General features: G+C 45.3%; 157 protein-coding genes and 1 tRNA gene (1 of these 158 cut by a window edge). 71 read left to right on the forward strand and 87 right to left on the reverse strand.

Going from position 1 to position 230,686, the window contains the following annotated elements:
• On the reverse strand, positions 1-7,237 hold the 5' portion of the coding sequence (locus tag V144x_RS20880; RefSeq protein ID WP_144987785.1) for a golvesin C-terminal-like domain-containing protein. Its footprint begins 6,899 nt before the window's first position; only the first 7,237 of its 14,136 coding nucleotides appear in the window; its start codon is at positions 7,235-7,237; the stop codon falls past the left edge of the window.
• A 587-nt stretch (positions 7,238-7,824) separates the two neighbouring features.
• On the opposite strand from V144x_RS20880, the gene V144x_RS20885 reads away from it, so the two are divergent.
• Positions 7,825-8,277: a hypothetical protein gene (locus V144x_RS20885; RefSeq protein WP_144987787.1), complete on the forward strand. Its 453-nt coding sequence runs from the start codon at positions 7,825-7,827 to the stop codon at positions 8,275-8,277.
• A 101-nt stretch (positions 8,278-8,378) separates the two neighbouring features.
• On the opposite strand, the gene V144x_RS20890 is transcribed toward V144x_RS20885, so the two are convergent.
• On the reverse strand, positions 8,379-9,368 hold the full coding sequence (locus V144x_RS20890; protein ID WP_144987789.1) for a tetratricopeptide repeat protein: 990 nt from the start codon (positions 9,366-9,368) through the stop codon (positions 8,379-8,381).
• 436 nt (positions 9,369-9,804) lie between these two features.
• Here V144x_RS20890 and V144x_RS20895 point away from each other — a divergent pair, with 436 nt between their 5' ends.
• Entirely contained in the window at positions 9,805-10,908 is a 1,104-nt protein-coding gene (locus V144x_RS20895; RefSeq protein WP_144987791.1) for a PA0069 family radical SAM protein, read from the forward strand.
• Position 10,909: 1 nt separating this feature from the next.
• Here the strand turns inward: V144x_RS20895 and V144x_RS20900 are convergent, their stop codons facing one another.
• On the reverse strand, positions 10,910-11,680 hold the full coding sequence (locus V144x_RS20900) for a M90 family metallopeptidase (protein WP_197998557.1): 771 nt from the start codon (positions 11,678-11,680) through the stop codon (positions 10,910-10,912).
• Between the two features lie 371 nt (positions 11,681-12,051).
• Here V144x_RS20900 and V144x_RS20905 point away from each other — a divergent pair, with 371 nt between their 5' ends.
• A complete protein-coding gene (locus V144x_RS20905; protein ID WP_144991049.1) occupies positions 12,052-13,518 on the forward strand; it encodes an arylsulfatase in 1,467 nt (488 codons plus the stop codon).
• Positions 13,519-13,890: 372 nt separating this feature from the next.
• Here V144x_RS20905 and V144x_RS20910 read toward each other — a convergent pair whose 3' ends face one another.
• From V144x_RS20910 to V144x_RS20920, 3 genes are all read right to left on the reverse strand, one after another.
• Entirely contained in the window at positions 13,891-15,063 is a 1,173-nt protein-coding gene (locus V144x_RS20910; RefSeq protein WP_144987795.1) for a TadE/TadG family type IV pilus assembly protein, read from the reverse strand.
• Between the two features lie 692 nt (positions 15,064-15,755).
• Entirely contained in the window at positions 15,756-16,316 is a 561-nt protein-coding gene (locus V144x_RS20915; RefSeq protein ID WP_144987797.1) for a TadE/TadG family type IV pilus assembly protein, read from the reverse strand.
• 61 nt (positions 16,317-16,377) lie between these two features.
• Positions 16,378-16,914 (reverse strand): TadE/TadG family type IV pilus assembly protein, encoded by a 537-nt coding sequence (locus V144x_RS20920; RefSeq protein WP_144987798.1) that lies wholly within the window; start codon positions 16,912-16,914, stop codon positions 16,378-16,380.
• 284 nt (positions 16,915-17,198) lie between these two features.
• Between V144x_RS20920 and V144x_RS20925 the strand changes: the two genes are divergently transcribed.
• Positions 17,199-17,756 (forward strand): TadE/TadG family type IV pilus assembly protein, encoded by a 558-nt coding sequence (locus V144x_RS20925; protein ID WP_144987800.1) that lies wholly within the window; start codon positions 17,199-17,201, stop codon positions 17,754-17,756.
• 75 nt (positions 17,757-17,831) lie between these two features.
• Positions 17,832-18,005 (forward strand): hypothetical protein, encoded by a 174-nt coding sequence (locus tag V144x_RS28500; protein ID WP_197993063.1) that lies wholly within the window; start codon positions 17,832-17,834, stop codon positions 18,003-18,005.
• 48 nt (positions 18,006-18,053) lie between these two features.
• Here the strand turns inward: V144x_RS28500 and V144x_RS20930 are convergent, their stop codons facing one another.
• Together V144x_RS20930 and V144x_RS20935 are read right to left on the reverse strand one after the other, a co-directional pair.
• Complete coding sequence (locus tag V144x_RS20930; protein WP_144987802.1) at positions 18,054-21,365, reverse strand: hypothetical protein; 3,312 nt, start codon at positions 21,363-21,365, stop codon at positions 18,054-18,056.
• A 29-nt stretch (positions 21,366-21,394) separates the two neighbouring features.
• Positions 21,395-22,651: an ArnT family glycosyltransferase gene (locus V144x_RS20935; RefSeq protein WP_197998558.1), complete on the reverse strand. Its 1,257-nt coding sequence runs from the start codon at positions 22,649-22,651 to the stop codon at positions 21,395-21,397.
• Positions 22,652-22,969: 318 nt separating this feature from the next.
• Here V144x_RS20935 and V144x_RS20940 point away from each other — a divergent pair, with 318 nt between their 5' ends.
• The 4 genes from V144x_RS20940 (at position 22,970) to V144x_RS20955 (ending at position 30,438) form a co-directional block, all read left to right on the forward strand.
• The gene (locus V144x_RS20940; RefSeq protein WP_144987806.1) at positions 22,970-24,787 is read left to right on the forward strand and encodes a flagellar basal body P-ring protein FlgI; all 1,818 of its coding nucleotides are present in this window, start codon (positions 22,970-22,972) and stop codon (positions 24,785-24,787) included.
• Positions 24,788-24,927: 140 nt separating this feature from the next.
• Positions 24,928-25,764 (forward strand): sterol desaturase family protein, encoded by an 837-nt coding sequence (locus V144x_RS20945; RefSeq protein ID WP_144987808.1) that lies wholly within the window; start codon positions 24,928-24,930, stop codon positions 25,762-25,764.
• Between the two features lie 903 nt (positions 25,765-26,667).
• Positions 26,668-28,668 carry a CehA/McbA family metallohydrolase gene (locus tag V144x_RS20950; protein WP_144987810.1) on the forward strand — a complete coding sequence of 667 codons (2,001 nt, stop codon included), beginning with the start codon at positions 26,668-26,670 and terminating at the stop codon, positions 28,666-28,668.
• A gap of 216 nt (positions 28,669-28,884) precedes the next feature.
• A complete protein-coding gene (locus tag V144x_RS20955) occupies positions 28,885-30,438 on the forward strand; it encodes a sulfatase family protein (protein WP_144987812.1) in 1,554 nt (517 codons plus the stop codon).
• 20 nt (positions 30,439-30,458) lie between these two features.
• Here V144x_RS20955 and tal read toward each other — a convergent pair whose 3' ends face one another.
• Positions 30,459-31,544 (reverse strand): transaldolase, encoded by a 1,086-nt coding sequence (tal, locus tag V144x_RS20960; protein WP_144987814.1) that lies wholly within the window; start codon positions 31,542-31,544, stop codon positions 30,459-30,461.
• 603 nt (positions 31,545-32,147) lie between these two features.
• On the opposite strand from tal, the gene V144x_RS20965 reads away from it, so the two are divergent.
• On the forward strand, positions 32,148-35,564 hold the full coding sequence (locus V144x_RS20965; protein WP_144987816.1) for a serine hydrolase: 3,417 nt from the start codon (positions 32,148-32,150) through the stop codon (positions 35,562-35,564).
• Between the two features lie 149 nt (positions 35,565-35,713).
• Complete coding sequence (locus V144x_RS20970) at positions 35,714-35,923, forward strand: DUF3565 domain-containing protein (protein ID WP_144987818.1); 210 nt, start codon at positions 35,714-35,716, stop codon at positions 35,921-35,923.
• Positions 35,924-35,952: 29 nt separating this feature from the next.
• On the opposite strand, the gene V144x_RS20975 is transcribed toward V144x_RS20970, so the two are convergent.
• The 3 genes from V144x_RS20975 to V144x_RS20985 all read right to left on the reverse strand — a co-directional run bounded on the left by V144x_RS20975 (position 35,953) and on the right by V144x_RS20985 (position 41,024).
• On the reverse strand, positions 35,953-38,940 hold the full coding sequence (locus tag V144x_RS20975) for a M56 family metallopeptidase (protein ID WP_144987820.1): 2,988 nt from the start codon (positions 38,938-38,940) through the stop codon (positions 35,953-35,955).
• A gap of 10 nt (positions 38,941-38,950) precedes the next feature.
• Positions 38,951-39,352 (reverse strand): BlaI/MecI/CopY family transcriptional regulator, encoded by a 402-nt coding sequence (locus V144x_RS20980; protein WP_144987822.1) that lies wholly within the window; start codon positions 39,350-39,352, stop codon positions 38,951-38,953.
• Between the two features lie 295 nt (positions 39,353-39,647).
• On the reverse strand, positions 39,648-41,024 hold the full coding sequence (locus V144x_RS20985; RefSeq protein ID WP_144987824.1) for an alkaline phosphatase family protein: 1,377 nt from the start codon (positions 41,022-41,024) through the stop codon (positions 39,648-39,650).
• Positions 41,025-41,290: 266 nt separating this feature from the next.
• Between V144x_RS20985 and V144x_RS20990 the strand changes: the two genes are divergently transcribed.
• Positions 41,291-41,998 carry an SGNH/GDSL hydrolase family protein gene (locus V144x_RS20990; protein WP_144987826.1) on the forward strand — a complete coding sequence of 236 codons (708 nt, stop codon included), beginning with the start codon at positions 41,291-41,293 and terminating at the stop codon, positions 41,996-41,998.
• Positions 41,999-42,212: 214 nt separating this feature from the next.
• Positions 42,213-45,461 carry an inverse autotransporter beta domain-containing protein gene (locus V144x_RS20995; RefSeq protein WP_144987828.1) on the forward strand — a complete coding sequence of 1,083 codons (3,249 nt, stop codon included), beginning with the start codon at positions 42,213-42,215 and terminating at the stop codon, positions 45,459-45,461.
• 24 nt (positions 45,462-45,485) lie between these two features.
• Here V144x_RS20995 and V144x_RS28815 read toward each other — a convergent pair whose 3' ends face one another.
• The 5 genes from V144x_RS28815 to V144x_RS21020 form a co-directional block, all read right to left on the reverse strand.
• Complete coding sequence (locus V144x_RS28815; RefSeq protein ID WP_232102592.1) at positions 45,486-45,914, reverse strand: hypothetical protein; 429 nt, start codon at positions 45,912-45,914, stop codon at positions 45,486-45,488.
• On the reverse strand, positions 45,904-47,364 hold the full coding sequence (locus V144x_RS21005) for a 3-keto-disaccharide hydrolase (protein WP_144987830.1): 1,461 nt from the start codon (positions 47,362-47,364) through the stop codon (positions 45,904-45,906). The genes V144x_RS28815 and V144x_RS21005 overlap by 11 nt, the downstream gene beginning before the upstream one ends.
• 191 nt (positions 47,365-47,555) lie before the next feature.
• A complete protein-coding gene (locus tag V144x_RS21010; RefSeq protein ID WP_144987832.1) occupies positions 47,556-48,929 on the reverse strand; it encodes a DUF1501 domain-containing protein in 1,374 nt (457 codons plus the stop codon).
• A 233-nt stretch (positions 48,930-49,162) separates the two neighbouring features.
• Entirely contained in the window at positions 49,163-49,612 is a 450-nt protein-coding gene (locus tag V144x_RS21015) for a hypothetical protein (RefSeq protein ID WP_144987834.1), read from the reverse strand.
• A gap of 175 nt (positions 49,613-49,787) precedes the next feature.
• Positions 49,788-50,810, reverse strand: a complete 1,023-nt coding sequence (locus tag V144x_RS21020) for a DUF1559 domain-containing protein (RefSeq protein WP_144987836.1) — start codon at positions 50,808-50,810, stop codon at positions 49,788-49,790.
• Between the two features lie 270 nt (positions 50,811-51,080).
• On the opposite strand from V144x_RS21020, the gene V144x_RS21025 reads away from it, so the two are divergent.
• Positions 51,081-52,403 (forward strand): Gfo/Idh/MocA family protein, encoded by a 1,323-nt coding sequence (locus tag V144x_RS21025; RefSeq protein WP_144987838.1) that lies wholly within the window; start codon positions 51,081-51,083, stop codon positions 52,401-52,403.
• 49 nt (positions 52,404-52,452) lie between these two features.
• The gene (locus tag V144x_RS21030; protein ID WP_144987840.1) at positions 52,453-52,812 is read left to right on the forward strand and encodes a DUF6122 family protein; all 360 of its coding nucleotides are present in this window, start codon (positions 52,453-52,455) and stop codon (positions 52,810-52,812) included.
• 49 nt (positions 52,813-52,861) lie between these two features.
• Here V144x_RS21030 and V144x_RS21035 read toward each other — a convergent pair whose 3' ends face one another.
• On the reverse strand, positions 52,862-53,869 hold the full coding sequence (locus tag V144x_RS21035; protein WP_144987842.1) for a Gfo/Idh/MocA family protein: 1,008 nt from the start codon (positions 53,867-53,869) through the stop codon (positions 52,862-52,864).
• Between the two features lie 441 nt (positions 53,870-54,310).
• On the opposite strand from V144x_RS21035, the gene V144x_RS21040 reads away from it, so the two are divergent.
• Positions 54,311-54,904: a peroxiredoxin family protein gene (locus tag V144x_RS21040; protein WP_144987844.1), complete on the forward strand. Its 594-nt coding sequence runs from the start codon at positions 54,311-54,313 to the stop codon at positions 54,902-54,904.
• A 17-nt stretch (positions 54,905-54,921) separates the two neighbouring features.
• Here V144x_RS21040 and V144x_RS21045 read toward each other — a convergent pair whose 3' ends face one another.
• A complete protein-coding gene (locus V144x_RS21045; protein ID WP_144987846.1) occupies positions 54,922-56,358 on the reverse strand; it encodes a DUF1501 domain-containing protein in 1,437 nt (478 codons plus the stop codon).
• A 366-nt stretch (positions 56,359-56,724) separates the two neighbouring features.
• Between V144x_RS21045 and V144x_RS21050 the strand changes: the two genes are divergently transcribed.
• Positions 56,725-58,005 carry a sialidase family protein gene (locus V144x_RS21050; RefSeq protein WP_232102593.1) on the forward strand — a complete coding sequence of 427 codons (1,281 nt, stop codon included), beginning with the start codon at positions 56,725-56,727 and terminating at the stop codon, positions 58,003-58,005.
• Positions 58,006-58,194: 189 nt separating this feature from the next.
• Here the strand turns inward: V144x_RS21050 and V144x_RS21055 are convergent, their stop codons facing one another.
• The 4 genes from V144x_RS21055 to V144x_RS21070 form a co-directional block, all read right to left on the reverse strand.
• Positions 58,195-58,950 carry a response regulator gene (locus tag V144x_RS21055; protein ID WP_197998560.1) on the reverse strand — a complete coding sequence of 252 codons (756 nt, stop codon included), beginning with the start codon at positions 58,948-58,950 and terminating at the stop codon, positions 58,195-58,197.
• Between the two features lie 189 nt (positions 58,951-59,139).
• A complete protein-coding gene (locus tag V144x_RS21060) occupies positions 59,140-63,240 on the reverse strand; it encodes a chemotaxis protein CheB (protein ID WP_144987850.1) in 4,101 nt (1,366 codons plus the stop codon).
• Positions 63,241-63,611: 371 nt separating this feature from the next.
• Positions 63,612-64,937 carry a Gfo/Idh/MocA family protein gene (locus V144x_RS21065; RefSeq protein ID WP_144987852.1) on the reverse strand — a complete coding sequence of 442 codons (1,326 nt, stop codon included), beginning with the start codon at positions 64,935-64,937 and terminating at the stop codon, positions 63,612-63,614.
• 243 nt (positions 64,938-65,180) lie between these two features.
• The gene (locus V144x_RS21070; protein ID WP_232102594.1) at positions 65,181-67,691 is read right to left on the reverse strand and encodes a plasma-membrane proton-efflux P-type ATPase; all 2,511 of its coding nucleotides are present in this window, start codon (positions 67,689-67,691) and stop codon (positions 65,181-65,183) included.
• Positions 67,692-68,061: 370 nt separating this feature from the next.
• On the opposite strand from V144x_RS21070, the gene V144x_RS21075 reads away from it, so the two are divergent.
• A complete protein-coding gene (locus V144x_RS21075) occupies positions 68,062-68,937 on the forward strand; it encodes a HEAT repeat domain-containing protein (protein ID WP_144987856.1) in 876 nt (291 codons plus the stop codon).
• A 41-nt stretch (positions 68,938-68,978) separates the two neighbouring features.
• Here V144x_RS21075 and V144x_RS21080 read toward each other — a convergent pair whose 3' ends face one another.
• On the reverse strand, positions 68,979-69,416 hold the full coding sequence (locus V144x_RS21080; protein ID WP_144987858.1) for a hypothetical protein: 438 nt from the start codon (positions 69,414-69,416) through the stop codon (positions 68,979-68,981).
• A 73-nt stretch (positions 69,417-69,489) separates the two neighbouring features.
• Positions 69,490-70,449, reverse strand: coding sequence for a DUF1559 domain-containing protein (locus tag V144x_RS21085; protein ID WP_144987860.1), 960 nt, complete (start codon positions 70,447-70,449; stop codon positions 69,490-69,492).
• Between the two features lie 940 nt (positions 70,450-71,389).
• Between V144x_RS21085 and V144x_RS21090 the strand changes: the two genes are divergently transcribed.
• Positions 71,390-71,854, forward strand: a complete 465-nt coding sequence (locus tag V144x_RS21090; RefSeq protein WP_144987862.1) for a hypothetical protein — start codon at positions 71,390-71,392, stop codon at positions 71,852-71,854.
• A 388-nt stretch (positions 71,855-72,242) separates the two neighbouring features.
• Here the strand turns inward: V144x_RS21090 and V144x_RS21095 are convergent, their stop codons facing one another.
• A complete protein-coding gene (locus V144x_RS21095; protein WP_197998561.1) occupies positions 72,243-73,931 on the reverse strand; it encodes a mechanosensitive ion channel family protein in 1,689 nt (562 codons plus the stop codon).
• A gap of 1,001 nt (positions 73,932-74,932) precedes the next feature.
• Here V144x_RS21095 and V144x_RS21105 point away from each other — a divergent pair.
• Complete coding sequence (locus V144x_RS21105; protein WP_144987868.1) at positions 74,933-76,264, forward strand: DEAD/DEAH box helicase; 1,332 nt, start codon at positions 74,933-74,935, stop codon at positions 76,262-76,264.
• 297 nt (positions 76,265-76,561) lie between these two features.
• Here the strand turns inward: V144x_RS21105 and V144x_RS21110 are convergent, their stop codons facing one another.
• The gene (locus V144x_RS21110; RefSeq protein ID WP_144987870.1) at positions 76,562-77,584 is read right to left on the reverse strand and encodes a ferrochelatase; all 1,023 of its coding nucleotides are present in this window, start codon (positions 77,582-77,584) and stop codon (positions 76,562-76,564) included.
• Between the two features lie 404 nt (positions 77,585-77,988).
• Between V144x_RS21110 and msrA the strand changes: the two genes are divergently transcribed.
• Together msrA and V144x_RS21120 are read left to right on the forward strand one after the other, a co-directional pair.
• The gene (msrA, locus tag V144x_RS21115) at positions 77,989-78,702 is read left to right on the forward strand and encodes a peptide-methionine (S)-S-oxide reductase MsrA (RefSeq protein WP_197998562.1); all 714 of its coding nucleotides are present in this window, start codon (positions 77,989-77,991) and stop codon (positions 78,700-78,702) included.
• 390 nt (positions 78,703-79,092) lie between these two features.
• Entirely contained in the window at positions 79,093-79,374 is a 282-nt protein-coding gene (locus tag V144x_RS21120; RefSeq protein ID WP_144987872.1) for a hypothetical protein, read from the forward strand.
• A gap of 254 nt (positions 79,375-79,628) precedes the next feature.
• Here the strand turns inward: V144x_RS21120 and V144x_RS21125 are convergent, their stop codons facing one another.
• From V144x_RS21125 to V144x_RS21160, 8 genes are all read right to left on the reverse strand, one after another.
• A complete protein-coding gene (locus V144x_RS21125) occupies positions 79,629-81,089 on the reverse strand; it encodes a DUF1501 domain-containing protein (RefSeq protein ID WP_232102595.1) in 1,461 nt (486 codons plus the stop codon).
• Positions 81,090-81,167: 78 nt separating this feature from the next.
• Positions 81,168-84,311, reverse strand: a complete 3,144-nt coding sequence (locus V144x_RS21130; protein WP_144987874.1) for a PSD1 and planctomycete cytochrome C domain-containing protein — start codon at positions 84,309-84,311, stop codon at positions 81,168-81,170.
• A gap of 316 nt (positions 84,312-84,627) precedes the next feature.
• Positions 84,628-85,362 (reverse strand): hypothetical protein, encoded by a 735-nt coding sequence (locus V144x_RS21135; RefSeq protein WP_144987876.1) that lies wholly within the window; start codon positions 85,360-85,362, stop codon positions 84,628-84,630.
• An 81-nt stretch (positions 85,363-85,443) separates the two neighbouring features.
• Complete coding sequence (locus V144x_RS21140; RefSeq protein WP_232102596.1) at positions 85,444-86,613, reverse strand: GNAT family N-acetyltransferase; 1,170 nt, start codon at positions 86,611-86,613, stop codon at positions 85,444-85,446.
• A gap of 273 nt (positions 86,614-86,886) precedes the next feature.
• Positions 86,887-86,960: transfer RNA gene (locus V144x_RS21145), tRNA-Ile, on the reverse strand.
• 248 nt (positions 86,961-87,208) lie between these two features.
• Complete coding sequence (locus V144x_RS21150; RefSeq protein WP_144987880.1) at positions 87,209-89,281, reverse strand: CehA/McbA family metallohydrolase; 2,073 nt, start codon at positions 89,279-89,281, stop codon at positions 87,209-87,211.
• Between the two features lie 67 nt (positions 89,282-89,348).
• Positions 89,349-92,870 (reverse strand): PVC-type heme-binding CxxCH protein, encoded by a 3,522-nt coding sequence (locus tag V144x_RS21155; protein ID WP_144987882.1) that lies wholly within the window; start codon positions 92,868-92,870, stop codon positions 89,349-89,351.
• A 112-nt stretch (positions 92,871-92,982) separates the two neighbouring features.
• Positions 92,983-93,810 carry a 3-keto-disaccharide hydrolase gene (locus V144x_RS21160; RefSeq protein WP_232102597.1) on the reverse strand — a complete coding sequence of 276 codons (828 nt, stop codon included), beginning with the start codon at positions 93,808-93,810 and terminating at the stop codon, positions 92,983-92,985.
• Positions 93,811-94,155: 345 nt separating this feature from the next.
• Here V144x_RS21160 and V144x_RS21165 point away from each other — a divergent pair, with 345 nt between their 5' ends.
• Positions 94,156-96,912: a PSD1 and planctomycete cytochrome C domain-containing protein gene (locus V144x_RS21165; RefSeq protein WP_197998563.1), complete on the forward strand. Its 2,757-nt coding sequence runs from the start codon at positions 94,156-94,158 to the stop codon at positions 96,910-96,912.
• 7 nt (positions 96,913-96,919) lie between these two features.
• Positions 96,920-98,341 (forward strand): DUF1501 domain-containing protein, encoded by a 1,422-nt coding sequence (locus V144x_RS21170; protein WP_144987886.1) that lies wholly within the window; start codon positions 96,920-96,922, stop codon positions 98,339-98,341.
• 14 nt (positions 98,342-98,355) lie between these two features.
• Here V144x_RS21170 and V144x_RS21175 read toward each other — a convergent pair whose 3' ends face one another.
• Together V144x_RS21175 and V144x_RS21180 are read right to left on the reverse strand one after the other, a co-directional pair.
• Entirely contained in the window at positions 98,356-98,772 is a 417-nt protein-coding gene (locus V144x_RS21175; RefSeq protein WP_144987888.1) for an arsenate reductase ArsC, read from the reverse strand.
• A gap of 104 nt (positions 98,773-98,876) precedes the next feature.
• On the reverse strand, positions 98,877-99,317 hold the full coding sequence (locus V144x_RS21180) for a GNAT family N-acetyltransferase (RefSeq protein WP_144987890.1): 441 nt from the start codon (positions 99,315-99,317) through the stop codon (positions 98,877-98,879).
• 233 nt (positions 99,318-99,550) lie between these two features.
• On the opposite strand from V144x_RS21180, the gene V144x_RS21185 reads away from it, so the two are divergent.
• From V144x_RS21185 to V144x_RS21205, 5 genes are all read left to right on the forward strand, one after another.
• The gene (locus V144x_RS21185) at positions 99,551-101,170 is read left to right on the forward strand and encodes an amidase (protein WP_144987892.1); all 1,620 of its coding nucleotides are present in this window, start codon (positions 99,551-99,553) and stop codon (positions 101,168-101,170) included.
• Positions 101,171-101,525: 355 nt separating this feature from the next.
• The gene (locus V144x_RS21190) at positions 101,526-102,056 is read left to right on the forward strand and encodes a sigma-70 family RNA polymerase sigma factor (RefSeq protein WP_144987894.1); all 531 of its coding nucleotides are present in this window, start codon (positions 101,526-101,528) and stop codon (positions 102,054-102,056) included.
• Complete coding sequence (locus V144x_RS21195; RefSeq protein ID WP_144987896.1) at positions 102,056-103,684, forward strand: LamG-like jellyroll fold domain-containing protein; 1,629 nt, start codon at positions 102,056-102,058, stop codon at positions 103,682-103,684. The genes V144x_RS21190 and V144x_RS21195 overlap by 1 nt, the downstream gene beginning before the upstream one ends.
• Positions 103,685-103,741: 57 nt before the next feature.
• A complete protein-coding gene (locus V144x_RS21200) occupies positions 103,742-104,770 on the forward strand; it encodes a DUF1559 domain-containing protein (protein ID WP_144987898.1) in 1,029 nt (342 codons plus the stop codon).
• Between the two features lie 104 nt (positions 104,771-104,874).
• A complete protein-coding gene (locus V144x_RS21205) occupies positions 104,875-105,336 on the forward strand; it encodes a DUF4198 domain-containing protein (protein WP_144987900.1) in 462 nt (153 codons plus the stop codon).
• Between the two features lie 126 nt (positions 105,337-105,462).
• Here the strand turns inward: V144x_RS21205 and V144x_RS21210 are convergent, their stop codons facing one another.
• The 4 genes from V144x_RS21210 to V144x_RS21225 form a co-directional block, all read right to left on the reverse strand.
• Positions 105,463-107,082 carry a Na/Pi cotransporter family protein gene (locus V144x_RS21210; protein ID WP_144987902.1) on the reverse strand — a complete coding sequence of 540 codons (1,620 nt, stop codon included), beginning with the start codon at positions 107,080-107,082 and terminating at the stop codon, positions 105,463-105,465.
• 123 nt (positions 107,083-107,205) lie between these two features.
• Positions 107,206-108,009, reverse strand: coding sequence for an SDR family NAD(P)-dependent oxidoreductase (locus V144x_RS21215; protein WP_144987904.1), 804 nt, complete (start codon positions 108,007-108,009; stop codon positions 107,206-107,208).
• A gap of 21 nt (positions 108,010-108,030) precedes the next feature.
• Positions 108,031-109,044 (reverse strand): Gfo/Idh/MocA family protein, encoded by a 1,014-nt coding sequence (locus V144x_RS21220; protein ID WP_144987906.1) that lies wholly within the window; start codon positions 109,042-109,044, stop codon positions 108,031-108,033.
• A 131-nt stretch (positions 109,045-109,175) separates the two neighbouring features.
• Positions 109,176-110,648, reverse strand: coding sequence for a glycoside hydrolase family protein (locus tag V144x_RS21225; RefSeq protein ID WP_144987908.1), 1,473 nt, complete (start codon positions 110,646-110,648; stop codon positions 109,176-109,178).
• 193 nt (positions 110,649-110,841) lie between these two features.
• On the opposite strand from V144x_RS21225, the gene V144x_RS21230 reads away from it, so the two are divergent.
• From V144x_RS21230 to V144x_RS21245, 4 genes are all read left to right on the forward strand, one after another.
• Positions 110,842-112,008 (forward strand): GntR family transcriptional regulator, encoded by a 1,167-nt coding sequence (locus V144x_RS21230; RefSeq protein ID WP_144987910.1) that lies wholly within the window; start codon positions 110,842-110,844, stop codon positions 112,006-112,008.
• A 57-nt stretch (positions 112,009-112,065) separates the two neighbouring features.
• Positions 112,066-113,745, forward strand: coding sequence for a M14 family zinc carboxypeptidase (locus V144x_RS21235; protein WP_144987912.1), 1,680 nt, complete (start codon positions 112,066-112,068; stop codon positions 113,743-113,745).
• Between the two features lie 55 nt (positions 113,746-113,800).
• Positions 113,801-114,805 carry a sialidase family protein gene (locus V144x_RS21240; RefSeq protein WP_144987914.1) on the forward strand — a complete coding sequence of 335 codons (1,005 nt, stop codon included), beginning with the start codon at positions 113,801-113,803 and terminating at the stop codon, positions 114,803-114,805.
• 180 nt (positions 114,806-114,985) lie between these two features.
• Complete coding sequence (locus V144x_RS21245; protein ID WP_144987916.1) at positions 114,986-117,451, forward strand: glycoside hydrolase family 10 protein; 2,466 nt, start codon at positions 114,986-114,988, stop codon at positions 117,449-117,451.
• A 35-nt stretch (positions 117,452-117,486) separates the two neighbouring features.
• Here V144x_RS21245 and V144x_RS21250 read toward each other — a convergent pair whose 3' ends face one another.
• On the reverse strand, positions 117,487-118,878 hold the full coding sequence (locus V144x_RS21250) for an RtcB family protein (protein ID WP_144987918.1): 1,392 nt from the start codon (positions 118,876-118,878) through the stop codon (positions 117,487-117,489).
• A 665-nt stretch (positions 118,879-119,543) separates the two neighbouring features.
• On the opposite strand from V144x_RS21250, the gene V144x_RS21255 reads away from it, so the two are divergent.
• Positions 119,544-122,753 (forward strand): DUF1553 domain-containing protein, encoded by a 3,210-nt coding sequence (locus V144x_RS21255; protein WP_144987920.1) that lies wholly within the window; start codon positions 119,544-119,546, stop codon positions 122,751-122,753.
• An 88-nt stretch (positions 122,754-122,841) separates the two neighbouring features.
• Positions 122,842-124,317, forward strand: a complete 1,476-nt coding sequence (locus V144x_RS21260) for a DUF1501 domain-containing protein (RefSeq protein ID WP_144987922.1) — start codon at positions 122,842-122,844, stop codon at positions 124,315-124,317.
• 87 nt (positions 124,318-124,404) lie between these two features.
• Here the strand turns inward: V144x_RS21260 and V144x_RS21265 are convergent, their stop codons facing one another.
• Entirely contained in the window at positions 124,405-125,202 is a 798-nt protein-coding gene (locus V144x_RS21265; protein ID WP_197998564.1) for a sialate O-acetylesterase, read from the reverse strand.
• Between the two features lie 119 nt (positions 125,203-125,321).
• Between V144x_RS21265 and V144x_RS21270 the strand changes: the two genes are divergently transcribed.
• Together V144x_RS21270 and V144x_RS21275 are read left to right on the forward strand one after the other, a co-directional pair.
• Complete coding sequence (locus V144x_RS21270; protein WP_144987924.1) at positions 125,322-126,239, forward strand: alpha/beta hydrolase; 918 nt, start codon at positions 125,322-125,324, stop codon at positions 126,237-126,239.
• 59 nt (positions 126,240-126,298) lie between these two features.
• Entirely contained in the window at positions 126,299-129,274 is a 2,976-nt protein-coding gene (locus tag V144x_RS21275; protein WP_144987926.1) for a PVC-type heme-binding CxxCH protein, read from the forward strand.
• A 17-nt stretch (positions 129,275-129,291) separates the two neighbouring features.
• Here the strand turns inward: V144x_RS21275 and V144x_RS21280 are convergent, their stop codons facing one another.
• A complete protein-coding gene (locus V144x_RS21280) occupies positions 129,292-130,062 on the reverse strand; it encodes an SDR family NAD(P)-dependent oxidoreductase (RefSeq protein ID WP_197998565.1) in 771 nt (256 codons plus the stop codon).
• A gap of 448 nt (positions 130,063-130,510) precedes the next feature.
• On the opposite strand from V144x_RS21280, the gene V144x_RS21285 reads away from it, so the two are divergent.
• The 3 genes from V144x_RS21285 (at position 130,511) to ndk (ending at position 132,898) form a co-directional block, all read left to right on the forward strand.
• The gene (locus V144x_RS21285; protein WP_144987929.1) at positions 130,511-130,906 is read left to right on the forward strand and encodes an ArsR/SmtB family transcription factor; all 396 of its coding nucleotides are present in this window, start codon (positions 130,511-130,513) and stop codon (positions 130,904-130,906) included.
• 139 nt (positions 130,907-131,045) lie between these two features.
• Complete coding sequence (gene carA, locus V144x_RS21290; RefSeq protein WP_144987931.1) at positions 131,046-132,227, forward strand: glutamine-hydrolyzing carbamoyl-phosphate synthase small subunit; 1,182 nt, start codon at positions 131,046-131,048, stop codon at positions 132,225-132,227.
• Between the two features lie 203 nt (positions 132,228-132,430).
• Entirely contained in the window at positions 132,431-132,898 is a 468-nt protein-coding gene (gene ndk / locus V144x_RS21295) for a nucleoside-diphosphate kinase (RefSeq protein ID WP_144987934.1), read from the forward strand.
• 87 nt (positions 132,899-132,985) lie between these two features.
• Here ndk and sucD read toward each other — a convergent pair whose 3' ends face one another.
• Both sucD and sucC read right to left on the reverse strand, forming a co-directional pair.
• Complete coding sequence (gene sucD, locus V144x_RS21300; RefSeq protein WP_144987936.1) at positions 132,986-133,864, reverse strand: succinate--CoA ligase subunit alpha; 879 nt, start codon at positions 133,862-133,864, stop codon at positions 132,986-132,988.
• Between the two features lie 118 nt (positions 133,865-133,982).
• Complete coding sequence (sucC, locus tag V144x_RS21305; RefSeq protein WP_144987937.1) at positions 133,983-135,170, reverse strand: ADP-forming succinate--CoA ligase subunit beta; 1,188 nt, start codon at positions 135,168-135,170, stop codon at positions 133,983-133,985.
• 252 nt (positions 135,171-135,422) lie between these two features.
• Here sucC and V144x_RS21310 point away from each other — a divergent pair, with 252 nt between their 5' ends.
• The gene (locus V144x_RS21310) at positions 135,423-135,854 is read left to right on the forward strand and encodes an RbsD/FucU family protein (RefSeq protein ID WP_144987939.1); all 432 of its coding nucleotides are present in this window, start codon (positions 135,423-135,425) and stop codon (positions 135,852-135,854) included.
• Positions 135,855-136,447: 593 nt separating this feature from the next.
• On the opposite strand, the gene V144x_RS21315 is transcribed toward V144x_RS21310, so the two are convergent.
• The gene (locus tag V144x_RS21315; protein ID WP_144987941.1) at positions 136,448-137,734 is read right to left on the reverse strand and encodes an adenylosuccinate synthase; all 1,287 of its coding nucleotides are present in this window, start codon (positions 137,732-137,734) and stop codon (positions 136,448-136,450) included.
• A gap of 245 nt (positions 137,735-137,979) precedes the next feature.
• Between V144x_RS21315 and V144x_RS21320 the strand changes: the two genes are divergently transcribed.
• Positions 137,980-138,372 carry a response regulator transcription factor gene (locus V144x_RS21320; protein WP_144987943.1) on the forward strand — a complete coding sequence of 131 codons (393 nt, stop codon included), beginning with the start codon at positions 137,980-137,982 and terminating at the stop codon, positions 138,370-138,372.
• A 30-nt stretch (positions 138,373-138,402) separates the two neighbouring features.
• Here V144x_RS21320 and V144x_RS21325 read toward each other — a convergent pair whose 3' ends face one another.
• The 9 genes from V144x_RS21325 to V144x_RS21365 form a co-directional block, all read right to left on the reverse strand.
• Positions 138,403-139,842: a FecR domain-containing protein gene (locus tag V144x_RS21325; protein WP_144987945.1), complete on the reverse strand. Its 1,440-nt coding sequence runs from the start codon at positions 139,840-139,842 to the stop codon at positions 138,403-138,405.
• Positions 139,839-140,438 (reverse strand): sigma-70 family RNA polymerase sigma factor, encoded by a 600-nt coding sequence (locus V144x_RS21330; protein ID WP_197998566.1) that lies wholly within the window; start codon positions 140,436-140,438, stop codon positions 139,839-139,841. Before V144x_RS21330 ends, V144x_RS21325 begins: the two co-directional genes overlap by 4 nt.
• 73 nt (positions 140,439-140,511) lie before the next feature.
• Positions 140,512-140,913 (reverse strand): transthyretin-like family protein, encoded by a 402-nt coding sequence (locus V144x_RS21335; RefSeq protein WP_144987949.1) that lies wholly within the window; start codon positions 140,911-140,913, stop codon positions 140,512-140,514.
• Between the two features lie 173 nt (positions 140,914-141,086).
• Positions 141,087-142,103, reverse strand: coding sequence for a DUF1559 domain-containing protein (locus V144x_RS21340; protein WP_144987951.1), 1,017 nt, complete (start codon positions 142,101-142,103; stop codon positions 141,087-141,089).
• Positions 142,104-142,511: 408 nt separating this feature from the next.
• Positions 142,512-143,759: a HEAT repeat domain-containing protein gene (locus V144x_RS21345; RefSeq protein WP_144987953.1), complete on the reverse strand. Its 1,248-nt coding sequence runs from the start codon at positions 143,757-143,759 to the stop codon at positions 142,512-142,514.
• Between the two features lie 94 nt (positions 143,760-143,853).
• Positions 143,854-144,117: a MoaD/ThiS family protein gene (locus V144x_RS21350; RefSeq protein ID WP_144987955.1), complete on the reverse strand. Its 264-nt coding sequence runs from the start codon at positions 144,115-144,117 to the stop codon at positions 143,854-143,856.
• Between the two features lie 18 nt (positions 144,118-144,135).
• Positions 144,136-146,436: a xanthine dehydrogenase family protein molybdopterin-binding subunit gene (locus tag V144x_RS21355; protein WP_144987957.1), complete on the reverse strand. Its 2,301-nt coding sequence runs from the start codon at positions 146,434-146,436 to the stop codon at positions 144,136-144,138.
• Positions 146,436-146,942, reverse strand: coding sequence for a (2Fe-2S)-binding protein (locus tag V144x_RS21360; protein ID WP_144987959.1), 507 nt, complete (start codon positions 146,940-146,942; stop codon positions 146,436-146,438). Before V144x_RS21360 ends, V144x_RS21355 begins: the two co-directional genes overlap by 1 nt.
• Positions 146,943-147,029: 87 nt before the next feature.
• Positions 147,030-147,899, reverse strand: a complete 870-nt coding sequence (locus tag V144x_RS21365; RefSeq protein WP_144987961.1) for an FAD binding domain-containing protein — start codon at positions 147,897-147,899, stop codon at positions 147,030-147,032.
• A 502-nt stretch (positions 147,900-148,401) separates the two neighbouring features.
• Between V144x_RS21365 and pruA the strand changes: the two genes are divergently transcribed.
• From pruA to V144x_RS21380, 3 genes are all read left to right on the forward strand, one after another.
• Positions 148,402-151,422 (forward strand): L-glutamate gamma-semialdehyde dehydrogenase, encoded by a 3,021-nt coding sequence (gene pruA, locus V144x_RS21370; protein ID WP_144987963.1) that lies wholly within the window; start codon positions 148,402-148,404, stop codon positions 151,420-151,422.
• Positions 151,423-151,774: 352 nt separating this feature from the next.
• Entirely contained in the window at positions 151,775-154,657 is a 2,883-nt protein-coding gene (locus tag V144x_RS21375; protein ID WP_144987965.1) for an outer membrane protein assembly factor BamB family protein, read from the forward strand.
• Between the two features lie 150 nt (positions 154,658-154,807).
• The gene (locus V144x_RS21380) at positions 154,808-155,926 is read left to right on the forward strand and encodes a hypothetical protein (RefSeq protein WP_144987967.1); all 1,119 of its coding nucleotides are present in this window, start codon (positions 154,808-154,810) and stop codon (positions 155,924-155,926) included.
• Between the two features lie 107 nt (positions 155,927-156,033).
• Here V144x_RS21380 and dnaB read toward each other — a convergent pair whose 3' ends face one another.
• The 6 genes from dnaB to V144x_RS21410 all read right to left on the reverse strand — a co-directional run bounded on the left by dnaB (position 156,034) and on the right by V144x_RS21410 (position 160,625).
• Positions 156,034-157,458 (reverse strand): replicative DNA helicase, encoded by a 1,425-nt coding sequence (gene dnaB / locus V144x_RS21385; RefSeq protein WP_144987969.1) that lies wholly within the window; start codon positions 157,456-157,458, stop codon positions 156,034-156,036.
• Positions 157,459-157,642: 184 nt separating this feature from the next.
• Complete coding sequence (gene rplI / locus V144x_RS21390) at positions 157,643-158,149, reverse strand: 50S ribosomal protein L9 (RefSeq protein WP_144987971.1); 507 nt, start codon at positions 158,147-158,149, stop codon at positions 157,643-157,645.
• A gap of 100 nt (positions 158,150-158,249) precedes the next feature.
• Complete coding sequence (gene ssb / locus V144x_RS21395; protein ID WP_144987973.1) at positions 158,250-158,741, reverse strand: single-stranded DNA-binding protein; 492 nt, start codon at positions 158,739-158,741, stop codon at positions 158,250-158,252.
• Positions 158,742-158,834: 93 nt separating this feature from the next.
• Complete coding sequence (gene rpsF / locus V144x_RS21400) at positions 158,835-159,287, reverse strand: 30S ribosomal protein S6 (RefSeq protein ID WP_232102598.1); 453 nt, start codon at positions 159,285-159,287, stop codon at positions 158,835-158,837.
• A 103-nt stretch (positions 159,288-159,390) separates the two neighbouring features.
• Positions 159,391-159,960 (reverse strand): aminoacyl-tRNA hydrolase, encoded by a 570-nt coding sequence (gene pth, locus V144x_RS21405; RefSeq protein ID WP_144987975.1) that lies wholly within the window; start codon positions 159,958-159,960, stop codon positions 159,391-159,393.
• A 53-nt stretch (positions 159,961-160,013) separates the two neighbouring features.
• Positions 160,014-160,625 carry a 50S ribosomal protein L25 gene (locus tag V144x_RS21410; protein ID WP_144987978.1) on the reverse strand — a complete coding sequence of 204 codons (612 nt, stop codon included), beginning with the start codon at positions 160,623-160,625 and terminating at the stop codon, positions 160,014-160,016.
• 657 nt (positions 160,626-161,282) lie between these two features.
• On the opposite strand from V144x_RS21410, the gene V144x_RS21415 reads away from it, so the two are divergent.
• From V144x_RS21415 to V144x_RS21425, 3 genes are all read left to right on the forward strand, one after another.
• The gene (locus V144x_RS21415) at positions 161,283-165,980 is read left to right on the forward strand and encodes an outer membrane protein assembly factor BamB family protein (protein ID WP_144987980.1); all 4,698 of its coding nucleotides are present in this window, start codon (positions 161,283-161,285) and stop codon (positions 165,978-165,980) included.
• Between the two features lie 87 nt (positions 165,981-166,067).
• Positions 166,068-166,520 carry a hypothetical protein gene (locus tag V144x_RS28835; RefSeq protein ID WP_144987982.1) on the forward strand — a complete coding sequence of 151 codons (453 nt, stop codon included), beginning with the start codon at positions 166,068-166,070 and terminating at the stop codon, positions 166,518-166,520.
• A 195-nt stretch (positions 166,521-166,715) separates the two neighbouring features.
• Positions 166,716-167,165: a hypothetical protein gene (locus V144x_RS21425; protein ID WP_144987985.1), complete on the forward strand. Its 450-nt coding sequence runs from the start codon at positions 166,716-166,718 to the stop codon at positions 167,163-167,165.
• A gap of 135 nt (positions 167,166-167,300) precedes the next feature.
• On the opposite strand, the gene argJ is transcribed toward V144x_RS21425, so the two are convergent.
• A complete protein-coding gene (argJ, locus tag V144x_RS21430) occupies positions 167,301-168,500 on the reverse strand; it encodes a bifunctional glutamate N-acetyltransferase/amino-acid acetyltransferase ArgJ (RefSeq protein ID WP_144987987.1) in 1,200 nt (399 codons plus the stop codon).
• A 28-nt stretch (positions 168,501-168,528) separates the two neighbouring features.
• Complete coding sequence (argC, locus tag V144x_RS21435) at positions 168,529-169,542, reverse strand: N-acetyl-gamma-glutamyl-phosphate reductase (RefSeq protein WP_144987990.1); 1,014 nt, start codon at positions 169,540-169,542, stop codon at positions 168,529-168,531.
• A gap of 507 nt (positions 169,543-170,049) precedes the next feature.
• On the opposite strand from argC, the gene V144x_RS21440 reads away from it, so the two are divergent.
• From V144x_RS21440 to greA, 4 genes are all read left to right on the forward strand, one after another.
• On the forward strand, positions 170,050-171,273 hold the full coding sequence (locus tag V144x_RS21440; RefSeq protein ID WP_144987992.1) for a hypothetical protein: 1,224 nt from the start codon (positions 170,050-170,052) through the stop codon (positions 171,271-171,273).
• Between the two features lie 86 nt (positions 171,274-171,359).
• Positions 171,360-172,412: a sugar phosphate isomerase/epimerase family protein gene (locus V144x_RS21445; protein ID WP_144987994.1), complete on the forward strand. Its 1,053-nt coding sequence runs from the start codon at positions 171,360-171,362 to the stop codon at positions 172,410-172,412.
• Between the two features lie 56 nt (positions 172,413-172,468).
• Positions 172,469-173,626: a Gfo/Idh/MocA family protein gene (locus tag V144x_RS21450; protein WP_144987997.1), complete on the forward strand. Its 1,158-nt coding sequence runs from the start codon at positions 172,469-172,471 to the stop codon at positions 173,624-173,626.
• Between the two features lie 133 nt (positions 173,627-173,759).
• Positions 173,760-174,236 (forward strand): transcription elongation factor GreA, encoded by a 477-nt coding sequence (greA, locus tag V144x_RS21455; RefSeq protein WP_144987999.1) that lies wholly within the window; start codon positions 173,760-173,762, stop codon positions 174,234-174,236.
• A gap of 130 nt (positions 174,237-174,366) precedes the next feature.
• On the opposite strand, the gene V144x_RS21460 is transcribed toward greA, so the two are convergent.
• The 6 genes from V144x_RS21460 to V144x_RS21485 all read right to left on the reverse strand — a co-directional run bounded on the left by V144x_RS21460 (position 174,367) and on the right by V144x_RS21485 (position 181,678).
• Positions 174,367-174,714 carry a hypothetical protein gene (locus tag V144x_RS21460; protein ID WP_144988001.1) on the reverse strand — a complete coding sequence of 116 codons (348 nt, stop codon included), beginning with the start codon at positions 174,712-174,714 and terminating at the stop codon, positions 174,367-174,369.
• Positions 174,715-175,079: 365 nt separating this feature from the next.
• Positions 175,080-176,438: an alpha/beta fold hydrolase gene (locus V144x_RS21465; RefSeq protein ID WP_144988003.1), complete on the reverse strand. Its 1,359-nt coding sequence runs from the start codon at positions 176,436-176,438 to the stop codon at positions 175,080-175,082.
• 313 nt (positions 176,439-176,751) lie between these two features.
• On the reverse strand, positions 176,752-177,198 hold the full coding sequence (locus V144x_RS21470) for a hypothetical protein (RefSeq protein WP_144988005.1): 447 nt from the start codon (positions 177,196-177,198) through the stop codon (positions 176,752-176,754).
• Between the two features lie 97 nt (positions 177,199-177,295).
• Complete coding sequence (locus tag V144x_RS21475) at positions 177,296-178,243, reverse strand: DUF1559 domain-containing protein (protein ID WP_144988007.1); 948 nt, start codon at positions 178,241-178,243, stop codon at positions 177,296-177,298.
• A 555-nt stretch (positions 178,244-178,798) separates the two neighbouring features.
• The gene (locus tag V144x_RS21480; RefSeq protein WP_144988009.1) at positions 178,799-179,128 is read right to left on the reverse strand and encodes a hypothetical protein; all 330 of its coding nucleotides are present in this window, start codon (positions 179,126-179,128) and stop codon (positions 178,799-178,801) included.
• A gap of 522 nt (positions 179,129-179,650) precedes the next feature.
• On the reverse strand, positions 179,651-181,678 hold the full coding sequence (locus tag V144x_RS21485; protein ID WP_144988011.1) for a sigma 54-interacting transcriptional regulator: 2,028 nt from the start codon (positions 181,676-181,678) through the stop codon (positions 179,651-179,653).
• 214 nt (positions 181,679-181,892) lie between these two features.
• Here V144x_RS21485 and V144x_RS21490 point away from each other — a divergent pair, with 214 nt between their 5' ends.
• Positions 181,893-183,158, forward strand: coding sequence for a PQQ-like beta-propeller repeat protein (locus tag V144x_RS21490; RefSeq protein WP_144988013.1), 1,266 nt, complete (start codon positions 181,893-181,895; stop codon positions 183,156-183,158).
• A 231-nt stretch (positions 183,159-183,389) separates the two neighbouring features.
• A complete protein-coding gene (locus V144x_RS21495) occupies positions 183,390-183,839 on the forward strand; it encodes a hypothetical protein (RefSeq protein ID WP_144988015.1) in 450 nt (149 codons plus the stop codon).
• Between the two features lie 59 nt (positions 183,840-183,898).
• Here V144x_RS21495 and V144x_RS21500 read toward each other — a convergent pair whose 3' ends face one another.
• A complete protein-coding gene (locus V144x_RS21500; RefSeq protein ID WP_144988017.1) occupies positions 183,899-184,321 on the reverse strand; it encodes a hypothetical protein in 423 nt (140 codons plus the stop codon).
• A 461-nt stretch (positions 184,322-184,782) separates the two neighbouring features.
• Here V144x_RS21500 and V144x_RS21505 point away from each other — a divergent pair, with 461 nt between their 5' ends.
• The 4 genes from V144x_RS21505 (at position 184,783) to V144x_RS21520 (ending at position 190,064) form a co-directional block, all read left to right on the forward strand.
• A complete protein-coding gene (locus tag V144x_RS21505) occupies positions 184,783-185,976 on the forward strand; it encodes a tetratricopeptide repeat protein (RefSeq protein WP_144988019.1) in 1,194 nt (397 codons plus the stop codon).
• 555 nt (positions 185,977-186,531) lie between these two features.
• On the forward strand, positions 186,532-186,972 hold the full coding sequence (locus tag V144x_RS21510) for a hypothetical protein (RefSeq protein WP_144988021.1): 441 nt from the start codon (positions 186,532-186,534) through the stop codon (positions 186,970-186,972).
• A 126-nt stretch (positions 186,973-187,098) separates the two neighbouring features.
• Positions 187,099-188,127: a DUF1559 domain-containing protein gene (locus V144x_RS21515; protein WP_144988023.1), complete on the forward strand. Its 1,029-nt coding sequence runs from the start codon at positions 187,099-187,101 to the stop codon at positions 188,125-188,127.
• A gap of 209 nt (positions 188,128-188,336) precedes the next feature.
• Positions 188,337-190,064 (forward strand): CRTAC1 family protein, encoded by a 1,728-nt coding sequence (locus V144x_RS21520; RefSeq protein ID WP_144988025.1) that lies wholly within the window; start codon positions 188,337-188,339, stop codon positions 190,062-190,064.
• Here the strand turns inward: V144x_RS21520 and V144x_RS21525 are convergent.
• Complete coding sequence (locus tag V144x_RS21525; RefSeq protein ID WP_144988027.1) at positions 190,038-191,903, reverse strand: multiheme c-type cytochrome; 1,866 nt, start codon at positions 191,901-191,903, stop codon at positions 190,038-190,040. The two genes, V144x_RS21520 and V144x_RS21525, sit on opposite strands and share 27 nt — an antisense overlap.
• A 384-nt stretch (positions 191,904-192,287) precedes the next feature.
• Here V144x_RS21525 and cls point away from each other — a divergent pair, with 384 nt between their 5' ends.
• A complete protein-coding gene (cls, locus tag V144x_RS21530) occupies positions 192,288-193,757 on the forward strand; it encodes a cardiolipin synthase (protein ID WP_144988029.1) in 1,470 nt (489 codons plus the stop codon).
• Between the two features lie 105 nt (positions 193,758-193,862).
• Here cls and rplT read toward each other — a convergent pair whose 3' ends face one another.
• The 7 genes from rplT to V144x_RS21565 all read right to left on the reverse strand — a co-directional run bounded on the left by rplT (position 193,863) and on the right by V144x_RS21565 (position 201,035).
• Entirely contained in the window at positions 193,863-194,219 is a 357-nt protein-coding gene (gene rplT, locus V144x_RS21535) for a 50S ribosomal protein L20 (protein ID WP_144988031.1), read from the reverse strand.
• A gap of 78 nt (positions 194,220-194,297) precedes the next feature.
• Positions 194,298-194,498: a 50S ribosomal protein L35 gene (gene rpmI, locus V144x_RS21540; RefSeq protein ID WP_144988033.1), complete on the reverse strand. Its 201-nt coding sequence runs from the start codon at positions 194,496-194,498 to the stop codon at positions 194,298-194,300.
• Positions 194,499-194,921: 423 nt separating this feature from the next.
• Positions 194,922-195,995 (reverse strand): flagellar motor switch protein FliM, encoded by a 1,074-nt coding sequence (gene fliM, locus V144x_RS21545; RefSeq protein WP_144988036.1) that lies wholly within the window; start codon positions 195,993-195,995, stop codon positions 194,922-194,924.
• A gap of 81 nt (positions 195,996-196,076) precedes the next feature.
• Entirely contained in the window at positions 196,077-197,342 is a 1,266-nt protein-coding gene (locus V144x_RS21550) for a glutamate-5-semialdehyde dehydrogenase (RefSeq protein ID WP_144988037.1), read from the reverse strand.
• Between the two features lie 263 nt (positions 197,343-197,605).
• Positions 197,606-198,139, reverse strand: a complete 534-nt coding sequence (locus tag V144x_RS21555; RefSeq protein ID WP_197998568.1) for a Crp/Fnr family transcriptional regulator — start codon at positions 198,137-198,139, stop codon at positions 197,606-197,608.
• A 79-nt stretch (positions 198,140-198,218) separates the two neighbouring features.
• Positions 198,219-199,448, reverse strand: coding sequence for a Glu/Leu/Phe/Val family dehydrogenase (locus V144x_RS21560; RefSeq protein WP_144988041.1), 1,230 nt, complete (start codon positions 199,446-199,448; stop codon positions 198,219-198,221).
• A gap of 366 nt (positions 199,449-199,814) precedes the next feature.
• Positions 199,815-201,035, reverse strand: coding sequence for a hypothetical protein (locus V144x_RS21565; protein WP_144988043.1), 1,221 nt, complete (start codon positions 201,033-201,035; stop codon positions 199,815-199,817).
• 267 nt (positions 201,036-201,302) lie between these two features.
• Between V144x_RS21565 and V144x_RS21570 the strand changes: the two genes are divergently transcribed.
• The 5 genes from V144x_RS21570 to V144x_RS21590 all read left to right on the forward strand — a co-directional run bounded on the left by V144x_RS21570 (position 201,303) and on the right by V144x_RS21590 (position 208,039).
• Positions 201,303-202,508 (forward strand): M20/M25/M40 family metallo-hydrolase, encoded by a 1,206-nt coding sequence (locus V144x_RS21570; RefSeq protein WP_144988045.1) that lies wholly within the window; start codon positions 201,303-201,305, stop codon positions 202,506-202,508.
• A gap of 39 nt (positions 202,509-202,547) precedes the next feature.
• A complete protein-coding gene (locus V144x_RS21575) occupies positions 202,548-203,444 on the forward strand; it encodes a polyprenyl synthetase family protein (RefSeq protein ID WP_144988047.1) in 897 nt (298 codons plus the stop codon).
• Positions 203,444-205,357, forward strand: a complete 1,914-nt coding sequence (gene dxs, locus V144x_RS21580; protein WP_144988049.1) for a 1-deoxy-D-xylulose-5-phosphate synthase — start codon at positions 203,444-203,446, stop codon at positions 205,355-205,357. The genes V144x_RS21575 and dxs overlap by 1 nt, the downstream gene beginning before the upstream one ends.
• Positions 205,358-205,413: 56 nt before the next feature.
• Positions 205,414-206,823, forward strand: a complete 1,410-nt coding sequence (locus V144x_RS21585; protein WP_144988051.1) for a hypothetical protein — start codon at positions 205,414-205,416, stop codon at positions 206,821-206,823.
• Between the two features lie 280 nt (positions 206,824-207,103).
• Complete coding sequence (locus V144x_RS21590) at positions 207,104-208,039, forward strand: GGDEF domain-containing protein (protein ID WP_144988053.1); 936 nt, start codon at positions 207,104-207,106, stop codon at positions 208,037-208,039.
• 56 nt (positions 208,040-208,095) lie between these two features.
• Here the strand turns inward: V144x_RS21590 and V144x_RS21595 are convergent, their stop codons facing one another.
• From V144x_RS21595 to V144x_RS21605, 3 genes are read right to left on the reverse strand one after another with little or no spacing between them, the layout of a single operon-like run.
• Entirely contained in the window at positions 208,096-210,426 is a 2,331-nt protein-coding gene (locus V144x_RS21595) for a parallel beta-helix domain-containing protein (protein WP_144988055.1), read from the reverse strand.
• A gap of 41 nt (positions 210,427-210,467) precedes the next feature.
• Positions 210,468-212,168 (reverse strand): aldehyde dehydrogenase family protein, encoded by a 1,701-nt coding sequence (locus tag V144x_RS21600; RefSeq protein ID WP_144988057.1) that lies wholly within the window; start codon positions 212,166-212,168, stop codon positions 210,468-210,470.
• 51 nt (positions 212,169-212,219) lie between these two features.
• Positions 212,220-213,230 (reverse strand): DUF1559 domain-containing protein, encoded by a 1,011-nt coding sequence (locus tag V144x_RS21605; protein ID WP_144988059.1) that lies wholly within the window; start codon positions 213,228-213,230, stop codon positions 212,220-212,222.
• Positions 213,231-213,802: 572 nt separating this feature from the next.
• Here V144x_RS21605 and V144x_RS21610 point away from each other — a divergent pair.
• The 7 genes from V144x_RS21610 (at position 213,803) to V144x_RS21640 (ending at position 223,187) form a co-directional block, all read left to right on the forward strand.
• Positions 213,803-214,417: a TetR/AcrR family transcriptional regulator gene (locus V144x_RS21610; RefSeq protein WP_144988061.1), complete on the forward strand. Its 615-nt coding sequence runs from the start codon at positions 213,803-213,805 to the stop codon at positions 214,415-214,417.
• A 428-nt stretch (positions 214,418-214,845) separates the two neighbouring features.
• Complete coding sequence (locus V144x_RS21615; RefSeq protein WP_232102599.1) at positions 214,846-216,894, forward strand: carboxy terminal-processing peptidase; 2,049 nt, start codon at positions 214,846-214,848, stop codon at positions 216,892-216,894.
• Positions 216,895-217,123: 229 nt separating this feature from the next.
• Positions 217,124-218,188, forward strand: coding sequence for a beta/alpha barrel domain-containing protein (locus V144x_RS21620; protein WP_144988063.1), 1,065 nt, complete (start codon positions 217,124-217,126; stop codon positions 218,186-218,188).
• A 428-nt stretch (positions 218,189-218,616) separates the two neighbouring features.
• Positions 218,617-219,477 carry a hypothetical protein gene (locus V144x_RS21625; protein WP_144988065.1) on the forward strand — a complete coding sequence of 287 codons (861 nt, stop codon included), beginning with the start codon at positions 218,617-218,619 and terminating at the stop codon, positions 219,475-219,477.
• Positions 219,478-219,580: 103 nt separating this feature from the next.
• Entirely contained in the window at positions 219,581-220,612 is a 1,032-nt protein-coding gene (locus V144x_RS21630) for an ABC transporter ATP-binding protein (protein ID WP_144988067.1), read from the forward strand.
• A gap of 78 nt (positions 220,613-220,690) precedes the next feature.
• The gene (locus V144x_RS21635) at positions 220,691-221,515 is read left to right on the forward strand and encodes an ABC transporter permease (protein ID WP_144988069.1); all 825 of its coding nucleotides are present in this window, start codon (positions 220,691-220,693) and stop codon (positions 221,513-221,515) included.
• 424 nt (positions 221,516-221,939) lie between these two features.
• The gene (locus V144x_RS21640) at positions 221,940-223,187 is read left to right on the forward strand and encodes an MFS transporter (RefSeq protein WP_144988071.1); all 1,248 of its coding nucleotides are present in this window, start codon (positions 221,940-221,942) and stop codon (positions 223,185-223,187) included.
• 176 nt (positions 223,188-223,363) lie between these two features.
• On the opposite strand, the gene V144x_RS21645 is transcribed toward V144x_RS21640, so the two are convergent.
• The 5 genes from V144x_RS21645 to V144x_RS21665 form a co-directional block, all read right to left on the reverse strand.
• Positions 223,364-224,545, reverse strand: coding sequence for a hypothetical protein (locus tag V144x_RS21645; protein WP_144988073.1), 1,182 nt, complete (start codon positions 224,543-224,545; stop codon positions 223,364-223,366).
• Between the two features lie 769 nt (positions 224,546-225,314).
• A complete protein-coding gene (locus V144x_RS21650) occupies positions 225,315-225,533 on the reverse strand; it encodes a hypothetical protein (protein ID WP_144988075.1) in 219 nt (72 codons plus the stop codon).
• A gap of 254 nt (positions 225,534-225,787) precedes the next feature.
• The gene (locus tag V144x_RS21655; protein WP_144988077.1) at positions 225,788-226,804 is read right to left on the reverse strand and encodes an Ig-like domain-containing protein; all 1,017 of its coding nucleotides are present in this window, start codon (positions 226,802-226,804) and stop codon (positions 225,788-225,790) included.
• Positions 226,805-227,772: 968 nt separating this feature from the next.
• The gene (locus tag V144x_RS21660) at positions 227,773-229,572 is read right to left on the reverse strand and encodes an ArnT family glycosyltransferase (protein ID WP_197998569.1); all 1,800 of its coding nucleotides are present in this window, start codon (positions 229,570-229,572) and stop codon (positions 227,773-227,775) included.
• A 102-nt stretch (positions 229,573-229,674) separates the two neighbouring features.
• The gene (locus V144x_RS21665) at positions 229,675-230,142 is read right to left on the reverse strand and encodes a hypothetical protein (RefSeq protein WP_144988081.1); all 468 of its coding nucleotides are present in this window, start codon (positions 230,140-230,142) and stop codon (positions 229,675-229,677) included.
• Positions 230,143-230,686: the final 544 nt, after the last annotated feature.

Raw genomic sequence — 230,686 nt, forward strand, 5'->3', positions numbered from 1 at the left:
CACCATTGATCGTCGTCTGTGTGGCGCTTACGTTGCCCAGCAGGTCGACTGTCGCACCCGTACCGTCAGTAATCGGATCAATGTTAATCTCAATCGTGCCGAATAAAGCCAGAACGAATCCCCCCAGCGAGAGCAGGAAGTCATCGCCTGAGTTGAGGATCACATTCGACCCAGTGGATGTCACGGTGATACCACCATTGATGGTGAGATCATCCCCGGGTCCGGCTGCATCAGTCGCAGTCAGCGTCACATCGCCAGCTCCCGTTACATTGCTGGCCACGGTCAGTGGACTGGCAGCGGACACGTTCACCATTCCCAGACCAGCACTGACGCCTACCAGACCATCGACGGTACCAATTTCCAAAGCACCCGTATTGCTGATTTGGATATTGCCGTTAGGCGTTGTGGCGGCCAGTGTGCTGACTGCCGTATCGATATTGGCCGGGCCCCCCGCACCAATATCAGCGAATGCCTCTAATGCAGCTTCGTTACCGGTAATCAACGCAGTTTCGCTGGCCGTATTATCGATGATTGCCCCGCTGAGGGACTCCACGAGAACGGTACCACCGCCACTTCGCAGATCGGCAATCCGGGCATCGCCGGTGGAAATCACATCCAGAACACCGCCCCAGGCATTGACGACTCCGCCTTCTGCCTGCGTGAAGGAACCACCACCAAAACCATCATTGTCAGCGATCAGCGTCACTGCGGCTGCGGAGAAGGTATCAATGACCGAAGTCGCTCCCAAAATCAAATCACGATCCGCCAGCAGATCAATGGTTCCGCCGTTGGATTGAATGGTCGCATTGACAGTGATATCAAATCCGGATGTGAAACTGATTGGTGAAGCGGCACCAGTGGACTCGATGTTTTCGTCGACTGTTGCAATTCCCCCCACAAACAGAGTAATCGCGTCCGCACCCAAAATCCCAAAGAGTCCATCAACAGTTCCAATCGAAATCCCATCGGATTCTGCAATATTTATGACGCCTGCGGTCGAATCAGCGGCCAAAGTATTCACGTCCACTTCGATCTCGTCGCCTGTACCAATCCCTGTTGATGCTCGCAGGGCCACACGGTCTGCAAAAATCAGAACCTGTTCCGCACCGGTGTTATCGAGAATGGCACCATTGTTACTGGTGAGCCGCACCTCATCACCCACAATGATCGATAGATCAATATCACCATCGGCTATCAGATTGGTATCATCAGTGCCTGAGTTCACAACGACACCATCCAACATGGTGATCCCACCTGCTGAAGATTCAAGATGAATCAGGCTATCTGTCGTAGTAATATTCTCATCGATTTGTAAATCGGCATCCGTCGTCAGGGCAAGTACTGATACTGACTGGAGCCCTACCAGACCACTGATCCCTCCGATGGTTAAAGTCGTTCCACTGACGCCGTTGAGATTAATGGCACCTCCCGCATCAGCTTCGAGATTCGCAACATCAATATCCACCGCATCCACTGCTCCCCCTACGTCAACGGTGGCAGTTAAGATCGCTGTGGCTGTAGTCAAGGCATCAGCAGCACTGGATCCACCATCAGTAATTGAACCACCGGAGGCATTGAGGTCTGCGTTACCAGTTGTGATCACATCTTGATCGAGTACCACGTTGCCGATGTCTACAGTCAGGTCGCCTGAACCGAGGTCTGTCGCGTTGGTCTGGAAGGTCGCCGTGTCATCGGTGCCTCCGTTCACGGTCAGGTCAGCATCGAAGGTACTGTCCAGCCCTTCGATATTGACGGCATCCACACCACTACCACCGAATGCTTCGGTATTGATCGTTACGGAATCTGTGGCATTCAAAAAGGCAACAACTTCACCGAAGTTATCGGAGTCAATTTGTGAGACACCATCGCCGATAACCCCATCATCGGAGAGCGTGATTGTCTCTGCGCCACCGAGGAAACTGAAAGTACGATTGGTAGCGACAATCGTATCGAGAACCGGTTCCAGACCGGTATAGGTAATCGTCGCTACGCCTTCACCATTATAGAATACGCTGCCGTCATTTTCCGTTGTAAAGCGATGTTCAACGTTGGTCGCTGTTCCGCCCAGGATTTCCAGGCTGTCACCAACGGCTGTGTTACCTTGACCGTTGAAGAAAATTCCGCCCGTAGGATCAAACAGACCACCCCCTGGGTTGATAATTCGTAAGATGTCATCCCCGTCATCACCATTGAAGGTGAAATCAGTAGCTGCGTTGAAATTGATGATCGCGCCACCGTTAATCTGATAGGTACCAGAATCGGCGCTGGTCGCTGTTATTACGAGTACATCATCACCGGACGTACCATTAACGGCCACGCTGCCACCAAAGGTCAGGCCTTCAATCTCGTCATAGACGACATCCTGGAATCCACCCGTTGCTTCAATAGTTCCACCGTCTGGACCATCAGTAGTCAATGTGGAAGTTTCCCCTGGAGGAGTGAGGTAAGTCAATGTATCGCCTGGAGCAATCGTAGGATCACCACCAAAGATATCAATGGCTGTCAGAACGTTTGGAGAGACAGTAATGTCATCGGCATCCGTACCAGCAAACAATGTCAGGTTTTCCAACGTTTCAAAGCCCAAGGTAACCCCAGTGGCACCGATTACAGCACCACTTCCGGGAAATAAACTTTGAACGAGAATCGTATCGCCGGTCACATCACCCGAGTCGTCCACGATCAACTCGTCTGTACCGCCCCCCCCAACGAATGAGAAGAGTGACTGAATTCCGTCTACGGTCCCACCATCATTGGTGGCCCCGCCATTGCCATCGATGATCACCTGATCGTCATCGGTGTTTCCAGTCACAGTAATCTGTGTTCCTGCAATCAGATCCCCGTTCAGGTTAGCAATGCCCCCGACAGCATCGAAATCCAAGAAATCAATATTGATATTCAATGCAGATGCGGCATCCAATGTGACACCGGTTGCCAGATTAAGATTATCACCGGTCTCCAGTAAAATGTCGCCACTCGTACTGGTGATGTCAGCGTTGACGTTAATATCTTGTCCCGCACTAGCAGAATCAAGAGTTCTCAAAACATTGGTTCCAGCAGAAACAGCATCATTCACTGTGAGCGATCCGGTTGTGGTAAGGAAAACGGTACTTGCGTTCGCAGTGATTCCGCTTAAGCCATCGACGGTGCCAATTTCCAGATCACCTGGATTGTCGATGATAAATCCTCCACCGGCTGAACTGGCCGCCAGGGTATTGACATCAGTCTCGAGACCGGTAATCCCTCCTGGACCACCAACACGCAGGGCCACGCGATCAGCAGTGATCAGGGCATTTCCAGTCAGGTCATTAATACCACCACCAGTGGCAGTCACGCGTACTTCACTGGTTGTGGTCACATTCACCGATTCCACATTGAAGAACGCCGTTAAATCGATATCACTGGCACCAGCGTCGATCGAACCAGCGGCGCCAAATGTAATGTCTTGAGCCGTAGATTCAATGTCTACAGTGCCCGTTGTGGTAAAGGCACCATTAACGTTGACCTGATCGGCAGTCAAATCTAACAATCCGGAGCCAATGTCAACTGCGGCGGTGTTGATCGTATCATCGGTACCTGCGAGAACAATCAAGTCTTGATCGAAAGTTGAGTCAATGCCATTGATGTTGATGATGTCTGCCCCACTGCCACCCAGTGCTTCGGTTCTAATCGTCAACGAGTTAGTGGGATGTATAAACACGACTGATTCAGACAAGTCAGAATCAATAAAAGAAAAACCATCGCCCAAATTACCATCATCAGACAGCGTGATCGTTTCTGTTGCCCCGATGAATGTAAAGGTACGGTTCGCAACGACGAGATTATCTGTTACTGGCTCCAAACCCGTGTAAGTAATAATTGGAGAGATCTGACCATTGATAAAAATCAAACCATCGTTGGGAGTCTGAAAAATATGATCCAGTGATGTCAGGGTGTCCGTTGAGATGAGAGTCATTTCGTCGTTACCGCCGACTCCCCCGTTGAAGACAATTTCCAAACCAGTATTTTCATCGATGCCGGACAGGTCGAATGTCAGGGTATCGTCCTGGTTGTCTTCGCCATTAATGACAAGCGGTCCACCGAGTGCTGCTAACGGCGTATTCGAAATCACGTCTCCGGTGGCATCATCTGTGATGACCACATTTCCACCTACCAGTGCGATGGTGTAAGCATCGGGATTTCCATCGACGGGTAGATCTACCTGAGGTGTTGAGTTTTCAACAACAATCGCGACATCGTTACCATCTCCACCCGCATAAGTCAGAAACGCGCTCTGTCCGATGACGCCGAGGAAGTCGGTAAATTCATGACCTTCGGACAAACCATTGAATGTGCCTGTGACAGGGTCGGTACTATCATTGTCGATGATCACAAACTGATTCCCTTCCGCGGGATCAAAACCATCGATCAGATTCAAAGTAGCACCACCTAAGTCGACCGTTCCGTTGACGACCAGCTGATCGAAGTCGGTTCCTGCGAGGATACCGTTGATTTCGATATCGAGCGTATCGTCGGCATCCAATGTCAGATTGCCATTCATGGTGACCTGACCGGGGCTATTACCGGGCGCGAGAGTGACATTGTTTCCGGTAGCGTCTACATCTCCCGCGTAGGTACCGGCTAAAATGTTGACAGTTCCACCAGAGGATACGCTATCAATTGCTTCTTGAATACGACCGGTCGGTCCGGTCTGACTACCTAACGCGGTAACATTGAGTACAGAGAAGTCTCCCTGAAAACCAGCTGTGACTCCATCGGTGTCTGTTCCCACATCCAAAAATGAAGTGAAGTCGACGGGGCCCGTCATCAGGGCAGCTATGGTTGCTTCAGCAGAACTGCCCCACCAGTTATTGGAGGCATTGACAGTTTCTCCAGCACCGCTGACAACTCCCAGCGTATTACCGGCTAGTGTGTTGCCATTCACGTTGAGTTGGGCTCCTGCAGTCAATGCACCAAAGGCCGCCCCCACATTGTCGTAGACACTAACGGCGTTATCAAAACCAGTGATCGAGTTGTTTGAAACATTGATCACTGCAGATGCGGAAACGGCTCCCACTGTACCATCGTTGGTTCGAACAAAAACACCAGATGATTGTGGTGTTCCACCAGCATTGCCGACATTGCCACCATCGATTGTGTTGCGTTCAATATTGATTTGGTCAGATGCGCCACGCAGCTGGATCCCATGCACGGCTGTTGCACCGGCACCAAACGTACCGGAAAAAGTGATGTCATTTTCGTTGATATTGATGGGCGCGTGAGTGAAGTTCGAATCAAGATACGTTTGAATCTTACCAACGGTAGCATCCATGACTCCAACGTCACTGTTAATTGTGTTTCCGCTAATATCGACGGTACCCGCCAGCCCACTACCAGTGACGAAGATAATAATCGATGTGTCCATCGAGTCCGTCATTGTATTGTTGGTGATCTGCAGATTCTCAACGACTGTGCCCGCGCCAGTGTAAGCCTTAAAAAGAGTGAAGTCACGATGGTTGTCTTCAAAGATATTATCATCGACGGTAGAATCACGAATTTCTTCCGCGAACACAGCGGTATGTGTAAAGTTCCTGAAGGTAGAACCTGTGATTTGCACGTCGCGCACATTACCAGTGCTGCCGTCGTTCGCCTGATAAAAACCTAATGAACCCCCATCAAAGACAGAATCTGTGATATAGACTCCATCGCCTACAGCAGAAGAGGCAAACCGGATGCCTGAACCATTATTCTGGAAAAGACTGTTAGACACAGTCATGTTTGTCATCAAGGTGTCATTGTGTATTTCAATCCCACGCGAACTGTTACCAATGAATTCCACATCGTCGACCAGCAGGTTATCGATTGTGCCTGCTGGTAAATGAGCACGAATTCCCTGCGAGCCATTTTGCAAGGTCATGTTCTGGAATGTCACATCATCTGCACTTACAATAAATAGATTGCCGGCATTATCAATAATCGTGCTGCCAGTGCCGGCTCCATTCAAAGTGACGGACTTATTGACATTCGTATTTTCATTGTAAGTTCCGGCAAGGATGTTGACGGTTCCCCCGGACGTGACACTATCAATCGCTTCCTGAATACGCCCAGCAAGACCTGTTTGACTACCCAGTGTCGTGACATTGAGTGTGGAGAAGTCACCTTGGAAACCGGCTGTCCCGCCATCCGTGTCTGTTCCGACATTCAAAAATGAAGTGAAGTCAACCATCGAAGCGTCGCCAGCAACACCGCCGCTCTTCATGGAATTAGCGATTGTTGTTTCGTCCGTGCCGCCCCACCAGTTGCCGGAAGCGTCAATAGCATCTCCACCGTGGTGACCGATGAGTTCGGAGAGCGTTGAGGAGTCGAAAAAGTTGTTATGAACGGCTACATCGGATACGCCATTGGAAGTGTTATTGAAGACGCCGACACCTCCCGATGCGTTGCTGAAGGCGTTGCCTTCGATACTGACATCAGCAACGAAGTCATTGGCGATGCCTACGACCACGTCATGGATGTTGTTGCCGAAAATGTCTACATTCGTGTTGCCCTGGTTAAAAATACCGCTGACCCAATTATAAATTTCGTTGTTCTGGATCGTGATGTTGTCGTTATTTCCATTAAATGTAGAGAGCACACCACGACTACTGACTCCCGTTCCCGGGCCTTCCAGAATACTGTTCTCGATCGTATGCCCCGAAGTGCCGGCGGTCATGAAGACAGCAGTTATATCACCAATGCCGGCCGGACCGGTCCCATCGACGATCTTCAGTCCGTCAATCACAACATCGTTCGCAAAGAGACGAAACCCGCCGGTCAGTTCACTTTCCAGGCCGCGGACACCAGGGTCAACCCCCGCAGCAATCCCGGCATTGGCTCCCTGAAGAATCACGGAGGTATCCACGATCACATCTTCGACATAAGTTCCGGCGGCAATATTGATGGTATCGCCTGCGACTGCTGCGGTCACCGCTGCCTGAATCGTATCAAAGGCCGTCGTTCCAAAAATGGCATTCTGATCTCCAGGTGCGATGGGATCGGTATCAGTGCCGACGATGTTGTCACCGTTTGACAGACCAGAGAAATCGTCATCCACAAAGAAGGTCGTCAACAACGTCCGATCTTCCAGAACTTCTGTTGTGGAGATTTGATTGTTGACAACCGACTGCCAACGTTGTCGTATGTTGCGTCGATCTCGCGATCGGAAGACACGACGTTTTTGAATTCGAGACGTGAGAGTACCGAGCCAGTTAGTAAGCAGCATCCTGTCAACTCCTCAGTTAGTAGGTCAAATAGTTGTAGAAGGACAACCAAATGTAAGAACTGTAATAATCTTTATTCGCTACTGACTGAATTGAATGACTCTGTGTATTATGGAAGAATTTCCGCCCACTCGTCATTCCATTCAGCACCATGTTTTATGATTTTAAGATGTCAAAATGCTCAGAGTCAGAATCTGCGCAAAGAATCCACCTTGAATTATCTAACCATCAATATCGAAATATCCCAAATATTTCCACAAAAAAAGCACCTCTTCTCCCAATTTTAACAAATTTACCAAGATGTTTGCATTTCACTCAAACCACTCACACCTACACAAAATATTCATCGCGAACAGTATTTTCATCACGTCTTCTCCCTAAAGATCACCTTTTAACAAATGACAGCGAGCCCCTTCGCGCCTTTTATCCCTCAAAAATTGTGCGAATATCTGAAAACTTCTATTCAATGCAGACTATTTTTCTTTACATTTGGTCTGTTCTCAACACACAATATTGTGAGACGGGGGCAGTCTTCTTAGTAGAACTGCGCGAATTGGTATCGGAAATGGCTTAAAACTAGAGGATTGAGATGCGTTTGAAGCATTTGGGGATGGGTTTACTGTTGGTTCTGGCCTGTATTACCAGCGGGTGCCAAAAATCGGAACGAGCTAATCTGATTGGCCGTTGGACGAGTCGAGGCGGCCCGAACATGATCTTTCAGGAAGACGGCATTGTTTACACAATCAATAAGGGCGATCGACGTCAAAAAGGTCTTTACTACCTAAACACCGAAACCAAGCCTCAAACTATCATTATGGATATGAGAAGAAGCGATTTAAAGTCTGTCTTGTATTTCGACTTTGCTGCATTCTCTTCCAAACATATCGAACTCACACCGACCCATCTCAAAAGGGTAGGTGAAAAGAAAAAAGAAAGTGAACGCAAACGAAAACTCCTTTTCCAGAAAGTGGATCCCAATGATCCCCTGCGTGGCGAAAACAGTATAGCGAATACTGCCAGTACCAGACCAAACACACGCTAGTCAGTGAAGAGAATCGACCAGAACACATAAAAAGAAGGAGCAGAAGTCGCCAGACCTCTGCTCCTTTTGTCTTAAATGGTCACTTCAGTTATCAGTTGTGATTATTCTTCAGCCCGCACATTGGTCATCGACTCAGTGCTCTGAACCGTTTCAAAGAATTCGTTACTCTCTGACGGGATGAAATCATCATTACTGACATGCAGAGGAGGCTCAAATCCTTGAATTGAAATCTCTTGAACACCCGAGATTTGAGCAACCGGTACTTCATCCACTTCGATCATTTCAGGATTGATGACGTCGGCTTCGGAAATAATCCGGAACTGTGGATCTTCGGAAACAACAGGCTCTTCTTCTACAGGAGCAGGCTCGATCACAGGACTCTGAGCAATTTCCACTTCTGATTGTTGCTCATTGAACTGCATCTGTTTTTTCTGCAGTTCCGCAACCTGTACGATGGCTTCCTTGACAGAATCCAGATCGGGGTTGAGCTCTAAAGCCCGATTATAATGCTGGGCTGCATCATCCAACATTCCTCGTTGCAGACAAATATAGCCAATATTGGCATGTGCTTCTTCTGCACTCAGGACAGAACGAGCGATTTGATATGCTTCGTCCATTCGTCCCTGATGCCCTAAAACCAGGCTCAAGTTATTGAATGAACGTTTGGAACTGGGATCACGCTTGATCGATTCTTCCAAAGCAATTTCGGCTGCTGGCAGATCGTTCTGGAGATAGAGAGCATAACCCAGGTCTGTTAGAAACTTGGGATTTTCTGGTTGAACCTTAACAGCTTCCATTAAATATTTGGCTGCCTGATCCTGCTTCCCCATTTTAGAGTAGACAATCCCCATACGATTTAAAACGGTCGCATTTTTGGGATTTCTTTGTAGGACGACACGATAGGTTCGTTCTGCTGTCGCGAACTGACCACTCTCCTCTGCTCTGCGAGCCATAACCATTTGTGGCGACTCTTGAGCAGGCTGCATCAGATTCGAGCCTACCATATTATGCGTATGTGAACACCCTGTTGAATACAGAGTGGCCACTCCGGCAATCATGATTAAATACCATTTATTAGTTGAGTTTCGCATTCCTTTACCTCACAAAATAAAATTGTGATGTTTCACTATCCATTGTGAGAAACACTCAGACCATCCTGGGCCAAAACTAAATGTATCAAAAAGTTTAAATTCGACCTGAAAGTTACTCGGAAGTAATTTAATAAATGCCGTGTGGAGTTTTGCTTGAGAGAAAACTAGCACAAAACAACGGGACTTACTCTCAAATATCGTCTTTCCCCCCTCTCGAAGATGAAAGAAGTCAGAGAATCGATAGAGTCTTCTTGAATTCCCAGCTGGAGTAAAACCTATAGTTTCACAAATGCCTTCTGAACGGCAAATTTTGCCGATTGAGACTGCCATTCCCACTTAAAATCGCTATGACGACTAGAAAAAAGATCTTCACACACCGCTTGACAAAAATGATCATTCGTATAGACTTCCTGCAGTTTTCTGAGATTCTATCAAAATGAGTGTGAGGTGTTTCATCAATTCGTCGCAGCCACCACAGGCCAAAGGCCGGGGGTCACAGATCAACCCTCCGAACCGGTTTCTGCCCGTACTTTACGAGCAAGACTTCGAGCAGCTCGAACATGATACGGAATACCTGGAGGGTCTGCGTCATCTGCCCACGAAATATTATCCTGATCACAGCCTGTCTCTTGTCATGGAAAATCAGAGTCCGGATATCGGTTTCCGCTATAGCGTGAATCCTTATCGCGGCTGCGCCCACGGTTGCGCGTATTGCTATGCACGACCGACTCATGAATATCATGGCTTAAGTGCGGGAACAGATTTCGAAACAAAAATCTTTGTGAAAGAACGCGCGCCCGAGTTATTTCGCGACTGGCTGGCACGCGATCAATGGTCACCCGAAGTCATCGTCTTCTCTGGTGTGACAGACTGTTATCAGCCCGCGGAAAAACAGTTTGAACTCACACGAAGCTGTCTGAAAATTGCAGCCGAGGCACGACAACCGATCTCGATTATCACCAAGAACGCGCTCATTCTACGCGATCTGGATCTCCTCAGCCGTATGGCGGAAGACCGTATTATCGCGGTGAATGTCAGTATCACGACACTCCAACAGGAATTGACGCGCACACTGGAACCGCGAACGAGTGCTCCTGCAGCACGGCTCCGTACGGTTCGAGAGCTGTCCCAGGCTGGTGTGCCCGTGAATGTGATGGTAGCGCCAGTCATCCCCGGACTCAACGACTCAGAAATTCCACAGATCCTGGAAGCGGCGGCGGACGCAGGCGCGCAAACCGCGCACTACGTTTTATTACGATTACCGTATACCGTCAAACCGGTTTTTCTGGAATGGCTCGAGCGGACGCGCCCCGATGAAAAAGCACGTATCGAATCACGGATACGAGCCTGTCGTGACGGTAATCTTTATACAGCTCAGTTCGGCAAACGGATGAAAGGAACTGGAACTCTTGCAGAGCAGATCGGAAAACTATTCCGGGTCTTCGCGAAAAAACATGGGTTAGATCAGTCTTTACCTGCACTGGAAACGAAATACTTTCGTCCCCCCCTGCCTACATCAGGGCAATTGCGACTCTTCTAATTTAAACCGCCTGAGCGGGATCCTGTTGATAGAACAGTTTCATCGTCTCGTACAGATCGACAGAGTATTCTCGCATCTGGCGAGGCTGTTCAAAAAAATGTTCCGTACAGACGGCGAAGAACTCGGCTGGATTGGTTGCACCATAAGGATCGATGAATGTTTTTCTGCCATGCTGTAACTGCGAAACCAATGATTCATATTCCGCAGTCATGACTCGTGTCCATTGCTCGTACTGTTCCGAATCATGTAAGGGAGGGGTTCCGCTAAACTGCCGATCAAGGGCATCGTAGTAGTGCGCGAATTCGTGTATGACGACATTGCGACCATCATCGGGAACTTGCCCCCCTTCATAAATGCTTTCCCAGGACAATACGATCGGCCCCGAACCCCAGGATTCTCCCAAACGAAATGAGGTACCTTCTGTCATGACACCAATGGAATCGATCAGAGTCTCTTTTGCGACATATGCATCGGGATAAACAAGAATCGTTTTCAGACGATCAAAACAATCGTTGGCAAACCCTAGCGTGATCAGACAGGCCTGACCGGCAATGGTCAGCTTGACCTCTTCTGTAATTTCAAAGCCGTTACAACCTTCCCAGTATTTTTCTTTGACGAAAATCTGAACGCGTTGAAACAGGAGCGTTTTCTGCTGTGCCGTTAAGTGATCGAGTTGCGCTACGTTTTGCTCAAGAATGGTTTTCCAATGATCGGGAATGGGTGAAGCGAGGATTTTCCTGCGTCGGCGGTTTCGCAACCAGGTAAAAATCATGAATAACATTCCTCGACAGTAATTTGGAAGATAATTGCGTGACCTAAATCTTAATATTCACAAGAATTATAGTACTATTTCTAGTGAAGAACAGAGCCCCTGAAAGCCACAGGAATTGACGAACCCAGGTGAGCAATGTAGATCGACATGGAAAACGCGTTACAGTTCTTATCGAATGAAACTAGATTCAGCTTCAAGTGAAGAATGATGGTAATCTTAAAAAAACTTTAAAAACTCAATTTGACAGTACCAGAATGATAAGTTCCCTGTCCGTTCATTGAACGAAGACACAAAACTTGGCAAAATTGAGAGATCGTTAGATGTCTCAACATAATTACTCACCCATTCACTTTCTATTCCTGAAAGTCATCATGATTCAAATTATTCGACTTACGCTTTTGACAATCGCCGTCTGTTTCCTGTTTCCTGTTCAAACACAACTCAAAGCAGCCCCACCAGAAAAGCCAAATATCATCTTTATCATGGCCGATGACCTCGGGTATGGTGACCTGGGATGTTATGGTCAAAAAATCATTAAAACCCCTCGCCTCGATCAGATGGCGGCAGAAGGCATGAAATTCACTCAAATGTATGCAGGCTGCACCGTGTGTGCTCCCTCACGTTGTGTATTGATGACTGGCCTGCACATGGGACATGCCCGAGTGCGTGGCAACACATCGGTTCAGGAAAACCAGTCTCTCAAAAAGGATGACATAACCGTTGCTCAAGTTCTGAAAAAAGCGGGTTATCAAACAGGGCTCACAGGCAAATGGGGCATTGGTGAAGCAGGAACCGCCGGTGTTCCGAATCTGAAAGGATTCGATTTTTTCTATGGCTATTTGAACCAGCACAACGCACACAATTATTACCCTTCGTTCCTTTGGAGAAATAACAAAAAAGAACGACTGCGCAACGTGATTGACCCCAAATCGGTAAACCCTGCCGGCATCGGAGGTGTCGCAACCAAGAAGGTCGATTACTCGCATGACTTGATCATGAATGAAGCGCTCGACTTCATAGACCAGAATGCAAAGAACCCATTTTTTCTGTATGTCGCGTTAACAATTCCCCACGCCAATAACGAAGCCGGCAGAATGGTCGGTGATGGACAGGAAGTTCCCGACTATGGAATCTATCAAAACAAAGACTGGTCGAACCCCAATAAAGGACAGGCCGCGATGATTACCCTCATGGATGCCGGCGTAGGCCAGATTCTGGATCGACTTAAAAAGTTAGGCATTGACGACAACACAGTCGTCATGTTTACCTCAGATAATGGACATCATCAGGAAGGCAGAAACGACGCAAAGTTTTTTGATGCCAACGGCCCACTTCGTGGTATGAAACGCGACCTCTACGAAGGAGGCATTCGTGTACCGTTCATCGTGCGGTGGCCGGGAACTACGCCTGCGGGAACCGTCTCTGATCACATTGGCTATTTTGGAGATTTGATGGCAACCGCCTGCGAATTAGCACATATCCCCTGCCCGCCCGATCTTGATAGTGTCAGTTTTGCGCCCACCATTGAAGGACACCCCAAGAAACAAAAGCAGCATGGCTTCCTCTTCTGGGAGTTCTACGAACGAGGTGGCAAACAGGCAGTGCGATTTGGAAATTGGAAAGCCGTCCGCATGCCGATGTTTACCGGAAAAACAGAACTTTATGACCTGTCAAAAGACCTGGGTGAAGGGAATAATGTCGCCAGCCAGCATCCTGATCTCGTGGACAAAATCGAAGAGATGATGGACCAATCACATACTCCAGATCCTCTCTGGAAACCGAGGGGAAAGTTGAATAAGAATCAACCTGCTCCCGGCGATGGTAAACCGCGTTTTTAAACGTTTCCCCAAAATACTTTGTTTCAACCGAAAAAGCAGACTGGATTCAGTCTGCTTTTTTCATTGTTCTGAAAAGATCACTCTACGATTCACTTCCCAACATCTCGTTTTTTCTTCCATTTTTTTTGAGTCAAAGAGAAGGGAATTACGTATTACTAGACAGAAACGAGATTGTCTGCTGTTTGATTCCAATGTCAGTCAAGGAGACGGAATGATGTGTTTTACGATAGACCAGGTAGAAGAAACGGAAAATGATCTGAGACAAAGATAGCCTTTTGGCCCGCTAATTCTCAAAAAGGAAATACACACTTTTTGCCCTTTCTGAGAATCATGTGCGGAACATAACGGGTCTTACAAAACGAGATTCATTTTTCAGGGGAAGATAATATTATCAACACTGACTAGAGCAGCGCGACCTGTACCGCAGTCGTAATAGGCAATTGAGGATGCACTTGCGTTGAAGAAATTAACCCCAAATACTTGAGTACAAAACCCTTGCACGGGCACAGTTGCTTGAGCGATGACGGCGGGAAATCCGCCCGCTCCACCAGTAAGAGTTGCCTGTGAAACTCCGTTTGCTGGTTGATTGACAAACGTGGCTGTAGCCGTTGATGTCACATTGGTAATGGTATTGCGAAAAGTAACCTCTGCTGTAACCCCAAATTCTCCCCATGCATTACCAACATTATTTGGCATTGGAGGAGGAGTATACCCAGGTGGGCCTAATTGGTTGGTAGAAACTCCAAAGTGAAGAAAATCTGTTGCTGTAAATGAATTACTATCAAAATTAATTCGAACTGTTCGAAATTCGCCAGGAGATATCAGATCTTCAAATGTAAAACAAACATCGCCATTCGGATTAGGGCAATCCCAGTTTGGAGGTCCGGGATTAGTAGGGTCCACATCTACTCCACTAAAAGTACCAATAACCGTTGACACCTGAGGATCTGTACCAGAAGCAAAAAATGCTTGTGCATTTGGAGGACCACCATTCCTAAGTGGAAGAGTAAATGCGACCGAGTCAATTGCAAGATTCGTTCCCGAATCAAAGCCCAATCGGATCGTATTAGGATCTGCACTATTGCCATTATTCAATTGAGTAATCGTGATTGTCACGCCACCGGCAGCACAGCTGGCGTCTGCGTTCCCGTTAAATATAATTGGATCTGTTATGGAATCAATTGCGCCAAATACAAGATTCCCCGTATTGGAAGCATTACCATTGGGGTTGCCAGGAACAGGAGGCGTAAAATTCGTATTCGGAGTAAAAGCAACTCCCAGTATTGGATTCGCTTGCGTGTAGGCCACACCAACATTTCTGGGAATCTGAGTCGACCCCGTACCGCTGTCTCCCCATTCTTTGACGGCAGCGAGTGCAGCGGAATCCAAAGCATTATTGATTTCTATCTGTGCCTGCCACAACGTAGCAATTTCTAATACAACACAGAAGAACGTCAGGAACAAGGACCCCCAGAGAATGAGCCAAAGAATGGCAATCCCACGACGGTTTTGGTGTGAATTCGTGTTAGTAAGAATTCGTTTCATTGTTACTGCCTTAATTTAAAAAATGAATAACGTAAGTATTTCAGTAGACAATGTTCGTCCTCTCACAACTCGTTTCAATTGATCATGTATTGTTCAAGAAGCTAAATTTGAGGGGATCATATCTGACTGGATAAGAATTCAGAGGGATTCCAAGCCAGACAGTGGCACAAAAAATCTACGAACCGACAATAAGAAAACGGTTACCACGGAAATCAATTAAAGTTGGACGACTGCCAACTTAATGATCCGGATTTTTAGATATCGCCAGAATTTGCTCCAACACAATGAAACTTACCTAAGATGTTTCTTGTTTTGCAGATTGTAGCCTGCATATCAAAATAGAAACTGTTTCAATATTTGTGCCTGACGAATATCTTTGGCCCAATTACCAATTGCTTGGAAATTTCATTGTAGAGAAAATACAGTGAAATGGAAACAAAAAAAGATTAGTGGTACCTACCCAGATGATACTGTGCATCTTTGAATAGTACATTACGTTTAGAAATGATATTCACAAGTTCTAATCGACAATTGATACGAGACACGAATTCAATTTCGGACGATGAGCGTGTTCACTGAATTCAATCTCGAAACACAAAAAGAAAGCGAGAGACATGCGAACGTAGAAATTCTGGTGGGTGCAACTCGTCCGTTACCAGTCTCAAAATAAGCGGTTGATATGCAGATACATTTTATGGACCGACGCTGACAAGAGCAGGCTGCCCGTTAACTGTATTCACGTAAGCAATTGATGATGCAGATACATTCAGAAATGAAAACCCAAACAATGTACTGCAAAACCCTTGTACTGGGACTGTTATCTGTGCTCTCACAGCGGGAAATGTTGCTGGTGCCAATGCTGCTGGATCAAGTGAATTAGGACGAGTTAAGGCAGTTAATCCGCCAAATACAAGATCCCCATTAAAGGAATCATTTCCATTAGGGTTTACAGGCTGAAAATTCGGATTAAGTCCGACCGGAGTACCAAGTATTGGATTGGCAGCGGCGTAAGCAACTCCAACATTTCTCGGAATCTCAGTGGAGCCAAGCCCGCTTGTATCCCACTCTCTGACTGCCGCCAACGTTGCTGAGTCAAGCGCGTTATTAAGTTCAACCTGTGCCTGCCACAGCGTGGCTATTTCTAATAGAACACAGAAAAAAGTCAGAAATAAAGATCCCCAAATCACCAGCCAAAGGATGGCAATTCCGCGACGATTGTGATGAAGTTCAGTTTTTGATTGAATTCGTTTCATGGGTCACGTATCAGTCTATGCAAGTAAAATCGAAAGCTCTGCGGTAGTTTGTTGAGTCAGTCTAAAGTTCATATAAATAAGTCGTAGAATGCTCAACAGAATAGTCTTGAATTGAAAAGCCAAGACTGGATAAAAAATCGGGGACATTTCCATCCAAAAGCACACAAACTGTGGTACGAACTGATTCCGTATTGAGCGCTCCCACGACAACAGGCAACCCAGTGACAGGTGGGTCGCAGTCACAATTAGGTAAAGCAACTACAGGATCATTAATTGTGGCAGGCCCTCCAACATTATGTTCTAAAACAACCCGACAACTTCCTGTTGGTAGTCCTCCTGTTATAAGTACATTGTCGACACGTGTCTTCAACGGTCCTGTGTTCAAGGCATTGAGAGAAGCAGATGGTGTTTCAGATGCAATCTTCGCGGCATAGCGACTTGCGTAAGCCGTTTGTTCGATGGCAACATAGATCAGTGAAATCTGAACTACGGCCAACATAATGATCACAAAGGCAGGCATTGTCAGAATCAATTCCAGCACTACCACACCCGAACGTGGCGATGTTCGTTTCTTTATTTGTCGTCTGTTTTTCAACACAGCCTGGCACCACTTTATGTATCTGGTTCAAATATGGGGCGATTTATCTTAATCTATTCGCTACAATACTAGTTTGGCAAGCAATTTGCGTTCCCTACTCAAGAGACGCCTCAGATCTCCAGTGATTCATTCAAGAAAAGAGGCAAGCTGTGTAATTCGTCTCAATTCAAGGTCTCATGAGCCAATATTCAAATCCTGTTGATTTGAAATATGATAACTGACCTTATCAAGTGTCAATCAAGTGTCTCCAATTGTTAACACTTGTGAATTTAGAAGTACGTAAGATGGAAATCACCAGGGAGCCATCATTGTTTCATAATCAGTTCAATCAAGAACATCATAGAGCCAAGAAACGAAGAGGTTCCGTATTACTGGAATTTATCTTAGCGTTTCCTATTATCCTGATTCTCTCTCTGGCGATTATTGAATTTGGATTCTTTTCCCTACTGCAACAAACGATCACTGCATCGGCAATTGAAGGCTCTCGAGAAGCAGCTAAGGTAGGAGCTTCTACAACGTCTGTAGGCAATCTAATCCAACAGTATATGGCGATTAACTCGTTAAATCTGGATGTCGGAGCACAGCCAGCTGCACCGGGACAGGGAGATGTGCTTGTTGTCATTGAAGATGGAAGTGGAATCCTGACACAAACGATTGGAAACTCAGATATCCCCTGTTCTCCCGTTGGTCCTGCTCCTGCCCTGACTGAGATAAAAGTAACCGTTTGCCTTAACCTGACTGATACGAATGGCACGACCCCGATTCCTGATCTTTTATCAACATTTGGCTTTACGCTTTCGGGAAAACAACTTGAAATCAGCGCTATGACCGGATTAGAGTAATAGCAACTCAATTTTCTAATCCGCCGCTCCTTTACTGGTTACAACTTCAGCCAGAATAGCAAGTTTTCCTCTCTCATGAATGAAATTGCCACCGGAATTTTTTTCTGGATGCTTAAGATCCTGGGGGCCTATCTTGGTGTGATGATTGTCTTGACCATCATTCTCTCCAGATGGAAAAAGAAAGCGAAGCAAGAAACCGAAGAGATTTCTCAAAGCGCGAAAAAACGATCCAGCGATAAATTGAAATAAGCCAATTCAATCAGATCGCAATCTGATTGTCCCAAACCAGAGTCATCGTTACTGAGCAAACCGTAGCGGAAATCGTCTGGTCGGTTGCGTGCCAGATTGACCAGGTCGAGACCAACGTCCTGTCGGACTATTCGCAGGTCTGTTGGGCATCACGTTATTCAGAAACTTCTTTAAAGAGCCATCTAACAAGGGAATCGACTTGATATTCACAATGGGGCTTGAAGTTGTCCCTCGCAATTCCACACGAATCCATCCACTGGTGGCATGACCAATAAGCTGTGTAATTGCGGACAATGGAAGTTGCCGGCGTGTTAATTTAGAAAACAGATCAACTTTTAAGCGCCCGTCAAAGTGAGCTTCACCCGCTTGTCCATACAGACTGATGGCATTGCCCTTTAACTCAATATACTTCAGATAAAATGTCTGGTTGGAAACGGTAAAATCACAGAACGCGGAATCAAAGGCGGTCTTGTCGGGTTGGGCCAGTCGAACCACTTTGAAAATTTGAGCGATCGGAGGCAGTTCATAAATCGCAGCCGGACTGATCTGCAATTGCCCCTGTCCTTTGATATCAGATTTGCTTGATCCACGTCCCCAGAGTTGAATCCACCCGTTCATCACGCCTCGTAATTGAGACTCCCCAGGCATATAACGTGCGGCATACTCTTCCAGTAGTCCTCGGTTCAGCTCAAGCTGTATGTTATAGGTTGGCACTTCAGTTAACGCGATGTCTCCCATGCAGGTCAAGACGCCACGAATTGCCTTAGCTGTGATAGGCTGCTTTGCTTTAATTTGCGGCAGACTGACAGACCGGAATTGATCTCTACGGATTTGTTTGGAACCGACGGTCAACTGGTCATCATGGATTTCGAATGGCCCTTTAATCTCAGTGAGATGATAATCGAGAATCACTGCGGAATCCAAATCGACTTCACCTGTTAAATTCAAATGGGTTCCATCCCAGGTTCCCTCTGAATGGACTTTACCATAAACCTTCATGATATCGACGCCAGCCGTAATCGTGTTTTCTGCCAGAAACGTGTCAAAGTCCCAGGCAGTCGTTACGGCTGTCCCCGGTTGCTGTGAACCTCGAAATTCGACCTTCCCTGTTACTGAAACCGGCCTCTGTATATTCAATGTATTCAGAGCAGTCGCTACCGCTTCAGGATGCGCCGCTTGAAAAGCCCGGTCGGTTGTCAGGTCATCAACACTCATCTTTTCTAACAGAATCCGCCAGTCCCCTTGTGGAGTGACTTCAGCAAACGCTTCCTCGACGCGAATTTGAGTTTCGTCATGTTTTCCGGAAACCGAGGTCAATCGTACTTCACTGTTCTGTGTTTTAGGGTTGACGGAATAGTTCCAATTTGCGTTTAAGATCTCCATTGGGTAAGGAAAGGATTTCACCATCAGGCTGCCGGATCGCCATCTTCCTTTGGGAATTGTAATTTTCACCGGTTTTCCACGTTCCCAAATTACGGCTGTTTCGAGATCAATTTTTCCGGTAGGCGAGAGTTCCCCCCAAAGCTCCTGTAATGATGCTGGAAGTGCTAATCGCAAGTTAGAGTCGCAGGTTGCATTTTCAGCGATGATACTTAATGCTAACTTTCCATCCTTATCAAATCGGGCATATGAACCTCGTCCAGAAAGACGCGCACTACCATGTGTTCCTTTCAATTCATCAAACGAAGTTTTTCCGGTTTTACTGGAATAAAAGACTCTGCCTGAAAGATCACTAATTCGATAAGGAAAATCTCGATACTGCAAAGCGCCATGGTCCATCTTGGCGAGGAAGTCAAGATGGATTGGCTGATTCAATAACGGCTCACGTGTCAAGCGAGTAACGGCATCCGCTTTTCCCTGAAGATCAAGTTGATTGAGAACTGTTCTAATTCCCTCTGGACAGGCGGCTCTTACGGCGGCGTCGATAGGGATCTGTTCGACTTCTATGGTGATATCGATTTTAGAAGCAGGTCCAGGATGTTGAATATAACCATTGGCAATAACAGGCCTGTTTCCCGCCAACCCACTAAATTTCAATTCGAGAGTGTCAGCCTCCCTCTGCGTCAGTTTTCCTTTGATATGGTCAACACGATAAGGAAAATGAATCGGCATGATCTCACCATCATTGGCAGAAACAACCAGATTTTGCATTCGCCATTTTCCCACACCTGGATGACTCATATTGACTTTCAGGTCAATATTCCCACTCGGACGAAGCGTGTCAAAAGTTCTCGCAAGCCCTCCCGTCAACCGACTTCTGAGTCGCGCATCAACGAGAAGTTTGCGGGCATGAATTGAAAAGTCGCTTTGCACTGCCGGTGGGTTTTGATCCAGAGATTGACTGGAGAATCGATAGTACCCATCCAAATTAAAACTGGTTTCGCCATTATGCGCCTGAAGATTCTCAATCAGTAACCTTTGATTGTTGACATACACTTTGCCGGCGATATTTCGAAGTGGAAATGGAAGTAATGCATGTTTGAGCTTCCCTTCACGCAAATGCGCCAATAACTGAAATTGCAGGGTTTCATCTTGCTTCTCTTTTGAGAGATTGAATCGAATATCCATCTGCGCGCTCACTCCCGGATCATACATGCCTGTGGACTGATCGGGTGTAAGTTTCATTGAAGGAAAGGCCGACCTCAACTTAGCCGCTAATTCCGGAGAGATTCCCGTTGCCATTCGGACCAGATTCGGTCCGATTTCCAATTGGCTCCATGTCCCTTCCATTGAGCCAATCTTTGAAGCTATATCCCAATAGCCGGCAACTTCCAGTTTCCCCGCTTGAGGAATTGAAGTATGTCCTTCGATTTCAAAGCGAGTCGTTCCCGATGGAATCAGTCGCAAGTCCAGGTTTTGAAATGTCACTACGGTGGGAACACTTTCGGCTCCCTGTTCAAATTTTAAGGAAAGACTTCCACGTTCAATGACCAGCTCTGGAAGAGGATTATCGCTCTTAATAAACTCTGGTAGTCCTTCCCAATTCCAGGTACCATCTGGCATGCGAACTAAAACCAACTGTGGTCTGTTGAGAACGACTTTCTGAATTTCGATTACTTGATGTCGTGCCAGTTTTTCCTGATCTAGTGTGATTATGATTTCCGGTAAATCAATGATCGTATCTTGATGACTGGGGACACGTACGCGACATCCCTCAATCCGAACTCGCCTCCGAAAATCAAATTGGGCACGATCTATATCGATCATCAGATCGGGAATTTGTTCCAGCACTTTCTTCAGAATGCCGGTTCGCACAATTTCATCACTGCGCATCCACATATAGTATCCATAACTCCCGCCGGAAATGACCAGCGAAATCAGGATCAGCAGACACCATTGAAATGTTTTGCGAACAACCATATCAACAACAAATCATAAAACCCGGTCAGTTAACCGGACTGACTTCTTTCTGTTTGACTGAAGAAAAATTGATAAATACCAACCGCTGACAAGATATATAAACTGTACTCTGCAGGTAGACGGTAGCGCAACGAACTGACAAAAATCAGATGTATCAAAGAAAAGTAAACAATCGGCCCTAATGTGATCAGCAACAATAAATACTGATCGCGTGAAACCCATGCCCCATAAATGGCAAAGCAGACAACCGGTATAAAAATGATCGAAACGGCAGCCATCATCCACCACGACTGAAATTGCGATGCATTCGGCCAAGGCTTCCAGTAGCGTAACAGTTTGGCTCCCATCAATTGGAAGACATGACCGGGGTGCTGCCTGGCGTAGTCGATCGCCCGTTGTGTATAGTGCTGATTCATCTCGTATTCACTCATCGTATTCAACACATTCTCTTGATCAAAAAAAGTCATATCGCTATCACCGGTTGCCTGTGCATTCAACCCATCATACAAACTCGGACCTAACCACAGTGTCGTTGGCACAAAGTAACCTGTGACTCGATAATTGCGATATGTCCAGGGAGCCAGCATGACTGCAAATCCCAGTATCATAAATAGACATCGCTTGATGGCCTCTGTTCGATTCCTTTTTGCGTTCCAGATCAAAGCAACGACAACCAGGGGAAGAACCAACAACCAGCTAGGTCTAACATAACAGGCTATCGCCAGTGAAATGCCTGCCAGCAGTGACAGCATAATCCCACGAACTCTCTGCTCTTCTCCAAATTCGATTTTTGATAACTTGGCAAAGATCCATAATGAAATCAGCATTGCTAATGCAAACAGGGTCTCGCTTAAAAACAACACACTAAACCCAGCCATCACTGGTGAGACAGCAACCAATGCCGCCGCAATCACACCAATGACTTCATTGACTAATTCTTTTCCCAGTAAATAAACAACAAAACATGCTATGACGCCAGTCAGTAAGAGAACCAGTCGAACACGAAAATGCTCTTCTCCCACGACCGACATGACTCCCGCCAGGAATACAGGAAATCCAGGCATCCTTAGTACACGTCTTGGTGGTGTATAAATTGTATAGTCGTCGCCATGAAGGATCGTTTGAGCGAGTTTCCAATACCCGTCTGCATCACCTTCAATCACATAGGTACGTTCAAGTTGCCGATCAAGCTGGCGCTGTACATAAACCGCAATTCCACATCGAATTAATGCGGAGATCAATAAAATGAATAATAATAAGTATTTAAGCCGTTTCTTTTGCGGCATTATTTCCCCAGCCACTTTTGAAATGTGGGAATAGTACGACGTCTCGTCTATCAGGGTCAATTCCAATATAACTGCGCACAAATTCAAGGTGCGAATCATCTCAAATTGACAACCGCTTATTCAAAGATTCTGGAACATCGAACTGAACAAATTACGTAATGCATGGAACAAGCATAAAGGGTTTCCCCTCATCCAAATGTCCCATATTGACAGAAAAAAGGGATTCTCATAAGGTGCTCACATCTCCTCTCTCAGATCATTATCCCTTCACAAATTAATTCATTTCACGAAGCCCTATTTTAACGGCTAAGGGAAACTATGCGCTACTTTAAATTCTCAATCCTGACAGGAATCGGTCTGTTTGCGCTGGCCATGTTTTTTCTGTCTCAATCGATTCAAGGTTTTCTCGAAGGGAAATCGGACACTACTGAAACTACGCTGGATGTCGCCCTTTCTGAACCGTCGGACTTTCCCGACCTTAGTCTGGATTTCCCTGCGGGTACGAATCAAAGCCAAATTGATACAACTGACTCTGAAGAAATAGACCTTCCTTCACAGTCATCGCTAACACGTCCCGCGACTGCAGCTCACTCGAACAATGATCAAACGCTTGACCAATCACGACCAGAGAATTCCCCTCCTCAAATCAATCTTGTTACAGCCTCAAATCAATTAGATACTGCTCCACCTGCTTTAAATATTCTATTGCTCTCACAAACAACCAGGGAACAACGAACGTCCTTGATTGAAGAATTACTCCGTGTTGACGCGGAACTGGTTCGACAAATCGCTTTCAAACCTGCCGTTCAACCAACCATATCTGCAACAGATGTCAAAACAGTCCAGCAAATTTCGATGACCACTCCTGTGCAACAACAGACTGTTTCAGCCGGCTATACGGTGACTCAACAGCCGAGACCAGATTTTCCCACTCAAGCCCCCTTGGTTCGACAAAAAAGTCCCATTCATCTTATAGCCTCATATCGGGGAGTCACGATCAAAACCGTCGGTATCCCAATTCAAAGTGGCACTCTGCACCAGACGATCCAGGTCACTCCTGTATTCGGCGATTCAATTTTTCAAGCCTCCATACTCGGAAAAAACAGGGCGGAATTGAAAATCCACTCTGAACTTTCTCTACCAAAAGAAATACGAATGTCTCCGGAAATGAAGTTATCCCAATTGGGAGAATTTCAACCAGCTGAAATCATTAAAATCTCTGGAGCCGGTCTGGTCATTGGATTGAACGGAACAGGAGATCATAGCTATTCAGCAGAAGCCATTAAGGCATTGAATTCTTCAGTAAAGGCTATGAATATTGATCTCAAAAAGATCAAAAATCCAATTCGTGCCGGCAATCTTGCCAATGTGTCCATCATCGCTTATGTCCCTAATACAGGAGTTAAGAAAGGACAGTATCTTGAATGTTACATCACTGCTGTTAACAAAAATGTAGACCTCAGTGGTGGTTATCTCCTGCCAACTGCATTACTCGCTGTTGACTCTCGAAAAACACATGCCGACGCCATGGCAATGGGACCTGTGCTCACAAATCAAAGCCGTATGAAATCACAGGGTATCATCCCCAAAGGTTCACAGTTCTTAACAGATCTCAATCCAAAATTAATTTCTGACAATGGGATACCTCATCTCAATTTTTTTCTGAGCACCTCTAATAGTCAGCCTCAAATCAGTCAATTGATCACTCAAAGAATCAATCAATTTTTACAATCACAATCATCAATCCATTCCAAAGCGATCCTGCGTTCATCCAGCATGATCTCGATATCCGTTCCCAATTCTAATCAACAACTGGCTCATCAATTAGTAACACAACTACAGTCACTGCCAATTCCCATACAACCAGTGTCTCCTGCAAATCAGTCCCCCGAAGTGGTCATCGATTTTGCAAAATCTAAAATTCAAACCAGAGGAAATGTACTTCTCGATCCAGCGAAACTGGAATACAGCGACTTCGTTTTGGAAATTACTCCCTTGCCCTCTTCGACAACGTGTCGCCTGAATGATCTGTTGGCTTTAATGCATCATTTGCAAATCCCCAAGCCCAAACAAATGACTTTTGTACGAGAACTTCAACAACAGGGAAAAATTAAAGCCACTTATCGCGCGCGATAATCTATCACTTGTTTCCGTGTCTTGCATCTGACAAAATGAATTTGTGACTCACAATTCTCATCTCATCCCATGTCGGAATGAGTCTAAATTTTAGACAAATATGACTGACTGTCATTTCTCTTTATCAATCAGATGCGCCCATGATCTCTGAACTTTCAGAATTACAGATCCTGTCGATCATCTACCGCATCTTACCCATTGGACTGTTAGCACTGTTCTGGGTTTGGGAAAGTTGGGCTGCCTTTAAACCAGTCAAAACAAAAACAAGATATCAACACGCGTTTCATAATATCGTTTTAGCAATTTTAAACCCCCTGCTGCTGGGGTTACTGTTTGGTACTTCCATCGAAGCCGTTTCCCAATGGTCTCTGGACCACCATTGGGGGCTGCTTAATAAATCTTCCCTTGGAATCATCTGGAAGACGATCATAGCGGTGCTCCTTTTGGATGCCTGGACATTCTGTTGGCATTGGATGAACCACCGCATCCCCTTCTTCTGGCGATTCCATCGCATGCATCACAGTGACCCTTATATGGATGTTTCAACGGCAACCCGCTTTCACTGGGGAGAGTTATTTTTTTCGACTCTGTTTCGTCTTTTACTCATTCCACTTCTAGGCTTACAAGCCTGGCAATTCATTTTCTATGGCTTGCTGGTGTTCTTATCCACTCAATTTCATCACGCCAACATTTCGATTGGCAAAGTGGATCGTATTTTGAGGTGGATTTTCGTGACTCCTGATATGCATAAAATACATCACTCCCAATTGCCCGAAGAAACCAACTCCAATTATTCAACCGTCTTTTCAATCTGGGATCGCCTCGCTGGTACATTTCGCATGCGTCATGATCTTGAAAACATTCGCTTCGGCTTGAGTGACTATGAACAGTGGCACTGGCAAACTCTATTCGGAATGTGGAAAACTCCATTCTTGAGCAAGAAACCAAAAACACAAGACCAAGATCATAAAAAATAAATCGCCATGGTTAGCGATGTTCATCTTACTTCGCTAATCAATCCAGAAAACAAACAAACTTGACCGTATCGTGCCAATTAAAACACGAATTTTATCGCTGAAAACAAAGTATTTTTCAGATCTTGACTCAGCCGTTTCCTTTCCTAAACTAATTCACTTGCGTCGCGCGCGCGTGGGAAATTTTTTCTGATAGGAAACACTTCAGCAGGTGCCAAAGAAAACAGTATAAAACCCACTATGTTTGCGGCATTTTTGTGTCTCTTCAGCCATAGTAGTTCCATATGAGTACTATTCATCACGCACCTCAAATCATCAAAATACTGCGAATTGATGCCTCGATTGTCACAAACTGAGACATTAACGCGCATAAACATCTTCACGATGATCACTATTGCTTTCTCCCCAACAACAAATCAAAGTGGCAAAACAATCACCACTTGTGTTTAACCTGCCTGAGCGGAATGGCGCCAGCCGCCGGTCCAATAGATCTAAGTAACAATACACTCATAGCAGAACCAATTTGTGCTCCCAGATTGTATTAGGTATGATCGCATCAACCTAAGATAAACATTAAGAAGCAATGTGTCTTTTCATATACAAACGATGTTCCTGCCGTATCGTGCCAATTTCTATCGATCATTTTGAGCGTCTGTGTTGAATGGTTGTGTTTCTGTTACCTTGTCTCGAAAAATCGAATACCTATAATTCTATATCAAACATTAATTAAACGAGAGAAGTCGATGATCTCTATCAATCCTCTATGTTCCCCATTTGTGATAAGCTAAGATTCTCCCATAAAATCTAAAATCAGACTTTCAAAATACTCACCCCCAAGTAACGTTAAAAACATCTATTTGTACTATCAGCTTTGAAAATGATCCAACACCTAAAGGAGTCCAGCAAATGGATATTTGCCGTATTGGGGCGCTCATTCTGCTAGCTGCCTGTGGAGTTACTAATATCACAGGCACTTTAGAAGCTGCAGAGAAGTCGATCGTCATTGATCGTGAATCACACGAGATAAAAGGCAAACTCACATATCAAAAAACGTTTTCCGCCAGGAACAATCCGACCGAGTTCACATTCCTCTTGGAGCAAGATCTAAAGAAACAAAGCTCGGGTGGGTATTGGAGCGTCAATCTCAACGGTAAAACGCTTGGACGACTTGAAGCACACACTCCCCAGGTCGGTTCAAACAAAAAAAACGATGGATTTCACCGAATCGGTTTCGCTGTCCCTCCCAATGTTCTCAAAGAGGGTGAGAACACACTGGCAGTGACTGGTCGAGGACAGCCAGCAGTGTTACGCAATTTCGAATTGCAACCCTACCCTTTAAAACAGGCACTTAAGCTGCAAACGATTTCCGTAAAAGTAAACACGGAAGAGGGACAGCCTGTCCCCGCGCGCATTACCATTGTGAATCATCTGGGACAACTCGCAAAACTCTATAACGTACGCAGGCCAACAAACGCTGTGCGGCCCGGTATTCTCTACACACTGGGAACCGGTGAGTCATTTGATTTGCCGCCGGGAAAGTACACGCTCTATGCAACGCGCGGGATGGAATGGGGAGTGGCCAAGCAGCCAATTGTAGTCGAAAGCCTAAAGCCTGAGAGTCACACATTAGTGATTTCACGCGAAGTCGACACAACAGGTTTTGTTGCCTGTGATAGCCATATTCATACTTTACCTGGTAGTGGCCACGGAAATGCCACCTACGCCGAACGCATGATTACAATTGCCGGCGAAGGAATTGAAGTCGCTATTGCCACCGATCACAATCACATATCCGATTATACGCCATATCAAAAACAATCGGGCACTAACGCTCATTTCCACGCAATCTCCGGCGATGAAGTCACAACTCATAATGGTCATTTTACCGCGTTTCCACTCGATCCCTCTAAAGCAGTTCCCGGAGGTGTAAAAGGCCGCAATCCACTCTTTCTGAAAAAAGAAGACTGGTCTGAGCTGATCGCCGATATGCGAAACAAAGGGGCCGAAGTCGTGATTCTAAATCATCCCTATTGGCCCACGATACCGAAAGGCCCCTTCGGTCGATTTCGCTTTAGCCGTAGCACAGGTAGTCGGATTGATGGACCTGCATTTAACTTCGACGGTTTTGAAGTCGCACAGCCTGCAAATGAAACCCCTGATTTTTTCTACGCCCTCGAAGATTGGATGACATTACTGAATCGGGGATTGAGGCTCACGGCTGTAGGCGCCACTGATTCTCACACAGTCAATGACCCGGTCGGACAAGCGCGAACGTATCTCAAGAGTCACACTGATGACGTTTCTCAAATCGATCGCAAAGAGATTTATCGCGCATTCACAGAAGGGCGCGCGTCAGTGGCAGCGGGCATTTTTGCAAATTTGACTCTAGCCAAACAGTACAACATGGGAGATCTTGTTCCAGCCACAACAGTGACTGAGCATCGTGATAACCAAAAATTCACTGCCAGTTTACGAGTCGCCGCACCTTCTTGGGTCCGTCCTCGTGAAGCCATGATCTACGTGAATGGGAAACAAGTCGCACACAAAAATATTGATTCGAAAATGAATCAGCCCACCAATCAAACGCTCACATTCTTACTTGATTTACCTGCTCATGACGCACACATCATAGCATTTGTCCTGGGAGACGGCATCACATTGCCCGGTTGGACAACCTACGGCAAAGCGACACAGGCAATCACAAACCCAATTTACCTGGACGTCAATGGAGACAAAAAATATAGCGCACCTCGCGATACTGCCAAGAGACTGATCACAAAATTTACAAGCCAGGATACAAAACTCACACCGGCTCAGCAAAAAACATTGCTTGACTCAGAAACGGTCAAGGCAGATTCAGCCGTACTCCTGCACGTCAAGGATCTACTCAAGCAGACTTCTGATTAGAATCAATTCAGAAATCAATCTATTGTAGACTTTACTCGGAATAGAAATAATTTGTGCCAGAGGATTGTATCAGCTACCATCTAGTAGAAAGGAGAGAAACTTCCTTCACGAATGAAGGCACTCGCAGTAAACAACAATAAAACCAAGCCCCTTGAAATTTTTCCGCATTAGTATCATTGTTGTCGGCTGGGTTAAATGTTATCGAGGAGAAGCGTGATGAGAATTGGAATTCTGTTATGCCTGTTGTTTACTTCGTCCGTTCATGCAGCGACGAAACCGAACATTGTCTTCATCCTTGCGGATGATTTAGGCTACGGCGATGTCGCATGTTACAACTCAGAATCAAAAGTTCCGACGCCCTACCTCGATCAACTCGCCGTCGATGGCATGCGTTTCACTGACGCTCACAGTCCCTCGACTGTCTGTACGCCGACCCGTTATAGCATCATGACGGGACAAATGGCGTTCCGCCTGAATTACCCCGGTGTCTTTACCGGCGTGGGCGGACCTTGCTTGATTGCCAAGGATCGCTTGACGCTTCCCGGCATGTTGCGTGATAAAGGATACGAGACTGCGATGTTTGGGAAATGGCACATTGGCATGACGTTTTTGGACAAGAATGGGAAAATGATCCATGCCAGGCAACCTGCTCAAAATACTGATCACACAATTAAAATCAATCCTGGTGTGGAAGCCGTCAGGCGAATTGATTATTCACGGGCCGTACTTGATGCGCCAATTCACCGAGGTTTTGATCACTTTTTTGGGACGGTCTGCTGCCCGACGACAGACTGGTTGTATGCCTTCATGGACGGTGACCGCATTCCGGTACCACCTACCAGATTGCTCGATAAATCCAGTCTACCTAAGCACGCATGGTCATTTGACTGTCGTCAGGGATTGATTGCCCCTGATTTTGACCATGAAGAAGTGGACATGGTCTTTCTGAAAAAGAGTCTGGAATTTCTAGACAAGCACAGCAAAGAATATCCGGAGAAACCCTTTTTTCTTTTTCACTCACTGCAAGCGGTACATCTTCCCTCATTCCCCGGAAAAGACTTTCATGGCAAGACTCAAGCAGGACCTCATGGGGACTTTATCTTTGAATTCGATGATATTGTGGGACAGTTGCTTCAAAAGCTCGAATCACTTGGACTGACTGAGAACACACTCGTCATCGTAACTAGTGATAATGGCCCCGAAGTAGGCACCGTGATCAATATGCGCGAAAAACATCAACACAACGGAGCGCGACCGTGGCGGGGCATGAAACGTGATAATTGGGAGGGGGGACATCGCGTTCCCATGATTGTTCGTTGGCCAGGAAAAGTAGAGGCAGGTTCAATCAGCGATCAAACCGTGTGTCTGACCGATATGATGGCCACTTGCGCTGCGATTGTTGACACCAGGTTACCGAATGACGCTGCCGAAGACAGCTTCAATATTCTGCCAATTCTGTTAGGCAAGACTAAAGAGGATGTCCGTGATTTCACATTACACCAGACCATGAGTCTGAAGTTAGCGATTCGAAATGGTGACTGGAAGTATCTCGATCACAAAGGGTCCGGGGGAAATAACTACGGTAGAGGAAAGTTGAAACGATTCAATTTGCCCGACAAAACTCCTGACGCGCCGGGACAACTCTACAATATGAAGAGTGATCCAGGCGAGACGACAAATTTGTACTTCAAGCATCCCGAAGTCGTCAAGAAATTAAAGAATCAACTTGAGCAGTTCAAAAAAAGTGGTCGCAGTGCTCCAGTTCGTTGATGTCTGAACATAAAAATTTGTCAATCGACGTTCGCCAATGATTCGCTTTTGGCGATAATCACTTCCATCAGTTCATTCCAGGACTTCACGAATGACTCGGCACCATCTTCCTGAAGCTTAGCTGCCAGGGCCTGAACGTCGATGCCCGCTTTTTCAAATTCATTGAGCACGTCTTCACAGTCACCGCCGTCTGCAGGCAGAGCGGGTCCAACCTCACCATGATCGGCAAACGCGTTCAATGTGTTCTCAGGCATTGTATTCACGGTAAAAGGCGATGCGAGTGACGTGATATAGAGAATATCAGACGCGTTAGGGTCTTTCATTCCTGTACTTGCCCAGAGTAATCGTTGTGGGCGGGCACCGGAATTCAATGCGCGCTGCCATCGCGGGGAATTCAGCAAGTCTTGATACGCCTTGTAGGCCCGTTTACCGACGGTAACTCCTAACCGATTATGCAGCGAATCAGGAACCTGATCGACAACAGCACGATCCCAGCGGCTGATAAACAAGGAAGCAACAGAACCGACGGCAGGATTCAATCCTGCTTCAATCCGTCGTTCAACGCCTCTCAAAAAGGCTTCAGCGGCTTCCACAAAGTGCTCGCTTGAAAACAGGAGTGTTACATTGACGGGAATTCCCGCGAACGTGGCTTCTTCAATTGCCGGAAGTCCTTCTTTCGTGCCAGGAATTTTGATCAACACATTGGGACGTCCTGCGCGAGCATGTAAATCTTTCGCAGCCGCTAAAGTGCTTTCCGTGTCATAAGCAAGTAGAGGGGAAACTTCCAACGAGACCCACCCATCAACTCCGTCTGTTTTATCCCAGACCGGTCGAAACAAATCCGCCGCCTGCGTGATATCTTCAAGGGCAACCTCAAAAAAGAGCTGCTCACCCCTCTCACCGTTTTTGAACTTTGTCTGGATTGCGCTGTCGTAAGACTGGCTGTTTTTGATTGCCTGATGAAAGATCGTAGGGTTTGAGGTCAAACCGGTTGTCGAAAGTTCGTCGATATACCGTTGGAGTGTCCCATTATTGAGCAGGTCGCGTGTAATATTGTCAAGCCACAGACTTTGCCCGAGATTGTTGAGTTCTTGTGTTGCTTTCATGGTATTACCTCCGAATGGGTCGGTGAATTCTATGTAAATTTCAGAACGGATTATCGAGAACGCATTGTCGTTAAATCTGGTTACCAATGGAAGGGATGTTTCGAATTGTGTGGATCTTTGATTGAAAGTTGTATCGTGATACGACCACAACTAAAGCTCCTTATTAAATAAATTTAATAGAGTCAGGAAACAAGCAATCCCGACTCTGAATAATCACGCTTTCAGGTTGAGGCTTGCCTCTCCAATTCAGAAAATTCAAAAGACTCATCAAACTCGAAGATTTTCAACAGATGCTGAAACCAGATTTGCTCAGCCCTTTTTTCTGACCATTCAGGGGGTGTTCTATGATCACGATCGAATGTCATCCCTTTTGTGATTCATGTTTGACTCTAAAGTTCAAGCAATTTACGATAACAGGGTACAATTGTTAATTAAACACATTCTGCTTCATTGAATGTATTGAGGCGAACGACTGCATTTTAGAAACAATCTGTCAAAGAGGATCATCCACACTCTGATAAAAGAACCTGAATCCAACAAATACGAACATGCCACGTGTAGCCTGCACGTGCCAATGACTGATCAACATCGAATGAGGTTACAATGAAAATCTTCCAGCAACTTGTTCTTATCATTATCTTACTTGGTCTGATTACCTGTGCTCATGCAGAGGAACCAAAACTACCAGCTCAGATCCTAACATCAGTAGAAAAGCAAATCAAAAAACTGGTCGATGACAAGGGCATCCCAGGCTTGTCTATCGCGATTGCAGTGGATAATCAGTTACTTTTCTCAGGTGGTTTCGGACAGGCTGACGTCGAAAACTCGGTCCCTGCCACCACAGAGACACGTTACCGCACCGCGTCCATTGCCAAATCGATAACCGCTGTTGCTGTCATGTCGTTGGCTGAAGAGGGTTTGATCGATCTCGACGCAGACGTACAAAAATATTGTCCGGAGTTTCCCAAAAAACGTTGGCCCATCACAACACGACAACTATTGGGACATTTAGGAGGAGTACGCCACTATAAGAATGTGAGAGAGCCTGTTTCGACAGATCACTACTTCACATTGCAGTCCGCACTCGCAACATTCAAAGACGACCCGTTACGACATCAGCCAGGGAGTCAATTTCTCTATACCACATTTGGCTATAACCTGCTGGGCAGCATTTGCGAAGGCGCATCAGAAAAAGAGTTCTCTCAAGTCCTCAAGCAGCGTGTCTTCCGCCCAGCGGGAATGCAGCAGACAGTGGTCGACAATCAGTATGCAATTATTCCAAACCGATCACGAGGCTACATCCGCCCGACAGCAATCTCGTTGTTGATGCGAAACACCTCAAAATACCTTAAAGCAGGTAATCTATATAATGCACCACTTCATGACACCAGCATGAAGATCCCCGGCGGTGGGCTCTTATCAACTTCATCTGATTTAGTAAGATTCGCAATTGCGCTGAATACAGGAAAGCTTGTCAAACCGAAAACGTTGCAGCAGATGTGGACAAGCCAGAAAACAACTGCTGCGAATCATACTGGATATGGACTGGGATGGAAGGTGACCTCACGTTCCGGTCAAAAACATGTTTGGCACACAGGTGGGCAGGCAGGAACATCGACAGTCCTGTTTCTTATCCCAGCGACAGGCACCTCAGTTGCTATCATGTGTAATCTACAAAAAGTTCCGTTACTGTCGCTCGCTAGAAACATAGCCAATACCGTCTCATCAAAGGCTACAGATGAAAAAAAAAGTTCCGACTACATGAGCGCAATTGATCGCTTGAAGGCTGCGATACGACACGAAGTCGAACAGAAGCAAATTCCTGCATTTTCCATTTCGCTCGTTGACGACGATAAACTGGTCTGGGCAGAGGGATTTGGCTTTCAAGATAAGGACCGTAAAGTCCCTGCCACAGCGGAAACGGTCTACCGGGTCGGTTCTGTTTCGAAACTCTTCACCGATGTGACAGTCATGCAACTCGTTGAAGATGGGACTCTCGACCTGGACACCAACGTCCAGACCTATCTTCCCGATTTTAAACCGATCAATCCGGATGGGATCAACATTTCACTTCGCCAACTCATGACACATCGTTCCGGCCTGGTTCGTGAATCACCGGTCGGGAACTACTTCGATCCTACAGAACCAACGCTGGCAGACACCGTTGCCAGTCTCAACAGCACACCACTTGTCTACAAACCAGACACAAAAACGAAGTATTCGAATGCAGCGATTGCCGTGGTTGGTGCCGTGTTAGAAAAACAACTTGATCTCTCTCACGCCGAACAGGTTCGCCAAAAAATACTCGATCCTCTACAGATGAATCATAGTGGATTCACAGTAACTCCCACCGTCAAAAAACATCTCGCCACAGGCTGGATGCGAACCAATGATGGCCGACGCTTCGTAGCACCGAACTTTCTCCTCGGTACGGGACCGGCAGGCAACCTGTACTCAAATGTTGTGGATCTAGGAAAATTTCTGACCTGTATGTTCAACGAAGGGCAAATTGACCATGGTCAAATTCTAAAACAAGATACGTATCAATCGATGATCTCACCGCAGAAAGACCCCGATGGCAAACCGCTAAGTTATGGTATTGGGTTTCGTATCCAGGACCTGGATGGATACGCTAAAGTCGGTCACGGTGGTGCGGTCTACGGCTTTTCCACACAATTGGAAGCATTACCCAAGCGGAAGATAGGTGTTGCCGCCGTCTCTTCACTGGATGGGACAAACGGGGTTGTCAGTCGGCTGACTAATTATGCGCTGCGATTGATGATCGCCACTCAAGATGGTAAACCACTTCCGGTTTACCGCATGACTGGCCCCATTCCTGCAGAACGTGCAGAAGAGCTGGTTGGCCTCTACCGAAATGAAAAAGAAAACAAGTTTACTCGCATCACAGAGCTAAACGGCGATGTTTTTATGCACCGCGGCTCCTATCGCTACGAACTCCGTTCTGCCGCCGATGACGGTACGATTGTAACAGATGATTCGTTCGGCTTTGGCACCAAAGTGCAATTGGAAAACAAGGATGTCCTCAAGGTTGGTAAAGCAAAATACGATCGAGTACCAGACTCACCACCACCACAAATTCCCACAGACTGGAAAGGATTGATTGGTGAATATGGCTGGGATCACAATACTTTGTATATCTTTGAAGACGAAGGCCAGTTGTACGCGTTGATCGAATGGTTCTATTATTACCCCTTGAAGCAGGTCGACCTCAACACATTCACGTTTCCCGACTACGGCCTGTACCATGGTGAAGGTCTGAAATTTACTCGTGGTGAAGATGACATTGCGACTGAGGTCGTTGCTGCCGAGGTGAAATTTCTGCGTCGTGAAGTCGGTACCAAAGATGGTGAAACCTTTCGTATTATACCCGTCAAACCGATCGATGATCTCCGCGCAGCGGCACTCGCCGCATCTCCACCACCCGAACCCGGAAATTATCGACAGCCTGATCTGGTCGATCTGACAACTCTTGACCCCACCATCAAGCTCGATATTCGCTATGCCACAAAAAACAACTTCACCGGTGCCGTCTTCTACAAACAACCACGGTCCTTCATGCAGCGTCCTGCCGCCGAAGCAGTCGTCCGGGCAAACGCACGGCTCAAAAAACGAGGTCTCGGCCTGTTGATCCATGACGCCTATCGCCCCTGGCACGTCACAAAAATGTTCTGGGACGCGACGCCATCTGAACTTAAAGACTTTGTCGCCAATCCCGCTCATGGTTCTCGTCACAACCGTGGCTGTGCAGTAGACCTGACGCTTTATGATCTCAAGACAGGCAAACCAATCCAGATGGTTGCCGGCTATGATGAATTTTCACCACGTTCTTTTCCACTGTATCCCGGAGGAACGTCTCGCCAGCGCTGGTACCGACAATTACTGCGTCAGACCATGGAAGCAGAAGATTTCACAGTCTACGAATTTGAATGGTGGCACTTCGATTTCAAGGATTGGAAAAAATATCGCATCGGAAATCAGACCTTTGAAGAAATTGATTGATGTCAACTGGAAACTGATTCTGGTTGATGATCTATCACGAAATACACTAAAGACACGAAATTAAAATTCAATGCTTCGAGATTTCGTGCTTTTCGTGTCTTTAGTGGTAGTAAAAGTGACCCTGGAATTTTTTAAACATGGAGTAATTAGTGTTGCAACCAATCATCGGCTACCACACTGATGGCGAGGGACACTGGGTAGCGCAATTAGATTGTGGGCACAATCAGCACGTCCGTCATGATCCCCCCATGATTGTTCGTGAATGGGTTACATCAGAATCCGGTCGTACTTCCATGTTGGGACATCAACTTGAGTGTAAAAAGTGCGATGAACGTGCACCAAAGGACGAACGGCCATAACTCGCGAAACGTGAAACAGAGGCTACATTCTATTGATCTGTGTCAGATGGAGAAATTCTTTCTTGCAAAGGGATCGTGTCGTAGGGAATCTGTTCTCCATACTGCCACTCCTTTGAAGTATCGACTTGCAGGACGAACGGCTCATGAGAAATGACTTTGGCTGCGTAATTAGGATTATCCCATTCGTACCTCGTCTTCCAAACCCGATGAGAGACTCTCCAGTAGGCAGGCGGGTAAGTCTCAGGATAACTGCCTTTGAAAGTCCCCTTTTTATCGGTCTCGACTCCTGCCATCGAGTTCATGGTTTCCGACTGAGTAAATCCGGGAATCTTCGGGAAACCGTAGACGCTCCAACCTATCAGTCGTTCATTTTTGAGGTCGACAACCTGACCTGTAATCGGAACCATTTTCACAAGCTCAATCGTTCCCAAATCGAAAGAATCCTGGTCCGGGATTTCAAATTTCATTCCTAAGCGCCCCCTCTGTTTTCGGGGCAACCAAGATGTTACCGCCCGGTACCCATCCGCATATTGGGTGCATCGCAAATTGATGGGCCCCGGCGGAACAATGCACTGGAATCGTCCCTCAGCGTCGGTCACCAGATTGAACTTTAACCAGTCAAAATCTGCCCCACGGTTACTAACGGTTTGTCCATAGATCAATGTCATTCCGTAGTTCTTAACGTTCTCTTTCGTATCAGACTTTTGAACTCGTCCATAAACTTTGATACCAGGGGCGACTGGTATTTTGAGCTGAGTCTCCTGATTTGCTTTCACCTCGATCCGGCCAGGCACATTGGCACGCAGAGGTTGGTTCTTAGATAAAAACGCCGGAACAAAAACCGAACCTACCGCCAGTTTATCGATGGAGAACTTTCCGTCAGCACCAATCGGAACATCAACAATATTTTTGAATCCTGGTGGCATTCGCGGCACTGATTGTAACGTCAACTGTAAATCCTTTGGTAACGCGAATCCTTCTGCAACAACCAATTGTCCCTTCACTGATCCCATTTCAGGCAGACGCAACGTGAAGTGCGGCGCCTTTTTTGCAGGGCGTACATTCAGGAAGAAATTAAAGTTATATTGCATGCTCCCCATGTTACCGGGTGGAATAAGAACGAGTTCATACAGAGATCCTGGAACAACATGTGGCATATGGGCCTTTCCGTCTACGCCGGTAGTTCCCGTCGACTGCACTTCCCATTTTGGGGGCAACGGATCACCTACCGCTCCTTGACTAAAAACAATTTTTCGCGGGATCACGCGCACGCCCGCAAGCGGATTTCCAGCCGGGTCGAGCACATCCACCCACGTTCCAGCCGTCGCAGCCAACGATATCTCAAGCGGTTTTCTTTCGGATACAGCAGAATTCGTGGCTGACCAACGACTGCCTCTGGCCACGTAACCGTCGGCCTTAGCCCAAACCGAAACGAATCTTTGCTTCTTGATCTCTTCAGCCAAAAGCTTGAAAGAATAATTTCCCTCTGAATCTGCAATCGTCGAATCAATAACTCGCCCCTTACTGATGCGTCCAGTCTGAATGTCTAAGTAGGACACCAGAAGCATCTCGGCACCGCCGATTCCCTGTTGCTGCTTATCTACGATGCGACCGGTAAGTGTATTTTTTTGTTTGATGATTACCGCTGACTTAGCTTTGTCTAACTTACGATTCTTCTGATCGATGTCAACTTTGATCTTCGGTTCGATTTTGGTTTTGAGTTGTGGAACTGCGACCGTGTCAACCGTAGGTACTCTATCGGTAACAAACGATGTGGGAGAATCTGTTCTTGGACTGACGACTTGAGCGCGTACAACTGGTACCAGTGGTATCGTAGCGAGAACGATTCCGATCAGACCAATGAGCGCCGCCGATTTGGCACTCAATTTGATAGAAAATGTTCGATCTGGTTTCATCAGTCGCGTGATGCGTTGTTCAATGTCACCCGCATCGTCGAGTAAGGTTGTGGCCAATGGAATAGGTACCTTTCGGTTAGTAGACCATTCGGCAACTTTCACAATCGCTTCGGCTAGCAGTAGCCCATCGCCCAATCGTTTAACCACGTGATCGTCACAGATGCGTTCGCGCAAACAGCCAATCTGCCGATTGATGTGTCGCAGCAAAGGATTCCACCAAAACCCGATACCAGCCAACTGTTGAAGTATTGCGATTGACGTATCGTGGCGCGTAACGTGTGCCACCTCATGAGCCAGAACGCAGGCAATTTCTTCATCATTCAGTGACTCAGCCAATCCTTCCGGCATAACAATCACTGATCGCCAGAGCCCCAGAGTCAATGGAGCAGGTGCTATTGGCGATTCAAAAACAGTTGTGGTTTTAGTTCCCTCCTTATTAGGATAGACTTGATGCATTGCATTAATGATGCGTACATCGGTTATTGGCTGTAGCGAGCGTCTCAGTTGCCAAATGACAAACAAGCCACGAACGAGCTTCGCTAGAAGCCAAAAAGCAACGGCTGTCCAAACTAACGCAATCACGCCACCAATAGTTCGAATGACTTCGACACTTGAAAGTTTTTGATTTGATTCGGGTGTTCCTGGTGACTCAGTTCCCGCCAAATTCTTCGGCATGGTATCAGCGGCAATCTCAACTGTTTCCTGCTTCGGTTCGACAGTAGAGGAACTTTCAATCCTGCTTTGATCGTCTGTGTCGTGTGTTTTTGTTGTGATCAAATTGGGTGATGAAACCGGAACAGGAACACCATCACCAGCCAGTTCAGCAGGTAGAGACGATTCTAAAGCAGGCGAACCCACACGATCTAATGAGCCAATGGCAATCGGCACAACCCCAAACCCCAGACCAGAAGTAACCCAGCTCGCCAATGGACTGACCAAAATTAATACAAGGGCAATACAAAATAATCCATGCCGCGTCGGTAACGTCCATCGACGTGCCCATAATCCGACCAATACAGCCACGAGGCTTAAAATAATCGAAGCCAGAGCAACATTAAAAATCAGCAAAGCGGCCTGAGCAGAAAATGGGAAGAATGGCATTGAGGAACTCCTACTTCTTCGTCTTGCGGTTTGATGACTTCGAATTGAGTATTTCACGTAAGCGTATAATCTCAGCTGGCTTCAGCTTCTTAGTCCCCAGCAAGCTCATCAGCAAATCACTGGCAGAACCTGCAAAATACGAATCGACAAACTCTTCAGCAATTTCACGAGAAGCCTGTTCTCGACTCTGTGTCGCCACGTAGCGAAAACCATCGTCATGTTTCTTTCGCTGCAACCAACCACGTTTCTCCAGACGATCGACTTGATTCAAGACAGTCGTCCGTGTCACTTCTCGTTGCTCGCAAATTTTCTCCCAGATCTCCGTAACCGTCATCCCAACCTTCGGTCCGTTCCAAATCACTTCGAGAATCTGGTATTGCGCCGCTGTTAATGTCCCCTCGGCATTCGTCATCGTGTGAACTCCCTGAGTATGACCAGTTAAACGACATGTGTCGTCAGTATATATAAACGACAACTGTCGTCAACAGCAATATGAGAGAAAAAAGGAAATCTAAAAACGAAAGGGACGCTAGTCACGGCATGATTAAGGAAAATAGTCCTTTATTGATTTCTGCACACCGAGCTGAGCGGTACGGCGCTAGCCGCCGGTATTATGACTCTTGCTTTTTGACCGGTGGCTAGCGCCATTCCGCTCAAGAAAAAGACAAAAAAGCCTCACTCATTGATTCCGATGAAGCCATCGTCATTCAGTCTTCCTGCAACGCCTTAGTCAGCGGTTTTCCTTCAGCAGTAGGCAGTTTCACTCCCAACAGCTTTGCGATGGTGGGAGCCACATCAAGGCTCTGGACCTTGCCAAGTTTGGTGCCTGGCTTAATACCGTAACCTGAGATAACCAGTGTTCCGAGCATGTCCGGATCATCGGGAAGATAACCGTGTGTCCCCCCTTTGGTCTTACGCGGGGCCACTACTTCATCGCCTGACTGACTGTTCGAGAACGAATAACCCGATTTCGCCGCCAGCCATAAGTCCGGTGCATGGGAATCTTGCTCTGGTGTGGGTTGACCGAGTTTCGTATATTCGTCGGCATTGAGTACAGACTGAACTCCCTCTATAGTTGCAAGTTTTTTCTTCAGACTCTTGATGGTTTCCGCGCGATTTGCATCATCCAGAACATAGACCATGCAGGCCCCCCCTTGTGCCAGACAATAAGCCTGTTTTTTCTCTTTGGACAATAGCCCTTCCTTTTTAAGCATGACATTCGGTCGGATATCTTTCGTAATCGGATAGAAACCATGATCGCTGGCAATCACAAAAGTCGTCTTTTCACCGTAGGGAGAGAGTTTCACCGCTTCCACAAGATCTCGCAGACGATCATCGGCATAGCTGGCCGACCAGTAGGCTTCAGGACTCCTGGGACCATGTTTGTGCTCAACATGATCTACCTCGACGAGGTGAATCAACAACAAATTGGGCGGATGATTTTGGAACAGATGCCGGGCCATGCGGGTATACAGCCAATCCCGTTTCACACCCCCGCCGCTCTCACGCGTCCATGCACCATGCAGATCAACGGGCAAACCAGCTTCCCGCAATTCGTCCAGCCAGACTTTCGTTCCATACTTCGGCCAGGCCTCTTTACCAAACATGTCCGGTACAGTCCAATCGAGCGTGCGGGCGTTGCGGCTCGCGGGCCAAATAATCCCTGCTGTCACCAACCCTGCCCGATGCGCGACATCATATATGGTAGGTACCTTGACAATCTGATCCTTGTCGAACAGGGGATCGGGAATAAACGGCACTGGAGAGGCACTTTTGCGGTCCAGATAGTTATTCCCAATGACTCCATGTTTAGCAGGCGTTGTGCCGGTAACCAGTGTGGTATGATTGGGCCAGGTAACCGTTGGAAACGAGCAAACGATCCCATCAGCGCGTGCCCCATTTTTTGCCAGTTTTTTTAACGTCGGCATATCTGCCAGAGAATCATCCAGATAAAAATTTGCCAGTCCGTCCACACTCACTAAGACCACACAACGATCATCATGAGCTTCCGCAGCCTGTGATACAGTTCCCAAATTGCAGGTCAAAAAGCTCACTAGAATAAAAACGATCATTTTTTCGTGCATTGACGATATCTCCAAAGTTTGTATTAAAATCACTCAGTCATTCGTCCTAAATCATCAGCTAGGCTCATCTCCATTGTGTGGTACCCGCGTAGTCAATGCAACCAAGATTATTCTCTCGTTATGAACAATTTATTATCTTTGAAGTCTTGCTTGCCTCTTTCATACGGTATTCTGTACCATGAAAACTCACTATAAAATCATGGTCAGGCTAAGTTTTTCTGCAGATCTCTTCTGATACTCGAACAGGTCTACTGAGGAGAAATAGCATGCACAAAATCGTTTCCATTTACTTAACAGTCTGTGTCTTTGCGTTGCTGCAAAATGCGAGTGCCGCTGAAGTGATTAATGCGGGTGTCGGAGGCAATCGTAGTTCCCAACTGCTGAAACGTCTCAATCGCGATGTGCTCGCGCATCATCCAAGCGTCGTTGTCCTCATGGTAGGGACCAATGACCGACTCAATTCGGGCGGCTTTGTCGAGGCAAAGGTCTACAAACAGAATGTGAATACTCTCATTGATCGAATCGAGGCCAGTAGCGCGAAAGTATTACTGATGACCCCACCCCCGTGTATTCCAGAATTGCTGTTCAGCAGACATGATCCTGAAAAATTTTCTGATCAATCCCCCGTTCAACGAATGCAGGAAGTACGCTCCATTCTGTTAGACATCTCCCAAAAGCGAAAGATCCCCTTGCTCGATTTTCATCAATATCTCATACAAAACAAGATCGCCGATCAACAGAAAACCAGCGTTATTCGCAACGTCGCCAATAGTGGGCTGAAGGATGGCGTGCATCTCACTCCACAAGGTTATCAACTGCTGGCAAAACTGGTTGCACAAAAGCTGGTAATGGAAAACTTGAACATTGAGAAAGTCATCTGTTTCGGTGATAGCCTGACTCAAGGCTCTACTAAAGTGAATTATCCGGCTTACCTCAAACAGATCCTGGCGGACCAATCGAAATTGACAGAGTAAAAGTGCCAGATACTTTTTTCAATTCTTTCTGAATAACCGGTATAATCAGGCTCTATAACCTGTATAGCAAGACTATGCGGAATGATTCATATCAAAATAAAATTCGATATCTCCTTTAGTCACAGAAAGGCATTCTCCTCCGTCGAAAATCTATATACATATCAATACAAAAATGGAGTTATTTATAGGATTTTTTCACTTGTAGAAAATCAGAATGAGACGGAACTCACAACAATCAAGATCTCAAATTCTGATCCGTTCAGGTCTGTTGATTCTACTTGCGCTCCATGGAACATCCACAGCTTTTGCGCAAGATTTTACACCACGCTTCGGCCACCACACACAAACTCCAGAGAATGGCATAGATGAGAATTTTTCTGACTTCCGCGCGTTTGTACCCTTTGGTGATGAAGATCTACTGCTTTTTTTTGACACACGGTTACTGGTCGATCATAATTCCGAATTTGGCTTTAACCTGGGTACCGGGCTCCGCGGACAGCTCGGGTTCGATGGCTTTTGGGGAATCAATGTCTTCACTGATCAACGCCGGACTGCTTTCTCCACATACCGTCAGGTTGGTTTTGGTTGGGAACTGATGTTCGAGCGTCTACAGTTTCGAAATAACTTTTATGTTCCTGTAGGCCGGGATCGTACGATTCTTTCAACTGGTTTGGGAGGCAGCGGAACAGGAACACTGCTGTTTGAAAACAACTCCCTGCTCTTTGATACCTTGATTGGTCAAAAGTCACAGATTGAACAATCGTTGCGAGGCTTCGACTGCGAGGTTGGTGGAGAACTTGCTGAAGATCTCATCGACGGGACCACTATCAGTGGTTATCTAGGCGCCTATTATTACGATAACCCCGGCCTGACAGATGCCCCTGGTATTTCAGGACGGTTGAACACAAATTTTTCCAATAGTGTCGTTCTCAATCTGGGAATTCAGCATGATCGTTTCTTTAAAACACAGGTCACCTTTGGGGCGACACTCTACACGGATATTTTGAAAAGAGACCGACCAGTGTTTCGCCGTCCATCCTATGCTTTAATGAACGACCCCGTATATCGGAAGTCGGCGATCACTGTCGCGCAAGGTATCATCGGCCCCCCACCGGTGCAAGGTCATGTCACACTCACTAATCCAGACGGAAGTGCATTACGGGTTGTACATGTTAATAGCACAGCCCCCCATGGCGGTGATGGCACCTATGAAAACCCGCTCAACAACCTGGGTGATATTCTCGCGAATTCCCAAACCGGTGACAATGTTTATCTTTATTCCGGTAGCACTTTTTCTGGAGAGGGAACGTTGCAGCTTCAGGATGGTCAGCGTCTGTTCGGTGAAGGTGGTAACTTCGCAAGCAGGGTCAATACCTTGCAACTGGGATCTGTGGCCCTGCCGGCGGGTAATGGCTTAGGTGGTATGATTCCCATCATTCAAAACTCAACAAATAACGCAATCGAACTCGCAAATAGTACTCTTGCATCGAACCTGTCAATCATTGACCCAGCTACGGGAGCCGGCATCTTTGGAAATAACGTCGCAAGCTCAGTGATCGACAATGTGATGATCAACACCACAGTAGATAATGTAGCCGGCATCCATCTGCAGGGCACTTCTGTTGTGACCCTCGATCACGACAGTAAGATCACCACTAACGGAAAAGATGCTTACGGCATTCTTGTACAGAACACATCTCAGGCAACGGTTGATAACAGTAGTACGATTACCACCCATGGAGACACCGCATATGGTATCTTTACCCAGGATACTTCTGCTGTGATGGTCGACCATGGTAGTAGCATCACCACTAACGGGCCCAATGCATACGGTATCCATGCGGTAGATTCATCCCAGGCGACAGTTGATAATGGTGGTAGTATCACCACACATGGGCACTCCGCATACGGCATCTATACGCTGAACTCCTCGAAAGCGACGCTTACCAATAACAGTAACATCACCACAAACGGACTCAATGCAGACGGTATTCTTGCTCAAAATGCATCCCAGGCGACCGTTGATAACAATAGTAGTATCACCACTCATGGAGACAACGCATTCGGTATCTTTTCGCAAGGCACTTCTGTCGTGAAGGTTGACAACGGCAGTAACGTCACCACCAACGGGCTTAATGCATTCGGCATCTATACGCTCAACTCCTCGAAAGCAACACTCACCAATAACAGCAAGGTGATCACCAACGCAAATGATGCACATGGTATCTATTCAGTACATTCATCTCAGGCGTTGGTAGATTACGGCAGTAGTGTCACCACGCATGGAAATTTCGCATACGGCATCAATACGAAGGATACGGCTGCAACTCTTGTGTCAGTCGATCACGGCAGCAGCATTACCACCAACGGACTCAGTGCATATGGCGTCTATACAGAGGATTTCTCAAAAGTAACGGTCACCAATAGCAGCAATATCACCACCAACGGAAAAGACGCACATGGTATCGTATCAATTGATTCATCCCAAGCGACCCTTGATTACAATAGTAATGTCACCACTCATGGCGAAACAGCATACGGGATTTTTTCACAGAAGATGAGCAATGTGTATGTTTACAACGGTAGTCATGTTACCACTCATGGATTAGGTGCTTTAGGTCTCTATGTCTTTGAATCTTCCGAATTAACGTTCTCTACCAGCAACATCACGACCCACGGAGAGGGAGCTTACGGCATCTTTGCGCCAGACGATGCTTTAGTCAAAATGGATCACAGCAGTATCACCACCCATGGTAAAGATGCATTTGGTGTCTATGCACTGGGCACCAGCGACGTCTCTGTTTACAACGGTAGTAATATTACGACTCATGGAGAAAGTGCAGTTGGTATTAACACTCATTTAGATACCGTGCTATTTATAACTCCCAAAATAAAGATTTATGACATGGTTAATATTACGACCAATGGAACAAGTGCATACGGTATCTTTGGAACCCGCAATTCTGATATAGATTTTACTAACAGTAGTATCACGACCAACGGAGCCAATGGTCACGGTATCTATCATTTTCACGATACTGATGTAACGATCAAGGATGGCAGTACAATCACAGCCAACGGCCATCTTGCCAACAGTACCTGGTCGCTGGGCGATAGTAATATCAATGTCACCGATTCCAGTCTCTTCTCAAATACAGGCATCGGTATGCGGGCAACGGATTGTGCCACCCTCACTGTTTCGAAATCTTCAATTTTTGCCCTGAATAACGATAGTATTCTTGCTGAAGCAAATCACGGTGCTCAGGAAGTGGGAGTAAATATTACTGACAATAGACTGGGTGGTGGAACAGCCGGCACTGGGACGATCGTATTACATACACATGGCGGTACTACCATAAAAGTGACTGGAGCCAGTAACGCCGCCGATCTTGCTGATCAAAACGGCATACCACCATCCCATGTCTTTACAACCGGTAGCGGCACTGTCAACTACTTCCCTTAAAGTCAACGCAGTGTCAGATAACTTTTACTCGGAGCTCTTCATAAATCTGGCAATCAGTGGGAATTGAATCCAGAACGAGAAGTAAAAGAAGCTCAGATACCAATATCGGAACACAAACGTGATGTTGTCTCCCCCGATCAGAACGATAAAGATGTAGTCATAAACGAATAATGGTAACGTTAAATAAAATGCCAGCCATAACGAATTCTTAACAAAATTTTTATTGTCGATCAGCTTCAAAATAAAAGGTGTCAGCGGGATATACAGTAAAGTCACTGCTATGCAAATGACTATTTTCGCGGCAAAGCTCCAGCTTTGATAATAGTCAGGCAACCCTAACAATACGAAAAAGCCCCAGGTAAGAAAGCTCATTACGAGTAAGGCAAAATGTGTTTTAGGTGTTAAACTAGTGCTTACACTTTTGGAATCGAGCTGTTCCACATTACTCATCATATTCAAGAATGATCCTGGAGCCGACCGCGTCGGTGAAGACATTGACACTGATTTCAATGCCATCTTTGGCGAACTCGGTATAGCGTCGTTTTTTGCTGACGATAGGGCGCCGCGTTTCTCGGTAACCTTTGTTACGCAGTTGCTGACCAAAATAGTCGAATGCCTTTTGCAATTCCATGCTAGACTTAAACGTACAACGATCGTCGTCATCGTACTTCAGAGACTGAATATTCTCAGGAAATTGAATTTCTTTCTGAAGAAAAAGATGTCCCTTTGGTTGCGCAATACCCAGAGCAGCGAGGGCCGCAGGATCATTTGAGCCTTCAAAAGATAGTCCTTTGCAGTCCATGTCGACTTTGATTCCCTTCGATCGTTCATTCAAGCTCAACTCAACTTCCGCTTTGCCATTTTTAAAGGTCACATCAATCGAATCTTCCTCTAGTTCTTTCTCAGCCACTTTCCAACCGCGTTTAGCCATTTCGACTTGATAGAACCTGGTCAGCTTTGCGAGTGTAGAAGGACTGGTAAAGCTGATATCCTTGAACTTGGCATCAAATTCCAGTTTTTGTGCATTGGCAGGAAACGGCAAGTGGAATGCATCAGCCTTGAAATCAATTTCCTGAGCGATGTCAACGTCGACCCAGCCTTTGGCAAGTGCCTTTTGTTTCATCTGCTTCTTGCGTTCTGCTTCGCTACGCATTGCTTTTTCAGTGGCCTCTTTCTTGGCAATTTCCGCTTTGAATTGAGCCAATTGTTGCGTTGCCTTCTTCTCGTCTTTCAAATGAGCATCGGAAACAGGTTGCACTCGAATGTCCCGGTAAAAAGTGGGAGCCTTAAAAAATCCGGGGACAGATTTGATAGCAAACGCCCCCTTGGTCCGGTTCAGACCGTCAATCTGATTCACTACCACATCATTGATAATAACCGTGAGTCGTTTCCCACGGCTGATCAGCTTCAAACGGTTCCATTCGCCCAAGTCTTTTTCCACTTTCCTGGGAAGCTTGGGCGCCCGGAAGGCCCACTTCTTTGGGTCTGTAGACGATTTCACATCACGAAAATAAACCGCACCGATATCATTGTTGATTGATATCTCAACCGATTTCGGAGCCAAAAAGGCGCCTGGCTCATCTATCGTATGTATGTAAACTGAACTTGCGGCCTCAACGGTGACTCCATTCTTCACACGCCTTGCTCGCCATTCGAGAGTGAGCACGTAGTCTTTGAACTGCCCCTTGTGCATCAAGAAACTTTTTGATACTCCAGTACAAACCAGTAATCCGTTCTGGACCACCCAGGCGTCACTTAGTTCCACCTCTGGTTTATCGTTCTGATGATAAGACCAACCATCAAGGTCTTTCCCGTTAAAGAGCACGGTGTCTTCAGCACTCGCTGATACCGAAAACACGACCAAACACAATACGATACCAGTCAATTCATAAGTCTTGCGCATAGCGATTCCTCACAGAAGATGAATGTTATGCCCGCGTCTAGCGTGTAATAGTTTAACGCTTGTGAAGTGAAATTGTAAACAAGATCACGAAGAACATGCACAGGAAAGCAATAAAGGTTTAATAGTATTAGGTCTGGGCTTTTTACTCTACTCTGCATTCCAGACAACACCAAATACACTTGATATGTTAATCAAATCAGTTCGCGCATGGGGTCGATGCCCTGGTCTACCAGATACTGCGGCGTGCCGCTGGTGTCGAAGATGCGGGTACCGTTGAGATCCAGGCCGACATTTTGGTATAGCGTGGCGAAGACTTCCTGAAACTTGACGGGGCGGTCAATCGCGTATTCGCCGTTGCGGTTGGTTTTGCCGATCACCTGACCGGTCTGCATACCGCCACCAGCGAGCATCGCACAAGAGACTTTCGGCCAATGGTCGCGGCTGTTATTTCGATTAATCTTCGGCGTCCGTCCAAACTCACCCCAGACCACAACGGACACATCTTTGTCAAGGCCGCGTTCGTGCAAGTCGGTCACTAAAGCGGAAAGCCCCTGGTCGAGTAGTGGAAATTCCTCCCGAGACTTGGGAAAGTTCATACCATCGGGACCGTGCCAGTCCCAACGGCTGTAGTTCAAAGAAACAAACCGGGCACCCGCTTCGACCAGTCGCCGCGCCAGACAGAAATTTTCGATCATCCGGGGCGCACCATCGCGTTGAAATGTTTCATCACTTTTACCGTAACGGGCAAGAATTTGCGGATCTTCTTTCGAGAGATCCAATGCATCGGCCAGTTTCGAGGTGGTCAAAATATTCATCGCCTGTTGGCCATACACGTCCATACTTTCCATCAATCCCGAAGTGTCGGCGTCTCGACGAAACGTATCAAACGCGCGCTGTAACTGAACCCGGTCTTGTAAACGTTCGAGTGTGATCCCCTGCAGAATCATATTCTCAGGTGAACTACGGGCTTTACGCCCTACCAGATTGAATGGCGAATGTTGAACTCCCAGAAAGCCACCCGTACCAGGTTGGCCCCAAGTGCCGTTACCCGTTTTATACATCAGGGCCACATTCGACGGGACCGCTGCATTGACTGGACCTTGCAGTTTCGAGACAAAGGCCCCCGCTGCCGGCCAGCCTCCGGGTAGCTTGCGACTATTGAAACGTCTGCCCGTCATACATTGATAAGCATCGTGTCTGCCGTCGGCATCAGAGATAGAACGCACGGGAATGAACTTGTCCATCATGGCAGCCATTCGCGGGAACAGTTCACAGATTTGAATTCCGGGTACATTCGTTTGAATCGGGTTGAACTCGCCACGTATTTCTATGGGCGCATCCGGCTTAGGGTCCCATAAATCAATGTGTGATGGACCACCGGGCATATAGATATTGATAATCGCTTTGTGATTGCTGCCAGTTCGGCTCTCAGTTTCGGCCTTGAGCACACCCGGTAGTGAAATCCCACCAAGGGCCATGCCTCCGATTTTCAAGAAGCTACGGCGAGAAACACCATCACAAAATGAACCGTTGTTCGCAGTCGGTTTACCAAGAATCGTCAGCATGAAATCTCTTCCCTGGAAACAAAGAATCGCAAAGCCCATTAATCAACATAAAAGGATGTTGATATGATACCAGAGATGGATTTCTGAATCAAACGGAATTGAATCGGATGATTCCAGAGTTCTGGAATCCGCTTAATCTCCTTCTTACAGCGATACTGTTTACACCACTTGAGATACAATCAGTACTAAAAACTAAGACAGTTTTTTCATTAATTTTCGTGGAATCAAAAAGATTACATGGGTTTCAGCTCAATACTTAACGACTCATTTTGACCATCCGGCTCGATCTTGACTGTGATTGGTGATTTCACAGCATCCGAATAGAGGGTTGGGATACGATCTTTCTTGTCGACAGTTTGAATTGGCTCAGAGGGAGCGGGCTCAAAGTTTTTCCCCGTTTTAGTTCCATCACTATCTTCTGCCACAGTTTCTGGCTCTTGCACCGTTGTTTGGTAAACGACGACTCGGAATTCCCCAGCGATTGAGCCATCTCCCTCATCATAAGTTGACATTACAAATGTGCCATCCTCTTTGATAATTCCACCGGCCATCTTACCTTTTTGTGCTGAGAGTGGAGTGAATGAAATAGCCCCTCCTCCCACCATGGGCTTGCCATCATAGAGAACAACACCACCAGTGGGATAAACGGGTAAGCTATCGTCACCACCGCAGCCAATCATCATAAATGACAAGTTCAGAAAAAAACAGAGAGCGTAAGTTCGTCGTTTAAATGAAATCATAGTGCTTATTCGAACTAAAAGAACTCGACGCAACGTACCTTTTGTAAGGAACATTACAAGTCAAATTCAAAATGAATAGAGACTGAGTAAATCGAATACGAGATGCTAAAGGTTCGGGTCAGAAACCTTCCACCACTTCGCGACCACCTCGTGTACCCAAGGCTTGCCAGAGCGTTAAGTCAATGTTCTCAGAGAAAAATCGTACAGAGCCATCTGCCATCGCCCCTTGAACGCCACCAATGTGATAACTGCGCGCCGCTGAATACATCTCGGTATAAGGCGAACCAATCTGGACACATTGCATGTCTTCAGCGGGGAAACTGCGGCAGCCCCAAATACCATCGGGCGTTGAACTGTTTGGTCCAGTCTGAGTGCTGAAAACGTTGCCTCCCATCACTCCATATGCCCAGGTACCACGCGTATCCTGGCTGGATGGTCCCGTGGAGTCCTGCAGCCGAAACTTTAGCTCGCTTAACGCCAGCGTGTTCGAAGTCCCATCAATAATGTCTCGCATCGCAATGCTGGAGTTATTGCCGAAGACGCCTCCCACACTGCCATTATTTGTATGAATCCGACCATAACCTGCTTTGCCATAGTTGGCTGCATAATTGCCTCGGGCCAGGTGTTCTAAACCAGTTCCATTGGCAAACTGTTCTTTATTTTTAGGATGTGAGGGACATAGCATCGAGCTGATTTGTTTGCTGCCCACGTCCATCCCTTGTGAAGTATAAACACCATTTCCAAGCCAATCGAGAACTTCCGGTCGTTCGTTCGCAATCGTCATGAAATCATCAAACATGGCCGACTGCTCAAGGTCTGCCAGCAACATCAAAATCCATGAACCACCAATGGCAGCTGTTCCAGACCCATGAGCGCCGTTCGGATTATCGCCTCGTCCGTTTACGCTACCAGGAGGAAACACGGAATAGGTCGAGTGATAATTGTGTAATGCCAAGACGAGTTGTTTCAAGTTATTTTTACAGGCAGAACGTCTGGCTGCCTCTCGTGCCTGCTGGACTGCAGGAAGCAACAGCGCAATTAAGATCGCAATGATGGCAATCACGACCAACAATTCAATTAAAGTGAATGCAAAACGACGATGAAGCCCGGGAACAGTTCGGCAAGACGAATGAGTTCGCATCGTGAATTCCTTATTTTGAAAAATGTGGATAGAAAAGTCCGCAAATCAGGGTAAATACTGAAACACTACTTAAACTATGGTATAAAAGTAATGTTTAATAATGACGCGGTTACGTTATCCATCGACTGTTTACACTTCAATGTCGATATGCTCAGTACAATGACATTTAACTGATTGCTAACTTGAAGTTAACACGGATTGGGCTCTCTGATATTTTCATAAATATTTCATTAACAAATCGTGAAGAAATAGAGGAAAAGGGTACAAGCCATGAATCACAAACAGACACGACGAAGGTTTCTACAGAATTCAACCAAAGTTGCAGCAATCACGGCTGCAACATCAGCTTTAGGTGGAGTCCACACATTTGGTGCTGAGGTCCCGGAAAAACTAAACGTGGGAATTATCGGATGTGGCTCAATTATGGGACATCATGTCAAAGGACTCGTCGCACGCAAAGAGCCGGTCTCCATTTCGTATCTGTGTGATGTCGATCCACGTCAAATCGAACGTACGGCAAAGTATTTGAATGGCTTTCAATCGAAGGCAGCTAAACAAACCGCTCAGTTTCAAGATGTCATCACTGATAAAAATGTAGACGCAGTTATTATCGCCACACCTCATCACTGGCACGCTCCGATGACAATCGCTGCCATGATGGAAGGCAAGGACGTTTACATTGAGAAACCAATTTCACACGTTTATAACGAAGGGCACCAAATAATAGAGGCAGCTAAGAAGTATCAACGCGTGGTGCAACAGGGAAGCCAAATGCGCAACAGCCCTGTGACACAAAAGGCTGAAAAACTATTAAAACAGGGAATCATCGGCGAAGTCAAAATCGCCCGTGCCTGGACCGCGGAATCAAGAAGCGTTGTCAAACCCGTTCCCGATAGTGCTCCTCCCCATGGTGTTGATTATGACCGCTGGCTCGGACCGGCACCGAAGCGTGCGTTTAATCAACATCGTTTTCACGGCTCTTGGCGCATGTTCCGTGATTATGCCAATGGTGAAATAGGAGATGACGGAATTCATGATCTTGATATGGCAGCCTGGGGACTGGGAGTTGAAACCCTGCCCCGGCAAATTACCGCCCGTGGCAGTCGTATGATGTTACACGGTCACGCCAGCGAATACCCTGATAACATGAATGTTACCTATGAGTACCCTGATGGTCGACTACTGATTTACGAAAATTACCCCTTCACATCCTACGGTTTGCACGGCTTTGATAACGGTAATGTATTTTACGGGACGGAAGGTCATATGATCTTCTCACGGCGAGGTGCGTTCAGTGTATTCCTGGGGTCCAAGAACAAAAAAGGTCCTACCGAGGGAAAAGCTCTGAGAGGACAACGCGGTTATGCCGAACATATGTCGGAATTCTTAAATGCAGTACGAACTCGCAAGCCCACAAAAGCCAACCCGCAAACCGCGCATCGCAGTTGCGCGTTGGTGCATCTGGGTGAAATCACTTACCGCACCCGCGGGCGTCTTGATTTTGACCCCATAAAAGAACAATTCATTGACTGTGACGAAGCCAACGGAATGCTAGACAAAACCTATCGCAGTCCTTACGGTTTACCAACGTAAGTAAAACTGAAACTCATAATGTAAAACCATAAACAGAAGTGCGGTTTATATGGAAAATGTACCTGATCTCGTCAGGCATATCATCCACTATTCATGCCACCTGCTGGTACCATTCGTAATTGCGAAATTGTTCTGGAAAGAGAACTGGTGGAAAGCCGGGCTCATCATGCTGGCCACAATGCTCATCGACGTGGATCATCTTTTAGCTGACCCCATTTTTGATCCAAACCGTTGCAGTATTGGATTTCATCCGCTTCACACAATCTGGGCGGGAATTGTTTATCTGTGTCTGCTGGCAATTCCCTCCTGGAAATGGCGCGCTGTCGCAGTCGGACTTTTGTGGCATCTCTGCACGGATGCCATCGATTGCATTCTCGGCGGACACTGTCTGTTCTGTGATTTTCAGTGAGAACCCACTATTTAGAAATAGTGGGGCTTTATTTCTTAGAACCGCTTCTTCAGAACGTAATCACCGAGCCTGTTTGCGCTGACTCGGTCGCCGCTTCCATCCAGGCAACTGCAGCGCACGATTCCGCAGGCGTAATCCGATCTGGGGCTTCGCTATTTCTTACACAGTTTGCAAAATAACATAGCTCTTCTTTCAGCACACCAAAGTAATTACCGAACGGACGTGGCCAATACATTGTGTCTGGCATTTTGACGCCTCGCGCGTCGTGGATTGTCAGGCCTGCTTCACCGCAGTTGATATACAGGGCTCCTTCTGTGCCGATTACCTCCAGTCGTGCATCAATGGCGTAGGGCGTTGATTCCGGTAGATGCCAGACCGATTCAACCACGGCGACTGCACCGTTATCAAGTCGTGCAATAGACCAGCCACCGTCAGGGAATTTGTTCTGCCCCGGATGTACCTCTTGTGCATACACGGTCGATACATTGGCTTGACTGAACCAAAGCATCAGATCTGCATCATGGATTCCATCGCCCATCAATGCCGAAATGTCATCAAGTACTGTCTGACCAATTGCCTTCGACAGGTTACGTCGCGCATGCATTGAGATGATTTTACCAATCCGCCCCTCATCAATGGCCTGTTTGGCAATCGTCACCCGGGGATCAAACCGGCAGATGTGCCCCACCATGAAGAAGCCCTTTGCGTTATTGGCAACTTCAACAATCTGTTCACAGTCAGCCACCGTTGGTGCCATCGGCTTTTCCAACAAGACGTGCTTTCCGCTGCGCAGTGCATCGATGGCAATGTCACGATGGTCATTAATATGCGTCGTAATACTCACTACATCAATCTCAGTGTCTGCCAGAAGCTCGCGATAATCTGTATACCGCCGATTAACTCCCAACCGTTCTCCGATTTCGTTTAACCGTTCAGGCCGTCGAGTACAGAGCGCCGCCAATTCAATCTCCGGAATTTCGGCAAGGTTATCGGCATGAACTTCACCAAACCAACCTAGACCAATGACTCCCCAACGAACTCTGTTTGATTGACTCATGGTATTACCTCAGTTATGTCATGGCCTTCAATAACCATTTAATTTTCAAGAGCGAGCTATCACTTTCAAATCAGCGTATCAAATCTATATAAAACAATAAATAGACTAGATTCTCCCAATTTTATGTTCGCCAGTTGAAAATTTTATTGTTAAATCATCGAAGATGTTTCATAGAGTTAACATTTAGTCTGTTGATGACTTATCTGATTTATTTATTGATTCTGTGATGTTCCTCACATTTTGAAATATGTGTTGAAGCTATAATCTTCCCAAGTCAAGAGAATTTTGATTGCGGTTCTTTAACCAACATCAGATAATACGTGAACCATTTGCAACTGAATACAACGAATAGCGCTGAATACGAGAACTTTCGTTTAATTTCAATTCCACACATCAACAAATCTCTCAGCTCGTATCGTTTACAATTAAGGAACTGATTTCATGAAACTGTTTAATATAGTAAGTAAAACTACATTGACTCTGACTTTAATTTTGTTGTCCCAAAATGTATCTCAGCCCCATGTGTACGCTGGTGTAGAAAATACATCTCCCCCTGCTGTGGGAAAAACTGCCAAGGATTTCTCGCTGTCCAACTTAAACGGCAAGCAGATTAAGCTCTCAGATGAACTCAAAAAAGGCCCCGTCGTATTGCTTGTGCTGCGAGGCTACCCTGGATATCAATGTCCTCTTTGCACACGGCAGGTGGGTCAATTTATCACGAGCGCTGCGAAACTGAAATCGGCAAATGCAACCGTTGTGATGGTTTATCCCGGCACCGCAAAAAATCTCAGCTCACGCGCAAGTGAGTTTACCCGAAATATTAAGCTTCCAGCTAACTTCCAATTCCTGCTCGATCCCGATTACAAATTCACGAATGCCTATGGTCTGCGTTGGGATGCAAAGAACGAAACAGCATATCCATCAACCTTTGTCATTGGCACAGATGGAAAAGTGAAGTTTGCCAAAATCAGCAAGACCCACGGAAATCGATCCAACGTAAAAGAGGTTTTGAAAGCCTTAAGCTCATCAAGTTAGACGCAAGAATTCGAAGATCAACCAAACAACTGTTTGAGCGGTTTGCCACTCTCGATGATGGGGATCGGACGATCTTCCTGATCTGTAAGAAAGAGATCGGGATCGATGCCAAGTGACCAGTAGATTGTTTTTGCAAGGTCTTCGGGACTGACAGGGTTTTCTACTGGATAAGCGGCATGGGCATCGGACATTCCATGAAGAACACCGCCACGGATCCCTGCTCCGGCAAGTAAACAGGGGAAACAGTGTGACCAGTGCCCGCGGCCCCAATTACTTGTCCCTTTTGGTGTCCGGCCCATTTCACCTATGGTGACGATTAGCGTTTCATCGAGCAAACCACGTTCTTCCAGATCGGTAATCAACGCGGTATAAGTCTGATCAAAACCGGGTAAAAGATACTTTTCCAGATAATGCGCACTACGATGCGAATCCCAGCTAAAACCATCGGGGGCATCCCAACAGACTGTGACAAACCGCGCCCCTGCTTCTACCATTCGTCGTCCCATCAAAGCCGATTGACCAAACAGATGCCGACCATAACGATCTCGCATCGCAGCCGACTCCTGCTTAATATCGAAGGCCGATCGCATCTTTTTCGACGTGACCAGCGAAAGGGCACGCTGTTGGATGCGGTCGTAATTCTCATAAACCTGATCATTGTGGAATGATTTGTTTGCTTGATCGAACTGTTTTAACAAACTGCTTCGTTTGTTCAAACGGTCTAATGTAATCGCTTTCGTCGTCGCTAAACCATGAATACGGAAATCCAGTTCTTCATCGTTGCAGTCGCGAAAATAGGGATTGTCCGCCGAGTTCCGTTTGCGAATGTTGGTCGCAAACGCGTCGTAGGCTGAGCCAAGCCAGCCGGCGTGTTGTCCAGTGCGTTCCAACCCCTGCAGCGCCCCCAGCTTATTCGGTAAATAAATATAATCGGGAAGACTACGATCATGAGCATCCGAGGCTTTGCGTGAAAGGTATTCAACGACACTTCCCATTGCGGGCCAATCGGTCGAGCGGGCATTGACATCCCCTCCATCGGCAGCTGACCGGGTCCATTTATGTCCGGTCTGTATATAGTGGCAAGCATTGTGATCATTATGTGGATGCGTCATTGTACGAATCACACAGATTTTATCTGAAATATTCGCAGTACGCTTCAGGTGCTCACTGATTTGTAAACCCGGGGTTCGTGAGTGAATCGGAGTAAACGGCCCACGAATCGCGCTTGGAGCTTCCGGCTTCATGTCGAATGATTCAAGCTGACTTGGACCACCAAACAGAAACAGAAAAATGACAGACTTCGCCTTTGCATTGCCAAAGGTGCCAACCGTTTCTTCAGCAGCCAGGACACCCGGCAGGCTGAGACCAAACAACCCCGCGCCTCCCACTTGCAACGCTTCACGCCGCGACAGACCAGAACAAACTCGTTGTTTATAACCATTGACTGTCAGCATTGATTACATCTCACTGGTTTATAGATGGACACTTAGCCTTAGCAACACATCAAAGACTACCGATATGTCTAGAAAACATCAAGACCGATTCGATGATAAATATGCTTTTCACATAATTGCGCAATTCGGTAATTCATGAATTTATGATTGGAAGTCGGGAAAGACAACTCATATGTGAAACTGATTATAATGTATTGAATCACTCCCAGAATTAAGTATCTTTGAAGCGAGGTACCTCGTTTCCTGATGACGTTAGTACAATCAGTAGAAGTGAGAGTTTAATTGGTAAACGTAACAAAGAGTTGTCTATGATTTCGTTACGCCTGATGCATATGAAACATCTTCTCTAATAGAAAGCATAAATTCGTGACTCGTCATTCACTTATTTCCCGTCGTAGTTTTGTGAATTCCACTGCACTAGCGATGGTAAGTCCCATTGGGACTACTGCATTGCAAGCTGCCTACAGTAACAAGAAAAACGCCAAACTAATCAAATCGATTACAAAAGAAACGATCTTTCGTAATCGTAATGGGTCTGGAACAACCTGGTTTCACCCACGCACTTGCCTGATTCCAGGTAAAAACGGGAAAGCGACACTCTTTGCCAATTTGCAGGAGATTGGAGGCTCAGATTATTTTGGCCCTGTCCACTGGAGTGAATCCCAGGATCGAGGAATGACCTGGAGTATTCCCCAACCAATTCCAGCACTCGGACGTGATCCAGTTCAAGGACACCCGGGATTGATGGCAGGGGTCTGTGATGTGACGCCGCAGTACCATCAAAAGACAGATACCATTCTTTCCCTGGGACATGTCGTCTTCTATCGCGGACCTCGATTTGCAAGAGGCGATCAACTGGCACGCTATCCGGTGTATGCAGTGCGACAAAAAAATGGCATCTGGTCGGAACGGAAAATTCTGGAATGGGACGATCCACGCGGTTCATTTATCTATACCAATAATTGTGGGCAACGTATTGTGATGCCTAACGGCGATATCATGATGTCGTTCACATTTGGACCTGAAAAAGACCATCGCATGGTAGCCGGAGTTCGCTGTTCGTTTGATGGCTCAGAACTAAAAATCCTGGAAGTGGGGCCTCCTTTAAAAAATAATGTCGGGCGTGGCTTACTCGAACCTTCCATCACGCGGTTCCAGAATCAATTCTTCATGACCATTCGCGCAGAGGATGGACATGGATATGTTGCCGTCAGCCCGGACGGTTTGAACTACCACAGAAAAACAGCCTGGGCCTGGGACGATGGCCAGCCAATTGGCATGTCAACGACACAACAACACTGGCTCACTCATTCCGATGAACTCTTTCTGGTCTATACGAGAAAAGATAAATCGAACAAAAATGTTATCCGTTGGCGTTCTCCATTGTGGGTCGCACGCGTTGATCCGAAAAAACTCTGTCTGATTCGGGAGTCAGAACAAGTTGTGCTGCCTCTAGTGGGTGATGGAGTCAATAAACCCAACGAGGTCGCCATCATGGGTAACTTTGATGTGACGAATCTCAGCCCCAATGAGTCTTGCGTGACTGTCGGAGAGTGGCTTCCCCGAGGTGGCTATAAGGGTGATCTCTTACTCTCAAGAATTCGCTGGAACAAACCAAACCGAAATCTACCTGATTTTGCTCTTTGATCTTTTGAATCAGTTAACACTCGTCAGAATCAGAACGGGTCGTATTAAAAAAGAGAGCCATCAGCTTACTGATGGCTCTCTAAATCACACAGTATTGCTTTTTGAGCGGTTTTGTTCCCATCCATGAACAGCGTTATTTCGCCCCGCAACGATCCTTCCAAGTAATACTCGTGCCTTAGTGAGACTCCATTAAGTGCGACAGGAAACTGCCATCGCGTCAATAAGTTTTCCTGGATTCAAGGGCTTCATAAACCAGGCATTGACACCTTCATTTTCTGATTGAGCGAAACAATCCTCAGGAGCTGTTCCACTTATTGCAAATATTTTCACTTGATTATAAGCTTCGTTCTTTCGGATATGTCTAATCGCTGTCGGTCCATCACAGCGAGGCATTCGCATATCAAAAAGAATGATCGAAGGAAGCGGGTTATTCTCCAGATGATCAATAGCATCAACACCATCTTTACTTGTAGCGACTTGATAGCCATGCATCTCGAGTAAGCCTGCCAGCATCTCGCGCTCGTTCTCCTGATCCTCAACTAACAGAATACTATTTGGCTTCTTTTCTAAATGTTTGGCATCCTCAGAAGAAATCTGATTTTGTTCGAGAATATTTTCCAGTAACTCGACTTGTCTTTTAAAGACTTTTTCAGCTTCCTTATGAAAGCCAGCTGCCACTTGTTCTTTATAAAGATGCGTAGCAATACTCAAAGAATTTAATTGATTTCGGAGTTTGTGTCGCAGTTCAGGAGGGACTTGAACAATCTGGTGCTCTTTTGAGTCATGAGATATTGCTTCAGGTAATTCGCCTCGGACAATTTTGAATTCGACGGGAGCATCAAATCCGACTCTTACAGTAGAGCCTCTCACACCAAGAATCTTTACCGTAATACCAAGATCGGGGAAGCTGACGTTTTGGTCCTGCTTACGACTGAGAATAAGCATGGGAATTTCCTTCCGTGGAATAACTGGCTTTCGATGTTCCATCCATGGAATTCGAGAACAATCATGTTAATTCACTAAGCATCCCTGCTCTGTTTTAGTCATACCTGCTGGTGTCGATCAATGCGATCTAAATTTTTAACGAAATATATTTCACCTGTCAACCATTTTCTTGTAAATGAGTTATATACCTTACTTTTCACTGAGATTTGTTTGTATATTTGCTCTTTGATGGATGATTTGAACAATTAATTCACTGGGATCTATTGGTTTCACAAGATGTGTGTCAAATCCTGCTGACAAAGCGGCTTCCTGATCAGATTGACGCCCATAACCGGTAAGCGCAATAAGTACCGGAGGTAATTCCGTGTTTTGTTTCCGAATTTCTCTGGCAAGTTGGTATCCATCCATTCTGGGAAGCCCAATATCAATAACAGCAACATCAGGCTTTTTCACTTTATAAAGTTCTAATCCTGACAATCCATCACCGGCAACCGATACTTCAAATCCTTTTATCTGAAGTGTTTCCGCCAACATATTTCGCGCGTCAAAATTATCTTCAACAAGAAGTATCTTACATCCTTCAAAGCTTAGATCTGGTTCATGCTTCAACGTCTTGGGAGTCTTATCCGTCATCGGTAAAATGATTCTAAAGGTACTGCCCTTCCCGACTCCATCACTTTCAACTTGAATATCGCCACCATGGGTCGTCACGATGCTTCGGGCGAGCGATAAACCAACTCCCAGACCCCCAGCAGATCGGGCTAAAGTGGAATCAGATTGAACAAATAATTCAAAAATACTTGCCAAGAGTTCGCTTGGAATCCCGTCACCATTATCTTGCACTGTAATACAGACTTGATGCTCATGATAATCAATACTGTACCAGATATCGTTACCCTCAGGCGTATACTTCGACGCGTTGTTGAGTAAATTGACTTGGGCCTGTTTGATTCGAATCGGATCAGCATAGATATAAATGGGACCATCACAGATCATCATATGTAACGTCTGCGATTTTTCACCAATCTGATAATTGACTGATTCAAGCACTTCCTGTGCAAGAGCAATTACATCGACCACTTCCAGCCGAAATTCGATTTTCCCCTGCCCAAATCGTGCGATATCTAATAAGTCATCTAATAAACGAGCCATGTGTCTTGTCTGTCGCTCAATAATTTGAGGAGCGTCTGTTTTTATTTCTCCGGAAGCTTGATAATCCAGGTACGTCTTATCCTGAATCAGGCTAATGGCATTGAGTACTGCTCCCATCGGATTACGGAGTTCGTGTGACAGCATCGCCAGGAAATTGTCACGTTTTAATATTTCTTCCACCTTTTGCATTTCTGCACACTTGCGGTCATGAATATCGCCTACGGACCCCGTCATGCGTACCGGTTTACCTGAAACATCATGATCGACAATCGCACGATGCCGGAACCAGCGGTACCCATCAGTTTTGTGCAACATGCGATATTCAAAATCGCGATGCAATTCAACATAACAACTATCGCTTCCAGGCACACTTGTTTCCTGTACCCGTTCACGATCATCAGGATGTATTAAATTCAGCCACTCAGAATGTAAAGCAGGAAACTCATCTGGTTTGTAACCTAATAAAGTATAACAATTAGGGGACCACCACATCTCATCATTTCCTACGTTGGTCCAGTCCCAGGTACCATCTCTGTTAGCTGCAATGGCTCTCGAAAAACGCTCCTGCTCTCTTTGAATGGATTCTTCCGCTTCAACAAGAGAACTGATATCAATCAAGGTCAGTACAATTCCCGGTATTTCATCACCGGGAACATACTCAGCCGACTTGTAGGGAAGTACTCGCATATAAAAATGTACGTTTTGCTTGCTCAGCACTTTTTCTTCATAAGTTTCTCCTTTATCCAATACATTCTGGATCTTAGAAACTAAATCGTCGCAAATAATATTGTGAGTAAAAGCACTAATTTTTCTGCCTACATCAGTGGAAATAAAATTAAACACCTGTGCCATCCTAGGTGTAAATTTTCGGATCGATAGTGTATCGTCGAGAAAGAGCGTGTGAACCTCAGTGCTGACCAGGAGGTTATTCATATCATCGGTCAGTTCTGTTAATTCTGCGATTTTATTTTGATATTCTGCATTGACGGTATAGAGCTCTTCATTGACAGAATGTAACTCCTCATTAGTACTCTGTAACTCTTCATTTGAGGCAACCATCTCTTCATTAGTGGCCTGCAATTCTTCATTGCTGGTTTCCAGCTCTTCAATCGTGGCTTGTAAGTTTTCCTTGGTATATCGAACTTCCTGTTCCAAATCCAAAATTCGGTTTCTCGTCACTTCCTCAACATCGAGATAATCGGATCCCTGCTTTTCTTGTTCAGGAGACACGTCTATTTCTTCAAATTGAACTAAATAATTAGGATTAGGTGACTCGTCTTCCATTAAAGAAATTTGAATATTGAGTTGCGTCTCTCCTTCTGATGTTCTGGCAAGTACATTGTTGTATCGAATTGCCTTTCGCTTTTGAGAGACTCGATGCAAGCCCCCCGCCAATGCCAGCCTTAAATCATCATCGATCATTTCAAGTAAATTAGTTGATAAGCGACCATCATTATGAACCAGATACTTTCCCGCTCCAGCAAACAGCTGAAGAACATTCCAATGTTCATTCACCAGCACACTGGTAGGCATAAATCGCTCTAGCAAATTGTCATAGGTTGCAATCAAATCTTTCCCAAAAGAATCCGACTTCTTTCTTGATCCCATTCGAGCTGGTGCGTTCAATCGCTCTCGCTCGGTATTAATGGGATCCCGTAAATAGGCAGGAAGTTTGATATCACGTCGCTTTTTGAAGAATCGCCAACGTTCATGAAGTGTTTCAAACTCTTCAGCAAGCTCGCCCGGACTTTCACTCGAACCGAGAAAAAGGATTCCTTCAGTTTTTAATCCAAAGTGAAATAACGATAACACTTTTTTCTGGGCCATCGTGCGAAGATAAATTAATAAATTTCGACATGAAATCATGTCCAACCGAGTAAAGGGCGCATCTTTAACCAGGTTGTGCTGCGCGAAAACAATCATTTTGCGGATCTCAGAAGAAATTTGATATCCATCTTCCGTCTTTATAAAGTGACGATCTCGTATGGATTGTTCCATTTCTCCCAGACTCGTTTCGGGATAAATTCCCAGATGAGCTACATCTATGGATGCTTGATGAACATCAGTAGCAAATATTTTGACATTGATATTCCTATTTGTTTCACGCAAGTATTCATTAATCAAAATCGCAATGGAATAAACTTCTTCTCCGGTTCCGCATCCCGCCACCCAGGCCCGGAATTCCTCGAACTTTTTTTTCTCTGGTAATAACTGGGGAATAATTTCGGTCTTTAAAACTTTGAATGCTTCACGATCACGGAAGAAGCGAGTGACACCTATTAATAAATCTTTATAGAGTTGATCGACCTCTGCAGGCTCTTTTTCAAGCCGATCGACATATTCGTCAATATTACCATGGTGATTTAATTGAATTCGACGTTCAATTCGACGTCCAATCGTGGAAGGCTTGTAATGATTGAAATCAATGCGGTGACGCTCCTGCAACAGCCGAAAAACATGTTCAATGCTTGATTCATCAAGTGGTGGCTGGTCCAATTCTGTCTGATGCAGGTGATTAATATAACGTTCCAGAACATCAGAAATTTTTTCCGGTGGTACAATAACATCAACAATTCCCGTATCGATCGCGCTTTTAGGCATGCCGTCAAACTTAGAAGTTTGTGGAGACTGTGCGACGACCAGTCCACCTGCTTCATGAATATCACGAATCCCTCTTGAACCATCACTGCCCGTTCCGGATAAAATGACGGCGATACTTCTTCGACCTACGTCCTGAGCCAATGTACGCAGGAAATGATCGATGGGTAGTGATAAGGATTGTGACGTATCTTTTTCTGTTAAAAGTAATTTTCCATCAGAAATGACCATGTCCTGTTTCGGAGGAATCAGATAAAGAGAATTGGGTTCCACCACCATCCCATCTACAACTCGGTTAATGCGCATTTTGGTGTGACGCGCCATTAGCTCATCCATCAGACTTTTAAAATCCGGGGAGAGATGTTGTACAATGACAAATGCCATACCAGCGTCGTCAGGCATCATCTTAAACATCAGCTCTAGTGCCTCAAGCCCACCTGCAGAGGCACCAACACCGACAATGTGAAACTCATCTGCTGGTTCTTCATTTTGCTGACTGCTTTGAACTTTCAGGCTGCTCTTTTGACCAGAGTTTGTCATAGATCGTTCCCAGTATCTGTGGCTAGTCAGTTATAAAATCCGTGATTCAATAGATAGCACAAAATCGCAAAAAAACATCTTGATGAGTTGATGGTTACGGGTTTCAGAAAAAGGGACTGATTCTTAGATAGCAAAAATGTGTGTCCGTATCTCTATCTTAAGACACACTGTCCCATTCTAAATATGAATAGTCCAGAAACACTAAAATAAAACTGTGTTTCTGTTCATTTTTGCAAAATGAAAGTAGTTTGCCTCCATTAGATAGAGGAGGTATTTCTTTTCTTGAAGTGAAGTAATCTGCCATCTCGCTGAAATGAGACAACGAAAGAAAATACTTTTTCCAAGTCTTTTCTCAAATGAAACCATCAGCTTTAGCTCGTGAAATCTTCCCATCCCTTACGGAACTTGGAATAAAGATACTGCCTGGCATTCTCATTTCCCCCAGCTGTCAAAGTGGCTGCATCCCAGTCGAAGCCTCCTCCCGCACGATAAGCTGTGTTTCCCAACAAGACGGTTTCAGACAAAGGACCGGAATAGTCAAAATTACAAGTCGCAGGTGTGCCACCTTTACAGGCGTCAATCCATTCCAGATGAAAACCGGGTGAATCCGGAATGGACTGTTCAGGTGCTTTGAATCCTTCAAAAGTTTTTTCAGGGAATAATTTGTGAGAATTGAACCCCGTCAACAGCATCCCTTTCGAACCGATAAAGAGTGTATTCGCACCTTTCAGACTAATTCCTTTTTCTTTCAGAATAGCAGGGCCTTTTTTTGACTGAGACCAGTGAAGTTCAAGCGCAGGCCGCTTGCTGTTCGCAGGGAAAGCAAAACTGGTCTGCATTTTTGTAGGGGTTCGTTCAGCATCGACCTCTGGCCCCGAGGCTTCAACGCGTGTGGGGTATTTCAGGTCGAGTGCCCAAAAAGGGATGTCCAGAATATGACAGCCCCAGTTTCCCGTTTCTCCTGTACCGTAATCCCACCAGAATCGCCAATTGTATGGCGCTAACGTTCCCTGCCCTTTAGCATTCAAAGCGTAAGGACGAAATTTAGCAGGACCGATCCACAAATCCCAATCGAGAGTTTCCGGAGGCGAAACAGTTTTCACAGGAAGTGCAGGCATCCCTCGGCTACTGCTCACCCAGCTATAAACTTCATTCACATCGCCTATCGCACCCGATTGTACGAGTTCGACAACACGATGCATATTTTTATAAGCGTGCCGCTGCATACCCAGTTGTGTTGCCAGTTTCTTTTTGGCAGCTAGTTTGGTCATTTCGCGTACTTCCCAAACTGAGTGAGCCATAGGTTTTTCGCAGTAGAGATGTTTGCCCATCGTCATCGCCATCATAGAAGGATGGAAATGCGTATGGTCGGGAGTACTTACCACAACAGCATCGATCTGATTTTCCATCGCGTCAAGCATACGACGGAAATCGGCAAACTTCCTCGCACTCGAATAACGTTCATAGGCTTTACCCGCTCGTTTCTCATCGACATCACAGAGGGCGACAATATTTTCTGTTTTGCCAACAGCGTTTAAATTCGCAGCACCACGACCACCGATGCCAATCACAGCCACGTTTAGTTTTTCATTCGCCACTGCCCGCGTCGGTCTGACAGACGTTCCCAACCAGAGACCGGCTCCGATAGCAGCTGTAGTCTGCAGGGCTTTACGACGGGTAATTTGTTGGTCGGTCATGCTGGTTCTCCTCGAATTCGAAGGGGGTAAAAAAATTCTTCCTTAAAGTATAACGACTAACTTTTGATGTTGAGACTCACGATTCTGATTTCGAAATAAATTTCAATGGATTTTCCCACTTCGTATCTGAGCAAGAATTAAGAAGGTTTATTATTTCAGAAGATTCTAACGATTCCTTTCGGTACCTCTGCCAGATTCGATATCAACTAGCTTATGATACTCCAGGACCATTACCTTTGAAGCTTACATGGAATGCTGATCTTGTGCGAGCTTGTAATACAAGGCCAGTTTCATCACATCGAGTACAACCATCCAAACCAAGATGTAAATCCAAACAAGCCCGATGATAGTCCAAGGTAGCGCGGTAACAAACCAGCCAAATCCACACATCAGGACGGCAAAAATCTGGGTCCCCACAATCGCCAGAAACAAAGGCATAGCCGCCCAGGGGGGCCGGAAAATACTTGCTCGCGAACGCATGACAAACAATAGCAGGTGACCGCCCGCCACAATCTGTAGAAAGACGACAGTCTGAACCTGTTCCTGATTCAGTTTGATCCAGGATTGCCACTCACTGTTGCTGAGCCATTCCATGCCAATCAGCAACAAGCCAAAACTTTGAGCTATCGCCATGATCCCCATGAAACTGGAAATGAACAATAGTCGCCTCATTTCCCAGCGCACCGGTTCTTTCGGCAATTGAGTATTATCGTAAGCGATCGTAATGATCGGGATGTCGTCCAGCAAAGCCAGCAGAATAATCATGATCGGAGTTAGCGGCGAGAAGCCAAAGAACACCGTTGCCAGAACGACCACAAACATAATGTCCAAAGTCATGGCAACTCGAAACAGTATGTAGTTGATGATCCGTTCGAAGATCTCGCGCGATTCATCGATGGCTTCAATGATCGTAGACAGTCCGGGAGCAGTCAGTATCAGGTCTGCTGCAGCCCGGGCGGCGTCGGTCGCACCACTTACGGCAACACCACAGTCCGCCTGTTTCAGAGCTGGCGCATCATTAACTCCATCACCGGTCATAGCAACAATATGTCCTCGATCCTGTAACGCCTTGACGATGCCATATTTATGCTCGGGGAACACTCTGCCAAACCCATCTGCTTTTTCGACACACCCAGTGATGTGATCAGACAAATGGCTCATGTCCATATCTCTGGTAAACATGTCGGCAGCTGCGATGAGATGAGACCCCATACCCAACTGCGTCGAAATTTCGCTGCCAATTGCGACATCATCTCCAGTTACCATTTTAACATGCAACCCATGTGCCTTGGCACGCGCGATCGTCTGCTGAGAGTCGTCTCGAGGCGGATCAAGCATTGGCAAGATGCCCAGAAAACACCAGATCTTGCCATCATCAGTTGATTCCGCCACGCCAAGGGCGCGTAGTCCTTTGGCAGCAAGGTCTGAAACGGTTTGTTTGGCCTTTGATTTGACATCATCATCCAATGCGCACAACTCGATGATAACCTGCGGCGCGCCTTTGGTATATCTGATTGCTTTTCCAGCTGGATCGGTTACTTGCCCTTCAGTTCGCTTACTGACTGGATCGAAAGGCACAAACCTGGTTACCTGATAATCATCCAGTAGTTTGCTCTCTTTTAGTCCTCCACAGACTGCTTTATCAATGGCGTCCTCACTGCCCCTTTCGGAAGCCAATGCACCAGCTAGTATGAGATCATCGGTAGTGCTTGAATCGAAAAGGATCGGATCACCGAGTGTCAAAATGTTCTTGGTGAGAGTCCCTGTCTTGTCTGAGCAGAGGATGTCAACTCCAGCGAGTTCCTCGATCGCCTCCAGTCGAGAAACGATGGCCTTCTTCCGGGCTAGTTTCTGAGCACCCAATGAGTTAGTCACAGTCATCACCGTCGGCATTGCGACTGGAATCGAAGCAATTAATAGAACCAATACCATACGGGCAATCGCCGCCAAGTCAGACCACTGCCAGAGGTGCTTTACTACGACATCCTGATTGACCTCGAATCCCACTAATATAACACAGAGGAGTACCGAGATTAGAATGAGAAAATTTCCTATCTGAGTCGTCGCCCGTTGTGAATGCGAAGCCTCGCCGCCAGCTCCTGCGACCAGACTGGCAGTGCGACCAAAAAAAGTATTGTTCCCAGTACTGATTACCACTGCGTGCATTTCACCTTGTTTGGCAATGCTGCCGGAGTAGCCCTCATCACCGATTTTTTTGCTCACAGGCAGAGACTCTCCCGTCAATGCAGACTGGTCAATGCTGATATAATCTCCTTCAATAAAGCGCACGTCAGCAGGCACGACCTCACCCAGCTTGATCCGTACCACATCTCCGGGCACAACCTCTGCAGAGTCGATAGAAGAAAAATGGCCATCGCGCAGCACGGTCGCCTTGGGAGCGAGTCCTGCTTTCAAAGCAGCCAGAGCATTCGACGCCTTGCGTTCCTGCCAGAATCCCGAAACGGCATTGTAGAGAAGCAGCACCATGATGATTGTGAGATCGGCCCAATGCTCCATCAGAAGCGACAGTAAAGCCGCGGCTTCAATCATCCAGGCAATAGGCCCCCAGAAAAAACGGAGGAATTTTTGCAGGTCACTAACTTCCTTGTCGTTCAATTCGTTACGGCCATACTGGCCAATCCGCGTCTGTGCTTCGACCGAAGTCAATCCCTTGGAAGAAGTATCAAGTTGCTCGTAAACTGCCTCCAAACTCGCGTGTTCCAGATCATCATCTATCTCGCGAGTGCGACTCATCGTTTGCCCGTCTGCTGTCATGCCAACTGCCTAGAGAAGTTCCTGGACATAGTGAAATTTCTATTCGCTGCATCATAACTTTGTCATTTCTTTTATGCAAATTCGGTCAGCTAGCTTCCATTCGCTCCGAAATTGGTAAGATTGTTCGCTCAAGCAATGCTGGCCTAACTAAAATTGATTTGATCGATGAAAGTTTTCTTATCTCACAAACCCCCAAAAGTGAATTCGGTTTTCAATGAGTCAGAAGTTCCTTTCACTACGACACTCTTTGTAAAAATTGTTAATTATGGGAGAATTCTTGAAACAAAATTGTCATGCCAGTTATCTTAATTGATGTTCGAACTATTTTCTTGAGAGAGGAGATCACCTTATGCGGCATGTTATATTAATACTATTGAGTTTCCTGCTGACTATTTGCAGTGGCGCCACATGCGCATGGGCTTTAGGGGAAGAGAGTTTTGGCAACCAACCTTTGAATGCGGCCAATTTTCAGGATTGGCCGGGAATTGTTCCGGTCGTCAATCATGAAAGCCGCGTTTATCATCAATGGGTCAACGGCAATGAATACTGTTTCTACCGCGGAAATAACGAGTCACTGAATGATGTGTTAAAAAAATTTGCTGCTACCGACGAAAAAGTGCATGAGGTTGTGTTGCGACCGGGGCCAGCAGTAGTGGACTCTTTCAACAAGTCAAAAACGATTCACTATCATTGGAATCTGCATCTTGTGGGCGGCATCGCCAAAATGATGACGAAAAAAGATCAAGGTGCTAATATCTGGAGCAAACACCCGATTCTAACGATTTACGTGGGTGGCAATATTCAATTGGACAAAATCAAAATTCCCAAAGGCGTCACGATACTCGAACTTGCCGATCTGGAAAAACGCTATTCTAAGGGACTGAAAAGTACCGATACTACCGTGCGTGGCTGGAGTAACGGGCAACTGGCTCGACTTGACCCATACAACGAAAGCAATATGAAGGCGATCGCTCGCTTATTAGGGGACGATGACAAGTGGGTCCGTTTAAATGCAGTAGGTGCCCTGGCAATTTTCGGTAAGAAAGCCGAGCCTCTGCTACCGACTTTGCAAGAGACACTAAATACAGATGACCAACAGTTGAAAACTCGTGTCAAAGAAACGATTAAAAAAATTGAAGATGCCAAAGACAAAACGAAAGCAGAAAAAGAACACCAGGAAATGGTCTCAAAAATTAGCCAGTTTCGAAAATCGCTCGCTAAATAATTCTGCAATCTAAAAGGAATCGCCTATCTGAATGTTATGTCTTACTTCAAATCAAAATCCTGTGTATTTTTTCCTTCTTTGATTTCGACTGAAAGGATAGAATGAGAGTTGTATTTGGGAGGAATGATTTGTTTGACTAGTTCGGCCTTTCCACCTGACAAGTTTCCCTGTTTCCCTGCTTCTACATAACAGGTCACTTCGACTCTGTTTTTCCCTACTGTGGCCCCCTTCTCTGCGGGGATCTGATATTGTCCCTGTTCAATTTTTGCGAAAATGGGTTTTCCGGCAACTTGCCCATTGATGATCTCACCATCAGGGACATAACGAATCAAGCCCTCCTCCAGTGGCTCTCCTTTATAATTAACAGTTCCCTCTACTTGAGCCCTTGTAAATTCCAGTGCAGAATTGCCTCCACAAGCAGTGAATAGAATGAGACAAATCCCAAATACCAAATAAATATAAAATCTGCTTAAGTTCATTAGAGTATCTTTTGAAGCAACCAGCATGATGTGAAAAGAGTATAATCAGCAGGATCGATAACCACTCAGTTGATTAATATTCTCCCAATACGTTCCCATCAGCTTTGTCTCCCAGGTTCTGCCAAGTAGGCAAATGCATGTTCTCAGAAACGAATCGCACCGCTCCATCACACAACAAAATGTGAGCGCCCCCTTCGTGTTTGCTGCCTGCATCCGAGTTTCCAAATTCCTGATAGGATTTACAACCACCTGTTTCTGAAAGTGCATTGGGAGGGAATGTTGTCGTAAACCCCCACTCAATCGCATTGTCACCAAAAAACCAGGAACGACCTCTACCGGTTCTTGGTGTCCCCGCAGGATTATTACTACAAGCGGGAAGAGGGCTATTCACACCATTTCCATAATCGTAGTAAATTCCTCCGACCAGACATTCTGCCACGACCATCGTATTTGATGAACCATCGGTTATATCACGGAGTTTGGTCCTACTATTCATATAGAGTACCGAAGTACCGTTATTTGCATGCGCCGATCCACCACCAAAAATCGCATTGATCGGATCTCGACCTAAACAGGCACCATAGTTACTCGGCCCTTCTTGCAGATAACCAGTTGCAGCCTGATTTCCTGGATCGCTGGGACAGCGATAGACGGGAAGTATTCTGGCTTTCACAGGAGAATTGACTGCATTTCTTCCCGGGTCCCCCACATTAAAATCGATATCCTGATACAAGTTTCCCTGATCAATAAAAGGTAAGACATAAGCCATCCACAATACCTTTCCGGTGTTGTACCAGCGAACCCCATTGATATCGACGGGCGATCCGGATATTCCAACAGGAAAACAGCTATGAGTTTCATTATAGTTGTGAAGTGCTAAGCCAATTTGTTTCAGATTATTTTTACAAGACGCCCGGCGAGCAGCCTCGCGTGCCTGTTGCACTGCAGGCAACAACAGGGCAATCAAAATCGCAATAATGGCGATCACAACCAGCAGCTCAATGAGAGTGAATCCACGCTTTTTGTTTATCATTATCTTTACCTGTATTAAGTGAAACGGATTAAAGCAAGATCCCATCGTTAGTGATGATAATTAAAAATGAGAATCTTTTTAGATGAACCAATGAATTTGGGGAGGGCTAAACAATTAAGGTTTCATAACTTAGGAAGGCCTTATTTTTCATCAACAAAGCAAACGATCACTTTCTTTCAGTCAAGCTTACTTAAAATTGCCTCGATTTCAATTCCATGATGGAAATTTTCTCCGAATATTCACACTGGCTAAATAGAGATTTGAATCAGTGTAGCTAAATCAGCCTGTTATTTCTGAACTCCATACTCGGCATGGACCAGAGAGGAGGATGGGACATCCTAGGCAGTCACTGATTCATAGAATACAAAGAATAGAAAGCCCATTAGATACAGGCATCAGGCCAACAGAATTTCGAAATGAAATCATCAGGAATTTCTCCTCTATCATCTCCCATCGATTGATAGTTTTGGAAAAGGTATGAAAGCAATAGTGCATTTTGCGCACTTAACAAGACTCGTAACCACCCCGAGATTCAGGCTCGTCAGCTGAGACAAAATAATACTCGCCACGAAAATACCGCAAGTAGCCTTCATAACAATACGAGATCTGCTGCGCATCGACAGCAATGCTTCTGACTATAGAACGCACACTAAAGCTGTCAACATGATCGTCGACACCAACCAAAATTTTGTTTTTCGTATCTGAGTATGAGCGTCGTATCAGTGCATCCTCTGCCTGAGAGTGACTCCATCAGGAATACCCCTATGTAGTAAATAGAACAAAAACCTATATCCGTTTTCAACTTATAAGGTAGCCTTGAATTGTTTGCATAAAAGATTCACTAGATTAACGACAATGTAATTTGTTTCGTCGTGACGAGACAAGTTAGCTCTACGGTCTTGTCTTGTAATTAAGTTAGGAACTGAAAGAAAGATTTTCCATGAAAAAGAACATGCCTTACATTCTTGTTATTGCTGTCACTTGTCTTTCCGCTTTTGCACTAAGCAGTTATGCAGACAATGAGAAGCCTAAAAACAAGGCTCAAAAAAACTCAGCGGTTAGCAAAAAAGACAAGTCAGAAAAGGAAAAAGATTTCTGGATGCAAGCTAAATTGAAAAAGTCACAACGGATTTTGGCAGCGTTGACCGAAGGTGATTTTAAATCTGTTGAAAAAAATGCTCGTGCCCTGCAGGGCTTCGGGATTCTGGAATCCTGGTTGCGTGACAGTCCAGAGACTTCGAAATCAGAATATAAAGCACAGCTCAACAAATTCGAATTCGCCAACAAGGAATTGATTCGAATGGCCGAAGACAAAAATGCCGATGGTTCAGCCACCGCTTTCGCAGCCTTAACAATCACCTGTGTGAAATGCCATAATTTAATACGCGATACAGACGAAAAGTGAATTTTCTCACTGGTTCTAACAGATTTTTGCTCTATAGGTGGTCAGCTTTTTGATGACCACTTTTAATAAACCTTTGAATCAAAATACACAGTGGAATTCAGTTTCCATTCTCCTAGCCCAAATAGGGGCTTAGCCTGTGCAGTCAGTAGGGTAAAGAAGAAGTGAATGTATCGTGTGTTGCCTCGATTTCACTGGGGTGGAAATGCAACTGTCTAGAAGAGCATCGGTCAAACTGCTGAGCAAGTGGCCAAAGACAAAAAAAGTTGGAGAGTTTATTGATCACTACTTAGAAGAAAATCCCTAAGATCACACAAGAGTAACAGAACAAGCAATCTGAAATGATGCTCTTTTATTAACTAGACTTTTTGGACAGAGCAGTTGTTTTTGCTCACGATCCTTGACTTTCCGTGTCAGTATGAACGACACGTAATGGTTGTGAGAATTGAATCCCCTGTTCTTCAAATGCTTGAAAGATTTGCAGATTCACCTTCTGGCTAAACGCTAAAAAATCCCAAAATTCTGGTGGTGTATACCAATAAATCACTTTGATATTGAAAGAATCATCGTTGAACTCATCGAAATAAACGCGCGCTGGTAAATCTGGATTCATTCCTTCATGATCCTTTAGGGTATTTCGGATGATCTCGATGCATTGTTCTACTTTTGTTCTGTGAGTATCTAATGGAATTTTGATATCTGCACTACGACGGATATAAGGCCGACGGGTGATGTTTTCGATATCACAACGCGCGAGCTCATCATTCGGAATCGTTACCAGATTCCCAGTCAAAAGTCGAACGCGCGTTGAGCGCAAACCAATGTCTTCTACGTTACCATCATATTGATTGAATTGAATACGCTCCCCCACCCGAAACGGTTTGTCAGCCATTAACATGATTGTGCCAAACAAAGTTTTCAATGTATCCTGTGCCGCAAGTGCCACAGCAAACCCACCAATCCCAGCACTGGCTAATAATGTTGTCAACTTGATTCCCAGATACTGCCCACCAACAAGAAATACTGCGACGGCTATCACCATGCTCATCAGTCTTGAAATGATTCGAATTAATTGCGCATTGAGGCCTTGTGGATTAATTTTCGGTGAAGCGATGATCGTTTCTGCCACACGATTACTGGCAGCAAACACAACAAAAATGGAAGCCAGTAATGCAATCAGAAGAGAGGTAAAATCGACAATATATAAAGGCCATCCCCGTACGATGAGTTGATCTTTCACTACATATGTTACGATGAAAGGAGCGAACACAGCTAAAATCGGAAATATAATCGTCAAGCAGTAACAAACGATGTTCTTGCCTTTCCAACGTTGAGTCAGTCTAAAATGAATACGGTAGATTAGTAGCATTACCAGACTCGCCACAATGATCGAAAGAAAAAGCGCAGGCCACTTCCAGACCGCCATACCAAATACCTGATCGCGAAACCCCTTGGGCAATCTCTCAATGATTGGTACCACCGCTGAATGACCGGGAGAAGAAAAATACCAACGGTAAAACCCGGGTGATGTTTCAGGTCCTGAAGTTCGATAAGGGTACGCCTTCATATCCTGGTAATAGCGTACTGCTCGATCAACGGTCCCTTTTGAAAACAGGTACTCATGTTTTTGCGGCCCCTCTTCCATCCGTGCGATTGTGAGTCGTGTTCCGGGAATCCGCCAACTGGTCAATTTGTCCCCTGCTGCGTCGACCTCTTCAATCCCTGGGATCTCGTCAAAGGGAGGCAACTCGACTCGATCCATAATTTCCTTCAAACAAATCGCCACTTCCGCAGCCCGGGCTTCGCGGGCAAACGCTGGTAAGTCACTTTGATCGAGACAGTCAAGTATCCGTAAAATAATTGGGCGCAGAGCCTCAGAATCTCGATTGACAAATTTGGTGTCGCGGACATGCTTCGAAATCTGATTACTGGCGTCAATGAAGTCTTTAAGTGTACTCCGCGGACTGGAAGTATCAGCCGGACGATAATTGAGCTTTGGCTCAGCAAATCCAATACTCGGAGACAATGTTAAACAGAAGAGGATGCTTATAAGACAGACTGGAAAATGAAATCGACCCACAGCAATTCCTTGCAGCATTTGATGCCAACTAATATTGATATCGAGGAGAATGATGAGAAATGAAGATATTCCTATCTTAAACAACCGACTGCAGGTCATCCAGAATAAACTTTGCTTTGAACGAGCTGAGGACTACGATTTGAATGTCAACCTAATGTAGAATATTCGTTTCACATTATTATTCGTATTAGCCTGAATCTCATAATGATGAGAAATGACCTCCTCCATACGAGGACTGAAATTGACACACTCTGTATTGATCACTGAACTATGGCAAAGGCATACCGCACTGCATCATAAAATCATCCGTTCGAATACTCCAAAATTGGGTATTTATTCTACTTATTCGATTAAATACGGCCAAAACGAAGCCAGTCTAGAGACATCAAGAATTTATGGCTTGGCAACGGTACTCTGCATGGGTATACTTCCTGCAGATTCATGGCTCTCTTGGAAGAAGCCAGTCAATATGGTCGGAAATAAGCGAGTAGCGTAATCCCAATATGGAGAACGTTTTCTGGCCTAACAGGGTTTTCTTGCAGAGTTAGGGCCTCTTGCAACCCTTTTACACAGGTGTCGACTTGTTCGTCAGATGCTCTTGCTGACTACCATAGGTTGTGTCAACCTCTGTGGAATGCTGCCTGCGTTATTGCAAACGTATTGAACTCTGAGGCTTTCTTGTTTGTCCGGAATTCTCCAAGAAATAAAATTTGCTGTTAGTGTTATCAGTCGAACCTGTATCACTGTAGTGAATACCTCAGAGAATTGGTGAAGTGTTTCACCTGCTTTTCACGACACATTTACACATATGCTTTTGCTATTGGGTGATACATATTCTCCCATTGCATACAGCTTGTACCCGAATCTGAAGACTCAGGAAGACCAGTTTCCAGACCTTGGAAAGATTCGCTTTTCAGGTAGTTTCGTTGAAGACTTTCAACATTTGCGATCATCCGTATTTTGGAAACAGAACTCTTTCAAAGATCCATTAAGGAAAATCATTGAAGACTTTTAAAGAACTTGACTTATTAGAACCCATTCAGTGCGCACTGGCCGATGAAAAGTATGTAACGCCGACTCCTATTCAGGTACAAACGATTCCAGCCGCTCTGCAAGAACATGATGTCTTAGGTTGTGCCCAAACGGGTACAGGCAAAACAGCTGCGCTCGCCTTACCGATTCTGAACCGACTGGGACAAACCAACCGCAAGGCTGTCCCAAATCATCCCTTCGCACTTGTGTTGGCTCCCACACGAGAACTGGCAATTCAAATTGGAGAGAGTTTTGCAACCTACGGCCAACATCTTAAGCTACGACAGGCTTTGGTCTATGGAGGCGTGAATCAGGGAAAACAGGTGCGAGCCTTAAATCGGGGCGCACATATTCTTGTCGCCACACCGGGACGCTTACTTGACCTGATCAACCAGGGGCATATCAAATTAAATCAATTAGAGACATTCGTTCTGGATGAAGCAGACCGGATGCTCGACATGGGATTTCTGCCCGACCTCAAACGGATTATTGAAGAGCTACCAGATCAACGTCAGTCACTCTTCTTTTCCGCTACGTTGCCTCCCAAAATTACAGAGCTTGCACAAAGTTTGCTCAGAAATCCCGTGAACGTCAATGTGACTCCGAAATCAACTAGTGTAGAACAGATCGAGCAACGTATTGTATACCTTGATCGAAGAAATAAGTTGACACTCCTGCAAAAAGTACTTGATTCTAAAGACGTCGAGCGGGCTTTGGTATTTACAAAAACGAAACGCACTGCCAACACACTTGCCCAGCAGTTAATGCGATGTCGTATTAACGCTACAGCAATCCACGGTAACAAATCACAAAACGCGCGACAAAGGGCCTTAGAAGCATTTCGAAACAAACAAGTGCAGGTTTTAGTAGCAACTGACGTTGCCGCAAGAGGTATTGATATCGATGGAATCACACACGTTGTCAATTTTGATCTACCCATTGAACCGGAAGCCTATGTGCATCGCATTGGACGAACGGGGCGGGCGGGCGCAGCGGGAATTGCCTTGTCGTTTTGTACTGATGATGAACGTCGTGAATTACGAGCTATTGAGCAATTGATTGGCAAAAAAATTCCTATCGACAGAAATCATCCACAGCCTGGTCGTCGGGACTCCAAGCCTTTAAATGCACCGAGTGAACGACGAAAACCATCTCGCAAACAGCAGGCTTCAAAAAAACCGGGACACTCTCAAAGAGCCCGCAATCGCCGGCCTGGATTTGCTGTGGACGGGGCAGACAAACCAAAGCGCAGACGCCGTAAAGGGCAAACACCACGACAACGTACCAAACAAATAAATTAACCATCGCACTCACGAATCCGACAAAGACTGGTCGGCCTCAGTGAAATCAATTCAATCCCTATTTCCAGGAGAGCGACCATCGCCAGAAACCAAAACACTTTTGCCAAACGTCAACGAGAAGCGGAAAAGAAAGCAAAAGCCGAAGCAAAGCGAATTCGTCGCAATAAACAGAAACAATTGGGTAGTACAGGCATTCCGCCAGCAATGCCAGAAGAAGAGCCAGAAACCACCGATGAGTCAGACTGACTTAAGCAACCTAACCTTCTCATGAATGGATTTTGAGAATGCGAACACAGCTTAACGCCTAGCTTCAGTCGTGCGCAAACAGCAATCGACTGGACAGACATCGTGACTGGCTCCCCGGTCACCTAATGCAGGACGTTCCTCTGCACCATTAATCCGTTCTTCAATCAACTCACGGATCATCGTGATAAACCGGGGATGCACTCCCACAGTTTTGGCGCGAACTACATTGATACCCAATTTCTCTCCCACATCTTTGGCTTCCGTATCTAAATCGAATAGAACCTCCATATGATCGGAAACAAACCCGATAGGAACGATCACGATGTCCCGCACTTCATTCTTATCTCCCATCTGAGTGATAAAATCACAAACGTCAGGTTCCAGCCAGGGTTGCTGAGGAGGACCACTACGACTTTGATATACCAGATCCCATTGATACGATCCCAGCCGCTCACTCACGAGTCGGGCAGACTCTTTCAACTGTGCCTCATATTGACACCCGGAGGCCATAGTGAGAGGAATACTGTGAGCAGTAAATAAAATATGTGCCTGATCGCGTCTCTCTTCAGGAACTTGAGTGAGCGCCTCTTGTGTTCGTTCAACCATCGCTTCAATGAAACCGGGATGATTGTAAAAGACTCTCATCTTTTGAACTTCAGGAGCCCCTTCCCCTACCTGCTCCTGAGCACGTTGAATATCTTCCCGATATTGTCGACAACCAGAATAGGAACTGAAAGCTGAGGTAAAAAAAGCCAATGTGCGTTTAATTCCCGCTTGTTTCATCTGCTCCAGAGTATCAGGCAGAAGTGGATCCCAATTTCGGTTACCCCAATAGATTGGTAGATGAGGCCCATGTTGCTCAAGCTCTTGTTCCAATGCATTGATTAATAAACGATTCTGCTCGTTGATGGGACTGACACCCCCAAAGTGTTGATAGTGTTCAGCCACTTCCAACATCCGCTCCCGAGGCACATTTTTACCTCGCAACACATTCTCCAGAAAAGGGATTACATCATCGAGCCCTTCAGGACCACCAAAAGAAACCACTAAAATTGCATCGTATGAATTTATCATTTATAATTTTTTCCGGTTAATATTTAAAATACTTGCTCAAGAGTCTTAAGTTCAAAAATAGTACGTTCTACAAGCTCTCATTGATTTTTAGTCAGTCAACAGAAAATTACCACTCTAAACACAAAATAATTACACAAAGTCGGATGTCTGTATATTCATTTTAAAAATATCTGGCTGCTAGAAAGAACTGGAATAAATATTAGTATACCGTTCAGTTAACCAAGAATCTTGAACTGAGTCTCCAGAGGTTAGCAGAATGAAACTAGCTGTAGTCAAAGCGAATCAATCGATCAGAATAGATTCCCCCTGTCCCTACTAACGAGTATTGTCTAAAATAACTTTAGCCGTTTGTAGTATTCACTGATTTCCAATATCTGACTCTATCTCGTAGGAAATTTATTGTCATGACATTGACACAATTACCACTCTTGGTTTTCGTTGGTATCTCTCTCACCACAATGCTGACTTTGTTGAGTGGTTGTGAAAAATCGCTCACACAAGAGGACCGTCCCGTCGCGATTGCCGAGGAACAACCAGAATCAAATTCCACACCTGTTGCTCAGGAAGTAGAAGACGGGCTTGAAGTCGCCACGCTTGGGTCAGGCTGCTTCTGGTGCACTGAAGCTGTATTTCGCGAATTGAAAGGGGTCAAATCTGCTGTCTCCGGATATTCAGGCGGTAAGGTTCCCAACCCCACTTATAAAGCTGTGAGTGCGGGCACAACAGACCATGCCGAAGTCATTCAGATTACTTACGATCCCAAACAGATTTCGTTCACAGATGTACTCAAAGTATTTTGGGAAACACATGACCCCACAACCTTAAATCGACAAGGTGCTGATGTGGGTACACAATACCGTTCTGCTGTCTTTTATCATAACAATCAGCAAAAAGAAGAAGCCACTGAGTATAAAAAACAACTGGATGAATCAGGGAAATTTAAAAGTCCTATCGTGACAGAAATCACTGCTTTCAAAGAATTTTATCCTGCCGAGGACTATCACCAGGACTACTTTAAGCTCAATCCGAATCAGCAGTATTGCCAATACGTCATCCGCCCAAAATTAGAAAAATTCCGCAGTAAATTCGCTGATAAGCTGAAAACAGAAGAGAAATAGCAATGAGTTGATTACTATCCTCGAAATCACTGCAGACAGACAAGATTGAAAATCTATCAACTTGTTTATGTTCAAGTCGTTTGATTATCTACTTCACTATCTTGGTGTGTTGCTTAATCTGGTGCACTGTGAAAATTCGTCTTAAGTCTGGCATGGATACCCGCAAATTCATATTGACCAAAGTTTCACGTTCGCTAAGATCCATCTACAAGTAAGGAGGTAAATCTATACATTTGGGGTAGGGTTTATTCACTATGTAAAAAAATATTGCTTTTTACTCAATTACCAATTCATTCAAGTTGTTGTTTTCAAGCAAGCGGGCCAATGTCTGAAAAACGCACTGATCACCTCTGTAGATTCGATGATCCAGAGGACCCTAGGCACCACCGAATGATTTTCGACGTTGCAAGTCCTACGCAACCGAAAACTATCGTTGACCTCTCTGATTCCGGGCGTGTCGCGATCTTCCAAATTCAAAATACCGGTCATAAATCATTCTACGTCAAATTCAAAGAGACGGGCCCTTTGTTGAAGCTAAAACCAGGGGCAGATCCGGTCAGTCTGAATATTGATTGGAAGCTTATGATCTACCCCATTTCATTTAGCCACATGAAGGGGTGGTACAAGTATATAGGCGATGCTGAAATGCCCGAAACACAAGCAATCGAATAAGTTTGTTTAAGACGTTTCTTGTTTCGATTCAGACCATAATGCGGTGTGGCTTCGGGCCGGTCACACCGTTGTTTGGGAACGTCAACTGGAACATCACACTACGGTTGGCGTTCCCGTTTCAATTTGGTATCTTCCCTCCGGAAATTCTCAAGACTTCAATAGATCGAAAGATCATACTCTGACCGTGTGCAAAACGTCATTAAGATAATGCAGACGCTATTGATACTCTTCTCAAAAAGAGAAGCTGCAATGTTCTAGCTTAGAGCTTCAGGAGGATTTTCCAAGATCGGCGAAACGACTTTGGCAGGCCGGCCGTTGGTAATGATTTGCTCCTGGCCATTATAATGGTAAAGAAGTTGCTTAAAGTCGAGGCCGAAGAGACGCATAATGGTAGCCTGAAAATCATTGGGGGTCACCACGTTTTCGACTGCGCGATGACCAAACTCATCTGTTTTACCAAATGCCATTCCCCCTTTAATACCACCTCCGGCAAGCCAGATGCTGAATCCCTGCCCATTGTGGTCGCGACCAGCTTTTTTCGGATCACCATGACTTTGAGTGACCGGAAGCCGCCCGATCTCTCCCCCCCAATGGACCAGGGTCGACTCGAGCATGCCTCGTTGTTTTAAGTCTTTAACAAGCGCTGCGGAAGGCTTATCAGTTCGACCACAAATAGCAGGCAATCCTGTTGTAATATTGCTATGATTATCCCATGGTTGACCCGCCAGGAATAGTTGTACAAACCGGACACCTCGTTCAACCAGACGACGGGCTATCAGACACCGTGTTCCATACTCTCGTGTTTTGGGATTGTCGAGACCGTACATGTCTTGCGTCGCCTTTGTTTCTTGCGAAAGGTCGAGTGCTTCACGGGCCGAAGTTTGCATCCGGGCAGCCAGTTCATAACTTGCAATTCGCGCTTCCAGATCCGATTCATGGGGGTGAGTTTTAAAATGCTTACGATTTAAAGCCTGCAACAGTTCCAGGTTTTGTGCTTGCAGAGAACCACGTAAATGTGGTGGTGCATCCAGATTCAAAATGCGCGGTTCTTTAGGACGCAAAACCGTTCCTTGAAATAACGAAGGCATGAATCCGTTCGACCAGTTTGTCACACCATCAACGGGGAGCCCGCCTGGATCGGTTAACACCATATAAGCTGGCAGATCTTGTGACTCTGTTCCTAATCCGTAAACTAACCACGAACCTAAATTGGGTCGGCCCAGCACTCCGGGAATACCACCATGAAAGTAACGAATCGAAACTTCATGTCCATTCGCCCCGGTATGCATGGAACGAATCAGACAAACGTCATCAACAATTTCTCCCAAATTTGGCAACAATTCAGACAGCTCGGTTCCACACTCACCATGTTTGCGAAATTTCCAGGGACTGCCTAGTAATTTTTTACTCGCCTGATTTACGAAACTGTATTGGATGTCTCCTTTGAAATCGGTTCCACTAAACTTAGTCAGCTCCGGTTTGGGATCGGTCAAATCCATATGTGCAGGACCGCCATGCTGAAACAATGAAATCATCGCCTTGGATTGTGGAACGAATTGCGCTTTTTTAGGAGTCAAATCGAAATGCGGCTGCTTAATGGAAACACTCTTAGGCTTCGCGAGTAGGTTGTCCTGTTTCAATAACCAGGCTAGCGCCACAGTTCCAATGCCCATTGCGTTGTCTGCGAGAAATTGTCTTCGACTATAATGCATCATTGTAAATCATACCTGATGTATAACTAAACTTGGAAACCAGTCAGTGAGGGCTTCGTTCCAAAATGCCTTCACCTCAATTTAATCAACATAGAGAAACTCATTCGAACTCATGAGCGCTTGACACAAGTTGGTAATGGTTTGCTTAGCAGACGTCACCCCTTTGGGTGTTTGTCCTGGATTTTGTTGTAAGTAAGTCAGTTGATTTTCCATAAAACGAACAACAAGCTGCAATTCGTCTGGGGTTGGTTTTCGACAAAGAGCCAGTTCAAACGCGTACGATGCTTGTGCAGGAAGACTTTGCTTTTGAACTGGTTCCGGACCATGAAAATCAGCAACAGTATCCCATTTCAACGCCGGCCCTTTTTCACGAGTGAGTGATAATTGAGCATTCCAGGAAAAGGAGTCAGAATTAACGTCTCCATTACAATCCGTAATAAAATCGATATGATCTCCCTGCTGTACTGCCAGAGTCGTCACTTTTGTTTCCACAACTCCATTATAGGCAATCCACTTGCCGGCCAGGCCTGAGCGACTCGATAATATGAGTCCTCTCACACCATTTCCGTTTTTGGTCCCATGCTGTAATTTGCCTGTCACAGATAATGTACCTGTCACCGGAGCCGTCCAACGTTTGACCGCTGCGTACTTTCTTGCAGGGTGTCCACCAGCGGCACGCAACATCACCCAACCCAATTTCGCGTCAGGAAGTTTTGCCCCTCCTTGCCAACTGGAACCAGTCCAATGTGGCAACGCTGTGAACTTGGCGGAATTCAAATTCTTCTCATCAAGAGTTGTATAACCATAGCTCCAGGGAGAGTTCCCTGTGTGTGAAAGTTTAGGTAATACAGCTAACTGCTCTGGTTTCAATTCTGGTGCTTCGCGAGCAATCCGATCAGCCAGTTTATCTGATTGTGCAAGTATAAATCCTCCATTCATCAACATCAGGGATTGGGTTGCCACGGTCGAATTAGAACGGCGTTCACAATTTGTTTCCATGACAGGTGCATCGAATGTTTGCAACATACCTACTGGCTGGCTGCGCCTCGCCTGAATATACAAACTACGACGGAGCTGTTCTCCTGAAACGACAACCTGACCGAATTCATTCTCTTTAATTCCGACAGGAGCACCATACAACTTTCGATTAAGAACTCCTGATACAGTCAGCATGCGATCGCGCAATGTTTCCGCTTCTAAACGGAGAATGGGCTTTCGCCAGTAATAATGATTTTCTGGGTCAATTGACTCTTTGCTCGGATCGTGAGCTCCCGCCTGACGATACGCGGTCGAGAGCATAATCGTACGATGCAGTTTTTTTAGATCCCAGCCTTGTTGCATAAACTCCGCCGCCAGCCAGTCTAGTAATTCTGGATGTGTCGGGCTGGCACCGAGCTTGCCAAATTCACCAGGGGTTCCCACAATCGCACGACCAAAATGATGCATCCAGATCCGATTGACTAATACTCGGGCAACAAGGGGATGTTTACCGCTTGTTAGCCAACGGGCAAACGCAAGACGACGTCCCGTTGTCGGCAGTGTGTTATCGTTAAGGGGAATTTGATGCCGCTGTCCTTCCGGTGAAACCACCGTTAACGCCGCTGGAGTGAGCGTTTGTTTTGGTTGCCGGTGGTCTCCACGGTGAAACAACTTTGTTTCAGGAAGATGGTTTGCCGGTTCCAGAGCGACACGTAAAAACTCATGAATCGGCTTCTTTTTTCTGATCTCTGCAATTTGTTTATCATAATTCTTAAGCTCTTCAGCAGCTTTAGGCAAATATTGATAGAGTACACCTATTGAAATGTTAACACTCGGATTCTTCTTTAACAAAGCGACCTGCTCAGGTGACCTTTTTTTGACTGGAGTCTGATAAGCGGCTTTCAATTGATCTCGTAATGGCTGCTCATACTTCTTCAGTTCAATTTCAAGCGCCTCAGCCATGTACTTGGTTCGTTTTTCGTTTTTGACCGCGGCCACCTTTTTCACTTCCTCTTCAATTGTCGCTGCTTTGGCCCGATCCTCGGCTGTATAAAGCGAAACCCGTCGTTGTTGAGGTGTCTGCCATTTTTGCCAGTCAAATGCAGGTTCAAAAATCGCACGCAAAGCGAAGTAATCCGTCTGAGGAATCGGATCATAGCGGTGATCATGGCATTGAGCACAGGCAACACTTAAGCCCAATAACGATGAACTGACAATCTTCATGGTATCGGCAATGACCTGATTACGCGCTTCCGGAGTGTTTTTTCCACTGCCAGTTCCATCAGCGGCCATTCGTAAAAAACCCGTCGCCGCCAGAAGTTCAATCTGCCTTTGGGTGAGATCCCCTTCCCGTTTCCCCGCTAATTCATCACCGGCAAGTTGTTCTTGAAGAAACTGGTCAAACGGCTTGCCAGCATTTAACGACTTGATGATATAATCACGGTATTTCCAGGCCCAGGGACGCACATCATCTTTGACCGTGTAGCCTTCTGAGTCAGAATAACCGGCAATATCAAGCCAGTGTCGTGCCCAGCGCTCACCATAATGCGGTGATTTCAACAACTCGTCCAACAACGATTCATACCAATCCTTAGAGTGATTCGAGAGCGCCCGCTGTATCTCTTCAGGACTGGGTGGTAGCCCCAACAGATCGAAATAGGCTCGCTTAATTAAAGTTAGCTTTTCCGCCTCAGGAGAAAACGCCAATCCTTCTGGCATGGCCTCTAATAACAATGCATCGATTGGAGTAAGAACAGTTGGATGTTTGCTGATCTCTTCGGAAATTTGAGGTTGCTTTATCGGTTGAAAAGCCCAATAGGCGCGTTCTTCGGGAGTAATCCCCAAACCGGGCCCAATCGTCTTAGGCTCCGGACGACTCGTTTTGGCGCCACCAGCAATCCAGCGCTTGATAATTTCAATCTCATTATCTGGGACACGAGCCTCACCGGGTGGCATCTCTCCACTTGCGATTCGAGCGACCAAATTACTTTCAGCCGGTTTACCTGGAACAATCGCATCACCAGATTCTCCCCCTTTGATTAGAAAGCGTACCAGACGTAAATCGAGCCCTCCTTCGATCTCCTCCGTAGCGCCGTGACAGTCAAAACAATGCGCTCGAAAAATCGGACGAATATGTTCTTCATACGTCAAGTTCTCTGGCTTGCTTTCTTTAGCGGCAAAGACGGAACCTGACACACAGGCACACACCAAAATGGTCAAACCAATTCGTTTGGGTACGGTCCTCATATTAAGACTCCAGAAGAGTTTACATCGCAGAATTTTGAAACCGTATCGTAAATGACCGCCAGAGAACAATCAAGCATAGAACTTCGTTTATATGTCCGTATAAACACTAAGCGTCATTCTCTTGATCAAAATCCCAAACGTCGATTTAAAAAAGACTTGCGCCAGGAAACAAACCTGAAATTCCAGGAGGATTGCCGAAGCTAAAATAGAGTGTGCTCGACTAGAAAGTGTGTTGTAGCAGCTGGATTGAGATCGTTCTCACTTGGCTGGTAGAGCTGATAAATAACACAACGGAGGTCACCTCCAATTCCAAGGCTTAAGTCGAAGCTTCACTTTTCTTCGGCATATCAATTTGAAAACTTTTCACGCTCTCACAAAGATACTCCAGACTGGCATGAATAAAGATAATCACTCCCAGCATCTCCATCGCTTCTTCGAAAGTAATAATCAGAGCGTAGAGTAAGTTTTTTTCGCCATGTGAATACGCATGGTAAGCGCTGATCATTTCAACGCCGATCGCTCCTCCAACAAACACGGCCCCAGCTGTGAGAAACAAATTACGGGTTCGCGACGGAAGCGCAATTAGAAAGCGCAACATCATGGCGCCCACGATCAAGACGAAGATGCCTCCAGGAATCACCCAGGCATAATGTAGTACTCCCCGTGCATCAATCAGCCTGCGCATAGGTTCGATTGCGCATTCGTGAATCGTAGCGACCTCATCTATCGAGAGAAGAAAGAACAAACCCGACAGGAAAAACCAGTGGAACGTATATCGATCCCCTTGAAATCGTTTACTTAATGCAATGAGGCACAACACAAAAGAAGCCACTAACAAAGCCATAGACGAATACCAGGTTGGTAAGTTGGCTTCATAGTCAACGTAAAGTAGTGGAACAATTCCAAACACCTGATCATGCCCTGTGCCATATTTAACTAACTGTGAGCAGAGACTCAAGCTGAGCAGTACACCGATAGTAACCAATAACGTGCGTGTGACTGTTGCAGGACGAGGAATTTGTAAATGAATTTGAGCAGACTGTGAATTCATGATGAAACCTTGAGTTATGACTATATACGATACAAATTCTGCATTAATGATAAGCTGATTTGATTATTCTTGATAATCATCTCAATGCTGAGATGTTGGATGTTCAAAATCGGAAGAGATTTGCGGTTGAGATACGACATCATTTGCAAACCTGTCGCGATACCAGTTTGCAATCCGGTTACTAATCTGTAGGACCTTCGCTATTTTTGAGACGGAGGAATAATGCACATAGCGGTAACTGTTCTCTACCGATGTGTACCAGTATTTCTTGGCATCCAGAGAACCGGGGCCGATATCATAAATTCGATCTCCCCGTTCCATACTGTTGCGAAGCATTCGTCCCATCAGTAAACGCCCCAGTCCTTTATTGGAAACGCTTGGATCAAACCCCATCCGTAGCGAAAAAACTAATCCCTGAAACACATAGTTATAATTGAAGGCAGCAGGTTGTCCTGAAACGTATAGTAGGTTTAAATCGGCCGCTCCAAATCGAGTAGCACTCTCATGCGTATCTCGAAAGTATTGAGCTACATTCTCATGTGACAAGGTCGTTCCTGTCGTTGAATCCCCTTGCCAACTTTTACGCGCAATCTCTTCACAGACCTCATACAGGTCCCAACGTGGATCGCTCTCGCCAAAATTTTCACCACGCGGCCGATACCGCATGAATTCAATCTCTCCTTCTTTTTCCACTCTTCTTTCAGAACGAAGATAGGTCTGACGCGCTTTTCCCGATCGGCCAGCTAGATAGTCATCCCAATTTTGATTGAGATCGACATAAGCTGTTTGATTCCATGAAGTCTTTTTAAACGAAAGATTCGCTGCTTCTAGTGATCTTTCTGTAGCGCCGTCGTCAAACCCATCGAAGTCCACACAGCGCAAATCGATGAGGTCCCAGTCTCGCTGAGATTGCTGAATGAAATTCAGCGCTGCCGTCAGAGTTGCCTCAGGATTGGCAGAGATAGGCCCATAAAAACTCCCCCAGTCATCAAACGGGTAAGTCAATATGCGACACGACCCGAATTTCGTTTTCAGACGCTGAATACATAAAGGGATAATACCTGTGACTTCATCGTCATCATGGATGACGAGTACTCGCAAATACTGTTTTTCACCAAAATGCTGCCAGTAAACCTGTAACCAATCGAGAGACTGGAAAAAATTTCCTCCCGGGGTAGCTGCCAACAACCGATTCCAGTCGGCGTGGTAAGCCTTTAAGCCCTCGATCTCATTCAACTCAATTACACTCAAGATAGCCCCCTGGCATCAATGTTCTCTGTTTCAATTTCAATAACGCAATAAGTAACCAAAGCGCGCATCAGAAGTGACAAAGCTATTTCGATATAGCTTTCTGATGGTCGGCAGCTGCCACAACTTAGTGCTACAAACTTAGTTTGTGCACAGTGTGAAGTCGTGAAAAACACCGAAAGCGATGTGTTTCTCGCTCGAAATGATTCCGATAGAATGGATTGCGCTGGTTATCGCGATCCTGGCCAGTTGCTCTTAAAGAAGTAAAAACAAAAATAGGGCCGGCAGGACTCGAACCTGCAACCAACAAATTATGAGTTTGCTGCTCTAACCGATTGAGCTACGGCCCCAAGTTGTTTTCTGATCATTGTTTATCATGTTCGATATACAAAGGAGATTGATATCAAACTCTGCCTTTCAATATGGCTGACATTGAAGGCTGATAGCTTACTGGAGACCTGCATTGCTGTCAAAGCATTGAGACTCGAAAGCCAAGATCCAGCCTAACTTTCCGTCAATTTTTAGTCGCTTTTTCAAGTGTGACACTTAATGAAGGAAACAGGATCGTATCACACTCATGATTTTGATCTGTGGAAATCTAATTTTCTTGACGGGTAATCTGACTGGCTCGCCACGCTTTTTTATAGATGTTGAATCCATTTTGAACCTGACGCGGTGAATCTTGTAATAAATGATTCAGCTTGGAATCATATGGTGCAACCCCACGCGACCGTAACAGACTGGCCGCCTGCATGGTGACAGCCAAATCATAGTCTTCCAGACTTTTCAATAATTCACTGAGGTCGGTCGCATGCTGATTGACCAGTTGATCTGCGTACTCATAGGCGGGCGTTTTTTGACCATCGCCGTCCGCATCAATCCACACAGCGCCTGTGGAACCAACAACGACCGGCTCAAAATCGGGAGAATCAGGTTGGTAGGGTTTGGCAAGGGGCCAATACGGGGCTGTCACACCGGGGCCTGTCGCAATCGCTACGAGATGGCAGTCGTGAGGAAACCGCTTGAGTTTCCAAGTTTCCTGCCATTTCACTCCCCCTTCTGTTTTGGATTTGATTTCCTCTCTACGGATCAATTGTCCGTTTGCATATAGGCTGACCTCATCGGCCGATACCCAACTCGGTCCAGAAACTGTAATCGCCACTTCTAAATCCGAAGATGAAGCGACCAGTTCGCCAGGACCATACTGTGAATTCACTTTGATTTGAGTAAAGAGTCCATAAGACAGCAATATTTTGCCTTCAACGAAGTTTTGAATGGTTTTACCAGTCTCTATCTTCGATGGGTCATGATCTTTGGCTTCGATATAGGTTCTTGCCTGCCCCACGATATAGCGAGTGACATCGTGAGAGTCACTACATCCGACTGGTGTTAAAAACAAACCACGGTTCAGTGCTCCAAACCAGTCATGATACAGTTGCATCACGTCGGTTTGTGTAGCTCCTGAATTAATAATTTCCATTGCGTTCGCACGTAATTTCCATCCATCCAGATTCTCTCCCGTTTGACTCAGATGATGCTTTTGTCCGAAGGGACGATAATTGGAATGGAGATCGCGTGCGTGATTTAAAATCGCCACTTTCACAAGTGGCTTCTCAAAGATACTATTAAATATCGCCGTCCAGTCTTTCAATTTATAATCGGGAACTGGAGCCGATTCCTGTGCAGGGAAAATATTAAAGTGGCCGATGCGCGTTGTTACTTCATTTCCAATGACAGGTGTAAAATACTTTCGAACGTTTAACTTTTGCGCCAACGGTTCATAGTTGATTTGCTTATTGTGGTCCGTCGCAATCGGGAACTCGATTTGCTCGCCCGCCAATGTTATCATTCGTTCTTCTATGGAACAGTCTCCATGCCCTGAATGGGTCAACGTGTGGACGTGTGTGTCAGAGCTCACATATCCTGTGGTATCGACTTCTCGACGAATCTTGAAACGGAGCCTTTGATTTTCCCCCGCCTTGAGTGTGACTTGCCGACGATCGATTCCATACTCAAAGCCCCGCCCCGCATAAATCGTATATTGCCCTGCTGGTAAGCTGAATTCTGTCTTTCCTTCACTCACATAGATCACACCGCTTCTGACAGCCTGCTTCTGATTCGACTTGGCTGTCGTAGCAACCAGAGTGCCTTCTGAATTCACAATCGTAATTCTAGCTGGAATCAAATCACCTGAATGTCCATCAACGACTTCAATGGATAACTGAGATGCTGCTAAAGCTTGTTGAACAGGTTCAGGAAAAAGTGAAATCTCACCAACATAAATGTCATCGGGGGTTGGCTTGCCTACTTGAAAGATTCGTAATTGGTTCTTACCGTTTTTGAGCACACCAGGTGGAACCGAAAACCAAAATTGAAGGTCATTCCCATCACGGCTCAATTTTCCCAGAACCTTTTTGTTCAACTCCACATTCCAGCTTAGCTTCACATCTACCTGCCTCAACAGGAGTGTCGATTCAGTAGAATTCGACTTCGCCTGAAATGAAAGCAATAACTCATCAGCCTGGGGCATTTCAGGAAAAGCAGACCACTCACGTTCTCCGGAAATCCGCAAGTGATACATCTCTGGAGTAATGACCAGCGCCTCGTCCGCGAATATGGTTCCTGTTATTGTCAGGCAGAAAATGAGACTGAAGAAAAATCCTTGTTTCATAGATCACAGTAACTTTCATAAAAAATATTCATACGATTTCACTATATATAGGTCAGTCAAAAAAGGCTCATGGTTTCTTTCTTGTACTTTGTAAAAGATAAGCCAAGAGATCATGTAATTGTTGCGGTGACAAGATTTCCAGAATATTCGCAGGCATCAACGATAAGGTTGATTGCTTTTGTTCCTCGATTTCGCTCTTGGGAATCTGAAATTCCTTACCCTTGTTATCCACTAAAACGAGAAGTGCTCCCTCTTCTCGTCGCTTCAAACCAGAAAAAACACGGCCCGCTTCAGTGATGATCGTCGTCGTTCTGAAATTGATATCGACTGAACGATTTGGATCAAGAATGTCCTCTAACAACCGTTCCAACCCCCGATTGCCAATGCCATCCAACTGAGGTCCTACCACTGCTCCTTTTCCAGCCAGTTGATGACAGGCGGCACAGTTTTTCTCGAAGACAGCCTGTCCATTATTCACTGATAGTTTAAAAGTTGCATGCGACTTTAGATGCTCGGCGATATTTTGCTGAGTTTTTTCTTCATGAGGAGGTAATCCGCTAACCAATTTTTGCAAACGTGTTTTCAGATTTTGACTGGCAGATTGTTGAATCTGATTGCTGATTGTCGGTTGCATCAATAACCGAGGTGAAACAACACCTTTTTCCGCGAAGCCAATCAGTCGTTCCATACCCGCAGGTTGTTTAGATAACTCTTCTGCTACTTGTGTTTGTAAACGAAACGGATAGCTTTTAAAAGCTTGTTGAAAGAGATGATCAAGTTGATCTTTTTTCTGATCGATTACTGCTTGAATAATCTCTTTCTGAAATGAATCAGTTTGTGGGAACTGACTGGCTGGCAAAGGAAACAAAGGTTGAAATTCCTCAGTACCATCGACGGAAATTAAAGCAGTTGCCAATTGGTTCTTAAGCTGCGCATTCAAGTGTTCTCGAGACAACATTGCTGCAAGCACATCGCGCGCGGAACGAATCTTGAATTGCTGCACGAGCAACGCCGCCGCCGAGATGCGATTAATTTGTTGTTGCAGGCTTTTTTGGGGAATAGCAACAACAGCCGGCTGAAATCTTCCAACGGCCAACCAGGCGTATGCCTTACCGTTATCACTGTCTACAATTTCAAGATAGCCCTGTTCACCAGCGATCTCTGTTAAATCCCAACTGACTTTTTGCGCCACATCATTTCTCGGGGCAGAGACATGTTTGATAATACGATGATCTTCTGACCTTCTTAGTTGCACGAAATTCAGTCGATTGTCTGGTTTCTTTGGCAATCCGACATGGCCGGCAATATAAAACTCCAACTTAGAGGGGATCACAAATTTTTGAGAAACCAGGCGCCCCGTTGATTTTTCACCAGCAGGTAAGCTATTAAAAAAAGGTGCTGAGGAGTTTCCATCAGCAGAAGCTCTGTGCTGTAGGGACCAAATATTTGCAGGACTCCCCTCGTTCAACTGAAAGTTCATCCATTGAAGCGGCTCATCTTGCACACTCATCATCAATTTGTTAGTCAAATCAAGAGCCCAATCTTGAAGAGTGGGATCAAAGGTCAGCCCCTTCTGCTGGTATCCCTGCAGCACTGCTTTGATGATCTCCACTTGCAAATCAGTATTACTGGCTAATTTAGTGCGGGCCAAACGAATAATCTGTGACATTTTTTCTGCAGGTAAATAACGTACGACATGCCTGAAATAATCTGGCAATGCCCGTTGATCAACACGCTCCGTCTGCAGATATTTGATTAAGTATAACGCCGCCTCTTCGGTCGGTACTGCCAGCGAAAGTTGAGCCAGTTCATTCTGCTGCTCAGGATTCAACGTCGACCATTCCAGTTTGCTTAATACCCGTGGGTCACGAATCTGTAACATCAGAGCACGACGCACGACATAGTCCAGATGATGGTCCTCAGCAGGAACTTTTTTGAGTAACGCAAACAAAGGTTGAATATTTTCCACTTGTGGGTGTAAGCCAATCGCATCAGCTGCGGCTCGTTTCACAAACGCATTGTCATCCTGAAGAGCCTGAATGATTTGCGAACGGTGCTGTGAACTCCACGATTTTTGTTCCGCGAGGATTTTCGCAACATGTATGCGAACTAAATCCGAAGAACTCGAGTTGTCCTGATCAATTAAATCATTGGTCAGCGCCCTCAATCGAAATAACACCCATAGCGAATGCACAATAACCGTAGGCTCTTTTGTACCAACAACCGCTTTCCGCAAAGGTTCGACTGCATCAAGTCCCTGTTGATCGGAGAGAAAATCTGTCACGAGAAAACGCGTTGTCAAATTCTTAGAACCGAGTAAAGTGATTAGCTGGTTGATGCTTAGTTTTGAAAAATCGGTGCGTGTATGATCTTTGTCTTTGCGAACGACTCTCCAAATGCGTCCGCGATAACGATCCCGCCCCGGATGATTCAGCGGAACCTCATAGTGACCAATGATTTTATTGTAAAAGTCAGCAATGTAGAGCGCACCATCTGGTCCCAACCTGATATCAACGGGGCGAAACCAGGAGTCAGTCGTCGAAAGAAAATCGGGCTCTTCTTTGGCAACAATGGTCGAGCCATAATAGACAGGTGAGTTCCGATTTACGCGGCTGGTCATGACGTTACCACTGAAGAAATTTCCTTGATATTCCTGGGGAAATTGATCTCCTGAAATAATCTCTACTCCAGCAATCGCAGTGGAACCATGCAGATGGTCCATCATTGGTTTAACAAAACCTAATCCATCATGAGGCTTTCCAAAACTCGGGTAGTATCCACCTCGCAGCAACTGATAAATGGGTTTGGAGTGGCAATCCGCTGTGAACAGGTTTCCCTTTTCGTCGAACGTCGAACCAAAGGGATTCACCTGCCCATGCGTAAAATGTTCAATGCGCGAACCATCAAGCCGCATGCGATAGGTATTTCCTGAATGCATTTCAATCGTATGGCCATCGCTACCACTGACACGGGTCTGATTATTAAAGCCGTGATTGGCATACAGCCAACCATCAAAACCACGCCGAAAGGAATTATTCATGCCATGTGTATCACGTTCAAACCCCATCGGACCATAGAGCTTTGTAGCTTTGTCTGCCTTGTCATCTCCGTCGGTATCTTCATAGAACGTAATAGCTGGAATGCTGAATGCGATCACACCATTCCTGTAGGGATACAAGCCTATTGGGATATTCAGTCCTTCAACAAAAGTCTTGATTTTGTCAGCACGTCCATCACCATTGGTATCTTCCAGAATTTTGATGGCATCTTTGCCTCTTTCCCCCTGTCGCACGGGATAGGGGTATTCAGACGATTCTGTAACCCAAAGGCGACCTTTAATGTCGAAGGCCATATTTAATGGTTTTTGAATTTCGGGCTCGGCCGCGACTAATTGAATTTCAAATCCATCTGGTAGTATAAATGTCTTTAATTCTTCCTGTGGGGAAAGCGGAGCTGTAGGACGAATGAACGCCCGAAAAGGATCATTCGTTTTTTGCGCAGAAAGCTTGCAGGGTGAAGTAATCCAGCAAACCAAAAACACTAAGAATAATGTTCTCAGAAAAATGATATTGGGAGCACTACACTTCATTGTTGCTTCACCTCAAAACCATATACATAAAAAACCGCCTGCTATATCCATTTAATCGGAAGCAGCAGGCGGATTCAATCGTAAAGAACCAAACAAGAGGAATCAATTCGAGTTAATCAAGTTCCTTGATATAAACATTTCGGAACTGCATCAGGCTACTGGCAGGGCTGAACGTTCCATCTTTTCGCTTTCCACCATGATGTTGAAAAGCGATAGGACCTTTCTCGGGCACGTCAGGCAGTTGTGCATTTTCAAGCACCATTTTGCCGTTCAAAATTACGGTTAGTCGATCTTTCACCATAATGATAATAAACTTATTCCATTCCCCAACGGGTTTGTCGGCATTCACTTTCGGAGTCACACCAGCTCGTACTTCCGGAGATACTTTTTGATTACGACGATAGGAATAGACTTCACCGGAACCTACGGGCCAACACCAGATATTTACTTGTGCTTGCGATGTGCCGCGTAAATAAATACCGGAGTCGGCATTCGGTAATTCAACAGTAATTGTCTTACCATTAGCATCTTTGAGATCTGAGCCATCAGCAAGAACGATTGGAACCTTATACAAACCTGTCGTCTTTTTGATTCGCCATTCGACGCTCATTATGAAATCGCCATACTCTTTTTCTGTCCAGAGATTCTTATCCTCTTTGGCTTCACTTTGTGCATCGTAATCAATCACTCCATCAACGACTTTCCAGTGACCATTATCCCCTTCCGGAATCACCCAGCCAGTCAAGTCTTTTCCATTGAACAATGAAGTATAACCAGGATGGAGTGCATCCTCCGGTGATGAAACCACAACTGTACCAACGATTTTGGTACTACCGCTACGTTTTCTTTCTGATTGTCCAAACACATCTGTCCCACCCAGTAGTGGTAAAACTGTAACTATGCATACACTCAACAATAATTTTTTAGACCAATGTCTCATGGTTTACCTTCTTTCAAAATCGATATGAAAACGCAAAAAATCTTTTATTTCTGCTTTAAAACTTGCTTACGATTATCGTACAGGAACCACAGCCAAGTTCCCACCCAATTACACAACTTTGTTAAGAGAATAATCAGCGTCTATTTAGTACACGTTAGAGAGCCCTGAGAGCTGAAATCAAATTGATTTTTGGTCCTCGCTCCATTATCTTAGTAAGACCGCAAACAAATTCATCTAAGTCTGCTTTCCACTCGATAGACCTGTAATTCAGGAACTCCTTCCATGTGCATTCTCTTTTCATTGTCCGCAATAAAGCGTTTTTTTTGCATCACTTTATGCATAACGATGATGATTCAACTCACTCCCTCTCCAGCAGATGCAGCAGACTCAAAACTCAGTCCGCAAGAAAAATTCTATCTGCAAAAGATACGACCTCTTTTAGAACAAAAGTGTTTAGGCTGTCATGGAAAGACTCCTGATGACATTAAAGGTGAATATACAATGCTTACACGTGAAGCATTGATCAAAGGTGGTGAATCCGGTGAAGCGGCCATTGTTGTCGGAAAACCAGAAGAGAGCCCTTTCTGGAATGCAGTCACTTGGAATGACGATTCAATTCAGATGCCTCCTCAAGAACGAAATCGGTTGAATGTAGAACAAATCGCGGATTTGAAACAATGGATCAGCGATGGTGCGATCTGGACAGATCGGGAGTTACCCTCTAGCACTTCAAAGCCTGCTAACAGCGTTTCGCAAATGGTAATGTCTACGTCAGGAGGTCAAAGTCCTACCTGGACGGCGCGAACTTACCAACCGGAAGACGTCTGGGCCTACCAGCCGATACAACGACCGTCTGTTCCCTGGCAGGCACTTTCTACTAAACAAGCAAGCAAGCGTCACCCCATTGATGCATTCATTCAGCAAAAACTCAAACAGAAGAAGCTCATCCCTTCTCAACCGGCAGAACGCAAAACACTCATACGTCGTGCTACCTATGATCTAACGGGATTACCACCAACCTTAAAAGAAATCGATGAATTTCAAAAGCGATCAAACAATAAAGAAGCGTGGTCAAATTTGATCAAGCGATTGCTGAAGAGTCCTCATTATGGCGAGCAGATGGCACAAATGTGGATTGACGTCGTACGCTATGCCGACACCAGTGGTTTTGCAAATGACTATGAGCGGCCCAATGCCTGGCGTTATCGAGATTATCTGGTTCGCAGTTTCAATGCAGACAAACCATATGACCGTTTTATTACCGAACAACTCGCAGGAGACGAACTTGATCCTCAAGACCCGGAAATGTTAATCGCCGTTGGTTTTTTACGAAGCGGCCCCTGGGAACATACTGGCATGAGCGTCGCCGCTGTCACGCGGCAGTTGTTCCTCGACGATGTCACCCAGAGTGTCGGAGTCACATTCCTGGCCCATAGCTTCCGTTGTGCCAAGTGTCACGATCACAAATTCGACCCTGTGCCTACCCGTGACTATTACCGAATACAAGCGGTCTTTGCCCCGGTTCAATTTGCAGATCGAAAAGTTCCCTATCAGTCTTATGAAAATATTTCGGGCTTCAAAAATATGAAAGTCCGCACTGAAAAATTAATCAAAGAAACACGCGAAGCTCAAAATCAATTTACACAAAAATCAAAAAAAGCAATTTCGAAATGGTTAAAAGAAAACGGCTACAAGAACCTGAAAGAAGTTCCGGCAGACAAAAGACCTCCAGTGCGATGGTTTGGTTTGACCGAACTCGAAAAAAGCCTGGTCAAAATCAACAATAAACGTATCTCTTATTTTGAAAGAGAACTCAAACGTTACAAGTCTTATGCGTTTAGTGTTTATAATGGACCACCAAATAATTACCGCTCGACACAAGCCGTTAATCTCTTACCTGACTTTAAGAAACAGCAGGGAGAAGCACAGCAAATCTTTATCCTGGCGGGTGGTGCCATTACTGCTCCCACCCAAAAGGTAACGCCGGGAGTTCTCAGTGCGGTTGCCGGTTCCAACAATAGCCAGGAACCCACTGCCTGGAACACGATCCCCCAATCATCAGAAGGGCGACGGCTGGCATTTGCACGCTGGGTCGCCAGTTCCAATAATACTCTTACCGCACGCGTTATAGTGAATCGTATCTGGCAAACGCATTTTGGTACCGGTCTGGTTGCCACTCCTAATAATTTCGGACAAAAGGGAGAGAAACCCTCGCACCCAGAACTCCTGGACTGGCTCGCCACCTGGTTCATGGATCATGGTTGGTCCATCAAAAAACTGCATCATCTCATCATGACATCAAACGCTTATCAGCAAAGTAGCCATCCGGTCGATCAAGAAATGGTCAAAACTCAAGACCCGAACAATCGATTACTCTCTCATTTCCCCACTCGGAGAATGACGGCTGAACAGATCCGCGATTCGCTCCTGTCTATTACAGGTGAAATGAATTCAGAGATGGGAGGTCCCGGCGTCTTTCCTGAAATCAATTGGGAAGTCGCATTGCAACCGCGACACATCATGGGATCGGTCGCTCCCGCGTATCAGCCCATGCCACTTCCCAAACAGCGCAATCGTCGAACTTTGTATGCGTTTCGGTATCGCACACTTTCAGATCCGATGCTGGAAGTTTTCAATCGTCCAGGCAGTGAATCTTCCTGCGAACGTCGAGATGAAACAACAGTCACTCCACAGGCATTTGCGCTTTTCAATGGACAGTTCACACACGACCGCGCCATCGCGCTTGCAAAGAAAATCAATCAGGAAACGAAATCTGACACGGAAGCAATCAATCAGGTCTTTCAACAACTTGTCTTGAGAACTCCTGATACTAAAGAAAGCCAATTAGCTCTCAAGCATGTTAAAGAAATGAAAGACTATCACCAGGCACACCCTCCAGAAAAAGTGGATCTTCCTCGTAATGTGAAACGGGAAATGATCGAAGAGCTAACCGGGGAATCGTTCGCCTGGACCGAGAAACTGGATTTAACCGACAATTATGTACAAGATTTGAAACCTTGGAACGTGGATGCAGAAACCCGCGCTCTGGCAGAGCTTTGCCTGGTTTTGATGAATTCCAACGAATTTATTTATTTGCGATAAGAATCCTATGCACCGATTACACAGACGCGATTTTCTTTATGGCATGGGTGCCAGCCTGGGCACAGTAGCGTTTAATGCGATGTTGCAGGCAGAAGAGAAATCAAAGCCAAAGCCTAAAAATTTGGTTCTGGATCAACCATTGGCTCCACGCGACCCGCATTTCAAACCACGGGCCAAAGCTTGCATTTTTCTGTTTATGGAAGGTGGTCCCAGTCATCTTGACACATTTGACCCCAAACCCGCGCTTGAGAAACTCCACCTCAAAGAGTTTGTACGAAAAGATGCTCAAGTTTCAGCGATGGCATCTGGTAAACGGTATTACATCAAAAGCCCGTTCAAGCATCGCCAAGCAGGCCAGTCCGGTATTTCACTCTGCGACCACTTCTCTCATCTGTCAGAAATGGCTGATGAACTGTGTGTCTACCATGGATTACAGGCAGAGTCTATTAACCACCCCACCGCCTGTTATCACATGAATACAGGAAATCGCTTTGGCGGTGATCCGGCCGTAGGTTCCTGGATGACTTATGGTTTGGGAACAGAAAATCAAAATCTACCAGCCTTTATTGTGCTACCTGAAGTGGCTTACCCTCAGGGAGGTTCTGCTAACTGGTCGAACGGATTCCTGCCAGCTTACTTTCAGGGAACGGCACTGCGTTCGAAAGGTTCTCCGATTCTTGATTTGAACCCACCCGCCCACGTCACACGAGAGACCCAACGTAAGAACCTGGACTTGCTTGCAGCGTTGAATCAAGCAGACATGAAACGTAATCCGCATGAAGAAGTACTCGCGGCGCGCATGGAATCTTACGAACTTGCGTTCCGCATGCAGACTCAGGTTCCCGATATCATCAATCTCGACAAGGAAACTAAGCAAACACAGGAAATGTATGGTCTCGGAAAAACAGAAACAGATAGTTTTGGCCGCCGCTGCCTGTTAGCGAGAAAACTCGTCGAAGAAGGAGTTCGTTTCGTTCAGATTTATGCGGCGGGCTGGGATTCTCACGATTACCTGGATCGATCGCATAAAGCACGTATGCAGGCCGTGGACCAACCGATCGCCGCACTTTTGAAAGATCTGAAGTCACGCGGGCTTCTGGATGAAACGTTGGTCGTCTGGACGGGCGAATTCGGACGCTCACCGGACAACGGTATGCGGAGTGGCAGACAGGCCGCGGGACGCGATCATAACGCGAAAGGCATGGCGATGTGGATGGCAGGCGGAGGTGTGAAATCAGGTCACCGCATCGGAGCCACTGATGAAATTGGCGATCACGCCGTTGAAGTTGTCAATCCCATCAGAAACCTGCATGTCACTCTGGAACACATCATGGGGTTGGATGACAATCAATTAACCTATTTCCACGAAGGTCGATTCAAAGTTCTAAGTCAGACGGGCGGTGCTGTGATTAAAGAATTGCTGGGTTAAAAAGTCACAATTTTTTAAGATTCAGCCTTGAGGAAGTCCTGAATTTTCTCTCGAATCTGATCACGGACATCTCGAAAGACCGTTAGTTTTTCTGTATCGGAACCTTCTGCATCCGCAGGATCATAAAAGGGCCAATGTTCGATACGTTGTGCCCCCGCTAAAGTCGGACAGCTTTCTTTCGCACTATCGCAGACGGTTACCACGAGATCAAAAGTTTCATTCAAATATTCATCGACGTGTTTGCTACGATTTTGCGATAAGTCCTGATCGAGTTCCTGCATGACTTCGATCGCCATGGGATGCACATAGCCAGAGGGCAATGACCCCGCTGAATAAGATTCCCATTCTCCCTGACCCAGTTCGCGCCATAATGCTTCTGCCATCTGCGAACGACAAGAGTTTCCAGTACATAAAATCAACACGTTTTTCATGCTATTTCCCAAGCCAACCTGTTCATATTTGGTAATAAGTATTTGGTATTAAGTAAATTTCAGTTGTCATATTAAATCATTTTGCAATGCGAAACCAGCCTTGGCTACAGATTGTCAACCAGCGATTTTACCATATGCAAATGAGGAATAGAAACAGACAGAAATTCTTCACCTTCCGCAACATAACCCAGCTTCTTGTAAAATTCGACAACAGAACTTCGTGCATCTAATTCGACCATCTCAATTTCACGCTCTTTCAGATCAAGTTCGATCTTCTGTAACAGCAACTTTCCGATTCCCTGCTTTTGATATTCGGAAGCTACCGTCATCTGACGAACTTTTGCTTTGTTTTCAGAGACAGGAATTGCCAACGCGCAAGCAATCACTTTATTATCAACAATCATCCCATAATGAAAATATTCTGATTCTTCTGACAAACCTTCCTGAAGTAAATCTAACCCAAGCGGTTTACGTAATAGCTCATTCCGAAGCTGACATGCCTCACGGTACCAATCTGACTGATAAGGAATTCGTTCAAATTGCATTGTGTCCTCATTTCCAATTTGGTTGAAAACAGGAAAATTTCTGGAACTGGTTGATATGTTAGACACAAGAGGGAGAAGACTGTTAACATAAAGTAGAGTTTGAAATTGCGACAGATACAGCGTCGCCTGAAACAGAAATTCCAGCTTGATTTATACACTTTTGGATTTTAATAAATCGATTTCACTTCGTTAAGCCAAAATGGAATTCCGACATCAAAGTCGGAGAAAGAACTATGACCAGAAACTTAGACCAGACAGACCTAACTGATCATCATTCAAATAATGCTGACAACGCACAATTTTCGGAAGCAAACGGCTTCTTCAACCGTCGACAATTCTTAAGCATAACTGCCGCCATGACAGCTTGTGCGCCCACAACCTCTCTCGCGAACCAGCAGACGAAAACGCAACCTTCGAACGAGTCGCAAAATTTGCTCCCTAACTCAATGGCACCGGCGATACAGTTTCAAGCCTCTCCCTACGGCTCTGCTGCATATCTTGAACGCCTCTCTCATAACAAAAAAAATAACTTTTCTCATAAAGAAGAGATCAAAGTTGAACCATGGAAAGGATCTGTACCAGAGTCAGATGAAGAGATTGCATTCCTGCCTGTTCACCGATTGGCTGCTTTGATTCAATCTCGTCAATTGTCGCCAGTCAAGCTGACCGAAATTTATCTTGAACGCATCAGACAACTCGACCCCCAGCTTCTTTGCGCTGTCACCCTCATGGAAAAATCTGCTATACGGGAAGCAAAACAGGCGGAGCAGGACATTGCCGCCGGTCAGTACCGCGGACCATTGCATGGTATTCCCTGGGGAGTCAAAGATCTCTTTTCCACACGTGATGCGAGAACCACCTGGGGTGCCAAGCCGTTTGAAAATCGGATGATTGATGAAGATGCAGAAATAGTAACCCGATTACGAAAAGCAGGTGCGATTCTTATTGCCAAGTTATCAACGGGCACCTTCGCGCAAGGGGATCAGTGGTATCGAGGCCGCACACGTAACCCATGGAATACTGAAGAGGGATCGAGTGGTTCATCTGCTGGTCCCGGATCAGCAACAGCGGCGGGCTGCGTCGCCTTTGCGATTGGCACGGAAACACGGGGATCAATTGTCTCTCCTTCGAAACGTTGCGGCATTAGTGCACTACGCCCCACCTTTGGTCGTGTCAGCCGACATGGATGTATGACACTCAGTTGGACGATGGACAAGGTTGGTCCTATGTGCCGCACAATTGAAGATTGTGCGCTCGTTTTTAACAGCATTCATGGAGCCGATGAAAAAGATCCGTCAACACTAACTGCGCCGTTCCATTTCCAACGTACGCCTGATCTGGCTGCTTTGAGAATTGGTTATCGTGAAGGCATCGATGAAGCGTTTCTGGAAACATTGCGCCGTCTGGGAGCAAAACCAATCCCAGTTCCTGCGCCCCCCAGCGATCGCGAAGTAAAAGACATTCTGACTGTCGAATCAGCAACGGCATTCGACGATTTTATTAGTCAGAATCTGGACGAGCAAATGGTTCGTAAAGTACGAGTGAAGAATTTTCGACCGGCACGTAACATCACAGCACTTGACTATCTCAATGCTCAACGACACCGCTTTGCACTCATGCAAAAGATGGCGGATTATTTTGAAAACATCGACCTTTATATTTCTCATTTGGGCGATATAGGCTTAACTAACCTTACGGGTCATCCTGCCGTCGTTTTCCCTTACCAATTTGATAAACAGCCTCGATGTATCACGCTGATTGGTAACCTGTTCACCGACGATAACATTCTTTCGGTCGCACATGCCTATCAGACAGCTACGTCCTGGCATTTAAAACATCCCCAACTTACGTGAATACGCCCTCCCTTCACAGTTAATCTAATGCCGTTTTTAAATGGGTTAGTTAAAATTGCATTGTGTCCTCTTATACACGAGAATTAGACCCATAAATTAAAGAATTAAGTGACAATCAGATAATGTAAATGACTTCACTCCACTTATGGTTTTCACCTACATATCACACACTTTCCCTCATGCTAATTAAGTTTATTTTCAAAATTCATTAAGTATAAATCTTACCTATCAAATAATTTCCAGAATTCTACCATTTTGCAATTTTTCCACGGCTCAAATACCCAAGCTCATGCTGTATTCAGTAAAGGGCTGATTCCAGAGCCCCTAAGTCGAAGCGCTTTATTAAGGTTAAATAATGGCGGTTGTTACTGACCGAACTACTGAATTTATTATGTTGTTCTCCCGGCATAGTCAGCGAATCTACCGATTTATTCGATCCTTGGTAGATAACAGGACCGATGCGGAAGAAGTCTATCAGAATACATGTACTGTTCTCTGGTCGAAGTTTGAACTCTTCGAAACAGGGTCTAATTTCTGGGCCTGGAGCTGTCAAATTGTTCGATACGAGGTGCTCAATTACCGCCGCAGACAAAACCTCGAACGAAATATCTTCAGCAATGAATTCTTTAATCGAGTCGCAGAGCGGGCAATGGTAACAGTCGACGAACTTGATCGGCAGCAGGCGGCTCTTTCAGTCTGTTACGAATTGCTTTCAGCGCGTCAAAAAGAAGTGTTAGAAAAAATTTATGAACCAGAGGCGAGCACTAAATCGGTCGCGCGATCGCTAAATCGCTCCCCCAATGCAATCTACAAAACACTCCGCAGGGCACATGACCTGCTTTTCAGTTGCATTCAGAAACAACTTCAATCAGGAGATTTTTTCTAATGCTGACTCCCGAAGAACAAGAAGAGTTGATGCAGCTATGTTGGGAATACCAGTACGGAGATCTTTCTCACAAAGACGCAGCTCGTTTGGAGCGGCTGGTCCTGAACAGTGATCAAGCAAGTGATTTCTTTATTCAATATGCTGGCATGTGTGCGAATCTGGAATGGGAGGGAATTGTTGACCCCGGCCCTCTCGGGCGATCAACGAATTACGACCCGCTACCATCCGGTGAGTTAAGAACTCTGCCGTTATACCTTCATGCGTCTCCTAAGCGGACCTTTGGTAAAAAGACGCTATTTGCTCTTTCAGCATTCTTAGTTGTCTTAGTCGTTTCTATCTCTCTGCTTTATTTCCAATTCTGGCAAAACAACACGCCGTCCTTTCTGGCACGTATCACAAACACACAAAAAGCTGTATGGGAAAAAGGAAAACGTAAATGGAAGACCGATGAGCTTCTTCATGCCAGAGACGAGCTTTATCTGAGTGGCGGTCTCATAGAATTAGAAACGGCACTGGGAGCACGTGTAATACTCAAAGGAAATTCTCATCTAATTCCGATCAATGTGAGCCAGTTCCAACTCGATCAAGGTAACTTATTCGCAAATGTCCCTCCTCAGGCGGAAGGTCTGACAATTGATACGCCCACATCAAGGATCGTTGATCTGGGAACCAAATTTGGGTTAATAATTAATCCATCACAAGAAACCGAAGTACATGTTCTCAAAGGACTCGTCGAATTTAATCTACTGAATTCAAAACGAGAAACAACAGTTACAAAAAACCTGTTTGAGAGAGATGCAATACGAATTCATCCCGATTCGCATGAGATTACCAAAATCGAAACCATACCGGAATTTTTTGTTCAAAATCTCAAAGTTGAATCACCAGCACTGATAGGACACTGGAAATTAACGGAAACAGAAAATTCCCCCATTGCAAAAGATTACTCCGGAAATCAATTGGAACTGCAAATTATCGCTGAGAATGGGAAATCACCATTTACTGGAAAACCAGCACCGAACAATGCTTTAACATCAGCCGGTCCTTTCGATTCTCAGTCCCGCAAACTATTTCGTACACTCTCTCAAAATGAAGCACGCCTCTTCGACATGAGCCGATTCACAATCGAGCTGTGGGCACGCAACCCGAATAGCGACCAACAAGCTGACTCCGATATTTTGTTTCATTATCGCAATACAGCAGAACATTCTACATCACAATTTAATCTTTATGCAGCGGATTCACTAGACCGCACCGGCAAACTTGGCTTTGGTTTTTTGAATACCAAAGGCAAATACGTAGGACACCAAACAGAAAAACATACGAAGTGGCAAAAAGACCGATGGTACCACATCGTATTTACCTACGACTCTAATACCCCTATCCCCAATGACAGCATCGTTACCTTGACACGAACTCCTGAGTTTGCATCAGTGCCCGATATGCAACAAACCCTGTCAGAGATTGAAGATATACACCCGCTGGTAGCGGGAGGCATACTTGTCATTGGGGGATCGACACTTACCGATATTTCTCGACATTGGGGAGGTGAGATTTCAGACGTTCGCTTTATCAATGGAATTCCAGATAGATATCTGACTCATCACTCACAGCAAACAAATCGATAAACCTCGAGAACGGTTCTCGAACATCATTTATATTTTTATAAAAAGAGTAAAGATCAAATGAGACAACAGAAAAAATTCAAATCCGGATTTACCTTAATTGAGTTATTAGTCGTAATCGCCATCATTGCGATTCTAATCGCACTTCTATTACCAGCCGTGCAACAGGCACGTGAAGCAGCCAGGCGCAGTACCTGCAAAAATAATTTGAAACAAATTGGACTAGGACTCCACAATTATCACTCCACATATGGAACCTTCCCTGCAAGTCGCATCGGCCCCTATGAAAGCACTTGTACTACCTGTGGACTTGACTCTCGCTTTAGCGCGTATATTCCTCTACTACCATTTATCGATCAAGCTCCACTTTATCAGCAGATTACTGGTAATTTGGGGACGTCCTCTTTTGTGTGGAACACAAACTTTGACGCTTATCGAACAAAACTACCAATTATCACCTGCCCATCTGACGTCGACACAGCTGATATCACAAGACTTGGTCAACACAATTATCTGTTTTCAGTAGGCGATCAATATAACAACTTTCAAACGATTTCTCCTGGAGCGCTGCGAGGGATATTTGGATTCCAATCCAGCGTGCGTATGCGTGACATTGTAGATGGTACAAGCAATACCGCCATGGTTTCGGAATGTGTTCGTCCCCCCGGATCCGGATCGTCTACCCCCGCTAACACCTTTGGTGCGAATACCACCAGCAATACCACAAATCCGTCTGCCTGTGCTGCCAGTTTTGTAAATGGCTCCTTTACTACAGGACTTCTGGACCGAGAGCGTTCGCATGGCACACGTTGGACCGACGGCCGAGCAGGCTATATCAATTTCAATACCATCTTACCTCCCAATGGGCCTGTTTGTAACGGTCAAACAACGACGGGTATCTTACCTCCTTCCAGCCGCCATGAAGGGGGCGTGCACCTTCTGTTGGCTGATGGTGCTGTGCGATTCATTAGTGAAAATATCGATACCGGCGATATCAGTGCTCCTCAGGTCACTTCAGGCGTAAGCCCCTATGGTATATGGGGGGCACTGGGCTCAAAAAATGGCGGAGAACCTTTAGGGGAATTCTAACCTTCATTTCTTTCTAGCCCTAATAGAATTTGTGAGTGAAACACACAGTAATTGTGATCTACTCACTTAGATCTACTATCGTTAAAACAGAGGAAACATAACGCATGCGTAGCTTATTGATTATTGTTTTATTCATCTCATTCGGATGCACAGCCTGCTCCGGCACTTCAGAGGATAAATGGACCAAGCAACGACCAGAAACATACCCTGTAACGGGTACAGTCAATTTTGAAGGAAAACCATTGGAAGGAGCCACAATCGTGTTTCGATCGTCTAGTGGGGAGCCTCAAGCTGCTGTAGGACGGTCAAACGCTGAAGGAGAGTTCCAGCTTCGCACATTCGAAGACGGTGATGGTGCCATTGCGGGAGAACACACTGTTTCCATTACTTGTGTGAAAACGGAAGGTCCTCCAGCAGGCGCCAATCTTGACGAAGTCGATGTTGTGGTCAAAGAAGTTTCTCTGATTCCTGAAAAATACGGAGACTTCAAAAAATCAGGGCTCTCAGCCAAGGTCTCTAAAGAGAATGAGAATGTTTTCAACTTTGATCTGGAAAATAAAAAGTAGAAATATCAGCGAACTCATCATGATCAAACCTGTTTTAAAAGCTCGGTTCTGATGACTATTCATCAGAATCGAGCTTTATATTTGATTCCAATAATTGTCTCTAAAATACAAACTAACATCATCACATTAATTTGAATTCTGACTTTTCTGTTTGCCCTCATTCGAAATGATCCTGGCACTTTGCAGGTGGTGAACGACTCTCCAAAGATGATAGCTGACTCTGATCAACCATCGATAAGCGTCTAACTGTCCTAATAGAGCCTCATATTCAACTCCTGCCTTCGTCGTTGAAGCAGTCAACTGACGACGCGTTACTTTTTGATTCTGATCCAGTTCCAGCCAAAACTGTTCTAACGACTGTTCTTCTAACATCGCGGAACGAATTTCAAATGACTGCTGCGTTTGAGTTACCAGACAGGCCAACTGGTCTACAATGTCACTCAATTTCTTAACGTTTCGAGTGGCATCCAATCGTTCTCTTTCTATACACCGCCTCGTTAAACGTTGGATATGGTCGAGTGCCAACAATACTTCCTGGTAACAACGAAGCGTCTCCCGGTCAGATTCGGAGATGTTGATTCTCCGCATGTAGAGGGAAGTCGTTTCCAGTGTGTCTCGATATCGCTCTAACTCTTGACTAATCTGCGTGCGATCGACTTCAAATGACAGTATCGTTCGAAGCAGCTGTAAGATACTTTGAAACACATCAGCCAGCGTAGAACGAGAGGCTTCAATCGCAACATTGGGATTTTGAATCAATGACTCTTCCAGGCGTTCTGTTTGATCATTGACTGCTTGTGGAATGATGCGAGTAATCAGTCGGGAAAATTGTCCTATGAAGGGAATTAAAAAGAGAATCCCCACAAAATTAAACAGACTGTGAAAAGCCACCAGTGCAAATTCTGGTGAGGCATTACTCCCGGAATTAATATAGTGATTCCAGACCCAGATATAAACGGGTAACAAAAAATAAGCGACAATGGCTGTCACAACGTTATAAAACACATGTGCCAGTCCCGTTCTTCTTGCGGCGACTGAACCTCCCAATGTCGCCATCAACGCTGTAAACGTCGTTCCCACATCAAAGCCAATCACCATCGCGGATGCTTGGGGCAGAGAAATGGTGCCTGTACTGACGGCTGTCAAAGCCATCGCCACACCAGCACTGGAAGACTGAGTTACCAAAGTGATTCCCACGCCTATAAAAACCAATAGTAAACGACCCATCCATGTATCCGGGGGAAATGACTTTGGAGTTACACTATCTGTGAGTCCAGACATGCCTATTTGCAGGCTGTCTATTCCTACAAAAATCAAACCAAATCCAGCTAAGGCAAATCCGGCTGCTGCAATTCGTTTCCTGGCAAACAAATTCAGAATGACACCGACGAGTATCAGAGGAAACGCGACTAATCCCAATTTAAATTTAAAACCAAAGAGCGCAACAATCCAACCGGTAATTGTTGTTCCCAGATTCGCTCCCAAAACGATCCCCAGTGACTGAGACAATGTCAGCAATCCCGCCCCCGCAAAACCAACGGCAGTCACAGTCGTTGCACTGGACGACTGCAAAACAGCTGTCACAATGGCACCTGTCGTGATGCCAGTCACGAGGCTCTTTGTAAATTTCGCAATCATGCGACGGATGGTGTCGCCAGCAAGCTCTTTCAGGCCACGCGTCAATATGACCATGCCTAGTAAAAATAAGCCTAAGCCACCCACCGAATTAATGATCCCTGAATCCATTACTCTTCCGGCAGTATTCAATCTCTAGTTGGGAAATCAGATGATATTACAATCTGACAATCAGCTTCATTCATTTTACCATAAAGTAAAATAGGATTCCTACTGTCAGAGAAAGAGATTGAATTACCAGGCGGTCCAGCCACCATCCACCAGAATATTTTGACCAGTTATATAGCTACTGGCATCACTGGCGAGAAAAACAGCTGCTCCCTTCAATTCCGATGGTTTCCCCATACGACCCATCGGGCTATGTTCACAAAGTCGTTCCGCTAAATGTGCCGGTGCTGCTTCAGAAGGAAAGGGCCCTGGACTCAGACAATTGACGCGCACCCGATCCTTGGCCCAATAAACGCTTAAGTGACGGGTCTGATGAATGAGCCCTCCTTTCATCGTGTGATAGGCTACCGGGCTGGCATTACAGATCCCTTCATATGCTTCGGGATATGATCCCACAACGCCATACATCGAACCAATCATAATCACACTGCCGTAAGCCTGACGTGCCACAATATGGTCCCGCAACTTACGTGCTAACAGAAAGTAGCCAGTCGCGTTCTTCAAATGACGGGAAAACTCCTCTCCGGTTACATCTCTCCAGTCAGCGCCAACCGGGTCATTTCCATTATTCACCAGCACATCAATCTGCCCTGCCTCCTTCAAAGCCGACTCAAAACCTTGATCAATGGACGCTTCTTCCATATGGTCGAGTTCAATGCCAATGTGGTTGAGTTTATGAGGATCTGGCATTTGGTCGGCCGTTTGCTGTGCTCGGCTTCGATCACGACTACTGACAATCAAGCGAGCCCCCGCTTCAGCCAGACCACGGGCCATGGCACCTCCCAGGTAGCCACTGGCTCCAGAGATCAAAACAGTTTTCCCAGTGAGATCAAATAACTGCTGAATCGTTGGTTCGTCTGTCGAATTCATCTGTACTTCTATGATTCCGTTTCAGGAGGAAATAAAATCTGCCGGTTCGATCCATGACCGTTTCTCGACCGAGTTCAATATGGAAAGGTTCACAGCCAGGGTCTGCACTCCGTCCTCAAAAGAGCATAATGGAGGGCATAAATCCTCCAGATAGTCTAAAAAAGCGTTCGCCTGTCTCTGGAAGAGTGTATCCCGTTCCAGAGTTTCATAAAAACCAATCTGCCATTCAGATTCAGGTTCTGTAATCCAGCGATACCAGCTGTTTTGATATTCAAACCGTAACATGCCCCGCTCACAAACTACAGTAATCGCCGACTCATTCGCTGGCTGATGTTGGTTCAAACTAAAATTCCCCAGGACACTTCCTTGTCGGGTGATGACATGAACTGTGTCTTCAACATCAACTCCTTCCAGTACTTGATGTGAAAAATCAGCTACCAAAGCATCCACTGGTCCCACCAGATACTCGCCCGCATTCATCGAATGCGTTAAGGCATCCTGAACCGCACCGCCCCCCAGTTCTCTGGATTTGTAATAAATATCGCGATAAGCCGGACGATATGTGGGAAAGTTTTGTCCTGAAACCACAATCAGTTGAACAGGTTTTCCAAACTTCCCGGAATCAAGGTCCGCTTTCATCGCGGCCAGAGCCGGATGCGCACGATAGACATAGGCGATTGCCGCTTTACGACGCGTCTCCTGTAAGAGTGCTTGTAGCTCGTCGATTCCCTCGAAGTTTGTACTCAAAGGTTTTTCAATGAAAAGATCCAGTCCGGCTTCAACGGCTTGCTTAGACATTGCGATATGCAAATGCGCGGGAGTCGCAATCACCACACAGTCATGTGGATCCGCCAAAGCCGAATCTACATCCGCATACTGCTTCTCAACCTGATACTGGTTGCCGATTTTTTGGCGTAGGTCTTCATTCAATTCACAGATAGATACGTCAGCACGCCCCGTCGATTGAAAACAGCGTAAATGCCGCTCGCCAATCGAACCAACACCCACAATCAGTAATTGTTTTCGATCTGCCATAGCTTTCTTTTCTTTATGAGATCAATCAGAAACAAGGTTCCCGTGACCTTGAGACTAATAAAAAAACTCCGGAAAAACCAGTCTGGGTAAACTATGTCTTCCCGGAGAATAATATCTGAAGTCATCTTCTGTCAGTCTGTGAACTGTAGAGAATACAAGTCAGCATCTTTCATGACAAACCGTAGTCGAATCGGTTTTCCACTGAGTGCCTTCAAATCATCGCCTCCCTTCCAAGTTACGATCCGATTGACTTCGTTTCCAATTTGTTCACGAGAATCAGCTAATGTAAAGCCGGGGATTGGCTTTCCGTCTGCATCCTGAATTTCTACTTTGATACCACCCGCTGCGGAAGTGGAAAAGTTGATTGAAAGCTTAGATCCGTCAAAAATCAATGGTTTCGTTACGAGTTCCCCTCCTTTATAGTCGGCTCGTACGGAAGCAAACCCATCCAGTCGTAAAGAATAACGTCGTAAATGCGCAGTCGGCTGTGCATAATCCTGGTTGACATAAATCGACATTTCGCTGGGACCAGTCTGAACCACATTCAAAGCAGGATAGTTCGTTCTTGAAACCCAATTTTGAGCACCGATACCACCCGTGATAAATCCGCTCAAGAATGTTCGTTGATACGTATTATCTCCGCGAGTCGTCATCAAAATCGCATCCGAAGTATCTTTAAAGTACTTCGGATGAACTCCTACTTCTTTCGCTTGCGCGTCCGTTAATACCTGACGCCCTGGCATAAACCGCGCTGCGACGGCCAGATAGATATGAGGTGCTCGAAAATAGGGATGAGTCTGATTTGTATAAAGATGCTCGATGGGTGCTTTTTCATCGCGGTGAGTATAATTCATCAAAACAGGCTTGGACCAATGAATAAAATCATCACTTTCAACTCTTGCAATGCGACGTATCCCATCTTTAAAGACACGAAAATAACTCAGATACTTCTTCTCCACAGGGGACCAGAATGCTACATTCTGCGAATCGAACATGTAGGGAAAAGGAACCATTTTTTTGGTAATCACAGCGCCTGCTGGATGCTGTTTCCAGTGAATTCCATCTGCCGAGGTAAAGGCCACCAGACCACTCGACATCGTTCCGCCGAGCGCCTTATACCGTTCCGCTTTAGGAACACCGGGACGTGTATCGAGAAAAGGTGAAAAGTTATGCGTCATCGGTGCCGCGTCGGCGAGAATGATGTTGTTCTTTTTGTGGCCCTGTTTTTCAAACAGCGCAAATTCTGGCTTCGTCCAGTTCTTACCATCTTTTGATTCGGCATAACAATACACTTCACCCACATCACCATCGGCTCCGGCAGTCGGTCTTCCCCGGTAATAAGCTCGATAAATGTCACCATCTTTTATGATTGTGCAATATCCACAAAACAAACCTTCCCAAGGGTTATCAAACTTTAACACCACACCTTCATCCACAGGATGATGCAATCGTAATTCAACCCCCTTCATTTTATCGATCAGATAATCATCGACGAACAACTCGCGCTGACTTCCAATTTCAAGCGGCTTTGGTTCCCCCGCATAACTCTCTGGTAATGTCAGAATTGCCAGCAAAACGATCAGTATCATCATCTGTTGCTTCATTTGATTCCCCCTATTATGAATTTAAGACATCTTGTACTTATTCAATGCAGTGTCAAACTGATTTTACAATTTTAACTGAAATAACAACTTAATATTGATGATTGACAGCACATAAACAAGTTGTATCATATTTAAATACAAGTAACGCTCCTGGGACCAAATTTCAACCCTATTTCATTAAAATCTATACTCCATGACAACACGTGCTTCTGAACCAGAACAGACAGACTCCACACTTCCCGCAATCCAGTCCGGCAAACAGCGCCCGAAATATATGCAATTAGTCGATCAATTGATCCAGAAGGTAACTCAAGGAGATGTTCGCCCAGGCGAGGCACTCCCTTCCGAACACCAATTGTGTGAAACCTATCAACTGGCGCGCACAACAGTTCGAAACGCGATGCAACTTTTAGAACAACAGGGTTGGATCACACGGATTCATGGGAAAGGTTCGTTTGTAAGCACGAAACCTCCGCTCCCGATTTCAAAGACCCTCGATATTTTTGCGTTCGTGCTCCCGGAAACTCGCACAGGATTTTATCCGTCACTCCAAAGGAGTTTTGAGCAAGCAGCAGCATTAACACAAAATCAGGTTCTTGTCTGTTGTACCGAAAATAAAGTCGATGCACAGGGAAATACCATTTTGCAACTGATCGACAAACACGTTGCCGGTGTCGCCTTAGTCCCCGCGACAGTACTCGCAACACCCGCTTATCAAATTCGCCAACTGCAACAACATGGGATTCCTGTTGTCTTCTGCCATCGCGAAGTGAAAGGAGTTCAGGCCCCCCTGCTCTCAATCCCCTTTCGAGAAGTCGGACTTTTAGCAGGACAAACTCTACTCAAACATGGCCACGAGTCAGTAGCTCTCTTTTCTCCTCATCGTGCCACAGCCGCTATTGAATACGAAAGCGGGCTACGTGAAGCGCTGAGCTCACGAGGCACCAGCTGTCCTGAACCGTATATTTTTCATGGTCCCAGTTCCCAGCTACACCCTATCGATTATGAACAGGACTTGCTAGCGACATTGGAAGCAATGTTCAAACAACCAGATCCTCCCACAGCAATCTTTGCTACGTTTGATTCGTTGGCAGAATTAATCTATCTACTACTTGGTAAAATGGGTTTGCGAGTTCCCGATGATGTCTCGCTAATTGGCTTTGGTGGCACTGTTCGTCATGGCGCCATTCAAAGCAGGCTGTCCTCCATTACAGTCGACGAAGTCGCCATTGGCCAGAAAGCAGCCGAACTGCTTACATTAATGAAAGAGGGAACACTACCCATTGATTCTGCAGAAGTCTATTCGATGCCTATCAATATGAGCGAAGGACAAACACTGGGCCCCGCCCCTCAGAAGTAGAGGTAAATCAAATAAATAATTTTACCTGAACTCCTTATCAACATCAGGATACTCAACATGACTCCGAGACACTCAACTCTCCCTGTTTTCTCATATAGTAGGCAATTTCTCCTATTGCTGTTGGTTCTCTTAGTATTAATGGTGTTTTCCAATTCTACCCTTGCCGAAGAAAATGAAGCACTCAAACAAAAGCTGGCGAACCTCCCTCAACCCTGGCAGGAAAAACTGCATCGACTGACACTCAAAGAGTACACTGAGACACTGAAATACTGGGAAGAAACCTACCCCAAATGGGTACAAGTTGATCGCATTGGTGTCACACGAGAAGGAATTCCACTTTCACTTCTCAAAATCACAGATCAAAAAACGGAAGACAAACACAAACAGGTCTGTCTCATGACGGCCTTGCATGGTGGACCGGAACGCAGTGGGACAACTGCGGTGATGCACTATATCGAATGGCTACTCAGTAATGCCCCGGCTGCTCAGGAAACACGACAAAAACAACTATTGCTCATTATTCCCATCATCAACCCTTATGCGTATTTTGAAACAGATCGTTTTGGCAACTCTCAAAAAATTGATCCCTACACGGGAGGCGGAACCAACAACTGGGATCTCAAAACATTCCAATTCAAACACCCTGAAAAATCTCCTGAAATTATGGCGGTCCTTTCTGTCATTGATGAATTTAAACCTGAAGTTCATGTCGACGTGCATGGCACAGGATTGCAGGAATACAGCCCCGATCAATTGGGCTCCCGCGAACGGTATCGCGGGCAAACCATGTTTGAAGTAACTGGTTCCGCTTATTCGAATTTCACACTTCGTCCCTGGGATTGGCGCATCACAGAAACCATCAACAAGGTGGGTATGAAAGCCGGCTATGGTTATGATCGCTTCGAAGCGGATGCACAACGGTTGTTCTGGGGAAACCAGCTCACAGCGATGTCGAAAAAGCTCTGGCTAGGGCGCCCTATATTTTATACTGCTCATTACGGATATGCCCGGTATCACACTATGATTATGGCATTTGAAGTGGGTTGGGAAAGTAGTGGGTTGGAGCGGTTAAAAGGCTTGATGAATATCGGCAATTCCAACTGGAATGGCGCTTATTTTCCCGGCTATCCGGTGAATCGAATGCAATCTTACATCGGGCATTTCGTCAGTGCCTGGGGTAAGACACCACAAGCACGCAGGCAAAGCCGCGTCGAACTTTGGCAAAAGCAACCGCGCCTCTCACAGGCAGTTCTCTATCCTCAAACTGCGGGAAGGGATACCTACATCATTGCAACCTCAGCAAAAAGTAGTGAGTTGTTATCACCAGACATCAAACAATTCCTGGAAAACATTAAGCCGATCCCAACGATCAATCACAGCGCCCTCCAAGCCATTGTCGATGATGGACCGGAAATCAAAATCGCAGTCAGCAAAGGTCAATCGGCTAAAGAGGAAACTCCCATTGAACATGGTATTGCGTTTCAATTACGCATTCCTTATCAAAATCCAGACTTAGTCGATATTCGAGTGAACGGTCACGTATTGCAAAAGAGTGCGACTGATGGCTACGTCACCTGGTATGGGGACGGATTTACTCACGTACAAATCAATGTGCCTCCGAAAAAATCAAAAACCAATGACCTCTATATCATTACCTGTTTGTATCACCCTCAGGAAAAAAGGTCGTACGGTTGGAAACCGCCACAGGCAGTAATGGATCGACTAGAGAAAAAATAACGGATTCAAATGCTATTCAATCTGATTTAACGTCAATAACATTAAGGAACCCACCATGAAAAAAGCCGCATCACTCATCGCAGTTTTGACTCTGATACTACACTCATCATCTCTATTGGAAGCTTCGAAGCCGGTTCAACTGAAACTGGAAAGCGTCGAAAAAATCTGGGACCAAGACCCGCATAACGCTTTCACAGGACTTACCCGTTTTAAAGACCAATGGTTTTGTGTTTTCCGTACGGGAAAAGCCCATGTTTCTGCAGATGGTGCATTACAAGTACTCTCTTCAAAAGACGGCAAAAACTGGAAACCGGTCGCTCGCATCACCTCTGATACAGCCGACTTACGAGATGCTAAAATTAGCGTCACTCCCCAAGGACAACTCATGTTAAGCGGTGCCGCCGCCTTGCATCAACCTGCTTCCATGAGACACCAATCGATGACCTGGTTTTCAGATGACGGAACACATTGGTCAAAGGGATACAAAATCGGCGATCCCAACATGTGGCTCTGGGGTATGAAGTGGAATGATGGCAATGTTTACTCGATTGGATATCACACTGGAAAAAAAGGTCCGAAATTCACGCGTCTCTATAAAAGCAGTGACGGAAAAAAATACGAAACGGTCGTCGATACATTAATCGATAAGGGGTACTCCAACGAAAGTTCTCTCGTCTTTACCAAAGATAAAACCTGTTATTGTCTGCTCCGACGAGACGGAAGTGGGAAAGGAGCCACGGGACTGCTGGGCATCTCAAAGCCACCTTATACAGATTGGCAATGGAAAGACCTGGGAGTGAAAATTGGTGGCCCGGAACTGTTTCAACTACCCGATGGTCGTTTTTTGGCAACGGTCCGACTTTATTCTCCTAAAGCGCATACATCAATTTGTCAGATTGATGTTGAAAAAGGTACTCTCAAAGAACTACTCGAATTACCCAGTGGTGGTGATACCAGCTATGCCAACATGGTTCTACATGATGGTTTACTCAATGTCAGCTACTATTCCAGCCATGAAGGTAAAACGTCTATTTACTTTGCTAAACTCAGCTACAAATAAACTCAATTCACTGTCGTCTGGTCATTTTAGAGGGATCTGCGAATTATGAATTCGTTGATCCCTTTTTTCTCCCCATTAATATTCGCAATTTTAGAAAGCCTTGCCTGTGACTCGCTGAGGAGATAAAACTAACAGTCCGATTTCAAATAAAGTGATCTCTGTTCGATTGTCAGGTATACGATGCTGCATCAACTCTCCTATCTCCTTTTACTGACCGCTGGATTTTCAACAGACACTGATAACGTTCTGGATCAATTTGATTTTAAATCCTCATCAGAAGCCCGTGAAAAATGGAAAGAGCTCAAAGGAACGCTTCCGCTCGCGATGCAGAAAGTAGATGACCGGAACGTATTACTGCTCACAGCTCCGTTTTCGTCGAACCGTGAAATTCCACGGGCAGGCATTGATAAACGTGTGAAGCTTAATCTGACCTCCCCCGGTGTATTTACACTCGACGTCAAACCAGAATCGCCCAACAGCAATCACAAAGTCAGCCTCTATTTCAAAAGCGGAACAGGCTGGTATTCTGCGGCAGCACAAGTGAAAGGACAGAGATGGCAAACACTACGCTTTGCAAAAAATGACTTTCGCAAAGAAGACAGTCCTTCAGGCTGGGATAAAGTCGAAACAATTCGGCTTGTCGTCTGGAGAGACTCTTTTACAGAGCCAGACACTCGATTTCAAATACGTAACCTCAAAGCCACAACAAACCAGATTGTAATCCTCGTCCCAGACTTGAAATTGCAAAATAAAGAAAAGAACACATTTGTCGCCGCAGATCGAATCGAAAAATTCCTTCAAACTTCGGGAATTCAGTGTGACCGCGTTAGCGAACCGGAACTGACGTCTCAAGCACTAAACAAGCGGTCTGTTGTGATTCTTCCCTTTAACCCAAATGTCTCTGCAAAATCCTGTCGAATATTGAATCAATTCATGGTACGGGGAGGAAAAGTTTTTCTTAATTTTAACATTCCCCCTGCCCTGGAAAAGAACTTGGGGATTAAAAAAGGAACCTACTTCAAACCTGATCGTCCAGGTGGACTGGCATCGATTCGCCTCAAAGACTCAAAAATCCAGGGGTTGCCAGCAGAAGTCAAGCAAGCTTCCTGGAATCTGATCACCGCAATTCCCACAGGACATGGAGCTCGTATCGTCGGCGAGTGGGTTGACGAAACAGGAAAGAAAACAGGAAAACCAGCACTCATTGTCAGTAACCGTGGCGCTTACTTCAGCCATCTCATTCTGGGTGATGATCCTGTTAAAAAACAGGCACTTCTCACGGCCATTATGGGACACTTTCATCCCCAACTCTGGAACTCCATTGCCGAAGCCACAATTGAACAAGCAGGACACGTTGGTCCTTTCGATAATTTTACTGACTTGAGACAGCATATCGTCTCTACAGTAACACCTCTAAAAAGCCGAGAGCTCGCTGCTCGTGATCTTGATCAGACAACCGTGAGCTTGAATCAGGCAAAACGCCTGCTGAAACAGAACCAGGCATTCAAATCGATTCCGTTTGCGCGCGTTTGTCGTGAAAAACGAGTCAAAATCTATCTACTCACCAGATCCAGTCCGCAACGGGAAGCACGTGCGTTCTGGGACCACTCGCCAACAGGCCCCTATCCGGGTGATTGGAATCGTACCTGTAAAGAACTTTCCGATGCGGGCTTTAATATGATCATTCCCAATATGCTCTGGGGTGGCCTGGCACATTATCCCAGTGACGTGTTACCGCGCAGCCAAACCTATGAAAAGTATGGGGATCAGATCGAACAATGTTTGAAAGCTGCCCGTCAGCATGGCCTGGAGGTCCACGTTTGGAAAGTGAATCATAACCTGTCCACAGCACCAAAATCATTTCTCAAAAAATTGCGAGAAGCAGGACGTACACAAGTCAGTGTGAAAGGAGAACCATCGGACTGGCTTAACCCGGCACACCCGGAAAACTTTCAGCTCGAAGTTGATAGTATGCTTGAAGTCGTCAAAAAATATCCCGTCGATGGTATTCATTTCGACTACATTCGCTACCCTAATGATCGGCATTGTTACAGCAATTACAGCCGTCAGAAATTTGAAGCCGATACTGGTATCAAAGTTCAAAATTGGCCCAATGACTGTTATGACGGCAAACTGAAGAGCAAATACCGTGATTGGCGCGCGGCTCAGATTACACGTCTGGTCGAAACCGTCCAACATGAGGCGCGCAAACTGCGTCCCGGAATCAAGATTTCAGCAGCGGTCTTCCGAGAATACCCAGATTGTCGTGAGTGGGTGGCCCAAGACTGGCCACTCTGGGCAAAACGTGGCTATCTCGATTTCATCTGCCCCATGGATTACACCGACAACGATACCCAGTTTAGAATCTGGATCGAAGACCAGCAAAAACATCTCGCCGGAAGAATTCCCATCTACCCGGGCATAGGCGCCCTCTCCACGCGCACCACCTTAAGCAGTGATCGCGTTCTGGGACAGATTGGAGTCACTCGTCAACTTAAAACGGGAGGTTTTACCGTGTTCAGCCTGAATCCGCAAACGCTTTCGAGCATTGTCCCCGACTTCAAATTGAGTGCAGGCAAAGTCAAAGCCACTCCCACGCATCAGCTTCGAAAACAGGCCATCAAAAACAGGCAGATCAGAAAATAGATCCCAATCTGCCTGCTCTCATTTCTCAAAACGAGTCAATCTTCAGCTCGGCTTCCATCACCGCACATTTTCACAATCTTTGGATTGAAACGTGCGACAATCTCCACCAGATCCTGTTGTTCTGCCATGACTTCCATGATGTTTTTATAAACACCGGGAACTTCATCGGCTCCCGCAGAAATCACAGTGATTCCTCGTTTTTCCAGATCGTTTTTAACGGCATTCCAGCGATACTTCTCTTTCCCTTTTCGACGAGACATACAACGCCCCGCACCATGTGATGCAGAATTCAGGCTCGCTGCATTTCCTTTTCCACGAACCACAAACGCCGGATCAGCCATAGAACCGGGAATCACACCCAGCTCACCAGACGCCGCTGGGGTTGCCCCCTTACGGTGTACGTAAACTTCCTTTCCGCCATGCTCTTCTTTCCAGGCAAAGTTATGATGATTTTCCACTCCGGAAATCACTTTGCTTCCCAGCAGTTCGGAAACATTTTCATGAATCACAGCATGGTTTGCAGCCGCGTATTCACCCATCAAATTCATCGCAGCCCAGTATTCCTGTCCTGCTTCAGAATCCATTTCCAACCAGGCCAGACGTCCCAGCTTATGATGTCGTTTATGCAAACGTGATTGCGCAATCGAAGAATAAGTACTGCACACCGCAGCTCCTGCTCCACGACTACCGCTATGGCTCAACAGTGCCACATATTCACCGGCGGTCAAACCAAGTTCTTCATCGTCTTCCGTGAAGGTGACGATACCAAATTCGACAAAGTGATTACCAGAACCCGATGATCCCAATTGCTTCCATGCTTTATCTTTTTTCTCACGAGTCACTTTAGAGACTGTCCAGTCTGCATCCATCACAGCATGATGTTGTCGTTTTTCATGAGCAGCGCCTACACCAAATGCTGTTCCTCGATTGATGGCATCAATAAACTGATGCCGTTTCTTATCCAGAGAATCGACTGAGATATCCAATACAGACAACTTCATGCGGCAAGCAATGTCCACACCGACAGCGTATGGAATCACTGCGTCTTCCAGTGCAAGCACTCCTCCGATCGGTAAGCCATAGCCGTGATGCGCATCAGGCATTAATGCAGCACCGCGTGCGGAAGGAACATGGCATGCCAGGTCCATTTGCGATAGCGCACCATCATCGATTCCGTCTTTACCCCAAACTTGGTAATCGATAGGTTCGAAAACTTCTTCTCGATTATCGTCTACCAATTCGAAAGCCAGTTGCGAAAAGGCAGAGTCTTCCAAAAAATCTTCTGGACGACTTACCACGCTTTGAACGCGTTCCTTCAATTCTTTACCACGAATTTTATTATCCGCTACTGCTTTTTGAATCGCCGTTTTGGCCGTTTTCAAACAATACTGTGGAACACCAATTTTCAGCAATTGTCGAGAGTTCATCTCTCTTCTCCATTTTTTACCTAGTGAGGTCGACTTCTTTGTCGGACCTATTTGTATCTTATCACGATTTGTTCTCACTAGACACATTGCAAGTTGTTGGGTTCCCTCAACTTTTAAAGTCAACTGAAATAATATGAACCTTTTTTCTGGAAGAATAACATTTCATCTCTTGATTCATTCTCATCTGATTGGAAACCGACATGAGTTATGACCAACAAAATCCTTCTCAACATCGTAGATCTGATATGAGCTTGTCTTCAAGAAATGTCAATCATCACAGAATTTTGCAAGAGATCTATATCGATGCCCAAAACACGCTTTAGCCATGTATCGCTGAAAATTGTCTCGTTTTTAGTCTCGATCGAAACATTGAGTTCACAATATGATACGTCAAATTCTAATTATCGACGTCTTGCAAAGGCTTTTAGTGGTGATTAGAATGGTTAAATGAACCTGAATTCGAGAATTTCAGCTTTGCTCCTCTATTCTCGAATACACTGCCATCCCGCCTGCTGAGCCATGTGGATCAGCTACCACCGCTGCAAACTGATACGGATTGTCGGTCGGACGGGCATCACCAGAGATTCATTGACAAGTTGATCGAAATTTCCACCTACGGGTGGCTTAATTATCCACTTGAAAATAACTTCCAGAAGGTGACTGTCATGCTTCTTGTGTGTTTGAGCAAGCGATTACTCCCTGCTCTTTTACTATCATTCCTCTGCACTTCACTGAATCAAGTGTACGCGCAGAATCCAGATAAAGTCGATCCTGCGAAAATCCGCTCGATCCTGTCGGAAAATTGTTTTCAATGTCATGGACCGGACGCCAAAAAACGTGCAGCCGACCTGCGATTCGATACCAAAGAGGGCGCCTTTGCAGACCTGGGTGGTCACAAAGCAATCGTCCCGGGAAATGTCAAACAAAGCGAACTCATCACACGCGTCACAACAACCGATGCCGATCTCAAAATGCCACCCGAAGAGAGTGGGAAAAAACTGACAAAGGAAGAAATTGCTCTGTTGACTCGTTGGATTCAGGAAGGAGCACTCTGGCAAGATCACTGGTCCTATGTGACTCCCAAGAAACCAGCGACTCCTGTTGTAAAACAACCTGCCTGGGTCCAAACTCCTATCGACCAATTTATTCTGGCACGCATCGAAAAAGCAGGTCTGAAGCCTTCAACAGAAGCAGATCGACGCACACTCATTCGACGTGTCACTTTTGACCTGACCGGCTTACCGCCAAAACCACAAGATCTAGAAGCATTCGTGAATGATAAGTCTCCTAATGCGTATGAAAAAGTGGTAGATCGTCTGTTGGAATCTCCTCATTACGGGGAACACATGGCACGTTACTGGCTGGATATTGCCCGCTATGGTGACACACACGGTTTGCACCTTGATAACTATCGCGAAATGTGGCCTTACCGGGACTGGGTCATTAAAGCCTTCAATTTAAATCTTCCCTATGACCAGTTTGTGATTGAACAGTTGGCCGGTGATCTGCTACCCAACGCTACAATGGATCAACAAATCGCAACCGGTTTTAATCGCTGCCATGTCACGACGAATGAAGGTGGTTCAATCGCCGAAGAAGTCTATGTTCGTAATGTGATTGATCGTGTTGAAACCACAGGGCAAGCTTTCATGGGTCTCACCCTGGGATGTGCTGTGTGCCATGACCATAAATTTGATCCCTTCACCAAAACCGAATTTTACCAGATGTTTGCGTTCTTCAATAATCTGGATGGTCCTGCCATGGATGGTAACATCAAGGATTCCCCCCCTTCATTGCGAGTGCCCAATGCACAGCAGTCAAAGAAACTGAAAGCTTTTAAAGATCAGATTGCTGCAATCAGCAAACAGGGACAGAATAGAATCAAAGTCAATGAACCTGCTTTCCAGGCCTGGTTAAACTGGAAACAGCAAATTCAGAAAACGGGAAGCAATCCGAATCTTTCCATCCCACAGCCAGATGGCTTGTTAGCAAGCTATGCTCTGGATGAAAAAGAAGGTACAACTGCTGTCAATCAAATCTATGCAAAAAAGAACGGTGTAGTCAAAGGCAAGCCACACTGGGTTGCAGGTAAATTTGGCAATGGGTTTCAGTTTGCCCCGGGAAGCTATCTGGACTTGGGAAAAACAGGGCAATTTAATAAAGCGACTCCCTTCAGCTTTGCCATCTGGGTCAAAACCAATGGTCGAACATCAGGTCCGATTGTTTCAAGCCTCAACAAAAATTCACGAGAACGTGGCTATGATCTGCAAATCACGAACCGTAGCCTCAGTGTCAGATTAATAGATCGTTGGCCCGGTTATGCGATTCAAGTACAAACGAAAAATAACGAAATTACTCCGAATCAATGGCATCATGTTTGTGTAACTTACGATGGTTCTGCTAAAGCACACGGGGTCTCCCTCTATATTGACGGAAAATCATCCGAGCTAACCATTTCCTCTGATTCGTTTAAAAATACAACACCACTCAACTCTGCAACACTGCTGCTGGGACATTCCAGTGCCAACAAGCATTTGACGAATGGCTTTGTCGATGATTTTAAAATTTACAACCACGAGCTTTCCGAGACGGAAGTCAATCAAGTTTTCTTTGACAAGCAAATTGCCCCCGTCCTGCAATTGGCTGCTGAGAAACGCTCACCTCAGCAAACAGAATTGTTGAGACAATACTATTTAAATCAGTTCGATTCGGAATATCGCAAACTGCTGGCAAAGAAAATTCAAGTCAAAGCACAGGAACAGCGCCTCGTTCAGTCACTGCCAACGACTCTCGTATTTCGTGAACGAAAAGAGATTCGGGAAGCATTCAATTTAAAGCGCGGGCAGTACGACCAGAAGGGTGAGAAAGTCTCAAGAAAAACACCAGCTCAATTCCCAGCGATGGCCGCAGAATGGCCTGTAAATCGTTTAGGTCTTGCCAAGTGGCTTGTCGCACCCAATCACCCCTTAACTTCGCGTGTTGCTGTGAACCGATTCTGGCAGCAACTATTTGGGATTGGGATCGTAGAAACCAGCGAAGACTTTGGTAACCAGGGAGCCGCTCCCAGTCATCCTGAATTACTGGATTGGCTCGCTGTGGATTTCCAGACACACCACTGGGATGTCAAACGTTTTATGAAACAGATTTTGATGTCGGCCACGTATCGACAGAATTCAAAAGTGACTCCTGCACTTCATAAAATCGATCCGAAAAACCGTCTCCTCGCAAGAGGTCCCCGTTTCCGACTAGATGCAGAAATGCTGCGTGATCAAGCTCTGGCAGTCAGTGGCCTTATGGTTCCTAAAATCGGTGGTTCCAGCGTCAAACCCCCTCAACCTGATGGGCTCTGGCATGCAGTCGGTTACTCCGGTTCGAATACAGTTCGCTTCAAACAAGACAAAGGTCCCGAAAAAGTATTCCGTCGTAGCCTGTATACTTTCTGGAAACGGACTTCACCACCACCGGGGATGTCTACATTTGACGCTCCCAGCCGCGAAGCATGTACTATGCGCCGGGAACGAACCAATACGCCACTACAGGCATTGCTACTCTTGAACGATCCACAGTATCTGGAAGCAGCTCGTACGCTCGGCCAACGCATGATGAAAGAAGGAGGCAAATCTCCTGAAGAACGCATCCGCTTTGCTTACAGACTGGCTACAGCCAAAGAAATCACTCCGGAAGACCTGACACTCACTTTAAATACGTTTAAGGATATGCTGGCACATTATCAAGCGGCTCCTAAAGCGGCAACAGAACTGATTGCCATTGGAGAATCTAAGGCAGATGCGAATTTAAACCCTCAGGAATTGGCAGCATGGACGATGATTGCAAATCTCATCCTCAATTTAGATGAAGTGCTCACTAAAAGTTAATTTGATTCTAGTTCAATACTTTGATTCAGTAATCATGAATTCAAATTCACTCATATTACAGTACAAATAAAAATTTTAAGGTAATGTCATGAACCCGATCCAGGATCATATCTCACAAATCACACGACGCCACTTTTTTAAAACTGGTGGATTAGGTTTGGGTGCAGCTGCATTGGCTTCTCTTGAAGCAGGTCAGCAACAAACCCTTGCAGCAACCCCTGAAATGAAAGTAACGGGAGGTCTACCAGGAGTCCCGCACTTTGCACCTAAAGCCAAACGCGCCATCTATCTGTTTATGGCCGGATCTCCTTCCCAGATTGATACACTCGACTACAAACCGGGGCTGGAAAAGCTGTTTGATAAAGATTTACCCGAATCCGTTCGGAATGGTCAGCGACTCACTACGATGACCTCGGGACAGTCTCGTTTTCCGCTGGCTCCCTCTAAATTTAAATTTAAAAAGTATGACAACGGTTCAGAAGGAGCCTGGGTCAGTGAGCTTCTGCCACACACTGCCGGAATTGTCAAAGACATCTCAATTGTCAGATCACTCTGGACCGAAGCGATCAACCATGATCCGGCAATTACTTATATCTGCACGGGTAATCAACTTCCCGGTCGCGCCAGTCTTGGTTCCTGGCTCAGTTATGGTCTAGGTTCCATGAACGAGAATCTGCCTTCGTTTGTTGTATTGACCTCAACCTGGTCCGGGCGGCAACAAGCACAGGCACTTTACAATCGCCTGTGGGGTAGCGGTTTTTTAGCGAGTAAATATTCTGGCGTCTCGCTTCGATCAAAGGGCGATCCGGTTTTGTTTCTTTCAAATCCTCCCGGAATTACCTCAAAATTGCGAAGACGTATGCTGGATACATTGGCTGAAATGAATCAGAATGAATTCAACGCCATCGGCGATCCGGAAATTCAAACACGCATCTCACAATATGAGATGGCCTTCCGTATGCAAACTTCGGTTCCTGAGTTGACAGACATTTCGAAAGAAACCAAAGCCACACTCGAAATGTATGGCCCTGACGTCCAGAAGCCTGGGACATTCGCCTATCATTGTCTCTTAGCCCGTCGCATGGCCGAACGCGGAGTGCGTTTCTCTCAAATCTTCCACCGTGGCTGGGACCAGCATGCAAACATCGCGGGTGACTTACCCAAGCAATGTAAAGATATTGATCAACCGGCTGCTGCACTGGTCAAAGATCTGAAACAACGCGGCTTATTAGATGATACTCTGGTTATCTGGGGTGGTGAATTTGGCCGAACTGCTTACTGTCAGGGAAAACTAACTAAGGAAAACTACGGACGAGACCACCATCCACGCTGCTTTAGTGTCTGGATGGCCGGTGGTGGAATTAAAAAAGGAGTGGTGCACGGGTCCACAGATGATTTCAGTTATAATATCGCTGAAAACCCTGTTCATATTCATGAATTTAATGCGACTATCTTACAATGCCTGGGAATTGATCATCGTAAACTCAGTTATAAATTCCAGGGGCTTGATCAACGTCTGACCGGTGTAGAAGACCATCATCCAGTGAAAGAGATATTGGCCTGATTCAAACTGATCTATCGAAAATATAACGGAGAGCCGACGACTCATGTTGGCTCTCCGTTTCTTATTGGAAGTGATTCTGATCGGGATTTATTTGGTCTTTGCAGCTTTCTGCAATTTGAGCATCTGCTGCGCATAGCGTTTCCCAAACTCCCGCTCACTTTTTGCATTGAAATGAACCTGATCACTTTTTGCAGCCAGTCCTTTCGATGAAGCAACGGCAGTCGCTGGAACCGATTTCGAGATTTTGTGCATCGCATCATTCACGGTACTCACCCCAGGTCGTTCTAAAAACTCACCTAACTCACCCATCACAAATGGTAAATCCGGTTCATTCAAATCGGTACGTAGATCGACAATCATGCCGGAAAGTCGTTTTTGATAAGTATTGTAAAGATCGGGGTTCTTACACTCAGCCTCCCCCTGATGCCAAATCGCCCCCTTAACAACACCTCGGTCCTGGTTTTTCTTTGCCCATTCCACAGCGCGTTCATAAAGATCTTTTCCCTTGACCCAACGGCTAAGTGGGGTTCCCCCAAAGGCGGCGGGAATTAATCCTATCGTGACATCAGGATCTGCATCTGCCATCATTGGTCCAAATCCCGATCCGGGACCCACACCCGCTATTTTCGGTTTATCAAAATGCAATGGGTCAGTCGCAGGAACCCATTTGCCTTGTTCATCCAGTTTTAAGACTCGTGGATGCGGTTGATTTTCTGCTGCAGTCACCTTCCCACGTCCCGCCATATTCGACTGCCCGATTAACAGATAGATGTGAAACTTTTCTTTAGCAGGCAACTTCACTGTTTTATCCTCAGCCTGTAATGGATTCAAAAAAACAAACATCCCCAAAAATAAGATCACACTCAAAACTGATTTAATTTTCATTTCTTGTTATTCCAATCGGAAAAGAGAGACCATTTCATTCAAGTTTTATTTACTATAGAGAGAACTTTGATTCGAAATCAAGTATCTATTCTAAGGTATATTCAAGGAATTTCAGCAGTATGAATTCAAAACTTCAGCAAGCAATCTTCAGCGTTTCTCTGTTTCTCTCCGCTTGTCTTGTCGGATTGTATTCAACAACATCACTCAATGCGGCTGACAAAAAACCTCCAAAGTCGAAACCTGGCTGGAAATCATTAAAGGGTGCCGATTACAAAGTCTATAAAACAACAGAAGAAGGTGACCTGCATCTTAATATTTTCAAACCCAGTGACTGGAAACAGGGAGATTCCCGCCCGGTAATTGTATTCTTCTTCGGTGGTGGCTGGACTGGTGGCAATCCGAGTCAATTCGAGCCACACTGTCAACATCTGGCATCAAGAGGCATGGTGGCTTGCGCCGCGGAATACCGTATTAAATCCAAGCACAAGACAACCCCCTTTGAGTGTGTGGCAGATGGAAAATCTGCTGTTCGCTGGATTCGTCAACACGCGAAAGATCTGGGCATTGACCCGAATCGCATCGTTTCCGGCGGAGGTTCTGCAGGAGGTCATGTTGCCGCCTGTACGGGAACTGTAGTTGGCTTTGAAGAACCAAAAGAAGACCAACAAATATCATCAGTCCCCAATGCAATGGCTTTGTTCAATCCCGTTGTGGACACCACAGAAACAGGCTGGAAAGGCGGACCAAAACAACTTGGTAAACGCTGCAAAGAAATTTCCCCCATCCATTTTGTTCGCAACAATCTACCCCCAACGATCATTTTTCATGGGACGGCTGATAAAGCGGTTCCGATTGAGAATGTCGAACGATTTACAAAGCAGATGAAAGCAAAACAAAACCGTTGCGAACTTGTTGCCTATGAAGATCAGGGGCATGGTTTTTTCAATTTGAAGAAAAGTAAAAAGAACTATGATTCAACGGTGGAAAAACTGGATGCATTCCTGACGTCGCTCGAATACCTCGATCCGCAAAAATAAATACTTCGAATCGTCTCTCCAAAACTATCCTCAGGTTACCTGAAACAGGAATACAAAACATGACCGGTCTGTCACACCTCCGGAAAGTTTTCCCTCACCCTGGTATCACAAGCTCTGTTCTGCTGATGTGCATCTTTTACCAGACTTCGATCTCAAAAGCTGAAGAGATCAAAGCACCTCGTTCACTCGATGACCGTCTTACAATCGAATTGTTTGCATCAGAGCCTGATATCGTGACTGTCACTGGACTGACAGTGGATCAACAAAACCGTATCTATGTGGTTGAGAGCCATACGCATTTTCGACCTGAAAATTATGAGGGCCCCGAAACAGACCGCATTCGATTGCTGGAAGACACCACTGGTGACGGCAAAGCAGATCGAATTCAAACATTCTATGCAGGTTCCACAGAAACCATGAATGTCGGCGCCCATCCTGATGGCTGGCTCTATGTCGCCACCCGCAGTTCGATCTTTCGTCTGCGAGACAAAGACGATGATGGTAAAGCAGATATCAGGCAGAATCTGGTTCAACTCGAAACCAAAGCCACTTATCCCCACAATGGATTCTCTGGTTTTGCCTTTGATTTTTTTAACAACCTCTATTTCAGTATGGGAGAAAACGAAGGTGTCGATGCGGAACTCATCGGCGATTTTGGAAATGTCTATTTCACTCTTGGTCAAAATTATGGTGACGATGCCACCCTGATCAGCAAAGGCAATAAGCGGCTGTCTGCACTACGAGGCGAAGGAGGCATTTTTCGTTGTCGAACGGATGGCAGTCAACTAGAACGTGTTGCTACTGGATTCTGGAATCCCTTCCATCTTTGTTTTGATGTCTATGGTCGGATGTTTGTGGGCGATAACGATCCTGGTAATCGTCCCCCCTGCCGTTTATTAACCATCGTAGAAGGAGGTGATTATGGATACCGTCGTCGTACCCTGGAACCCTTCATCGCCATCAATGCAGAAACGCCGGGCACGCTCCCTATGACTTCCTCTACGGGGGAATCTCCGACAGGGCTAATTTCATATGAATCAGACCATCTCCCCGAAGACTACCGAGGAAGTTTACTCGTAGCCAGCTGGGGAGAACACCGCATTGATCGTTATGACTTTATTCCTGAAGGTGCAAATTTCAAAACAACAACACAACCTGTGATTGCAGGAGAAGAACATTTTCGACCCGCGGGAATTGCCGTTGGTCCTGATGGGAGTCTGTATGTGGGTGACTGGGCCGATCGATCCTATCCTTTACATGGGAAAGGGCGTGTATGGCGAATTCGTGCATTGAACCCTCCCCAGCGCTCTCAGACGGAATCCATCTCATCCAAGGACTGGCAGAAGCGGGATGCGGCTGCGCGTAAATTACTCGCTCAAGGTAAAAAGGGAATTTCAAAGCTAACAACGGCTCTTAAAAATTCTGACTCACGGGTCAAAGCAGTTGCCTTAAATGCGCTCATTAGTACAGAAAAAATGACACCAGAATTCGCTGCTTCCGTTATGAAAGACAAACATGTGGGTCTCCGCGAACAAGGTGTTACCAAATTGCCCTCTCATCTTGTGGATTTTCAAAAGATCGCAACCAGCGATGCATCTCCAGCCGTCCAGGCAGCCGCATTGAGACGGATCAAAGAAAAATCAGCTCTACCGATTCTTGTGGAATATCTGAAAAGCACTGACTTATTCATGCAGCAAGCAGCACGTCAAGGACTGCGGCAAACGTTCTCTGACAAGGAGTTGTCTCAACTGTTTTTGCACAAAACCCCCGAGGTACGACTTGCGGTCATTCTGTTGTTAAAAGAAAGTGCATCACCTCCTGATGCGTCATTATTAAAGCAGGCTTTGAATGACGAAAATCTACAGGTTCGTTTTGTCGCGGTAGAATGGATTGGTCGTGATGAACTCAAGCAGTTCCGCGAGACACTCATCAAAGAGCTCGCTAAGAAAGCGACGACACCAGAATTACTCAAAGCTTATCTGGCTTCAATTTCACAACTGGAAGGGGTCATGAAAGAGTGGACGAGGGGTACAACAGGTGACTGGTGGGTTAAGAAATCCAAGTCTCAGGAATACGCGGCTCAGTTACTTGATCTCCCTGAGACCTCACCTGAAGTAATACAACAAATCTTGCTCTTTCTGCCTGCGTCTCATCCTGCATTGAACGAGAAAAAGCTGGACCAACTTTTGAAGTCCGATTATTCTGGTGTTCAGACAGAGGCTGTTCGAAAGATGCGCGAAATCAAAACGGAGTCAGCTCGCGAGAAATTATTGCAGCTCGCCCTTAATTCAAACGCGGAAGCAAATTTGCGAGCAGAAGCAATTATTGGATTGGATCCCTCTCAACCCCAAAACGTAACTCCTCTATTGCAATTAGCAAATGACGGAAATCCGACTGTCAGCAAAGAAGCATTACGAACACTAACGGGAGCCACACTGACAGAACAACAACAGACAACACTCAAAGAGTTGGCGACTGCGGATGCTCAAAAAGCGACTCTCATCGAAAGAGTATTAAAACGGAAATCAAAGCAACAGAAACCGGCAAAAGATCAGTTAGCGAAATGGATGCAAGTATTGTCTGGCCCCGCCGATTCTCAAGCTGGCCAACGACTCTTCTTTCACCCGAAAGGTCCCGGCTGTTTCCGCTGTCACCAGATTGACGGCCGAGGCCAGCAAGTAGGCCCCGGCTTAATTCGCATGCAGGGACGTATCGCCTTGAATCGTGAACGTCTTGTGGAAGCGATCATTAACCCCAGTAAAGATATCGACCCCGGTTTTCTACCTCTGACAATTGTCACTATCGATGGACAGACGGCTTCCGGAATCTATCATAAACATAACAATAAAGAACGCTCGATTTATGACTCGAACGGAAAGATTCTTTCATTCAAAATCAGCGATATTGAAGAAATGATTCCTTCAAAAACGTCGATCATGCCTAACGGGCTGGTCGATCAAATGACACTCCAGGAATTTCGTGATCTGATCGCCTACCTGTTGCCAGAAGATCAGCAAAATCCGTCTTCCGATTAAACATAGCAAAGGCAAATCTATCGCACGGCTCCACCATTCACATTAATCACTTGTCCCGTGATATAAGCCGCTTCATGACTGCAAAGAAAACGTGCCATCTTGGCAATGTCGTCAGGCTTTCCCCAGCGTTTCATGGGTGTTTCCTGTTTAACCCGTTCGTGCCAGACTTCGCTCGCGTTTTCTCCCCAGGCAGTCAGGATCCAACCCGGGGCGATACAATTGACACGAACGTCCGGAGCTAAAGAAACCGCCAACGAACGACTGAAACCCATGATGGCATTTTTGCTCGTGGCAAATAATTCTCCACTATCTCCTTCCATCCCCCGGTCAGATTGATCCCAGCCAATATTTAGAATACAACCTGCTCCCTGTTGCTGCATCCGTTGTCCCACTTCATGGGATAAGAGCACAGTACCCCGCACATCGACATCAAATAGCTTTTCCAGTTTGCGACCATAATTCAGTTTTGCTTCGTCTCCCGTTAATAAATCGGCACCAGCATTATTAATCCAAATGTCCAAGTTCCCCCATTCCTGAAATGCCCGATCAATGAAAGCAGCGTCGTTTTCCTGATTCGCAAGATCTGCTGAAATAGCCGCCGACTTCCTGCCATGCTCCTGAATTTGTTTCACGACCTGTTGTGCTTTCTCAGCAGATTTTCGATAGTGAATCAAAACATCAGCCCCGGCTTCAGCAAGTTCGAGGGCGATCGCCTTACCAATTCCTGTAGAAGAACCGGTGACCATTGCTTTCATTCCTGAAAGATTACAGAAGGAAGATGCTGACACAATGTAACTCCAATATTTAATGATACTTAAGTTGATATCGAAAATGTTTTTTTCTGAATAATTAGCTAAACTGGATAAATTCTAGTTGACGATTGGGCAGCGGACTACCATAATTGCCATCGAAATGAGGGAGCGATCTTTAGTTTTAATTTAGAAGTAGAGCGTCTCCCCTACCTCACATCTTTCGCCTGTCTGGCAAACAATACAAGTAGTTGAGTAGACATTTCAGCTTAGATCTGCGCGCCATGTATTTCAGGCGATAATGGGCCAAATAGTAGTAAAATTTTGGCATGGCCAGCGGTTGGCTGCTTGTTTTTTTGTGATTCACTTCCCCGCCTTGAATGTGAGCGGAACAAAAACTAATTATGCCCCACAAGCCGGTCGCTGAAAATGAGCGACGGTTTAAAAAGAACTTTTTTGCATGAATTTAAAAAAGGATACTAGTGATATGGCCACAAATCTTGTGGAACCACCCCAGGAAGGATCGACCCAGCGATTTCCATCGCTTCCTAATCATCTGGAAAAGAACTTGGTAAAAGTATTTAAGTTATTGTCTGACGAAACCAGACTACGTATTATGCTTTACTTGGCTCAGGAAGAAGAGTTATTCGTGACTGCTCTCTGCGAGCGGCTCAATCAGAGTCAACCTGCAGTCAGCCATCATCTTGCGTTATTGCGAGATGCGGGTTTGATTGAAGCACGTCGCGACGGAAAACACAATTACTACTCCATCTGCCGAGAACATTTTCACTCGATTATGGGCGAATTGTTCAACAGTTTTAACGATCCAGATGAAAATGTGATACGCATTGACAATTTTGTACTAAAACAAAATCTGAGCTGATCCCATTGAGATCTCTCAGAAAAATCCCATCGAAGAGGCCAGCCATCTACCGCTGGTCTCTTTTTATTTGCGCTCATCTCTGATAAAACATACGAGATTTGACCAAAATTTTTTCTATTGCCTGAGATCAGTGTAAACAATGCAGAAAACAGCGAAATTAGCCCTTTCGGACGGCAGTGTGTTCACAGGGACGGCTTTTGGTGCAGAAGGAGAAATCCATGGTGAAGTTGTGTTCAACACGAGCATGACCGGCTACCAGGAAATTCTGACCGATCCATCATATTGTGGACAAATCGTCACAATGACGTACCCCCAAATTGGTAATTACGGTATTGCTCCGGAAGATGTGGAATCTTCTGGAATCGCTTTACGCGGTTTCATCATTCGTGAACTTTGTGAAGTCCCCAGTAATTATCGCTCAACTCAGACTCTTGATGAATATCTGAAATCAGCTGGTGTCATCGGATTGCAGGGAATCGACACCCGAGCTCTCGTGCGAAAAATTCGTACTCATGGCGCCATGACAGGTATCCTCTCGACAGAAGATCTAGACGATCAATCTCTGGTAAAAAAAGCACAAGAAAGTCCTCAACTTGCTGGACAGGATTTAGTGAGTCAGGTCATTCCGAAGTCTTCACGTGAATGGAATGAGAGTTTACATCCCCTGGCACATAGTAGTTCGACTCATGCTTTCAGTGGAAAAAATTTGGAAAGTCTCTCTGAAGCCGATTACGTCTCTGAAAATTCCTATCACATCGTGGCCATTGACTATGGCATGAAATGGAATATTCCACGCCATTTGAGCCAACTGGGCTGTAAAGTGACTATCCTTCCTGGTGACTGTACCGCTCAAGATGTCCTGGAATTGAACCCTGATGGTGTTTTCCTGTCGAATGGTCCTGGTGACCCGGAACCACTGACTTATGCCATCGAGACGATCCGTTCTCTATTAGACAAGATCCCTATTTTTGGAATCTGCCTGGGTCATCAACTATTGGGCTTAGCCTGTGGCTGCAAAACATTTAAACTCAAGTTTGGTCATCGTGGTGCAAATCAGCCTGTCGTTAACCATGACACAGGACAGGTAGAGATTACATCCCAGAATCATGGATTTGCCATCGACCCTGAATCAATGCCTGCCGATGTTGAAATCACTCATGTCAATATGAATGACGATACGGTCGCCGGCTTAAGGCATAAAACTTACCCTGCGTTCAGTGTGCAATACCATCCGGAAGCATCGGCGGGTCCACACGACAGTCACTACCTGTTTCGACAATTCTATAATTGCATCAGTAGTAATACACGGGTTTCATCTTGATCCTCGCCTTCCAGTCGCTCAACCAGGATTGAAAAGAAAGCCAGTTTTTATTCGAATTCATCAGGTAAGAAAACTTTGTAATTGAATGAGTCTACATTTCCAGTAACCCCTGGCTTGAAATTAAACGATTCGTATTTAACGGGGACAGAATTCGATCCCCCAAACTCTCATAAACTAAAGACCTCAGAGAAAGTAAAATCCACATGGCAACTGAACGAACATTGATCCTGATTAAACCCGATGCAGTACAGAGACGTCTGGCGGGTACCCTTTTATCACGGTTTGAAAATAAAGGGCTCAAAATTATCGGATTAAAAATGCTGCAAGTGACAAAAGAGCTATCAGCCGAGCATTATGCAGAACATGTGGAAAAGCCGTTCTACCCACTTCTCGAAGAATTTATCACAGCCGGTCCTGTCGTTGCGATTGTAGCAGAAGGCCCGGAAGCGATCTCTGTTGTACGTTCGATGATGGGTTCTACGAACGGCCGTGAATCAGCACCCGGTACGATTCGCGGCGATTATGGAGTCAGCCGTCAGATGAATCTAGTCCATGGAAGCGATGGCCCGGAAGCAGCGACTCGCGAAATCAAAATCTACTTCAAGCCAGAGGAACTGATCGAGTACAGCACTTCTCTGGGTGGGTGGGTTTGTGCCGACGATGAAAAGTAAACTTTAAAACTGTTTTTGATAATAAAAAAGGGCAGCCATTCATCAAACTGGCTGCCCTTTATATGTTGAATCTTTAGTTGAATCGCATCATTTTGCTGCTTCAATGGCTCTTTGAACGGCAGCGCCCATGTCGGCAGGGCTCTCTGCTACCACAACACTAGCCGCTTCCAAAGCTGCGATCTTTTCATCAGCCGTTCCACTTCCTCCACTGATAATCGCACCGGCGTGTCCCATCCGTTTCCCGGGAGGAGCTGTCTTACCAGCAATGAAACCAGCCACCGGTTTGGTGACATGCTCTTTAATGTATTCCGCAGCTTCGATCTCTGCCGTCCCGCCAATCTCACCAATCAACATAATGGATTCCGTGGCAGGATCGTTTTCGAACAATTCCAGAAGATCAATAAAAGTCGTTCCGATAATCGGGTCACCACCAATTCCCACAGCCGTGGTTTGCCCCAGCCCTACATTTCCCAACTGCCAGGCTGCTTCGTATGTCAACGTTCCACTTTTGCTGATCAAACCTACCGAACCAGGCGTATGAATATAACCGGGCATAATTCCAATCTTGGCAATACCGGGCGTGATCACTCCCGGACAGTTTGGTCCGATCAGACGGCTGTTTTTGTCTTTGAGATATTCCATGACCCGTACCATATCGAATACGGGAACGCCTTCGGTAATCGCGATAATCAATTCCATTCCTGCATCAGCGGCTTCCATAATCGCTTCGCCGCAGAACGGCGGTGGTACAAAAACCAGACTGGTATTCGCGCCTGTTTTTTCGACTGCTTCTTCTACGGTATTGAAAACAGGAAAGCCATCAACTTCGGTTCCCCCTTTACCGGGTGTCACTCCGCCTAATAATGGTGTGCCATACTCGCGGCATTGCTGGCTATGAAACAGACCCGACTTACCGGTAATCCCCTGGCAAATGACGCGTGTGTTTTCAGTAACTAATATACTCATAATATTTCACCCTTGCGGGAAATCTGTTTTTAAAAAGATGGTTCAGATCGCTTTTTGCAAACCAACCACGTCAAATCATTACCGCCTGCTGAGATTTCAACAGACCAATTGTCTCATATTAAGTACTCAGAGTTGCTACCACTTTTTGAGCAGCATCTGTTAAATCAGTTGCCGAAACGATATCTCGTCCACTTTCCGCGAGCATCTTGCGGGCGATTTCTACATTCGTTCCTTCCAGACGCACGACCAATGGAACCGTGAACCCTACCTTTTCATAGGCTTCCAATAGTGCAGTCACAATTGTGTCGCACTTCATGATTCCACCAAAAATATTCACCAGAACGGCTTTTACATTATCGTCAGCCAGAATAATCCGAAATGCTTCGGATACCTGATCAACATTCGCTCCGCCTCCGACATCCAGGAAGTTAGCAGGCTCTCCGCCATGATGCTTAATCAGGTCCATTGTACTCATTGCCAACCCGGCACCATTCACCAGACATCCAATATTTCCGTCCAGTTTGACATAGCTCAGGTCTGCTTCACCCGCTTGAATTTCAGCGGGATCTTCTTCAGTCAGATCACGTAATTCATCAAATGGCTTGTGCCGAAACAGTGCGTTGTCATCGAATGAAACCTTGGCGTCCAACGCAACCAAATCTCCCTCGCCGGTGATTACCAACGGGTTGATTTCGGTCATACTGCAATCATTATCAATGAAAAAACGGCTCAGTTGGCAGAAAAATTTCTCGGCACTGCGAACTGTCTTTCCTTCCATTCCCAACTTGAATGCCAGTTTACGTGCTTGAAATCCAAGTAAACCGGTATGAATGGAAAAGGGCTCACTCAGAATCTTCTCGGGACTTTCATGGGCAACGACTTCAATTTCCATGCCCCCTTCCGTCGAAAGAATTAAAACGGGCCCCCCTGCTTCGCGGTCAACCACACATCCCAGATAAAGCTCTTTGGCAATATCCAATCCTTGCTCGATAAACAGGGTATTGACCTGCTTGCCTTCAGGTCCCGTCTGAATGGTAACCAGAGTCGAACCCAGCATACGTTCCGCATTTTCACGAACTTCATCCGCGGACCGAGCGAGGATGACTCCAGGCTGATCGGGGTGTTCTTTAAAACGCCCCTTTCCCCGGCCACCTGCATGAATTTGTGACTTCACGACAACCAAAGGACGATCCAGTTTCTCAAATGCGGCTACCGCTTCGTCAACGGTTTTTGCGACGATTCCTTCAGGTACAGGAATCCCGGCTTCACGAAACAATTGTTTGGCCTGATATTCATGAATTTTCATTGATTTTTCAGACTTTCTCCTGAAAATTTGCTACCAGATAAATTAAGGTGGCAATTCAAATAATTTGTTGAACTCACAGCTTGAACTCAAGCCATCATAACGGCTTCGCTTCTGGTTATCCAGCAAGGCATACTCGCCATCGCGGTAAAATTTCTGCATAATAATTTGATCTTTCTTCTCGGTTTCATCCGTTACTCATTAAGAGAATACAGTCCAGGGTAATCAATCTCCTGAAATACAAAGGCAAAATCGATGCTCAAAGGAATCCCTCCCATAATCTCTCCTGATCTGATGTGTGTATTGATGAAAATGGGACATGGAGACGAACTTGTTTTAGCCGATGGGAATTTCCCTGCTGAATCGCACGCACAACGAATCATCCGTCTGGATGGCCATGATGTCCCTCAAATCCTCGACGCAATTCTGCGATTCTTTCCGCTGGACACGTTTGTCGAGCAACCTGCGGGATTGATGAATCCCGTCGATGATCAAGCCGCTGAACCTCCCATCTGGGAAACTTATCAACGGCTCATTCAAACGCATGATGGTCGGAGTTTCGAACTTGAAAAAATCGAACGCTTCGAATTTTATGAACGAGCCAAAAACGCCTATGCAATCATCGCTACAAGCGAAACCGCCCTCTATGCCAACCTGATTCTGACCAAAGGCGTGGTTACCGAATGATCTTCTTACTTTCGTAAGGATTTTCAGGTGTTTTTTCCTCTCTTGACATCATCACGCATCTCTCGAAACTGCGTGATCTGCGTCGCGCGCGTGAGAAAATAATTTACTTAGTGAATACATCCTCCGTTGATGATTTTATCACTATAAAAGTCGCTTGTTTCAACTACTTTCACTGATGAATCATAGTAATCAATTCTTGATCCTCACTCTCTTTTTTCCCGCTAACAAACGCCATCACACGCAAATCAGCTCTCGATGAATATACTTCACATCGCTTCAGAGCCCTTTCACGCATGGAACAATGCTTGACTCATTCACGCCTATCAAGAGAATAAACGAAATCATGAAACGACTGTGAATGACGTTAGAAACATCTCATCTCCATGCACAAAGAACACAGATAGAAAAGTTCTCAGCCTTGAAGATAACACACAAAACCTGCGCCAGGATTCTATCTGAAAGTCACTTCTAACCAAGAGATGAAAATCTGTCAGTAAGAAAGAAAATTCAGAAGTACCTTTGAAGAAGAGCTGAGATCGCTACGCAAACGCGTTTTATTCACAATTCGTCTCTTGATGTCGATCAAGAACAGACTACTTCAACAAAATGGTCTGCTCACGATCAGGACCAACAGAAACAATCTCAACCGGCTTGCCAATGATTTCTTCAACTGCTTTGATATAAGCAATCGCATTTTCGGGCAGATCTTCCATCTTACGAATGCCGGTAATGTCTTCCTGCCACCCGGGAATCGTGCGGTAAATGGGTTTTGCCTGCTCCAGATCGAGAATATGACTGGGAAAATCAGTCACCTGTTGACCATTGACTTCGTAGGCTTCACAGACTTTTAACTCTTCCAGCCCACTTAAAACATCAAGCAACATGACGGCGATGCAATCGACACCACTGATATTGGCTCCATAACGAGTCGCGACGGCATCAAACCACCCACACCGACGTGGGCGACCGGTAACCGTTCCATACTCATTGCCTACATCGCGAATCCGTTGCCCTACACTGTCATGAAGTTCCGTCACAAAAGGTCCACCGCCAACACGTGTAGTATATGCTTTAACGACACCAATCATTTTCTCAATATAGCGTTCCGAAACACCGCTTCCATTATGAATACCGCACCCGGAACTATTGGATGACGTGACATAAGGAAACGTCCCATGATCGATATCAAGCAAACTTCCCTGTGCCCCTTCAAACAAAATTTTTCGCTGTTCTGCGACCGCTTTTAAAAGGTAGGCATTGGTATCCACGACATGAGGTTTCAGGATTTTCGCATATTCTGAATATTCCTCGTAGATCGCATCAACACTCACAGGTTCTGCATCAGGATCGAGTGCCTGAAAGATATTATTTTTGTAAGCGACGATCTCCTCCAGTCGACTGCGGAAAAATTCGGGTCGAATTAAATCTCCCATGCGAATGGCATGTGTGCGACCGGCTTTATCGCGATAGCAAGTACCAATTCCCCGCATCGTAGTCCCGATGGCCTTCTCTTTGCGACTTTCTTCGAAAACAACCTCTTCCTGCATGTGATAAGGAAAAATCACGTGCGCACGATCGCTGATCAAAAGCCGACTTGGCTCAATCGGACCATTCTGATCGCAGATTGACTCCATCTCTTTCAGAAATGCTTTCGGATTGATCACAACCCCACCTGTAATCACAGAGGTGACATTGGGGTTGAGAACACCCGCTGGTAACAGTGAGAGTTTATATGTTTTTCCGTCAAACTTGACGGTATGGCCTGCATTATTGCCACCCAGATAGCGAACCACGATTTCGTGCTGCTCTGAAAGTAAATCTACAATTTTGCCCTTGGCCTCATCGCCCCACTGTAATCCAATTACCGACGTCGCTGACACAAAACTATCCCGCTGGTTGAAATGAAAGAAAAAAATAAGAAAAAACACTCGATCTTGATTCAACTGGGAATCAAAAAACAGTACGCACAACGCGCGCACCGAGCCATTTTATCGAACAGATTGCCGTTTGGGGAGCGTTATGCGCCAGGATGATCTTAATAATTGGATTTTCGATGCCTTAGCTGATATAATTGCATTTGCACACTTCTCCAGTGCGGGTCATGTGAAGAATTTATGCCAGGCTAATGAACATATCTCCTCAGAAACGAATTTTAATCATTGACGATGATGAAGGGCTGATTGAACCGCTCCAATTTGCAATGGAAGCTGCTGGATATGAAGTTTTGACGGCCCATGATGGTAATGAAGGAGTCATGAAAATTGAGCGAGACGCCCCGGATCTCGTGCTGCTAGACCTTGTAATGCCCCGTCGTAGCGGTTTCGCAGTCCTCGAAAGCATGACAGACAAGAAGCCCCGCGCGCCCCGAATTGTGATGGTCACAGGAAATACGGAACCAAAATATAGAGAACTCGCCATGGAACGAGGCGTAGATCGCTTTATCGCCAAGCCCTATCAGATCGAAGAACTGGTCGAGGTTGTGCAAGAATTATTAGCATCAGAGCAGCACCCATCGTAATTACGATGGGAAGCAGATATCGGCAAGCAACTACGAACCAGCTTCATTATCTTGTTCAAGCAATTCTGTATGCCGAGGAACGGCTACAACTCCATACATGCTCTTGCCATCACCCCTCCCGATAAGCTTAGATGGCCCCAGAGTAATCGTACCGGTAGCAGGTGTATTCCTCTTCCAGACAGAAAAGACGCGATCAATACTACTGCCGGGGCCTTTCTCGACAACGCGAGTGATACTGGGAGGTGCGCCAGGATACCGACCTTCATCCATTCCCACATCTGCCCCCGTATCATGAAAGTCTTTTGTGAGCCAGTTTGGTAACTGCAAACGGTTATCCAGGAGGATATATAACGATGAAGGAACGGCCAGTTCTACTTTCAACTGCAACTTTGATTCTGTGCGACTGTCATTAAACGTCATGACATAGTCACCACCGACCAAAAACTCTGGGAGACCTTCATCACCAATCGAATTCCACTGGTGAATACGGTCGACATACGCCTGAGCATCTTCTCCAAAGCCTCCACGCACGATGCGATAAAACTTCTTCACATCATTAATCGAAAGATTATCTCTGACGGATTGAATCGCGACTTGCTGACTGTGCACATGATCGTGCTGGCTGAATGAGTCAGCATTGACATTAAGCAGTCGATCGACAACTCCCAGGCTTGATAAACGGAGCCCTTCGCCCATGTAAAGCCGACTGGTTCCTCTCACCATGGTTGGTCGATTATCAGTATCAGCAACATCTACTTCCCCTTCGAAGACAGCAACATGCGTCTCGCCAGATTCTGTGATAGAAACACCAAATTCTGTGCCAAGGTCAGTAACGTGAGCGATATTCGAATCGACGCGAAAACCCTTCGCTTCCTCATTGTCTGCCCGTGCGACCAGCGTACCTTCATGCAGAAGGACATGCATGGGTGACTTGACCTCCAACTTTCCAGGACCATTCAAAGTCACAACGGCTCCCGATGTAAAACGAATCACTAATTCTCCGGATGTAATTTCGATGAAGTCGCCAACTCGAAGAGAATCACCAGTCTCAGGCACTCGACCATCTGATGTAACTCCGTAACCGTTGGCGACCATCGCAACATTTGGTGACTGAGATTTCAGGTTAAAGAATATAGTAGCAGCAATAAAGAAAATGAGAGCGGAAACAGAAATGGCCTTGAACCAACCACGCGATTGATACTTCCGTTTTTCAACACGTTTCGCTTGAAAAACGCTCCGCTTCTCGGTGGCATCCAAAATGCTACGAATGCGCGATGCTGTTTCCGCTTCAGTCTCCTGAGGGGCCTGATAGCGAAAGACACTGTCAATCACAGAACAATCCAGTAAACGTTGAACTGCCGTCGGGTCTTCTTTCAGTACAGCTTCCAATTTGAGAAAGTCATCAGGTGCAAGAGACTCGCCGCTGACATAACAACCGATTAAGCTATTGAGATCTTTAGATTGGTTCATGATTCTGTTGATTTTCGTGACGAAATTTGATGTCGCAGACAGTCTGCTAATCGTTGATAAGAGCGAGCCAGTTGTTTGTAAATTGCATCGATCGTCATTTCCATAGTTGATGCAATCGTTTCCACAGAAGACCCATCAATATAGCGTCGATGAACAATCTCCCGCGAACGAGAAGCCAGTCGTTCCAGACATAATTTTAAATAGTCATCGATTTCGACTTGCGAGCGTTTAATAAGTTCACTCTCCAGGAATTGTTCTCTCATCTGTTCCACCACTTCGGGAGAGAACAGCATAGGCTGTCGCTTGACGTTGCGACGGTATTCAGACACGACATTCGTGGCCACTCCAAGAGCCCACGGAAGAAAGGGACGATCAATATCATAATTCGGGAAGCGTTGCCAAAGTCGAATCGCCACATTTTGAGCCACATCATCGAGATCGGATTGATTGGGTAACAGAGTCCGAAGAAAGCGACGAATCCTTTGCTCGTTCGCCGTAAACACAACAACGAAATAAGATTCTCCTGCCTCTTCTTCATTAGACATCTTGCTGTCCAATTCACTGGAGTCCATTCGAGATAAGTTTTCTTTCGTCATCCATATCTCCGTCATAACAAACGAGGAATCATCCACAATTTCCGATCTTCAAAATACAGCAATCGTACAATAATTATCCCTCTTGTTCTAAAGGATTCACTCGACGTTTTGAATGTTTCGCTGTTTCTGTTGGCCCTGTCACCTCAAATTTAAATTCCTGAGAACCAGGCTTAATTTCAACTGTTTTGAAAGGCGACTGATATTTTTCATCAATGGGAGTCGATACACTCTGACCTTCCATCAACTCAAAATTGGGAATCGTTTGCAGAAACACTTCATGCGCGCCCAGTAATGCGCCAGACCGATCCTGCGTGTAAGATAGCACAAACCTGCCATCTTCATCAGTGGTCGCCACAGCAGGCCGACCTGATTTGACCGGTTGAAAAGTGACAACAAGACTCGCGCCCGGCTGACCATCTACAAGCACTAAACCAGTTACTTTTCCAAGTTCCGGGCTTTGATTGCAGCCAGACAAACTCAGAAAAGTTCCGCAAATCACTAAGAAGCTCATCAAATGCCAAGAAAAACGATACCAGAGATTGAGCATAAAAAACCTAAAATATCACCACGACTAAGGTGGTCCAACAAAATGTTTAAAAAAGCGAGTAGCAGGCCCGATACTCGCAAAGAAATCTTCAAGCTGAATCGCTAGAAATCTCCGATTGTCTGTCCGTCCTGAATCCCTACAAGCCGCTCAAGCGTACTGTCAATCGGCCCGTTTGGATTAGGTTGTCCACTCGTACGTGTGGTACGAAAATCAATATTTTCTGAAAGAAAACGTACTGAGCCATCAAATAAAAGTACCTGAACTCCGCCAACATGCTGGCTGCTCAAGCTTTCCTTTCGCGTGTGAACACTGGTCGAAGTGCTATTAATTCCGCCTCGCAACGTAAATCCCACATCATCCACACAGTCATCGGCGTTAGCTTCTGCACAACCGATCCAGACACCGGCATCATGATGGACGGTCCCCACCTTATAGGCTCGTTCACCGAGGGCAATCGAATTGGAAGTGCCATCGGTAATATCGCGGACTCGTCGTTGTGTTTTTCTTGTATAGCCAAAGCCCCCCGTCTGGGCATCTTCGTAAGTACCATTTCCTGCATTGTTATAAGTCGGATTTCGCCCCCGAGAGTGCCCAAATGCTGCGAAGTAATTGGAAGTTGAAACAGGCTTTGCAGGACTATAGCCACCACCAAATGAAAGCGGTGGGTTAGTCGCATTAAACTGACTTCGGTTATTGACAGCGGGCCCCGTATCGGAAGGACATCGGAACGCGGGAAACGGTCGATCGGCCGGGCTATTCGTGGCCTGTACGACGGAAGCCAAACTCACATTCCCTACATTCATTTGATTATAAAGTGGCGCCTGATCAATGTAAGGTAACAGCATACTACACCACCCCCACCCCGGCGTATTCCCGGCGGTCAAATTCGTTGGTTGATACACCAAAGCCGGGAACATGCGATAGACGTCGTGATAATTGTGTAAAGCAAGACCAAGCTGTTTCAGGTTATTTTTACATTGTGTTCGACGGGCCGCTTCGCGTGCCTGCTGAACAGCGGGCAGTAATAACGCAATTAATATGGCGATAATGGCAATCACAACTAACAGCTCAATGAGAGTGAAACCAGGGCGCTTCTGTATTTTCACAAACACGTGCATGACTCCTCAAAAATGAGATAGAACGGGGTCCCGGAACGACGAGAGTCTAAAAAGAACCAGTTTCAACGCAAAAAAATGCTCTCTAAGATTAAATTGGCAGAATCTTAATATTCTTGGACAATAAATCTAAGAATTAGCTATTTTTTTCGGAAACTTTCTAATTCAGAATGCTCACAAGATTTAGCAGCGGGTATGAGCAAACCGGGTTCAGATAAATGACAGAATTTTTCTCGTGAAGATCTATTAAAATGGAATCAAATTCAGACTCGGAAGAGAGCCTCTGAGGTATGATAGTTTAGTGTTGAACTGGCAATTCAATTCTGAATGAACTCTTTTTGCAGAGCCTCGGGGTCGAGATGGAGAATAACAGCGAGCATTCATCTATTCGCCCTTTGGAATATTATCAAATCATTGTGCTTCAGAAGATGATTCGTCGCAGACTCGTTCAAACGTTTCCAGATCAATTTCCCTGAGAGCAATTGCTGCTTCTGAGCTTAATCTGTGATCGAGTTGTAATTCCATTTGTAGTTTTGCTGCCGGGCTTATTTCAGAGTGGCCTTTTAACTCCTCTTTTGATTCATCTATGATCTTCACCAGGACAGGTACCGCTTTAATCGCCTTCGGTCCCAGATTTTTTAATGATGTTGCTGCAGCAACACGAGAAATTCCATATTTTTTTTCATTCAGCGTATCAATCAGCGTCTGAATGACTTCTGGTTTCGCAGAACCGATCGCTCCCAGCGCATTCACCATCGAACTACGAGTTAATTCCTGCTGGCGCTTACTATGTCTGTCTGGATTCTTAAGCAATTTTAAAGCATCGAGTATTGCGGGAACCGCTGGTTCTGATTGAGATCCCAATTGTCCCAGCGCTAATGCTGCCTCACTTTGACAGTTAAGACTCTCATCAAATAACATTTCTGAGAGAGCGTCGATGACTCTTTTGTCGGGCGTTCCTACCTTACATATCGATTTGGCAGCAATCACTCGAACAGTAGCGACCGGGTCTTTTAATGCCAGTAGCACTTCCGGAAGCACTGCTTCCGCGCGCTTACCAAATAGTCCAATATGATAGATTGATTCTGCGCGTATACTTCCACTAGGATCTTTCAATAATTCGGCTAAGATCGGAAGCGTTTCCGCTGCTTTTGTAGTATCGATGTGGGCAATTGCCTGTGCCGCAGAAAATCTGACATTCTTATCCTCGTCATTCAAGGCTTGAATTAAAGCCTGCGCCACCTGTTGATTTTCATGACCAGGTGCGATTTTGCTCAACATATACATTGCTTGAGTTCTTGTCTTGGCCTCTTCCATAGGCTGTACTTTTTCAACCAAGCCTGAAATGGAATCAGATCCAAGCTCAGTAAAAGCCAGACTGAGAGTCGGCGCATAAACGGTTTTGGGATTCGAATCAAGTAATTCGATGAGCCGTGGGACTGCCAGTTCCGTTACCTCATTTAATTTTACTTTTTTGAGAGCTTTTTCCGTTTCAGGTACGTTGAAGGATTCCACTGCTTGGACCAGTTCTTCGACTGCCTGACTTTGTGTATTATGCCCGGTAAGATAAATCAGTAAACCAATGGCTACAATCACCAAACAGGCTACTACGAAGATATCTCTAGTATTTATCCACGAAGATGGTTTGGATTGAGACATAATTATTTTCGTCAGTTACCAGCGATGAGATTGATGAATAAAACTGAAAGCTAAAAAGTGAACGATTAAGAATCATTGAAAGATCAATTTGATTTCAACCACCACCAATGGCGGGAAGGAAGTGTATTTCACTTTCGGAAGAAACTTTCTGCGACAAACCGCGGGGCGTCACATTTTGGTCGACGGTCACCGAAGTCCCCGCCCTGAGTTTCCCCTCAGGGCAAAGTCGCTCCATTACCCCTGGATACTCGTTGTCCAGAGACTGTACCGCTTCCAGAACCGTGGCTCCCTCCACAATCATTTCTTCCTTTCCTCCACAGTAAGATCTCAGTAACGGCGGAATGAATAAACGCGGCATTCTCGATACTACTCCTGATCAAGATTCCTTTTGCTTCTTTAAGAGTTCATGTAGTACGCGCGGAGGCGACATCGGCAGCTCATCCATGCGTACTCCGACAGCATCATAAATAGCAGCCGCAAGAGCAGCCGGTGGTGGCACAATGGGAACTTCTCCGACTCCGCGTACTCCAAACGGATGGCCGGGATTAGGAACTTCCACAATAATCGTGTCAATCATCGGTAAATCGTAACAAGTTGGGATACGGTAATCGAGGAAGTTCGCGTTCCGCATACTGCCATCCTCGTCATACCAGTATTCTTCGTTGAGACCCCAACCAATTCCCTGAACCGCACCACCCTGGATCTGTCCTTCAACATATGCAGGATGAATCGCGGTCCCACAGTCCTGTGCCGCGGTGTACCGCAGAATATCTACTTTTCCGGTATCAGGGTCCACCTCGACATCGACAACATGGGTACCAAAAGCACCACCAGGCTCATTATGGTTGGAAACACCACGTCCTACCAATGGCTCTCCTACGGCACTGAGTTCAACGGCGATCTCTTTGAAGGAAACTTTCTTGTCCGGCCCCAGGACATAACCATCCTCATAGGAGACCTGGTCAGAATCAACTTCCCACAGATCTGCTGCACGAGCGACAATCTGACGTTGTAAATCTTTGCCGGCTTCGTAAGCAGCCCAGCCTGTCGCATAAGTCACACGACTTCCACCTGTGACATCGGTGTAACCCACACTGTCTGTATCAACCACAGCCGGTTTGATGTCCTCTGCGGCAATTCCCAATGTTTCCGCAAACTGCATAGCAATCGCAGTTCGTGAGCCTCCGATGTCCGTTGAACCTTCCAGAAGTGAAACGGAACCGTCAGAGTTCACCGTTGCAGTCACGGCTGATTTCAGGCCTGCGTTAAACCAGAAACCGGAAGCGATTCCTCGTCCCCGATGTTGGGCTTCCAGCGGGCTCTTGAAGTGATCACTTTCTTTAATCGCTTCTAACGTTTCGACTAATCCGATTCGGGGATAGGTGACTCCGTCAACACGACGCGTGCCTTCTTTGGAAGCATTCAGCAGACGGAAATCGACGGGTGCCATTCCGAGTTTCTCACAAAGTTCCTCCACCACTGTTTCTGTAGCAAAAGCAGCGTTGGTGGCACCAGGTGCACGGTACGCGTTTGTACGTGGTTTGTTGACACAAACATCGTAACCTTCCACTCTCCCGTTTGGTACATCATAACAGGAGAAGACACACATCGCCCCTGCTCCGATCGGCGAGCCAGGATAAGCCCCCGCTTCATATGCCATCCAGGCATCAGCTGCGGTGATATGACCATCCGCATCCACGCCCATCTTAATTTTAATGTGGGAACCGGGAGTCGGTCCGGTTGCCTGTAGTACGTCAGTTCGGTCCATCACAACTTGAACGGGTGCCCCCGCAATGCGAGACAATGTCGCAGCAACAGGCGCCAAATAAACGGAGATTTTGCCACCAAAGCCGCCCCCAATTTCGGCAGGAACAACTTTGACGCGGGCCAGTGGAACGTCTAATAATTCTGCCACCTGTTGACGAACTGAAAACGTGCCCTGGGTCGAAGTCCAGACAGTGATCTGGCCATCATTGTTCCACAGCGCTGTCGCCACATGCGGTTCGATATACCCCTGATGCACGGTTGACGTGTTGAACTCTCTCTCAACAACGTATTTCGCTTCAGCAAATCCTTTTTCAATATCACCTTTCTCAAACAGAAAACGCTTGGCGATATTAGTGGGTTCGTCTCCTTTTTCACCAGTCGCAACCTCTTCGGTTCGTACATCCGGATTCAATACCGGTGCTTCATCTGACATTGCTTTCAGCACATTCAGGACGGGAGGTAAGACTTCATATTCCACTTCGATCAGATTTGCTGCTTCCTGCGCGATATGAATGTTATCCGCGGCGACCGCGGCGATAGAGTGCCCCTTATAAAGCACTTTGGTACGTGCCAGGTTGTTACTGCTGAGATGATTGAGAACAACAGATCCTTCTCCCAGTTCAGCAATTTTATCACCAGGTTCCGGCAGGTCCGCACTGGTAATCACAGCACGCACTCCAGGTAGCGCTTTGGCTTTCGAAGTATCAATCGACTTAATATTCGCATGCGCATGCGGGCTACGGAGAATCGCCCCGTAAATCATGCCTTTGACCTTAATATCTGCCCCATACAAGGCACGCCCTGTCACTTTGTCGGCACCATCATGCCGAATGGGGCGTGTTCCGATTACTTTATATTTAGGAGTGTCACCACTTCCTTCTGCTGCTTTGGTTTCATCAATGGTCGCCATTAGACAGTCTCCTTCTCACATGAGGCAGATTGTTCCGCCCTTGTTTCCGCAGCTTGTTGAATTGCACGCACAATTTTGTCATATCCGGTACAACGACACAAATTCCCTGCCATCGCAAAACGAATCTCTTCCTCGGTCGGACTTGGATTTTCATCCAGAAACGCTTTGGCTGCCATAATATACCCAGGAGTACAGATGCCACACTGTAACGCGGCATTTTCCAGAAAGGCTTCCTGCAAAGGATCCAGACCATCGCCAGGGGCCAAGCCTTCGATCGTCTCAATCTCGGCTCCTTCGGCTTCCATCGCCAGGATCATACAGCTATTGACTGCGCGGCCATCAATGACGACAGAACAGGCACCACAGTTCCCATTCGAACAACCTTCTTTGGCACCGGTCAGATTTAATGTGTCGCGCAATATTTCGAGTAAAGTCTGCCTTGGCTGGCAGAGGAACTCCTCTTCACGGCCATTAATAGTCGCGGTTACGATCCGTTTCTTCGCCATCGAAAAGTCCTTATTTAAAATTCTGATTATAATTTATTGTTTGTTTGTTTGAGATTTTAGATGCTTCGATAAAAATAACATCGGACATCAACCGCGAGCACGCTCTACCGCCTTTTTGATTACACGTTCAGTGAGCACTCCCGTTACATGATTCCGAAACTCTTCGGTTCCTCGCATATCGGTTATGGGATGAATCACAGCTCGTGCGGCCGCGGCTGCTTTTTGAATTGATTCATCATTCACAGGCTGACCAGCTAAAATCTCGCTGGCTTCCTGAGCATAAAATGGTTTTGCAGCGACAGCGCCCAGCCCAATGCAAGCGGAAACAAAATTCTCGCCGCTCTCATCCAAAACAACTGAAGCGGCGACGCCCACAACCGCAATATCCATTTCATTTCGAGGGATGAACCGACGGTAATGCGACCCGCTATGTGATGGTCGAGGTGGAAAGCGCAATTCCACAATAATCTCACCTTGCTCTAACACGTTTTGGCCAGGTCCCGTACAAAACTCATCAACGGGAATTTCTCGTGTCCCGTCAGGACCTGTAATCACAACCATCGCTTCCAAGGCAATCAAAGCGGGTGTCGAATCGGCGGCCGCGCCTGCATTCGCCAGATTACCACCCACACTGGCCCGGTTTTGAATCTGCATGCCACCAATAATGTTGCTACTATCGGTAATGGCTGAGTATTTTTCTACAATCCCCGGATGTCCGTAAATCTGATAACAGGGAACCGCGGCTCCCAATCGCAGACCTTGCTCATTGAGTTCAAGTGCCATCAATTCCGGGATTTTTTTCAAATCGACAATCAGATCGGCAGACAGCCTGCCCGTTCGCACATGATCGATCAGGTCGGTCCCTCCCGCCAATGGACGGGCATTCCCATTATTTTTGGCTAATAAGCCGACAGCGTCAGCCAATGAAGTGGGGGCTTCATAGTCAAAATCACGCATAGCAGGTTCGTCCCTCTCCAAATTGTCTTAGTCGTCTTCCATATTACATGTGGATCTCAGATCATTGATCGCGATTCACAGAAGCTCTATTATCAACCACGAGTGATATAACATCAATGCAACCAAAGACGAACAACCACCGGATTTCCTAATTTTATAATTTCCTTAAGAATAATGCCTCTCTGCAGACTGACAAGTGTTGTCACCCCCCACTGATGAGACGAGAAAAGTTCTGATTGCATTCCCCACAGCACTTACCTCACCTATTGGGATTTGTTAACCTGCTTCCCAACTAACAAATTTTAGGGAAGAATAGGCTTCCACCGGACCCTATTCAAGAGGCCAAATCCAACACTCTCAGGAGTGCCAGCGTAAAATTACTGACAGGACGTCAGTAATCAAAGTCCTCCGATGTATTATTATCCCTTGTCCAGTGGTCTCAAATAAAATCGAAACCGCACAAGAACAAAGTGCAGACTGCACTCAGAGGCAGGTTATATAAGTGGCACGAAAAAAAGCATCTTCAAGCCTGAATCAAAAATTTGAGCAGCGAACACAGGAGCTTGGCCAACAGATTTGGGGGCTGCTGGAACGTCGCGAACCAACCATGTTTGAAAAACGCTGGTGGGATGATCGGATTCTCTCCTGGGCAATGGCGGATGAATCAGTCAAAGTGCAAATGTTCCGCTTCGTGGATGTCCTGCCGATGCTCCGTTCCCACGAGTCAATCGTGAGCCACCTGCAGGAATACTTTGAAGATGTTCGCAAGCATCTTCCCTGGGCGGCTCGTATCGGGCTTGAATTATCACAGCCAAATTCTGTTTTGGGTCGTGCACTGGCTTTGAATGCCCGCTCCAATGCCCGACGTATGGCTAGCCGCTTCATTGCCGGTTCGACTGTGGAACAGGTCCATCATACAGTTGATCGACTCAGAAGCGAGAATTTCGCGTTCACGCTCGATCTCTTGGGCGAAGCTGTGATCAGTGAGAAAGAGGCTGAGTCCTACCTGCAAGCTTATCTTGATCTGATCAAGGGACTCTCCCCGCGTGTCAAAAAATGGTCGGAAAACGTACAACTCGATTGGGATAACCAGGGACATCTGCCACGAACCAATGTTTCGATCAAATTATCAGCATTATGCAGTCAATTCAAACCAACCGATCCTGTAGGCACAATGGCCGCTGTGCAGCCTCGCTTAAAACGGTTACTGCGATGTGCCATGCAACATGATGCTTATCTGCATGTCGATATGGAGCAGAATTCCTATAAACCATTGACGCTGGAGATTTTTAAACAGACTCTGATGGAAAAGGAGTTCCGCGATTTCGACAATGTGGGTATTGTGATTCAAGCATATCAACCCGAGGCCGAAAAGGATCTGAAGGACCTCTTAAAATGGACTAAAAAACGTAAAACCCCGATCTGGATTCGGCTCGTCAAAGGAGCATACTGGGATTATGAAACCATTACATCCCAATATCATGGCTGGCCGATCCCCGTGTATCAGGAAAAATGGGAATCCGATGCCAATTTTGAAAAACTGACTCAGATACTGCTGGAGAATTACCAATGGTTACGTCCTGCTTTTGGTAGCCATAATATGCGGAGCCTGGCCCACGCCATCGCTGTTGCCCATGAACTGGATATTCCCCCTTCCGCTTATGAAATCCAAATGCTGTATGGCATGGGGAAAGAACAGGCCCAGGTCTTTGCAGAAATGGGCCATCGCGTTCGTATTTATACTCCTTTCGGTGAATTAATACCCGGCATGGCCTATCTGGTCAGGCGTTTGCTGGAAAACACGTCCAACGACTCATTCCTTCGACAAAGCTTTAGTGAGCACGTCAATCTGGAGACCTTGATGATGAATCCTTCCGACCATGCCAAACAAACCTCTGAAAAGAACGCTTCAGACGAAACAACGAGCGGTTTCCAAAACGAACCGCTTATTGATTTCAGCCTGGAAGAATCCCGTACTCAAATGCAGGAAGCTCTGGAGTCTGTCGCGGATCAGCTAGGAAAAGAATATCCGCTGTTAATTAATGGTCGTGCCATCGATACCAAAACCACAATTACGTCTCGCAACCCATCGCACCACGATGAAGCAGTGGGTACAGTCTCATCAGCCTCAGCCGATGATGCCATCGATGCCATTGATGCCGCCCGCCGTGCTTTTCCGACATGGTCGAAAACGGAGCCGGAATATCGGTCTGAATACCTCGAACTGATCGCCGCCAACATGCGTCGGCGGCGTTTCGAGTTGGCAGCCTGGATCGTCTACGAATGCGGTAAACCCTGGGAAGAAGCAGACGGTGATGTCGCCGAAGCGATTGACTTTTGTATGTACTATGCCAATCAAATGCGTCGACTGGCTGAGCCTCTGAACTGTAATGTTCCCGGCGAAGAAAACGCCTATTTCTATCGCCCCAGGGGAACTGTCGCCGTGATTGCTCCCTGGAACTTTCCACTGGCGATTCTGACAGGCATGACCGCCGCCGCATTGGTCACTGGTAACACAGTCGTCATGAAGCCGGCAGAGCAATCATCGGTCGTTGCTGCGAAACTCATGGATTTGATTCATGAATCGGGTATTCCAGACGGTGTGGTTAATTTTCTCCCCGGGATTGGTGAAGAAGTCGGTCCCGAACTGGTAGGCAGTCCCGATGTAGAACTCATCACCTTTACCGGCTCGCGTGATGTAGGCTTGGCAATCAACGAATCGGCATCGGAAACAGACCTTAGACAGAATATGGTTAAACGAGTCATTGCCGAAATGGGTGGAAAAAATGCGATCATTATTGACGATGATGCCGATCTCGATGAAGCCGTTCTCGGTGTGATGCATTCCGCATTTAATTACGCAGGTCAGAAATGTTCTGCCTGCTCACGAGTCATCGTCTTGGAATCGATCCATGACACATTTGTAGAACGTCTGGTGGAGGCCACTAAGAGCCTGAAAATTGGTCCTGCTGAAGAACCGGGAACCATTGTCGGTCCCGTCATCGACGAAGACGCCAAGCAAAAAATTCTCGAATATATCGAAGCAGGGAAAGAGGAAGCAACACTGGCATTGGCCTGTGAGGCAACAGAGCTGGACGAAGAAGGATATTATGTCGGCCCTCATATTTTCACAGACGTCGATTCCACATGCCAGATTGCACAAGAAGAAATTTTTGGACCGGTTCTGGCTGTCATGAAAGCAGACGACATGGACGAAGCGATCTCGATTGCCAACGACACACCGTATGCATTAACGGCTGGCATCTATAGTCGCAGCCCGGCTAACTTAAATCGAGCCAGACGTGATCTGGTTGCCGGAAATATTTATTTGAATCGTAATATCACCGGTGCGATGGTCGAACGGCATCCATTCGGCGGTTTCAAAATGTCAGGTATCGGCAGCAAAACAGGCGGACCGGATTACCTGCTCCAATTTCTGATTCCCGTTAATGTCACCGAGAACACAATGCGTCGTGGATTTGCACCAACGGCCGTCGGCGACGATTCTGAGGAAGAACAATAACGGAACAAATAACAATTTCACGTGTTTTTCTCTGATTACGTGTGATCGTTCGAGCTTGGTCTGAATTCTGAGTCTAATTCAGATCAGTTCTCTGACGGAATTCTTACATTTATTGTTTTGATGGCCTCCCCCTATCACAAAGCTTCGTTATTTCACCGTAACTAATGGAACTTTCTTGTGACATTGCTATCAAGCCAAGTATAATGGACGAAGGATTCCAACAGTGCTTCCTGCGGGTTCCAGGATCCAATTCCGCTTACTGGAGCCATCTGGTATTCTGAGCATCAAAGCCACACCACTGCCGACTGATTACACCCCTAAAAATCTCTCCTCAATAGAATCTAATTGAACAATGATGAACTATATCTCTCAGCGTATTTCTATTTTGATCGTGTCATCTTGCTTTTTCACTGCTTTAATGATGGGCTTGGACAATGCAAACAGTAGTGACTGGCCGATGTGGCGTCAAAATGCGGGGCGAACCGGGGTAACAACGGAATCACTGCCTGAAAAACTCTCGTTGAAATGGGTACGACAGCTGCCAGAAATCACGCCTGCGTTTCACAATGCACGTTTGCAATTCGATGCCGGTTATGAACCAATTGTGGCTGATGGCGTTCTGCTCATCGCGTCTTCCCGCAATGATTCGGTCACGGCGTACGAAGCAGCGACAGGTCGTGAACTCTGGGTGTATCATATAAATGGGCCGGTCCGATTCGCCCCCGCAGTCTGGCAGGATTATGTCTGCTTTGGATCTGACGATGGTTTTCTCTATTGTGTTGAACTATCAACGGGAAAGTTACGTTGGAAACACCGCGCAGTACCTAACGAACGGCGTTTGCTTGGAAATCAACGTCTGATTTCGGTGTGGCCCGTCCGCGGCGGGCCAGTCGTGTCAGAGGGTATTGTCTACTTCGCCGCAGGTGTCTGGCCATTCGAGGGAGTTTTCGTCTATGCAATGGATATCGCAACGGGTAACGTGATCTGGCGGAACGAGCGACTCGGCTATCTGTTCGGCCAACAGCCACACAATACAAAGGCGATCGGAGGTCTTGCGCCGCAAGGCTATCTGATCGTCAATGGCGATGAATTGATTGTACCGTGCTCAACAGCATACCCGGCGCGGTTGAATCGGAAAACAGGCGAATTAATTGAATTTAAGCTACCGACTGAGGGAGGCTTTCCCGGGGGCTGGTTTGCTGCTCTTGACCCTGAAGACGCTAAAGCGATACGGCGTGGAAAACTGGCCTTCGACAAAGTAATAAATAGCCAAAGGCACGAAGATAAAGTACGTAAGGGATTAGGCAAACAAAGTATTAGCCGTGTCATTCGTGCTGGCGACCGTTCCTTGAATTTCGACGACAAACTAGATGGCGTTGGAGGAGTAATCCACTCAATGATCGTTGCCGATGGTCGGCTCTTTGTCGCGACACGAAACGGAAAACTCTACTGCTTTGAAGAACAGAAAGGAGTGAAGTCGACACCTGTCAAACAGTGGCAAGAGAGTGTAACTCCACTGACCACAACACCACAATCGACCCGGTTCGTAAAATCATTGATTCAGGAATCTGCCGGGCCTCAAGGAATCGCATTGGTGGTTGGACTGAAAAATGGTTCGCTTGTTAAGGCTCTTCTAAAAGAATCAAACTACCACGTCATCGCCTTTGATCATCACACTGATCGAGTTGATCAACTTCGTGGTGAACTACAAGGAGCTGAACTTTATGGAACACGCGCTGCGGTCATCGAATGTGATCCGAAGCAAGTAACCTTGCCTCCCTATCTGGCTAGTGTCATTGTGACAGAAACACCAGAACAAATTGCTGAATCCTGGAATCAACTACTGCAGTCACTCCGACCATTTGGCGGACTCGCTGTATTGGGAATCAAACATCACACCAGCATTAATAACGATCTCAACCTAAAATCGCTCAAGCCAGGCAATTTCGAACTCTCCGAGTTTGAGCTGACAAAAACAGAACCATCCGAATTCGAGGAGCTGGCACTGGTACGGCGTGTTGGTGCTTTGCCAGGCACAGCCGATTACCAAGGAGGCTACAAACACTGTGAAGATACACTCGTCCGTTTTCCGCTGGGTGTTCTCTGGTTTGACGATACGCTCGCGCACTTCAAACGCTCACCACAGCCCCATTTCTTTAACGGAATTATGGTATCCCGCCCTAAAGACTGGCATGCCACACGCGTCAAAGGTGACTGGTCCATCGACTATCCATTAAACCGCCCCGTTCTCTCCGATATCTACACTGGCCGTGTACTTGAACCATCAGAACAAACCACTTTACGTAAGAATCTGGCGGCGAACCCAACAGGACCCCAGCCAAGTTACTATCACGCACCACACCAGAAAACAATGTTGCACCCTGACCCGCCAGTCGCGGGAGAACGCATCAACCCGCTGACGGGCCTGAAAGAACCACGCGCGTTCCCGAAAATGTATGGCTGTGATGGCGGAGTCGATTACGGATTGTTCTATACATTAAGAAGCGGAACGGCTTCCTACTACGACAAGACACTGGAAAGCGGAACGGTTTTCATCAGTGGACCGCGTAGTGGTTGCTCCAACAGCATTATTCCTTCGGGTGGATTGCTGAATGTCCCATATTTTTATGAAGGTTGTACCTGTAGTTATCCACTCCCCGCTGGTTTGTCTATGGTGGCCATGCCTGAGAGTTTTGAGCAGTGGTCATCGTGGGGTGAAGACAAAATCAAACCCGCCTCGATACAGCGGATTGGCTTGAATTTCGGAGCACCCGGTGATCGGAAAACACGTAATGGGACACTCTGGCTCGATTACCCCTCTATCGGCGGCCCCTCTCCCCAAATCAGAGTCGAAACGAAACCAAAGAATCCCAAGTACCGCTATCGGCACACGAACTGGATGCAAGGTGACAATGAGTGGCCGTGGGTTGCCGCATCTACAGTGAAAGGGCTCCAGGAACTGACACTGCATGATCTCAAACCAGGAACTTATACCGTCAAGCTCTACTTTGCTGAAGTTGACGACATTCAACCCGGACAACGAAAGCAGACGATTTCTTTGCAAGGACAGCCTGTCCTGAGTGACTTCGACATCCTCGCAGAAGCAAAACAGTCGATGACAGGAATCACTCGTCAGGTTGAAAACATCAAGGTTGACGGCACTTTGACGATGACCTTACAGGCACTAACAGGAAATTCTCTCATCAGCGGGATCGAGATCACTAGAGCTCCCTAAAACGAAAACCTTACTTACTGTAAACTCAATAAGTTTTCGAAAATCGCACTAAACAATGAATCACAATGTGGACAAAAACTCAGAACACATAATATAATTAACTCTTGTGCACTTTGTCTGTTATTGCTCCCCTCAGTGTTGAGATTACTAATGATCCCCCAAAATAGATCTTATGATATCAATCGGCGTCCCACTTTGCAGTTCTTTGTGCTCACGCTCGCACTGTTCTCGATAGTGTGTCTCTATCCATCAGGAATCTTCGCCCAAAATCTTCCTCAATCAGATCCCTTCGATGTTGAGATTCCACTGGAGTTTTCCGAAGTGAGGAAGGCGTTAGACAGAGACGACTATGACCAGGCGCTTAAGCTGCTCTCAAACCTGCGCATCAAGTCTGTGAAAGAGAAAAACAAAGTGCTTCAAGAAGAAGTTATATCAACGATGAAACAAGTCAATCAGCAAAAACGGGAGTTTGCAAAAGTTCGCCAGTCATATGAAACACTGAAAAAGAAATCGATTGATCCTAAGGCGTATAAACAGGTTGGGGATTTTTACTGCGCAGTAAAAGCTGATTGGAAAAAAGGCCTACTGCTCCTTTCTAAGTCCGGCAATCCTGCGCTTCGTCAGACAGTCCTAGCTGATTTAAAGCGTCCCACCATTCCTGCTCAACAGGCACAGTTAGCAGATGCCTGGTGGAAACTGGCGGCGCAAGAAAAGGGAAACGTCCGAAAAGCGTATCAATTGCGAGGACGCTACTGGTATTTACAGGCACGCCCTCGTTTACCAATCAAGGAACGTGTTGGGCGAGAAAAAAAATTACAACAAATTATAATAGAAGCTGACAAAATTGTGATCTGGAATCAGCATAACGGAAGTTATTCAGATCGTGGTACGACTGAATGTATTGTGACACTCCTCTATAAAGGTAAGTCGGTTTGGCGGCAAAAAGCTCAGATACCATGGGAACCCGATACCCCGGCAGATCGAGTTTTACGACCTCCCCACGTTCGATTCGATCAGGTTCGTATTGATGTGACCAAGATACGTGGTAAAGGTGGCGGGCTGGGTGAGGTTGAAGTTTTCGACGGGAATATTAATGTCGCGCGTAACAGTTCGACAATCGCAAACGGGTATTGGGAAAAGAATCCATCATTCCATCCCAATAATCTAACCAACGGAAACAAGACAGGACAGTCAGGTTTTTGGCTGTTGGACAATGACCAAAAAGGTTGGGCATTGGTTGACATGATTAACTTCCTACAGCAACCGTGAAAGCGCCTGCGACTATAGGAGTATGGAGTATTCACTGATGAAATTACTCCGCTCACCAATTTGGAATATGCTCCTCGTTTGATTTTCAACTCTCAACCACCTCGGCATTAACCGAATCCACCGCCATCGTCGCCCATGTAGCCTCCTTCGGGAACATCCAGATTGGAATAGTTTCCAAAGCGCATCGACTCTTTCATCCAGGTTAAGTTGACGATGCCGGTTGGACCACTACGGTGCTTGGCAACGATTACTTCTGCCAGACCGGGATGATCTTCGGGATCGTAAGCGTCCGGGCGGTGCAGGAACATAATCAAGTCGGCGTCCTGTTCGATGGCACCACTCTCACGCAGGTCAGCCAGACGAGGCCGTTTGTCTTCGCGTAATTCCACACCACGGTTTAACTGAGCTAAGGCGATGATCGGAACATTCAATTCCTTACAAAGCCCCTTGAGTCGACGGGTAATCTGCGCAATCTGCTGTTCACGAGGCGTTGCTTTATCTTCTGGTTCGATCAATTGTAAATAGTCGATAATGATCAAACTGAGGTTACTAAGTCGTTTCAATCGGCGACATATCGCGCTGATTTCCTGTATGGTACGGCCAGGTTTATCATCAATAAACAAGGGGCACTCGCTGAGTTCGGACGAAGCTTCAATCAAACGATGTCGCTCGTCATCTTCCAGGTCACCAGCTCGTAAAGAGTGACCATTCACACCCGAGCGAATACAAAGAAATCGTTCAGCGAGTTCGAGTTTGGACTGTTCCAGACTAAAAATGATGGTCGCAGCTCCCCCGTCATCGGCCGCTGATTCTGCAATGTTACAGACCAGCGCCGTCTTCCCCATACTGGGGCGTGCTGCCAGAATGATCAACTCGGAAGGTTGGAATCCATTAATCTGCGTATCAAGATCAATGAAACCAGTCGTTAATCCGGTAAGCATCCCTTCTTTTTGTGACCGTTCATGAATTCGGTCAAAGGTTTCCATCAGAATATCTTTGATCTCTAGCTTATCACCTTCCCCCTGTTGTTCCAGGATGCTGAAGATACTCTGCTCTGCCTTATTTAAGACATCCAGTGTGTCTCCCTGTGGTGCATAACTTTCTCGAATGATTTCCGTGCAGGAATGAATCAGAGTGCGTTGGACCGATTTGTCCCTGACAATTTTAGCATAATATTCTGCATGGGCCGCATGCGGAACACTTTCCAGAATTTCATGCAAATAGAGAACACCCCCCGCTTCTTCAAGCTCGCCTTTCGAGTCGAGTTCTTCTGCGACAGTGAGTGCGTCAATCCCACGAACACCAGAATCATGTAATCGTAACACGGCAGCGTAGATTCGTGAATTCTTTTCGCTATAAAAGTGATTGGCTTTGACAATCTGAACCAAGTCATCAATCACAATGTTGTCCAGAAGAATACTGCCCAATACTCCCTTTTCAGCATCCAGATTCTGAGGGGGCACCTTGCCGAACAATTCTTCGACTGATTCCTGTTTGGGGCCGCGAAATTTTCCTTTTCCGGCAACTGACATGACCATCCCCTGGCTATGTAGGTGTTTTGATATGCGAATTAGGAAGTAGAGTTGTTTAATAGCCGAAGAACAGACCCTACCCCGCTGTTTCGATCATATAAAACAAAAAGAGGCCCGGCAATATACCAGACCTCTCTCTTATTCAGGAAAATCAGAGTGGCAGAAATCCTCTTGCCAACTGCAGTTATTTCTTTTCGGCAGCAGGCACAACCCAAACCTTAACCTCTGTTTTTACTTTTTCATGTAACTGCAATTTGACAGTGTACATCCCTAATTCCTTGAGAGGACCTTCCAGACGAACACCTTCAGCATCAACATCAAAGCCCCCCTCTTTAAGGGACTTACTGATATCAACGGCGACGATGGACCCATAGAGATGGCCATCTTCGTTCGCATTCGCCTCCATTGTCACACTGTGTTTACTCAGTTTTTCTGCGAGTGCTTTCAAGGATTTGAGTCGGTCTTTTTCCAGTTCAGCCAGGCGCTTCTGGTGCTGAACGACCATACGTTCGTTATGTTCCGTGGCAACTGTCGCCAAACCGTAAGGCAATAAAAAGTTACGAGCATAGCCTGGCTTCACTCGTACAATATCACCCTGATCGCCAAGGTGATCGACTTTTTCTGCTAATAAAACATCGACAGATGATTTTGAACTACCAATGACAGAGGTACTACGTCGTTTGCGAACCATTATCAATCACTTCCGTAACTTACTGTGTTATACAATCTTTTAAATAACAAGATATTATATACATTCACTTTTCATTTACCGATTTTCGAATGCCATCCCGTTAGAATGGAACATCGTCATCGGGCATTCCACCACCACTGGGTGCGTCATCATAAAATGAATCTGCAGCGTTCGAAGCCCCACCTTGAGCGGGCGCGTTACCTCCGGCAGCATACCCACCACCGGATCTGCCACCGCCTCCACCACCAGATTCACCTCGGCCTCCCAGCATTGTCATATTTTCGCCAACCACTTTGAGCTTACTACGCTTTTGACCAGACTCTTTATCATCCCACTGGTCAAGTTGTAAACGACCTTCAATCAGAACAGAACGTCCCTTTGTCAGATATTCACTGGCAACTTCTGCAGTGCGCCCCCATAGCGTGACATCAACGAAAGTTGTCTCTTCTTTGCGAGAATTGGAGTTCTTATCAAACCAACTACGATTGACGGCAAGCCCAACTTCAGCAACCGCACTTCCCCCTGGTGTGTAGCGAACCTGAGGATCTCGTGTTAAATTACCGACTAAAATTACTTTGTTAAAACTGGCCATCACCGGCCTCCCTGAAACAAAATGTTCTGAGCTTGAACTCTCTGAAAGAACGATATTCAAAAACGATGCAAAAAGAAGAAATGACAATGATTATTATTCGTCGACGTCATCAATTGCATCATAATCGGGAGCTTCCAGATCAATATCAACTTTTTCTTCTTTCACTTCTTCAATCGGTTGCGGTTCAGCAGATGTTGCAGGATCAATTGCGGCTACCATCGCATCAAACAAAGTTAGTGGTTGTTTGATCACAAGCTGACGAATAACAATATCGCTCAGATGACAAGCACGAGTAATGATATCCATCCCACTGCCAGGCATTTTGAAATAAACCAGGTAGTGCAGCCCTTTCATGTGCCCTTCAATTTCATAGGCAAGCTTCCCATCCTGCCAGGGACGGTGAGCTACGACTTCTGCACCTGCTTTTTCCAAAATTTCCATCAAGTGGGAAATGGTTCCTTCGTGATCAGCAGCAAACTTGCCACTGTCCAATAAGAACATTCCTTCATAATTGACCATAACCGCTTTTTTTTCTGCTACAGACAAGACTTTTCTCCCGAAATAATTTGGCCCGCTTTCTGGCCAGATTGACGATCAAATTCTCATTTTATGTTAATTATACCAGCCGGTTGAAAATCAAACCGGGACATCATGATTCAGGTGCGTTTACCTGATTCATGGCAATTTCAAGACCATTTTGAACCCAACACTCAATCCCACTTGCAGCAGAATGTACTGCCTGAGTGATGAGCTCAGATTCATTAGATGCAAAACGCCCCAATACATAATCCGCGCCTGAAAAACCCGCGGGCGGTCGTCCCACACCAATTCTTAGTCGTGGAATGTCCTGGGTATTCAAACTTTGAATGATGTTTTGTAAACCTTTTTGACCACCGGCCGAACCAGCTCCCCGCAAGCGAAGCCGTCCAACTGGTAAGTTCATATCATCACAAACTACCATTAAATCAGTCGAGGGTAGTTTGAAAAACTTTACCAAAGCCGCGACACAGCGGCCACTTAAATTCATAAAAGTTTGCGGTGCAACCAGTAAAACCTTCTCATCCGCAAACGAAAACTCACCCACCTCTGCCTCAAATTGACTCTTGAAACTGGATATGTTATGCCAGCCCGCCAATTCAGACAGAACGTCAAAACCAACATTGTGGCGCGTTCGCTCGTATTTTTTACCGGGGTTTCCCAGCCCTACGACCACTTTCACAGCACCACCTGTTAGACATTTGACTCAAGCTATATTTAGTATTCTCCCAATAACTATTCTGCTGTTACCTCGGGAGTTTCTTCTTCTGTCGCTACGACTTCCTCTTCTCCCTTAGGAGCAATCACATGGACTACGACCTGATCTTCGGGATGGTGTAGTTTGGCCCCACGAGGCACCTCCACATCACTAATGTGAATTGAATCACCAATCTCCAGTGTGTTGATACGAATCGAAATGTTGTCCGGAATATTATGGGCCAAACAGTCCAACTCCAGGGAGTGCAAAGGCTGCTCCAGCACGCCACCAGACGTAACTCCAGGCGAAGTTCCTCGCAATCGAACCTGAACTTCAACGGTCACACGTTCTGAAGCATTAATACGCATCAGATCCACGTGTAATATTTGGTTACCGAAGGTATCCCATTGGATGTCCCTCAGCATTGTTTCTTCGACTTGACCATCCAGATCAATTTCAAAAACCCGTTCACGGTTCTTGATGAGATTCTGCAAATCAGTATCTTCGACGCTAATATGGGCAGGCTCCTGACCATGGCCATAGACGACAGCAGGAATTCGGCCCGCTCGACGCACTCGGTTACTTTCAATCGACCCTAATTTATCCCGCTTGAAAGCACTGATTTTCTGCAAAACAAAATCGTCTGACATTTCCCAACATTCCTAAAGTAGCAATCCGACTTAAGATGCGAATTAACTCTACCAATAAAGATATTTTGACTCTATAAACCTAACAATATGTGTTTAAGCCCTTGGATGGCCGGCAAATTCCTCAAAGTCAAGCGTTACCGACCTGGGTAAGTAAGTGGTTGTATTTGCTTGTGACTTCAGGTGTAAACACAGTGTTCCAAGCCAGAACTTCTGGCCGGTCTTTCACTAATTTGTGATAGTTGAAGCGTGCAAAAATAACTTCCCGCAAGGAAATCTGCAACCGATTCCCGCCCCTATCTTCGTTGAAAGTCATAAGACAGCCTGATTTTTCTGATTTCTTTCACACCATACAAGCCCCCTCTGTTGCATTTCTACTTCATGACCAATCCGAAAACTATACATTTAGACACATTTATACTACAATAACTATAGTAATGAGCCCAAAATAACGTAGTCATAAAGCGAAAGAGTCTTAGAATCCACTAGTTTACGTATTGGCTCAATGAAAACAGGCTGTAGAATAGAAAAGTGTTCTTGAGAATAAGCAAATCTCCCGAATCTTAAATATAAAAGTCACCTTGGGATCAACGACCTGTTTACCAGCAGCAGTGCTGATATGATTCATTTGGACCTGTCATGAGTCCAGAAGGCTAGCTGATGCATTCATTTAATCGAATTCTGATCATTGCCCTGATTGTCTCAACCTGCCAGGCCTTTCCACAAATGACTCATGCGCAGGCAGCTGACGAGAAAGACGAAGTCTTTGAGCACAATAAACCCAACCAACAAGCTAAGCCTCTCAATGAATTAAAAAAGATCATTCAAGGCTGGTTCGGCCAAGCCAAGCCGGCTCGAGTGCAGTTGGCGAGTCCGGCCACAAAATCAAAAAACCATGCCCACTATCGTTTCCCTCAAGACCTGGAACAGGAACGGCGATTCAAAAGAGCTCAACAACTGATTGATGATCAACAATGGGAACCAGCCCGCGAAAAATTGCAACTGATGCTTGAAAACAGCCTCAATCTCCCAGTCCATGTAAAGGGCGATCGTTCTTTAATCACTGATCGGGAATTGATTTATCAGCTTCTGGAACTTTTACCTGCTGAACAGCGTGAGAAATTCAATCGCCAGTATAACGCGTTGGCAGAAAAACTTTTTACCGATGCGCAATTAAATCAGGCGTCTCCAGAAATCTATGCGGAGATTGCAACTCGATTCGCTACGACCGCTTCTGGCTTTAAGGCAATGAACTACCTGGTTTCTTATCATATAGACCGGGGTGAATTTGGTCTGGCTGAACAATACATACAACGGCTATTCAAATATCGAGCGCCGATTACGGAATCTTCTCAATGGAGAACCAAGGCAGCCTTTGTTCTTAAACAAACGGGAAAACAATCGCTGATCGCGGAATTATTGAACTCCGGAAGAGACGCAACACAAACAGATGAGGCAATCGAAATCGCAGGCAGCCTCCAAATTCCACAAGAATGGTTGAGCAAGCAAGTCGTCCTCAACCTGGCTTCGAACCTGCTGCTCGATGAATGGCCGATGCTGTTAGGATCCCCCAACCGCTCTGCACGTGCACAGAACGCAGACCCACTCCTGATACCCCGCTGGTCATCACTCATCACTTCAAATCATTCAATCCAATCGCAATTAAAACTCATTCAGGAAGATTTACAAAGTTTAAATCGCGCGACTATCCCAGCGCTGCCTCCATTGGCGATCAACGGGAAAATTGTTTTCCGAACTCTGAAGGGGGTTCAGGTTCTCGATGCCAAAACAGGAACTCCCCTTTGGGAGTCCTCTCTCGAAAACTCTCCGGAAGCATCATACATTACTTCACGATTAAAAGGAGTGAATGTCCCTCAAGCACGCGGTCTGTTTGATCCCGTTCCCGAGAATCAGGCCTTGGCTTCTTACAATGGAACAAATCCAGACCATCACGCATTGACCAACTTAATCTTTAGAAATGCCAACTGGGGTAGCCAGAGTAGTGATGGCCAACACCTATTTATCATTGAGAACATGCGATTGAACTTTCAATCTTCTTCGTATCGTAGTTTTAACCGCTTTGGTCGAAGGAACAATTCGTCGCAACGCACTTTGTGGTCATCAAATCAAATCGTCGCCTATGATCTAAATTCGGGACAACCGGTCTGGAAAGTGGGTGGCACAAAATTCGACGAACCCTTTGACCTGCCTCTAGCGGGAACGTTTTTCTTTGGAGCACCAACGCCAGCAGGCAACGAACTATATGTAGTAGGCGAACGAGATCGGGAAATTCGTGTTTATGCTCTTGATCCACAAACTGGTGAAGAACGCTGGTCTCAACAGATCGGCAATCCAGACCAGGACATTGAAACCGATATGGTCAGACGCTGGTGGATTGCCCCCATTGCCGTCGATCAAGGGGTACTGATCTGCCCCACAAACATTGGTTTACTGACAGCCATTGATCGACTGAATCACTCAATCCTCTGGTCGACACAATATGTCAATGTACCTTCGAACTATTCCGGGAATCGATTTAACCGTATTAACCAGACAGCCGTTGAAACGCTTGGCCAACGCTGGTGCCCCTCAGCTCCTGTGATTTCCAAAAACAAAGTGATTTATACCCCACCCGATGAAAAAGCTCTGATTTGTCTGGATTTAATCACGGGAGTCCCATCTTGGACAAAACGGGCTAAAGAAACATCTCAGTATTTAGCAGGTGTTGTAGATGATCAAATTCTGCTGGTTGGTTTGAATGGAGTCACATCGATTTCTCTGACAAACGGCAAAAAGATATGGAACACAACATTCCAAGGTTCAGCTGGCCCCCCTTCCGGACAGTCTGTGATCGCTGACAAACGTTTGCATGTTCCGTTGCAAAGTGGCCAGGTATGGACGTTTGACGTCAACTCGGGAAAGGTGATTGACAAAATCTACAACGCCAAAGATGCACAGCGTTTAGGTAATTTGATTATTTATGAAGGACAATTCCTGTCGCTCAGCGCGTCTGGCCTGGTCAGCTATGAACAAAAACAGACTTTCGAAGCAGAAATCAAGCAGATCAAACAACAAGACTCCCAAAGCTCATTAGCACTGTATAAAGAATCTGAATTATTAATGATGAGCCATCGCTATCAGGATGCGCTCGCCCAACTTCAACAAATTGACATACAGCAGCTTCCCGCCAAGCTTCAGAATAGCTTTCATCATTTAATCGTGAATTGCTTGAGTTCCTTAATTCGATCTGATTTTCATAAATATGACCGGCTCGTTGACCAGCTAGGCCAACATGTCCGTTCAGAGAAAGAACGCATCGAACTGAAAAGATTATTAATAGAGCGATTCATTGCCAGACAACAGTATGCAGAAGCCTTTGATCTGATATTGGAATTAGCCAATGCCCCTGAAGAAACGTTTTTTCAAACTGCGAATACGGAATTACGTCTTGACTCTTGGCTAGCCAGTAAAGCCTTGGAACTCTGGGATCAAGCAGGCCCCTCAAACCGTGAACAGATTACTTCGAAAATTAGCTTAAGAGCGCAACAAATCTTAGGCGCTGAACTATTACAGCAAGAACGGTTTCTCAGTCAATTTGGATTTCATGATGCCGCGCTTCCTGTTCTGGAACAATTAATCGAATCATCGCTGCAATCTGATCAGTTCTATGAAGCAGAATTGTTGCTCACTCGGCTAATGAAACATAAAAGCCCACATATTTCAGCGCAAGCGCTAACCCGCATGGTAGATCTTTGTCTGAAATTCAATTTGAATCAGGATGCGGGATATTACCTGGATCAACTTGCGCAATACGACCAGAGTTTGACAATTTCGGAAAATAAAACCATTGATCAATTTCTGGATCAGAAGCAAAACAGGTTGAATTCCAATCTCAAAAAAAACAGACAGGATCCCTGGCAACCTCAAAAACTCAAACTGATTGTTGCAGGCTCAGACCGATCACAGTCCAGGTATTATTCTTCCAGAAGAGTTGCACTTAATACGAAAGCGTCTAGTTTACCTTTCTATCAATCGAGGACACTTGCAGTCAGTTCAAAAGAAAACCGACTGATAATGAGCACACCATCTAATAATCGATTAATCTGGTCGACGCCTTTACGGTCTTCATTTGGGTCACGTTCATCGAGTCTTAATGAAAGCGAAATTGTAGGCCATAACTTAATACTACAACATCGTGACATGCTACACTTTTACAACCTGGTCGATCAGAAACTGATCTGGAGTAAGAAGCTGGAGAAAGAACAAACCAACCGTTATTACTCAAATTCCTATACTCGGCTACGTCCGGCTCACCTGGCGAATGCAACAACGCTCCTACACCAGCATCATCCTTCTGTAGCAGTACGAACCATAGGGATGATTGCCGCTGCCAATGAAGACTACACTTGTTATTACAACCGCCGAAAGATCGTGCTCGTTGATACGAGAACCGGAAAAGTACGTTGGACTCATGAGAACTTCGATCAAGATACCAGAGTTCTTGGCGATGACCGACTGATCTATCTGGTCACTCGAGATCGAGTCACCAGAAAAATCCTACGTGTCAGCGATGGACAACCGACAGATTTAAAAAACATAAATCACTCTCTCCGAAATGCCATTTATCAAAACGATTCTGCATTTGTTGCAATTGAAGCGGAGTCAAACGGAAAGAAAAAAGAGCAAATATCCATCTATAGCTTTTATTCACAGTCAACAGAAGATCTCTGGAATCTGGATTTCCCCAAAGACTCTCTCTTTGGAATTTTTGATTATCATCATCTGTCTGTATTGAGCCCTTCAGGAGAACTGTTCCTCGTCGATTTACGTACGGGCAAAAAGTCGTCTTTAGAATCCATCCTTCCAGCCGACCTGAAAAAGTATCGAAATTTCTATCTCACTTCAGACGAGAAGTACATTTACTTTGTTACCCATTCTCAGTCAAGTAATTCCATTTCTATAAACGCTCCTTCAATACCCATCAATGGCATGCTTCATGTTTTCGATCGCCAAACTGGAAAGAAAATTTGGAATCAATCATTTAAGAAACAACATCTGGTTCTAAACACACAAAATCTGTTACCTGTCATTTTACTTGTCTCAAGAGACTATAAACGTACCGGAAACCGTGCCACCAGTATTGTGCATTTGCAAGCTGTGGATAAGCAAACAGGAAAGAATCTGCTAACCTGGAAAGCGCCCCTTGGGTCCAATATTCACACAGTTGCAGTAGATCAACAGCAAAAAATCATTGAAATTCTAACACATAATGCACGAATTCGATTATATGATGCAGACAGACTGGCAAGTGGTGCCCCGGTTGCCCCTGCTCTGAAACAACCACCAGAAAAGAATTAGAAAATCCACTTGCTAAACAAACTGTCTGAAAATACAATAAAGTGCTTTCACTACTTCGTCGTTCTCTCCCTACTGAAGAGAGTATACATGCAACGTGTATTTGTTTTGTTTCTGATTGTTTCTCTCACTCTGCCAGCAGTGCCGGTTTCGGGCTGTGAGTGTAACCAAAATCAGACAAACCAATCCAATAACTGTTGTTGCAGTAAATTGGATTCAGATCAGATCACGAAAGTCAAATCCTGCTGTTGTCAAAACTTACAGCAATCTGAAAAACAGCAAACGCAAGGAGTAAGTCGTAAATCCTGCGAGAAAAACAGCTGTCATTGTAAGCAGACACTCTCACAAGTCGCGACCATCGGTTCTGCGAAATCCACAAAGCTGGCTCGTCAATCCGGCCGAAGCTTCATGACAGTCAATCTGGCTTCTGAGTCTTCGTTCTCTAGTCGGTCAACGTCTCCCCTCATCGGTGAGGTATCTTCTGCCTGCGGTTCCCACTCCTCAGGGGAGTTTTGCGCGCATTTCTGCCTGTGGTTGATCTAAATCACAATTCAAAACCGGATGCATCAGAATCCGTTTCGCATTCTTCAGTTATTTAATTCTGAATCCATGCGCTCTCCTTTTGCTGAAATAAATCGTTTCAACAGGACAGATTGAACGGTAAATGATTGCATCATAACGTATATTCAAATCTTGATTTTAATCAGTAACACATTTTTTAACTTTTAGGAGAATCCAATGCGTCACGTTTTATCAATTGCAGCCCTGTTCGCTGTTGTTGCGTTCATGGGTCAAACTAATGCCGCTGATGATGCCAAAAAAGGGAAAGCTCTCTGCCCGGTTGCTGGTAAGCCTGCCAATCCGAACCAGACAGTTGCTTACAGAGGTGGAAGTGTTTCCCTGTGTTGCGGAGGTTGCAAAGCGAAATTTACTAAAAATCCATCCAAGTATGCTGCAAAAGCAAACCTTCAACTTGTTTCAACAGGACAAGCCAAACAGGTGAAATGCCCCTTTGCTGGCAAACCAGTGAATCCCGCTCAATCTGTTACGGTTGCAGGGACAGAAGTCAAATTCTGCTGTGGCGGATGTAAAGGAAAAGCAGCCAAAGCTGAAGGTGATGCTCAAATTGAGCTGATCTTCAACGATAAATCATTTGACAAAGGCTTTAAAGTCACTAAAAAAGAGTAGTGAAATTTGTTTTGATCTTCATCCCATATACTCTTTGCGGGCCTGCCTCATATGGGATTTGAAGTCAGAAAGGATTTCACAGTATTTGACTAGAGTGGGAGAGTCGTTCGAGACTCTCTCACTCTATTTTTTTGTTTACGTCGTATATTCAGAATTCAGGCGTACATATTCCTGAGTCAGATCACTGGTCCAGAACACAGTCGATTCATCACCAAACGGGAATCGAACCTGGATTAACACATCTCGATTTTGCCGCATACTCTCTGAAACGGCTTGCTCATCAAAATCAGCAGGTAGTCCATTTTCATAAATCAATGTACCATTGATAGAAAGAATAACATCCTGCTCATTCAGCTTGACTGTGGTTCGTCCGATTGCTGATACAATTCGTCCCCAGTTAGGATCCGAACCGGTAATCGCAGTTTTCACCAAAGCGTCATTGGCAATCGTTTGAGCAATTTCGAATGCTTCCGATCGCTGCTTCGTACCAGAGACTTCAATCGTAATGAAGTGATCAGCCCCTTCAGCATCTCGAATAATAGCCTGCCCCAACTCCATCGCAACTTCATCAATGACAGACTGTAACTGGTTCAGTTCCTGTTCGTTCAATTCCTCAACTTCTGCTGCGCCATTGGCCATCAAAATCACAGTATCACTTGTGCTGGTATGTCCTTCCACCGAAACACAATTGAAGCTTCGATTCACAGCATGGCGCAGCATCTGATCGGTCTGTGATGCGTTGAGTGGAGCATCAGTCATAATTAATGCTAACATTGTCGCCATATTAGGGGCAATCATCGCCGCTCCTTTCGCGACACCACTCACGCGTACCGTGTTACCCCTGATTGTCAATACACGAGTTGCCTGCTTGGGAACCGTATCCGTGGTCATCATCCCACGTGCTGCATCTAAAAACGCCTGCGAATCAAAGTCCAATTGTTGTATGATTTTGGGAATCCCTTGTTCAAGCGGTGAACGAGGTAAAAAGTGTCCAATGATTCCTGTGGAACAAACCAGTACTTCTTCTTCACTGATTTCCAGACCATTGGCTACCTGACTGGTCATCCAACGCGCATCTTCTATTCCCCGGTCTCCGGTACAGGCATTGGCATTGCCGGAATTGATAATGACCGCCCGGATAGAATCAGAGGGAACGCGTTCGCGAGACACTTTGACTGGTGCACCACACACTTGATTTTTTGTAAATACACCAGCACCACAGCAAGCCGCATCAGACACAAACAACGATAAATCAAAAATCGATTTGTCTTCTTTAATTCCACTGGCCAGACCAGCAGCTCGAAACCCCTGGGGTAAACTTAATTCAGCAGTCAACTGTTTGTCCTCGATGAATAATGAGGTTTCAGATGATTAACCCGGTCGTCTCAGAGTAACCGGCCATCAGATTAAAATTCTGAACTGCAACTCCCGCAGCTCCTTTGATCAAATTATCGAGTGCAGAAAATACAATCAATTGATCGCCGGAAAATTGAACAGAAATGTCACAGTAATTCGTCCCCGCCACATCCTTAGTTACAGGAATTCGATCAATCACTCGCACAAAGGGCTTCCCTTCATAAAACGATCGATAGACGTTTAAAATCTCATCGCGATTTACTTCACTGGTTAACCGGGGATACATAGTCGCCAGAATTCCCCGATTCATGGGAGTCAAGTGGGGGGTGAAAACAACCTGCACTTCTTTGCCACTGACAGTGGAAAGTACTTCATCAATTTCTGGTGTGTGACGATGCGTGCCAACCCCGTAGGCGGTAATACTTTCATTACATTCGGAATACAATGTTGCCAGCTTTGGGTTTCGACCGGCACCGCTCACTCCGCTTTTCGCATCTATGATAATTCCAGTAGGCTCGATTAAGTTGTTCGCCAGTAACGGTGCCAGTCCTAAAATCGACGTACTGGTATAACACCCTGGATTGGCAATCAGATCCGCAGGGGGAATTTTTTCGGCCCAAAGTTCTGGAAGACCATAAACGGTACTCCCCAACCGGGTGGGATCGATGTGCACATGATGATACCACTTTTCATAAACAGCAGGATCATTCAATCGATAATCGGCACTCAAATCAACGACGCGGCAACCATCAGCCAAGAGATCTGGAATGACCTCCATACTGGCCACATGAGGCAGTGCGCAAAAAGCAAAATCTGCACGCTCCGAAATTTGAGTAGGTGTTAGTGCTTCGCATGGCAGATCCAGGCGTCCTTCGAGACAAGGGTGGATTTCACTGATATGTGGCGTATCTGTCTGACGCGAAGTCAAAGCAACAATTTCAACTTCAGGATTACGTAACAGAATTTTGATCAACTCAAGAGCCGCATAACCAGAGGCCCCCATAATAGCAACTTTCGTCATTGTTACCTGATCCGACTATGCCTTAAGAGCTAAATAAAGTCTCACTGCGAGTTAAAAAACGAGAGTCATTGCATTTGAGATGTACATTTTAGGAGTGAATAAGGAGACGACAAGCAATTGGCCCTCAAGGATCGCCCGCTTTCTCTATTTTTTACGAGGTAAGTCATAAACGCACAAATCCAAGACAACCATTCAATCGAAACGAGGAAGAGAAGCTTCCTTTCTCGAATGAAATCCTGATTTTATAATGATTATTTAGAATTAACAATGCCATACATCCGCCCCTGATTGAATATGATTCTTTCAAATTAAGCTGCAAAATCAATTCGGTTTCCTTTTCAAAAACCTTTCTAAACATCACAATAAAATCATCGATCCGAGTCATTTTTATCGATCGCAATCAGGTTTGCAGGTATGCCGAACTCCTTGCAGAATCACGTTTTTTGTAGGTGATTGTCAGGGATTTCAGTGGATACCCGCCAGTTCAACACATAAGAAGAGGAAAGAATGTCTAACGTTGCTAAACTAGCCGCCGATGCGCTGACTGAAGGTGGTGGAATATTTCGACTGTCTCCAACATGGGTTCCCCGTTCGTTTCTTCAACCTGGTCGACGATTAAAATTGCATCCGAGCGACTATTATGCACTGGGAACACATCGGGGGGGGATTGATGAACGCTGGTTTGGCTCAACTACTGCCGCCGCCAATGAAGGCGCTCCGCCAGATGAAGGCTTGAGCTACTGTGACTTTGGAGGAGAAAAATTCACACTTCGAGACGCGATTGCCGAACTGGGAGCTGAAGTAATCGGTGATTCCATCTGGAGTAAGTACCAACGTTGGCCGGTTTACTCCAAATTCTTTGACAACATGGGTCCCATTCCACATCACATGCACCAAAATGCTGAACAAGCAGCGTTAGTCGGGCAGGAAGGCAAGCCGGAATCGTACTACTTCCCACCTCAGATGAACGCAATTGGCAATAATTTCCCTTATACATTCATGGGACTTGAGCCAGGCACGACAAAACAGGATGTGATTGACTGCCTCGACCGCTGGAATGACGGTGACAATGGCATTCTCGATCTCTCCAAAGCGTATCGCCTCAAACCGGGGACTGGCTGGCTGATTCCTCCCTGCGTATTGCATGCTCCCGGTAGTCTCGTGACTTATGAACCACAATGGGGTAGCGATGTATTCGGTATGTACCAGTCAATGGTCGAAGGCCGCGCTGTACCACGCTCACTGTTGACGAAGGACTTCCCTGAAGACAAGCACGACGATAATACTTATCTCGTCGAAGCCCTTGACTGGGAGGCCAACGTAGATCCTAACTTTAAAGACAACAACTATCTCGAGCCGATTCCAGTGGCTGATACTGCGGCTGAGGGCTATGTAGATCGTTGGATTGTTTACGGTAAAGTCAAAGGGGAGCAGTTATTCACCGCGAAAGAGCTGACTGTTGACCCCGGCAAGAAAGTAACGATTAAAGATTCGGGGGCCTATGGCTGGATCACGGTTCAAGGAGAAGGCTCGATCGGAAAATTGAGATTACAAACTCCTGCTATGATCCGCTTTGGGCAGATGACAGAAGATGAAGTCTTCGTATCAGAAAAAGCAGCCCAGGAAGGTGTCACCATTGAGAATACCGGCAGTGAGCCATTGGTCTCGCTTCGTTACTTTGGTCCTGGTGCGTGCCCCAGCGCTCCCAATGTCGGTGATTACCGAAAATAAAAGACAGCATTCACTCTTAACTGCCCGAACTACCGGGCAGTTTTCTTTTTGATCTTATAATTCCTGCTAACATGAAGGACCAGCTCATGAGTGATAACACATCGAATCCATTACCCAAACTTCATAATGCAGCCTGGCCGGGAGTCGTCGGGAAAGGTCCCGATTCAGAGCCTCCCATTGATCTGGACACCATGCTCGATCTAACAGCTGCCGCCGAAGTAGGTGGAATCAAATTTGACGGAACTGACCTGTTTCTGTTTGATCCACATGTCAGAATCGACTCCAGCGATGACGATTTAAAGCAATTGGCAGAAAAGGTACAGGCTCGAAATCTGGTGATCGGTTCTGTCGTGGCTCCTGTCTGGCCTCCCACAGGTGGCGGTTCTGCAATGGGAAGCGAAGAAGAACGCGGCATGTTTCTGGAACAGGTCCGTAAAGGCTGTGGTATCGCTAAAAAATTACGTGAACTCGGAGTGCGTCCTTATGGCGTAGTTCGAATTGACTCGGCCGCCGGTCCTGGTGATTGGGTCGCCGATCCTGAAGGCAATCAAGCCAAAATTGCAGAAACCTTTAAACAAGCTGCTGATATCGCCGCTGATCATGGTGAGCGACTCGCAGCAGAAGGAGAAATTTGCTGGGGAGGCATGCATAGCTGGAAACGGATGGTCCAACTACTGGAAATGGTAGATCGCCCTGATGTTCTGGGATTCCAGGCAGATATGTCACACACGCTTCTCTATCTGATGGGCTACAATGCTCCTGAAGATAGTCTTCTTCCTGAGGACTTTGACTGGAATGACGAAGCAACCTTCGACGCTGCTTACAAAACTCTGACCGATGCTCTGCGTCCCTGGACCATTGATTTTCATGTCGCTCAGAATGATGGTACCGTGCATGGCACGGGATCTCATGACAAGACCGGTAGACACTGCCTGCCCAAAGACCCCAACGGTAAGCTCGATATTACCAGGCGCGCTGGTTACTGGTTACGCGATGAAAATGGTGACGTGACGAAAAAGTTCGAACACATCTGTTGGGATGGCTGTATGTTTTCCAATGAAGTCATGATGAATCCTCAAACCTGGAACGACATCCTTGGTGCAATGATCAACGTCAGAAACGCCCACGGATGGTCTTAATCGTAAAATAACAATCTCACTTTCAATCTGTTTTTAATCCATAAGGAATCACACCAATGACTAAGCCAATTCGAGTCGGTCTCATCGGCTACGGGTTCATGGGACGTACCCACTCAAACGCTTATAGACAAGTCAGCAAATTTTTCGATATAGAACACACACCCGTTTTGCAGGCAGCCTGCGCTCGTAGCGAAGACAAAATCAAAGACTTCGCTGATAACTGGGGCTGGGAATCTTATGAAACCGACTGGCGAAAACTGATCGAACGGGATGACATCGATCTGATTGACATCACAACCCCCAATAATTCGCACCATGACATTGCGATCGCTGCGGCGGAAGCCGGTAAGATGGTGCTCTGCGAAAAGCCACTTGCCATGAATACGGCGGAAGCCGTCGCCATGACAGACGCGATTGAAAAAGCGGGTGTGGCAAATATGGTTTGGTTTAATTACCGCCGTGTTCCCGCCATCACACTCGCTAAGCAATTAGTCGATGAAAAACGAATTGGTCGCCCTTTCCACTACCGTGCCTGCTATTTACAAGACTGGACCATCGCGGAAGATGTCCCGCAAGGAGGAGCCACGCTCTGGAGACTCGATGCGAAAGTCGCGGGTAGTGGAGTGACGGGTGATCTTTTAGCGCATTCTATTGATTCAGCGATCTGGCTTAATGGACCGATTACCTCTGTTTCAGCAGCTACTGAAACGTTTGTCAAAGAACGTGTCCATCAGGAAACCGGTGAAAAAACACCTGTCGAGATTGATGATGCTTGTATGTTTTTAGCTCGTTTTGCCAATGGTTCCATGGGAACATTTGAAAGTTCGCGCTATGCACGTGGACGAAAAAACTTCAATACCTTTGAATTGAATGGCGAAGATGGCTCTGTATTCTTCGATCTGGAAGATCCACAGATTCTACAATATTTTGAGTATGCGAATCCCACGACCGGCCAGAAAGTCGAAGATCACGTGACCGGTTGGCGTCGGATTCATGTGACGAATTTTGAGCATCCCTATATGGATAAATGGTGGGTTCCCGGTTGCACGATCGGCTATGAGCACACCTTTACGAATGCCTTGGCTGATTTCTTCCAGGGTCTGGATTCTGGTAATCCGACTCAGCCTGACTTCCGGTCTGCACTTGAGACTCAAAAAGTCTGTGATGCTGTTCTCCAAAGCGCAAAAGATCAGCAATGGGTCGAAATTGCGTAGCATTTCTGTCAGCTCATATGCTATACTAGTTGCAGAATAAGCCTTTACTCATAACGGGCGACGTTTAAAGTCGCCCGTTTTTGCTATTTATTGAAACACACAAATTAACGAGTATAAATCGGGAGCCAACAAGATGGACCGTCAACCAATTTCACAAGAAGGATATGACAAGCTGCGCGAAGAAGTTCGTTATCTTGAAAACGAAAAAATGCCTGAGATCGCACAAGCAATTGCAGATGCGCGTGCGGAAGGTGACTTAAAAGAAAATGCCGAATATCATGCACAGCGTGAAGCCCAGGGTTTGACACAGGCAAAAATTAATCTCCTGAAAACCAAACTGGCTAATTGTTATATCGCCGATAAATCGGCTATGCCGAAAGGAGTTGTCACCTTTGGTTCAGTGGTTACCGTAAAAAATCTCGATGACGGCCTGGAAGAAATGTATGAATTTGTTGGCCCGGGTGAAGAAGACTATACATCTGAAGTCATGAAAATCCTCACTAGTAGTCCACTGGCAGAAGGTTTACTCAATAAAAAAGTCGGAGACAAGGTGGAAGTTGAGGTTCCTTCAGGAACACTACGTTTTGAAGTCGTTAAAATCGATGACTGACTTCTGAAGGTTCAAACGATAACATTAAAAAAGCGGCAAGGGACACAAGTATCCCTGCCGCTGCTTTTTTATCACTCAATCTAAACCAACCAAAAGAGAAAGCTTCCAGATGGTTTAAGGCCTGCCTGCCCTAACTTGATTTCGCCTGTACCAGTATCCGGTTTGCTAAGGGAATCGAAGGGGCAAATGTTTGAATTGTTTGTGTCACTAACTGCTTCAGATAGTAACTGGAACTAACACCGTAAACTGTAATTCCTGAGTGATCGCAACATACTTTCACATTCTGCACCTGTCGGTGAGTTCCAAAAAGAATTTCTGTTTCCAGCTTAGCTGGTGCAGGACAGGATTCCCATTTGTTGGAAACCTGCTGTGACATTTTCTGCTTAGCCTGACGGTTTGTGTCCTCAAAGAGACTCTCGAGAATTGTTGGTTCTTCTGCAACAACATTTCGCGGCTTTTGTAAAATCTGCAAAGACATCGCAATATTCTTACTTAAAATAGTGTGTTGGATCGGATTTGAACTATCATTTCGACAGTCGCGAATCATGTGCCGAAACAAAAGCCATTCAGAAAAAACAGTCCGTCTGGCCCGCTGCCATTGATATGAGAAAAGCCTATCTGATTCAACATACAAGACTTAGAAAAATCAAGTTTGAACTCAATCTTAACCGTCTGTAAATAATTGGTCGCGATTCGATTTATTCTCGATGTGCGTTGTTTGTTTGCGAACTGCTCAAAAAGTGTGCTGAAGAGAGAGGTACTTCTCACTCATGATTCTCGAAAACTCAACTGAGCATAAAGAGAACAGCTGAAAAATATCCCCTATTATACCAATAGCAATACTTATTTCTGGGTCTTGACCCAATGAGCAATGTCATTGATAACGGCTTTAGCAACATTGCCGGGCACAGTATATTCGGCAGGAGAACTCTTCTCTTCTCCTTCCATGAACAGATGATTGAGCTTCGGATATGAAATGAACTTTACATTACTACATGTTTCCAATGCATTTTTCCATTTTGAAAAATCGTCCATCGTGACTTGATAATCTCGCTCGCCTTGAAGAATCAGCAAAGGGGCTTTGAGTGCTTTGGCACTCACTGCCGGGTTGTACCCCCTTAAGTCGAGCCAATATTTCGCGGGAATTCCCAATGGTAATTCTTTCGCGTCTGTCTCTGGAGACAATTCTGGTGATTTGACTTTCTTCACTTGTCTGGTAATTTCGTCAATTTTCAGTTGTTCTTCCTCCGTGATTTTACCGTCATAGGAAAAAAGATACCTGGTTTGATCAAGAACGAGATCTTCCAATGGACGCACAGAGCCTGCCAGGCTGATAAAACCTGCAATCCGATCCGTTTCTGTCCCGATTTGTGGAATTAGGTTCCCACCAAGACTATGTCCCAACACAAATACCCGACGACTATCGATTCGCTCATGTTTCACCAGAAAATCCACGGCAGCCACAGCGTCATCAATGGTTTCCTCTTTGACAGTCATATTTCCCATCAGGAGGGCCATTTTCAGTCGATGATGCTTCGTCCGTTTTTCATATCGCAAAACAGCGATTCCCTGAGACGCGAGTCCCTGAGCCAAATCACGAAAGGGTTTATTGGGACCAATGGTTTCGTCCCGGTCATTGGGGCCTGATCCGTGAACGAGAACCACAGCGGGAAATGGCCCTTTACCTTTTGGCAAGGTAAGTGTGCCTGGTAAAAGCCAGATGCCTTTACCGAATGTAACCTCTTCTTCCTCAAATAAAGAAGCATCTACATACGAAGGTGTTCGATATGACTCGGTCGGCACAAAAAAGAGCCCAGTAATTTTATTATCTGCAGAGAAGACAACCTTTGCATCGAGCTTGCCTCGCTCAAACTCACAAGTAACGAAAACTAGGTGGTATTGATTAACGATTTCCACTCTTGTTTCTGAGGATCGTTGCAGAGGGCCATACTGACGTACAATTCCGCCCCAGATCGTCTTCAATTTGTCGGCAGGAAGTGCCTTTGACATCACTTTGTCGAAACGGGCGACAGATAGTTCAAACTTCCCCTTTGACAGTTGGCTGACAAACTCTTTTGCCAACTTAACTTGCTCGGCATCCTTTTGCCCCTGCGTTGCAAAAGCCGCTTGCTCATGAACAAAAAGAATACAGTAGGCTCCAATAATGAATGACAGAAGTAAACCAGGCAATCGTTTCTGCATCGGAAGCCCTTTACTAAAATAAAGGAAAAGTAGGACACAATCTACACTTAACACGTTTTCTCATGCATGAAAACGACGAGAGTCAATTGGGGGATCAAGAAAATTACGTAGTATTGTAACATTGTATCCTAAAAGTTGTCGTATTGGTTCCTTTGCTTTAAAAAAGTAATTTGACCCATGAAAGATGAGTCACTTGACAGAACTGGATCGACTACACCGCTCGTAATTCTCTGTGCAGTGCAGTCTAATGAGGTTTTGGTGACTTTCACGATAACAATCAATGAACAGATTCCTCTCTCTTGAAGCACCTTCCTTACTGCAAGTCAAAATCATGTTTGTTCTCGCCCTCTTTGATATTAATTGATAAGTTAGATTCTGTGTTGTAGGTTTCGGGAATAAACTGCACAATTTCTTTTTCTTTTTTTCCATCACCCTCAGAAGTAACCACATTACGGCCCGACTCCCGGTAGCTTTTGATTTCGATTCGATTTTTTCCTACAGTCGCCCCTTCTTCAGAAGAAAGCGAATATTTACCGTCTTTGATATCCGCAAAGACAGCCTTACCTGCAACCTGTCCATTCACCACTTTACCATCAGGAATAAATCGAATCTTGCCTGATTCAAGCGGTTTCCCCTGATAGCTCACAGTCCCTTGAATTTTCGCAGTTGTATATTTCATCTCTGTTGAACCACTACACCCAATGGCCGCCAACATGATGGCTCCAACTAACAAAATATTTAGAACACACTTCGAACACATTTTCGTTTTCCAGAAAAAGTAAAATAAACAAAAACCTGAAAGCCGACTTTGCATCAACAAAGTCGGCTGAACACTCAAGCATTAAACAAACCGGGAATCAAAATTCTCCGAGAACATTATCATCTGACTTGTTCCCCAGATCCTGCCATGTTTTCAAATGAATGTTTTCTGAAACAAAGCGTACAGCTCCATCGCATAATAAAATATGCACGCCTCCCACATGCTCACTGTCAGCGGAAGCGTTAGCATATTCCTGATATGTTCTACAAGCGACATCTGTATTGGGAGAGAATACTGTCAAAAAAGCCCATCGGATTGAAGCATCTCCATAGAACCAGGACTGACCTCGTAGTCTTCCAGTACTTCCCGGTGCACTACAGTCATCCAAAATCCCTCCCGTGCTGACGTTACCGTAGTTCGTATATTCAGAACCAACCAATAACTCGGAAATCATCATCGTATTGGAAGTTCCATCCGTAATATCACGTATTTTCGTTTTACTATCGGTAAAGAAGACGGTGGTACCATTATTTTGATAATTGGTACCGCCACCATTAACAGATCCAAGCGGGCTATTTCCTACGCAACCAGTGTAATTGCTCGGACCACTACTTGAACCAGTTGTTCCCTTCCATCCCGGATCACTCGGACAACGATAGGCAGGTAAAACTGTATTGCGCACCTGTGAATTGACCGCATTTCTTCCTGGGTCAGGGACTGAAAAATCAATGAGATTGTAGAGTGGCGCCTGATCCATACTGGGGAGGATAAAAGCAGACCACAATACTTTTCCCGTATTCCATCCGCTTACTCCTGCATAGGGGTGCTGAGGCGCTCTTGTGATTCCCGGAGGAAAAGTAGAATGAATGTCGTGATAGTTATGCAACGCGATACCAATTTGTTTCAGATTGTTCTTACAAGTACTTCGTCGTGCTGCTTCACGTGCCTGTTGAACAGCAGGTAAAAGTAAAGCGATCAAAATCGCGATAATGGCAATCACGACCAGTAATTCAATTAATGTAAAACCACGTTTTTGTTTGTTCATATTTAGCTCCTGTAGTCATCAGATTGCTGAACCATTCAGTAGTATGTCAGCAAACGTTCTCAATTTAGTGATTTGAATGTGGATTTTGTGGAGGGACTTTTTTTGCTCTGTTTAGGGAAACCGAGCCCGGATCGTTTATTCTTGGCTTTGTATTTTGGAGAGTTAGTTATGGCAGGCTTTGGGAGTGTCAGTGGAGTGATTTTGTGGTAACGTGGAGTGAAGAATTGAGCCTGGCTTTACTGCAAATGAGGCCAATCCCTCCCCAAATTATATCAAGCACACATACCTGTGACTAGGATTTCTTCTTTTTTCTCATCCACGGAATCCGTGTTTTATGAACCCATACTAGAAATTCAGAATTCTTTACTAATGCAAGACTTAGAATACTTTCGATGGAAAGTCGGCAGAATAATGCTGGTGCTTTACATCAAGCAAATTAGTAACGAAAACTATGCTGGGGCGCAGTAAAAAAGACCTTCAAACAAATGTTTGAAGGTCTTTTTTATGAAAAACACGACGACTCGCTCAGTCAAATAACTAACGAGGTCGGCAATTTTAAGCTAGAAGTCCTTGTAGTAAATTCTCTCCAGGACCATGATCATAGCAATCACTGTTATTCCAGAGAGGCAAACCAGCAGCATAACGAGCAGCCAACATCAGAACTTTTTGTTCTGACCCGGGCTTTGCCTGGGTTGCTTCATCGGGATTGATTCCCATTTCACGGTATTCTTCTTCACCGAACAAAGCGTCAAAGTTGGGATCATACTCTTCGTTTTCAGAAAACTCAGGGTAATCCGCTACTTCAAAACCAACCAGTGACTGGTCATTTTCAAGTTCGCATGAAAGATCATCAACGTCATCCGAACCCATCAATAATGCCGGCATTCTCTTCTTCTTTCTCCAACAACAATAAGTAATTCCATACCTTCCACTCATACCATATGAATGGACGCACCTTCTAAGTGAAACAAAACACAGCCATCTCAACCAAACCGAGAAAATCAATCGCTCGTAGCGTACGCATCCATTGCGTTATTTGGGAGATTTGAAAGCAACACCCTCCAAGGGTGCGGGAAGTTTTTTCAGGTGGGAAACTCTTCTAAATTTAGTGGTTAAAAAACGTCCCAGTTAAAGGATTGTAGCTCAAAGCCACAATCAAGAATACCTAATAGGTATCCCCTGTTTCATGGACAATTCTTGAGTTTTTGTGACAAAATGTCAACAAGATTTTTGACATTTTTACAAACTACTTTGAAATCGAATGCCCAATAAGGGTATCAACCCCATGACTTGGGAATTTTAGCCGGTAATCCCAATTAACTTGTCGATCGATCGACGAAACAAACAACTTTTTGATGGGTCAAAATCGTTTTCGCCTCGATCCCAAATATAACTGGACAAACCAGATCAAGGACGATTGATGCCGTACCGCTTCAGTTTCCGATCCAAAGTAGAACGCTCAATTCCTAAGATTTGAGCGGAACGGGATTTATTCCAATTCGTATTGTTCAAAACAGAGAGAATATGCTCCTGCTCAACAACTTCGAGGGAGACATCTCGAAAACGGCCATGCGCGGGCGGTAGAACACATTGAGGATCGCTTTCCATGCCCACAACCGAAAGTTGTATGTCATCCCCATCAATAATGTCGTCAGTACATAAAATAAAAGCACGTTCAATCGTGTTTTGCAGTTCACGAACATTTCCTGGCCAATGATATGATTCCAGCAGATCCTTAGCCTCTTGAGTGAACCCACGAATAGGTCTCCCCGTTTTAACGACAAACCGATTCAGAAAATAATCAGCCAACAAGAGAATATCGCTAGAACGAACTCGTAATGGATCAACACTAATTTCAACGACATGTAATCGGAAATATAAATCCTGGCGAAACGTTCCTTTGGCGACTGCTTTTTCCATATCACGATTCGTCGCAGCCACAACGCGTACATCGACATCGATTGAAGCGCTGCCGCCAACCCGCTCAAAAGCATGTCCTTCTAAAACACGCAGGAACTTTGCCTGAATGCCTAAAGACATCTCACCCACTTCGTCAAGAAACAGCGTTCCTTGATGTGCCTGCTCAAATTTTCCCGGCTTCTGCCCAGTCGCTCCGGTAAAGGCGCCTTTCTCATGACCAAAAAGTTCACTTTCCAGGAGTCCCTCACTCAGAGCCGCGCAGTTCATACAAACAAAAGGGTGTTTCTTACGCTCACTGTTAAAGTGAATGGCCCGCGCAACCAGCTCTTTTCCAACCCCACTTTCACCACGAATTAACACACTGGCATCAGTAGGTGCAATACGCAGAATCTTCTCTTTCATTGCAACCATACTGGGACTATTCCCTACCAACTCACTCTCCAACTCAAGTTGCTCGCGCAGGGCCTTGTTTTCCCCTTCCATCCGAGCCAGGCTTTTTTTATCGCTGAGATTCTGAAGCGAAATTGCTAACTGATCCGCCAAAGCCAGTGTGAATTCCAAATCGTCAGAATCTAATGGATTGTCGGGATTTGTTGAGTAGAGATGAATCAGTCCTGCTACCCCTCGTTTATTGCGAATCGGCGCGCAAATCACACTTTGAGCATGAATCTTTCCCAGACTGTCCCTGGTAGATAGCTTAGAATCATCGGCAATATTGTGTGCCAGGATCGCATCCCCCTCATTTAACACCATTTCAGAGAGAAAATTCGAAGGTCGCTGATAAGGAATTTCATCAGCCGACTGAAAGGCTATCACTCTTAAATTTTCTGGTTTGCGGGCTTCGTGCCGGCTGGGATCAAAATACAAAATAGCGCCAATATCCGCACTGGTTCCTTCAAATAAACCATTCAATACAATTTGAGAGAGTTCCTGTTCTGTTTGGGAATTCCCCATATCCAATGCGAGACGATAAAGTCGTCCCAGCTCACGACTGGTACGATCTCGATCGAGGTTGGCCTGCGGGAGTGGCGTATGGAATCGGGTCTGATTCTTACGTTGGATGATTTCCGGAACATTGAATTCATCCCAACTGGACTGATGCCCCACTCCGATCGTTTCGCTTTCCAGGTCGTCATCTGGATCTTTGCCTGCAGAAGTAGCCCGTGACGAAAAACGCGAAACATCGAAAGTGAAGATCGCCTCACTATCTCCGATTTCAATAACACACCCTTCTTCTAGTTCATGATCTTGCGTAATGGGAGTTCCTTGAACGAGTGTTCCATTTCGGCTTCCCAGATCGCGAATGATCCATGAGGCATCACTATAGAAGATTTCACAATGATTTCGACTGCAAACCTCATCGTCCAGCACAATCCGATTCGTGGGAGCACGGCCGACGGTTGTCACCTGGCGATCTACCAAACGATAAACCTTGCCTCGCTCATCCAACTCTTGAACGATCAGATAAGCAACAGATGCTGATCCATTTGAATTTTGTTTCTCAGAGTTTTGCATAGATTATAACGCAGGAAATGTTGCAATATTGAAAATGAGCAAGACTGACCCCATCCTCTTCCTCGCCCACAATCAAGGCCGAAGTCAATCTACCATATTTACTTACGATAACCCCATTAATTATTATATTCAATTAACTTGCACCAGAACATAAAATTCGTCAAGCTAAAGTAGCGAATTGTCAATAACATCCCGCCTGTAAAGAGAATCTCCGATGAATCGATTGTTTTCCCCCCGCTTTTTTGTACGCACTTTGCTGCTTATCCCTGCTGCTTGCTTCGCGTTCTCTGCCCTGACAGAATTACAGGCAGAGAATTGGCCACGGTTTCGCGGTATCAATGGAGCAGGAATATCCAATGAAAAAGGCTTCCCACTGAAATGGACAGACAAAGATTACGCCTGGAAGAAAGAATTACCCGGACTGGGTCATTCTTCTCCTTCGATCTGGGACGACAATCTATTCGTGACTTCTGCCCTGGGAGAGGGAGAAACCCGCTATCTTTTCTGCATTGATCCTAAAACCGGCAAAGAAAAATGGCGACGTGAGACAAACTTGAAAAAGAGCCATAAACATAGAAAAGGGAGCTGGGCTTCCAGTACACCTGCCACAGATGGCGAATTTGTCTTTGTGGAGTTTGCAGACGAAGAATCCTACCTGCTGATCGCCTACGATATGAAAGGCAATAAAATCTGGGAACGTGATCTGGGAGCCTTCACTAGCCAACATGGTCATGGAAGCTCTCCCATGATTTACAACGATCTGGTCATCGCAACTAAAGATCAGAAGGGCCCCAGTGTTGTGACAGCCTTCAACAAACGAACTGGCAAAACCGTCTGGCAGGCAGATCGAGCTGAACGTAGAACATCCTATGCCACTCCGATTGTCGTTAATCACCCTAATACCGACCCCCAGCTAATTTGTGTCAGTGGGGCCACCGGCATCAGCAGCCTGGTTCCGGAAACCGGTAAGGTCAATTGGACCACTGGCGAATTTCCTATGAGAACAGTTTCCTCTCCCGTCTACGGAGAAGGTCTGATCTTTGCCACCTGTGGAGGTGGAGGTAGAGGAAAGCTTTTATATGGAGTCGATCCTACAGGCTCAGGGAATATCAAAGAAACACATATCAAGTATACACGCTCTACAAAACTGCCATATGTCCCCACGCCGATTGTTTATGAAGGACACCTCTATCTTTGGGGAGATAATGGCGTGGTCAGTTGCATCGATCTGGCGACTCAAAAAAATGTCTGGACGGAAAGAATTGATGGCGGCTATAGCAGTTCGCCAGTCTGTATCAACGGAATCCTCTTCTGTATCAATGAGGACGGCGAAGTTGCCATGGTGAATGCCTCTCCTCAATTTAAATCACATGGCAAAGTCAAACTCAGTGACCCCAGCCATGCAACAGTCGTTGTTGCCAATGGCCAAATGTTCCTGAGAACATTTCGGAATTTGTATTGTTTGAATGCCAAGAAGTAAACTTTTTCCAATAATCTCATAGTGCACTTGGGTTTGTTGTGAATTATAATCTTAGGGATCTTTATGAAAGAGAAAGTGATCTCGATCTGGTGTGATGTGATATTCCATTAACTCTCCTATTGAGAGATTAACACCTACAGTTCATTAAGAACTGGTTTGTAAAAGAGAACACGGGCCGTCTTGACTCTGTCAGCATTTCAGAAATTGATTGTATTAAATTAAGGATTAATTATGCCCGCCTGGCCCGGTGGTCCCTGCCCCAACTGCAGTGAGGACATGCCTGCAAATCTGGTTCATTGCCAAACCTGTCGCGAACTACTCAACGAAGATTTAGAACACGATACAGTTGAGATCCCCGAATTTCACCCTCTCAAGGAACTTTCTGTTTGTTGTGACGCGTTCCCTATTGGCTTTTTCTTCCAATGCCCTCAGTGTCGTAAAGAACTACGAGTTCACAAAAAGTATCTTGGGAAACGAGTCAGCTGTAATTTCTGCCAGACCCCTTTTTCTTTAAAAGTTGATGCAAGCAAATCCAGTTCGCAAGGATTCTATACAGCTTGCCCACACTGCCGAAAAGAATTACGTATCGCGCATAAGTATCTGGGAATGACAGCTTGCTGCAAATTCTGTCAGGGACATATCCAGCTACTGGAGAAACCCGCTGATCCAGTTGACTCTTAAAGTACGCTTTAGGAAAACACACTTTTTTCAGATTTAGTACTCTGTTCTCCATTGTGTCATTATTGCTCTGTTTCAGAATCGCTTGGTGAATCCGAATCACTCTTCCAAGAAACAGCAGTTTGTGCAGGTCTGGTTTTGTAAAGCTCTCCTGCCTCGTTAAAGAGTAATGCGACATTCAAATGCCAACGCTTTCCATTTTCGCGTTCCCACAAGTCGCAGTAATAAATGGAAGGACTTGAGGCAAATTCGCCTGAAATTCCTGCTGCATTTAACAAGCTGATTGCCTGTTCTTTTTGAGTTCCGAGCGGCGCAATGGCAAGGACTTCCTTTGATTGCTCATCAAAAACCATTGGTGCAGGAATCACTCGATCTAAGTTGGTGCAAGCTGTTAGACCAACCGAACAGGCGAGCCAACCCACGACTGCGTAGAATAGGGGGACTTTTTCCCACATAGTGAGAATAGAGTTCTGATTTTTCGACATCTGCTCCCCACCTCCTTGAAAGGGAAACACCACTTCGAATTGCTTATCAGCATGATTCAAATCCTCAACTGTAATGTAGCAAAACTCGATGATTGAGGCTATCTTAAGATTTCGATCCTCATCATCCGCAATTCATTCGCGATCCCAGCGGCAATATGAAAGAATACAATATATCTCAACTGCTTAAATCTCAAAAACCCCTTATTCTTACTATCTCTGCCGTCAGAATTTAAATAGACAACAGAAAATGTTCACTTGAACCCTAAAATTCTATTGCATTGAGTCACTTTCAAATACAAAGTATTTTCTGAAATTCTATGATTAGAAAAAGAGGCAAGCTTACCCAAAACAATGATTACACTGACAGCTTCCTTTCTCTTGATTCTTAAAACAAAAAAGAGCGAAGTTCAGACGTATCAAAGCTCAGAAACCAGTCCTTCTCACTGCTATTGTTTTTAACCATGGATCACAAACCAAAATCTTCAAGCCGCATCCCAACACTTTTGTTGGTCCTGGTGTTTATGGGAGTCCTTTTTTTTCCCGCCTCAGCCTGGTGGAACCATTACCAGACAGAACGTTTGAAAAAAAAGAGTCAGGAACTGTTAAAATCAGAGAAATGGGGAGCCGCTGAAACCACAGCGAGAAAATGGACGGATCGAGCCCCCAATAATTCTGATGCCTGGCTGACACTGGCAGAAGCATATCGCAAACAAAATAAATTCGCGGAAACAGCCAATGCTTTGGGACGATTAAGTAATTCCGACCCGAGAATTTTAAAGACTCTTGCCTTGAGAACGGACCTACTTCTTTCAGAACTGCATGATCCCATCAAAACAATTGAGACGTGTAACCGAATTCTAAAAATTGATCCCAAAGTGGATCGTGCCCGCCAACGTCTCATTTATATCTATTCAATGATGTTACTTCGTTTAAAAATGGTGGATCAAATCAGAGAAGCAATTAAGTTAAATTGTGAGCCACCTGAAGCCTATGTGTACCTCCTGCTTTCAGATTCTCTTAACTTCAGCAATGGTCCTCCACTCATCAACTCCTGGTTAAAGAACGATCCGAACAACGAGGACCTGCAAGTGGCATTGGCAATTTATATTGCGCGAAGTAGCAGCGATCAATCTCTGCAAATGAATGATTCGAATTTCATTTCAGGGGGAGATCTGTCTTTGATTAATGAATGCCTTAAAAAATATCCTCATAACCGGGAAGTACTCGCCTATTTTATCAAGAACGCTCTTGAAAAAGGAAATCTGGACCATGTCGCTGAGTTGCTTGAAAGTGCACCTGAAGATGCTGAACAAGACAGTCGATTCTGGAGATTCAAAGGACGTTATCTTGCCTTAAAAAATCAACTCAATCCGGCAGAAGATTCGTTTAGCCAGGCACTTAAATTAAATCCCTATGATTGGCGTACAAGACTCGGTTTGGCAGAAATTCTGCGTAGAAAGGGAAAGCTCACTGAAGCTAAGAAAATGGCACAGATCGGAAATCAGGGAAAAACGTTTTCGAAACAGCTCATTCAACTGAAAAACCCGAATTCCATCGATCGCGAGTTATTAGAAAAAATAGAACAGTACGCACAAGAATGTGGTGATCTTAACGTAGTAACCGCAATTCAAAATAGACTGAGCAAATCTCGTTAGTACTTTCAAATCATCCCTGATCTGGATGACATTTGACAGGCGTCTACTGTACGGGGAACTCGAATCCCCAGATCTAAAACATAAAGATCAAAACACATATCAATTTGGATCATTCACAATTCTTTCGGTTATCAACTGCTTCATTTTTATTGATAACCACTAGTGCACTCAGTCACTTTCCTTAAGACCAGATCAAGTCAGAGTCCAAACCTCTAACTTTTTTACTATTTAAGTCAGCTTCAAAAAACGACTTACTGACAACACTTTTCTTAGCAAAACTAAAAATTTTATCTATTTCGATTCAGGTCAGAAAACAATTGACATTTTTATAAACGCAGCTGTAGAATCCAGTTGTATATTAATGAACCCATGTATTAATTATACAAGAAATCCTGATTTAATTTAATTATGTTCATAAATTGCTCACAAAAGGGAACCTGTGTGCCTTCTGATCAATTATCACCCATAAATTAAGTCTAAAAACAATTCTCCAGCACTAATTAACTAATAATTCATACTAATTATACTCCAAATTTATACCTAAAGGGCTTAAACATGCATCAAAATCCATTTTCGACCACCTGGATTACAGTTCCCTTATTAGTCAGTTTGAGTGTTTGGATTTCTGGTTGCGGTGGTGGGGATTTGGGTGATGCGCCTACGCTTTATCCCGTGAAGGGAACCATTAAAAAAGATGGCACAGGCTTAAAAGACGTTCGTGTTTCTTTTGTACCCGTTGATGACGGGACACCTGCCGTGGGAGTTTCTGGTGAAGATGGGACATATGAACTGAGTAACCCCAAAGGGGGGATGGGAGCGCGTGCTGGTGCGTATAAAGTTGTTTTGTCAATCACAACCAGCCCGGAAAGTTATTCAGGAAAAGGTGATCCCAATTTAGCGAAATTGCCATTTCCCAAATCATATAGCTCAAAAACAACGACTCCCAAGAGTTACACCGTGAAAGAAGGAGACAACGTCGTCGATATTGAATTCTAGTATCGATCAGAAATTTTAATAACCATAAATAGCATTTTCATATTTGAAGTAAATGCTCTTATTTTTTCTCTTTAAAAACATTTTGTGACTTCCCTTTTTCATTTTTTATTTGAGGAGTGTTAACTTATGAGAAGGAATTATCTCTCGTTTGGCCTGCGATACCGAGGATTTACTCTCATCGAGTTGCTCGTAGTGATCGCCATTATTGCAATCCTGATTGCTTTACTTTTGCCTGCCGTTCAACAAGCACGTGAAGCAGCACGTCGTTCGACCTGTAAAAACAATATGAAACAGTTAGGTCTCGCGTTACACAATTACCATGAGACTCATGGTACCTTCCCTCTGAATTACGACTTTTCACGAGCTCCCGGCCAGGTTGGCTGTGGTGTCTCCTGGATTTCTATGTCTCTTCCGTTTATGGATCAGGCCCCGATGTATAACCGAATGAACTTTAGTGATACCACGGATACCTCGGGTTCGCCTTCTACATACCCGGGTATGGATAGCGTCGCTAATGACCCTATTCGAATCACACCGATTCCTGTTTTGCTTTGTCCCAGTAATCCCCAGCCCAAACTGACAGCCTCTGCGATGCATTATGACTTTGGGGGCCAGGGTGGAAATTCCCGCTCACTCCAGGCGGCACGAACAGATTATGTTGGCAGTATGGGTTTTGTTTGGACCGGCTGGAAAGATTGTGGAGATACAGGATCCAATGGGGCCCCCTGGGTCGATTCACAAAGAGATTTCAAGCATAACGATCTCGGCCGTGTTGGTGGATTGTTTTGGTATCGCGGTTCCGCCACTATCAGCGACATTGTTGATGGCGCATCCAACACAATTGCACTCTACGAAAACCATCATTGGAATTTCAGTAAGAAATTCCCTTCAGAAATCAATAAATCTGGTGCTTGGATGAGTCCTCTCGGAGCCATTGATACCCATACGTCGTCTATCAATGCTGATCCTGAAGAGGTCGCCGGTGGTAACGGAGGTGATGATACCCGTTGCACGAACTGGAGCAGCACACACGTAGGCGGCGCTCACGGTTTGCTGACAGATGGCGCAGTTCGATTTATCAGCGAAAACCTGGACCTGGGTGTAAATAGAGCATTAGTTACCAGATCTGGTGGTGAAACATTGGGAGAATTTTAACCCACGAACTTTAATCTGTGTGTAATCATTGCCCTCCCATCAAGTTTGATGGGAGGGATTTTTTTCCGTTCGCCCCAAAGTTGAGACCATTGTTTTCCTTTCATAGAACCAAGAAAATTTCGTTAGCTCCACTGCAGTACCATTTTTTTTTAGTTTTCTTAATCCCTTTGGTACTTTTGACTGTTGCCTGTGATCTGCAGGAAGCAGGTATGCCTGCGGATAAAACAACCACTGAGCAATCCCCTTCCCCTTCCAAACGTAGTTCAAAGTTCTCACTGGAATCTTATGAAGAGAAAACTGTAAATGAAAAAAAGCGAGACCATAACAACATTACAACACCTGCCTTTCGTGATGTGCATCTGCAGGCAGGAATTGAATTTGTCTATGAAAACGGTGCCAAAGGCGACCAACTTATGGTAGAAGCCATTGGAGGAGGTGCTGGCTGGCTGGATTATGATAACGATTCCTACATTGACGTCTATTGCATTCAAGGTGGAGACCCAACTAGCAAATCTAACCTCAATCATCTGGTAAGTAACCAGTTATTTCGTAACCAGGGCAATGGTGTATTTAAAAAAGTCGCTTCTGCTGCAGGAGCGAATAATTCAAGGTATGGTCAAGGCGTATCCATTGCAGATTTCAATAACGATGGTTTTGATGATATTTACGTCACGAACGTCGGACAAAACGCTCTCTATCAAAATATGGGGGATGGTACCTTTGCCAATGTTTCTGAGACATCAGGGACGACAAATAATACAAACTGGAGTACCAGTGCTGCCTGGGGGGATTTGAATCAGGATAGAAACCTGGACTTGTATGTCTGCAATTATGTCAAATACGATGTGCTGCACCCCAAAGATTGTACTGATAAGAATGGGGTGAAACGGACCTGCCATCCCAATGGAATGGAAGCGGAATATAATGAAGTTTACTTTAATTTGGGAAATGGTCATTTTGAAGCTGCCGACAAAAAGCTAGGTTTGCGCGCAGAAGAGGGAAAATCTCTGGGAGTGATCATTTCAGACCTGAATCGAGACCAGTCTCCAGATATTTATGTCGCCAATGATGTCACTCCCAATTTTCTATTCTTAAATCATGAAGGCCAGTTTTTTCATAATGCTGCCATCGAAAAAGGTTGTGCGATGAGTGGTGATGGGAACAACCAGGCAAGTATGGGAATTGCACATGGTGATTATGACCACAATGGTTTTCTTGATCTTTATGTCACCCATTTCACAGACGATTCAAACACACTTTATGCAAATCTAGGGGAAGCTGGTTTTTATGATGTTACCAAAGCAACCAACTTACACCGTCCCACAATTTCTTCACTTGCTTTTGGAACGATCATGGCCGACTTCAACCATAACCGCCATATGAATCTCTTCATTGCAAATGGTCACATTGATCAACTCGAAGACCAGGGCTATGAATGGAAAATGGCAGCTCAACTTTTTTCTTATCAAGAGAATCAGTGGATAGACTGTAGTACTCAGGCAGGTCGTTATTTTGGTCTGAAACGAATTGGACGTGGAGTTGCTGCTGCAGATTATGATAACGATGGTGATCAGGATCTGATTGTGATTAACCAAAATGATCCCGCGGCCCTGCTACAAAACAATTCAGAAAACAACCATTGGTTAAAAATCATGCTGACCGGAACAATCAGTAACCGCTCTGCCATTGGAACGAAAGTAGAGGTCTATCAAAATGATGAAACATTTTATCAGGAGCTTGTTGGTGGGAGTAGTTATTGTTCGAGTAACCAACGCGCCCTCTTTTTCGGATTCGGTATGGAAAATACAGATTGTACTGTAAAAATCATTTGGCCAGGCGGGCAAATCCAAACCTTGGATGAAGTCCATGTCGACCAGACTTTAAAGCTAATTGAACCGACAAAATCAAATTCAAGGACTGGCACGAAATTGTTGTAGTTTTTTCTGGTGTTGATTGCTCAGCTCTGTTTTGCCCATCTGTTGATAAACCTGTGCCAGCCATCCATGTAGTTGCCAGGACGCAGGATTAATTTCCAGTCCTCGATGTGCATATTTGATCCCTTCTTCGAACTGATTCGTCAATCCGGACATATGAACCAAGCGCCCATAAACCTGCCCTCTCCAGGGATTGATTTCGATAAACCGCTTCGCATATCGAATACCCGCGGAATAATCTCCTTCTTCATGACAAATCGTCGTGAGCTTAAGCAGCGCAGATTCGGATCTTGGATTTAATTTCAGCGCAAGCTCGAAAAACGTTTTTGATTTCCCTTTATTTCCAATCAGGAAATACGCGATGCCGATCTGAGTTATTAGCTCTTCATCAGAATCGTTTTCATTAAGTAAAGGCAATAATAATTCAAGTGCCTGTTGCGCGTACTGTAACTTATTTTTCGTTTCTGCCAGATAGATGTAAAAAAAGCCGCGTGCACGCTTCAGGTCATAGGCAGCATTCAAATCTTTGGGTTCTCGAAAGACTGAAAACAAATCTGATTGTGAAGTCTTTTGTACGTACCCTACTTTTTTGTTGCGAATGATGCGATGGTCCGTCAAGGATGTATGTGGGACGGATTTTGCCTGACGTTGTGGCATATGGCAGGAAATACAGGACTCCTTTGCTTGATTCTGAGAATCTCTGGGACGAGAACATTCAGTCGTATTCTCACCGTGGCACTCCAGACATCTCTGCTCGTAGAAGGTAACACGATCAGCCTCTGCTGGTATTAGATGAGGATCATGACAGGAGATACATCCCATACTACCCTGGCTCTTCTGATAGCATTGACTCTCGTGCATTTGTTCAACCTGACTGACTGCTTGTGTCTCTCCTTTTTCTGAGATCCGATCTCCCTGTTGAAAAACAATCCATATATCCTCAATCAAATCACCAGGGCGAAAGTCAAATTCAGTACGACCATAACGAAGGATTCGGCCTTCACCAGTAAGGTGACACTGATAACAGACTGCCTCTCTCGCTTCGGGAGTTAAATCAACAGGATTTACAATGGGGTCCTGGCCTGACTTTTCTGCATTGCTGGAATGCCATTGAATATGTTTTTCTCCCGGTCCATGGCAACGCTCACAACCGATCGAAATATCTTGAAAAGGGACAGAATCGAATTCATCTTTGATTCCATCGGTTTTCGAAACTAAACCAATATGACATTGAATGCATCCGTCGATCAGCCGTCTTTCAAATTGTTTATGATGTCCCGGTTGATAACCTGGAGAAAGATCCCATGTCTGACTGCCGCTATACCAGGAAATGGGGGACATAAACAACAGGCCTTCGCGATTGATAGCATAAGATCTCCCGCGTTTTCCCGACCCAATTGCATAATCGACGCGTTCCTTTTTGTCATAGATCACTTCGTTTTCAGTCGTCAGTCTTTTTTCATGATGGAATATTTCTCCGCCTTCTTTGTCAATGACATATTCATGTGTCTCTGGAGATCTAAAACCAGGATTCAGGTCATAATCTTCCATAGTAAGTTCACCTGGAACAGTCTGAGCAGAAAAGGACATCGGATGTGTTTGGTAGGTATTACAAACGTCTGCATGGCATTCCAAGCAGGCCTGACTCCCCTGATATCCCTCAGAGGGTGGCGAAGGGTGAACGGGATGTATGAAATCAGACTTTTGTTCCCGTTCATCTGCAGATCGATTGACGGTCTGATTCGACCGCTCATTGCGATCCGTTAAAAAATATTGGGCACAGATGACTGCTGTGATAAGACAGACAAGAGCAGTAATGACAAACCGTTTTGAAAAAGCCATTTTTAATTTTTTCTTATTGCTCTTAATTGAATACTCTGTCAGAGCTTCAATTTCAGGTTGTTCTCACTTAGATTACTTTAGATTTGAAGCACTCTCAGAATATCTTCATATTATACTAGACATCGAAAGCAGTTGTAATAATCCTTCAAGAAAATGCGTTTGATCTCTGATTCTTTAGTATCACATAATTTTAAAGAATCATCTTTCAGTTCTCAGTGACGTACAAATCAAATACGAAACGGTATACTTATTTTTTCAAAGACAGATTATCCTTCACGATCGACTTAATTTTTTTGTTCGGTTACCCGAGATTCAGGGACTCAGAAAACTCTCGGAGTCAATATCGGAGCCAGATAACCGGACTATAAACAGCGAGATCATTAAATGCTTCATTATTTGTTATTGCATCCTTCAAATATCATCTTAATTTTCCACCCGCTACTTGCGATCGCAGTCTCGATTCGCGTCATCATGAAACGTCCTGCAACTGGTGTTGCATTGGCCTGGCTGGTGCTCATTGCAGCAGTGCCTTTCGGAGGCGTACTAATCTATTTACTGATTGGTGAGCACCGCATTGGCCGTGGTCGTACACGCGCTATCGAACGTCTTCGAACCGACTATCAAAAAATCGCAGACATCGCCATTCAAAAAGGTGCCACTGACGTCGACTGGTCTCGTCATGCATTCACAGCACGCGGCATGGACAAACTCGGCGAAACTATCATGGGTAGTCGCACCGTCTGTGGGAGTGAATTACAACTGATTTCCGATACGCAAGTGATTTTAGAAAAGATCACAGAGGATGTAGATGCAGCACAGAAAAGCGTGCTGATGGAGTTTTATATCTGGAATGCAGGAGGACTGGCTGACCAGGTCATGGAGGCTGTCATTCGTGCTGCGCAGCGTGGAGTTTCCTGTCGTCTCCTGATTGATGCACTTGGTGCCCGTCCCTGGTGGAAGGGTAAACAACCTCAACAACTTCGGGAAGCTGGTGTTAAGCTCTTACCTGCCTTGCCCGTTGGCATCTTCCGTACGTTCGTAGGACGCACCGACCTGCGAATTCACCGTAAAATTATCGTCATTGACGGTGAAGTCGCATGGACGGGAAGTGCCAATCTTGTAGATCCACGCTTCTTCAAACAAGGGGCAGGAGTTGGACAGTGGGTTGACGCAATGGTCCGTCTGAAAGGGACGGTGGTCATTCCAATGGGGGCCATTATGATTGGTGACTGGATGCTCGAAACGGGAGAATCAATCAATGACATTGCTGAAGATGCAGGTCTTCACTTTGTCGATCCATATGGTCCAGCAGACGTCCAGGTTGTTCCCTCAGGTCCGGGTGAAAGTGGTGATGGGCTGCTGCAAATGTTACTGGCCCTGATTAATGCAGCGCAAGATGAGCTGGTGCTTACGACACCGTATCTGGTACCTGATGAATCGTTACTCAGAGCAATCATTGGGGCAGCGGGACGGGGGGTTAAAGTGCTGTTAATTGTCCCTGAGAAAGTAGACTCATTATTGACACGCTACGCGAGTCGTTCTTACTTCGATGAACTACTCAGAGTCGGTGTAAAGATCTATCTTTATCAGGGAGGGTTATTACATACCAAATCAGTCATGGCAGATGGAGCGATTTCGATGTTTGGTACCGCGAATCTTGATATGCGTAGTCTGTGGCTGAATTATGAAGTGTCACTCTTTGTCTACGAGCCAGAATTTGCGAACGAATTACGTTCTTTGCAGCAAACCTATATTGATGATTCAAGACGGCTGGACTCAGCTGAATGGAAAACCAGATCGTTTAAAGAACGGTTATTAGAAAATACCCTGCGGCTGGTGAGCCCCCTGCTGTAAAACAGGGTTTTGTTAGAATCCATAAAAAAATTACGCGAACCATGCTTCTAATAAGAAGGGCATGCTTCGCGTAAAATAGTTCAAGTCATATATTCAACAACAGGTTCAGGCTGCCAATGCTGCTTGAGCAGCTTTCACGATCTCATCAAATACCTGTGGCTGAGAAATGGCAAGCTCGCTAAGAGACTTCCGATTCAAAGTAATCCCTGCCTTCGTTAACCCATTGATGAACTGCGAATAATTGATACCTCGCTCACGACAGGCGGCAGTAATTCGCGTAATCCAAAGCGCCCGAAATTCACGCTTTCTAACTCTACGGTCTCGATACGCATAAACACGAGATCGAATGACTGTTTCTTTTACAGTCCGCAATAAGCTGCCACGACCGCCATAATTACCGCTTGCTTCTTTAAACAGACGCTTTTTTGCTCTTCGTCGAGCTGCACCTTTTCGAACTCTCATTATTACTTTCCAACCGAGAAGTTAAACACTTTGAATTTGTAAGGATTTATTTTTCACATCCAAGGGGCGTGAGCGAGATTATGAACTGGGACGTAGGGCGTTCAGAATAATCTTTGCTTCCGCTCCGGTCACAACTCCATCACCACGAAGTCTGATTTTTCGCTTGGGACTTTTTTTGCTCAGAATGTGACCGCGAAACGCTTTTCTGTGCTTAGCTTTACCAGAAGCAGTAATCTTAAACCGCTTCTTCATTCCTTTATGTGTCTTTTGCTTGGGCATTTTTTTTCAATCTTCGTAAACGACTCAGAGACAGTAAACCTGCCTCCCTGTGAAAACTGAGATTCAGATCGTAAATCTTTAAGTACAATAAATATATTCTCTTTAATCCAGCACATGAGACACATGCTGACCAGAAGAGAAAACATATTCAAATCAACAGGTAAACCTGCTATTATTTTGAAAGTTGATCGAGCAGTATAATCAGCCAGGCTCTGTTTTTTCTACCGAAACGGAGATAAAAACCGGTTTTACTTCAGAGAAAAAGATTCAAAACCAGCCAACATGCCATTTTTGAATCTCAAAATGCACATTCATCAACTTTTTGATTTTGTAAAGTCAACTCGTTATCTGTAAACGCAGTGAGAAGCCCGAGCAAAAGTAAACAAAAAAACAGTACCCAAGTTGCTCTAATTTATCAAAAGGCTAGTCTGACTGGCTCGCCTCCAGAGGTAATCCCCCAGCTTTTTTGACTTTTTCTTCAATGATATCCTTGGGGACAGCCAACATTTTTTCGATGCTGACCGCTTTGTGACCTTTGTAAACTCCAGGATAAGCGGTAAAAACGGGAGAACCTTCTAATTCAACAGTCAAAGATTGTGAACTCCCTTTGTTACACATGATTACGTCGCCTACTGACAAATTTAAAATTTCTCCCGTTGTCAGTTTGCTATTATCTAAATCCACTTTCATGTGAATCTTTGATTGCGTCACACTTGTTTCCAAACTCAACTGTTGTCTTAAGTCAGGAGTTTTTTTCTTATAGGCCGACCAAGTATCTGATGTCAACTTATTCGAAAGTGGTTCAATGGTATTAAAAGGGATACAAAGATTAATAATCCCACGTGTATCCCCCATTGTGACTTCAAAAGAAATCAACACAATCACTTCGTTCGGAGGCACAATCTGGACTAATTGTGGATTACTTTCCACTTGAGAAACTTTCAGTTTCCAATCACACAGGTTGCTCCAGGCAGATTCAATTCCTTCAATGGCCAGACCTGTGATACGTGATACGAGACGTATCTCAATTTCAGTCAACGGGCGATTGGGATATGATCCTTGTGAATTACCATTTCCCCCCAGAAGACGGTCGATGATCGGGAAAATAATCGAAGGACTGATATCTAAAATGATATGTCCTTCAAGAGTTTCCGATTCCAGAAGATTAAAACAGGTTGGATTTTCAAGACTGAAAACGAATTCACTATATGTTAGCTGGTCAACACTAATCAATTTGACTTCAATAATTGATCGCAGCATCCCACTGAGCGCCGCTCCAAATTCACGACTGAAGCTTTCATGCAGCGCACGAAAAGCCCGCATTTGTTCTTTACTGACACGTTCCGGGCGTTTGAAATCATAAATACTGATTTGGGAATTGAAGTCTGCATTACGAGTGGTAGGACGACTGGAACTCCCACCACCACTACTACTGGCTGTAGGGTCCAAAGCCGACAATAACGACTCGACTTCATTTTGACTTAGTACATCTGCCATCCCTGGCCTCCCTTGGGAAACTACTTCTGATCTGGAAGATCAGCAGCAGACTATATTCACAATTGAATGATCCAATGCTTTCTATTGTTTGATCTGCCCTGCTCCATGGGCAACATATTTATAACTAGTCAATTCATTTAAGCCACAGGGTCCACGCGCATGAAATTTGTCGGTGCTTATACCAATTTCAGCCCCTAAACCAAACTCACCCCCATCGTTAAACCGTGTGCTGGCATTAACAATGACAGCAGCGGAATCCACTTCAGTAGTAAACTTCTCTGCAGCTGCCAAATTTGTGGTCACAATTGATTCAGTGTGTCCCGAACCGTATTGATGTATATGCTGAATTGCCGCGTCCATACTGTCAACAATTTTGACGGACATGATCATGGCACCATATTCTGTGGCATAGTCATCGTCGGTTGCCAATTGACCATCATTGATTAATTCCATGGAACGTGGACAACACCTGAGTTCTACCCCTTGCTCTAGCAAAGCAGCTGCCACCTGAGGGAATATTGTTTTCGCGATATCAGCGTGAACCAATAAGCTTTCTGCCGCATTACAGACTCCAGGACGTTGACACTTGCTGTTGACAGTAATCGACACCGCCAGTTCTGAATCTGCCGCCTGATCAAGGTAAACGTGGCAAACCCCATCGAAGTGTTTGATCACAGGCATCGTCGCATCCTTGGCAACACGTTCAATCAATCCCTTACCACCTCGGGGAATGGTAACATCAATCAGATTTCCCAGCTTTAGAAAATGACCGACAGCTTCACGGTCCGTTGTTTCAACCAACTGAACTGACTGCTCGGGAAGCCCCACATCTTTAAGCCCCTGTTGTAGTAATCCATACAAGGCCATGTTACTGTGAAATGCTTCTTTTCCCCCTCTAAGGATCACAGCATTTCCACTTTTAACACATAAGGCCGCCGCATCGATTGTTACATTGGGTCTTGATTCATAAATAAAGAAGACCACCCCCAACGGAACCCGTACCTGAGTCACCAGCAATCCGTTGGGACGCATATTACTACCAATGATTTCGCCAATCGGATTAGGCAGTGCCGTAATCTCCTGGAGTGCAGTAACAATTCCCTGCAATCGTGCATCAGTCAATTTAAGGCGATCGATGGATGCCTCAGTCAAACCGTATTCAGGAGCCTGCTTCAAGTCCTTTTCATTGGCCTCAAGTAGTTCAGGTGTTCTCTCCCGAATCAGCTCGATCATCCGGCACAACCAGTCGTTTTTCTGGTTTCCGTTTGCTGACACTAACTTTCGGGAGGCGTCGCGCGCCTGATGAGCCAGTTGTTGCGTGTAATGAGGCAAGTCGAATTCAGTCATGATACTCTTAAATAATCTACGAGCGTTTCTACCCGTTCAATACGGCTGGGTTTCTTAAAATCACTTTACTTATCTTAACAGACACTGAGATCACCAAAATAGTGCGCTCAGAAAATGATTCCCCGATATATTATCGACATCAGTCAATTTGTCGAAGTATCAAATATCAGCCTGAATGTGTCAACGCGGGATCTTCGTGGAGGGGAAACGGCTCTGGTATTGAAGGAGCTTTTTGAAAGCAAATGTCTATTAAAAGCGAAATCCTAGAATTGCCAGTCAGAATAAAGCTTGGATCGAAAATCGTGCCATTCCGCATTCTTGGAACGAGAACCGGTGCTCTGAACCATTTCCGCTGTCCATTCATCCATCATTCTAAGTCGATCCGACATAATTCGAACCGTATTAAAAACCACTTTTTGAGCGCCTGGCACGCCATCCTTCAACATTTGATCAAAACCACGACCTGGAATACGCAAGACTTCCACGTCTGTTAACGCGACAACACTTGCTGAATGGGGGGCAGGTTTAAAAAATGACATTTCACCAAAAATCGAAAAGGGGCTCAATTGAGTCAAAACCTGCTCGTTGCCGTTGGAAAGTCTTTTTCGTACTTCGCATGAGCCGCTCTGAATAATCCAGAGGTAACGCGTCGAGTTTCCCTCATCGAGAATGCGAGCCCCTTTAGGAAAGTCTTCTCGTTCTGAAGCATGAAGCAAGACATCCATTTCTTCCAGAGTCACCGACTGGAATAACACACACTCATTGATTAACTGCTCAACTGGTAACACTTTAACCACCTCATTGACTCCCGATGCTGAACTTGGATTTTGAAATTGATTTTTATATTCGTCGAAGATCATAAAACCAGTGGGTGGGTTAGATCCCCCCTAAAACGGTTGCGCGACCAACCCGACCAATGCCCAGGATATAGGCGGCGACGCGTAACGATACTTTTTTATCTGTCGCGATTTTCCATACTAATTCAAAGCTGTCACACATAATACGATCTAACTCGGAACGAACACGGGATTTTTCCCAGCTAAAATGCTGTCGATTCTGAACCCATTCAAAATAGCTAACGGTGACGCCACCAGCATTTGCGAGAATATCAGGAACGACCACGATGTCGTTTTTCTCAAAAATTTCATCCGCTTCTGGCTCTGTCGGATTATTGGCAGCCTCGATAATGCATTTCGCTCTCGTGTCTCTGGCAATTTCCTTCGTCAGTACGCCTCCTAATGCAGCAGGAATTAATACAGTGACGTTCGAAGTTAATAATTCTTCATTAGAAATCGCCTCAGTTTCCGGAAATCCCCTGACTGCCCCCGTATCCTTGGAATACTCGATTAATTGGGGAATATTAAGCCCATCCGCCTTATAGATTCCACCACTGGCATCAGAAACCGCAACGACTTTCGCTCCAAATTCATCAAGAAAATGAGCGGCAAAGCTTCCCACATTGCCAAACCCCTGTATGGCAACCGTCACACCTGTCACATCAATTTTTAACCGATCCAACGTCTCACGGGTAATCATGGCCACACCTCGGCCGGTCGCTTCTTCACGGCCATCAGCACCGTGCAATTCCAATGGTTTCCCCGTCACACATGCAGGATTAAATCCGCGGTATTTTTCATACTGATTCATAATCCAGGCCATCACTTGCGCATTCGTTCCCATATCGGGAGCAGGAATATCTTTTGAAGGCCCGATCACATCGTAAACTTTGTCAACAAATTTACGAGTGACCCGTTCCAGTTCGCCTTGTGACAGTTGGCTCACATCCACAGAAATTCCTCCTTTAGCTCCGCCATAGGGAATATTGACTAAAGCGGTCTTCCAGGTCATTAAGGATGCGAGTGCCAGTACTTCATCGGCATCAACTTCATGATGAAAACGAAGTCCTCCTTTCATAGGCCCTCTGGAACTGTCATGCTGGATGCGGTATCCGATATAAGTCGCGATCTCACCGTTATCACGTTCGATTGCGACTTCAACTTTGACCTCGCGTTCCGGAGTTCGCAATAACTCCTGCATATTGCGCGATAAGCCAACTTGACGTGAAGCCTGATCGAAATAACGACATGCTGTTTCATAAGAACTCATAGAATTCTTTCCTCTATCGACCTGGGTTCACTGTTGCTAGAGCGAAACCCACAGGATCTCCTGTTAAAGATATTGATAGTCTTGATTTGAAAAAATATTTAATGATTAGAAAAATGATTGGAATGTTGGTTCGAGACTCAAATATGAAAATCTCTTAACGTTCATAAAAGATATGTCATATTTCTGCCTAAACACTTTGAAAATCATGTAATTGGGTAATTCCCTTGCTGATTTGAGGCCTATTACTCAAAACAAGCACTCAATAAATTAATTTTGTTTAATATTACGTGATTTTTTGCTCTCTGGCAATCTTAACCCGATCCATGAAATCCCTTACTATCATCATATTCACATCCGAATCCTCGTTCAATATGCGGGAACCTGTGCATGTTTGGGAATCGGCTGTTCTGAGTTTGAAGGAACCGAATCTGACCAGATTCCAGGAATCTCTTCTAGGATAAACAGCGCAAGCTCCCTTGCATAAAGTGCGTGCCCTTCTCTTGAAAACCGGGGAACATTGTTCAGAAAAAAACGATCGGGATTCTGAATACTCTGAAACGTGGGCGAAGTATCACAATAAGTCACATTTAACTGCTTAGCATAAGTATCGAGCAGATCAAAAGGAAATCGACTGGCATACTCGACCCCATCTCGAACTCCCAGAGAACTTCGTGCCCGTTTCCCACTCATGGCCGTTTCGGAAACCTGCCAGGGCTTGGGATAAGTCGCCAGGATGAATCGCGAATAAGTTCCCTGCGTAATCTGCTGAATATTTTGAATGGGCTCTAAAGTCTGTCTCACATACACAGACCAATCCGGAGGATGGTCTTCTAGCCAGAGGTACTTTCCTTGCGGCGTATCAATATCACGATCGAGGCCCGCAGGTTGATTTTCCACCCAATAATCACCGAGCCATCTCAGCGTATATCGATAGACCAGGAACTGATTTTCCAGTCGTTCAGGAGTATTTATCTTTTCGAACAAGGGGTGCATTGAACAAAGAGGGATTCCTGAATCACCAATCTGAGTATAACGTCTAAGAGCATGATCATCGGCAACATCAGACATATCAAAATGAAACAAAACTAAATCAGGCTGGAGCCCCAACAAAGAGTGTCTCAGATGTAAATAAGACATCAAAGGACTGGCATCAGGAACGCCAGCATTGACCACCTCTACCTTGAGTTGTGTCTTTTTCTGCAGCAATTTTTCCAGTCGCATACAAAACGTATCAGGCTCTTTCATCTCCGGCGCAAGAACGGTTTCTCCTCCCAAACAGAGAATTCGAAAGACGCCCGCTGGTTTGGGAATGGTATACTCTTTTCCTCTGATTCCCATGCTATTGATCGTAAACTGAATCAGCTCTCCCGAGTCAGGATGTTTTCTGGAGACTTCCTGCAAAGGCCGAACGCGATGATAGGTCACATCGGAAGGAATCAGTACGCTATCAGTATCAAAAGTATTCGCTGAATCCTGCTGCTGATACTGATCAATGCGTAAAGCGACTTCCCCCCCCACTGCGAACAATGCGAGAGTAATCAATGCCAGCATCAAATGCTTTAGCCAGCGCAAGCGCGAACGAATCATCTTCAAAAAACAGAATTCCGATGTTAAGATTCAGCCCGGGTCATCTAAAACCCGTTCAGGAACTCAGCCACAAATCAGCCGGGATTCTAATTTTGATCCAGAATTACAGCAATATGAGTCTGAAAACCCCCATTATGGATACAAAAATAGCCCATCGAGTCGTGTTGAAAAAAAGTTGCTAAAAGCCTAAGTTGAACGAAGTAATCTAAAATACCATCGACTCGATCATATGCATCCTACAGATGGCTCCTTCTGAAAAGTCTTTCAATGAGCACTCAAAACACAGCAACAACGGTTAAAGTCAACCAGAAACAGGCATTACAGCTTGTAACTGACTTAATGCGCATTCCGGGTAAAAGTGGCGAAGAAGGAAAAATTGCGGCAGAGATCGTAGAGCGGCTGCAAAAAGCAGGACTGCCCCGAAAATTGATCTCGTTCGATACCGCAAACAAGAAAAGCCCCATTGGTGGTGAATCGGGAAATTTAATTGTGAAACTTCCTGGTACACAAAAAGGCCCCAGACGCGCACTGATGGCTCACATGGATACGGTTCCACTCTGTGTCGGAGCCGAACCGGTTAAAAGAGGAAATCTGATTCATTCTAAAAGTAGCCAGACAGCTCTGGGAGCTGACGACCGCTCTGGCTGTAGCGTCATTTTAAACGCCTTGCTTACGATTCTCACTGAGAATCTCTCTCATCCTCCCTTGACATTCTGCTGGATGGTGCAGGAAGAAATTGGGCTGGTTGGTGTAAGACATTTAGCGACCAGCAAACTGGGAAAGCCCAAAATGTGCTTTAACTGGGATGGGAAACTGGTTGATCAGGTTTGTATTGGAGCGACTGGCGACTCTGGAATGTTAATTCGCATTGAAGGCGTCGCCAGTCATGCAGGCGCTCATCCGGAACGGGGAGTCAGTGCCGCCGTCATTGCGGGAAAGGCTATCGAAGATCTCTCAGAGAATGGTTGGCATGGACTGGTCATCAAAGGTAGGAATACAGGTTCCAGTAATATCGGTGTTCTTTCTGGAGGCGCGGCCACAAATGTCGTCATGCCTGAACTGATAATTAAGGCCGAAGCCCGGAGCCATAATCCACGCTTCCGACAAAAGATCCTTGATGAATTTAAAAAAGCATTCCAGCGATCTGTAAAGTCAGTAAAAAACAGTGATGGTCAGCGAGGGACAGTCTCCTTCGAATCCCATTTGAAATATGAGTCCTTTCGGCTTTCCGAAAAGGAACCAGCAGTTCAAACAGCAAAGCTTGCCATACAAAAAATTGGCGGGCTACCCGAATTAAGTATTGGCAATGGAGGCTTGGATGCCAACTGGATGGTCGCACACGGATTTCCTACTGTGACGCTAGGCTGTGGCCAACAGGATATTCACACGACGGAAGAAACATTGATAATTGATGAGTATCTCAAAGCCTGCGAGATTGGACTGCTTCTGGCCACCGCAACTGAAACAGACTGAGAAACAAATCCGCCAATCATTAGAAAAGATGCCTTTTGAATGAGTCACAAATCCCTTTCTTTTAAAGACAGATGGAGCCATCTTCAAAGCCTGGTTAATCGCCAATTACCAGAGTCACTTGACCTTTCAACAGATTGCCCACCCATTCTCAAAGAGGCAATGTCTTACAGCTTGTCAGCTGGCGGAAAACGACTTCGCCCCATTTTGGTGCTGCTCAGTTGTGAAGCATGTGGAGGAGAATTGGAAGCAGCTTTACCAGCCGCCTGTGCCATCGAAATGGTGCACACATACTCTCTCATCCATGACGATCTTCCAGCCATGGATAATGATGATTTACGCAGAGGAATGCCGACGAACCATATCAAATTTGGTGAAGCGAATGCCATCCTGGCGGGAGATGCATTGTTAACTCTTGCTTTTGAAATTATGGCAAGTCAAATTAAAATAAACTCTTGTGCTGCAGAATGTTGTGCTGATTTAGCGAATGCAGCAGGTCCAGAAGGAATGGTAGGAGGCCAGGTCGCAGATTTAGAATCCGAGCATCTAAACAATTCTACATTGGAAACATTAGAGGCCATTCATCGACGAAAAACGGGCAGACTCATTTGTAGTGCACTCACAATTGGAGCCCGAATCGGTGGTGCGGATACGACAATGCTGCGAAACCTGGAAAAATACGGCACTTACATAGGATTGGCATTTCAAATTACCGATGATCTACTTGATTTAACCGGTGATGCAGAAAAAATGGGAAAAGGCGTGCGAAAAGACGCTAAACACGGTAAATTAACCTACCCATCCCTGATTGGCGTTGAAGAAAGTCGCCAACGTGCACAAAATTTGATTGATGAAGCGTGCCTCTCGATCGCCCCACTTGGGAGCCACGGCCAAAGATTGGAAGAACTGGCCCATTTTGTACTAGAACGAGACCATTGATGAAGATCGAAATTCTACCACGCATCAACTCACCACTGGATATGAAAACATTGTCAGGGGGTGAACTCGAAACTCTGGCAGCAGAAATCCGCGAGGTTCTGTGCACGGTTGTCGAAGACCGATCCGCTCACTTTGCGAGTAACCTGGGAGTCGTTGAGCTTTGTATTGCTCTCCACATGGCGTATGACTTTACCCAGGACCGGCTCATCTGGGATACAGGGCATCAAATCTACCCCCACAAATTAATCACAGGCCGCTACTCGCAAATTTCAACGATCCGCCGCAAAGGTGGTTTGATGGGCTACCCGAATCCGGAAGAAAGTGATTATGACCTGTTTATGACAGGACATGCTGGCGCCAGCGTTTCGACAGTGCTCGGGATGAAAGCCGGTGATGATCTGGCTGGTGAATCGAACCGCAAATCAGTGGCTGTGATTGGCGATGGAGCACTTCCTTCCGGTGTCGTCTTCGAAGCAATGAACAATGCTGCTGGGTTAAATAAAGACGTCCTCGTGATCCTTAACGATAATAAAATGGGAATCTGCCCACGCGTAGGAGGTTTAGCGAAATATCTCGATAAGGCCCGTGTGGCTCCGTTTTACAATGGTTTAAAACGAGATGTCTCATGGTTATTGAATAAAGTCCCGGTTGTCGGCGAATCAATGGAACATACACTGGGCAGTTTCAAAGAAGCTGTCAAAGGTTTCCTGCACGGTGGCATGCTGTTTGAAGAAATGGGCTTTCGCTATATCGGGCCTGTAGATGGACATAATATTGAAGAGTTATCCGGCTATCTACAGATGATCAAAAACATCAAAGGGCCTGTTTTATTGCACGTCTTAACGGAAAAAGGACATGGCTTTGAGCCTGCTACCAATGACCCGGTCTCCTTTCATGCCCCGGCTCCGTTCCAGCGTAATGAAGAAAACGAAATCGTTCCCATTGAAAAGCCGGGTAGTAGCTCTCCCAAATCATTTACGGATGTCGTAAGTAATTCCGTCTTTCAGGCAATGACTGACAATGACCGTGTGGTTGTTCTCACCGCAGCCATGTGTACTGGAAACAAACTAGGCAAGATTCGGGATGGATTCCCTGATCGATTTTTTGATACCGGAATTTGTGAAGCACACGCGGTTGCTTTTGCAGGGGGTATGGCCAAAGCAGGACTCCGACCCATTGTTGATATTTACAGCACGTTCCTGCAGCGCGGCTTCGATCATATCTTTCAAGAAGTGGCGTTGCAAAACCTGCCAGTTACATTCTGCATGGACCGAGCCGGAATCGCTGGTGAAGACGGTCCGACTCATCATGGGGCATTTGATAACAGCTACATGAGATGCTTTCCGAATATGGTTTTGATGTCCCCCGGAGATGCACAGGATGTCGAACCGATGCTTGATTTTTCTTTAAAGCATGCCGGGCCAACCGCCATTCGTTATCCCAAAGCGGCCGCTGACTCCGTGGACCGGAAGGTTGCTCCGGTCGAACTCGGCAAATCGGAAGTCTATGTCTGGGGCAAAGATGGAATGCTGATTGCCTTCGGCTCCCTGTTCACTAATTGTATTCAGGCAGCGGAAAAACTCCGGGAAGAAGGGCTTGATATAGGCGTGATCAATGCCCGCTTCGCCAAACCATTAGACGTCGACGTGATCCATCGGGCGATTCGAGAATCGGGCTTTGTGATTACGGTTGAAGAAGCTACACTTTGTGGCGGTTTTGGTTCAGCAGTTTTGGAATCTGCCAATGATGCGGGGCTTAACACGAGTCATCTCAGAAGACTTGGGATTCCTGATCGTTTTATCGAACATGGGAATCGTAACGAACTACTGGTTGACCTGGGACTGGATGTTGCCGGAATTATCGCAACATCACGTGATATGGTTCAGCAAACAAATGTCGCAGTAAACGAATAAAATTCCTACTTTCCTTCTCCAATCAGTATGGACGCTTGATTTACGGAGCCTTCCGCATGTTTTCATTGAGTAAAGACAATCCTTCGCGGGTATCATATTTTTTCTGTCTGTCAGTTACTCTGATTACTGTTTTACTGCTCTTGGGCAGACAATCAGTTTACGCAGAAACCTATGAATTCTCTGAACCCACCAAAGACTCACGCACTTATAGTGTGGATTCTACTATTAAAGTTGAAGGTCAACTGGAAACAGCCATTAAATCGGGTAAAGCGAGAAAACTCGAGCTCAATGTAGAAGGAAAACTTCAATACCTCGAACGCAAATTGCCAGGAACAGGACGTGATGCAGAAGCACTCCGTTCCCTTCGGTACTATGAATTGGCGATAGCCACAATTGACGTGCAGGGACAAAAAACATTTGCCCGTGGTCGAGATAAACATCGCATGATTGTCGCAGAAGGAAAACCTGAGGGTCTTTCCTTACATTCTCCCGTTGGCCCGCTCATGCCATCAGAACTGGAATTGCTCAATTCTCCTGGTGATTGTCTCCCTGTCAGCGCACTCTTACCGCGTTCCGAGGTGGAAGTTGGTGAATCCTGGACTCCTGACAGTTGGGTACTTCAGTCTCTTACGGGACTTGAAGCAGTCTTAAAGTCAGAGTTGACCTGCAAACTGGAATCCGTAGCAGATAACGTAGCGGTGATTAGTTTTAACGGAAAGATTGAAGGGGCCACTGTTGGCGCGCAAACCGAAATTGCGGTCTCGGGTCAATTTCAATTTCGTTTAAATGATCATTTCATCAGTCATCTGGAACTGGAACAAACGGAAAATCGGTCTGTGGGTTCTGTCAGTCCCGGTATGAAAGTCACTGCAAAAGTGAACTGGGATCGAACGCTTGCAGCGGCTCCGGGACCACTTACGGATGAAGCGTTGGCTTCTATCCCATTGGAATCAAAACCAGAGTCCAAACTTTTGAGCTTCGAACCTCCCTGGAATGTTCAATTACTTCTGCCACGGAACTGGTATGTATTTCATCAAACGAATCAGGTTGCCGTCTTAAGATTGCTCGATAAAGGGAGTCTGATTGCGCAAGCCAATATTTCAAAAATTGCTTCCGTTAAACCGGGTAGCCACACCTCTGAAGAACAGTTCCAACAGGACATTCGCACCTCGTTAGGCGACAAACTGATCAAAATTCTGAAGGCTGAAAACCTCTCTTCCGCAGATGGAAAGTACGTTCATCGGGTCACTGTTGCTGGGAAAGCCAATGAGATTCCCGTGCAATGGATTTATTACCTGTGTGCCGCTCCTTCCGGCAGGCAGATTTCCTTCGTGTTTACCGTGGATGAAAAATTAGTTGATCAACTGAATGATCGAGACACTGACCTTATTTTGAGCCTTAAATTTCTGGAAGCTCAGCCCGCTCCGGTCCAGGCAGGACCTACTGAAGCCAGCGAAAGAAAGTGAATGTCCGGAGTTTTACTCTGGAATTAAGTCTGTAAGATAACCCGTCAGGCGTCCCGGCTCATAAAAATCCTTACAATCATTACATTCGCCGGCCAATATTCTCGCTCGCATTAGAATTGTAAGGAACATTCCTCCTGACTGTGAACTAAGCTTAATTTACTTAGAGAAGTCAAAAACGATTTTAGGCATTGGTTACCTCTGACCAATCTCTTTTCCCAACGCTTAACGTTTTGTCTCTTGCGAGATAAAACGTGGTTGCTTTCCAGTCAGGAAGAGAAGCATGACGGCAATCTTATTAGCATCACAATTAGCAATTTCAAACGACATTCTAATCTGTTTCGGCGCCGGATTACTAATTGCAGTCAGTCTGGGTTTTACTGCAGGTTATTTTGTCGGAAAGAATGCCCCCGCGCGCAATCTTCGGCGAGCGAAAAAACATCTCCAGAACTGCTTTGAACATGTAAAAGAAACGTTGGATACTGCTCAAACTGCATGTACATTGCTCGAAAAATTTCCTGGAATGATGCTTACGAAAGAACAGTCCAGTGAAATCAGCCGCAGACGCGGGAAGCTACTGGATCTGATTAATCGTTTGGTTGAACGAAAAATTCCAGATGAAGAACCAATTCAACTGGAGAATCAGCCTGACAAGAAGAAAAAGCAGGAATTCCCAGCAATGCAATGGGTTTTACAACCGGAACAAACACATTTAAAGCTACCAGATGCCTCGGCGTTTGAAGCGAATCTGGAAACGATGTTACTGGCGGGAACCTCGACTGAACTGAATAGCGGTTTGCTGCTCGTGCAAATGAACCAATACGAGCAGTTGAAAGAACGCTTTGGAATTATGGCTCCCGTCAAATTCATGAAAACAATTTCACGACTGGCGTTACACAAAATCAGAGACGAAGACGTTATCTGTTTTTGGAAATCGGACACACTGGCAATTCTGTTGCCCGGCTTTTCCAGCAGCGAAGGACAAACTAACGCTGAAACAATTCGAGATGCCATTCGACACCATCATTTTCGCCTGGAAACGACCAGCTCAGAAGTGGTTGTCACAGCCAGCCTCGCATATATCACTTGTGTTCCCGGTGACTCAGCAGAGCTGATCCTGGACCGAGGATTACATGCCTTAGCCAAATCTCAGAAACAAGGCCGCAACCAACTCATCATTCAAGACAGCCACGCGTACAAGAATAAAGAAGCCGTTTAATTCTCAAATAGACAAAGGCAGATTGAAAACCATAAAAGAACTCTCTGTCAGACACTCTATTTTTCCGAAACCGTCTTCTCCATTTGGCTAATCCACGTCTGAATCAGGTCAACGGCTTCCTGGTGCACAATCCGGTTGCCAATATTGGGCATCCGGGCTGCCAGATCACTGGATTGTAAACGATGCATTAAAATCGATTTCTCTGGTTTGCCGGGAACAATATCATAACTTCGTCCTCCTGATCCCCTCCCCGCTGCAACAGGCGTTTTCCAGACACCAAGTTTCACAGGGTCCGTTTGTGATAAACGTAAATCTAATCCCGTTGTACGAGCATTCCCGCCGGGACTATGACAGTGTGCGCAATTCACTGATAAATAAGCACGCACCCGCTGGTCCAGGTTCCCGGAATGCGGGTTGTCAAATTCAGCCAGCGTTTCAATGACTGCCGGTTCGGGAGCGTTTTCAATCAAATCCATTCGCTTCAGATAAGCCAGCTGGTTTTCTTCGCCATGTGCATATTGATATGTACGATTCATGTTGGCAGCGACCGGACCAATGGGAATATATTTGTCATGCCGACTATGACAACTGATACATTGATTTGCATTCGGCACAAGATGTTGTGTAGACCGCTGTTGTCCATCGGAATGAATCCAGGAAACATCGACTTCACCTCCCCCCAGACTTAATTCGGCATCCGTTTGCGCTTCATTCCAGATGTAAGAATATCCATACCAGCCAGAGTCTTTGAGAAATTCGATTCTTGTTTCGAGCAAACGCTCACCCTGTGAAAGATCTCGCATATCGTTTAAATACGAGAATGTTTTAATCAGCATCGTCCCCACTGGAAAATCAAGAACACCCGCAGATTTGAATTTGATTTTTTTCCCTTCTGGCAAACGAATGAAGCGATGCTTGGATGTGTAATCGGTAAATAAGGTCGTAATTAAATCATAGGGAATCACCCCTTCGGCCGGTTCCTGAGTCACGCCACTCCCTTTAAAGAGCCCTAGTTCTGACAGTTTCTGTGGTGCCGCGTAATACACAAGTAATGTTGTATTTTTGGCTGGCTGTGGTTTTCCATGTGGCTTCAGATGCACCGGCTTTAGCGACGTAAGAGTTCCTTTAAAAGGAGTCATATCCATACCTGGCTGATATTTCCCGGCAGCAATATTGGCAGGATTCAAATTACTGAAATCAATATTTAAAAATCGTGCCTTACCATTATTAGATAATCGCAAGGATTTCTCAGTCGGCAGTTTCCCATCGACCAGCTTTTTCTGATCAATCATTCCATCAAAGGTGATATCAGGTAGTGGAGTGCCCACAATCGACTTCAGAAGCAAACCCAGTTCGCCATCGGGTACCGTACCCCCACCGCTAATCTGATTGTCATGTATGAAAATTCCTTCTGGATAGGGATCAAAGTTTTTATCTTTTGTTTTCTTCTGTTGAATCAGAAAACTAACCACCGACACACTAAAGGAGTTGTTATCAGTAATGACATTGTCAAAAACTTCCACATCGTCTGTCGCCATTATTAACACTCCCGAGCCCGCGGGCACAGAAGCAACCATATTCCCTTTCGGAGCAAAATTCTTGGTATTATTCTTAATGATCTGATTTCGGAAGAGGCGAACATGACGCCCATTTTTCTGAGGCAGCCCCGGCAAATCAAAGACTAAGAGCCCCCCCGTATTGTTTGTCACGATATTATCATAGACATCCGCATTAATGGTATTTTCAATCTCAATGCCCGCGACGTTCCATTCCGCACGACAGTTTCTCACAATCACGTCTGTAGTCTGTCCGACATAAATCCCTGCATCTGCGGCTCCAATGGCGATACAATTCTCAATTAACACATTCTTGCACTGAACGGGATAGAGACCATAGGCTCCATTGGTCGACTTGGGACCTCCCGTCCATTCGGTACGAACCCCACGAAAGGTAACATTTTCTGCCCCTAATACTTTGATTGCATTATGGCTGGTGTCCTCAACAGCAAAATTCTCCAGGACCAGATTATCTCCACTTGCCAATAATCCATAACTTCCATCACGTTGATTTTTAAATGTGAGAATGGTTTTATCCTGTCCCCGCCCGCGGATGGTGACATTGTCTGTGACCAGATTCAAACCAGACTGTAATTCATACGTTCCTGCCTCTAACTGAAGAATGTCACCAGGAATCGCTTGAATCAATCGCGATTGAAAGCGAAATGGGAAATCAGGACCGGGTGAGAATGTATAAGTCGCTGAAACGAGCTTGGGAGCAGCTGATTCCTCGGCCTTTAATATAGTATTCTCTGAAAATAGCACACCAACCAGGATAAAACTCGCAAGGCTGAAAACCTGTATTGAAATGAAAGAATTGATTTTAGACATGTCTGATAATCCTGTCGTAACTCTGCTTGAAGTGAATAACGTTACTTGAATAGTACTGAAAGCCCGACTCTTGATAGATTCATTAACGAAGGTTGGGTATATAACTTTAAGAGCTGCCAACCCACTGATTCCGGATTGGGGTGCGAGGGGAACCAAACCGGTTTGGGAATTAAAGTCAGTGGTCCATATAAAACGGTTTTCTCAACGTCTCTGAGAAAATACGTGTTGTGTACATTCCCCATACCACTGGCGACATTTTTCAGGTCGCCCCCTGGCGCCCCTCCCCAGGGAGTTGACATGAATGCATAATTCAACGCAGGCCAATGATTGATCCCGACAGCACCATAGTGCAAACGAGACACACAATGCTCCAGAAACTCCCGTTGCGACTTCTGAAATTGATTCGGAACCGTAATCGTAGCACAAAGGGTTCCCCAAACCTCTTGATTCACAAAGTTGACTGCCTGTTCCAGAAAATCAGTATCTGAATCCGCTTCCAAACCGGCCTCGGCACAAACGCAGACAAATGATTCTTCTCGAAATAACTGGGGAGACATTTGGGGATCGGCATCGCGAATCAATTTCCAGGGAAGATACTCTTTATCATCGGGAACTTCACCAGCAAATCGTTCCCAGCGTTCTGCTGCTCCGGGATAATAAGCATAGCGTCTCGGAATTTGATCTAACTGCTTTTGAATCATTGACAGAAATTGATCTCGCTGCCGCCAATGCGTGGCTGTGACGATGACTTTGGTAGCGAGACAGTTAAACGATGCATTATTGGCAATCGATGCCGCAATATTCTCGGCCTGAAAACGGAGTTGTTTTTCTGAGTATTCACCGGGAACTACAATCCACGGCGAAACATTTCCCAGTTCACTCGTAATGGGCACATTGATGCGGGGCTGATTATTTTGTTTCCGGGTTTCCTGCTCTGCAGGATCGCTCCCCCAGACAATGGCGTCGTGAGTTTGTGTCGATCCTGTAATATGAATTCGATTGATTGCAGGATGTTCAACCAAATACGCTCCATCGCGTGCGTCACCACAAACGATCCGTAAGAACCCCTCATCCATTAGTGGTTTGAATGCCTGTTCGAACACCGATCTCAGGTAAGCATTCACCGGATTCATTTTGAGAAGAACACGTTCGCCCTCCTGCAATATTTTCGTCAAAACGTCCGTCGCGGGAATCGCAGACACATTCCCTGCACCCAGTACTAATGTTAAAGGAAACGGTTCAGAATTCGTTGGCTCCAATTGCTCAAAGTTAAACAGCGACGTAGATTCCTCATTCTGCTCTAGCCAGGCTTCCGCCTTTAATCCAGAGAACACAATCGCATCATAAAGTCCAATCGTCGGGAAGACGGGCACGCGCCATTGTTTTTCCAGTGATTGGACAACAGATCCTGGTAAAGAAGGTTCGCCGGAGCTCCGAACAGACTTTAAATTAATCAACAAGATCTGAAGAAAACGGGCCACCGAAACAGGACCAGCCAGTACCTCTTCGGCACGCACCCGACTGCCTTCTGGAATTTGCTTTGCTTGACAGGAAAGCGCGACCCATTCTGGAGCCGCTTCGGAAAGACTTAGCAAACACTGTTCCGTCAACTGGATGCGTTGTTCGACTGAAAAGCCAACCGACATTCGGTTGGCTTCAGTCAGATCCTGTAATGCCTGATCAATTTCAAGCTGATTCGAATCGGAACGCTCTTGCTGACGCAAGGTTGTAGGCTCCACCATGAGAACAAACACCCAATTTCTGTGAACGAGTTATCAACTCAGAAAAATAGACTATGGAGTCTCAACCACTTCTCCCCCTTGAATCGTTGAGAGTGCCTGATAAACTCCAAGGTCCACATTCTCACTGATAAAGTGAACCGATCCATCTCCATAAAGAAAATGGGCTCCCCCCACATGCTGACTGCGGAAGTTACTCGTGGCATCAGCACCGGCGCCAAATGAGCAATCAGAGTAGTTTGAGAGGTCAATCAGTGTTTCCGTAGTAAATTGTTTATTCATCCGGTCTGCCGTGCTTCCGAAAACACTTGCTCTGGGACCCAAAGCAGGTTTAAAGTCTGAATTCGGTGGTTGTGCGACCACCCAGGCCTGATACGCTTCGACCGTTGTTGCAGGTGCTGTATTACATCCCTGCCCCTCACAGAGTATAAACTGAGGTCCGGATGATGCTTCTCCCATCGCGATGGTATTACTGGAACCATCTATGATATCCCGCATTTTGGCCCCTCGATTAAGATCAAACATACCTCTGACATTACTGGCATGGTTACTCGAATTACACCAGGCCACATTTGATCCCCGGCACATTGCATAGGTCGTAATCCCGAATGTATCTCCGACAGGAAGCCCCAAGGCCGAAAAAGCGGAGTCGGTAACAGGATTGGTTCCCACATTCGAAGGGCAGACAAATATGGGGATGACAGTTCTGGCCACAGCAGCTGACTGCTGTTCCCATGGCCTTGTGTGATCGTAAAGATTGGCCAAGTTCGCTTGATCAAAGTAAGGCAACATCATCACGAGCCCGCTCGTAATAAAGTTTCCACCGCCGGAAGAAGTCGCAAAATTCACACTGGTTCCCAAGGGAAACGTACTGTGCGCTTCGTGATAGTTGTGCATCGCCAAGCCAAATTGCTTGAGATTATTTTTACATTGCGATCTGCGCGCCGCTTCACGGGCTTGCTGGACTGCGGGTAACAGTAAGGCAATCAAGATCGCAATAATTGCGATGACTACCAATAACTCGATGAGTGTGAATCCTCTCTTCAGAGGTTTACGATGTGCCATAGCGCTACTCCTCGCATTTCCAAAAGGGTTAGGAACTGTCTAATCATTCTGATCACTGTCATCAGTGAATCAGTTTGACGTCGGGAACTCTCACGCAATAAAAGTGATGTAATCTATATCTATTAAGAAACGTGAGCGGCCCCTTCTCGTTTCGTTAAAGTTGAAAAAATAGATCTCTACTTAAAACAATCGTATTTTGTGAATCAAACACAAGGTCTGGTTATTTAGTACCTACGCTACAACGAAAATTGATATCCATTTTTTTAAAAATGATTATCAATAAGTTGGTAAATCCAACATGACTCAACCAATAACTTCCTGCTCCTAAAAGAAATGACGTTGGAGAAAGACAATTAGTGGCACTCATTCAACATATTTGAAAAAAGATTGGACAAACGGTAACGTTACCGTTACCATGTAATCAATGTTAGTCGCCATCGTCCCGAATTTCAACAAAAATCGGGACAAAATTAAAATTTTTGAAAATGCTGATTTTGAATGTGCCCTCCTCTGGAATCTTCACAACATGAATCAATGCGGTTACACTCGGCTTTCTCAAAATCAATGGAGTAATGATGACATCTGCAGACACAAAAACGGCACCAGTGAAAAAAGAAGTCTGTTCGCAAGCTGCAATTCTGAAAGCTGCGATTGATGAATTTGCAGAAAGAGGCGTAGAGGGAGCGCGGATTGAATCCGTCGCACGTCAAGCAAAATTTAATAAGTCGCTGATTTATCGCTATTTCAATGACAAACGGGGTCTGTTTGAGGCAGCCTTGCAGAGCAAACTTGAAGAACGAAATGAGAGTGTCGAAAAAATTCCGGTCGACATTGCCGAAATTCTCCAATTCTACTTCGAGGAGAACTTACGAGACCTGAATTATGTCCGTGTTCTTTTGAATGAAGCTCAACAAAATAATGGTGAGCCACTCATCGATGAACCCTGGAGACAGGAATATTATCAGAAGCATATTGATCGATTGAAAAAATCGCAGTCAGAAGGAGCGATTACAGAGGGGCTTGATCCGACTTGTTTGATGACGATCTTAACGGCGTTGGTCTTCTTCCCTGCAACTCTGCCTCAATTAGCGCAACTGATTTCTGGACATAAGGTAAACTCGAAAGAGTTCGAGGAACACTGGACTGAATGTTTACTTACCATGATTAAGCTAATCCAGCCAAGTTGATACCATCAACCCACTAAAAAACATGTAAACCATTGTGATTAAAGGACATAATCACATTCAATCTTGAGGTCATTCTATAAAGCTCAATCACAGAGATAACGTTAAACTTGACGTTTTACTGATATTTCAACTGTTTCTCAGCGAAATACAGGCAATAATGACCAACAGAGACATCACAAATGACGTACTAATGAAGTACTAATTTTCACTGAAGACATGATTTCGTGGCTTTGGTTTTTGACGCACTGTTTAAGGTAAATCAGCTTCTGATAAGCAGATGAGCGCTCAAAGAACAAAAAATGTCATCTTGTCCTGTTTTCTCTGATCCTATAATATCGAGCTGCTTACATTAAGAGATACTCGGCTGAACGCTGAGTTCTCTAATTGTTTCTTAACGTCACCTAAAATCCAATAAACGGACGAAACTTATGAAGTTAAATCCTCCCTCAAAAGCAGCCTCTGCTCTCAGTCTTTGTATGGTTCTCTTATTAGGAACCGCGATTTTTGCGCAGCAAGCTACTACTCCAGATTCATCTAATGATTCGGTCACGGCTAAGCGGGTGTGTGCGATGGTCAGTCGTTTTCACATTAGTGGTAAACCGATCAATGATGAAATCTCTGCTAAATTGATGAAGCGGTTCATCAAACAACTCGATCCACAAAAGCTCTATTTTTACCAATCGGATATCGATCGTTTCAAAGCGGAACAAAACCAATTAGATGAAAAACTGGCAGCAGGTGACGTCAAGTTTGCTTACGAGTGTTTTAATCTCTATCTGCAGAGACTGCAGGAACGCATGGACTATGCTCAACAACTGGTTGATGTAGATCATGATTTCACTGTTGATGAATCCATCGTGGTTGATGCCAAAAATCTTGACTTCGTCAAAGATCAAACTGAGATGAATGAGCGTTGGAGAAAACGAGTGAAATACGATTTGCTGGCTTTGATCTTGGATGACACTAAGATCGATGAAGCGCGTAAGCAATTGCATAAACGTTACCGCAACAACTTGAGAACAATGACCCAAACAGAAAACCCTGAAAAACTGGAAATGTATTTGAGTGCATTGACTCACTGTTTTGATCCCCACTCCAGTTATATGTCTCCACAGACTCTGGAAGATTTTCGAATCAGTATGGAACTCAGCCTGGACGGAATCGGTGCCGCGCTTCGCTCGGAAGATGGTTACACGACGGTTGCTGAGATTGTTCCAGGTGGTGCTGCAGATGCAGATGGTCGTCTCAAAGCGGGTGATAAAATCATCGCTGTTGCCCAAGAAGATGGTGACTTCGTAGATGTTGTTGAAATGAAACTCAGCAAAGTCGTGCGATATATCCGCGGGAAACGGGGAACCATTGTGCAACTACGAGTCAAAAAAGAAAAGGACAGTAGCACCGAAGTTTATAAATTAACTCGTAAGAAAATTGAACTCAGCACATCGGAAGTTAAAGGCAAGATTATTGAAAGCGGTGAGCGCATCCCAGGTCAAACCGGCCGGATTGGTGTCATCAGTATCCCTTCCTTCTATCGCGATTTCCGTGGTGCTCAACGAGGTGATGAAAACTTTAAGAGTACCGCTCGCGACGTTCGTAAAGTCCTGAACGATTTCCGTGATCAGGGAGGCGTGGATGGCATCGTGATCGATCTGCGGTTCAATGGTGGCGGCGCACTCAGTGAAGCAATTGAAGTTTCTGGCCTGTTCGTTGATGAAGGTCCGGTCGTTCAAGTCAAACAAATGAACGGTGAGCGAAAAATACATAGTGATGTCGAACCAGGCGCTGTCTATACAGGCCCACTCGTAGTTGTCTGTAATCGGCTGTCGGCATCTGCTTCAGAAATTTTTGCCGGTGTCATCAAAGATTACAAACGAGGTATTATCATCGGTGATACCACGACACACGGCAAAGGAACAGTGCAGAACGTCATGCCTGTCAGCAACCAGATGTTTAGTTTCCTAAGGGGTCAACAAGACCTGGGAGCCTTAAAGCTCACGATTCAGCAATTCTATCGAGTGAATGGCGACAGCACTCAAAACAGAGGTGTGCGTTCGGACGTAATTCTGCCTTCACTCATTGACAATATGGACTTGGGAGAATCGTTCCTTGATGATGCAATGGAATTCGACAAAATTGATGTTGCTCAATTTGCTCCTGTTGGCATGGTCAACCAGCAAATTTTGAATCCTCTGCAACAATCGAGTGCAAAACGAGTTGTTGCAAATAAAGAGTTCAAAGAAACTCAAGAAGAGATTGACAAATATCTCGAAAAGAAAAACCAGAAAACCATTTCACTTAACGAAACCGTTCGTCGTAAAGAGTTGACGAAGGATAAAGAAGAAAAGAAAGAAGAAGAAAAGAAAGATACTAAAGCCGACAAAGATATTTTTAAGAAAGATCATTATAACGATGAAATTCTGAATATCACCGTTGACTATGTGAATCTTCTGAAAAGCATGAATACAGTTCAACGTTAGAGTTATTTAAACGAATGCACTAGCCCCTGCTCCGAACCCATTGAAGGGTTCGGAGTTTTTTTATGCTCTCTGTTTGATTGCTATAGCATTGCCTATTTCAGCTTCCCAAAACATGCCCCCAGGTACAAAGTATCTTTCAAATCACTTGAACCTGTGATCATTTAAGCCAGATTGCTACAATTTAAATCGTCTCGTTCAAGAACACTTTGTTTCCCATTCAGGTTCTCGCATGCAAAGTGCACAAGCATTGCCACGCTATGATCGCCGGCAAACTTATCAATGGAACTACGACAATCCACCCCAACCTGTCGAGTTGGAACAACCGACTGTCCCGGGCCAATGGTCATTTTGTGGTCTTCCTGTTTCTTCTCCACTGGGAATGCCTGCAGGACCATTACTGAATGGGAAATGGATTCTCTATTATGCCAGTCTTGGATTTGATGTTCTCACCTATAAAACAGTCAGATCCACATCGCGAGCATGTTATCCACTCCCTAACTTGCAACCAGTCGTTACGACTTCATTAGAAGGCGGAGAACAACAAGTTTCAATTTCAAATCAAATGCAGGGAAGTTGGGCCGTTTCTTTTGGCATGCCCTCGGCATCGCCAGACATATGGCGCAAGGACATCGAACAAACACGTAAGTTGCTTGCCGATGAAAAAATACTTTCCGTGTCTATTGTCGGCAGTTTGGAACCTGGCTGGTCACTTGAAGATCTGGCTGAAGATTATGCAAAGTGCGCACGCTGGGCCATTGAAAGTGGCGCTGATTGTATTGAAACAAACTTTTCCTGTCCGAACGTCTGCACGCGAGACGGTCAACTTTATCAGGAACCAGAGGCAGCCGCCTTAGTTGCCAGTCGTGTCAAAGAAGTAAGCCGTTCGGTTCCTTACCTCATCAAAATTGGACACGTACCTGATCAAAAGCAGGCTCAAGAATTATTACAGGCAATCCAGCCGTTTGCTTCAGGAATCGCTATGACAAATAGCGTAGCGACCACCGTCATTGACAATCAAGGCAAACCACTCTTTGATGGGGAACTACGGGGCATCTGTGGTATGGCAACCAAAGAGGCAGCCCTCAAGCAGCTTAAAATATTTGCGGCATTACTCCCGGAGTCAACATCTGGCGAGGCTACTGGCCCTGCTTTGGTTTCCTGTGGTGGCATCAGTTCTGCCAGTGATGTGAATCGTTTTCTCGCCGCCGGTGCTAATGCAACTCATATAGCAACGGCAGCAATGTGCGATCCGCTCATTGCTTATAAAATCCGCAAAGCCCTGGCTGAGAATTAAAACGCATCTCTCGATTACAGTCGAATGCGCTCTATCTCACTTTTATATGGATTTTCACTAAGCCTTTAAAAAAGAAGCTGGGGCAATTACGCACTTAAGCGAAAGCAAGTACTGATAGCGATAGCTTAAAGTGAAAATTTGCTGGTACGGATTCATCACCACCAGAAAGTTGAGTTCCATAATAGAAAAGTGATGATTGATACGAGGTGACCAATCACTTCTCGTCGTATAATTTTTGCTATAGGCTTTTATTGACACATCAGGTAAAACTCCAGAATCGTTAAAAATTGACCAAGGCAAGATCGTAACAATTAGAACTTTTACAGAACGAAATTCCTGGTCGGCAGAAATGAATCAATTAATCAGTGAAAAGTAAAACCAAACGTAATTAATTGTGATACACAGCCAAACGACTCAAGGATGAAAAGATGGCCCTCAAAACACTCACAGCCAGTACTGAAATCACTCAATATGTCTTAACACACATGATGAAGCGGTTGAATGAAACCGAACCGTACGAAGAGCCTTTTCCCTATATCGCTGTGACAAATATCTTCCCAGATGATATCTATGCCGAACTCATTGAAAACCTCCCAGAACAATCAAATTATACAACGATGGGGGAACGGCATATTATGGAGAATGGTGAATCAAACCGCTTTGAATTTGAACTTGCGTCGGAAAGAATCAATCAGGGTTTCAATGAGCAACAGCAGCAACTCTGGTTGGGAATTCGAAATGCTCTAGCGTCCTCCGAACTGAAACAGGCGGTCTTCAATTGTTTAAGTTCCGGCATCGCTTATCGGTTTGGTATTGATCGTTCAGAAGTCAACCAAATCGAAGCGTTTCCTCGATTGAGCCTGATGCGTGAAAAACCAGGTTACTTCATTACCCCACATCCTGATACACGCAAAAAAATTGTGACATTCCAGATTGCTCTGCCCCGGGATCGATCTCAACTCGAACTGGGAACTGCCCTTTACAGACGTAATCTTGTCCCACAACATGTGCTTGGTAAACCAAAAGGATTCAGAGGATTTGAAAAAGTCAAACAGAATCCATTTGAACCGAACAGTGCTTTCGCGTTTTCAGTGATTAACACTCTGAGAAAAAAGAGCTGGCATGGTAGAGAGCAGTTAGAAGGCGACTCCGGCATCCGAAATTCGTTATTGAACATTTACTATGCCAAACAGGAACATGTTATTCCAAAGCAAACCATTCCCAAGTGCGACCCGGAAATCGCGAGTCAAATCCGTAACGCTCTGGATGAAGCTGAAAAACAACAGTAGTCAGACAAGACGGTTAACATCTGGCACTGGTAGGGCACCTGTTTTTTGCGATTCTCATACTTTGTCGCTCGACCCGAAACGTCGGGTACCGTAAGATGGCATCATGAACGCCATTGTCGTAAAAAATCTCGAAAAAACCTACAAAGTATACCAAAAAAATGAAGGAGTCTTCGCTTCTATCAAGGGGTTATGGCATCGCGATCATAAAACCGTACATGCTGTTTCTGACGTCAGTTTCACGATCGAACAGGGCGAAATGGTGGCATTCCTCGGACCGAATGGTGCTGGCAAAACAACAACGCTCAAACTTCTGTCTGGACTCATTTTCCCTTCAGCCGGTACCGCAACCGTTTTAGGTCACATTCCCTGGAAACGCGAAAATGAATACCGTCGTCGATTTTCGCTGGTCATGGGGCAAAAAAATCAACTCTGGTGGGATCTGCCTGCCCAGGAATCATTTCGTCTCCATAAAGAAATCTACCGAATTGATCCACAAGAATACACGCGACGCATTGATGAATTAACCAGTCTGCTCGAAGTGCGACACCTGATTGGTCAACCTGTTCGCGAGCTCTCACTGGGAGAACGCATGCGGATGGAACTCATCGCGGCATTACTCCACAGACCTGATGTTTTACTTCTGGATGAACCTACAATCGGCCTGGACGTTGTTTCTCAGCGGCGCGTACAAGAATTTCTAAAGTACTATCAAATTGAGCAAAAAACGACCGTTGTGTTAACCAGTCATTATATGAAAGATGTGGAAGCGCTCTGCAAACGCGCTGTGATCATTAACCAGGGATCGATCAAACATGATGGCCCATTGAGTGACATTTTGGATCGGTTCAGCAACCATAAAATTATGGATGTCCAGTTCGACGGCGATGATATGCCCAGAGACTTTTCACAGTGGGGAGAAGTCATTGAAAATGAAGCACCTCGTGTCAAACTGAAAGTCCCTCGAAATAAAATTCCAGAAATTTTGTCGAGCCTGCTTTCCAAGTACCGTATTCTGGATGTAGGTGTGCAAGAAAGACCACTGGAAGAAGTGATTGCAGAAGTCTTCACTGAGCATAAAGCAGATGCAGACCATTCACAAAACGCAAAGAGTGAGCTGCAATCAACGACGGACTAACCGAAGCATGGGAAACAAAACAAATCGTCCCGTAAGATTCACCAACGGTTTTAAATCCGATTTTTCGATATCAAGAATATGATCGCCAACCTGCGAACCAATTGGATTATTTTAAAGACTTCTGTAGAAGAACGTCTTGTTTACCGAGGAGATTTCATCTTTGCCACTTTGGTTCGGTTCCTTCCCATTGTAACGCAAATCTTTCTGTGGGGCGCGATCTACGGAATTTATACCAGTTCTCCCGTTGGTTCCATTAAAGGGTATAACTATCAGGAAATGGTCGCCTATTACCTGCTTGTCATGGTGGGGCGGGCATTTTCCAGTATGCCGGGTTTATCCAACGGCATTGCCAACGATGTACGTGATGGAACCATCAAAAAATATTTAGTACAACCCATTGATATGCTGGGATATCTGTTTTGGGCTCGTGTGGCCCACAAATTAGTTTATTACCTGGTAGCCATCGGACCGTTTGTCCTTGTCTTTTATCTTTGCCGTGACTATTTCAGTGGTGTACCCGACGCATTTACGATCACTGCCTGGATTCTGTCTCTATTAATGGCGTTTCTGGTAGGATTCCTGATCGAATCATTGATCGGGTTGATCGCTTTCTGGTTTCTGGAAGTCAGTTCGCTGATCTTCATCTATATGATGTTGAATTACTTTCTTTCTGGACACATGATCCCGCTTGATCTCTTTCCAGAACCGCTAAGTCACTGGATGCAGCTATTGCCTTTTAAATATCTGGCGTATTTCCCTGGTGCCGTGTTCCTCGGAAAATATACAAACGAAGAGCTCATTTTCGAATTGTCTATTGAAGTGGTCTGGATTGTTGTGCTCTTTGTAATGAATCGAGTCGCCTTCCACTTCGGGACGAAACGCTATAGTGCCTTTGGCGGTTAAATGGTGAAATACAAGGATCTTAACTACATCAAACTTCAATTTTGATCCCGAAAACAAAATTAAAAATCCGGGGATCAGATCCTCATTCCACAAAGATTCATTATTCTCCGTTAGACGAATGGCTGCCACTTTGCTAAAATTATTAATGAAAGGTTCAGGATACTTTCGTAAGATGTGGCGTTTTGCCCAAAATGAGTCTCTCCTCGCCTCATAATTACGAACTTAGGCGCATTTTTGGTGTCTAAAAGGGTGTGGTTCGTGACAACTACATTTCACGAATGAAACTCGTGAAACCTTCTCTCCTCTGTCCGTGATTTCTCATCAACGGATTTACGTTTGGAATGTAAACAGAAAACAGTGCAGATTCCATAAACAAGTTCATTCTTGGATACGGCAATCTGCCCAACCTTAATTTAAAAAACAAATGTCAATTACCCCTATTGTTCCCACTAATCAAGAGGAACCGATCTACAACCGACTTTTCTGGCTTTGTTACCTGGCAAATGTGATTCTGGTAACTGCAAATGCCCTTACCTTTCGTTTTGCTGATTTGATTACCTATCTTGGCGGAACTGAAGAACTCGTTGGTGACATCGTTAGTTGTGGTGTATTTGTGGCATTGATTGCACGGTTCTTTATGGGCCAGGGAATTGACCGCTACGGAGTCAGACGATTGTGGGCCATCTCCGCAGTCGTCTTTGTCATTGGTGCAGGCGGAACGGCATTATGTAGATCATTGGATTGGGAAATATTCGCCTTAAGGACATTTTTTGCAACTGGAATTGCAGGCATGTTTACCTGCTCTGTCGTCCATATTCAACAAAAAGTTCCTCACCATCGCAGAACCGAAGTCATAGGTAGCTTAGGTAGCAGTGGCTTTGTCGGAATCATTCTCGGTACCCAGATCAGTGACTGGATGATGCGTTGGTTCGCTCCCGGAAATGCTCAATTTTATGCTGTGTTCGGCACCCCTGCCGTTCTGGGACTATTATACTTTATCATTGTGCTTACCATTACCCGTAACGATATTCACCGCAGACCTAGATTCACACCCGCGGCTCATCAGTTGCTGTTCCGCTATTGGCCCGGTCAAGTTGTAGTGATTGCCATCATGATGGGGCTTAGCTTCACAGTAGTAAGTGTCTTTTTAACCCGGTTCGTCACACAACGCGGATTAGGGGGAATTGGAACCTTCTTTGCCGGTTATGCAATCTCTGCCTTTGTGATTCGTATTTTAACCAGACGCTGGGGAGAGACTGTCGGACGAAATAAAATGATCATTATGGGGCTGATGGGACATGCGATCGGTCACATCATTCTTCCATCAATCACACGGGAATGGCAATTGATTGGCCCCTCCATTTTGTGCGGTTTTGGGCATGCGCTCCTGTTTCCAGCCGTTGTTTCACTGGGAACAGAATCGTTCCCCAAACACTATCGTGGAACGGGCACTACCATTGTGCTCGGTTTCTTCGATATTGGCGCCATTGTCTTTGCACCCATTCTGGGAAGCATTATTGACAATTGGGGTATCGTTCCGATGTTCTATACGTCGGCATCCATCATGACACTCACAGCGACGGTTTACTCAGTCACGGCCAATCACAGTGTCAGCAAAGATGCAGCAGTCCCACAGGAACTTTGTGCCACTCTGGAAGAGGCCTTGGATTAAGGCGAGGAGCAACTCTGGCAGTACTATCCTGACCACTTCCAGCTTAAATTCGTCTGGCACGCTTGGACTTAGAGTTGATGGTGTTTATTCATGTTGTTCCTACTCAAAATTGTCTACACTTTTTTAGGAGCGTCAACAATTCTTGGGAAACTCTAAACTCTTATTTTGAGAATTATCTATTGTTTGAACTCTTGAGGTGGCTGCGCTTTATTTTCTGTATTTCGTTTAAGAATCACATAACCAATAATACACATCACAAAAGCAGTATTAATAAGAATAAAAGGATTTGACCACCAATTTTCTTTAGCAGATCCTGTTGTGACTTTAGAATCACTTAGTGAACCTTTACGATAGGATCTAATAATCTTTTCGTCCTCGACTTCATAAACAAGTGCCCCATCAGGAATTTTGAGATCTTGGAAAAAAGCAAGGTCATACTCGGGTTCTAATGAAACTTTTTCAGTAATATAACTCTCTTTCCACTGAATCTTTTTCTTACCACCATCTCTAATAGATGCTTTGTTATAGGCTGTATATTCCGTTTTCATGGGAAACCAAATCCCTGATTTAATCTCATCCCAATTTAATACTTGCGCTTCACCTACTGGTTCTGTTTCAGAAAAACGAAAAGTATAAGCAAACAATCGCGCTGGAATATAGTTTTTTTCTTCTGCAAGCCAAAGCTCCCACCTGCTAGATGGAATATCATTAACTAATGATGTAATCCATACCTTATGGCATTTCAAACCATTAAAGTCGACAACACCTTGATAAGTATTCTTTAAACTAATATTTGATTTCCAGTTTGTACGTGGTGAAGCGGCCATCGCTTCAGTTCCAGAGAGGTATGTTGAAAGGCTTGTATATATGTGACGACGGCGTAAGAAAAACATGTGAGGTCGAATCTGATGTATATCATATACTTCACCTTTTATAATATTCACCAAGTTTTGAGAGTCTTTTAGCTTTGTAATCTTACCATCATACATTTTAACATCATTGAGTTGTCTTGAAGAATTATCACTATAAGAGCTATTTCCTGTTTTGCTGCCATGAAACATCTCATTTTGACCTACATACCAAATAGTACTTAGTTCCTGTGAAGTGGATATAAAACCAGTTTTTTTAGAACTTGTTTTTGGAGTATTGGTGATCTTTGTTTTTACGTTTTTACTATCGCCAGCCGTGTAGGTAAATTGCACTTTAACATCGATATCTTCATACAAATGCTCATTTTCTTGAACAAGCTCTATGATTTCAGCAAAGGTGGTCAAAGACTTTTCTTCAGCCCTTACTAAATGAGAATTCATAGTTACAACAACCACAGATACAAAAAGTATAAAGATGTATGTTTTCATAAGGCACTTTCAAATTGATCGTTTATAGCTATAAGTTGAGGTTGCTAAAAACTTTTTGTTTTTCAAACATTAGCATCAAAAATGCAATTATTCATAGTCACTATCAATCCTGGAATATTATATCTTTATTCAAAACTAATAAGAGCTAAACCATTTTTAGCAAGCCTATTGTCCTTGTCACTTTTAAAAGAGAACTCGTAAACATTAATGATGATTCTCAAGCTTCAGGAGGCCCCTCACTAGTACATCCAGATTTTGAATCTGACTCAAGTCCAGTTCGATCTTCTTGACCAGTCTCACAGGAACACCCTTCCATAGAACACCAGTAGTTCGGAGCTGGACCAGGTGTACCACAATCCCAACCGTTCAAGTTTTCACACTTGATTTGTGCATTTGCCTCATTGTACACACATGTAAACGAGGCCGAGTTCGCTGATACGCAACTTTGAAAAAACTTTGGTCCAGTTCCGCCGCTAACCAGGACACAAGTTAAAACGCCTTGATCATCCTCGTGAATTGCAGGTTTACAACTCGTATCACACCTTGCGTTACTGACACACTTTGAACCCGAATATTCATTATTTGCCATGGTATTGGAGATGCTAAACAGTAATTGAGGAACCAAAAACACACTAGACATTAGTAACAAGCCTTTTTTCATCAAATACTCCTTTGTTTGTTTCATGCATCGAAATCGATATTGCTAAGAGCTAAACCATTTTTCGCAGACCTATTAGCTTTATCACTTTTAAAAGAGAACTCGTAAACATTAATTAGGAGGCCCCTCACCAGCACAACCAGATTGAGTAGTCGCACTAAGTCCAGTCCGATCTTCTTGACCTGCCTCACAGGAACAGCCTTCCATAGAACACCAAAGATTGGGAGCAGGACCAGGTGTACCACAATCCCAACCATTCAAATTTTCGCATGTAATTTCTGCACCTGTTTCGGTATTTGTGCATGTGAATGAAGCTGAGTCAGCTGACACGCACTCTGAAAAAAACTTTGGCCCAGTTCCGCTGCTAGTTAGGACACAAGTTAAAACGCCTTGACCATCATCGTGAATTGCAGGACTACAAGAAGTATCACACCTTGAGTTATTTACACACTTTGAACCAGAAAATTCAATATATGCCATGGTATTGGAGACACTAAGCGCAAATTGAGGCACCAAAAACACACTAGATATTAGTAACAAGCCTTTTTTCATTAGACATTCCTTCTGTTATTTTATTTAAGCACTCATTCGGGAAAGTTTAATTGACAAGAGATTTGAGAATCATCTTTACCATATGAAAAACAGAGTTTTAAATTTTGCGCTGTTAATCTTTTTGGGGAAAATCCCAATTGAATTTGCCGTCTGTTTTTTCCAAGTACAGTTTCTTTTTTTATGACTACATTGTCTGGAGGATTTATGAGCCTGACATTATTCTTCATTTCATTCTGTTGTTTTCTACTTATTAGAGTAAGAACAACATCTTTAAAAGTTCCATCTTCGTTTCGTTGTACCTCAACTTTTGAGGGAACAATCAGGTAAGGCTTAATCAGTTTGATGCTAATTGGCAGTTTTACGGCTCGATCATCCCCATTGAAGCTAATATTGAGAGAACCATAGTGCTCGCCCTTAGTGAGCTTTCCGTCAAAGTTAATCTTAAAACAAAGTAATTCACCTACTTTGACAGGATTACTAATCATAAAAAGATCATTATTCGATTCAATCTGTAAAGACCCTATGTCAAAATAGTCTGAGTGTCCAACTGGTTCCAACTCCACACTAAGCTCTTCGTTTTTTACACTTTCAATGTCATAAAATGTTTTATTGATTCGATCTGGAGTTACGTTGAATGGAGTCGGACATTTTGCAATGGCAAAGCAACTAACCTCTGGTGAGTTCGGATCATTGCTGGTGATTGTGATGCGTACCCCTTTTTCTGAATTAGAGTACTCTGGTAGCTTGATTGACAAATTTATTTTTTTTGTTTCACTGGAATCAATCACTCCCATATGAGGGCTAAGAGAAGTACAACCACAAGATGCGCGGATACTGTACTCTAAAGGAGCGAAGCCAGAGTTTATAATATCAAAACTCCCTTTCATTTCCTGGCCAGGCTTACCATTTCCTAAATTAATTGCTTGCTCCTTAAGCAAAATTTTCGGTTTGTGTTCAAGCGCAAGCACGCCGCTGATGCAGACAAAACTAAAAGTCCCAAGTAATGAAAGAATAGAATAAAGAAATAATCGATTTGTTAAAAAGCTCAATCGTGACCTCTAGAATGATCAAACAATATATCCCTACTTTGAGGAGCAATTAATGACTGCTCAGACAATTTATTTATGGACCACCGCACACAGGATTGGTCCATCAATAAACGTTGTACATAATCGTATAAAAATGTTAGGAATACTTTTGTCTTAATTTAGCTACTTATACAGTGCTAATAGATACATAATGTTCATACCTGAATTTCTACTATAATTCAACAACCTTTTTTAATTTTTTTTATAAAGTTGCGATTGACGTCCTAATTTTTTTTGCCGTTTTAGTTTCCAAATTGCTGTTAATTAAGACAGAATCATGTCAACAAGTTTTAAATACCAAGCCCTTCAATGTACTTAATATAAATACTAAGACTAATCTTGTTCTTCTCTTATATTTTTCTAGTGACCTTCAGGGGGATCCGTTTTAGCCCATCGCGTGAGCCTTTTAACAGATGCTGACCTGCTCTGTAGAAAAGGTAGTGTTTGGCTACAAGACCATGATGTTATGTGTGATCGTTCTCAGAACGATCTCACGACACTGAGACCAGTAGCAACGTGCTCGCAATGCTTAACGGTCTTGTAGAGTAGTGTCGATGTGCGAGATTTGATTTTAATAAGTGGGCTGTCGCTTTTTGGAAGGTCGTAAAGTGTGTGATCTTGTGGAAACCAATCAATGCTGCCAGACAGGGAGTGTCGATCAGGAATGCCTGAAGTTTCCGATAATCAAGTTGTAGAAACTGCTGAAGCACCAGACAGGCAAACAATTGGTGCTGTGTAAACTTTCGAGAACTGTAGCGGCAGCATATTCAGGAAGCGATTGCTTTACAATCTTGTAATCAGTCGCCAATACCATCCGTGGAGATTTGTTTGTCTGTGTCATGACTCGTTAATTTCAGAAATTGTAATCGGAGGTACTTTTCTACAGGGCAATAGTGACCAGTAAAATAAAGTTTGCGATTCTGCAGAAATTATTCCACGACCCACAATGTGTAACCAATACGTTCTCCAGTCGGTTTTAATTTTGAATTTCGACCCAAAAGCTGTTCAGAATTTGTAACTCTGATTTTTCTGTTTAAAGTTTTGGTGTTAGCTTTCTGAGGAAACAAAATATCAAAAGTAGCCAGATCCGTTGCACTGATAAACTCAGTGACACTGACTTGATTCTGACTTGCCCATTCGCGAAGGATTAATAAATCTTGGCCCCAATAATTACTGCTGCCTAATAGATGGTAGTGCCCATTTCTTGGGCCACCTGCAAAGTCATTAAAATATGAAAGTTGATGTGGATATATTATAAGTGTGCCTATTATTGTATAAGCAAGCATTACACCAAACCAGATTTTTGAAATTGAGTACTTTCTTGACTTGAAAGACCAATTTATATTAATTCGCATTGCTTGCCCAAGGAATACTATGAGTAATCCGATGACTGGTAGTGCATAACGAAAGTGACGACTAAATCCCGTTTGTGAGCTAATAACAATTAGGAGCGCGACGATCATCGAGATCAACACAAGCTCCTTCTGAAGTAAGCCAGGGGTTTTCTTATACTTCGTGATCCGCCAAATTAAGATTACACTAAAGATCCCCCAAATACCACACGGAACTTTTACCCCAAAGCCATACAAATAATAGTACCACCAGCCATGCTCTTGCCATTCTCCCATCAGATAAGAGGGACGATTGAATTTCTCAAAATCCTTTTTTTGGCTGTCTAATCCGAGTAAATACTGTTTTGGTACTGGTATTGGAAACTCTCCGAGAAAAGAAGCCTGAAAGCGGTTTCCAGGTTCCCCTGTTTTTTTGTGCCCCGTTAATGTGGAACTGACAAACGTAATATTTTTTAATTGAGTGCCAGTACCATCAAAAAGATATCCCAAATTGAGTATGTAAATGGCAATCAACAAAATTATCAGGAGTTGTTTTACGGTAGTTTTCAGATATGTGGTTGTGTCATTTGTCATACCATTTTCTATGAAGTGGCCAGACGGCATATGATTGGTGGAATCATTTTGAACTCGTTTGGGTGAGAATTGTTGTTCTTTTACACACTTAGATTTATTCCAAAGACAGACTATTGTAATTAACCAAATGAGCGGCCAAAGTCCAAAGAGAATTAGCCATGTCATTTTGGTGAGTTCCGCTAACCCTAATGCGATACCCGCATAAAGAGCTTTCGGCCAGCTGGGTTGTTGAAGCCATTTCCAAAAAGTGTATCCAGCTAAGAGGCCAAAAGCGGTGCAGGCAGCATCTGCGGTGATTAATTCTCCATGAGCTAATAGGTTGGGTTCAAACACATATAAAACAAGGGTAAATAAGCCTGCATTGACACCATATAAATCGCTTGACCAGCGAAATGCGACGTAGCTACCTAGCAAGCTAAATGGAATACATGCCCAACGCGCGTAATTAAACAAGTTAAACGAATTGATGCCGTTACTCTGAATAAAGTCTTCGCCAACTCGGAATTCCGCCCGCGAACCAGGACCATCATAAAAGCGAGTCCAGTTATTCCTGTAACCGAGAAGATGTACTGGTAGTGAAGCAACGATTCTTGCAAGAGGAGGATTGACCCGAAAAAGTTCAAAACGTTTAAACTGCCAGTGACTCAATCCACTAACAAGAAACCCCGGTTCTAGAGTCGTAGGGCTGTGTTTTATCGAAGAATATGCGATTAAACACGCTTGAATTAATAAAAATAATAGAACAAGCTTTTTAGAATATTGTTTTTTTTCTGAAATAGATCTTCCAACAATTTTATTTGTCACGTTACTACGAGATGCCCTAAAAACTATTGAAAGATCTACCAGGTCGAATTCATGTTACAATCAAATTTGATACTGTAAAATCTTGCTTATTATCTGCTACGGTTAAGGAGGAAAACCATCCGGGCAATCTGTCAACACACAGTAGTCACGTACAATACCCACCGTGAGACCCGTTAAAAAATAGCTGCACTTACAGAAATATTCGACTTCTGGTATAGGCTCAGTTCGCAAAACTTGACACTCATAATTTCGTGCTGGCCCTTCATCAAACAAAGCCTCTGTTGTGCATTCTTGGTTGGTAGGTTCTTGCTGTGCTGCACCGAAACAAGTTGCGTCTCTTTTATTCAATTGGCCTGCGCAAGCTCCAGTGCACTCCGTATTGTTGTTTGTTGGATCCCCACAATTTTCGGTGGTAATCTCCCACCAGGAATTACCCTGTTCATCGCATAGTCCAGTACAATAATCAGGATCAATCGCCAGACTTTGATTCAATGTTAAATTTAAAATACAGGCTGAATTAATACCACATAAGAATAGCATCAATAATAGCAAGGCTTTTCGAAAGTACATTGAAAGTCTCCTTTGAAATACATTATTTGTGCGAATGATCAAGTGGGGCCAATATCCCTCAGGATGAGAAAATGATTGGACAGTTTCAGTTTTATGAAAGACTTTTTACTAGGTGAAAATCATTATAATCATTAGTTAGGGGGAGGAAGGCGGTGGAGCACCATCAATACATTGTTTCAAGTCACAAGTATTTAGGACTATTCCTATAGTGTTCCCAGTCAGTCTATCGGAGCATCCATCACATTCAGTATTACACGCAGAAAGGATCTGAGCATAAGTAAAAATGATTTCCTGGTATAGACAGACTTGGTCCGTTGGTACTTCGTTATTCGATGCGCAAAGCCCGTCATGACCAGATAACAACCACTCGCAAGAGCCTGTACAATCCTCACTAACAGGATCTTCAGTGCATTTGGATCCCGGTTCCTGATCCAGATAGTAATGCGAAGATGCTTGGAATTGACACCATGCAGAACAAGGGTCAGGATCTGCCGCAAAACTCTGTTTTGTGGTTAGATTAAAGATATAAAGGATATTGATCACA

It is taken from the genome of Gimesia aquarii (assembly GCF_007748195.1).
Taxonomy (GTDB): domain Bacteria; phylum Planctomycetota; class Planctomycetia; order Planctomycetales; family Planctomycetaceae; genus Gimesia; species Gimesia aquarii.

Bases quoted from the DNA above. Each gene is read 5' to 3' on its own strand.
- V144x_RS21190 (WP_144987894.1), top strand. From the start codon at position 101,526: ATGGCGGTTGTTACTGACCGAACTACTGAATTTATTATGTTGTTCTCC.
- V144x_RS21035 (WP_144987842.1), bottom strand. From the start codon at position 53,869: ATGAGTCAATCAAACAGAGTTCGTTGGGGAGTCATTGGTCTAGGTTGG.
- V144x_RS21645 (WP_144988073.1), bottom strand. From the start codon at position 224,545: ATGAAAACATACATCTTTATACTTTTTGTATCTGTGGTTGTTGTAACT.
- fliM (WP_144988036.1), bottom strand. From the start codon at position 195,995: ATGGCAGATGTACTAAGTCAAAATGAAGTCGAGTCGTTATTGTCGGCT.
- ndk (WP_144987934.1), top strand. From the start codon at position 132,431: ATGGCAACTGAACGAACATTGATCCTGATTAAACCCGATGCAGTACAG.
- V144x_RS21200 (WP_144987898.1), top strand. From the start codon at position 103,742: ATGAGACAACAGAAAAAATTCAAATCCGGATTTACCTTAATTGAGTTA.
- V144x_RS21135 (WP_144987876.1), bottom strand. From the start codon at position 85,362: ATGAATTCACAGTCTGCTCAAATTCATTTACAAATTCCTCGTCCTGCA.
- V144x_RS21345 (WP_144987953.1), bottom strand. From the start codon at position 143,759: ATGTCTCAATCCAAACCATCTTCGTGGATAAATACTAGAGATATCTTC.
- V144x_RS20940 (WP_144987806.1), top strand. From the start codon at position 22,970: ATGCGCTACTTTAAATTCTCAATCCTGACAGGAATCGGTCTGTTTGCG.
- V144x_RS21245 (WP_144987916.1), top strand. From the start codon at position 114,986: ATGCTGCATCAACTCTCCTATCTCCTTTTACTGACCGCTGGATTTTCA.
- V144x_RS21585 (WP_144988051.1), top strand. From the start codon at position 205,414: ATGTTTTCATTGAGTAAAGACAATCCTTCGCGGGTATCATATTTTTTC.
- V144x_RS21160 (WP_232102597.1), bottom strand. From the start codon at position 93,810: ATGAGACATTGGTCTAAAAAATTATTGTTGAGTGTATGCATAGTTACA.
- V144x_RS20910 (WP_144987795.1), bottom strand. From the start codon at position 15,063: ATGAAACGAATTCTTACTAACACGAATTCACACCAAAACCGTCGTGGG.
- V144x_RS21285 (WP_144987929.1), top strand. From the start codon at position 130,511: ATGGCCACAAATCTTGTGGAACCACCCCAGGAAGGATCGACCCAGCGA.
- V144x_RS21210 (WP_144987902.1), bottom strand. From the start codon at position 107,082: ATGGATTCAGGGATCATTAATTCGGTGGGTGGCTTAGGCTTATTTTTA.
- V144x_RS20895 (WP_144987791.1), top strand. From the start codon at position 9,805: ATGAGTGTGAGGTGTTTCATCAATTCGTCGCAGCCACCACAGGCCAAA.
- V144x_RS21235 (WP_144987912.1), top strand. From the start codon at position 112,066: ATGACTCCGAGACACTCAACTCTCCCTGTTTTCTCATATAGTAGGCAA.
- V144x_RS28815 (WP_232102592.1), bottom strand. From the start codon at position 45,914: ATGATGAGTAATGTGGAACAGCTCGATTCCAAAAGTGTAAGCACTAGT.
- V144x_RS20925 (WP_144987800.1), top strand. From the start codon at position 17,199: ATGGAAATCACCAGGGAGCCATCATTGTTTCATAATCAGTTCAATCAA.
- V144x_RS21165 (WP_197998563.1), top strand. From the start codon at position 94,156: ATGATGATTCAACTCACTCCCTCTCCAGCAGATGCAGCAGACTCAAAA.
- V144x_RS21340 (WP_144987951.1), bottom strand. From the start codon at position 142,103: ATGCACGTGTTTGTGAAAATACAGAAGCGCCCTGGTTTCACTCTCATT.
- V144x_RS21055 (WP_197998560.1), bottom strand. From the start codon at position 58,950: ATGCTTATTCTCAGTCGTAAGCAGGACCAAAACGTCAGCTTCCCCGAT.
- V144x_RS21030 (WP_144987840.1), top strand. From the start codon at position 52,453: ATGGAAAATGTACCTGATCTCGTCAGGCATATCATCCACTATTCATGC.
- V144x_RS21220 (WP_144987906.1), bottom strand. From the start codon at position 109,044: ATGGCAGATCGAAAACAATTACTGATTGTGGGTGTTGGTTCGATTGGC.
- V144x_RS21330 (WP_197998566.1), bottom strand. From the start codon at position 140,438: ATGACGAAAGAAAACTTATCTCGAATGGACTCCAGTGAATTGGACAGC.
- V144x_RS21595 (WP_144988055.1), bottom strand. From the start codon at position 210,426: ATGTCTAAAATCAATTCTTTCATTTCAATACAGGTTTTCAGCCTTGCG.
- sucC (WP_144987937.1), bottom strand. From the start codon at position 135,170: ATGAAAATTCATGAATATCAGGCCAAACAATTGTTTCGTGAAGCCGGG.
- V144x_RS21410 (WP_144987978.1), bottom strand. From the start codon at position 160,625: ATGTCAGACGATTTTGTTTTGCAGAAAATCAGTGCTTTCAAGCGGGAT.
- V144x_RS21635 (WP_144988069.1), top strand. From the start codon at position 220,691: ATGATCGCCAACCTGCGAACCAATTGGATTATTTTAAAGACTTCTGTA.
- V144x_RS21550 (WP_144988037.1), bottom strand. From the start codon at position 197,342: ATGACTGAATTCGACTTGCCTCATTACACGCAACAACTGGCTCATCAG.
- sucD (WP_144987936.1), bottom strand. From the start codon at position 133,864: ATGAGTATATTAGTTACTGAAAACACACGCGTCATTTGCCAGGGGATT.
- greA (WP_144987999.1), top strand. From the start codon at position 173,760: ATGGACCGTCAACCAATTTCACAAGAAGGATATGACAAGCTGCGCGAA.
- V144x_RS21610 (WP_144988061.1), top strand. From the start codon at position 213,803: ATGATGACATCTGCAGACACAAAAACGGCACCAGTGAAAAAAGAAGTC.
- V144x_RS21170 (WP_144987886.1), top strand. From the start codon at position 96,920: ATGCACCGATTACACAGACGCGATTTTCTTTATGGCATGGGTGCCAGC.
- V144x_RS21575 (WP_144988047.1), top strand. From the start codon at position 202,548: ATGAGTCACAAATCCCTTTCTTTTAAAGACAGATGGAGCCATCTTCAA.
- V144x_RS20995 (WP_144987828.1), top strand. From the start codon at position 42,213: ATGAGACGGAACTCACAACAATCAAGATCTCAAATTCTGATCCGTTCA.
- V144x_RS21010 (WP_144987832.1), bottom strand. From the start codon at position 48,929: ATGCTGACGATTCTTGGTAAACCGACTGCGAACAACGGTTCATTTTGT.
- V144x_RS21495 (WP_144988015.1), top strand. From the start codon at position 183,390: ATGCCCGCCTGGCCCGGTGGTCCCTGCCCCAACTGCAGTGAGGACATG.
- msrA (WP_197998562.1), top strand. From the start codon at position 77,989: ATGACATTGACACAATTACCACTCTTGGTTTTCGTTGGTATCTCTCTC.
- V144x_RS21060 (WP_144987850.1), bottom strand. From the start codon at position 63,240: ATGACAAACTCTGGTCAAAAGAGCAGCCTGAAAGTTCAAAGCAGTCAG.
- V144x_RS21065 (WP_144987852.1), bottom strand. From the start codon at position 64,937: ATGACCGACCAACAAATTACCCGTCGTAAAGCCCTGCAGACTACAGCT.
- V144x_RS21620 (WP_144988063.1), top strand. From the start codon at position 217,124: ATGCAAAGTGCACAAGCATTGCCACGCTATGATCGCCGGCAAACTTAT.
- V144x_RS21215 (WP_144987904.1), bottom strand. From the start codon at position 108,009: ATGAATTCGACAGACGAACCAACGATTCAGCAGTTATTTGATCTCACT.
- V144x_RS20915 (WP_144987797.1), bottom strand. From the start codon at position 16,316: ATGAAACGAATTCAATCAAAAACTGAACTTCATCACAATCGTCGCGGA.
- V144x_RS20980 (WP_144987822.1), bottom strand. From the start codon at position 39,352: ATGACGAATGCCGAGGGGACATTAACAGCGGCGCAATACCAGATTCTC.
- V144x_RS20935 (WP_197998558.1), bottom strand. From the start codon at position 22,651: ATGCCGCAAAAGAAACGGCTTAAATACTTATTATTATTCATTTTATTG.
- V144x_RS21275 (WP_144987926.1), top strand. From the start codon at position 126,299: ATGACCGGTCTGTCACACCTCCGGAAAGTTTTCCCTCACCCTGGTATC.
- tal (WP_144987814.1), bottom strand. From the start codon at position 31,544: ATGAAAGCAACACAAGAACTCAACAATCTCGGGCAAAGTCTGTGGCTT.
- V144x_RS21130 (WP_144987874.1), bottom strand. From the start codon at position 84,311: ATGAGGACCGTACCCAAACGAATTGGTTTGACCATTTTGGTGTGTGCC.
- V144x_RS20965 (WP_144987816.1), top strand. From the start codon at position 32,148: ATGAAAATCTTCCAGCAACTTGTTCTTATCATTATCTTACTTGGTCTG.
- V144x_RS21500 (WP_144988017.1), bottom strand. From the start codon at position 184,321: ATGTCGAAAAATCAGAACTCTATTCTCACTATGTGGGAAAAAGTCCCC.
- V144x_RS21260 (WP_144987922.1), top strand. From the start codon at position 122,842: ATGAACCCGATCCAGGATCATATCTCACAAATCACACGACGCCACTTT.
- V144x_RS21045 (WP_144987846.1), bottom strand. From the start codon at position 56,358: ATGCTGACAGTCAATGGTTATAAACAACGAGTTTGTTCTGGTCTGTCG.
- V144x_RS21110 (WP_144987870.1), bottom strand. From the start codon at position 77,584: ATGATAAATTCATACGATGCAATTTTAGTGGTTTCTTTTGGTGGTCCT.
- V144x_RS21425 (WP_144987985.1), top strand. From the start codon at position 166,716: ATGCGTCACGTTTTATCAATTGCAGCCCTGTTCGCTGTTGTTGCGTTC.
- V144x_RS21490 (WP_144988013.1), top strand. From the start codon at position 181,893: ATGAATCGATTGTTTTCCCCCCGCTTTTTTGTACGCACTTTGCTGCTT.
- V144x_RS20905 (WP_144991049.1), top strand. From the start codon at position 12,052: ATGATTCAAATTATTCGACTTACGCTTTTGACAATCGCCGTCTGTTTC.
- V144x_RS21180 (WP_144987890.1), bottom strand. From the start codon at position 99,317: ATGCAATTTGAACGAATTCCTTATCAGTCAGATTGGTACCGTGAGGCA.
- V144x_RS20985 (WP_144987824.1), bottom strand. From the start codon at position 41,024: ATGCACGAAAAAATGATCGTTTTTATTCTAGTGAGCTTTTTGACCTGC.
- V144x_RS21445 (WP_144987994.1), top strand. From the start codon at position 171,360: ATGAGTGATAACACATCGAATCCATTACCCAAACTTCATAATGCAGCC.
- V144x_RS21460 (WP_144988001.1), bottom strand. From the start codon at position 174,714: ATGTCTTTGCAGATTTTACAAAAGCCGCGAAATGTTGTTGCAGAAGAA.
- V144x_RS21265 (WP_197998564.1), bottom strand. From the start codon at position 125,202: ATGAAAATTAAATCAGTTTTGAGTGTGATCTTATTTTTGGGGATGTTT.
- rpmI (WP_144988033.1), bottom strand. From the start codon at position 194,498: ATGCCCAAGCAAAAGACACATAAAGGAATGAAGAAGCGGTTTAAGATT.
- V144x_RS21505 (WP_144988019.1), top strand. From the start codon at position 184,783: ATGGATCACAAACCAAAATCTTCAAGCCGCATCCCAACACTTTTGTTG.
- V144x_RS21360 (WP_144987959.1), bottom strand. From the start codon at position 146,942: ATGGCGAAGAAACGGATCGTAACCGCGACTATTAATGGCCGTGAAGAG.
- V144x_RS21515 (WP_144988023.1), top strand. From the start codon at position 187,099: ATGAGAAGGAATTATCTCTCGTTTGGCCTGCGATACCGAGGATTTACT.
- V144x_RS21025 (WP_144987838.1), top strand. From the start codon at position 51,081: ATGAATCACAAACAGACACGACGAAGGTTTCTACAGAATTCAACCAAA.
- V144x_RS21120 (WP_144987872.1), top strand. From the start codon at position 79,093: ATGATTTTCGACGTTGCAAGTCCTACGCAACCGAAAACTATCGTTGAC.
- dnaB (WP_144987969.1), bottom strand. From the start codon at position 157,458: ATGTCAGTTGCCGGAAAAGGAAAATTTCGCGGCCCCAAACAGGAATCA.
- V144x_RS21665 (WP_144988081.1), bottom strand. From the start codon at position 230,142: ATGTACTTTCGAAAAGCCTTGCTATTATTGATGCTATTCTTATGTGGT.
- V144x_RS20990 (WP_144987826.1), top strand. From the start codon at position 41,291: ATGCACAAAATCGTTTCCATTTACTTAACAGTCTGTGTCTTTGCGTTG.
- V144x_RS21525 (WP_144988027.1), bottom strand. From the start codon at position 191,903: ATGGCTTTTTCAAAACGGTTTGTCATTACTGCTCTTGTCTGTCTTATC.
- V144x_RS21625 (WP_144988065.1), top strand. From the start codon at position 218,617: ATGGCCCTCAAAACACTCACAGCCAGTACTGAAATCACTCAATATGTC.
- V144x_RS20950 (WP_144987810.1), top strand. From the start codon at position 26,668: ATGGATATTTGCCGTATTGGGGCGCTCATTCTGCTAGCTGCCTGTGGA.
- V144x_RS21350 (WP_144987955.1), bottom strand. From the start codon at position 144,117: ATGCCGCGTTTATTCATTCCGCCGTTACTGAGATCTTACTGTGGAGGA.
- V144x_RS20955 (WP_144987812.1), top strand. From the start codon at position 28,885: ATGAGAATTGGAATTCTGTTATGCCTGTTGTTTACTTCGTCCGTTCAT.
- rplI (WP_144987971.1), bottom strand. From the start codon at position 158,149: ATGGTTCGCAAACGACGTAGTACCTCTGTCATTGGTAGTTCAAAATCA.
- V144x_RS21560 (WP_144988041.1), bottom strand. From the start codon at position 199,448: ATGAGTTCTTATGAAACAGCATGTCGTTATTTCGATCAGGCTTCACGT.
- V144x_RS21415 (WP_144987980.1), top strand. From the start codon at position 161,283: ATGCATTCATTTAATCGAATTCTGATCATTGCCCTGATTGTCTCAACC.
- V144x_RS21565 (WP_144988043.1), bottom strand. From the start codon at position 201,035: ATGATTCGTTCGCGCTTGCGCTGGCTAAAGCATTTGATGCTGGCATTG.
- V144x_RS21150 (WP_144987880.1), bottom strand. From the start codon at position 89,281: ATGAAACAAGGATTTTTCTTCAGTCTCATTTTCTGCCTGACAATAACA.
- V144x_RS21465 (WP_144988003.1), bottom strand. From the start codon at position 176,438: ATGCAGAAACGATTGCCTGGTTTACTTCTGTCATTCATTATTGGAGCC.
- V144x_RS21070 (WP_232102594.1), bottom strand. From the start codon at position 67,691: ATGAGTCGCACTCGCGAGATAGATGATGATCTGGAACACGCGAGTTTG.
- V144x_RS21040 (WP_144987844.1), top strand. From the start codon at position 54,311: ATGAAACTGTTTAATATAGTAAGTAAAACTACATTGACTCTGACTTTA.
- V144x_RS21325 (WP_144987945.1), bottom strand. From the start codon at position 139,842: ATGAACCAATCTAAAGATCTCAATAGCTTAATCGGTTGTTATGTCAGC.
- V144x_RS21480 (WP_144988009.1), bottom strand. From the start codon at position 179,128: ATGCCGGCATTATTGATGGGTTCGGATGACGTTGATGATCTTTCATGC.
- V144x_RS21365 (WP_144987961.1), bottom strand. From the start codon at position 147,899: ATGCGTGATTTTGACTATGAAGCCCCCACTTCATTGGCTGACGCTGTC.
- V144x_RS21205 (WP_144987900.1), top strand. From the start codon at position 104,875: ATGCGTAGCTTATTGATTATTGTTTTATTCATCTCATTCGGATGCACA.
- V144x_RS21185 (WP_144987892.1), top strand. From the start codon at position 99,551: ATGACCAGAAACTTAGACCAGACAGACCTAACTGATCATCATTCAAAT.
- V144x_RS21450 (WP_144987997.1), top strand. From the start codon at position 172,469: ATGACTAAGCCAATTCGAGTCGGTCTCATCGGCTACGGGTTCATGGGA.
- V144x_RS21195 (WP_144987896.1), top strand. From the start codon at position 102,056: ATGCTGACTCCCGAAGAACAAGAAGAGTTGATGCAGCTATGTTGGGAA.
- V144x_RS20900 (WP_197998557.1), bottom strand. From the start codon at position 11,680: ATGATTTTTACCTGGTTGCGAAACCGCCGACGCAGGAAAATCCTCGCT.
- V144x_RS21640 (WP_144988071.1), top strand. From the start codon at position 221,940: ATGTCAATTACCCCTATTGTTCCCACTAATCAAGAGGAACCGATCTAC.
- V144x_RS21255 (WP_144987920.1), top strand. From the start codon at position 119,544: ATGCTTCTTGTGTGTTTGAGCAAGCGATTACTCCCTGCTCTTTTACTA.
- V144x_RS21590 (WP_144988053.1), top strand. From the start codon at position 207,104: ATGACGGCAATCTTATTAGCATCACAATTAGCAATTTCAAACGACATT.
- V144x_RS21020 (WP_144987836.1), bottom strand. From the start codon at position 50,810: ATGCGAACTCATTCGTCTTGCCGAACTGTTCCCGGGCTTCATCGTCGT.
- rplT (WP_144988031.1), bottom strand. From the start codon at position 194,219: ATGAGAGTTCGAAAAGGTGCAGCTCGACGAAGAGCAAAAAAGCGTCTG.
- V144x_RS21225 (WP_144987908.1), bottom strand. From the start codon at position 110,648: ATGAAGCAACAGATGATGATACTGATCGTTTTGCTGGCAATTCTGACA.
- V144x_RS21630 (WP_144988067.1), top strand. From the start codon at position 219,581: ATGAACGCCATTGTCGTAAAAAATCTCGAAAAAACCTACAAAGTATAC.
- V144x_RS21240 (WP_144987914.1), top strand. From the start codon at position 113,801: ATGAAAAAAGCCGCATCACTCATCGCAGTTTTGACTCTGATACTACAC.
- V144x_RS21475 (WP_144988007.1), bottom strand. From the start codon at position 178,243: ATGAACAAACAAAAACGTGGTTTTACATTAATTGAATTACTGGTCGTG.
- V144x_RS21570 (WP_144988045.1), top strand. From the start codon at position 201,303: ATGAGCACTCAAAACACAGCAACAACGGTTAAAGTCAACCAGAAACAG.
- V144x_RS20930 (WP_144987802.1), bottom strand. From the start codon at position 21,365: ATGGTTGTTCGCAAAACATTTCAATGGTGTCTGCTGATCCTGATTTCG.
- V144x_RS21080 (WP_144987858.1), bottom strand. From the start codon at position 69,416: ATGAACTTAAGCAGATTTTATATTTATTTGGTATTTGGGATTTGTCTC.
- V144x_RS21125 (WP_232102595.1), bottom strand. From the start codon at position 81,089: ATGATGCATTATAGTCGAAGACAATTTCTCGCAGACAACGCAATGGGC.
- V144x_RS21485 (WP_144988011.1), bottom strand. From the start codon at position 181,678: ATGCAAAACTCTGAGAAACAAAATTCAAATGGATCAGCATCTGTTGCT.
- argC (WP_144987990.1), bottom strand. From the start codon at position 169,542: ATGACGAAAGTTGCTATTATGGGGGCCTCTGGTTATGCGGCTCTTGAG.
- V144x_RS21520 (WP_144988025.1), top strand. From the start codon at position 188,337: ATGCCTGCGGATAAAACAACCACTGAGCAATCCCCTTCCCCTTCCAAA.
- V144x_RS21230 (WP_144987910.1), top strand. From the start codon at position 110,842: ATGACAACACGTGCTTCTGAACCAGAACAGACAGACTCCACACTTCCC.
- V144x_RS21605 (WP_144988059.1), bottom strand. From the start codon at position 213,230: ATGGCACATCGTAAACCTCTGAAGAGAGGATTCACACTCATCGAGTTA.
- V144x_RS21355 (WP_144987957.1), bottom strand. From the start codon at position 146,436: ATGGCGACCATTGATGAAACCAAAGCAGCAGAAGGAAGTGGTGACACT.
- V144x_RS28500 (WP_197993063.1), top strand. From the start codon at position 17,832: ATGAATGAAATTGCCACCGGAATTTTTTTCTGGATGCTTAAGATCCTG.
- V144x_RS21600 (WP_144988057.1), bottom strand. From the start codon at position 212,168: ATGGTGGAGCCTACAACCTTGCGTCAGCAAGAGCGTTCCGATTCGAAT.
- V144x_RS21075 (WP_144987856.1), top strand. From the start codon at position 68,062: ATGCGGCATGTTATATTAATACTATTGAGTTTCCTGCTGACTATTTGC.
- V144x_RS21615 (WP_232102599.1), top strand. From the start codon at position 214,846: ATGAAGTTAAATCCTCCCTCAAAAGCAGCCTCTGCTCTCAGTCTTTGT.
- V144x_RS21375 (WP_144987965.1), top strand. From the start codon at position 151,775: ATGATGAACTATATCTCTCAGCGTATTTCTATTTTGATCGTGTCATCT.
- V144x_RS28835 (WP_144987982.1), top strand. From the start codon at position 166,068: ATGCAACGTGTATTTGTTTTGTTTCTGATTGTTTCTCTCACTCTGCCA.
- V144x_RS21440 (WP_144987992.1), top strand. From the start codon at position 170,050: ATGTCTAACGTTGCTAAACTAGCCGCCGATGCGCTGACTGAAGGTGGT.
- V144x_RS21090 (WP_144987862.1), top strand. From the start codon at position 71,390: ATGAAAAAGAACATGCCTTACATTCTTGTTATTGCTGTCACTTGTCTT.
- V144x_RS20975 (WP_144987820.1), bottom strand. From the start codon at position 38,940: ATGCCATTCTTCCCATTTTCTGCTCAGGCCGCTTTGCTGATTTTTAAT.
- V144x_RS20890 (WP_144987789.1), bottom strand. From the start codon at position 9,368: ATGCGAAACTCAACTAATAAATGGTATTTAATCATGATTGCCGGAGTG.
- cls (WP_144988029.1), top strand. From the start codon at position 192,288: ATGCTTCATTATTTGTTATTGCATCCTTCAAATATCATCTTAATTTTC.
- V144x_RS21470 (WP_144988005.1), bottom strand. From the start codon at position 177,198: ATGTGTTCGAAGTGTGTTCTAAATATTTTGTTAGTTGGAGCCATCATG.
- V144x_RS21250 (WP_144987918.1), bottom strand. From the start codon at position 118,878: ATGAACTCTCGACAATTGCTGAAAATTGGTGTTCCACAGTATTGTTTG.
- V144x_RS21510 (WP_144988021.1), top strand. From the start codon at position 186,532: ATGCATCAAAATCCATTTTCGACCACCTGGATTACAGTTCCCTTATTA.
- V144x_RS21310 (WP_144987939.1), top strand. From the start codon at position 135,423: ATGCTCAAAGGAATCCCTCCCATAATCTCTCCTGATCTGATGTGTGTA.
- V144x_RS21270 (WP_144987924.1), top strand. From the start codon at position 125,322: ATGAATTCAAAACTTCAGCAAGCAATCTTCAGCGTTTCTCTGTTTCTC.
- V144x_RS21320 (WP_144987943.1), top strand. From the start codon at position 137,980: ATGAACATATCTCCTCAGAAACGAATTTTAATCATTGACGATGATGAA.
- dxs (WP_144988049.1), top strand. From the start codon at position 203,444: ATGAAGATCGAAATTCTACCACGCATCAACTCACCACTGGATATGAAA.
- V144x_RS21015 (WP_144987834.1), bottom strand. From the start codon at position 49,612: ATGATGATTGGCTGCGGTGGTGACGATAGCTTACCCGTTTATCCCACT.
- V144x_RS21005 (WP_144987830.1), bottom strand. From the start codon at position 47,364: ATGCGCAAGACTTATGAATTGACTGGTATCGTATTGTGTTTGGTCGTG.
- carA (WP_144987931.1), top strand. From the start codon at position 131,046: ATGCAGAAAACAGCGAAATTAGCCCTTTCGGACGGCAGTGTGTTCACA.
- V144x_RS21155 (WP_144987882.1), bottom strand. From the start codon at position 92,870: ATGAAGTGTAGTGCTCCCAATATCATTTTTCTGAGAACATTATTCTTA.
- V144x_RS21175 (WP_144987888.1), bottom strand. From the start codon at position 98,772: ATGAAAAACGTGTTGATTTTATGTACTGGAAACTCTTGTCGTTCGCAG.
- V144x_RS21085 (WP_144987860.1), bottom strand. From the start codon at position 70,449: ATGATAAACAAAAAGCGTGGATTCACTCTCATTGAGCTGCTGGTTGTG.
- V144x_RS21380 (WP_144987967.1), top strand. From the start codon at position 154,808: ATGATCCCCCAAAATAGATCTTATGATATCAATCGGCGTCCCACTTTG.
- V144x_RS20945 (WP_144987808.1), top strand. From the start codon at position 24,928: ATGATCTCTGAACTTTCAGAATTACAGATCCTGTCGATCATCTACCGC.
- ssb (WP_144987973.1), bottom strand. From the start codon at position 158,741: ATGGCCAGTTTTAACAAAGTAATTTTAGTCGGTAATTTAACACGAGAT.
- V144x_RS20885 (WP_144987787.1), top strand. From the start codon at position 7,825: ATGCGTTTGAAGCATTTGGGGATGGGTTTACTGTTGGTTCTGGCCTGT.